Source organism: Pseudomonas sp. REB1044, assembly GCF_038813925.1.
Taxonomy (GTDB): Bacteria; Pseudomonadota; Gammaproteobacteria; order Pseudomonadales; family Pseudomonadaceae; genus Aquipseudomonas; species Aquipseudomonas boreofloridensis.
Genome location: NZ_CP046139.1, coordinates 3,038,188 through 3,257,678, shown reverse-complemented (window position 1 = coordinate 3,257,678; position 219,491 = coordinate 3,038,188). Strand labels below are relative to the sequence as shown.

Here is a 219,491-nt window from a genome sequence, read left to right as displayed (position 1 = left end):
CTTGCGGATCAGCACCTCGTCGCGGTAAACGCGTTTGACGAATAGGGGCATGCCCGGCCAGTAGCTGATGAAGTCCAGCCACTCGCGTTCGGAGACCCAGAGGCCGCCCTGGCATTGAGCCACGTGCTCTTTGGGTACTTCACCGTTCAGGATGACGCTGACCTGAAACTTGGGGAGCTTGGTCTTGATCTCCGTCAGGCCCTGGTCGCCGACCAAGGCGTCCGGCGAGTACCCGATACCATGGTTGAGGATGATTCCGACCGATCGTGTCTCCACGCTCTCGCGATCCTCATACAGGCCGCGCGCGACGCCCTCCAGCTCGTGCCCACGGATAGTAGCCATGGTCTTGAAGGGGATTTCAGCAGCCTCCTCGGTGATCCGCTCGCCGATAAGCTGGTCCATGTAGGTGAAGGCGGCCACGCCGAATCCAGCTTCACCCTTGCCTGCGACCAGGAGGCAGTCCAGCTCGCTGCAGGTAACGATGCCCAAGCGAAGGGCAAGCCACTCCGGAGTACCCTGCTCGATTTCAGTGATGATCTGCATTCTGTGGCTCCTGCGCTGCTGCTTCGTGCTGTTTGACCGACTTGCTGAGCATCCCCAACACCTGGTCGAATGCCACCTTCTCAACCGCCGACGGCGAGCCATGGATATTGGCAAACGCGGTTTTTGCCTTGTCGCTGCAGCGCTCCAGCAGCATGGCCAGCTGCGTGGCCTGTACCGATGTCACTCGCGGCGTCACCACGGCGCCATTGCCGTCATCGTCCTCCCCAGTGGTGGTGAAGTTGAGCAGGGCGCCTGCGGTATAGCGTTTTCCGTAGCTGACGCTCGAGGCCACGGCCTGCACGCCGTTCTTGCTGCCGCTGGTGTCGGCCGGCAGCACCAGCGAGGTAGTTTCGCGATGGCCAGCCCGATGGCTGAGGACGCCCTCCACCTCGATGCCGCGCTCATTGCGAGGCGTCCGGAAGGAAAGGGCAAAGCCGTGGCGGGCCAGGACGGGCTTGATCATCTCGTTGATGTCCTCCCACAAGGCGTAGGTGCTTTGCACGCGGCCGTTGCGATCCTTGATGCCGCCGCGCTCGCCGATCACCGGCAGCTCCTCCTGCATCGCTGCCAGCGCTTCGTCGTACTGCTGCTTGGCCTGCAAGGCCTGAATGTTCTGGTGCATCACCATCAGGCGCTCCATCTTGTCGATGTCCGCATTCGGGTTCAGCGCCACTTGCTGGATGATCTGGAGCACAGTCGTCGACTCGGAGGGAATCGGGTGCTGCGCGGCCTGCTCTACGCGAGAGACGTTGTTCATGGCGACCTCAGTAGGAAATGGTGATGTTCGGGATCTTGCGCTGGGCGATCAGCTTGACCGCCATCTTGGCGCAAGACTCAGGCAGGCCCTCGGCAATGAAGGCTTGAAGAGCTGCACGATTGATGCCCCGGCGGTGCGCTTCGTCGCGCTCGCGGACTTCCTGCTGGCGGACGATCTCGGCAGCAGCAGCACCGGCGCGGCGGCGCTCGTCCTGAAGTGCTTGCTCGGCAGCCTCCTTGGCCCGGCGGTCGGCGTCTTGGCGCTCCTGCTCCGCGCGATGCTCGGCGGCGATGCGATCTGCCTCGGCTTGCTCAAGGGCTCGGCGCTGGGCGGCAGCCTGGTCGATCAGCTCCTGCTCGCGACGTGCCGCTGCATCGCGCTCGGCCTGCTGTTCCCGGGCGATCCGTGCGGCTTAGTCGATCTGGGCCTGTTTGACGCGCTGGCGCTCGGCCTCCACGGCTTGCTCCTGAGCCAGACGAATGCGGTCTTGTTCGGCGCGCTCTTCGGCCTCGCGCTGCAGGCGGGCCAACTCGGCTTGCTGGGCTTCGAACTGCTCGCGTTTCTGGAGTGCTGCCCGCAAGGTGGTCAACACCTTGTCTTTGGCGCTGCCCGCTTCTGCCTCGAATTCCTCCCAGTGCGCGCCGAGCTGCATACCTTCGGCTTCAGCAATCAGCCCTTTGAGCTGAAGGGAGTTCAGTTCGCCCAGGTCGTCGGCCAGTGTCTTCAGCCAGTTCAGGCGGTCGTTATGGCGATCAACCCGTGCATCCTCGGCGGCCTGCCAGTCATCCAGAGGCTTGCGCACTTCTTTCTGCCAGGATTCGAGAATGTCCCACACCCGCTTGCGTTCAGCATCGATGCGGCCCGGAACCTTCTTCTGCTCTGCCGACAGTTCCTTGCCTTTGTTTTCGATGGCAGTTTTGGTGCGCGCTACCTCGTAGGCCATCGACGCGATTTCCTTGCGGCCTTTGACGGTCTTGAGGTCTGGCACCACGGCCAGGAACTCGTCGATCTTCACGCGGATTTGCTGAAGCCAAGGCTCGAGGCCTTTTTCAGCGCTGTACACCGCCAGAGCTGTTTCCTGCGGAGGAGCGACGATCAGTTCTTTTTCTGCGGACATGCGAATCTCCCGCGCCAGCCATGCGGTGGGCGCTGATGTGTTGGTTACTGGGTGATGGAGCCAGCCAGAGCGCTGGCCAACATGAAGGCTGTGCAGGCGAAGATGGCAGAGAAGGAACCGCGCCAGATGACCAGGCGGCGGACGCGCTGGTAGCGGGTCACTGGCACGGCCTCGACTTGGCTATTGGCCTGCGCTTCAGCCAGTCAGCCTTGATCGGGTGGGGCAGATCTACCACACGCATACCCACCGGAAAGCGCAGAGTGCCGCGAACCTGGGCGGCTTGCGCATCTTCAATCTGCTCGTCGATGAGCGTCTTCACGATTGGAGTGGTCATGACGCCCCCTGCTTGCGGTAGCCCTTGTCGAACAGCTCGGCACAGATTCGCCGTGTCTCGCTTGCGTTGCTGTGCGATAGGCCCTGGTACATGTCGTCGATCTGGCGCTTCCTGTTTTCAGCGACTCTCTGTTCGGCGTCGATCTGGTCTGCGGTCCGGACTGGGCGGAACCGCTTGAAGTCAGAACTCTCGGTAAGCTCATGGAGCTTTGGCACGAACTCTTGGCCGGAAAGATCGCGTAGCACCACGCGATCGGTGCCCACATACATGACAACCGCATCAACCCAGTTGGCGTTAATGTCGAGGCGTTCGATTGTTTCGCCAACGGCCGGCAGGCCCTCGCCATTCCACGCCGGGCGTTTGAGCAAAGGTCGATGGCACTCCTCGATGCGCAGGCCGTATGCGGTGTAGGTTGGAACAATCCAGCCACGCTTGAGATTGAACAGCAACAGCGCCTCGCCGACCTCGCGCAGGAAGTTCTGGTCGACCGGGTCGAAGTGGGTCGCTTCAGGGCATTCCGCCCAGTTGGGATCTTTCACGCAGCCTCCTTGCGCCCATCAACGATCTTGTTGAGGCGCCCGCAGTAGTGGTTGAACTCTTCGATGGTGATGCGCTGGTCGGCCATCATTTCGGTTAGCTGACGTTGCACCAGGGCAGAGCAGACAATCGGTGTTGCCGGGTCGGCGAGGGCATCAAGCTCCTCGTCAATGAGAACGTGGGGACTTCTCATAGCGCGTCCTCAGCCTGGGCCTGAACTCCGGCGGCAGCGAATGGCGTGAGCAGATCGCGAGCCAGTTGCTCAAGGACGGAATCAGGGCAGGGCACGGCCATCACCTCGTGGTACACGCTGTGCGATTCACCCATGTCGCGGCGCCGCACCGCCAACAGAAGCCTGCCCACGGCGTTGGGACTAGTGATGCCTGGCGATGCGTGCTCGTCCACGGCCTGAGCGAAGCGCTCGTAGGTGACACCGCGAGTCTCGCCGCCAATCTGGAAGGTTGCATCGGCGCCACGCAGAAGCTGATGGAACATGTCCTGAATCCAGATCTCCCGCGCCCGGGCCCGATCGCTCACCGCTGGAGGCATCCGGTTGTCGTACTCAAACTGTGCTGCTCGAAGTGCGCCCATGGTCGCCTCCAGGTGGTGGGTTACTCGGTGGGTGGGGAAGGGATAGCCATCCAGATCTGAAAGCCGTGGTAGAACTTGCCAGCGGCTCGATCAACAATTGCGGGGGCGAAAGGGTGGTGTTCGTCGTAACGGCCGACCTTGAAGCCTCCGTTAAAGGGAATCACAACCCACTGGTCATGCGTTGGCAGCTGACTTTCAGAATTAATCCAGGTCACGGCTTGGCCCTCGCTCTTAGCATTGCGTCGGCAACCGCATAGGACTGCTCTGCGATGTCGTCAATGTCACAACCCCAGTTGTCGTCGTGAGCGCATATGCCTTGCATCGCCCTAACTGCGAAATAGTCTCGCAACGATGCTTGAGAGATCGAAGATGCAGCCCTTTCGGCGGCGATGCCTTTGAAGGCCTCAACGGCGGCGTCCATGATCTTTTGGTCGGTCAGGAAGCTCTTCACCTCGCTTATCCGAAAGATCATCTGCATCTTGTTTTTCTTGAGCGGCTCAGGAAATCCAGGGATGGTCCTCCAGCGCCAGAATGTGGATCGCGATATTTCAAGCTCTCTGCAAATCTCTGCTGGCGTTCGCAGATCGGGATCTTTAGCCATGATTACCTCTGCAACCGCATTGATCAGGTGCCGGGCACCAGTGACCAGGCTGGGCGTGAAAAGCCAAGCCCGGCACCTGTCGATGCGGTCGTATGTGAAGGGAAGGGGATGCGGGGTGTATCGGTGATGCGATCTGGCCGGCGCTGCATTCTTCCGGCTTGGCGGCCTAACTCTATGAGGCCTCAGTAGCTCGCCAACGAGGCTAGGTTTGCGCATCAGCCTGCGCATTCAGATCACATCCCGATGCACCCTGCGATGGGGAGCAGGGCATCGGGCCGTCTTTCCGGCTGTCAGTGAGTCAGTCGAGCCCAGTTTCCGGTGTGGCCCGTCGAACGACAGTGGCCATGCGCTCGAAAGTAGCGGCGAGCTGTTCGCGCCGGTCTGGCGATTTCGGGAGCCAGAAAGTGACGGCACTGCGGTCGTCATCCTCTGGCGGGTGATGCAGGCGCTCGCTGCTGTGCAAGATCATCTGCACGGCGCTGTAGGTGAGGCCGGTGTTCGATTCCTTCTGGATCTCGATTACCTCGTTGGTCAGTTCCTGGCTGTACACGTTGATTCGCATGGTCGCGCTCCGTTTGATTTCCCGTCTGGCCCTGTAGCCAAGGCCAGCCAGTGAAGTCAGGCAGCGCGAGCCAGTTCCGCCTGAGCCAGCAGCTCGGTTACGGCCTCGGCCGGGGTGCAGCCGTCGGCGTACAGGTCGTGCAAGTCGCTTTCTTCCTGCGAGCCCAGGGCGACCTGGTGGCCGAGCAGCTCGGACGCCTTGTCGATCCAGCGGTAGTAGGTGCGTTCTTCAGCGTTTGCGCGGCATTCATCAGCCGCCATGGTTGCCATGTTGAACATTGCGATGCCCTCCGGGCGGTTGGTTTTCCGGATGCCCCTCGCTTAGAAGGGCACCGAGAAAATCTGGTGTTGCGGTCACTCCAAGCGCCTATAGATGCCCTTTTAGCTGGACCTTTCAGGGAGACGGTTTGAAGCGCAACCCTCGGTCCGTCTTGCGCGGCCAACCCTGTGTTCCTGGCTGACTGGCGTTCGTCGTGACGTTGAGCAGGCGAAGATTCACTTCGCAGTAGCCAGTTCCAGAGCTGGCATGGGGATCGAATTTATTGCTCGCGCTGTACCGTTTCCGGGATCGATCCGCGAGGTTCCCATCGATGTGAAAGAGCGGTGAGGCTTGAGGGCCTCCCGAGGGGCTGTGTGGCGCCTCGATGGAAGGAAAGATAAGTCATTGCCTTATTCATGTAAATAGCTAATGCCTAACTTTTTTCGCCCGCCCACAAAAAGCCCGCGCTAGGCGGGCAAATGAGGGAATCTAAATTCAGTCTTCGGCGGGCACAGTCCAGCTCAGCAGCACCGATCCGTCAGCGCGGTGCTCCAGCGCAACGTTGTCATTCTCGCCAACCTCATCCAAGAAGCGCTCCCAGTCCTGGGAGGACTCGTGCTGCTCCCTGGAAATGACGACCGAGCGGTCTTTCTGCGCGGCAGGCGAGTTGATGATCTTCTGGATGCGTGCGCCCATCATTTCGTAGGGCGTCGGCGGGGCAGGGGCTTTGGATTTCGACTGCTGCTTGGCCATGGTTGAACCTCCATTTACTGTATGGATAGACAGTAATTTATCTGGAGGTAGCTGGCAATACTGGATGGAGTACATTTGTGCTCCTGGGGCGCGCGGGCATGAAAAAGCCCGCCGAGGCGGGCTGGTCAGTTACAGGAAGCCCGGCGCTGGGCCGGGCTCCATGATGGACGTATTTTCTACTAGCACAACTACGTTACGACTCGCACGCACCAGGATCTTTATATGCTTCGCACCATGCGGCCTTCAAAAGGACCCTGCATTCCGCGTCGTATTTATCGCGTAGCTTAGCAGTGCTAGCTGGCGTCATTGGCCCTGGCGTCTCTTTGTGTAAGTCCACCATTTTCTGTGCAACGTCATCCTGAGCCTTGGGTGTATAGCCTGCATGTACTAAAAGCGCATAGGAGGCTTTCGAGGACTGCTTGCGGCTTATATCGGGCTGGTCGCCAGCTACTGAAAGCACTTCGTAGTAGGCTGCGCAGTGGATGTCTCTGTCATATTGAGTATCGGCTTGGGTCGCTAAAGAAATGCTAGCGAAGATGGCGAAGAGGGCCAGCGGCATCGGGGATAGGCGCATGAAAACGAGTCCATTCGAGAGGGGGGCGGATTTTATCAACTTAGGACGCAGATACAAGAGGCCCGGCGCTGGGCCTGGCTGAGATGCAGATGTGTGCGACTGGTGCGCAGGCATGAAAAAGCCCGCCGAGGCGGGCTTGGTCTACTACGAATGACAATATTAGCCCGGCGGGAGGGGCTCGGCCTACTTGACGACCCTAAGGTGTCCAACTTGCTTGGCTGCAGGCTGTGCAAGAGCTGAGGAAGCAGAACCTAGAAGCTCTCGAAGGAATGCAGGTTTCACACTGAGCGCCTTCGCAAGCTGTTCCTCGCCAAGACCTTTTTTCGCGGCAAGCAACGCTAGCGATCTATGTAGCACCTCAGGAGGCTCTTCAGGAATCAGATAATCATCTTTTTCCTGTGTTCCTTCATGCCTCTTGAGAGTTATAACGCCGGTCTTGTACTGAGCATCAGTAATGATTTCAAGCTGGCGGGCCCTATACAGGATCGCGCCTTTACTGGCCTTCCAGTTACCCTTGAACTCGCGGATGCCCTTCCAATCTAGCCTGGTGCCGTTCGGACGCGGGAAAAACTTCATCATCATGCTTCTCGGCAACAAGAAGGCGCTGGCAAATCGATTAGCCTGGTTCTCAGTAATTCGATCTCCAGTTACAACCCCTTCATGCATAACGAGATGGCCGAGCTCATGAGCAATGTCAAAACGGTACCGGCTGGTGCTTTCTTTCGCATTATTTCTGACTATGAAAGGCCTTTCGACCGCCACAGACAATGCATCAATTTCTTTGGAAAGCCCTTCGAAGCTCAGAACCACAGCTCCGAGATTTTCGGCAAGGCGGGTCATATTTTCCACGGGGCCTAATCCTAGACCCCACTCCTTCCGACAGTTTTCCGCTGCGCGCTCAATGCTGTCAGAGCTATGGATATCTGAAATGCTGGGGATGTTCACCGAGGGTAGTCTGAGCTGCTTCTCAAGGTAGCCTATCAGCGAGTGAACAACTTCGCCCCTGGCGATTGCTACATGCTTAGTGGTTTTGGTTGTGGTGAGCAGCTTCCTGAAGTGGAACTGATCCTCATGGAGGCGGCTGGTTCTAGACGCGAAAAACTCGGGCTCAACGTTAAGAGCTTCGGCCAAGCTATGAATCAGTGATTCGGTCGGCGAGCTTTGCCCCGTCTCAAGTTTATGCAGATATTGCCTGGTCTTTCCAACCAGCGCAGCGACCTCCTCAAGTGCCATTGCGGAAAAAACGCGCGCAAGTTTGAGAGACGCTCCGTCAAATACAAGACTCATGTGTTACTCGTTGACCGCGTCAGTATTACCGGTGCCATCAGCCTCATCGTCCAGAATATCGACCTGAGCTGGTAGCAGCGTTTTGGGTGCAGGAGCAGCCCCGCCAATGGAATGCAGCGACACGCCCCTCGATCCGTAAGTCCACTGAGAGATCCGTTCCTGATAGACGTTGTACCCAATAAAATGCACGCGATCTTCGGCTTCATCCCCTTCGGCGCGCTCGATTACAAATCGCCAAATTACAGGATGGTCATCATCCTCCGAGAACATGTCATCTACTGCATTGCGCTTGAAGAAACCCTTTTTATAGGGGGTTTCCGGGTCATCACGGAAGAAGCGGCAAGGGATGCTGCCGATGCGAAAAGTAACGTCCATGCCAGGGTTCGACAGAGATAGCCAATTGTGCGTTTTTGACAGACACATGGCGATCAACATGTTCCTAGAACGCTCGAAAGCGGTTCCTTCGCGGCTATAGTTGGAGTCGTACTCCGACTGCATCTCTTGAATGGTGTTGAACCGGATCTCAAGTAGCGCCTCGGCAATCACCCCAAGGCGGTCATCGGTGAGGTCTGAATGAAACTGCGATGGTTTAAGGAACATGCGATCTGCTCTTGCCAAGTGTTTATGGGGAGCATGTTCTTGCTGATTTGGGGATTTGTCAACCAGAATTCCTTGCTAAAATCGAGATTTGTCAACCAAAGTGACAGTTCGCTTAACCCTTCACCATGCTGGCTACAATCTGGTGGCCCTGCTACTTAGCCCGAGTGATCCTTCCCGTCCTCACCTCATCCCCATACCCCGCCAACCTATCCTCCCCAGCCTGCATCACCTGCCAGTTCCTGATCACTACCTGGGCGTCATGCTCGTTCCCGGCCTGGCTCAGTCGGACGGCAATGCGCATCAGCTAGATCGCCGACCATTTGAGGTCGCTGGCTAGGCCCTGGAGGTCGCGGCGGAGTTCTTGGTTGGGCTTGGTTAGGGGCATGGCTAGAAGCTCCGGCCGGTCCACCAGTAAATGATCTGAGCCAGCACAGTGATGTCGGCCTCGCGATCGCCAGGAACCTCGATTGGCGGGTACTGCCCGTTGTCCGAGATGATCGTCAGGCCGTCCAGCCCTCTCTGAATCCGCTTGATCTGGAGCTTCCCGCGCATCAGGAAGAAGTAGATGGCATCGTCCTCGACGGTGGTAACCCCAGCATCAACCAGCACGGCATCCCCGCTACGGATCGTCGGCGCCATGCTGTCACCCCGGCCCGAAATCAGCTTCAGGTTCTCCAGCTTGGTGTAGGTCAGGTTCTGCCGTACCCAGTTCGCATCCAGGCTCATGTGCTCAACAACCATGTTGATGTCAGGCGGCTCCGAGCCTGGGCCCATGGACCCCTCTACGTCGTAGCGGGGCACGTCCACTAGGTTGCGGTAGCTTTTGATCTTCTGGGCCAGTGGGGCGGGGAGGCCCTCAACAGAAATAGTCTGCGCGTTCTCGCTTGATGAGTCGCCACTCGGAGCGCCCCATCCCTCAAGACCCCAGTGAGCAGGTGGGACCACATCGGAAAAATAGGTAATCAAATCCATAAGCTTGGATTTTTTGATTCGTCCGAATTTCACCCAGCCCTGAACGGAAGGAGCTGCCACGCCAAAATCGTCGGCCAGCTTCTTCTTCGTCACGTTCTTTTTCTTGCGCGCCGACTCAATCGCCGCGCCCAAATCCGCACCTGTAAGCATTGCCTAATTAAGCCTTTCGGTTGATTGGTTAGGCAATGGCTTGTTTATTGATTAGCCAATGCCTTATATTGGTTACAAATCCACAGGAGTAAACCCATGAAACCAGCTGAAGCGGTGCGAGAGGCATCTCGCTTGCTCGGGAGTCAGGCTGAATTGGCCAGGCAGTTGGGCGTTCGCACGCCCACTGTTAGCCAGTGGTGTTCTGGCGACCGCCCAATCCCAGCAGCGCGAGCTATCCAAATTGAGACCTTGACCAATGGCCTGGTGAAGAGGGCAGATCTCTGCCCTTCATTCCCCTGGGGCCAGATGGTGGCCTGATCATGCCCGAGAGCCAATTAAGCCTCAGCGAAGGCGACATCGCCCGAGAGATCGAGACCCTGATCTTGCAGCGGGTTGCACAGGTCAGCCAGAAGCGCATTGCCCTGGAAACGGGTTGCAGTGAGTCGACCGTATCCCGCTGGAATGACGGCGAGTACCAGCGCTGGGCGAAAGTCCAGGCGATGCTGGGGCTCCGCGTTGTGCCGCAGACAGCTGTCGTCGTAACGGCCGAGTACCTGTCCGCATTGGAAACCATGGCCAGGATTGGGCTGAAGGCTGAGAAAAAGCGGCCTGGCCCGCTGGGGTGGGACTGACATGCAATTCACCGTCACGATCAACCAGGCGAAGGCGCTTGACTGGGGATTGAATGCCCAGCAGGCACTGCTGTTCGCGTTCGTCTACGAGTGCCCTAGCTGGGCAAAGTTGGTCAAGACGGACAAAGGCGATTTCTACGCCTTGAGCAAGGCAAAGATCGTCGAAGAGCTGCCGCTGCTCACCGACAAGCCGGATACCGCTTACCGCCTGCTGAAGGCGATAGCAGGGGCCGGCCTGATCAATCTCTCCAGCACCAACAACATCACGCTGGTGCAGCTCACTGCCAAGGGCAAAGAGTGGAACAAGAAGCTGGACGGGTCGGAAAAATATCCGACCAAGCAAGAGAAGGTCGGAAAAAAATCCGATCCATCACCTCGGAAAAAAATCCGAGCAGGGTCGGAAAAATCTCCGAGCAAGGTCGGAAAAAAATCCGAGCCTGGGTCGGAAAAATCTCCGACAAATCAGGATACCAGTAATCAGGATACCAATCAGGGTACCAGTCACAGTGTGCAGGAGGCCCCGGCTGCGCCGTCGCAACCTGCCGCGCTGACGCTGGTTTCGTCCGGTGCGCCGCGCTGCGAAATCCCAGCAGACATGCCAGGGCCAAAAGATCCTTCCTGCAAAACCTTCAAGGCCTGGGCCAACTACGCCATGGCCTACCGCAGCCGCCACGGCGCATGGCCGGTGTGGAATGCCAAGGCTGGTGGCCAGATCGCCCAGTTGGTCGACCGCCTGGGCGTCGATGTTGCCCACCACGTCGCGGCGTACTTTGTCCGGATCAACGACAGCAAACTGGTCAACCGCATGCACAGCCTTGGCGATCTGCTCCAGAACGCCGAGGCCTACCACACCCAGTGGGTGACCAATCGCCAGATGACTGGGACCACTGCCCGCCAGATCGAGCAAACCCAAGCCAACGTCAGCGCCGCCGAGCAGGCTCTGCAAGCGCAGCGAGCCAAGAGGGCTGCAACCCATGCTGAGTGAAGATCAGCAAGACCAACTGCTGCTGTCCCTGTTCGCCACTGCCGAGGTGATGGGGCAGCAGCTCACCCAGGGCGCCGCATTGCTCATGGTCGAGGACTTGCGCGAGTACAGCGAGCCTGTCCTCAGCGATGCGCTCCGAACCTGCCGCCGCGAAGGTGGACGCCTGACGGTAGCCTCGATCCTCAAGCACGCCCAGTCCGCCGATGGCCATCCGGGCAAAGACGAGGCCTGGGCCATCGCCCTATCGGCCAGCGATGAAAGCGAGACTGTGGTGATGACTTCCGAGATTCGCCAGGCAATGACGGCATCCAGCCCGGTGCTTGAGGCTGGCGACAAGGTCGGAGCCCGCATGGCCTTCATGAGCGCCTACGAGCGCCTGGTAATCGCCGCAAGGGCTGAGGCGACCCCGGCCAAGTGGGAAGTCTCCCTGGGTTGCGACCCTGCACGTCGCGTAACCGCTATCGAATCCGCTGTGCGCTCGAAACTGATCAGCCATGAGGCTGGCGCGAAGCATCTGGCTCACCTGCAGATCGCGCCACCCAGCGAAGACGGATTAGCCATTGCCGGGCTGATCACTGGGCAGGTTCGGGCAAAGGCCAGCCCCGAAGTGCGGCAAAGGCTCGCCGAGGTCCGCTGCATCATCGAGGCCGCACAGGCGAAGAAAGACCGGGAGCGCGCCAAGGATGCACAGCGCCGTCGGGTCGACACCTATTTGCGGAAGCGTCAGACGCGTGCCGCCATCGCTCAGTTAAAAATCAAGCGCGGGCCTGTGGCCGGTAAGGAGTGCAAGTGATGAACCGAATCCACATGTGGCATCGCATGGCCTTCATGGGCTTCGTCATCGTGAAGTGCGGCCGGAAGGTTCGGGCCACCCAGTTCACGGACCAGCCTGAAAAGGTCACCTGCTTGGCGTGCCAGAAGCAGATGGGCCAAGCCAAGGAGCAGCACTCATGAAGCGCGCAACCCCAGTCCAGCTACGCCAATCCCTTGAGGTTGCCAACGCCTTCGTCAAGCACGGCATTCAGTTCGTATGCATGCCAGTGGTGGATAAGGCAGACCACGCCAATTTGGCAGGCCAGGCCGCTGAGCGCTTGGAGCGCATGGCTGTCATCGCAGAAGCGCAGGAGCAGCACTGATGGACACCAACAAGATGCGCGAGCAGTTCGAGGCCGTATACCTGGAAATGATCGAGAAAGAATTCGGCGAGGGGCTTGTTCCAAGCATGCAGAGAACGCTTGGCCAAAAGCGACATGACGGCAGCTACCAAGACCCCACCCAACGCTGGATGTATTGGGCCTGGCAGGCCTCTCGCGAGGCCGTGGTGGTGGAGCCGGTCTGGCCAGACCACTACGACTACACAAACTCCGATGTCGCTGGAGCCGCAGTGCTTGACTGCCGTACTGCATTCCAGAAAGCCATGAAGGCCCAAGGCCTGAAGGTGGCGCCATGAAGCGCGTATGGACCGTAATCGTAGGCCCCAAGGCCTTCCAGATGGTGCTGATGGAGCAGAGCCTGGATCACGCCGGGGCGCTGCGTGAGGCGCAGTTGATCTGGCCTGAGTGTGAGGTGGTGGGATGAACGTCGACAAAGCAAACCTGAAGGCGCTGGCCGAAGCCTCAGGATTCGGTGAATGGTACGCCGCCGGCGATCTGCGCTATTGCGACGACAAGACCGGTGAAATCCATGGCCTTCACCATGATGACAGCCGATTCATCGCCGCCTCCAGCCCCGCCACTGTCCTGGCCCTGCTCGCGGAGATCGAGCGGCTGACTGAGCAGAACGAAAACCTTCTTGAGTGCCGAAGCGCGGTGAATGCAGGCGTGGCGTTGGAGAACGAGGCGCTGCGTAAGGATGCCGAGCGGTATCGCGCAGTTCGTCGTGTCGCCAACCTTCAGGGCTTCACTGACGAACTGTTCGATCAGCAGACCGATACCAGGACTGCGAGCCTCGACGCGGCCATGGCCAAGGAGGCGGGCCATGGCTGACCTCATGCTCCGCAATGAACACGACAGAACGCGCCTTCTCGGCTACATCGCCGGGCTGGACCTGGCCAGGCCCCGCCGCTTGACCATCGTCGAGGTGCGTAGCCGAAGGTCGGACGCCCAGAACCGGCTGCTCTGGCAGTGGAACGGGCTGATCCAGGCGCACCTGCGCGACTCGCACGGCCAACTGGCCAGCGCCGAGGAATGGCACGAGATCCTTGTGTCCAAGCTCTGGCCTGCCGAGGTGCACCCGGTGGAGCTGCCCGACGGCACCCGGTACCGCGTCGGCCGGGCCAAGACCCGCAAGTTCAACACCCAGCAGATGACCCAGTACCTGGAACTGCTGGACGCCTACTGCGCGGAGCACCTGCAACTGCTCCTGCCGCATCCCGAGGACTTGATGATGGCGATTTACGGCGAGCGCCGGGGGAGGGCTGCATGAGGATCGTGAGCAAGAAGGTCCGCGAAAGCGCCCGAGGCCAGGACTGCACCGTCCGCATCCCAGGCACATGCAACTTCAACCCCGAAACCACCGTACTGGCCCACCTTCCATGCGGCCAGAAGGGCATGGGCATGAAGGGCTTCGACACCGTCGCCGTCTACGCCTGCTCGGGGTGCCATGACGTTCTCGACGGGCGCGGCCGGGGCGAGGTGGATTGGTCGGACACGCCCAGGGCAATCGCTGAGACGCATGAGGCCCTGATCAGCGCCGGTCTTATGACAGTCAAGGGGGCGGCATGAACGATCTGACGCTTCCGTGGCCGCCGGCCGCATGCAGCCCCAACGCCCGGGTGCACTGGTCCAAGAAGAGCAGGGCGGCCAAGGCCTACCGCGCGGCTTGCCATGTGCTCGCCAAGCAGGCCGGCCTGCAAACCCCCGCGGGCCAGGCGCTGCTGGTGGTCGAGTTCGTACCGCCAGACCGCCGCCGGCGCGACGACGACAACCTGCTGGCCATGTTCAAGGCCGGCCGTGACGGACTGGCAGACGCGCTGGGCATCGACGACAACTTATTCGCCACCCAGATCAGGGTGAGCAAGGAAACCACCAAGGGCGGCGCTGTGCGCGTCCGTATCGAGCCGATGGAGGCCGCAGCATGAAGTATCAGAACGTGGTATCCGCAGTAGTGCGCGCCCTGGCGGCAGAGACGATCAATAGCGCTGGTGGCTGCAGCGTTGAGCCCCGGGTGCAGACCAGCAAACTGAAAGGGGAAATCACCGGCAAAGACGCGGCGTTGCTGGCGGACTGCATCGTGCACAAGATGCTCCACGCCCAGCTTGAACCTCGGCACTGGCACGCCCTTCTGGCGAAGTACAGCACGCACAAGGGGCGCAAGATCGATGCGATCGGCAGGCTGATTCCGGTTGTGGCTACGCCCGCACCCCGGCGATTCACGCAGCAGGCGGTTCTTGTTTGGGCTATTCCTGAGCAGCGGAAGGGCGTCCAACGTGCCCCGGCGCACATCCAGTCAGCGAAGGTCCTGAAGTGCAAGGACGATTGTGGCTGCAAGGAAAAGTGCAAGCTCGAGTGGCGAAACGAGGTGTCCTTGCGCAATGTCCAGCGCGCCAGGGCCAATGCTCAGGCAGTAGCGGAGCAGCGGCCTGGTGACATGGTCGTACTCGCCGCGTCGAACTACGATATGACCACCTGGGATGACCAGGGGCTGACGGAGCGCACCTACCGGCGGTGGAATCAGGCGATCAAGGGTTCGCTCGAGTCGCTGGTAAATGAGGCCTTGGTTGAGGCGCAGCACATGCTGGAAGCAGTAGGAGTTCTAGCCAGCGAGGCAGCTTGAAAATAGAGCCTCAAAAGGGCTTGCATTTCGTGTCCGCATGTCCGATTATTTGCCCATCCTGTCATTCCTGCGCACGTTGAGGAGTGACACACAGAACCCGGTCACTGCGCCGGGTTTTTTATTGCCCGCAGAGGGCCTCAAGAGGGCCTGCTCTAAGTATCTTTTTCTGACTCAGTCAGGGACAGGCATTCAGAAATCTGATTTTCTGAAGGTTTTATCGCCAGATTGATCATTGCGGATCGTCAGTTGGCCGCCCGCTATCGAATAGGTGGTCGTTGCATCTCCCTCAGAGTAACGGTTCCGCCAGCGCCCCCAGGTGCGGGTGTCGTTCAAGAACGTTGACCAAACAACACTGTCGTCGCTTACCTGGCATCGGTATCTGAAAGAGTCGCCATCTGGACGCTTGTAAGAGATCTCGGGTACCGCACCATACGATCTGGTCTTCATCGTTTTGGTGGGACGGCTCATTTCCACGGAAATTGCAGCCTTGCAGATCTCCATGCTTGTGAAATCGCTTGCTTGCACACCTTCAGCCACGCCTAGCACTGCGAGCGATACCGCGGCTACATACCTTTTCATTCCCTTGTCCTCAGCATTTTTTGGCAAGGGGATTCTACATGCACCTACGGAGTCGAGCGCATGGAGTTTTTTCACCGCCTGCTCGACATAATCGACTGGGCCACCGCAGGCCTACTTGGCGCCCTGATCGCCACCCGCTGGCACAAAGACGACCTCACCGACCGCAAGGCCTGGATCCTTCTCCTGCTGACCGGAATGGCGTGCGCGCACTACCTGACCGGGATGGTGAGCGCGTACTTCGGCATCGTCGAGCCGCGCAGTGTGGCGGGGGTAGGGTTTCTTCTGGGCACCTTTGGCGGATCGCTGATCGCCGCCATCACCCGCGCCATCAAGGCCGCTGACCTCTGGTCTGTCATCAGGTCCAAGTTCGGAGGGCCTAACGGATGATCCTCGAATACATCAACGCCCTGTCCGCAGGGGCGATCGCGCTGTGGGCTTCCTGGGCGGTGCTGAGCGGCCGGGTGCGTGACGGGGTGATCGGCAAGATTCTGTACTCGATCATCGCCCTGAGCGGCTACGCCATCTTGGCCAGGTCGGACCGGATGTTCTTCACCCCGAACACTGCCGGCGTGACGATGCACGTCGCCCTGGCCCTGGCCGGTATTCGGCACATGTTCGTGGTGACCTACTGGCCGCGGGTGAAACGCTGGATCTGCCGGCGCCTCGACTGCGACCTGTGCAAGCGGTCGAACTGATCCGCGCCACGAAATCGACATGCGCCGTTTCGTGGCGCGGGAGCATTGATGACCACTATTGCCTACAAAGACGGCGTGATCGCCCACGACACGCGCCAGGTCCGAGGCGGCGTGATCGTTTCTGACGACTGCTCGAAATGCCAGGTCGTGGATGGCGTAAGTTTCTTCCTGTCTGGCGCTGTGTGCGATGAGAAGGCCCTGATTGCTGCCTACTTTGGCACCCCGTCGCAAGTGCCCGTTGAGTGCTCCGGCTACGCGGTCGACGGCGGCAGGCTATTGATGGTTGGACATGACGACAGGACAGGCATCTGGAAGCAGGAGCTTGACCCTGCAAACCCCGACGCGATTGGTAGTGGCTCCGCCTATGCGCTGGCGGCTATGGACATGGGTGCAACTGCACAGGAGGCGGTGCGCGCTGCTGTGAAGCGCGACATCTACACCGGCGGGAAAGTCGTGACTTTTCGATTGCCAAGGTAGGTGTGCCGCAGGTGAGTGCGGCACTGATAATGCGAGGAGGAGTCAGTTCTCGTTGATAATTTCGACCTGACTCTTGATTTGTTCTGCAACGTCACTTGCCTTCCCTTGGAAATTCACCGTGCCATTTTTGAACACGTTGACGATATGTCCGTCAGGAAATTTCACCTTTACCGTGCCAATCGCATTCGGCTCGGAGTGGGCAGCTTTTGGGTACGAGTTTTCAATGTGCTTGAGAAGACGTTCTGGATCACCGCAAGAGATTGCCATCTGTAGCTCCTTGTTTGATGGAGAGGCACTAATAGCCTCAAAGTGCCACCATTTCAAGCTAGCCTTTGGTCATAAGTGAGGCAATTTATGACAACCAAGCAACCCGACTGGGAGGCGATCGAACGAGCCTACCGGGCCGGTTCGCTTTCGGTTCGCGCCATTGGGGGATCTCAAGGCGTCAACCACGCCACCATCCTCAAGCGAGCGAAGAAGGAAGGGTGGGCACGCGACCTGACCGAGCAAGTCAGGATAGCGACAAAGCAGAAGGTAACCACATCGGTAACCAGCACCAGTAACCAGGCACCAGCGGTTACCGACGCCGATATCATCGACGAAGCATCCAGCCAGGCTGCCTCTGTAGTTCTCGCTCACCGCACTGGCTTGGCCAGCTGGCGATCGATTGCCGACAAGCTTTCGGTGGCTCTAGCCGAGATGGACGTCAACGAAGAGAACCTGGGCGACTTCTCCCGGGCGCTGAACGCTGGCGTCGATGCCCAGCTCAAGGTCATCAAGGGCGAACGCCAGGCGTACGGCCTGGACAGCGAGGAAGGCAACAAGACCGTCGATGATCTGGCCGCCCTGATGGATGAACTATCGAAGGATGCCTGACCATGAAGCCCGAGCACCTGAAACCGCTCCGGGACCGGTTCTGGCGCCTGAACAACCTGTACTTCATCACGGACAAGCAGGGCAAGAAGGTCCGCTTCCGGATGACCCAGGAGCAGGTCGACTACTTCCAGGGGATGCACACCCGCAACATCATCCTCAAGGCCCGGCAGCTGGGCTTCACCACGCTGGTGTGCATCGTCCAGCTGGATGCCGCGCTGTTCGAGGCCGCCAAGTGCGCCCTGATCGCCCATACCCTGAGCGACGCCAAGCGCCTGTTCCGCGAGAAGATCAAGTATGCGTATGACCACCTTCCCAAGGAGATACGCGCTGCCAACCCTGCTCGCAACGATGCTGCTGGCGAGCTTGTGTTCAGCAAAGGCGGATCGCTCTACGTGTCCACATCCTTTCGGGGCGGGACTTTACGGTATCTGCACGTATCCGAGTTCGGGAAGATCTGTGCCAAGTTTCCGCACAAAGCCCGAGAGATCGTCACCGGCGCCTTTGAGGCTGTCGCCGCAGAGTGTTTCGTTACGATCGAGTCGACGGCGGAGGGCCGGGCGGGCTACTTCTTCGATTACTCGCAGAGCGCAGAGAAGCAGCAGCTCGCCGGCGTGCCGCTGGGCCTGCTGGACTGGAAGTTCTTCTTCTTCAGCTGGTGGCGGAACCCGCTGTACTGGCTGGACCCAACCGGCGTGGTCATCCCCGACCGCCTGACCAAGTACTTCGATGACCTGGCCGCCAAGCACGGAATCGTCACGAACCCAGGCCAGCGCGCCTGGTACGCCGCCAAGGAAAAGACCCTCGGCGACGACATGAAGCGGGAATACCCGTCGATCCCTGCCGAGGCATTCCAGCAGACGATCGAGGGCGCCTACTACGCCAAGCAGTTCACCAAGCTCTACGCCGCCCAACGCATCGGCAAGCTGCACGACAACAGCCACCTGCCGGTGCACACGTTCTGGGACATCGGCGTGGGCGACTCGACCGCCATCTGGTTCGTCCGGATCGTGGGCGAGGAATTTCACGTAATCGACTTCTACCAGAATAGCGGGGAAGGCCTGCGGCACTACATGAAGGTGCTGAAGGATCGCGGATACACCTTCGGCGAGCACTGGGGGCCGCATGACATCGATAACCGCGAATTCGGCAGCGATGGCAAGACTCGACGTGAATTGGCGCGCGAGGGCTACGAGATCGACGGCCAGAAGTACAGCCTGACATTCAAGGTGGTGCCGAAGCTGGGAGTTGACGAGGGCATCGAACAAGTGCGCGAGGTTCTACCGAACTGCGCCTTCGACCAATCCAAGTGCGAAGAGGGCATTACCGCCCTGGAGAGCTACCGCAAGGAGTGGGATGACAAGCGTGGATGCTGGAAAGACAAGCCCCTGCATGACTGGTCATCCCACCCGGCAGACGGATTTCGCTATTTCGCCGTTGCCATGGCGCGACGTAAACGCACAGGCGGCACTCGCCGCATCGGAGGTCTGGCGTAATGCCTGTTCAATCCACCAACCCAGAGTTCGACGCTCACATCGAAGAGTGGCGGATGATGGACGACGCCCTAGAGGGCGAATGCGCCATCAAGCGCAACCAGCGCAATCTGCCTAAACCCAGCGGTATGGTCGAGGCTGAAAAGCTGGATGGCCAGGGCAATGCCTATCTTTATCAGAACTACACGGCGCGGGCGCAGTACGAGCATTGGGTGCGCGATTCGCTGCGCTCGATGATGGGCCTGGTCTCCCGTCTCATTCTTGAGGTGAAGCTGCCCGGCGGGCTGAAAGGCGTGGAAGAGAACGCCACCGCTGATGGTTTCGGCCTGACCCAGCTCTTCCTGCGCATTGTGCGACAGACGATCTCTCACGGTCGTGTGCCGCTGGTGGTCAATGTGGATGACAAGGGCCAGCCGTACTTCGCAACCTACGCTGCCCGAAATGGCATCAACTGGGACACCGCCGACCAGGGCGGGCGCCAGGACCTAGTGCTGGCCGTCTTCCGCGAGTTCCGCAAGAAGGCCGAGGATCGCTACAGCCACGACTGCCAGACGGTCTACCGCGAGTTCTTCATGCGGGGCCAGGTCTGCTACACATCCGTCCGCGATGAGGGGGGTGAGCTGATTGAGGGCGAGCGCCCACTCGGTACGGTTGGCCCTGGCAACCAGCTTGTGCGTGGGCTTGACTACATCCCGGTGATCTACTGCGGCTCGACCGACAACTCGCCGGACGTGGACGAGATACCACTGCTGACCATGGCCCGGGCCGCGCTGAAGTCGTACCAGCTCAGCGCTGACTACTTTACCGCGCTGCACCAGACCAGTCACCCGCAGCCGTGGGTGTCCGGACTGGACGAGAGTGTGGAACTTAGCGTCACCGGCCCATCAGCGGCTTGGGACTTGGGTAAGGATGGATCCTGCGGCTACTTGGAGTTCCAGGGGGCTGGCATCCAGGCAGTACGCACGGCGATGTCTGACCAGAAGAGCGCAGCCCTTGAGGCTGGGGCCAAGGTCATGGACGTCTCCGGCACCGAGTCAGGCGAGGCACGCAAGACCAGACAGAACGACCAGCACGCCACGCTGCACAGCATCGTCATCACCGCAGCGGCGGCTATTGAGCAGGCCTTGCGGTACGCCGCCGAGTGGACCGGCTACAACCCGGACGACGTGGTCTTCACGGTCAAGCCAGAGTTCGTGATCCCAGAGGTCAACGCCCAGGTGCTGGCCGAGCTGCAGAAGAGCGTCATGGCGGGCACCATCAGCGCCGAGACCTACTGGCAGTACCTCACCACCGGCAAGCTGCCTGAGCGTGCCTACGACGAAGAGGCCGAGTTGATCAGCGACGAGCGCGAGTCAGCCGGCATCAACCTGGATCGAGACGATGGCGACGAAACCGACACAAACGGCGGACGAGATCCTGCTGGAACAGGTCAGTCGGCACGCGGTGCTGCTGGAGCGGCTTAAAGCGGGGGAGGTGAAGAAGTTCGAGACGGTCCTGCGCCAGGTTGATACCCAGGTGCGGGACCAGCTCACGCGCCGCGAACTGATCACCTACAGTCGGACGCGCCTTGAGGAGTTTTTGGGACGGGTGGGCGGCAAGTTGCTGGGGATCTACCAGGCCTTCAACGATCGTATGCAGGCCGACCTAGTGGACATCGCGCTCTACCTGACTGCGTTTGAAAGCAGGAGCCTGTCAAAGGCGCTACTCATCGACGCCATCATGCCGACTGACTCGCTCATTCGGGCGGCGATCAACACCCAGCCGCTCCAAGTGTCTGGCATCGACGGCGGCACGCTGCTCAAGCCATTTCTCAATGGCTGGACGCGCACCGAATCGACCCGCGTCACCAACGCCATACGGCTTGGGGTAGTGCAGGGCCAGACCAACGCCGAGATCACCCAGGCCATACGGGGCACCGCCGCACAGAACTTCACGGACGGCGTGCTGGCGGTGAGCAACCGCAACGCCCGGTCCGTCGTGCAGACCGCCGTGCAGCATGTGTCCGCTACTGCGCGTATGGAGACCCTGGCCGCGAACGCTGAGTTCGTCCCGGGCTACCGCATCGTGGCCACCCTCGACCGGAAGACCAGCCAGCAGTGCAAGAGCCTGGACGGGCGCGAGTTCGAAATCGGGAAGGGGCCAGTGCCGCCTTTCCACATCAACTGCCGGACAACGATCACGCCGATCACCAAGCTGTCAGCGGCATTCGCGAAGGGCGCCACGCGCGCATCTGTGGGCGCATCTGGCGGCGCGCAGGTGTCAGCCAGCCTCAGCTACTACCAGTGGCTTCAAACGCAGCCAGCGGCATTTCAGGACGCCGCGCTGGGACCGGTGCGCGCCAAGCTGTTCCGGGACGGCGGTCTTACGGCGGAGCGTTTCGCCTCATTGCAGTTGGACAAGAACTTCAAGCCGCTGACGTTGGGCCAGCTCAAGGAGCTGGAGCCGTTGGCGTTTGCTCGCGCTGGGATCAACTGACCCGCGCCACAAATCAGAAAGCCACAGTTTCGTGGCGCGCAAATCCGGCCTCGCTTCGCGGGGCTTTTTTCTGCCCGCCAGGCGGGCCTACTCAGTCCCCAGGGGATACCCAAATGCCTTTTGACTTCGACCCGGCCGCCCACGGCCTCACCCTCGACGAGACCCAGACCGCCGCGCTGAAGGCAGCGCTGGGCGGCGAGGTGCAGAAATTCCTGGACGGCGAGGTCTCGGGCCTCAAGTCCAAGAACACCGAGCTGATCGGCTCCAACAAGGCCATCAAGACCGAGCTGGACAAGCTGAAAGGCCAGTTCGACGGCCTGGACATCGAGGCGGTCAAAGGCCTGCTGGCCAAGGCCGGCCAAGACGAAGAGACCAAGCTGATCGCCGAGGGCAAACTGGACGAAGTCATCAGCCGCCGCACCGAGCGCCTGCGTACCGATCTGGACAAGCAGGTCAAGGCCGCCAACGAGCGCGCAGAAAAGGCCGAAGCCTTCGCTGCCAAGTACAGCGACAAGGTGCTGGCTGACTCCATCCGCGCTGCCGCCATCAAGGCCGGCGCACTTCCGGAGGCGGCCGAGGACATCATCCTGCGCGCCCGCGGCACCTTCAAATTGAGCGAAGACGGCGAACCCGTTGCCACCGACCGTTCCGGCGAAGTCGTGTACGGCAAGGACGGCAAGACCCCGCTGTCTCCCCTCGAATGGGCGGAATCGCTGCGCGAAACCGCTACCCACCTGTGGCCAAGGGCTCAGGGTGCCGGGCAGACCGGCGACAACGGTGGCAAGGCCACGAAGAAATGGGGCGAGTACACCGAAGCCGAGCGCGCTGCGCTTGCCCGGGACAACCCTGATGCGTTCAAAAAACTCCAAGCCACCCAAGGAACCTAATCCATGGCCACGACCCAGCTGTCGGACATCTTCGTCCGCGACTACTACGGCGCGTTGGCGCCGGTTAACACTCCCGAAAAAACCGCCGTCTTTGAATCGGGCATCGTGACCCGCTCGCCGACGCTGGACAACATCGCCAACAACGGCCAAGGCACCTCCGAAATCAGCTACTGGCAGGATCTCGATGCCGACGAGGAGCCGAACATCTCGAACGACAACCCGGATGACCTGGGCGAGGTCGGCAAGGCCGAGCAGGGCAGCATGCGCGCCCGCACCCTGTACCTCAACAAAGGCTACGGTGTGGCTGACCTCACCGCCGAGCTGGCCAACAGCGAGCCGATGCAGCACATCCGCAACCGCTTCGGCACCTACTGGACCCGCCAGTGGCAGCGCTACCTGCTGGGCGCCGCGCGAGGCGTGATCGCCTCCAACATCGCCAACAACGGCGGCGACATGGTCAAAGACGCCGGTGCCAGCATCAGTGCCTCCGCGTTCCAGGACGCAGCGTTCACGGCCGGCGACGCCGCCGACATGTTTGGCGCCATCGGTGTGCACTCGGTAGTCATGAATCAGATGGTCAAGCAGGATCTGATCGAGTACCTGCGCGACTCGACCGGCAAGATCATCCTGGCGACCTATCTGGGCAAACCGGTGTTCATGGATGACAGCCTGACCTATGCGCCCGGCCAGTTCCTGTCAGTCTTCTTCGGCCAAGGTGCGTTCGGTTACGGCGAGGGCTCGCCACATACCCCCGTCGAGATGCAGCGCAAACCGGACGGCGGTAATGGCGGTGGTGCCGAGGTTCTGTGGGAGCGCAAGACCTTCATCCTGCAGCCCGCCGGCTTCAGCTGGAAGGGCAGCAACAACCTGAACTTGAGCCCAACTGCGGCCCAGTACGCCAACGCGGCGAACTGGCAGCGCGTGTTCGACCGCAAGCAGGTTCCGTTCGCAGCCGTCATCAGCGGCACCAAGGCTCCCTAACCCATGATGCGGGGCGCCAGTTTGGCGCCCTGCGCAGGAGTGACACATGAAAGTCATTTACACCGACAACCCTGGGCGCGAGCGGGACACCTGCTATCGCGGCCTGGATCAGTTCTTCGGCGTCATCAGTTCCGCCACCTGTGTCGTGGTTGAGGGCGATGCACCTCATATCGTCGAAGCCTACGAGGCGGCCGGCATCAAGGTCGGTGATCCAGGCGGCCAGGATCAGCCTGAAACCGACCCGCACAAGATGAACGTGCCTGAGCTGAAGGAATGGCTCGCCGCCAAGGGCATCGAGTTCGACGCCAGCGCGAAGAAGCCTGACCTGCAAGCCCTAATCCCGCAGGAGTAACAGATGACCGACTTCATCACCGTTGCTGACGTCGACGCAAAGCTCGGCCAGGGCTGGGCAGGTGCCGGTGATGCGGTCCTTGCTGTGGCCATGGCCAATGCCTGGCTCACGGCCAAGATCAAGCGTCAGGTGCCCAGTCCGGTGCCGGATGCAATCGTCAGCGCCGGCGCGCAGGTGGCCAAGCTGGCCGCAGCCGAGAAGCTGTACAAGGACACCGACCGAGAGGTGCAGAGCAAGTCGGTGTCTGCCCAGGCGGGCACATCAACCAGCAAGACCTACGTTGCAGGCTCGGTGGAGCGTTCGAGCGGGGAAAACTTCGCGCTGGATCTGATCGCGCCATGGACTCGCCGCCCGGGCACCGTGATGCTCAAGAGGATCTAGTCCATGGGTATGCGCGAAGAAATCCAAGCTGACCTGGCCGAGGCGTTCGACGATCCAGACGGCCTTGCGGATGCAGTCCGGCCGGTGGCGGGGGCGCGCTCCATTAAGGGCGGCTACGACCCCGCAATCGGCGGCACGGTACCGGCCTCGACTGTGCATTACACCGGGCGTGGCGTGTTCGGTAGCTACCTGGCGAAGGAGATCGACGGCTCACGCATCCAGACTGAGGACGTGAAGCTGCTGGTGCTGCAGAGCGAACTGCTCAAGGGGCCGGCCGATGCAGTAACTGCCATCCCGGTCGAGCCGAAGATTGGCGACCTTATCAGCGGGTACCGGACGCTCAACGTATCCGAAGACCCAGCCAAAGCCACCTGGATCATCCATCTGAGGAAGTGACATGCCGCGCGGCTCACACATGACCCAGCGGTACGGCGGGCTAGAGGGAGGATTCGCCGAGAGCATCCGCGCTTTTGCCGAGCAGGCGCAGCAAGCGCTGGACGCCACCTTCCGCGAAATCGTGATCGAGATCGGCAGCAGCGTTATCCGAATGTCGCCCGTCGGAAACCCTGAGTTGTGGACGCAGAACGCAATCGCGACTCAGTACAACCAGGCTGTCGAAGATCACAACACCGCACTGCGAAGTGATCCTGCCAACCTTTCCAAAAATGGGCGCTTGAAGCCTGGAAGAAAGCTTAAAGATGGTATGGACATTGCCGCGCCCGCCGGTTATGTGGGCGGCCGGTTCCGGGGCAATTGGCAGTTCTCGATCAACTCATCGGCGACCGAGGAGCTGGACCGCATTGACCCGTCCGGCAACGAGACCATCGCCCAGCTCAAGGCGCAGGTCGAGGCGCTGACCATCGGGCAAACCGCCTACATCGTGAACAACCTGCCCTACGCCGTGCCTTTGGAATACGGGCACTCCACACAGGCGCCGAGCGGGATGGTCCGGGTCACCCTGGCCAATTTCCAAGCCATCGTCGACCAAGCCATCAGGAACAACCAAGTATGAGCCAGGCACTCGCTCGACAGGCCATCGAGATCAAGCTGATGGCCTGGGCCACGGCGCGCCCCATTCGTGTTGCGAACTTCGAAGAGGGCTTCGAGGCCGAGCAGGACGAGACCTACTTGCGCGCCTTCCTGCTCCCAGGCGGCACTGACTGCCGATACCTCGCTGGCGAGGCCTACGAGTACACCGGGGTCTACCAGATCACTATCGTGTGTCCTGCAGGACAGCCCTGGCCACGACTGAGGCTCTTGTGGCCGAGATCACAGCGCTGTTCCGGGTCGACTCTGAAATCAGCAGGGGCGGGTTCGACGGGCTCGTCGTGGAGCCAGTCCAGCAGGGCCCCACAATCACCGAATCGGCGACATACGCCGTGCCGACCAGCTTCACCTACCGAGGTGTCGCGGACCTGTAGTTCTCAAGGGTCGCCTAGCGCGGCCCAACCCAACACGCAGCCTAGGCCCGTACAGCCGAACGGTGGATGTTCGTTCATCCGTCCGCCCCGGCTGCGCTCCTTTTCGCCTGATGAATGAGGTGACACCGATGAATGCAGGCAACGTGATCCCATTCCACTACCAGGGCCAGGCCGTGCGCTTCAACAGCGAGGGCTGGATCAACGCCACTGACATCGCCAAGCGCGAAGGCAAACGCCTGGACAAGTGGCTTGATACGCAGGAGACCCGGGACTATCTCAAGGCGCTGGGCCGGCACTTAAATACCCCGGAAAAGGGGGATTTGATTCGGACGCAGCGGGGCCGCTCCGGCGGAACCTGGCTTCATCCGAAGCTGGCAGTCGCGTTCGCTCGCTGGGTATCTGCCGACTTCGCCGTATGGGCCGACCTGCACATCGATGCGCTCCTGCGCGGCGAGCTGACCGAAAAGCAGCAGTTCGACCAAGCCTGCCGTGCACTCAGTGACGGCCAGCAGATCGCCAGCCTTTCTGGGCGCCAGCTGGCCCAGTGGAAAGGGCGCAAGCCAGCGCTTGAGCACCAGGTTGATTACTGGCGTGAGCAGTTGCAAATGACCCTCGGCCTCGACGCGGCCTGATCCCCGACTCAACCCCTGAAACCCGCCGCGTGCGGGCTTTTTCGTTTCTACCCAAGAGGAAAACACCATGGCCGCACGCTTCCCGCTGCCGAACGGCGCTATCGTTGAGATCGCCGCGACCCTGGGGACCGCCATCCCTTTCACCGCCATCACCAACGCCGCACCGCCTGTCCTGTCCGCTGCTGCGCACGGTTTGAAGGCCAACGACATGGTCCTGATCGATTCTGGTTGGGCCAAGCTCACCGACCGAGCAGCGCGCGTCACCAGCCCCACCACCGATAGCTTCGCACTGGGCGCGGTCGATACCTCGAATGTCGACCTGTACACCCCGAGAGCCGGCGTTGGCTCGGTGATCCCCGTTACCGGCTGGGTGCAAATCTCGAAGGTGACCGGCTTCACCCCGTCCGGCGGGACCAGCAGTTTGCGACCATCGGCTACCTGGAAGACGATGACGACCGCCAGTTCCCGACCAACCGCAACCCGCTGAGCCTGACGATCGTTGTCGAAGATCAGCCGACCGCCGCCTACATCAGTGCGGTCGAGGGCTTTGACGAGAGTAAGGCTCTCACCGTCGTACGGCTCAAGCTGCGCAACGGCGACCAGATCCTCTTCCCGGGCTATGTCAGCATCACCGCCACCCCGACCATGGAGCGGAACAACATCATGACCCGCACCATCAGCGTGGGTCTTTCCGGCCGCCCATTGCGCTACCTGGCCGCCTAAGGAGTTCCCATGGCAAAGATCAAGATCGCGCAGAATCCCACGTTCACCGCCGAAGTGAAGATCCCCGCGTAGGCGCTGATCCGGTGAGTGTGCCGTTCACCTTCCGCTACCTCGACCGCACGGCTCTGGCCAAGCTATACGACGCCTGGAATCAGGCGGCCGAGGCCAGCGCTGAGAAGGCGAAGGACAAGACTCTGACGCTGGAGCAGTTCACCACCGTCCAAGTCCAGCACCAGGCCGAACAGATCAAAGCCATCACCGTGGGCTGGGGCTTCGACGACAAGTTCACCGACGAGGCAGTGCTGGAGTTGGTGACCACCTGCGTGGGCGCCCCGCAGGCGGTACTCAGCGCGTTCCAAGACGCCTACAACCCGGCACGCCTGGGAAACTGAGGGCGGCGGCGCGGGCGCTGTACGAGCAGAGCCCGTCCGCCGAGCAGTTGGGTGCCTTGGGGCTGACACTGGATGACATCGAGGTGGAGGAGGTGGAAGTCTGGCCAGATGCCTGGCTCAGCTTCTGCCTGTTTGAAGCTCTGGGCACGCAGTGGCGCCTCGGGCCGGGCGGACCCTCAGGGCTGGACTACACGGCCATACCGGCGGCGGCAGAAATGCTCGGCATCAAGCGCCGCAAGCTGGCCGATCTCTTCCCCGACCTTCGCATCATGGAGCACGAGGCGCTGGCCGTGATGGCTGAGGCTGCGGAGTAGGTCAAAAACGACGCGGTGAGGCCGCAGGAGGCAGTGATAAGTCGATCAGTCGAACGACCTAGGGCATTCGCCTGAGTCGATAGTCAGCCTCATCGAAGCCTCGTCGAAATGCAGAGATCGACCTGGCATTGTTAGTGTCGTCTTGATGTGTTCGAGCTCAAAGACCTCGTCTTCGTTGAGTGTCACGTAAGCTCTATCCAGACCGGATCGAAAAGCGTTTGCGATTTCGAGATGGATCCTATCTAAGCATTCCTGTAATTCATGACGTGGCAACCGGATAGACATTGATTTTCTCCCTTCGGCGAGGCCTGTGACTGATAAATCACCTGTAGTGGCAATTCAGCTTTACGGAAGCTGATGTATGCAATGCTTCAGCTAGCGTGGACTCTCTCGCTGGGTATCAAATTCCCGCTTCAGAGCGTGCTAAACGCGAATGCCTGAATCGGATTTTGCGAACAACACCCAGAGGAATTTAATGTCTACGACGGAGCCAAGGTTGCGGTTGATCTTGGTGGCAGATTGCTTCTATCCGTTAAAGGCGCTTCTCGATGCATCGGTTCAAATCGGCTGTCGTGTTCCTAGCAGTTTTGATCTGGGGAGATGTTGTCCTTGCTGCTAGTCAATCTTTGCAATGCGGCTCTAAGGTTTCAGTCATTGGGATAAGAGGTTTCACGACAGTCATCTTGCCGGATGGCAATTTGATCTACCGCGTCGGCGGTGAGACCCGGGTCTCCCGCGATGGCATCAGTATCACCGCTATTCCTTACGACGACGGATCGGTGCTTTATGTAGAGGGAACTAAGCCAGTCACCTATTACTTCAAGATGATTTCCGGGCCGGTCGTCAAGTGCGTAAAGAGCCCGGCGCTTGGCCGAGCTTGGGGTCACCTGAAGTTGCGCTCGTAGATTAGTTCGTAGCAGCGGCGCGCGACGGTCGCGAAATACAGACCGCCCAATGCAATCAGCCCGACGAAAGCGAAAGCTAAGGCGGCATCCCAGGTGATGGCATGGTCTTTGGACCATTGGACCAAATCGATGGTTGAGTTTCCTGAGACCCACAAATAGTAGGCACCCACCAAGAAATTAGGTATGCCTATCAACGTTAGAGCCCAATCGCTGAGATCGGCGTACGGCCGCCTCTGAAACCTCTGCAAGGCGGCTATGAGTTTTCTCATGGGATTCATGCTTGGATAGGCGTGTGACGGAAGTACTCGCCTATGGCGCTGATCGTCCCGGGGGTCGGATCTACATCGTCGTACCAAAACGAGGCACGCAATGGGATGTCGACGTTGAAGAGGCAGACAAACTGCTCTTCATCCAGATCGTAGATGACGCGCTCAACGGCAGGATCAAGCTCTGCCCCGGTCATTGTTTCCCAGAGCTTGCAGCTGGTGCCTTGCTCAAGGTGGAGGCCGGGAAAAGGCACGAATGGAAGGTCGAGCTGATGGCTGCAGTAGCCTAACAATTCACCCTTCTGGACGACTCTTACTGCGAGCAAAACCTTGTGCATAGTTACTCCCTGTTGGGTGCAGATGGGCCAGACATTGTGTTTCCTGCGAGGGATGGAGTAGGCCTCAGGCGTGGTTTGGATTGGGCTATACGAAAAGACGCTCGCGTATCAAGTCGTGGCAGCGTCGTGAGACATCCAGTAAGTAAAGACCACTAAGGGCGAGCGTACCTATAAGCCCGAAAGCTATGCAGGCATCGAGCCCAAGCTTATAGCCAGTGACCACATCAAAAAGCTCTCTGCCCCAGTGTTGGGCTTGCCATGTCACGAATGACCCCAAGAGGAATGTCGGAATGCCTATCAGTGAAAGCTTCCAGCTGCTCAGATCGGCGTAATTCGACTTCTTGCGGTTGCGATACGCGGTGGCCACCTTTTTCAATATCTTCATGCGCTTACTCCGTTTGCCATGGACGACCTGGGTGGAAGCAAAGTTAAACCAGCGAGAATCCGCTGGTTAAAAGATGAGCGGCGGCACGTACTAGGTGTGTTTCAGATCGTGTCAAACCTGATCCAGAGCGACCCAGGACCATCCCATTCAAAATCATAGCCAGAGCTGGAAAGCATCTCGCTGAATGCATCTACGAGGGCGCTGGCATCGTCCTCGGGGATAGCCTCCAGATTCAGATCACTGAAATCTACGCTGGCGCGTGGGAGCTCAGGACGTACCGTAACAAGCTGGACTCCTTGAGTTCATTCATTGCGGGGCTCAACCAAGCGGTTGAGCGTCCTCAGCGTTATGCGGTCGGGCCTTTCAAGGGGAGGGCTTGCGCGTGAAGCTAACTCAAAGCCAGGTTGATGAATGTCGGCAAGACGGGATCGTGGCTGGGCATAGTATTGCTAGCCCGTTCTCGGGGCTGATCATCCAGGAACTCGTTTTCCAGTATGACATATGGGTCAAGCAACTTGATCGTCACCCTACCGATCCGATGGTTTCTGCATGGCTTGAGGGGCTGTCATGGTTTCTTTCAGGCATCTACCTAAAAGGTGCGCAAGGTCTAAACCCTCGGCAGACCTTCGACCAGCGCCGTGATGCATCAAAGGAGCAAAGTTCTCCGGGCGTTCTTGGTGCGCAAAAGAAGATGACGACCCTTCGGGAGCTTGCACTGCTGTTGAAAATGGATCGAAGCGCAGCAAGGCGTTATGTGCTGAAGCTGGGTTTCAACCCGCAACAAGCCCGTACAAGTGACAGTGGGTACCAGCTCGCATTGGTCTTCACGCCAGATCAGGTTCGCGAGATTGTCGAGGCCAGGCGATCCGACGGTTACTGCTAACGACAGCCATGAAACGAACCCTGCCATCGCGGGGTTTTGGTGTTGGCATTCCGAAATCGTCCACTCGGGTGGTAGAGTTTCCCGAATCTGAACAGGGATGCTCGCGATGTGAATCGGTTAGAACTTCTTCAGCCGTATCTCTACGGCCCCAAAGACACCATAAGCCACGAGCACGACCCTGCGGCGTATCGCCTTACCGCTGAGGACAAACTCAGCCTTGAAAAAACGGTCATGGTTCGCGGCGCCAGTGCAATCGAAAACGTAACCAAGGGCGGAGCAGTGCTTTACCTGCGGTCACCTCAGCGGTTCTCTGGCGACGATGAGCCTTACCTTCGTTCTTTGTTCGCCCCCGGCACGGAGACCATTGTTCCGTGGGGTGGCCCTGACCAAATCGTCGTCAGTCAACGCGAGCCGGACCACAGTGGCGTGATCGTAGTGGAAAGCTACTCGCCGTTCGAGGATCGCTTCCTGCGCTTGCCATACGCCAAGAAGCTAAATGGTGCTGACGGTATCGCCGCATATCAATTTTGCGCGACGATGCAGGCTAGAAACTCGCTTCGAGTGCTACAGCAGCATGGACGCCTGGAGTCGCTGCCGCCCAGCAAGCTACCCAAAATAGCCAAGCAAGAATGGCAGGGCATTTGGGTGCCGGCAACCAAGCATAGAAGGGTGTTTGCGGAGGGTGGTCAGATGGCGTCTGAGATTGGCTCGATCCCTCGAGACGGGGCGACTACCTCAGATTTCTCCTCATAGTGAAAGCTATCGGCAAGATGAAGATCCCTATCGCGGAAAAACGCAGGTTTCTATCTGAGGTTGGGCGAATGAGAGGTCAGTCTGGCACAGACTTCAGCATCTTTATTGAAAAGGCCTACATGAGCCTTGAGGATATGATGAGGCTTTAAGCGTGCCCTGAATTTTAGGCTGAGAAGAGGTACTTCATGAAGCATTTGGTGCTGGTGGCACTGGCCGGGATCGCCTTGGCTGGCTGTGGGAAGAGCGATATCGACAGGGCGCGCGAAGCTGTCGCCAAGAAGCTCACTGACCCGTCGTCTGCTCAGTTTCGGAATGAGCGGAGTAAGAAGGATGGCTGGGTGTGTGGTGAGGTCAACTCGAAAAATGCCATGGGCGGTTACGTTGGATTCAAGCGCTACACCGTGATCTGGAAGGATGGTGGCGGCCAGTCAGTTTCGCTTGAAGGAGTTGATGAGAGCTCATTGGATAGAGCGCTATGTAAAGCTGATGGACAGCAATAGAAAGCCAACATTTAACACAACCCGCTCCGGCGGGTTTTTTTATGCCTGGAGAAATCATGAGCCAAGGTGATATTGCCGTTCTGGGGGTCCGAGTCGAATCGGGCGAAGCAGTCACTGCGGCCGATAATCTGGATAGCCTGGCAAAGGCCGGAGAGCGCGCAGAGAAGGCTGCAGCTGCTGTTGAAGCGCAAGCCAGATCCTCCGGGGTTTCGATCAAGGAGCTTGCCACTGGAAGCACGGCAGCTGAACAATCTATGGGCAAGCTGGCGGCCGCCGAAGAGAAGGTTGCAGAAACCTCAAGCGAGGCGATGGCCCGGCTCACTGCCATGGCCAAGGCATCTCTTGAAGCAAGTGACTATCACAAGGGGCTGGCGTCCAGCGTTGTGAGTGTCGGCGGAGCGATGGAAACCGCCAAGTCTGCAGCGACTGACTGGTCGGCCTACCAAGCACAGATCAACGAGCGCGGCCGCGCTCTTATTGACACAGAGAACCGGATTTCTGCTGCTGCAAGACAGGCAGCCGTGACGACCGGCGTTCAAGCGGATGGTCTTCAGGAGTTGCTCGGCCGAATTGATCCGGCCGTTGCCGCGCTTGGCAGGCTGGATGAGATGGAGCGCAGGCTGCAAGGGTTCAAATCATCTGGCGCTTTGGACGCAGAAACGTTCGCAGATTACAAGGGGAAAATAGACCAGGCCCGGCAGGAGCTGGGAAGGATGGACTCATCCCTATCTCGAACTGGAATGTCGGCCAAGGCAACTGCAGCAGCGCTGCGCGGGGTTCCTGCGCAATTGACGGACATTGTTGTGAGCCTCCAGGGCGGTCAAGCGCCACTCACAGTGCTCCTTCAGCAGGGCGGCCAGCTCAAAGACATGTTCGGGGGCATCGGTCCAGCCGCCAGGGCTATGGGCGGGTACATCGTCGGCTTGGTCAACCCTTTCACGGTTGCGGCAGCCGCAGTGGCCGGACTGGGAGTCGCATACTACAAGGGATCCGAGGAGCAAGAAGAATTCCGGAAATCTCTGATTCTGAGCGGGAATGCGGCCGGCACGAATGTAGGTGCTATGACAGATCTCTCTCGACAGATTGCCGCGACCGTAGGCACAACTGGCGCAGCGGCTGAGATTTTGGCTCAACTGGCCGGCAATGCGAACATTGCCGGTGAAAGCATCGGCACCGTCGCAACTGCGGCTCTTCAGATGCAAGACGCTACTGGGCGCGCAGTTGAGCAGACTGTCGCTGAATTCGTCAAAATCGGAAAGGACCCGGTTTCAGCCGCCAAAGAACTGAACGACCAATACAACTTTCTGACTGCCAGCACTTACGCTCAGATTGCCGCCCTGAAAGAGCAGGGTGACACAGTCGGTGCGGCCAAACTGCTAACAGACACCTACGCCCAGACTATCGATACTAGGACGAAGGAGATCGTCGAGAACCTGGGTTGGATCGAAAAGGCGTGGCGCGGCGTCTGGGGAATGACGAAAAATGCCGGCGATGCAGCGCTTGATTTCGGCCGATCCGCAAGCCTCGCAGCCCAGCTGGCCGAAGCGCAAAAGGATCTGGCGGCGCTGGAAAAGAATGTCGCGGGCAATTCGATTGTGGCCAAGAGCGCAGAAGCGGCTAATGAGAGGACCCTACTTGAAAGTCGCATCCAGGCCCTCAACGACCAGATCAGGATTCAGAAATCGATTGACCAAGCCCAAGAGAACTACCGGAAGCGCCAGCGTGACTCGATCGCTGGCATGCACGAGGTAGATAAGCTCGAAAAGTCTGCCTGGACCAATGCAGAGAAGCGGGCCGATAAGCTGAAGACGTATCGCAAGTCCCTTGCAGACATCCGCAAGGAGAATCCTGACGATCAGCGCCTCAATCCAGATAGGATCGCCCGAGTTGAGGCGGATATCGCCAAGCAATTCAAGGATCCAGCAGTACGCACTACCCCCATGGACCTTTCCAGCTTCAACGACCAGAAGAACGCACTGGGCGCGATCCTGGCCGAGTACAAGAACCACCAGAAGGAGCTGGATGCAGCGCAGAAGGCTGGTCTGGTATCGCAGAAATCCTATGCCTCTCAGCGCGCTGCGATCATCGAGCAGCAGAAAGGCGATGTCACCAGCGCTTACGAGGCCGAGATCAAGGCCCTGGAGGATGCTAAGGGGCGCAGCACCACTAGCGCCCAGCAGAAGATCCAGCTCGACCAGAAGATCGCCGACGCGCGGGCCGCAATGGTCAAGGCGCAGAAGGATGCCGACTCCGAGCTGGCGGTTCTCGCAACCAATGAGGAAGGCCGGCTCAAGCGCCAAACTGCTGCGGTCCAGGCATACACCGATCAGCTTGAGCGCGAGCGACAGGTGCGGGCCACGGCAGGCGATCGCGCTGCGGCCGCCCTCGGCATGGGTGATCGCCAGGCGGGCCTTCAGCGAGAGCTGGACGGGGTTTCCGACGAGTTCAACCGCAAGCGTGAAACTCTGCTGGATCGCCGCCGCACGGCGCCGGACAAGTACAGCGCCGAGGACTACAAGCGCGACCTGGCAATCCTTGAGGAGGCTGAGAACCGGTACAGGGAAACTGTAGTGGGCAACTACGACAAGATCTCTGCCGCTCAGGGCGATTGGAGGAATGGCGCATCGTCCGCGTTCGCCACTTACCTCGAGCAGGCCCGTGACGTCGCCGGACAGACGCGGACGTTGTTCAGCAATGCGTTCACCAGCATGGAAGATGCAGTGGCCAGCTTCGCCACCACCGGGAAGCTGTCTTTCTCTGACTTCACCAAGTCGGTGCTTGCGGACATGGCGAGAATCGCCGCGCGCCAGGCCATCACTGGTCTCGCTGGAAGCCTCTTTGGATCCGCAGTTGGCGGTTTGTTTGGTGGTGGCGCAGCAGCAGCCTCCAGTGCGTTCACGCCGGGCAGCGCGGGCGCAATCTCATCCAAGCTTGGGGCCTCTGCCGCTGGTTATTCAGCGGCATATGGATTCTCTGACGGCGGTTACACCGGCGATGGAGCCAAGTATCAGCCCATGGGTGTGGTGCACGGCGGGGAGTTCGTGCTGCGCAAGGAGGTCGTGGCCCAGCCTGGCATGCGGAGCTACCTGCACCAGCTGAACCAGAACGGGTATGCGGATGGTGGTTACGTCACGCCAATGCCGGTTCCTCGGCAGATGACCAACTCTGTCAGCCAGAGCCAAGCGGCACCCGTGTCGGTGGCAATCCGGATCGATGGTTCGGGAGCCAGCCAAGTGCAGAGCAGCAGCCCAGGGCTTGAGCAGTTCGGCAAGGAAATAGGTGCGTTCGTGGATGCCCGCTACCGGAAGCTGTTGAGCATGGACCTGCGGCCTGATGGCGCCATTGGCAGGTCCATGCAGCGTCGGTAGCGGCTGGCCCATAACGTCTCCCTCATTGAATCGACATCCTACAGAGAATGGTATGGCTATTGAAACCTTCAGCTGGCCGACCGAGCGCGGCGAGGCAGCGCAAGTCGAGTATCGCGTTCGCGAGTCTCGATTCGGCGATGGATACCGTCAGGTGGTCGCCGACGGGCCCAACAACAAGCAAGACAGCTATCCCATTACGGCGGCTGGAACGCGAGCCGAGGTGCGCAAGATGATGGAGTTCTTCGACCGACACGGCGGCGCTAAAGCATTCCTCTGGTACACGCCGATGGGCGATCTAGGCCTGTTCACTTGCAAAGATCCGAGGCCAACGCCAGTGGGCGGCGGCCGATTCAAGATCGCGGCCACATTCGAGAGGGCGTTCCATCCATGAGTCTGGTAGCGCAAATCCAAAAGCTGGAGCCTGGCTCTGAAGTGGTGCTGTTCGAGCTTGATGGCTCAGACTTCGGCGCCGACGTGCTGCGCTTCCATGGCCATGCCATCCCGCACACACCGCAGGAACTGGCTGCTGCTGGAGCGGACGCAGACCAACTGCCTGCGAAGTCAATCTGGTGGCGCGGCGAGGAGTACGGTGCCTGGCCTTTGGAGATCGACGGCATTCAGGCGAACTCGGACGGCACCGCTGTGCGCCCATCGCTGTCGGTCGGCAATGTGAATGGCAGGATCACCGCCCTGTGTCTGGCGTTCGACAACCTGCTGGAGTTCAAGCTGACGATCCGGAACACGCTGGGTCAGTACCTGGACGCGGCAAACTTTCCTGGCGGCAACCCTACGGCAGACCCGACCCAGGAAAGCCTTGAGATTTGGTTTCTCGACCAAAAAACGTCGGAGAACGGGAAGGTCGTTTCGTGGGAGCTGGCCAGCCCTGGCGATGTAGGCGGGGAGAGTATCGGCCGGCAGATGACGACCCTCTGCCACTGGGCGATGACCAATGGCTACCGTGGGCCGAACTGTGGCTACACCGGCCCGTACTACGATATGGACGGCAACCCGACAAGTGATCCGGCCAAGGATCAGTGCAATGGCTGCCTGGACACTGGATGTGTTGTACGGCACGGCCAAGGCAACCAACTTCCATTCGGCGGTTTCCCGGCCGTGTCTCTGATTGCCAGGAGCTGATCATGCGCAAACACATTCTCACCGCCGTGCAGAGGCACGCTGCGACGGCGTACCCGCGCGAGTGTTGCGGGCTGCTGTTGGCTGTCGGCCGCAAGCAGATCTATTACCCATGCGATAACGTGGCCACCGAGCCGACTGAGGATTTCCGAATCGACCCGGAGCAGTATGCGGCGGCCGAGGATCTGGGTGAGGTGATCGGCATCGTGCACTCGCATCCTGATGCCACCAGTAGGCCTTCTCCGCGCGACCTTGCCATGTGCGAGGCCACGGGCGTGCCGTGGCACATCCTGTCGTGGCCGGAGGGAGACCTGCGCACCATCACACCAACCGGCCAAACCACGCTGCTGGGCCGGCCCTTCGTGCATGGGGCTTGGGACTGCTGGCAGGTATGCGCAGACTGGTACCAGCGCGAGTGGGGTCTGGAGTTTCCAGTCTACGCCCGCGAGGATGGCTGGTGGGAGAGCACCGAGGGGCCGAGCTTGTACGAGCAGGCCTACGAAGCTGCTGGGTTCTATCAGGTCAGCCAGCCGCAGCGCGGCGACATGGTCGTCATGTCTGTTGGACGCACCGCGCACCCGAACCACGCCGGCATTTTCCTGGGGAACGAACCAGCACTACCGGGCGAGCAAGCAGATGTTTTCGGGCCAGGCCCGTTCCTGCTGCACCACCTTTACGGCAGGCCATCAGAAATAATCGTGTTCGGCGGGCCTTGGCTTGACCGGACACGCCTGATTCTGCGCCACAAGGAGGCTCAATGAGCGCAATCACTTACTCGCCGATGACAACAATCAAGCTGTCCGGATCGCTGGCACGTCGTTTCGGCAGGGTGCATCGGAGGCAGTTGGATGCGGGGGATGTGTGGGAGGCATTCAAGGCGCTCAAGGCAACTATTGATGGCTTCGAGGCCGAGGTAAAGCGACTCGGCGAACTGGGCCTCCGGTTCGCTGTTTTTCGGAACGGTCAGAATGTTGGCACCCAGGGCTTTGGTCGCGGCGGATCACGGGACATTCGTATCGTCCCGGTCATCGCTGGAAGTAAGCGTGGCGGCCTCCTTCAAACCGTCCTGGGTGCAGTCTTGGTAGTAGCCAGCTTCTTCGGCGCACCCACTGGGCCTCTCGGCATCGCACTGCTCGCCGGCGGCGTCATTCAAATGCTCAGCCCCCAGGCCAAGGGCCTGTCGCAAAGCGGCTCGCCGGAGAACCTGCCGTCGTACGCCTTCGGCTCAGCCAAGAACACCACCGCCAGTGGCAACCCCGTCCCGATCTGCATCGGCAAGCGCCGTTGGGGTGGGGCGATCATCTCGGCATCGATCTACGCAGAGGACAAAGCATGACCAGAGTGACTTACAGAATCACCATCCGAGATCTTCACCGCATAGAGCACGGTCAGGTGTGCGCTGATGAAGCCGTGGTTGCCATCAAAGATGGAGAGCGGGAGATTCACCGGGAGTATTTCACAGGTAAGTGCCAGGCACGGGCTGGTTACGTCCGGAGGTACACGGGGAAGCCTGGTCTCCATGCCGTTCTGCTATCTGGCAACTGCTGCATGCAGTTTGCGGCAGGCGCCCCTACGCAGGGCGCTCAAGCCCACCCATGAATTCATCTGTGCCAAGGCGATGAGAACCGTAGTCCACGCGATGACCGGTCCCTCGAGCGGCTGCCTCGGCCTCCGCCGCGCTTTTCGAGGCGTAGATGTCGATGAACTCCCAGGGGGCGTCTTTCACAACTCCCCAACCCAGAACACAGCCCTCATTGTCGGGGTCTTTGGGTAGATTCTTTGCCAGGCTTCTGATCGACATAACCGCTCCTTGGTTGTGGGAGCCTGAAACCTACTCCGGTAAGCCGTCTAGGTGTTACTGGCATTGCATCCACCCTGTACAGAAAAACACGCCGCCTCCGGGCGGTTTTCTATTGCCCGGAGGACAGCATGGGCGCAGCAGCTCAACTTGAGATCACCGGCGCCAAGAGTGGCGAGAAGAAGCCCAAGGCACCCTACGAGGCCCCCGACAGCCTACGGTCTACCAACATCGCCAAGATCCTGTTGGCGGTGGGCGAGGGTGAGTTCGACGGCACGCCTACAGACCGCGACATCTACCTCGACAACACGCCGATCATGGATGCCAGCGGCAACGTGAACTTTCCGGGCGTGAAGTGGGAGTGGCGCCCTGGGTCTGTTGAGCAGGACTACATTCAGGGCATTCCGGCGATCGAGAACGAGACCACGGTAAACGTGGAACTGCGCAGCGACACGCCGTTCACCCGCGCGCTGACCAACACCCAGCTCTCGGCAGTACGCCTGCGCTTTTCCTGGCCGCGCCTTTTGAGCTCTGACGCCAACGGCACGAACGGTTACCGCATTGAGTACGCCATTGATGTGGCTACCGATGGCGGATCGTTCGTCGAGGCTCACCGTGGCGCGGTCGACGGAAAGACCACCAATGGCTACCAGCGCTCGGTGCGCGTTGATCTGCCCAAGGCAACGTCGGGCTGGACGTTCCGCGTGCGCCGGATTACCCCGAACCTCAACAACGGCAGCGTAGCTGACACGATGATGGTCTCGGGTTACACGCAGATCATCGACCAGAAAATTCGCTACCCGAACACAGCGCTGCTGTACATCGAGTTCGACGCCCAGCAGTTCCAGAACATCCCGGCTGTGACCGTCGACTGCAAAGCCAAGCGCTGGCCGGTGCCGAGCAACTATGACCCGGCGACCAGAACCTACACCGGGGTGTGGGACGGCACGTTCAAGCAGGCCTGGACGAACAACCCGGTGTGGGCCACCTACGGCATCTGCGTCAACGACCGATTCGGCCTGGGAAAACGCATCCAGTCTTGGATGGTCGACAAGTGGGAGATGTACCGGATCGGCCAGTACTGCGATCAGCTAGTACCAGATGGGGTAGGTGGGCAGGAGCCGCGCTACCTGTGCGACCTGAACCTGCAGGGCAAGGCCGAGGCCTGGACGCTGCTGCGTGATCTGTCGGCTATCTACCGGGGCATGACCTACTGGGCGCAAGGCTCGCTGTTCATGCAAGCGGACATGCCGCGCGCGCAAGACATCGACTACGTGTTCACCCGATCAAACGTCATCGACGGTGACTTCGTCTACGGCGGCGCTGGGCGCGACACGCACTACAGCCGCGCGCTGGTGAGCTACGACAACCCGGCAAACAACTACGACACCGACGTCGTCCCGGTGACCGACAATGCGCTCCAGCGCCGGTACCGGGATCGTCCCATCGAGATCTCTGCCATCGGCTGCACGCGCGCCAGCGAGGCACAACGTCGAGGCAAATGGGCGCTACTGAGCAATAACCAAGACCGCACCGTGACCTTCAAGACGGGCATGGAAGGCGCGAACGTGCTGCCTGGGTTCGTCATCCCTGTAGCCGATGAGTTGGTGGCCGGGCGCCCAAATGGCGGCCGGATATCGGCGGCTGCCGGCCGCGTCGTGACGCTGGACCGTGACACGCCTATCAAGGCTGGCGACCGCCTGATCATCAACCTGCCGAACGGCACGGCCCAAGGCAGGACAGTGCAGTTGGTCAGCGGCCGCGCCGTCACCGTGACGACCGCCTACGCGCTCCAGCCCGAGCCTGAGCTGCAATGGGCAATCGACTACGAGGATCTGGCCATCCAGCTGTTCCGCGTGCTCAAGCGCGTGCGCACTGCCGAGGGCGAGTATGAGTTCACCGCCCTGGAGTTCAACCCGAGCAAGTTCGCAGCGATCGACACCGGCGCCAAGCTCGACGAGCGGCCGATCAGCGTCATCCCGGTGACCACGGTGCCGGCGCCCACGAGCGTGTCGGTGACGTCCGGGCACGCAATCGACCAAGGCATCGCTGTCAGCACGATGACGATCGCCTGGCCGGCGGTCGAAGGGGCGGTCGCGTATGACGTCGAGTGGCGCAAGGACAACGGCAACTGGGTACGCCTGCAGCGCGTTGGCACGACCTCTGTTGATGTCGTCGGCATCTATGCCGGCGCCTACCTGGCGCGGGTCCGGGCTGTCAGCGCGTTCGACATCACCTCGACGTGGCGCAACTCGACACTGACGGAGCTCAAGGGCAAGGAAGGGCTACCGCCAGCGGTTTCCTACCTAAAGTCCACGCCTTTGGTCTTCGGTACCGGCTTGGCCTGGGCCTTCCCGCCTGGCGCAGAGGACACGCAACGCACGGAGATCTGGCAGAGCGCAACAACCAGCCGCGACCAGGCTATCAAGCTGGGGGACTTCGCATATCCGCAGGCTGAGCATGAGCTGCACGGGCTTGTACCCGGTATTGAGTTCTTCTACTGGGCGCGTCTCATCGACCGTTCGGGGAACTTCGGCCCTTGGTATCCCGATGGTGCTGGGGTGGTGGGACGTTCGAGCTCAGATCAGTCCGAGTATGAGGAGTATTTCAGGGACAAGATCGGCAATGGTGCCCTGTACCCGGAGCTTCGCAAGGAAATCGAGCTCATTTCGGGCGATGGGCCTGGCTCAGTGTCCGGTCGGATCGATGATGCCAAGAAAGAGCTGTACCAGCGCATCAACGAGTTGACTGACGCGCTGGCTTACAACCCGGAAGACGCCTACGCCCGTGGGGACGTGGTTCGTCAAGGGCAGAGGTTGTTCCAGGCCATTGCCGACGTGCCAGCAGGCGCAGCACCCCCGGATGCAAACTACTGGGCCGATATCGGTACCATCTTGGAGACTGCCAATGCCCTGGCCAGCCAGGTGCAGCGCAACACTGCTGACATCAGCGACCTGGACGGCAAGGTGACCGCGTCCGCAAGCCAGCTCACAGCACTGCAGGCCGCCGCACGGGATGATGACGCGGAAGGAGATCTGGCGGATGCCATGAAGGGCTGGGACGCGACGGCCAAATTTGCCGATGAGGTCAAGGTGCGTGCGTCGCAGAACGAAGCCACCGCCACGCGGCTGACGTCCCTCGACACCCAGGTTGCAGACAACAAGTCCAGCATCAGCCAGCTCGACCAGGTCGTGACCACGAATGAGCGTTCCACGGCTGAGCGCATTGCAGAGGTGAAGACCTCAGTCGGTGACAACGCCTCACGAATCCAGCAGGTCAGTGAATCCCTCACAGACACGAACGGCGCGGTGGCATCGCTGCGCACGTCGGTTGAGTCGGTGTACACGGCAGGTCGAGAAGAGACGGGAGAGGGCGACCTGACTGGCGCTTTGGATGCCTGGCAGACCAAGGCGAAGATTGCGATCGACACCAAGACGCTTGCCGAGGCCGATCAGGCCCTGGCGAGAAAGTCGGAGACGTTGGAGGCCTCCATCGGTGACACAAGGTCATCCGTGCAGCATGTGAGCGAGACCGTGGTAGGGCTGGATGGCCGTGTGAGAGCGCAGACGACCATCAAGGCGCAGACCATCGCAAATGGGCGGAAGGTCATGGCGGGACTTTCGGTCGGCAGCGACGGTGAGACCTCGGAGATTCTGGCATTCGCACAGCGCTTCGGGGTTGTCGACGAGGTCAGCGGCCAACTGATCCTGCCGTTCGTGGTACAGAACGGCCAAGTGTTCATCAACCAGGCGGTGATTAATAAAGCGTTTATCCGCGAAGTAATCCTAAGTGAGGTCTTGCGCTCAGAGGCTACCGATTCCCAAGGTAGGCCGTTAATTGAACTCAACTTCAAAAGCGGATATTTCGCGCTTCGCGGACAAGGCGAAGATGGCTCAACTCAAATAATTCCTGGACAGGTAAACACCTACTTCAAGAATGGTAATCCTTCTACGAAGATGGGGAACGGAATTTAATGGCTACAGGGTTCAAGTCGTACCTGCTTGAAGGTGGTGTTCTGGTAGACATGACCAAGCCTATAAGCCAGATGCTTGGATACGTGGATACGAACGCCACCAATGGCTCCACAACGATTGCTGCGGCACCGGCTGGAAAGACATTGTTCTTCGCAGTGGCAGAGCTCAGCCAGCAGGATCGCTACCTGGGGAAGCGACCTGCCGTAACCCTGAGCGGTACCACCCTTTCTTGGCAGTATTCATATCCAGATGGCTGGGGCTTCTATTCACTAAATTGCCGGATCCATTATGGATATCGATAGGTGGTCAAATGGCAAGCGCATTCATTGGCCTGAATGAGAACAATGCGGGAATAAACTTCGATAGTCGCTACATTGCGTATGGTCTACGCAAGAGCGGCAACCTTCAAAGTATCGGTGGATGGCCGAGGCTGCTGCTGAAATCAGTAAATCTAGACCCGACACGCCCGTCGAGTTACTCAGAAACGTCAGTGACGGATATTCTTTTCGGGTTCTCCGTTCAGGGGGCCATCGCTCCGATCGTATTCATTAATGGCAGCGGGGTATCATGCGGCTCTTCGAAGGTTGGTGATACAACAACCTTTCTCTTCCTACTTGCTTCGGCCAGTACCAAGTTCTACTACTTCGACCTGATGTCTGATAATGGTCCGATTAACGGGGTGAAATGTTGGAATGAGGCCGGAGACCTGACTTTCAACTCTAGTCAGATCCCTCTGAATGTCATAGCCAGTGTCACGGCACCGCAGCCTCCGGCGACCGATCCGAGGCTTCCCAATCAGTATGGTGCTGTCTATCAAGGCGGATCGAATGGATGGGATAAACCCTCGGGTTTGGCCGGGTATTTCACCAGCTTCACTTCTAGGATCTTCGTCCCTGTAGCATCTGGTGACTGCGCCGCCTGCATTACTTTCAGTCGATCAATGGGACAGGGCCGGCGTGAAAGATCCTCGCCTCCAGACCCCGCTAACTCCCCTGCATTAACCAATCTTATGGCAACTATGGAGGGGTGTTTCGGTGTTAATGGCGGTGTGACCTTCGTCGCGTGTGATGCGGCGCACACGACGATGTATGGATCAACCTCTGCCGCGAATAGCTATTTCGACATACCCGCTGTTCTACCTGACGCGCTTGTCATCAGGTCGAGTGACTATCCATTTCCCTATAACTAGGATTTGAGCATGCCATGGTACAGATCTGGCACGGTGGCGATTACTGCCGGCCAAAACACGGTGACCGGAACCGGCACCAACTTCTCCGCCAATTCGAGAGTTGGCGATGCCTTGCAAGGCCCGGACGGCCGCTGGTACGAAGTCACCAACATCGCGAGTGCAACGGTGCTGAGCATCCTCCCAGCCTATCAAGGCGGGACCGTGAGCGGTGGCACTTATGGCCTGGCCCCATGCAAGGCTACGTGAAGGAATCGGCAGACCGACTGCGGCAGTATGTTGAGCAGTTCGGCGCCAAAATGGCGGCCCTGGGCACGACCGGCAACTACGACATTCTGCCGGTGGCCAAGGGCGGTACTGGCTCTGACAACGCGACTGCAGCCCGGACCAATCTCGGCCTGGGAACGGCTGCAACCCGCGCGGTGGGATTCGCTCAGGGCCAGGTTCCACCCTCAGAATCCATCGGGCTGGTGGGCGCCTCGTCGACGACAAAAAGCTGGTACACCGACCTGGACCAGGGCTTCGATCCCGTGCTGTACGCCCCAGGTGCCCCGGGCGCCCCCAGCGGCGGCACTGGCTACTGGTACAAGCAGACGATCAGGTTTGGTGCCAACAACAACCGCCTGATGATCGCCTGGCCGTATGGCCTATCCGGCAATACAGGGACCATCAAGATGTGGTCGGTCTACGGTGATGGAGTTACACCCGTCATCGAGCTCTACCACACAGGCAACACCACGCGCGCATCCGACGGCACACTCAAGGCGATCTGACATGACTACACGAGCAGCAATCAACATTCTGGGCGACGGGTCGATCATCGACATCACCTCGCTGGGTAGCCGAGACCTCACTGTCCAGCACCCTGGGCCAGGTCAGTACCTTGTCAGTGGCACCCTCGGCATGTGCCCGCCGCCAGAGGGATGGGGCTATGTGCTGAACCAGATGGATGCCGCCGCATCGGTAGGCATCACCTACGCAGACGGCGTCCTGACTGTGTCTGTGATGAAAGACGCCGAGCCCGCGGACCTGTTGCACAGCATTACCCTGCATGTTTCTGTCGAGGATCTGCCAGTCGCCCAGCTGCCGCCGATGCCCGAGCCGGAGCCCGCTGACCCACTCACTGCTGCGCAAGCGGAGGCGGCGAGACTCAGGGCGATCGCTGACTCTGCAATCGCCCCGCTCCAGGACGCAGTTGATCTCGATGACGCGACAGAGGCCGAGGAGGCTCTGCTGAAACAGTGGAAGCGCTACCGCGTTGCGCTCAACCGCCTGCCCGAACAGCCGGGATACCCCAGCGCGATCGATTGGCCAGCGCCGCCTGCCTGATGCCGCATCCAACCCCGACCGCCGCCCGGCGGTATTTTTTTGTCCGGAGAAGCCTCAATGCCGATCACCGAACAGCAACTGCTGCAGATCCTCCCCAAAGCCCGCCCTGTAGCGGGCATTTTTTTGCCTGCGCTGAACCGTGCAATGCTGCGCTGGAAGATCGACAGCCGCGTGCGCACCGCCGCTTTCCTTGCCCAGGTCGGCCATGAGTCTGGCCAGCTGCGCGCCCTGAGCGAGAACCTGAACTACAGCGCCGACGCCCTGGTGCGGACCTGGCCCAGCCGCTTCACCGCCGAGACCGCGCCGACCTACGCTCGCCAGTCGGAAAAGATCGCCAATCGCGTCTACGGCGGCCGCATGGGCAACGGTCCTGAGTCGTCGGGCGACGGCTGGCGCTACCGTGGGCGCGGACTCATCCAGCTCACCGGCCGGGCGAACTATCGCGCCGCTGCCCAGGCCCTTGGTCTGCCGCTGGAGGAACAGTCCGAACTGCTCGAGCAACCGGAGCACGCAGCGCAGTCCGCCGCATGGTGGTGGGCGCAGCACGGGTTGAACGAATTGGCCGATGCCGGCCGGTTCAAGGACATCGGCAGCATCATCAACACCGGTCAGCCCGGGCGCACGCCGAACGGCGCCGCAGAGCGCCAGGCCCTGTACGACATCGCGATGCGGGTGCTGGCATGAAAGCCTGGCTGATTCGCCTGGCGGGGGCTGGCCTGCTGGTGTTGCTCGGCATAGCCGTTGGCACCTGGGCCACAACCAACCACTTCCGGCCGCTGCTCGATGACCAGCAAGACCGGGCCGCACAGTGCGCCGCCGCGCGCGACAACCTGGCCGGGCTGGCGCAGGAGCAGGGGAAAGCACTCGGCGACCTGACCCTGGCCGCGCAGACCCGCCAGCACAAGGCCGAGCAGGCGGTGGCCCAGGCGAAGGCTGGCGCCCAGGTCGACTATGCAGCCGCGAACCGGCTACAGCAGGAGCGCACCGGCGGCGATCAGTGCGCGGCCGCAACATCGATCATCGATCAGGAGCTGGGGCTATGAAGGCGCAGATCATGCAGGTGATGTTGGTCGGCCTGCTGCTGGCCGGGTGCGCAGCGAATGCACCGCCCCAGGTCCAGTATGTGCGTGTGGAAGTGCCAGTGCAGGTTCCGTGTCGTGCGCCGGATGTCGCCGTTCCGGAATGGGCAACTGCTGGAGTGCGCAAGACTGACAGCTTGGAGGTGAAGGTGCGGGCGCTGCTGGCCGAGCGGCGCCAGCGGATTGGTTACGAGCGCTTGCTCGAGGCTGCCGCCAGCGCCTGCCGGTAGCCTCACCTCAACGAATGCCCAATCAGTGAGTTCTTTGACCCACGCTTATGGGTTGCACAAACACGAAGCGCATCACGCGTGCCCCGTCACATGAGTGGGGCCTTTTTTCCTCCCCGCGATCGGCACAACTCTGTACGACACCGAGCCACAGTCGCGCTCGTCGTTGTAGAGGTCTGTAGTGCTCTGGCGCTTATGGCCAAGCAGCGCTTTGGTGTCCTGGCCCTGTGCACGGTACATCCTCTCAGACAATGAGCGAATTTCGTGGAAGGTGGCTGGCTTCTTGCCTTCACCCCATGCAGATCGGGGAATCGCCGAGTCGCGGTCTGCCGAGAACGCTGAGGTCAGGTAGTTCTTGTGATACGGCCGTCCATCAGGCCTGCAGATCAAAAGTTCGCCTGGCTTCATCCCGTCTCGGCATCGGTCAATGACTTTCCTCAGCGAGATGCGTGCCGCGTCCAGCCGGATGTCGAGTGGGATGGCCTGGCGGACGCCTGTTTTCTGATGCCTCACCAGTAGGTGGTCGTCTGAGATGTGGTCTGCCTGAAGACGAACAACATCTCCGATTCGCAGGCCGGTCACCAGGGCGATATCAATCGCGCCTACAAGCCACTGCCGGCCGCGGCGCGTACTGATCCTCCTGATGGCCTGCAAATGCTCGAAAGTCAGGCGCGACCGGCGCACGACGGGGCGTGGTCGACGAAGGTGAGTGATTGGGTTAAGTCCGACATGGCCTGCGATGATGGCTTCGTTGAACATATCGTCAGCCTCGATGTGCAGGCGCAATGAGAGATGCTCACGACCCGAATCCCAAACGCGACGAATTGCAGTTGCGGCATCAACTGGACGGATTGTAGACAGCTGACGGTCTGGTCCGCCCAGCAAAAGGACCAATTGCTGAATCTGTGACAGGCGGTCCGCGAGCGTTTTAGGCTTTAAATTGCGAGTCGCAATCAGAGTTCCAAACTCAATAGCCCACTGCCCAAGTGACATTTTGCTGGCGGGCAGGGTGGCACAGCAGTGATGGCAGAGCATGTAGCGTCTCCTAATTGCATATGATCTGCCTATCCGGCAGTAGAATGAGTGCAATCAGCAGGACTCGAACCTGCAACTTTGGAAGCGCATCCAGCCCAGCTATGATCGCGAAGACCTAGCGCTGTTTGTCTTGGAGCTCAATGTTGAGGCCCTGATCCGCCGACCAAGCAAGCTCCCCTGCCATGTCTGCGTAGTCGACGTATCCGTAGCGGCGTGCAGCTTCGTCCAAGGCTGCCGGCATGCTCACAGCCCTTACCAGGAGCGGATGATCGATCTGGTCATCTTTCCAGACAGCGAATGTGTCCATGCTCGCTTTGGCGTGGGATATGGCCCAGGCCAAGGCTTTTTTGTTGCTGCCATCAAACTGGCGTCTCAGATATTCCCAGTCGCCCGCCAGGTCTGGCTCAGTGGTGGGATTGATCAAAGCCTGGATCTGAATTTGGGCAGCGCGGTACTTCGCGACGGCGTTCTTCTGAGCCTTGCTCACGCTCTCACCAAGTCGCTGGCGCGATCAGCCATGTCGATCATGTAGGCCGTGCCTTGTTCGTCTGTCACGGCCACACCTCGGAATCCCAGCAGCTTCGCCGCGCGGGCTGTGAAAACCTGGACGTCCCAAGAATCATCAGCGTCCAAACTATCCAGTTGCTGGCGCTCGCTGATGATCTCTTCCGCAGTGTCCGTATCCACCCCGAAGCGAGTGCAAAACTCGTCGACCAAGGAGGTCAGTTTCGCTGCCTCTTCGTGATAGAAGAGGCTGCCAGCGTTAATCACCAGCCCATCGTCGATACTCAGGCTGTATGTGACGTATTCGCCAGCAGTCATGACATAGGGGCGGTCAGAGAAGAACAGAAACTCGTTGAATCTGCCGCGAGAGTGCAGCTCTACGATCTGTTCTGGGCTGGTATGAAAAAGCTCGATCATGGGCAATCTCCTTGAATGAAGACAGTGTACCACTATCATATGATATGGCACATCCTCAGACGACCGCCTGTCGGAATCACATACATATGCTCAGTCAGCGCCAAGCGGTACTTCCTGAGTCTAAGCCCTAGGTGCTGAAATACTGTATCCATGTACAGTATTGGTGTTCCATGTACTTCCTAATCGTCCGACGGCGTGAGCGCGGCGTCGCGATCCCGCCCGAGCAAATGCGCAAGGTCCAGGCCCTGCGCGGTCAGGTCCAGATCAAAGAAAGCCACTGCGCGGCGCTTGGAAGATCGACAACCACCGCCTGGGTGTTCAGCCCCGCACCCGGGGCAGACATCATCCCCCGTCTGCTGGACGTGCGCATCACAGGCATGGCACAGAACGGGATGAACCTCACCGGGCTGGAGGACGTTGACGGCGCGCTGTACGCGCAGTCTTGGTGGTGTAGGGCGGACCAATGATCCCGGAGACCTGGACGCGCGAACTCGACGACTGGTCGGCGTTGATCACCGATCCCGATGGCCGCGCTGCTGTGCTCGCGGAGATGGCGTATGCGGCCCGCCGGCGCCGGGATATCAATGACGCTGAATTGATCGACATGCTCGAGCTTGCAGAGGCGGGCAGGGCCTGGGCGCTCGAAGAGCACGACAACGCTTGGGCGTGCGGGCTTTTTCGCGTGTATCAGGATGGGCTGTCTATACAAGGGGATTAGATTCGGCAGGACGCCGTGGGCGGGCTGGCATGGGCCAGTGAGTTTTGAAGTGACTGTGTCCGGATCGGTTGAACCCTGTTAGGCATCGTTGCAGCGAGCGCCTGGCGGGAAAACCAGTAATTTCAAGGGTCTACGTGTGCTTGCCACGCATGGGGTGCAAGGGGTCGAGTGTTCGAATCACTCCGTCCCGACCAAAATACTCCAAGAAATCCAGTCACTTAGCGGTGACTGGATTTTTTTATGCTTGGTGGTTTTGAGGGCTTCCGATTTTCGCCCCACCGGTGTTTTTTGCGCTGGTCACGCCCCTTGAGCAAGAATCTGTGGAGGGCTTTGTGTGAGCTGAGCCGGCAGGGGGCACTGTCTGGCGAGTCATTAAAAGGATTGCAGTGGCAGGAATAAGCGACGGCTATCCGAACCAAGCGGCAAGAGCCCGCATTGCTCGTAGAATCCCCGAATGTCGTCGTCGCTAACGTCGACGACCAAGGCGTAGATTGCGATTTGATTACTGACGGCCAGCGTACGCTTGATGGCATCGGCTAGCAGCAATCCGCCTATGCCACGACCCTGAGCATCTTGGCTGATGCCGAGGCGGCCGAGCAAGGCGGCGGGGAGTGGGTGGCGAGGCAGTCTGCGAGCAAGCTTTTCGGGAAGCTGGTCGAACTCGATCGACAGGCTGGAAAGGGTGTAGTACCCCGTGATGACGTCTGGCTGCTCCAGCGTGGTGGCGACGAATACCCGGCTAACGCGGCGCTTCACGTCTTGGCCGGCTTGCTTGTGTACGTAGTCGTCCAGTGCGTTTACGCCGCATTGGAAACCGGCTCGGTAATGGTTGGTGGCTAAGGCGTGATGAGCAGATCGACTCGCTCGCTCATCGGCCGGTGACACGCTGTTCGTGACTCTCAAGGACGGCGTCCAACTTCTTGTTGAACATGACCGGCTTGCTCAGCGCATCGAAGAACGCTTCTGCATCGCTCGCCTTCAGGCTCATGACCTCATGCTCGCGGATGGTCTTCTCGGTATGTGCCAGTCATAGAGGTACCAAAAAGGTAACCTGGGCTCATGAGCATTTCGTCGACGAGTTCATCCTGTGCTTCACCCACATCACGAAAATTGACTGGCTGCTGCCAACGTCGCGCCGACCGGCAAGGCCTTGGAAATTCCATGCTGGGAGGGTGAAGTTGCTTGGCGACAAGCTATATCACAAGCGCTTCTACTGGGACCAAGCCAGCCCAGCGTGCTGATGCATATTGGCCTGCTGAACCCCGAAGGGCTGCCGGTCGCAGGGGTGGAGACAGCGCGCATGTGCTGGATGAGAGCTTGCCTTCCAACACCCTGATGCAACGTTGGTGGGATAGCACCGAACGCTGAACTGGGTGAGGTATCACGATCAATGGGCTGCTTTGCAGCCCTGTTCAGGCCGACACCTCCAATGCTCGTTCCATGTTGGCCAGCTTGATCTGCGTTTCTTCATATTCATTGACCGGCTGCGACCCTTGAACGATGCCGCACCCGGCGAACAGGTGGCAGCCGCGTGAGGTGAGCAGTGCGCAGCGCAGGGCGACGAGGAAGTCGCCGTTGCCATTGCCATCCATCCAACCTACGGGCGCTGAGTACCAGCCGCGGTCAAAACCTTCATGGTCGCGGATGAAACGCAGCGCTGAGGCCCTCGGCAGGCCGCCCACCGCTGGCGTCGGGTGCAGCGCCGCCACGCCGTCCAGCAGGCTGCGCCCACCCCGCAACCGGGCTTTGATCGGCGTGCTCAGGTGCTGCACGTTGGCCAGTTTCAGCAGCTTGGGGTCTGGGGCGGCTTGCAATTCGTCGACCAATGCATCCAGGCCCTCGACGATGCTGCTGACCACCAGCTGGTGCTCGTGGCGTTCCTTGAGGTCCGCCAGCAAGGTCGCGCCCAGCACCTGGTCTTCGCCCGGCGTTTGCCCACGCCTTACGGTGCCGGCCAGGGCGTGGGTGCTCAGGTAGCCTGCTTGGCCGCTGAGCAGGCGCTCTGGCGTTGCGCCCAGGAAGCAATGCCCGTCGCGGTGCAGCGCGAACAGGTGCGCCTGGCCGCGACCTTCGTGCAGGCGGCGTATCAATGCGCCGCTGTCCAGGGCCGTGTCGAGTTGGTACTCGATATGCCGTGCCAGCACCACCTTGCTCAAATGATCGTCATCGATGGCCCGCAGCGCCCTTTCGACCTTGTGCTGCCACAGCGTCGCCGGCAACGCAGTGCGCTCTACCACCGCAGGCATGCTGGCGCCATGGGGCTTGGGTGCCAGCAAGCGCTGGTAGGCAGCCAGGCTTGCATGGGCCAGGGTGAGGGGGTCGCTGCCGGGCTCCACCAGGCGCTGGCAGCGCAGCCAGCAGCCGCTGGCATCTTCGCTCACCAGCCAATGCGCCAGCTGGAAACTGGCGTCAGCGAACGGCGCCCAATGGGGCGCGCTGGGCGTTCGTGAATCGAAGCGCATGCCGCCAAGCAGCAGCGGCGCCAGGGGGCCGTCTAGCAACGCGTCGGCGCACAGTGCCTGCCACCGGCGCTGAACCTCGGCCAGGCGTTGTTCGCCACCGGCTTCGACCTGCCATTGGCAACCCTGGCCGAACAGCGTCAAGCGCGGTTGCTGGGCACTCCAGAAAAATCCCTCACGCTGGGCTTCGTACAGTTGCAGCGGGTCAAGGCCAGGGGCCGGGCAAGTGCCAACCGCCAGTACCGGGCGCTGCAACGCCTGGGCACGCAGGCGGGCTTGCTCGAACAGCGCCAGCAGCGCGGGAAGGTCTACCGCTGTCATAGCGCCTTGCTCTGGTTGTGCAGCCAATAGGCGGTTTGTTCGGCGATGTACCAATGAATGATCTGGTTGAACAGGTGCTCGATGAACTCGCCATCGAGCCCGGCCTGCTCGGCCCAGGAGCGGCGCCGGGGCAGCATCGCAGCCACCCGCTCGGGCGCGGCGATGCTGGCCTGGTCGGGCTTGAACGCCGAGGCCGCCTTGACGTAGCGCATGCGCAGGCCAAGGGTGCGGATGATCTGTTCGTCGAGGGTGTCGATGGCCTGGCGGATGTCCATCAGGTCTATGCAGTTTTCCGGGGTTTTCATGGCTGGGCTCCAAGGGATGAGGCGGCACGCCGAAGCAGGTGGTCGATCACCGGGCGTGCCTGCTGACGGAGGTAGAAATGGTTGCCGTCGAATAGTTGGATATCGGGGGTATGGCGGGTCAGGTCGCGCCAGGCGCTGGCCTGCTCCAGGCTGACTTCCTGGTCGGCGTGGGCCAGCAGCACGTCCAGTGGCGCCGCCAGCGCGTGCAGGTGCTGGCGGCCCCAGGTTTCGATGGCCTGGTAGTCGCTGCGCACCGTGGGCAGGAACAGCGCACGCACCTGGGGGTCGTCCCAGAGGCGTGCGGTATCACTGGCCTGGCGGCGAATGTCGGCGATCAGGCTGGCATCGTCCTGGCGGTGCAGGTCGCTGTGGGGTTGCCGATGGGGTGGGGGGTGTGCGGAAACGAACACATGGCTGACGCCTTGGCCCGCCTGTTCCAGGTGCAGCGCCACCTCGTAGGCGATGGCGGCGCCCATGCTGTGGCCGAATAGCAGCACCGGGCAGTGGGACAGGGCCAGCAACGCCTCGCTGACGTGATGGGCGAGCGTGGCCAGGCACGGTACGCAGGGCTCGCTGAAACGCTCCTCGCGGCCTGGGTATTGCGCCGCCAGCAGGTCGATGTCGGCCGGCAGGTGTGCAAGCCACGGGCGGAAGAAGCTGGCGCTGCCGCCGGCATGGGGCAGGCACACCAGGCGCGCCCTGGGGCGTTCGCCCTGGCGCAGTGCCCGCAACCAAGGGTTCGAGGCCTGCATCATGACGCTGCCACCTGCTCGGCCAGGGCCTTGCGGTTGACCTTGCCCAAGCGGGTCAAGGGAAAGCGTGGCAACACTTGCAAGCGGTCTGGCAGGGTGTAGGCAGCTACGCCGCGCTCGCGCAGCCAAGCGTTGAGTGAGGCCAGGTCGAGCTTGGGCTCGCGGGCCAGCACGCAGGCGCAACTGCGCTCGCCCAGCAGCTCGTCAGGCACCCCCACCAGCGCCACGTCGATGATGTGCGGGTGACTCAGTAGCAGGTTCTCGATCTCTTCCACGGGCACCTTTTCGCCGCCGCGGTTGATCACCTCCTTGCTGCGCCCTTCGACGATCATGTGGCCTTGTGGCGAACGCCGTACCAGGTCGCCGCTGCGGTAGAAACCGTCGGCGGTGAAGGCGCGCAGGTTTTGCTCTTCGGCCCGGTAGTAGCCGCGAATGGTGTAGGGGCCGCGCACCAGCAACTCGCCCACCTCGCCTGGCGCTACCGGGCGGTCGTCGGCATCGACGATACGAATTTCGTCCGCTTCGGTCAGCGGCAGGCCTTGGGTTTCGAACACCTGCTGTTGTGGGCCGTCCAGCGGGGTAAAGCACAGTAGCCCCTCGGCCATGCCATAGACCTGCTGCAGGCCGCAGCCGAGGGTGGGTTGAATGCGTGCGGCGATTTCTGCCTTGAGCCGAGCGCCGCCCACCTGCAGGGTGCGCAGGCTGCTGAGGTCGTGTTCGTCCCACTGCGCGACTTCCAGCCACAGCTGCACCAACGGCGGAATCAGCGCGGTGTGGGTAATACGCTCGCGCTCGATCAGCTCGAAGGCGGTATCCGGGCTTGGCTCGGGGCACAGCACCAGGGTGCCGCCGACGCTGAACACCCCCAGCGCGCCAGGGGAGGCCAGCGGGAAGTTGTGCGCCACCGGCAGCGCCGCCAGGTAGCGGGTGTGCAGGTCGAAGCCACAGGCCTGGGCGGCCAGGCGAGCGTTGCAGGCGTAGTCGTCATGTGTGCGTGGAATCAGCTTCGGCAGGCCCGTGGTACCGCCAGACAGCAACAGCACCGCCACCTCGCGGGACGACGGCGCAGGCAGCGTTCGAGGGCTGGCCTGGCAGTGCTCGAGGGCTTCGAACTCTTCGGTCTCACCCACCACCAGCACGTGCCGCAGCCCCTTGACCTGCTGGCGCAGGGTGCGGGCCAGGGGCGGTAGTCGAAGCCCAGGTGGCGGTCGGCAATGACATAGGCCACTGCCTGGGTCAGCTCGGCCAGGTGGCGCAGTTCGTGTTCGCGGTGTGCGGGCAGGGCGAACACCGGCACCGCGCCCAGGCGCAGCAAGGCGAACATCAGGCTGAAGAACTCGGCGATGTTGGGCAATTGCACCAGCACCCGGTCACCCGCGCCGATGCCCAGCTCGGCCAGGCCCGAGGCCAGGCGGTCGGCATGCAGGTCCAGGTCGGCGTAGCGCCAGCGGCGCGGGCCGTCCACCAGCGCTTCGCGCTCTGGCGTGCGCTGGGCCTGTTCGCGCAGCAGTTGCCCAAGTGGCGCCCCCTGCCAGTAGCCTTGTTGGCGATAGCGCTGGATAAAGTCCTCGGGCCAGTCTGTGCAGCCTTCAAGCATGGGAATCTCCTTGGATGATGGGGTGGCTCGCCAGGGTGGCGCCGTGCAGGTTCAGGGGGTGTGCGAGCCCGGCGACGGTCACCGAGGTAACCCCGGTGCGCGAAGCAGGGTGGGTGACCAGCACGGGGTCGGTGCCGGCCAGCAGGTCGACGGCGGCCTGGTCGTCGGGGTGCACCCCCAGGTGGATGGCGGCCAGCCTGGTAGCGCCGTTGGGGTGTAGCAACGCCTCGGGGTGCTGGCGCGGCTGGTAGGGCGTGACCAGAAAAGGCAGGCTCGGCTGGCGCGTGTAGACGAAGCGAAAGCGTGTGTGGCTGCCATCTGCGCAGGTGCGTTTCCAGCGCACCGTGCGGCCCATGTTCACGCCGCCGACGTTCAGCGCTGCCAGACGTGCATCCAGTGCCTGGTCTTCGCACAGCAGGGCCAGGTCGCAGAAACCTTCGCCCCGCGCCGCCCAACCGAGCATGCGCCGCCCAGCACCAGGGCCGGCCAGGCAGTCGATGGGCCACTTGAACAGCCAGGCGTGGCGCGGGGTGGTCAGCAGCTCGATGATCGGCCCCTGGCTGAACCAGATGTGCGCATGCTGCGCGCGGGCTTCGGCCGTTGCGTAGATAACTTCGAAGCCTGCGCCGCGGAAGTTCGCAACGGCCTGGTGCAGGTCGCGCACCCACAGCAGCACATGGCTGCAGGTCGATTCAGGTAGCGGGGTTTTCACAGCAAGGCTCCCAGCAGTTGCGCGGTGTCGTCACCGCAAGGGGCAAGCACCGCGTCGGCGCGGGCCTGCAACTCAGTCAGCGCCAGCGCGGCGGGCTCGGCAGGTTCGATCAGCGTGGGCATGCCGAGCAGCCGGTTCATTTCGGCCCAGGCCATGGATACTTCGGTGGCCCAGCGCCCGCTGTGCAGGCGCCGTTCGGGTGCCTCGATGTCGCGACACAGCTCGCCCAGGGCGACCACTACGGCGTCTGGCCAGGTCTGGTTGAACACCTGGTGGTAGGAGGCTGGCACCTGGGCATCGAGGGTCACCAATGTCGGCCCGGCCAGGCGCTCGCTGCCGGGCCCGGCCATGAGCAGGCGGTCGGTGGCATCACGCGGGGCATGCAGGCGTGGGTTCCACAGCAGTGGGCCGTGGGTGTCGGCCAGGCTCAGCACGCCGGCCTCGCAGCCCACCTCGAGGCGGTGCAGCAGGAATGAATGGTTGTCTGGGTCGCGTGGGTGCACCTGGTTCTGGATACGCAGGCTGATAGGCACCCCCGCGAAGCTGGCGGCCAACCGGGTGAACGGCTGCGCGCCAAGGTTCTCGGCAGGGGCGGCGAAGGCCCAGGGGCGCAGGCCGCCGGTCAGGCGCCCGAGAATGTCCAGCAGCGGGTAGGCCACCTGGCTGTTGCAACTGGCGTCGATGTAGGCCAGCCCTTGCTGCTCGCGCAGGTAGGCGGCCACCGCCAGCAGACGGCGCACGGCCAGCAGGTTCGGATACAGGGTGTTGACCGCGTAGGCCGCGTGGCCCTGGCGCGCTGCCTGCAAGCACGCGGCGATTTCCCGGTGGTGCACCGGGTGTTCCTGCAACACGTGAATGCCCCGGCGCAACAGGGCCTGGGCCAGCTCGCTGCCGGGGCCGCCGGTGGCCCCGGAGCGCACCACCACACAGGCGATGTCGACGGTATCGGGCAGTTGTTCGACCGTTTCGTACAGCGCAACGCCATAGTGTGCCGCGCAGGCGCGTGAATAGGCGTTGCCCCGCGAAAGAATGCCCACCAGTTCATAGTCGGCCTTGGCCCGGGCGATGGCTTGCAGGTAGATGCGGCCGAACGCGGTGCCAGCCACCACCACACGTTTACGCCCGCTCATGCCCAGGTCACCGGCAGGCAGTGGGCGCCGCGGAAGAAGGTGTCGGTCTTCCACTGCACGTCGCCGCAGCGCTGCAAGTTGGGCATGCGCTCCACCAGCGCACGCAAGGCTTCCTGCAACTCGACGCGGGCCAGCGCCGAGCCGATGCAGTGGTGCAGGCCATGGCCGAAGCCGAAATGGCCGCTGGTGTCGCGCTGCAAGTCGAGGGTGTTGGGGGCCGGGAAGCGTGCCGGGTCGTGGTTGGCCGCGCCGATGGAGGCGAATACCGCCTCGCCCTGGCGTACCAGGGTGTCGCCGACCTGGATGTCTTCCAGGGCGTAGTGCACGAACATCGCCGCCGATGCCAGGGGGATGTAGCGCAGCAATTCCTCGACCGCAGCGGGCACCTGCTCGGGATCGTCTTTGAGTTGTTGCCATTGCTGCGGGTTGTCCAGCAGCACCTGGATGAAGTTGGGAATCTGCGAGGCGCTGCCTTCGTAGCCCGCCACCAGAATGGCGATGCACAACAGCAGCAACTGCTCTTCGCTCAGGTGCTCGCCTTCTTCGTGAGCCTGGGTCAGGGCGGTCATGAAGTCGTCCCTAGGCGTGCTTCGACGTTCTGCAACCAGGCCTTTGATGTAGGCCGCCAGCTCACCGAGGTGCTGTTGGGTTTGCGTGGCATCTTCGGGGCGAGTGGAGAGCAGCGAGTCGTTCCAGCGCTTGAAGCGGTCGCGGTCCTGCAGCGGCACGCCCAGCAGTTCGCAGATCAGCGCCAGGGGAATGGGCAAGGCAAAGTCGTTCACCAGGTCCGCGGGTGGCCCAGCGGCGAGCATGCGGTCGATCAGTTGGTGCGCGTGCGTGCGCGCATGCGGGCGCAGGGCTTCGACGCGGCGCCGGGTGAAGGCTTGGGCGGCGAGCGAGCGAATGCGCGTCAGTTGCGGTGGGTCCATCATCACGATGCCGCCAGCGATACGGGCGAAGGCGCGTGGCGCGTCGGGGCGGCGCAAGGCTTCGCCTCGGCTGAAACGACGGTCGCCCAACACCAGGCGCACGTCGTCGTAGCGGGTGGCAAGCCATGCTGGCGCGCCGATAGGCATCTGGATGCGCAACAGCCCTGGGGCGTTTTGCGCATCGCGATAGGCGTCGGCCAGTTGCAGGTCGGTGAAGCGGTTGAACGGGTACGCCACAGGGCAGGTGGGGAAGTCATGGCAGGTCCTTGGCGGCACTGAGGCTGGCCCATTGGCTCAGCGTGGAAGGTTCGGGTAGGTACTCGGGCAACTCGATGCGCAGGCCGGGGGCCTGCAGATGTGCGGCCAGGGCCTCGCGGCTCAGGCGCTGGTGGGGCACCTGGGCGACGAACACCCGGTGGCCGAGCGGGGCCAGCGTGTGGTCGGCGCCAGGCAGGCTGCGGTTGCCTTGAAAACCCGTGCGCGCCAGCGCTGCTTGCCACTGAGCGAGGTCCAGGAAGGTGCTGCTGCCGTGCTGGCGCTCGTCGGCGGCCTGCTCGAGCATGAAAGCTTGGGAGGCCATGACCCAGAATTCCTCACGGGTGGGCTCGCTGAACACCAGCCAACCTCCGGGCTTGAGCAAGGCGTACAAGGTGGCCAGGGTGCGGTCGGTATCGCGGGCGGCGTTGAGCACGCCTCCGGCGACGATCAGGTCCCATGCCTGGGTGGTGCGGCCCTGTTCCAGGGCTGGGCGGTCGATGTCGAATACGCCGTGGCGCACCCAGGGCCAGTGGGCATGGCGTGCGACCGCCTGTTCGGCGAAGTAGCGCGAGACATCGGTGCACAGGTAGTCCAGCGCCACCCCGGCCTTGGCCAGTGCGGGCAGCACCGCCTGGGTGGTGGCCCCGGTGCCGGCGCCCACCTCGAGCACGCGCAGCGGCGCGCCATGGCTCTGGCGAGCTGCCCAGGCCGCCACCCAATGGGCCACCGCCTGGTGCTGGTACTGCGCGGCCAGGCTCTCGCGGTACAACGCCGCAGCCCGTTCGGTACGGCCTTCGGGGAACAGCAAGTGCACAGCGGCGCGTTCGCCACGCATCAGCGCAGGCAAAGCGCGGGCGTTGTCGCGGGCATAGTCGATGGTGCCGTGGCCACCGGTATTGTTCGCCCAGGCGGGCGCCAGTTTGGCCCAGGCCTGCTCCAGGGCCTCCAGGCTCCAGGTGTCGGCAGCGACCGTGGGGTACAGCTGCACACCGTCGCGGCGCAACAGGCCCTGTGCTTGCAGAACGTCGAGCCAACGTGCGACCAGCGCACGCTGGCCGGGCCCGATGCCGGCGTTGGCCAGGCTGGCGGCGACGTTCTCCAGGGGCGCGGGCAGCAGGCCGCAGCGGTCCAGGCCATAGAGCATGCTCAGCAGCGCGGCGTGGGCCAGTTGCTGGTCCAGTTGCACGGCCTGGGCCAACTGTTGGTCGTCCATTTGCTGGTTCATGGCCGCGGCAGTGACGTCCAGGTGGTCGTCCACCAATGTGGGTGAGCAAGGGTGGGGCACGACGAACAGCACTTGGCCGTCGAGGGCGGCGGCACTGACCGCCGGGTGCGCCAGGGCGCGCTGGCAGCTGTGTTCGTGCTCGGTTTGCAGGCTGTCCAGGGCCTGCCATTGGTCATCCAGGTAGGTGTAGCCGCGCACCGTGCAGGCGAACTGCGCGGCGGCACGCTTGGCCAGGGCGGTGTGCCCAGGCGTGGGGGCTACGAACAGCAGATGGCGCAAGTGGCTCAGGTCGCTCAAGGCCAGGCCGGGAAAGGCCAGCAGGCGTTCGAGTTGCTCGATGTCCATCAGTACCACCTCGGGCTGCTGGCGCTCCAGTTCGGCCAGTAGGCGCGCCGGGGCCAGGCGGTGCTCGCCCAAGTCGATGGTGGGCGGCAAATGCCACAGGGGCGAGTGGCCAGATACGTCCACCAGCAGGGTATTCACGCTCAGCTTCATCGTTCGCCCTCCACGGCCAGGAACAGGCGTTGCCCGGCCTCGGCCAGCGGCTGCTGCTCGTCTGGCCATACCTCCACCAGCGCGAACCCGCTGGCGTGCAAGGCGCTTCGCCACGCCTCTACAGGCAGGAACACCTCGTCGCTGGCCCGTGCCGGCATGCCTTCGGCGGGCGACAGCAACAGGTGCATGAAGGTCAGCATCGCCGGGTTGTCGGCGATGGATTCGCTGAACAGCAAGGTGGCGCCCGGGCGTAGGGCGGCGCGGATATGCCCCAGCGTGCGCGCAAGGTCGTGGGCGTTGTGCAGCACGTTGCCGGCAATCACCAAGTCCAGGCTGCTTGCGTCGATGCCCTGTTCGAGCAATGGCCGGTCGATGTCGAGCAGCTCGAAGCGCATGTCCGGCTCCAGGCGGAACTGGCGTTGCGCGGCCACCTTGAACATCGCGCTGAGGTCGCTGAAGTGGTAGTCCAGTGCCCGGCCTTGCAGGGCTGCGAGCACGGCTTCGGTGGTGTGGCCTGCGCCGCCGCCAAGCTCCAGCACTTGCAGGCGCTCACCTGCGGCCTTGACCGTGCAGGCCCGGTCGCCCAGCGTCTGGTTGATCGCGGCGGTGTAGCGGTTGCGCTGGTAGGCGCCCAGTATCGCTACTGGCTCGCCGCTTTCGAACAGCAGCGGCGCCAGGGCCCGCTGGTCACGCAGCAGCTCGGGCAAATGCTCGATCACCCGCCCATGCAGTGCGGCCATGCTGGCGGCAAAGCCCAGTGCGGCATACAGCCTCGGCAGTTGCTCCAGCAGCGGTGCGTGAGGGCGGTAATGCCAGGCGAGGCGGCCCTGGTTTTCGCGTAGCCACCCCGCGTTCAGCAGTGCCACCTGCCAGCGGCGCAGTACCCAGGCATGCCGGGGCGCGCAGCCCAGGGCCTGTTCGATCTGCGCGGGGCTGCGCCAAGTGTATTCGGGCAGGGCGTCGTGGCTCAGCAGCACCTGTGCCATGGCGGCCAGGCTCAGTTGGTTCAGTTGTTCAAGTTCTGGGGTCACAGGGTGCCTTCCTCGGCGTGGTGCAGGTGATCGATGGGTAGGTCGATGCAGGTCAGCGCGCGGATCGCCGACGTGCGTTGCAAGCGCTCCAGCGTGAGGGCCGCAGGCAGCACCTGGGCGGCGTGGTGACGGCCAGTGGGCAGCTCGCTGCGCACCACGCTCAGGGTGCTGGCCGCGGCCATGGCGCCGGTCAGGGCGGCGTTGCCAGCACCGCCCAGCAGCACGCTGCGGGTGATGGGCTGCCCCTGGAGGTGGCCGTCCAGTTGCACCAGCAGGGTGACGAAGGGCGCTTGGCCGCCGAGGTCGAGCAGGCTGGCCTGGCGCAGGCGCTGGGCGGCTTCTGCGCGGGGCTGGCCATGGGCGAGGTCGAGCGCCTTGAGCACGTGACCGTCCTCGATCACGCTGAACCATTGCCCGTCCGCCAGGCCCAGTTGCCGGGCCAAGCGTTCGCCTTCGTGGTTCAGGTACGGCAGCACCTGCACTGCGCCTTGGAAGCACGGCAACCGCGCCTCGCGACGGCGCGCCAGGGCACGCGGGCTGCGGCCATTGCGCCAGGCCGCCAGCGGCTCGCTGGAGCCGTCCGTGGCGCCTTGCAGAAAGTCGTCGGCGGCCACCAGGGTGAAGTGGTCGCGCAGGCCGAAATAGCTGGTCAGTGCATGCACCTGGGTGAAGCCACGCTCGGCCAGCCAGCGTGGCAGCAGGCCGGTGAGCCCCGGTTGCAGGCCGGCGCCGAACACCATGCAGCGGCCTGGGCCGGGTGTCGGAGGGTGCAGGGTGTCGGCGGCGTCGACGAAGTGCGCCGCAGCGTCCATCGCGGCTTGGGCGCAGCGCCCGGCAAGGCGCCATGCCGGGCCTGCGCAGTTCACCAGCACCTCGCAGCCCTGGGCGAAACGCGCAAGGCTTGGGGCATCTTCGAAGTCCACGGTTTGCCATTGCAGGTGTGCTGCTGGCCACTGCTGGCGCAGCTCGGCCAGACAGCGCGAGCCTGCCATGGCATCGCGTCCGCCCAGGCGCAGGTGCTGCAAACCGAGGGCAAGCAGGGCCTGCACCGTGGCCAGGCCCACATCGCCGCGTGCGCCTACCACGCCGATCAGCATGCGGGCTCCTGCGCGTTCAGGCGCCAGCCACTGGCGCGCTGGCGGTCATGCCAGAACCCGGCGTAGCGGCCGTTGCCGGCCAGTAGCTGCGCATGGGTGCCGGCTTCCACCAGGCGGCCACGGTCCAGCACCAGAATCTGGTCGGCCGCCATGATGGTCGGCAGGCGGTGGGCGATCACAAGCACCGTGGCGCTGTGCATCAAGGTGCGGATGGCCGCTTGCACATAGGCTTCGTTCTGCGGGTCGAGCGCTGCCGTGGCTTCGTCCAGCAACACGATCGGCGCGCGCTTGAGCAGGGCTCGGGCCAGCGATACGCGCTGGCGCTCGCCGCCCGACAAACTGGCGCCACCTTCGCCGACCGGCGTGGCCCAGCCCTGGGGCAGACGCGCGACGATCTCGTCGACCCCTGCCAGGCGCGCCGCTTCAGCCACCTGTTCGGCGCTGGCGTCGGGGTTTCCAACGCGGATGTTGGCCTCCAGGCTGTCGTCGAACAGGTACACGTCCTGCATCACCAGCGACAGTTGGGCCATCAGCGCTTCGCTGGACAACGCACGCACGTCCACGCCGCCCACCTTGACCTGGCCTTCGCTGGCATCGAAAAAGCGCATCAGCAGGCGAGTGATGGTGGTTTTCCCGGAGCCTGAGGCACCGACGATGGCGGTCATTGAGCGTGGCGCCACCTTGAAGCTCAGTTGCTCGATCACCGGCGGGCCGCTGGGGTAGGCGAAGCTCACTTGTTCGAACGCCAGGCTGCCGGGGGCGCTCAGCGCCTGGCTGACCTCCGGTTGCGCCAGTGGTGCGGTGCGCAGGATGTCGGCCAGTTGCTCCAGGTCGTTGCCGGCCATGCGCAGCAAGCCGCTGCGTGCGGCAGCCTCGGCCAGCGGCCCGACGAAGCGGGCAGCCAAGGCCAGCAAGGCGACCAACTGGATCGCGTCGATTTCTCCGCTGCTGGCCAGGGCGATGCCCACCCCCACCAGCAGGGCGAAGGCCAACTGCACGCACAGGCCGCCGGCCAGCAGCCTGGGGAAGGTCTGCGACAGCATCGAGCCGCCTGCGGCCTTCTGTGCCTGGTTGGCCGACTGCAACGGCGCGTAGCCGCTTTGGGCCTGGCCGAAGGCGCGCAGCACTTGCTGGTAGCGGGCGAATTCCACCACCCGGTTACCGGCCAGGGTCGCGGCGGCCTCTACCCGCTGGTCGTTGGCGCCAATGGCATTGGCCGACCAGTGGTGGGTGAGGTAGATGAGCGGCGCGCAGGCCACCGCCGTGAGCCCCAGGCGCCAGTCGAACACGAACAGCGTCAGCGCCACGGTGGCGGGTATCACCATGCCCGAGACCACCGGCCCCAGGTAATGGGCGAACAGGCCAGTGACCATCAGCGTGCCGCTGGTGGCGCTGCGCGACAGGCGCCCGACTTTCTCGTTGTTGAACCAGCCAAGAGGCAGGCTCATCAGGTGCTGGCCCAACCGGTCGTGCAGCGTGGTCAGTACCACCAGGGCCAAGGCGAAGCCCTTCATGGCCTGCTGGTAATGGGCAATGCAGGTCAGCACCACCATCGCCGCCAGGGCGCCGAGCCAGGCCAGGGCCTTGGGCAGGTTGCTGGCGAACAGCGCTTGCAGGATCGGCACCAGCAGCGCCACCGCCAAGCCCTGGAGCACGGCGCTGGCCACCAGCCAGGCGAGGTAGCGGTACAGGCGCCCGGCCTGGGCCGGGCCCAGCAGGGTGAGCAGGCTGCGGATCACGAGGACATCTCCAGGTCGGGGGCAGTGGTTTCGGCGCTGGCGCGCCACAGGCGGGCGTAGGCGCCGTCGGCCTGCAGCAGGTCGTGGTGAGGGCCGCACTCGAGCACCTTGCCCTGGTCGAGCACGACGATCTGGTCGACCCCGCTGATGCTCGCCAGGCGGTGGGCGATCACCAGTACCGTGCGCCCTTTGGCCAGGGCCGACAGGGCGTCCTGGATCAGCGCTTCGGATTCGGGGTCGGCATGGGAGGTGGCCTCGTCGAGCACCAGCACTGGCGTGTCGGCCAGCAGGGTGCGGGCGATGGACAGGCGTTGGGCTTCGCCGCCGGAGAAGATCGCGTCTTCACCGATCACCGAGGCATAGCCCCTGGGCAGGGCCATGATTCGCGTGTGGATCTGCGCCGCACGTGCTGCGGCGTGCAGGGCGTCGTCGCTAGCCTCGGGGCGCCCCAGGCGCAGGTTGTCGGCCACGCTGCCGTGCACCAGTTGCGCGTCCTGCAAGACGAAGCCGACCTGCTGGTAAAGGATTTCAGGGGCGATGTCGCGCACATCGACACCGCCAAGCTGCACCTGGCCTGCGGTGACATCGTGAAAGCGCGGCACCAGCTTGGCCAGGGTCGACTTGCCGGCCCCCGAAGCCCCCACCAATGCCGTTACCGTGCCCGCCGGGCAGTGCAGGTCGACGCCCCTGAGAATCAAATGCTGCGGGTCGTAGCCAAAATGAACGTCGGTGAAACGGATGTCGCGGCCCGCAGGCGTGCTGCCTTGAGCAGGGCAGGGCAGCTCCTCGACGTTCAGCAGGGTTTCGATGCGCTCGGCAGCTGCCAGGGCGGTGCGTTGGGCGGTCAGGCTTTGGTTGATGACCAGCAGCGACTGCGGGATCACCACCGCCACCAGGGTTTCGGCGAACAGCTCAAGGGGCGTGATCCAGCCCTTGGCCACCAGCAGGCTGCCGACCCCCAGGCTTGCCAGCAGAATCACTGGCACGCTCAGGGCCATCGACGAGAACGCTTCCAGGCGCAGCAGCGGGCGCACCCAACCGGCGTACTGCTGGCCAAACTGGTCGACAGCCTGGCGGTAGCTGCGGTGCGCCTCGCCCACCCGGCCAAAGGCCTTGACCACAGCAATGCCATGGACGAACTCGACGATGGCGGCGCTGACCCGCGTCATGGCCTGGTCGAGCAACTGCATCTTGCTGCCGAAGCCTCGCATCATCAGGGCATAGGCGACCGCGTAGACCGGCAGGGTCAGTAGTGCCAGCAGTGCCAGGCGCCAGTTCAGACTGGCCAACCAGAGCAGCCCGGTCAGTGGCGTGACCAGCGCGGTGGTGTGCTCCACCGCGTGGTGGGCGATGAGGTGATGCAGGTCTTCGAGGTCGTCCTGCACCACCTTGCGCACCGCGCCGGAGGTGGTGTCGGTGTACCAGCCCAGCGGCACGCGGCCGAGCTTGCGCACCATGGCCTCGCGCAGGCTGACTTGCAGGCGGTGGTCGGCCAGGTGCGTCAGCCACAAGGCGATGCCGCTGGCCATCCAGCCCAGGGCCAAGGACAGCACCAACAGCGCGGCCCAGCGCCACAGCGCGCCGGGTTCGGCGTGGCCGTCCAGCAGCAACCGGCCCAGTTCGGTGAGGCCAATGAAGGGCACCAGGTTGACCAGCGCTCCGACGGCGGCGCACAGCACGCCCAGGCGGATGAGGGGCGTGACCGGGCGTTTGAGGGTATCCAGTGCAGTGGTCATTGGGTTTTCCGAAGGGCCTCGAGCAGGTGGGCGGTGACGGTGTGCACGTGGGGTGGTTCGATCACGCTGAAGTGGTTGCCCGGCACGTCGATCAGCTCGAACTGGCCCAGGCAGGTGTTTTCCCAGAATGGCGCAGCCAGGTGGCCGACGCCGCCGGTGATACCGAACGACTGCTGCTCCAGGCAGCGCAAGTAGGTGATGTCACCCAGCAGCGGTAGCGGGTCGAAGCGCGCTGCACGCATGCTGTGGCGGCATACGCGGAACAAGGTGGGGACCAGTTCCGGGCCGATGGGTACGCCCGCCTGGCCTGCGGCCTGGCGGGCGTAGTCGGCCAGGCGCTCGTCCTGGCTGCGCGCCGCTTGCTGGCGCACCGCCTGGGCCAAGGCTTCAAGGCCTGGGTCGCCGCTCAGCGCGGCCATTGCGCCGGCGGGAACGCGGCGCTCGCCACGGCTCATTAGCAGTTCGATGGCGCGGTACACGTCGATGTCCTGCACCTGTTCGCCGAACACCGCCTTGACCGGGTCGAGGTTGAGGTTGGGCACGAAGATCGCCTCGTAGGCCAGTTCTTCGTCGGTGTCGATGAACATCGGGATGCTGTCGATCAGGCTCAGGTTCACCACCTCGAGGCCGCGTTCGAGCAGGCGCCGCGCCACCTCGGTGGCGAGCAGCCCGCCGAGGCAGTAGCCGATCAGTTGGAAGCGCTGGTGGCCGTCGGCGATCAGGCGCTCGGCGTAATCCTGGGCCACTTGCTCGATCAGGCGCTTGGGCTCCAGCGCCAGGTACTGCTCGGTGTCGGCTACGGCGAAGCCGATCACCGGCCCGGCCTGTTGCTCGGCCAGGGCCCGGCCCAGGTGCTGGAAGTAGTCCAGGGTGCCGAGGGCGGCATGGAACATCACCCGCACCGGCCCTTGCTCGCCACCGCCGAAGGGCACCACCAGGGCGTTGCTGCTGCGCTGGGCTTGGCCTGCGTTGCCAGGGGTGTCAGGGGCGGCCTGGCCATGCTTGAGCAAGCGCAGCAGGGCGGTGACGTTGGGTTCGTTGAGCATCTGGCGCAGCAGGGTGTCGTAGCTGTGCGCCTGGGCCTCGGCGAACTGTTCGCGCAACTGGCCGGCGACCCGAGCGAGAATCAGCGAGTCGGCGCCTTTTTCGTAGAAGCTGTCGTCCATACCGATTCGTGCCAGGCCCAGGGCCTGTGCCCACAGCTGGCAGAGGGCGGCGGCTAATGGGTCGGCGGGGGTTGAGTCCTGGGCATCGTCCAGCTGGGCGTTGAGCACCGGGCGCCACTGCGCCAGCGCAGCGCGGTCGACCTTGCCGTTGAGGGTCAGCGGCAGCCGGTCGAGCACTTGAAGGTGCGCGGGCAGCATGTAGTCGGGCAGGCGCTGGGCGAGGGCCGCGCGCAACGCGTCCACGCTCAGGCGTTGCACACCGGCCTTGAAGCGGGCAGCGAATACGCGCATGCCCAGGGCCGCCAGGGGGTGGTCATCATGGGGCAGCAGCGCTAGGCATTCGCCACCGAAGGCAGCGATGCGCGCCTGCCAGCTCGACGCCTCACGCAGGCCGCTGCGCCCGTGGGCATGGTCGGCGCCCAACGGGGTCATCATGAAGCCCTGGGTCAGCAGGATCGCCGGCCATTCGCCGGTGGGCTCGCTGAACACCAGCCAGCCACCGGGGCTCAGCAGTTCGACGATGTGCGACAGGGCGTTGTCGATGTCTTGCACGCTGTTGAGCATGCCCGCGCACAGCACGATGTCGGCGCTCTGGCTGGTCATGCCCTGTTGGCGCGGTGGCTGGTCGATGTCCAGCACGCCGTAGCGCACCCAGGGGTGGTCGGCGAAGCGCTCGCGTGCTGCGGGCAGGAAGAAGGGCGTGAGGTCGGTGAAGCGGTAGTCCACCTCAAGGCCGTCGAGCAGGGCGATCACCGGGGCGCTGGTGGCGCCGGTGCCTGCGCCGATTTCCAGCAGGCGCAACGGGCCGTTGCCGTCGAACTGGGTCGCCAGGCGGTTTATCAGTGCGGCAATGGCGTTGTTGTTGTAGCGCGATACCGCATCGCCACCGTACAGCTGCAAGGCGATGTCTTGCCGGCCTTGCGGGAACAGCAGGTCGAAGGGGTTGATTTCGCCTTTGAGCAGTTGGGGCAACTGCTGTACATGGCTGCGCTGGTAGTCGAGCAGCGCTTGGCTGCACAGGCCCGAGGCCACAGCCTGCTCAAGCCTGGACCAGGCCTGGGCGGCCTCGCGCGGGGTGTTCGCCAGCCGGTAAACGCCGCCCTGCGCGTGCAGCCAACCGGCCTGGCAGAGGGCGTGCAGCCAGCGGCGCAGCAGCCAGTGGTGCTGCGGTGCGACGTGCAGGGCGTGGAGGATGCTCGCGGTGTCTGGTGTTTCCAGCTCGCCTCGGAACAGCTTGGCCTGAGTCATGACCTGCAACATCGCGCCCAGGGCGGCGCTGTCCAGGTCTGCCTGGTAGGCACGCACCTGCTGGGCATCGAATTGGCCCACCTGGTTGTCGGCGTAGCGGCCGATGGTGTTCAGCAAGCGGGTGTCTGGCAGGGGTTCGGCTTCGCCTCGGGCTGCGGTGACGAACGCCAGCAGGCTGCGCTCGCCGGCATCGTCCAGCACCAGGCTGATCGCGTTTTCCACGCCGGGCAGGCCGAGCAGCGCGGCGTCGATTTCGCCCAGCTCTACGCGGTGACCCCGAATTTTCACCTGGCCGTCCTCGCGGCCCAGGAACTCCAGCTCGCCACCGGGCAGGTAGCGGCCACGGTCCCCTGTGCGGTAGAGGCGCTGGCCATCCAGCGGGTGGGCGAAGAAGCGTGCGTCGCTCAGGACCGGGTCGTTCAGGTAGCCCTGGGCCAGGCCCATGCCGGTGATGTACAGCTCGCCCGCCACCCAGGTCGGGGCATCCCGCCAGTGGGCGTCGAGCACGCGAAACCCTTGGTTGGCCAACGGCAGGCCATAGGGAATGCTGCGCCAGGCCGGGTCGATGGCGCCAATGGGGTGCAGGTTGGACCAGATCGAGGCTTCGGTGGCGCCGCCCAGGGCCACCAGTGTCAGCCCTGGCAGCAGTTGCGCCAGTTGCGGCGCCAGGTTCAGTGGCACCCAGTCGCCAGACAGCAGGGCCAGGCGCAGACTGTCCAGCGGGCGCGGTTCGGCTTGCAGGTAGTGGCTGAGCATTTGCATCTGCGCAGGCACTGAGTTCCACAGGGTCACCTGGTGGCGTTGCACAAGCTCGGCCCAGTGGGACGGGTCGGCGCCGCGCGCGGGGTCGGGCAGCACCAGCGTCGCGCCGACCGCCAGGGGGCCGAACAGGTCGTATACCGACAGGTCGAAACTGAGCTGGGCCAGGCCAAGAATGCGGTCGTGGGCGGCCACCTGGAAGCGCCGGTTGATGTCCAGCACGGTGTTCAGGGCGGCGCGATGGCTGATCATCACGCCCTTGGGCTCGCCGGTGGAGCCAGAGGTGTAGATCACGTAGGCCAGGTCGTCGGCGTTGCTTACCTTGGGGGTGAAGTCGCGTGCAGCCAGCACGTCGACCGCGTGCCAATGCAGGTGCTCGGGCAGTGGGCTGGCCGGCAGCGCCTGGGACTGGCCCAGTACGTGACGCACCTTGGCGTTGGCCAACACTCGGTCACGGCGGGTGGCGGGGGCGTTGCTGTCCAGCGGCAGGTAGGCCGCGCCCGCCAGCAACACGCCGTAGGCAGCCACGACTTGGTCCAGGCCCTTGGGCATGAGGATCGCCACGGGTTCGCCCGCGCCGCACCCTGCATCGCTTAAGGCCCCGGCCACGGCCTGTGCGCGGCTGGCGAGTTGGGCGTAGCTCAGGCAGCCGTCGGCGGCGATGACCGCCAGCGCATTGGGCCGGTGCCGGGCCATGTTCAGGAAGTCGTCCTGCAGACGCCCTTCGGGCACCGGGGCGGCGGTGGCGTTGGCGGCCAGGCGCTCGGCTTGCTGCCAGGCCGGCAGCGCCACCTGCAAGGGCTGCTGCCAGGCGGCCGGGTCGCGGGCCAGGGCCTGCAACGCTTGGGTGAATGCTTGCAGCATGTCCTCGACCAGGCCTTCGGGGAACACGCCTTGGCGCACATCCCAGTGCACGTGAAGGCCGTGGCGGTCGTCCATTACCTGGCAGTCCAGGGTTACCTGGGGCGTTTGGGTGATGCCGTAGCCAACCTGACGCTGGCTGGCGCCTGGGGTCTCGGACGCAAGGCCAATGGCGCTGGTGAACACCACGGGCATGGCGGCCGCTTCGCGGCCACGGCGTCGGCCGATTTCGCGCATTACCTGAATACCCGAGAACAGGCGGTGCTCCAGGTCGCTGAACAGTTGGCCGCCCAGCTGCCGTACCTGGGTGGTGAAGTCCAGGCCGTGGGCATCGCCTACCTGCAACAGGCTTACCGAGGTGAAGTCGCCGACCAGTCTGTCTACCTGTGGGTGCAGGGCCAGACGGTTGAGCAGGGTCAGGTTGAGGCTGAACGTCGGCTGCTGGCTCCAGCGCTGCAGCACGCTGGCGTAGACGCCGAGCACCACGATGGATGGGGTCAGGCCGTGCTCGCTGGCACAGGCTTTCAGCGCGGCCCATTGGCTGGCGTCGAGGTGGGCGCCGTGGCGGCTGAAGCGTGCGGGGTCGCTGCGCTCGCCGCCCATCGGCTTGGGCAGCCGTGGCGCGCTGGGCAACTCATCGATACGCGCCAGCCAGTAGTCGCGGTCGCGCTGGTAGCGGCTGCCTTCGAGCAGGCCGCGCTCGGCCAGCAGGTAGTCGCGGAACTGGATGTCCAACGGCTGAAGGTGAGCGTGAGGGTCTTGCAGCAGTTGTTCGAGCTCGTTGAATAGCAGTTGCGCACTGGCCCAGTCGGCGATCAGCGAGTCCATGGAAAAGTGCAGGGTGTCGCCTGCATCGCTGCGGCTCAGGCGCAGTTCGAACATGGGCCATTGCTCGGTGGGGTAGAGCTTCTGTTCCATGGCCTGGCGGATGCGCGTCAGGCCATGGCGTTGCTGCTCGGCATCGGCGGCGCGCCAGTCATCTCTGGCCAGCACGTAGCGTGGCACCTCGGCCAGCACGCGTTGCGAGCCTTCGCTGGCGACGACGGCGCGCAGCATGTCGTGGCGCTCGATCAAGCGGTTCCAGGCGTCCTCGACGCGCTGTGGGTCTAGGGTTGGCCAGATCAGTTCCAGGTAGCCGTGGCAGGCCACGCCGCCGTAACCGAATGACGATTGGCGACCCAGCAGGTAGGCGTTCTGCACGTCGGTGAGTGGGAAGGGTGCATGGCGGTTGGCCTCGTCGGCCTTCACCTCCGGGCGCTCCTGGGCTTGCAGCAGTTGCAGGATCTGCTGCTTGTGCTGGCGCAGCCGCTCCAGGTAGCGCTCATCGAGCAGGCCTCGGGGGGCGCGGAACTTGAGTTGCCCGTCCTGGGGCCAGAGGGCGACGCCCAGGGACTGGAGTTCACTTAGCAGTTTTGCGGCAGGCATGACGGTGACGGCTCCTTGCGAATAGGGGGGGGGCGGGGCGTCAGATGACGCCCTCCTCGACGGTGTCTGGGGTGGCGTGGTGGTCAAGGGTGTGGGCCACCTCGGCCAGGCTGGCGGCGCCGAACAGTTGGCCCATGGGCAGTTCGAGGCCCAGGCGGCTGCGCAGCATTTCCAGGAAGCGCGTGGCCAGCAGGCTGTCGCCGCCCAGGCGGAAGAAGTTGTCGTGGCGCGAGATGTGCGGCACCTCCAGCAGTTGCTGCCAGAGCTCGGCCACCAGCTGTTCGCTGGGGTTCAGCGGCTGCTCGTCGATTTGCTCCGGGGCTTGGCTGGCGGCTTGGAGTTCAGCCAGCAGGGCGCGGCGGTCGACCTTGCCGTTGGTGCTCAGCGGCAGTTGCTCCAGGTGCAGGATGCGTTCTGGGCGCATGTACGCCGGCAGGTTTTGCTCCAGGTGCGTTGCCAGTCGCTGGGCCGTGGCGCTGCCGGTAATGGCGGCCAGCAGGCGGCCAGGCGGCGCCACCAGTGCCACGGCCTGTTCTACCTCGGGGTGGCGAGCCAGCACGGCCTCCACTTCACCCAGCTCGATACGGTGGCCGCGCAGCTTCACCTGGGTGTCGGCGCGGCCCAGAAACTCCAGCAGGCCATCGGGGTGGTAGCGGCCCAGGTCGCCGGTGCGGTACCAGCCGTTGACGAAGCGCTCGGCGGTCAGTTGCGGAGCTTGGCGATAGCCCTGGGCAACCCCGGCGCCGCCGATCCACAGCTCGCCGGTAACCCAGTCCGGGCAGTCCCGGCCGAAGGCATCGACCACGCGGTATGCCTGGTTGCGCAGAGGTGTGCCGTAGGGGATCGAACGCCAGCCCGGCAGGGGCTGGCGCACTTCGAAGTGGTTGGACCAGATGGCCGCCTCGGTAGCGCCGCCCAGGGCGATGCAGCGGCAACCCGGCGCCTGCGCGGCCAGACGCGGGGGCAGGTCGAGGCCGATCCAGTCGCCGGACAACAGGGCCAAGCGCAGCGGTAGCGGCTGGCTGCTGTCGGCGTTGGCCTCCAGCAGCATCGCCAGCAACGCTGGAACGCTGTTCCACAGGGTCACGCCGTGCCGGTGCAGTGCCCTGAGCCAGGCGCGGGCGTCACGGCGCTGGGTTTCTTCGATCAGTACCAGGGCGGCGCCTGCCGACAGCAGGCCAAACAGGTCGTACACGGAAAGGTCGAAGTCCAGCGCCGACAAGGCCAGGCCGCGGTCCTGGGCACTGACGTCGTAGCAGCGGTTGATCTCGGCCACGGTGTTCATGGCCGCTCGGTGGGTAATCTCCACACCCTTGGGTTGGCCGGTGGAGCCGGAGGTGTAGATCACGTAGGCCAGCGTATCCGCCGTCACCGGCAACGGCCCGGGCAGGGGCGCCGCCAGCAGGGCCTGCTGCGGCGAGAGGTGATCGATGCCGGGCAGTTCGGGGTTGTGGGCAGCGATCATCAGCGTGACGCCAGCCTGTTCGAGGATGCGTTGGCAGCGCTGGCGCGGCTGGTCGACCCCAACGGGCAGGTAGGCCGCGCCGGCGGCCAGCACGCCGAGCACACTGGCGATTTGTTGTGGCCCTTTGGCCAGCGAAACGGCCACCAGTTGGCCTGTGGCCACGCCCGCGGCGACCAGGGCGTGGGCGATGCGCAGTGCTTGCTCGGCTAGTTCGCCGTAGCTGAGTGCGCCGTACTCGCCCCACAGCAGTGCGCTGCGCCCTGGGTTTTGTCGGGCGTGTTCGAAGAAGCCCTGGTGCAGGGTGGTATCGCCGGGTGCGTTGGCGTGCGGGGCGTTGAGGCGTGAGCGCAGTTGTGCCTGTGTTTGGGGTAGCAAGTCTGGTGGTGCCTGTTCCCAGGCGTTGCTCGCCAGCCAGTGCAGGCTGCGCAGGTAGGCGTCGAACATGGCTTCGACCATGCCTTCGGGGAACAAGCCAAGCACCCGGTCCCAGTTCAAGGCGATGCCGCCATGCGCCTCGACCACTTGGTGATCGAGCCACACCTGCGGTGTCTGGGTGAGCCCGAACACCTGCCGGGCGAAGGGGCCGTCCAGCGGCGCTGCGGTGCCGTCGGGCACGCCCAGGGCGCTGGTGAACACCACTGGCATGATCGCCTGCGGCTCGCCACGGCTGCGCGCTAGCTGGCGCAGCAGGCTGACCGAGCCGAGGCTGCGGTGCTCCAGGGCCTGGCCCAAGGCCTGTTGGGTGCGCTGGGCGCGTGCCACCCAGGTGTCTTCGGGGCGCGGCTCGTGGCCGAGCAAGGTCAGCGAAGTGAAGTCGCCCATCACGTGGTCGATTTGCGGATGCAGCGGGCGACGGTCGAACAGGGTCAGGTTCAGGGTCAGGTCTGGCCGCGCACTCCAGCGGCCCAGAGTGTCGGCAAAGGCGCACAGCAGCACGGCCGAGGCCGTCAGGCCGTGCTGGCGGGCCTTGCCGAGGATCGCGCGCCAGGCATCGGCGTCCACATGGCCTTGCAGGCGGGCGAAGCGCGGGGTGCCAAGGCGCGCCGGGTCGCTTGCCAGGGGCAGTTGTGGCGGTGGCGGCAGGCTGGGCAGGCGCTCGTCCCAGAATGCTTGTGCGGCTTGCACTTCGGCGGGGGCTGGGGCGGCCTGCAACTGATAGTCGCGGAACGACAGGTGCAGCGGCGGCAGTTCAAGGGTTGGGTCGCGGTACAGCGCGTCGAGTTCGGCGTAGAAGCGCAGGATGCTCAGGGCATCGAGGATCAGGTTGTCCAGGCCGATCGCCAGGCGCGTGTGGTGCCCATCGGTGAAGGCTTGCACGTCGAACAGCGGCCACTGGGCTGGGTCGAACACGCGGTGTGCGCAGTGCTCGCGCAGGGTCTGCAGGCTGCTGTGGTGCTGGCCGATCACGAACCTGGGTACTTCTTCGAGAATGTACGCCTGGCCCTGGGCGTCGAACACCGTGCGCAGCATTTCATGGCGTGCGACCAGGCGTTGCAGGGCCTTTTGCAGGCGCGGCAGGTCCAGGCCCGGCACGTCGTATTCGCGATAGAAGTGGCAACTGACGCCGCCCAGCACCAGGCTCGGGTCGCGGCCCAGCCAGTAGGCCTGCTGGACTTCGGTCATGGGGAAGGGCGCGTGGCGGTTGGCCAAGTCGGCCACGATACTGGTCTGCTGTTGGGTCGGCTCGCTCACGTTCAGGTCGGCGCAGAACGCCGCCAGCACGGGCTGGGCGAACACTTGGGCCAGGCGCATGCCGGTCACCCCTTGGTCGGCCAACAGGCGCACCAGGCGGGTAGCGCTGAGCGAGTCGCCGCCGAGGGCGAAGAAGTTGTGCTCGCGGTGAACCTCGGGGCAGCCAAGCAATTGTTGCCAGGTTTGCGCCACGCGCTGTTCGACGGCGCCCTGGGTGGGGTGAGCCTTTGATCGATGGGCGTGCTCTGGCGCTGCAACTGTTCGAGCAGAGCCTTGCGGTCGACCTTGCCGTTGGCGGTCAACGGCAGTTGCCGGCAGGCCAGCAGGTGCTCGGGAATCATGTACGCCGGCAGGCGTTCGGCCAGATGCCGTTCAAGCCCGGGTTGTTGCAGGGGCATGGGCTCGAGTGGGCCGTCCTGCAGGCGCACCATTGCCGCCAGGCGTTGTCCGGCCAGCAGCACCACAGCTTGCTCGATGCCCGGCCAAGCCACCAGGGCACTTTCGATTTCCCCGGCTTCGATTCGGTAGCCGCGCAGCTTGAGCTGGAAGTCGCTGCGCCCTAGGAACTCGACGTTACCGTCGGGGTGGTAGCGAGCGCTGTCGCCGGTGCGGTACCAGCGTTGCCCTTGGTGTTGAACGAAGCGTTCGGCGCTGCGTATGGGGTCGGCGCGATAGCCCTGGGCGACGCCGGCGCCACCGATCCATAGCTCGCCAGCGACCCAGTCGGGGCAGTCATGGCCTTGGGCGTCGACGATGCGCAGGCTGACGTTGTCCAGCGGCTTGCCGTAGGGCAGGCAGTGCCAGTTCAGCGCCTGGCCGGGCAGCACTTCGAACAGTGTCGAGTGGATGGCGGTTTCGGTGGCGCCGCCCAAGGCCAGGAAGCGACAGTCGGGCGCCTGGGCCCACAGACGCGGGGCGAGCTCTGGGCCAACCTTGTCACCGCCGAGCAGCACTGCACGCAGGGGCAGCGACGCTTCGGCTGGCGCGCAGTTAAGCAGCATGTCCAGCAATGCCGGCACGCAGTTGAGCACGCTGGCTCGATGCTTGAGCGCCAGGGCGCGCCAGCGTTCGGCGTCACGTTGTTCGTGGGGGGCGATGCAGATGACCGCAGCGCCGACCGACAAGGCGGCGAACAGGTCGTACACCGACAAGTCGAATTCCAGTGCCGACAGCGCCAGGGTTCGATCATGGGTGTCGAGCAGCAGGCGCCGTTGCAGGTCGTCGAGGGTGTTGGCGGCGGCCAGGTGGCTTATTTCAACGCCTTTGGGCTCACCGGTGGAGCCTGAGGTGTAGAGGATGTAGGCCAGGTCGTGCGGGGTGCCGGGGTGCGGCGCAGGTAGCGGGTTACCGCCTGTGGGTAACTCGGTCAGCAGCAGGCGGGCGTTGGCCGAGTCGAGGATCCTCTGGCGTCGGCTGTCGGGCTGGTCGGCGCCGATGGGGAGGTAGGTGGCGCTGCACGCTAGGATGCCCAGCACCGCGATCACCTGCTGCGGGCCCTTGGGCAGTTGCAGCGCCACTACGTCGCCTCGTTGTACGCCCTGCGCCTGGAGGTATGCGGCCAGTTGCAGGGCACGCTCGGCCAGTTCGGCGTAGCGCAACAGGCCGTCGTCGCCGAACAGCAGCGCTGGCGCGTGTGGCGTGCGTTGGGCCTGGGCGAAGAAGCCCTCATGCAGGCGTTGTTGCGGCAACGCTGTACGGTGCCCTTGGGACCGTTCGCGAACCGAGCGCTGGCGCTCGGGTAGCAACGCTGTCGTGGGGCGTTGCCAGGCCTCGGCGTGTTCGCACAAGCGCTGCAACAGGTCGATATGAGCCTGGAACAGTGCATCGAGCACGCCTTCGGCGAACAGGCCCTCGCGGGCGTCGAGGTTCACCAGCAGGCCGCCGTCCAGTTCGGTGACCTGGGCGTCGAGCCATACCTGCGGGCCTTGGGAGATGATCCAGGCCGGCTGGCCGAAGTGCGCCTGCACGCCCTCGGGGAACAGCTCGCCCAAGCCCAGGGCGCTGGTGTAAACCACCGGCGCCAGCACTTGCTCGCCGCGCTGGCGCGACAGTTCGCGCAGCACTTCGAGGCCGGAAAAACTGCCATGGCTGGCGTCTTCGTGGAAGCGCCGCTGCAGGGCGCTGGCGCGTTGGGCGAAGGTGCCGCTGACGCTGCCATCCCAAGCCAGCAGGATCGACGAGGTGAAGTCGCCCACTAGCTGGTCGACATCGGCGTGCCGTGGCGCGCGGTCGAACAGCGGCAGGTTGAGCAACAGCGCAGGGTCGTCGCTCCAGGCCTGCAAGGCTTCACAGAACACGGCGGCCAAGGCCATGGCCGGGGTCAGGGCGTGGGCGCGGGCGTGGGTCTCGAAGGCTTGGCGCGCGGCAGGGGCAAGCCAGTGATGGCGGCGCAGCACCTGGCTTGCGTTGCGGTCGTTGAGGTCGATGGGCAGGCGCGGGGCGCTGGGCAGCTGCGCCAGGCGTTGCAGCCAGTAGTCACGGTCCTGCTGGTGCCGCGCACGGTACTCGGCACTGGCGTGTTCCTGGCGCTGTTCGGCGAGGTAGCGGGCAAAGCTGTAGCCCAGCGCTGCCAGGGGTTGTTGCTGGTAAAGGTGCACCAGGTCGCGTAGCAGGGTGCGCAGGCTGAGGGCGTCGGCGGCAAGCATGTCGAGGTTCAGGTGCAGGCGGGTGCCTGCGGGGCGCAGGGCGTCGGGCAGCAGCGACAACTGAATGTCCAGCACCTCGCCTTGGGCCACGTCCAGTTGCTGGTGGGACAGACGCGTGCGCAGGTGCGCCAGGCGCGCGTTGGCCTGCTCGGCATCGTGTGTGCGCAGGTCGTGAACCTTCAGCCCTGGCCAGGGGCTTTTGGCGAGGATGCGCTGGCGGCCGTCGTCGAGAAACTGCGCGCGCAGCATGGCGTGGCGCGCCAGCAACTGGTGCACGGCCGCTTCTAGCCGTGCGGGGTCGACCCCTTCGCCATCGAACTCGTTGTAGAAGTGCGCAGCCACGCCGCCCAGTTGCTGGCCCGGGGCGCGCCCAACCCAATAGGCGTGCTGCATGGGGGCCAGTTCGAAGGCTTGCTGCTCGTCGTGTTGCAGCGCGCTGGGCGTGGTGTCGAGGTTGGGCGTGGCGTCAAGCCGGGCCAGCCAACTGCACAGGCGTGGGTCGGCCACCAGGTCCGCGAATCGCACGGCCAGGCCTTGGCGGCGCCACTGGCCGACCAGGCGAATCAGGGTGACTGAATCCAGGCCCCATTCGATCAAGTTGGCATCCAGTGGAATCTGTTCGGCTGGTATTTCCAAGGCTTGTGAGAGGGATTGGCGCAGCAGGGTGACGGTTGAGGTGCTGGGTGTTGCCATGGCTCAACGTTTTCTCATAGCTAGGGTCCGGGCCGGGGTTGGCCCAGGCATTGGAAGGTTGTGCGAATGCGTTTGAGCAGATGCTATTAATTCGCATTGAGGGGGCTACCCGGATCGAGTCGATTTCACCCCCTATCCGGTTTTCAGGGCTGGCCTGGGGGCGCAAGAAGCGGGGCAGTGCTCTGCGAGTGCAGGCGCGATGCGGTTGGAAAATGACTGGAATCGGGTAGCCGCTGGCCAAGGGCCTTGACTACCGTCCGTCGCTGCCCGGTCCCAGGGCAGTTTTTTCCATCCGTACCGTAAATTTGGCCTGCGCTTTCAGGGCTGGGCATCGGTGCGCTGCCCCAGGAGTTGCAGATGTCAGTCGAATCGGGTTTGCAGGTGCGCGGCCTGCGCAAGCGCTACAGCAACGGCGTGGAGGCGCTGCGTGGCGTGGACTTGAGCGTAGGCCCGGGGATGTATGGGTTGCTGGGCCCCAACGGTGCGGGCAAGAGCAGCTTGATGCGCACCCTGGCCAGCTTGCAGCAGGCGGATGCCGGCAGCATCCACCTCGACGGCGTGGACGTGCTGGCCAACGCTGACCACCTGCGCCGCCGCCTGGGCTACCTACCTCAGCAGTTGGGGGCTTACCCGGGCGTCAGCGCCCGTGACCTGCTGCAGCGCTTTGCCTGGCTGAAGGGTCGCACCCATGCGCGTCAGCGCCACGAAGAGGTGGAGGGGCTGCTGGCCAAGGTCAACCTGCAAGAAGCTGCGCACCGTGCGTTGGCCACCTATTCGGGGGCATGTTGCGCCGGTTCGGTATCGCCATGGCGCTGGTGGGCGCGCCGCGGTTGTTGATTGTCGATGAGCCCACCGCAGGCCTGGACCCCGCCGAGCGCAACCGTTTCCACCGGGTGTTGGCGGATGTTGCGGCCGAGTCGATCGTGCTGTTGTCGACGCATATCGTCGAGGATGTGGAGAACCTGTGTAGCCGCCTGGCGGTGCTGGCTGGCGGGCGCATTATCGTCGAAGGCCGTCCTGCGGATCTGCTGGCCGCCGAGCAGGGCCGCCTGTGGCAGGCGCCGTTCGGCCGCGGCGAAACCTTGCCGCAGGCCTTGCACGTGGCGGCCAGCCCCGAAGGCAGCCGGGTGATCGTGCATGGCGAACGGCCTGCCGACCCGCGCTTCGTGCCCCATTCACCGCGCCTGGAAGATATCTACTACTTGGCGCTGGCCCAGACCGGCGAGGTGGCCGAGGCATGAATACCTTCGCCCTGATGATGCGCGAGGCCTGGGTGGAGGTGCGTGCCGGGCTGCGCAGCGGCATTGTGCTGTTGGTGTTCCTGGGGTTGGCAGGCTACCTGCTGATGTCGCTGACCAATGCCGAGTACGTGCAGAAGATGGGGGGCAGCGAGATCCCCCGCAATGCGCCTAGCCTGATCTACCTGATGGCCTGTGGGTGCATGTTTTTCCTGTTCTTCGCCTGGGCTTGGGTGTTCGCGCAACCGGCGTTGCGTGACCGCAAGGCGCAACTTGAGGAAGTGCTGCTGGCCTTGCCGGTGTCATTGCCGGCGCTGCTGTGGGGGCGTTTCGTGGGGCGGCGGTGGTCGGTGCGCTGCTGGCCAGTTCATTGATCGTCGGCTTCCTGCTTAGCCCGCTGCTGGCCTGGCTGGGCTGGGTTCCGGCGGGCAGCATCGGCGCCCCGGCCTGGTCGGCCCTGGGGTTCGCTTGGGTGGCGCTGTTGCTGCCGGTGAGCACGGGTATTGGTGCGTTGTATTTCCTGTTGGCGTTGCGCAGCCGTGGCCTGGGCGCGCCCTTCGCGCTGGCGGCGGCGCTGATGTTGCTGTGGATGTTCGCGGTGGTGGTGCTCAAGGGGGGCGATATCAACCCGCTGTTGGCCGCCAGCCTCGACCCTTCGCTGTTCACCTTCGCCCTGGCCCAGGTGGAAACCTGGACGGCGGCGCAGAAAGCCCAGGCACTGCTGGCCCTGACGCCGGGGTTCTGGGTCAACCGCTTGCTGTGGTGCGCGCTGCCGCTCTTGCTGCTGGCGTGGACCCTGGCGCGCACCACGCGTCAGGGCTTGATGGGACGCCGCTCGGGGGCGCTGCTGGCCGAGCCGCCGATGCGCCAGGTCGCGGGGCTTGCGTTGCCGGGGCCTGTGTCGGTGAGCCTCTGGTCGCGGGCCCTGTGGTGCGAAACCCGCTGGCAGCTACGCCAGGTGTTCGTCCGCAAGGCTTGGTGGCTGGCAGTGGCGTTGCTGTTGGCGATGGGGGTGCTCAGTGGTTTCGTGCACGGGGTTTGGCATGCGCGTGGGCCGATGGTGCCACGGGCCGACTTGACCGTGCCGCTGCTGTCCAGTGCGTCGTTTCTGGTGATTGCCTTCATCGTTGCGGCGATGGTGGGTTTGGTCTGCCGTCGCGACGTGGTCCAAGGGCTGGGGGCAATGCTCAATGCCACGCCAGCGCCGGTGTGGCTGCGCTTGTTTGGGCAGGTGCTGTGCGTGGTGGTGTCGACTCTGTTGCTGGCCTTGGTGCCGGGCATCGCCAGCCTGGTGATTGGCGCGGTGGTGGCGCCGCAAAGCCTGGCGCCGGGGTTCGTGCTGACCTACCAGTTGCTGGTGTTTGCACCACCGCTACTGGAGCTGGCGCTACTGACGGCGCTGGTGCACGCGGCGGTGCGGCGCTCGGGCCTGGCCTATGCCGCATCGATGCTGCTGACGTTCTTCCTGGTGCTGAACCATGAGTTGGGGCTGGTGAGCTACCCGCCCTTCGAGGTGGCGATTGCCCCTCATGTGGCGTTGTCCGCGTTGACGGGCTGGGCGCCTTGGCTGCCTTACCTCGGCACCCTGGTGAGTTGGAAACTGGCGGGCTGCCTGGTGCTGGCGGGCTTGGCGGCCACGTTGCTGGCGCGGGGCCCAGAGCGCCGTCGACTGCGCGAGATGGGCGCACGCCTGTTGGGGCTGCCGGGGGCGCTGGTGGGGCTGGGGGCAGTGGTGATGGTTGCCAGCGGTGTGTCGCTGCACCAGCACCTGGTGCTGCAGGGCGACTACCAGAGCAGCGCCGAGGCGCGTGCCGAGCGCGCTGCCTGGGAGCGCCGCTGGTTGCCGGGTGCCGGTGCCTGGCAGGTGGTGGGTGGGCAGGTTCGATTGCGAGTCGATAGTGCGCTGCGCCAGGTCGAAGGGCAGTGGGCGCTGCAAGGCGTGAGTGCTGCCGTCGGGCACCTGGATGCAGAGTTGCCGCCGGGCTTGTGGGTGGTGAGGGTCAGCGTGGGCGGCGAGCCGGTGGCTTTCGAGCAAGGTGAGCAGCACCTGCGGGTTGCCCTGGGTGGCTGCGCGGCAAGCGGCTGTGACCTGGTGCTGCACTGGACGCTGGACGCCACGGGCTGGCCCAGCGAGGGCGAGGGTTTCTGGCTGGGCCCTGAGGGCGTTTGGCTTCAGGCGCATCGGGCGATGCCGCGCTTGGGGCTTGACCCTGAACGCGGGTTGCGTGCGCCGTCGCAGCGCCGCGAGGCCGGGTTATCTGAAACCCCACCAGCACTGCCGACGGACGCGGCGGTGGCGGCCCAGGCCGTGGCCCCGGCGGGTGCCTGGCAGTGGGCTGTCGAGGTGGATGGCCAGTTGTTCGAAGGCCATGGCCAGCAGCCGTTGGATTTCGCCTATGCCGTGACGCCACGGGCCAAGGCTCAAGCGTTTGACGGTGTGTGGGTAGTGGCCGATGCCAGCCGTCAGCAAACCGCTACCCAGGTGCGCGAGGACCTGACTGTCATGGCCGCTTGCGTGGCACGTCGGCTGGGCAGCAGCCCAGTGGTCGAGGCCGTGAGCCAGTGGCCCACGGGTATGGGAGACAGTCGCCTCAGCGCCGGCCACCTGCTGCTTGGGCAGGTGCCGGACTGGAACGTGGCCCAGACCGGTGTGGGGCGCTGGGTGCGCCGTGCGCATATCGCCACGTTGCTGGCCCGCCAGCAGTTGCTGGTCGCCAGCGACCTGCGCGAACAACCGGGCTATGCCTGGCTCAGCCAGGGCGTGGCCGGTGCCGTGGGCTTGCTGTGCGTTGGCGAGAGCGACGGCGCCGAGGCCCAGGGGGCATTGGTTCGCCTTGCGTCCGAAGACCTGGCCCGGGCGTTGGGGCGCGATGGCGAGCCTATCGGCACCTTGGCCCGTGCCCGCGCCCAGGGTTGGGCGACGTTTTATGCGCCGCTCGCCAGCCTCGATTGGGTGGAGCAGCAAACCCCTGAACAGCTGGCGGCGCTGAGTGCCGGGCTGCGCAGTGGCCAGGGATGGCCGGAGTCGATCCAGGGGCTGCTGGGTGCGCCCTCGGATCAGGTAACCGCCGAAGCGCTGCGGCGCTGGGCTACCCCGTGATGAATCCCGAAATTACTTCGCGTTCCTGGAGCTTGTGCATGTCTGCCCATTTGTCACTCAAACCCTTGCGCCGCCCGTACGGCCGGCGCGCCAACGTTCTTACCCAAGCCCTCGCGCTGACCTTGTCCAGCTCTGCGTGCGTTGCCTTTGCCGCCGACGAGCAGGCGGTCGAGCTGGCGCCTTTGACGGTCAACGCCCGGCTGAGCCAGGAAAGCGCCAAGGACATTCCCTTCGGGCTGTCGGTAATCGATGGCGAGGCTCTGGAGACCCGGCGCTTGCGCTCGCTCGAGGCGGCGCTGCGCGCTACCCCCGGGGTGGATGTGAACTCTTGGGGCGGCGCCAACGACGCCAACGTGCGCATTCGTGGCGTCGGCTCGCTGAACCAGATGAGCATGGATGACGGCTCGGTGGTACTGAACGTCGATGGCGTGCCGATGTCGGTACGCAATGCCGCCATGGCCACCCTGGACGTGCAGCAGGTGGAAGTGCTCAAGGGACCACAAGGCACGTTGCTGGGCCGCAACAGCGAGGCGGGTGCGATCAATGTGACCACCCGCAAACCCACCCGTGAAGTGGAAGGCTACGTGCGTGGCGAGGTCGGCCAGCAAGGCCAGTTCATGACCGAAGGTGCCGTCGGTGGCCCGCTGACCGACACCTTGGCGGGGCGTATTGCAATGCGCCGCAGTGGTTTCGACAACTGGGTGGACAGCGAGCAGGACAACGACCCCCTGACCAAACCCCGTGAGTTGGCCATGCGTGGCAGCCTGCTGTGGGACAACGATACCGGCACCACCGGCCTGTTGATCGCCGAGCGCCAGCGCGCCAAGCACTACGCCGGGCTGGAGATTCTGCGCCCGTTCGGCGACAGCCCGAGCCTGGACTACACCCCGGGCGTCTTTGACGGCAACGGCAAAACCAACGAGCGCTATTCCTTCGAGCTCAACCACGACCTGACGCAGGCGCGCATTACCTCAATCAGTGCCTACACCAGTACCGACTTCAACGCGGTCAAGGGTTACGACCGCAACATCACCCGCGCACTGTATGGGGCGCCATCGGAGTACCTGCTGGAGGATTCGGCCCACGAGCGGGTCTGGAGCCAGGACCTGCGCCTGGGCTCGCTGCCGGACGCCGAAGTGTTCTGGGTAACGGGCGTGAACCTCTCGCGCTCCGAACGCAGTTTCGATTCGGCCAACTTCAGCAGCGGCGCGCGCCAGGACCGAGGCTTCACCACCAATAGCTACGCGGTTTATGGCGAAGCCACGTTCCCGATCGCCGAAGACTGGAAACTCACCACGGGCCTGCGCCATACCTGGGACCGCAAGACCTATAGCGCCAGTTATGCCGACGCCAGCGGCGCGGCCCAGGACGGCCGGCGCCTGCAGGAGAACTACAATACCGGTCGGGTGGCGCTGTCGTATGCGCTCACGCCGCAGACCAACCTGTACGCGGTGGTTTCCCGTGGCTACAAGTCGGCGGGTTTCAACGACTACGCCACCTCGGCCAAGGACAGCGAGCCGTATCGGGCTGCCAGGTTGGCGTCGGCAGAGCTTGGCTTCAAGCATGAAAGCGAGGGCGGTGCGCTGACGCTGGAGGGTGCGCTGTTCGTCACCCGCGTGCAGGACGACCACCTGCTGGGCTACGACTTCAAAACCACGGCAGTCAATGCGGTGAACGCCGACACCCGCAGCAAGGGTGCCGAGCTGTCGGGCACCTGGTTCATGACCGAGGAACTGAGCCTTGGCGCGGCGGTGAGCTACACCAATGCCGTGGTCACCTCAGATGCACCAGGGGTTTCCGGTGGTGATGTGAAGGCTGGCAGCCGCATACCTGACGTGCCGTTGTGGAGCGGCAACTTCAACATCGCCTGGAAGCGTGGACTGCCGGAATTCCTGGGGTTGCCAGCGCCTTTACTGAATACGCAGGTCAACTACCGGCTACAGAAGAACCGCCCGGCAGATGCGCAGAACCATTACGACCTAGCCGGTTATGGGAAGCTCGATGCGCACTTGGGCGTGCAGAGCGGCGGCTCGGAGGTATACCTGTGGGCCGACAACCTGCTGGATGCGCGCTACGACCTGTATGGCAGCTACTCCACCGACCCGGTGACCACCGGGATGCCGGGGCGGGGACGTTCAGCGGGGGTAGGCTACAGCTATTCGTTCTGAGGCTTGCTTGAACAAGGCCTGGGAGGAATGCGCCTGGCTCGCTGGAGTACGGCGCTACCGTGGGTAGGATCGAGTGTGCAGTTCAGAGGTTTTGTTATAAAGTAACAATTTTACCTCGACAGACGATTAACCCTTGAGCGATACAGTGTGCAGGGTGGCAAGGTAATTCGATGAACGCCATTGATTATCAATTGCTAAAGCGCGATTCGATGTGATCTGATCCGTGCCGTATCTGCTCAACAAGGAGTGCCAAGATGTCAGCCGTTCAGAGGGAGGCAAGGGAGTTCACGCCAGTCTCGCGGATAATCGCCGAAGATTACGGTAGTGACTTGGGTGTCGGCGGCCAGTGCCGGGTTACCCGGGTTACTTTGCAGGAAGGGTTGGATGTCGTGCGTTGGCAAGGCACGTTCGAGCAGCCCGTGGCGTTACCCTTGCACGACGATAGCCAGCGCATTCACTTCAGCTTCACCCATCAGCTCAAGGGCAAGGCCTACTGCAGCTTTCGCGATGGGGGGCGCCAGCGCCGTCATGTCATTGACGAAGGTGCCGGGAGCATCAGCTTTGGTCGGTATCGTCAGGGCTTCTATCACCAGCATGGTGAAATCGACAACATCACCGTGATGATCCACCCCGAATTGCTGGCGAAGTGGGAGTTGGAAATCGATCCTACCTTGAGCAGCGCGCTGGCTTGCGAGCAATGCTTTCTTGGTGGGCACCGCAGCGGCGAGATGAGCGCTACCGCGCACTTGCTGTGCAATGCCATGGAGCCTGAGGGCGGCCAACGGCGCAGCAGCCTTTGGCTCTATGGCCAAAGCGTCACGTTGGTCAGCCTATTCTTGGAGTCGCGGCGCAACTTGGGCTGCACCTGCCCTGTCAGCCACATCGATCGCCAACGCCTGTTGCGCGCTCGCGAGCGCCTGCTTGCTGACCTGGGTAAGGCGCCAAGCCTCTCGGAACTGGCCCGCGAGTCGGGAATGAGCCAGCCGAAACTCACCCGAGGTTTTCGCCTGCTGTTCTATAACAGCGTCTACGGCGTGTTCCAGCAGGCACGCATGATCCAGGCGCACAGCCGGTTGCTGGAGGGTGATGAGTCGGTGATGCGGGTGGCCTCGGACCTTGGCTATGCCAATGCCAGTCATTTCGCCACGGCATTTCGCAAGCAGTTCGGTTTCAACCCCTCCGTGCTCAAGAACGGCGGGCGGGGAAACTTGGCGGCTGGGTAGAGAGAAGAGGGTGTAGCGCAGGGCTGGTTCCGTTTTGGAAACAGCCAGGCCTTAGGCGTTGTTTGAAAAGTCTTGATGGGAGTAGGTCTCCCGGAGTCTGCTTACAGGCGCCGGCTTCAAACCACCCGGTGCTGCTGCGCTCAAAAGGCGCGGTGGTGAGCGACCGTTGAAAACGGCGCCAATGATGGCGTCAGGTACATATTGAGAAGATGAGCGAAAGCAAACCATCCGAAGACGCATCGTTAAGTATTCAAATGCTGTCAAAACCGAGGTCGCCCAGTAGCCTCGGGATCAGTCTGGAAGATACCTGTTTACTGTCCAGATGGCAGCCGGTGTATAGGTGGCATGAGCTCAGTACAGGCTTTGGTATGGAACGTGAGAACCTGGCCTTTGATGCCAAGGGAAATGACAAGCGGCTACTACCGCGAGGAAGAATACCGATGCAAAGGTCCAGGGGCGGAGCCATTCGTAATAGTGATGAACCTCTTGTAATGAGAGTGGAGCGAAGGGATGGCGTTGCCCGGCTGACTCATGCCGTCAACTCGCTACGGCGAGGAGGAGCGGCATGAGCACAGCAAAGTCGTACAACATTTCCAAGCTGACAGTTTGGGAAGCCTACCAGCGTGTGAAGGCCAATCGAGGAGCCGCTGGGATAGACGAACAATCTATTGCCCAGTTTGAGCAGAAGCTGCAACCGAACCTGTACAAGGTCTGGAACCGGATGTCATCCGGCTTGGAACGCCTACCGCAGACGTGCTCAGTGGAAGACTACGAAGCGCTGCTACCGTGGAATTGCACACCTCAAATGTGCGCGATCCATAAACCCCACCTGCCCAACAGTGGGGGAACGGGTTACCGTGGCATCTCTGGCGAGCAGTTCCACGGTAGCAGCGCTTCGTAGTCTGCTACCGACGAGGCGTGCGGTAGCCTCTCAAGTACGTGGCGCAGCCACGTATAAGGCTCTTGGCCGTTGACCTTGGCGGTCTCGATCAGGCTGTAGATCTTCGCGCTGGCACTGGCGCCGGGTATGTCAGAAATTTTGTGTTCGGGCATAACATGAGCAAGAGGTGCATGTATGCCAACCAAGAAGAAACCCCTGCGTGACCTACCAAAAATCCCCAAGGAGCTGCTCGAGCAGTTCGGTGAGGGCCTGATGACTGCGGAGGCTATCGAAGATGCCTCTGCGGCATTCAAGAAGGCGTTGATCGAACGGGCCTTGAACGCCGAGCTCAGTCACCACCTGGGGTATCTGCCGGGCGCGCAGCGCCCAGAGGATGAAACCAATCAGCGCAATGGCAGGACTGGCAAGACGGTTCTGACTGGAGAGGGGCCGCTGCGGCTGGATATCCCCCGTGATCGAGACGGTAGTTTTGCGCCCATCCTGATTCCCAAGCACGAGCGCCGTTATACCGGTTTCGATGACAAGATCATCGCCATGTATGCCCGAGGCATGACCGTTCGGGAAATTCGCGCATTCCTCTCCGAGCAGTATGGAACGGATGTTTCGCATGACTTCATCAGTTCGGTCACGGCCGAGGTGATGGAGGAAATCGGCGCGTGGCAACAGCGGCCGCTGGAGCCGATGTACCCGGTCATTTTCTTTGATGCACTACGAGTCAAGATTCGCGAAGAAGGCCTTGTGCGCAACAAAGCGATTTACTTGGCGCTGGGCGTTCTACCCGATGGGACGCGCGATATTCTCGGGATCTGGATCGAAAATACCGAAGGTGCGAAGTTCTGGATGAAGGTCTTCAATGACCTCAAGACGCGCGGCGTTGAGGATGTGCTGATCGCCGTCACCGACGGCCTCAAAGGGATGCCAGAGGCGCTAAGCGCCGTGTTTCCGGCCACCACGCTGCAAACATGCATCGTCCACTTGATCCGCAACAGTCTCGATTATGCAGCGTGGGATAAGCGTCGTGATCTGGCCAAAGCGCTCAAGCCGATCTATCAGGCCATCAACGCCGAGGCGGCTGAGCAGGCACTGGATGCCTTTGAAAACGGCCCTTGGGGCAAACAGTACCCAACGGTAGTTGCGGCATGGAGAAGAGCCTGGGATCGAGTGATTCCATTCTTTGTCTTCCCGTCAGGCATTCGAAAAGTGATCTATACGACCAACGCGATCGAAAGCATCAACGCCCAGCTACGCAAGATCATCAAAACGCGTGGTCACTTCCCAACGGATGAGGCCGCCACCAAGCTGATCTGGCTGGGGCTGCGGAACATCACGGCAAACTGGGGCTCAGCGGCCCATGACTGGAAAAATGCGATGAATCAATTCGCGATGCTGTACGGAGATCGATTTATCAGGCCGACCTGGTAAAAGCATGGCCAGCCTGACGGCAGGCCGTTATCGGCCCGCACACAAAAAATCTGACACTCTCCTGGCGCCGTTGACGGTGTCGCTGAACAGCCAGGCCTTGCGTCCTATGACAAAGGGCTTGATCGCTCTTTCGGCCGTATTGTTATCGATGGGCAAGTAACCCGCTTCGACATAGCGCTCCAGTCGACTCCAGTTGTTCGCCAGGTAATGCACTGCCTTGCCCAACGCACTTTGTGCGGTCACCTGCGACTGGGTTTTATCCAGCCAGCTTTTCAGTTGTGTCAGGATCGGCAGGCTTTTCTCCTGTCGACCAGCAAACCGCTGTTCATCACTGACGTCCTTGAGCTCGCGCTCGATGCCGTACAGCTTATTGATCATGGCCAGCGCGATATCGGCCCGCCCGGTTTTACCTTTGGGCTGCACTTTTTGCGCGTCCACGAACTTGCGTCGCGCATGGGCCATGCACGCCAGTCGCTCCACGCCCGGCTGCAACGCCAACGCGTTATAGCCGGCGTAATCATCAGTCATGACGTAGCCACGGTAACTTTCCAGCAAGCGCAACGGCACCTCCTGCGCACGGCTGGACGTGTAATCAAACAGCACAACTTTTCGATCCGGTGGGCCACTGGCTTGCACCCACATCCAGGATTGGCTGGTCGGATCTCGATCCGGTTCTTTCAACACCTGTACACGGGTTTCATCGCAGTGAATCACTGGGCTTTCCAGCAACCGATCACGCATCAAATTAAGCAGTGGCTGGAAATGCTCGCTGCACTGGATCACCCAGCGTGCCAGCGTTTGCCGAGGGATATCAATACCGTGGCGGCTAAGTACCGTTTCAAACCGATGCAACGGTAAACCGTCGACATACTTGGTGGTCAGTAGCATGGCCAGCACGCTGGGGCTGGCCATGCTTTTCTCGATCAACTGGGCAGGCTTGTCGGCGGTGACCGGTGCGGCTTCACAGCCACGGCAAGCGTAGATCTTGCGGATATGTTTGATGACCCGGATCTGCATCGGCACGATATCCAGTTGCTCACTGGTTTCTTCCCCGATGGCATGTTTGCGGCAACCGCAAGCACAGGTCAGTTCGTGTTCGGGCAGTTCGTGGATGACTTCGATACGCGGCAGATTGGCCGCCAACGGCTTGCGTTTGCCACGGCGCACTGAGGGTGCAACGACTTCCTCATCAGCGTCGCCAACCAACGGCATTGGCTCGCTTTCAGGCTCATTGAACAAGGCCAACTGTGGCGTGTTGGGTTCTACGGATTGCTCGGACTTGCGTCCAAACAGACGGTCACGCAACAGCTTGATCTGTTCTTTCAGGTCGACGATGTGAGTCTGATAAGCCTGAGCGGTTTCCTCCTGACGATTGAGGGCCTCAAGCAACAGTTGCTTAAGCAAAACAGGATCATCAGGAAGGTCATCGGGCAGAGAAATCATGGCCCGGATTATACCGGGTTACGCCACGTAGCGCGGCGTCAAAACCTGATGAGGACGATTACGCCAGAGGTCAAAACCGTCGAGCAGCCAGTTGAGTTCCTGGACGGTCAGAATGATCGCCTCGTCGGTGGCGTCAGGCGATGTTTTGAAACGCTCGGATTCGAGGCGCTTGAGCCAAAGGCAGAAGCCGTTTCGTTCCCAGTAGAGGATCTTCACGCGGTTGCGCGGCTTGTTGAGAAACACGAAAAGCACGGGGTCAAACACCGCCACTTTGATATCCAGTTCGACCAAAGCGGCCAGGCCGTCAATCGACTTTCGGAAGTCGACGGGCTTGGGGTAGAGATAGACTTTTTCGACTTTGGCGTCGGGTCGCATCATGACGGGGCTGGCTCCAGAAAGAGATCGGGAGCACAGCATTGGGGATCAGCTTCGCGCTTTGAATGTGGGGTTCATGGAGCGGTTACCCTCAAATACACAGATAAGTGCTCTGCCCATCATTGGTTAGGTGGGGTTCATGGAGCGCTTACGCTCAACCCTACCGGTAGTTCTGGAGCGCGAAAGGTGAAAACATATTGCGCAAGATTCCGAGTGCCCGATAGGCACTGGCACGCGAGAGCCAAGAAAGTGTTTTGTAGAAGACAGGGTACTAGTTTGGTGGACCAATGAGATGGTCAAGAAACAGGGATGCCGCCACGGACAGCGACTGTCGAGATCTGACGCAGATACTAAGCTCGCGGGATGCCCATGATTCATCCAGCTCAACAATTTTGGCGTGATCTAACTGATAGATGAGGGCGCTACCCTTTGGCATAATACCAATGCCTAAGTTTGCTTGCACCATCAAACACAGAGAGTCATAACTTGAAACCTCCATTCGCAACCTAAGCGAGCGACCTAAATCATTTGCTGCTTTTATTAATTGGAAGTTTAGGTGCGTACCACTACGCAAGGCAATATACTGATAATCCAGTGTTTCATGGAACCTTACTAATGTTCTGTTCGCGAGTGGATGTAAAAGTGGCACGATCAGCACTAGCCGATCCTCGCGAAACGGAAAAACTTCGATATCTACACCGTGCGGTAAATTTGTAAAGATTCCGATATCGGCGAAATTATCGCCGATTGCTTGGATGATGCCGAGGCTCGGCTTCTCCTCTAGACTCACGTTTATTAGTGGGTAAGTATCTAAGAACGAGTTAATCAAACCAGGTAGAAACTGAGTTATCGCCGAAATGTTGGCCAAGACATGAACTGACCCTCGGCGCCCGTTGGAATACTCGCGCATTTGTATGACTATTTCATTCAGGTTGTTGAGCGCGCTGCGAGCCATATAAAGAAGCGAGAGGCCGGCATCAGTAGGGGATATGCCTTTATTGGTACGAATAAGAAGCTTAGAGCCCAGTAGCTCTTCCAGTTCGCTAAGGCGCTTGCTTACAGCCGCAGCAGCGATGTGTTCGCGTTTGGCTGCGGCTGCGATCGTGCCTTCTTCGATCACGCTTACGAAGAGCCTTAGAGAAACGGGATCTAGCTTCATACTTTTCACCGCATATGCTGCTCAGAGCGACCAGCATACCTCGCGAGCCTCGGGCTTAGTAAGCGCCGGACAAGAGATGTCCAGCATTTGGCACTTCTGCTTGGAGACCAAGGGCTTTTAAAATTTGGTAAACGGTAGCAATCGAGGCTGATAACACTGGCGTGTCGAGGCGATCTTGGACCAACTGGATAGCTGGTAGTGAAGGCATCTGCACGCAGCAGGACAGCACCACGCCGTCTGCTTGTCCGATGTTGAGTTTATCAGCGTGACCAATCAGATTCATTGGGTCGAGACGACCAACCTCCAGATTATCTGAGACCTGAAGGCTGATTGAGTCGACTACCTCAATGCCCGCCGCTTCGATATAGTCGATTACCTGCTGGGTGAGGGATTTCATGTATGGTGTGATTATCGAGATTTTTTTATAGCTGAGCATGTTCAAGCTGTCGATAAGTGCGCCAGCGGAACTTAGTACTGGGGCTGCTGAATTATTCGAAGTTACAGCTTTGCCGAGGCGTTGCTGCGAGACTTTATGATAACCTGCACCCTGACACATGATAGCGACCAAACAGGCATATGCCATGACATCAACTCTTGCATCGCTCAGTTCCAGAGCGCATCGATCGCTGTCGATGTCCATTTTTTTAAGCTCCTCAGGGCTTACATGCATCATCCGCATCCGCGAGGAGTGGAAAGTGAAGTGCTCATCCGGAAACAGCGAGTACCGAGAAGTAAGCATCGCTGGAATTTCAGTCTCCATAGTTGTGTTCGAGCTAGGTACGATTTGGCCGATACGGAAATTTTTCATTGAGGTCTCTCAAAAGTATGTACGTTAATTACCACTGGTCAGTTGAGTGCCTTTAGTTTCCTGTAGTGTAAACACCAACACGGCGGCGATAACATAGGAAACCGAGGCAAGTGAGATGGTCGCAGTGAAACCGATTAGTGGAATCAAAATTGGCACTAGCTTGATTCCTGCGATGGCCCCAACTCGCCCAAAGTTAAAGCAGAAGCCCGACGCCGTGGAGCGAATGCTAGTAGGAAACAACTCTGAATACCACGCACCGAAACCGCTGAAGTAACCAGTGAAGAATCCAAGCAGCGCTGCGAGGGATCCGAGCTTTATAATATTTTGAGTGGTGAAAAGGAGTTTTCCATCTGTGAGCGGTATCATAGTGGCCGAGTAAGCGAACACAGGAACCATGATTGCCATTCCGCCGAAGAAAATGGCGAACGACAACCTACGGCCGATTCGTTCCGCCAAGTAACCGTATGCGAGATAGCCAATCGTGGCGCCGATGCCCAGCCAGATGATAAAGACAGGCGCTTCATCAATTCGCACATTTAATATGCTCTGAAGGTAGGCGGGCATGAATGTAGTAATAATCCAGTAGCCATACATGCCCAAAATCGAAATGCTCAGCCCCAGGAAAGTAACTTTCAGATATTGGGGGCGGAAGATTTCAGTTAAGCCACCCTTGTTTGTATTACGGCTCATGAACTCTCGGTTCGCCAACCAAACCGGAGATTCTTTGACAAATAGCCAGATGAACATAAGTGTTAAGTAGGCCGGGATTGCAGCGTAGATGAATAGTGTGCGCCAAGATTCCGGATTACTGCTGTCCAGGAAGCTCCAAGCAAAGATGGCAGATAACAAACTGCCACCTGACCAGCCCGTTTGCATCACTGCAAACGCTTTAGTTCGCCCGGACGGCGGCCAAATTTCAGATACAAGTGCAGCGGCAGCCGACCATAGGCCACCCACGGCGACGCCTACGAAAAACCGGAAGACAGTAAGTTGCCATACACTTTCGGCAAAGGCACACAGCAGTGTGCCTGTACCATAAACGAACACCGACAGCATCATTGTTTTCTTTCGTCCAATTTTGTCGGACAGATTACCTAAAAAATATCCGCCTATGCCAGTAGCGAGCAGGAACCAAGCTACGGTCGATACGACGTCTCCTAGTCCCACACTAAAAGTCTTGGCAACTACAAGCAGCACAAAACCAAAAATTGTTGCATCTAAAGCGTCAAACAACCAAGCGGCCCAAGACCCACCCAATGTCACGTACCGTTGACCAGGTGAAAGCTGGTCCACTCCTACTGTAGCGGCAGCCGGTGAGGCGGCGGTTATAGTTTTCATAACTAAACCTCGTGCGTATCAACCTATTATTTTTGGAAGTTCGAGCGCTGGTGCACAGCGAGCGAATGGTCATATGCAACCGATGGTAAAAAGCGCAAAACGAGATGTACATCAGGCATTCGCGAGCTTGGCATCGTGAACGGCGATGGCAAGCTGATCGTTATCCGTAGGTGAAGGCCTATGGGGCGAGGTTGATCGCAATGCCCCTTGTTCGCTGGCTTTGGGCTAGCCCTCACCACCCTTTGCCCGGGCGAGTTAGCGTCGGCAAGGACGTTGAGAAGAAGGTAAGCGTCTGACGGAAAGGATGATCAATTCACCGTTACTTCGCTGATGCAGCTTCGCGATGGTTGGCTGGCCCATCCCCTGGACGACGCATTGCGCCAAGCCCAAGGACGTAAGATCCGCAGCATTCCGATCCGTGTGCTGTTCAACACTTTTACAGGATTATGAACATCAAGTCTTTGCACTACTAATGCTCGATACAAGACACCGCTAATTGCTTTTGAGGTGGTGGTCTGAGGTACGTTGGATAACGCCCGCATCTCCCCGCCTCGTGAAGTTGTAAAGATAGCGCTCAGCCACAATAGTCCGCTATCGTACTGGTCCACAACCACCCACCGGGTGACACGACTCCCAGCTCCGAAGATCGCTTGAGATTCATCGTTGGCTGGCGTGTAAGTCGACAAATGCGCACCGAGTTGGTGCTGGATGTGCTGTAACAGGCGCTACGCCCATCGTCCTGAGCTTCACCAATTGATCCATCACAGCGACAGGGGGTGGTAATACCTGTCGATTCGCTACAGCGAACGGTTAGGTGAAGCGGGTATTGAAGCGTCGGTTGGCAATACAGGTGACAGCTACTACAACGCATCGGCAGAGGCCATCAATGGCGTCTACAAAACCGAACTGATTCACCAGCGAGGGCCATGGAAAAGCGTAGAACGTCTTGAATAGGGAGCACTGGAGAGGGTGAGTTGGTTTAACGATCAGCGCCTGCGGAGGCCGATTGGAAAAAGGCCGCCAGTGGAGTTTGAGGTACTCTACGAGCAGAGTCAGGCTGCGCCTGACTTAAACCAACTAGCCTCCGTGATACCCTGTGTGGTTCACCTTTGCGGCGAGGGTCAATGTGAGAGTGCTTTCGTGCTTGGGGTGCGGTTGCTGATTTTTCGAATCGTGGGTTCGGGGAATGAAGCTGCGGATTGAGGTTGGACTGTGCTAGATAGGGTTATGTATTTTTCCCCGATGACTAGACTCAGAAGGTTTCAAGATGCTAACTATCGATTATAACTCCTACAGGTCCGTGTCTAGCTTTAATAAGCGCGTCAGATTTCTTGTTCTTCATTATACGGCGGTTAACTTTGAAGAGTCGATCAAGGCTCTAACCAGCACAGTCAGTGCGCATTATCTAGTGCCTGATCCCATGGACCGGTCCTACATTGATGCTGGTTTCAAGGGTGTACGTGTTTTCAATATTGTAGATGAAAATGATCGTGCTTGGCACGCGGGGACTAGTAGTTGGTCGGGGCGTAATAATATCAATGACACCTCTATTGGTATCGAGACGGTCAACCTGGCTAGAGATGATGATGGTATATTCACATTTCCCAACTTCAATTCTGACCAAATTGAAGCGATTACCGAGCTGGCGTGGAATATTATTCAGCGCTATCCTGATATTGCTCCAACGAATGTGGTTGGCCACAGTGATATCGCTGTAGGTCGAAAAAGTGATCCTGGGGCGGCCTTTCCTTGGAAGGAATTGTATTCAGCAGGGATTGGAGCCTGGTATGATGATTCGGGTAAAGATAAATATATGGAGAAATTTTCAATTGATTTCCCATCCAAATCTGAGATTGTGGCTAAGTTAAGACGTTATGGGTATGATGTTTCCGGTACAGACTCAGATGTGGGTTATGCTAATTTGCTGCGTGCTTTCCAACTCCATTTCCGTCAGTCTAATTACAGTGGCAATGTCGACCTGGAGACATGCGCAATTATTTATGCGCTAGTCGATAAGTATTTTCCTGTATAGACCGTGCGCTAGGGAGCCTCCGAACAGGCTATCCATCAGCCAAAAATGGGCGGCGTGAGTATGCCGAAAAGCTGATTTTCCGCCACAGATTATTGCATAACCAAGGCAATGCCTTGGTTATTTACTCTCGCGGACGCACTGCTCCCGCCACTGGTCCCAGATTTTCGCACGTACCTGGGCTTTGGTCTTTTGATTTTGCGCCCTGCCTTGCACAGCGCACTGCGTTTGCTTAAATGCTTTTGATTGTTGCGTCGCAGCGGCATGCCGTAGATCGTAGTGCTAATTCAACACAGGTCGAGCGGCTTGTGCCGACTTGATAGAAGTTTTCCTAAGCGTTGGAAGCACAGCACCCAGCATAAGGTAAGCACTAAGAGTGTGGGGTCAATGAAGCGATTCCGGTCGTCTGACTTGAGCACGCTTCTGCGGCTGCCCAACAGTTCAGATTTCAGCTAGGTGCTGATGCACGAAGGCCACTGCCATCCCACCTTCGCCAACAGCGGTGGCTATTCTTTTGTAACCGCTCCACAGCGGCGCAATAAGCTCTCACCTACATCGAGAGATCTGGCGGCCTCGGGACAACTGTAGCCTTGGTCGAGCACCAGGCTGGCAGCCTCACGCTTGAAACTCGGGGTGAAGGTACGTCGTTGTCTGCTCATCGAACACCTCTGTATGGCGAGCATTCTCGCCTAAATGGATGTCCGGTTTCATTAGACCACTACAGTCACTCATATCGAAGTTTGCTTCGACCTCAGACCAGACCACATCCTCGTGCCTAATGTGGTAGCTCTTGATCATGTTCTCCGTGATGTGCCCGGCTATTGTCTCGCCATCTTCCCGATCCGTTTTTGAGGTGGTCGATAGTGCTCGCACTCCGTGGGAGCGCGGCATGTGTACCTCAGTCGGGAGCGAATGCCTACTGCGGAGCAGATGGACCTGTAGCAAACACGACAGCTCCCTTGACGCCCTCCGAATCTTGTCTACGGTCAGATGACATATCCCTATTTCTCAACACCTGTAAGGAGTAGTACCTATGTTCAAACGGACCTTGACCCTCACCGCTGTCGCTTTCAGCGCGCTCATGGCCACCTCGCTCGTTCATGCCGAAGGCGATGTCGCCAAAGATGTTCGAGACGGCGTCCGTGACGTTGACCGTGGTGTCGATCACGACGCCAAAGAAATCGACAAGGGCGTCAAGCACGACGACAAGGAGATCGACAAAGGTTTGAAGCACGACGACAAAGAGCGCCACAAAGAAGACAAGCACCTCGACAAAGAAGCCAAAAAGCATCTCTGATCTTACCGCTTAGTCGATCAAGGAAAACTACCTTATGAAGAAGACCTTAGCACTGTTGTTCTGCGCAGTTCTGCTTCCTGGTATCGCAATGGCCAAAGAGGACCGCCACAAGTGCGAGTCTGCTTTAGACAAACTGAAAGATGCCACTGAAGCTACCTTCACAGGTAATGGCCATCATGAGCACCAGCAGGCAAAAGAGGCTCACACGTCTGGTGATTACAAGAAATGTGCTGACCAGGCAGAGAAAGCCCTGTCTCATCAGAAGCCGGGCTGACCGTCAGATTTGATCATTGATCCCTATGTTGCAAGAGAGCTGCATTGCAGCCCTTTTCACTGGTTCGGTTTTTGATACCTACGGCTCGATCTGCATTTTTGAGCGCTGTGCGTGCCCTAAACGGATGAAGGTACGTTCATCTTATTCACGATTCCAAGCCCACAACGACTTCAGCCAGAGTCCCCATCCATCAGCCGCTCCAGCTCACCGTCGCTCGTCAATCATCTCCGTTTTCGATCCTGACAAACTCACCCCAGATTAAACCCCGTTTACCTACCTTTTTTCGTGTCTGTCTTCGGCTACATTCAGCTTGCAAGACCCAAGAACATATACCCCTCGAAGGAAGTGCTGACATGATCAAGAAAACGGTTGCTGCGATTGCGATTGCCCTGACCACCCTCATGACGGTGTCCATGGCACAGGCGGAAGGCGAGGTGGCAAAGGGCGTCCGGCATGATGTCCGCGAAGTGGACAAGGGTGCAAAACATGATGGCAAGGAAATCGACAAGGGCGCTCATCACCTGAACAAAGAACGCCACAAAGAAGGCAAGCACATCGACAAGACGGTGAAGAAAGACCTGTGAGGCGTCGATAACCGTTAGCGAGTCAATGCCACAGAGGGCCGCGATGCGGCCCTCTTTCTTTTTCTGCGAAAGACGGTCTTCAAGAAACAGTCGTCAAGAGGTCTACCGCTTCTCCAACTGCGCGAAGATCCACATCCCAAATAGCATCGCCGTCACGAACAGCAGCATCTATTGCCAGCAACACTACAGCCGGTCCAGGGCAGAGCCCGGCCAACACGCAGCACGTGGCGCACCCACAGCAGCGATGCCAACAGCAGACCGAGTAGGGACAGGGATTTTTCGCTCCAGCCCTCGCTGCCGCGCTGCAGTAAGCTTCCGAGCAGGCCGCTGATGCTGGCGATGCGGCCGTTGGTGACGATGAGCAGGCTGGTGGACACGCCGATCAGCGCGTCGCCGGTCAATGACGCCCATGGCGTGAAATTGCTCCAGTCGGTACCCATGCGACCTCTCCTGTGGAGACGGTTGTTTCGGTGTCTGGCGGGCGATGATGACAAACTGGTTTTCTGAGGTATCGAGCCTTTGATGCGGCCCTGATCATAAGGGCCGGCGCTCTATTTGCTTGCGACCCGTGTCCTTGGCCAGTAGCCTCGACGCTTCTTTGCATCTGCGTCGAGGATGCTGCGGCCAGCCGCGACGCTCGGTAACCGGGCGATGTTGATCGAATTGAACGTTTCAGCTCGCGATTGCGTCGGTACTTCCAAGTGTCTTTCAACGGAGGTACCCCATGAAGTATCGAGCACTCGGTAACACTGGCCTGTTAGTATCCGAGCTGGTGGTGGGCACGGTCCCATTCGGTGGGCGTGGCGCATTCGAGAAAACCGGCAGTGTGGACGTGGATCTGGCTCGACGTCAGTTCGACCTGGCGTTCGAGGCGGGGGTCAACCTGGTCGACACCGCTGACTTGTACTCCCACGGTTTGGCTGAGGAAATCGTCGGCAAAGCACTGGGTGCCAAACGTCAGTCGATCATTCTCGCCAGCAAAGCGCGCAGCCCGATGGGGGATAACCCCAACGACAGCGGTGCTTCGCGTTATCACCTGATCCGCGCCTGCGAGGCCAGCCTCAAGCGCCTGGGCACTGACCATATCGACCTGTACCAGATCCACAACTGGGACGGTATCACCCCGGTGGAGGAAACCCTGGCGGCGCTGGAACACTTGGTGCAGAGCGGCAAGGTCCGCTATTTCGGCACTTCCAACTACACCGCCTGGCAGATGATGAAGACCCTGGGCAGCGCGCGACTCAATGGCTGGCAACAGCCGGTGTCGCAGCAAATCTATTACACCCCCGAGGCACGCGAGGCGGAGTACGAACTGCTGCCGATGGCGCTGGACCAAGGCTTGGCGACCCTCGTGTGGGGGCCGCTGGGCGAGGGTCTGCTTACCGGCAAGGTGCGCCGTGGTCAGCAGACGCCGCCAGGCACACGCCAGGGTAATAACTGGCCAGAACCCTACGTGCATGACCGTGAGCGCGCCTACGACATCATCGAGACCTTGATCGAAGTTGGTCAGCGCCACGGCTGTTCGCCGGCGCGGGTGTGCCTGGCATGGCTCAAGGACCGCCCGGGCATCACCAGTGTGATCACTGCTGGCCGCTCGCTCGAGCAGTTGCAAGACAACCTGCAGGCGGTGGATCTGGTGCTGACGGCCGAGGATCTGGTACAGATCGAGCAAGCTACTCGCATTGCACCGCAGTATCCCTACTGGCATCGGATTGCAGCCGAGATGGATCGCATCGACCCGGCCGAGGCGCCGTTCATCGCACTGTATCGTGAAACCATGAAGCAGCGCGGCGAGTGACAGGATGCGAGGCGGCAGTCTGTCTGCCGCTTTTCCACGACTCGGCGGCTGTCGGCCTTCCTACTGAAACAGTGATTTCAGAAACGAGCCAGGCCCTGGCAATGTTCCAATTTCGACCTCTGCCGCATCTGCCGCCTGAGACCTCACCCCGAACACCGTGCTGTGGTCGTCTTGACTGCGGGCGAAAGCGATATAGCCATTCTCCAAGGGATGCACGTACTCGCCGGAGCGATAGCCGGGATAGTTCGGTGTTTGGTGGAAGTCGCTCTTGAACGCGACGATCGTCACTAGTGCCTTGAAGGTCGCGCTGAAATCTTCCGTGGCGTAGCTATAGCCCGTCGAAAGGAGAACGCCGGCATACAGGGCGCCCAGACCATGAAAGATCATCATCTGGCGGGGCGGCCCGGTCATAGGCTTGCTTCGCCACGGGTTGATCAAAAAGGCCAATTGTTGCCACACCGCCTCGAAGGGCAGGGTGACGAAGGCGACGATCATGATCATTACCGCCGCCAGTCCGAGCAGGATCCCCACCACCGCCAACCAGGCCGGGAGATAGAACAGCGCAGCCAGGAAGCCGACTGTAAGATCGAAGCTTTGCGGCGGTAGGCCCAGGCTCTCGGCCACCGCAAATCGGGCGCAGGCAGTGGCGATCAGCAGCGCCAGCAAATGCAGCAAGATGATGGGCGTTTTTGCGAAGGGCCTGTCCCAGGCGGCGTGCACCCAACGCGTCAAAGGCAGGCACCAGGCGATGAATCCGCACAGTACCAACGCACTGGTCAGGCCGGTGAGCGCGGTGAGCGAAGGAAGCCCAGTCTTCAGGTGACAGGCGAAGCCGAGCAGGTAGAGAACTATCGATGCGAGGTAGAAACGGTGGGAGACGGGGGTTCGCCGGTAGGCGTCGAGCAGTTTGGTTTTTAGCGCGTTCATGGGCGGGTCAGATTCCATTCAGTCAGTTCAGCCACGACCGCACGCCTGGGTGGCGATGGATCGGTTGCGAATTTTCTGAGGTGGAAGCTGTTCCTGCAAGGTGAAGCAGGCGCGCCGCGCTGTAGGTCGGTTCGCCAAAGCCGCTTGTCGCCTAGGCGACAGGACGCTGGCAGCGCAAGTGCTGTCAGCGCCACGCCGCGGTTCAACAGACCGCGATATGCGAATCCGCTCGCGGCTCGGTGCCGCCGCACAGCACGCCCGTGACAGGGTCGCGCACGATGATCTGGCCGCGGCCGAAATCGGTCAGGTCATGGGCGATTTCCACTTGGTGTCCACGCCGGGCCAGGGCGAAGGCCAGATCTCGCGAGGCGCCTTGTTCGATGCCGACCTTCATCTCGCCCAGCCACTGCCAGCGCGGGGCATCCAGGGCGGCCTGGGGATTGAGGCCGAAGTCCACCAGGTTCATCACCATCTGCACATGGCCCTGGGGCTGCATGTAGCCGCCCATCACGCCGAACGGACCGACCGCCACGCCGTCCTTGCTGAGAAAGCCCGGGATGATGGTGTGGAAAGTCTGCTTGCCCGGCGCCAGCGCGTTAGAGTGCCCTGGGTCGAGACTGAACTCCGAGCCGCGGTTTTGCAGGCCGATGCCGCTGTCGGGCAGCACCACGCCGGAGCCGAACCCGTGGTAGGCGCTCTGGATGAACGAGACCATGTTGCCTTCGCCGTCGGCGGTGGCGATGTACACCGTGCCGCTGGCATGCGGATCACCGTGCAGGGGGGCCTGGGCGCGCTCGCCGATCTCGGCGCGGCGACGGGCGGCGTAGGCTTCGCCCAGCAACTGCTCGGTGGCCATGCGCATGTGTTCGGGGTCGGTAATGTAGTGCAGTCCGTCGGCGTAGGCCTTCTTCATGGCCTCGAGCTGGCGATGCCAGGTGAGCTGGCTGTCGCGCTGGTCGAAGGTGTAGCCCTGGAGAATGTTGAGGGTCATCAGCGCGATCAGACCCTGGCCGCTGGGCGGAATCTCCCAGACGTCATAGCCGCGGTAGTTGAGCTTGATCGGCTCGACCCATTTGGGCCGGTAGCCGGCCAGGTCGGCGGCGCTCAGGTGTCCACCGCTGGCTGCCGCATGGTCGGCCAGGCGCTGGGCCAGCGGGCCGCGGTAGAAGCTTTCGCAGCGGGTTTCGGCCAGCTCGGCCAGGCTGTGGGCCTGGGCCGGATTGCGGAACAACTGGCCCGCCTGGGGCGCCTGTCCGTCGATCAGGAAGGTGTCGAACCAGGCTTGCAGGGCCGGTTCGCGTTCCAGGCTCGCCTGGTATTCGTCCTGGGCAATGCGCCACTGATGGGCGACCACCGGCGACACCGGGAAGCCATCGCGGGCCAGGGCGATGGCCGGTTGCAGCAGGTCGGCGAAGGGCAACTTGCCGAAGCGCTCGGACAGCGCGGCCCAGGCCGAGGGGATGCCGGGCACGGTGACTGGCAGCCAGCCGTGCACAGGCATCTTGTCGTGACCGGCGGCCTTCACCGCCTCGATCGACAGCGACGCTGGGGCGCGGCCGCTGGCATCCAGGCCGTGCAACTGGTCTTTTACCCAAACCAGCGCGAACGCGTCGCCGCCGATGGCGCAGCCGGTGGGCTCGACCACCGTGAGCGCGGCAGCGGTGGCGATGGCGGCGTCGATGGCGTTGCCGCCGGCGCGCAGGATGGTGATGCCGGCCTCGGCAGCCAGGGGCTGCGAGGTGGCGACCATGCCGTTGCGGGCGAAGACGCTCTGGCGCTGGGAGGCATAGGGGTATTCGTGGGCGGAGAAATCAAGCATGTCGGGGGACTCTTAAAAAGGGCTCTGCAGCCGTCATTGGCCAGTCTTGATCCGGGTCCATTCGCGGGTCATCACGCGCTGGATCTTCGGCGGCAGGTCGGCGGAGACGAACAGTTTTTCGATCACCGCGTCGCTGGGGTAGATGCCGGGGTTGTCGCGTACCTTGGGGTCGAGCAGGGCGGTGGCGTCACGGTTGGGGTTGGCATAACCGACGTAGTCGCTGACCTTGGCGATCACCTCGGGGCGCAGCAGGTAGTCGATCAGCGCCAAGGCGCCCTTGGGGTTCTGCGCGTCACGCGGGATAGCGAGCATGTCGAACCACAGGTTGGCGCCCTCCTTGGGGATCGAGTAGCGGATGTCGATGGCCTTGCCGGCTTCCTTGGCGTGGCTCTGCGCCTGCATGACATCGCCCGAGTAGCCGATCGCCACGCAGATGTCGCCATTGGCCAGGTCCGTGGTGTAGCGCGAGGAGTGGAAATAGGTCACCGACGGCGCCAGTTTCTGCAACAGGGCCGAGGCCTTGCGGTAATCGTCGGGATTCTGGCTGTTGGGATCCAGGCCGAGGTAGTGCAGGGCCTGAGGAATGATCTTCACCGGCGCATCGAGGAAGGCCACACCGCACTGATGGAGCTTGGCCAGGTTTTCCGGTTTGAACACCAGGTCCCAGGAGTCCACCGGCGCGTTGTCGCCGAGTACGGCCTTGACCTTGGCGACGTTGTAGCCAATGCCCACGGTGCCCCACATGTAGGGTACTGCGAAGCGGTTGCCGGGGTCGGCGGCCTCAAGGCGTTGCATCAGTCGCGGGTCCAGGTGCTTCCAGTTGGGTAACTGGCTACGGTCCAGCGGCTGGTAGATGCCGGCGTTGATCTGCTTGGTGAGGAACTGGCTGGACGGCACCACCAAGTCATAGCCGGAGTGGCCGGAGAGCAGCTTGGCTTCGAGCATCTCGTTGGTGTCGAAGACGTCGTACTGGACCTTGATGCCGCTGGCCTGATCGAACGCCTTGAGGGTGTCTGGGCCAATGTAGTCGGACCAGTTGTAGAAGCGTACCAGTGACTGGTCGGCCTGGGCGTTGACGCAGGCCAACAGGCCAAGTGCGGCGAGGGACGGCAGGGATGTGCGCATGGGTCGACCTCTACAGGACGCGGCTGAGAAATTCCCGCGTGCGCGGGTGGTGAGGGTTGCCGAACACTTGGGCCGGCGGGCCTTGCTCGATCAGCTCGCCCTGGTGCAGCACCACCACGCGGTCGGCCACTTCGCGGGCGAAGCCCATCTCGTGGGTCACGACCACCATGGTCATGCCGTCCTCGGCCAGCTCCTTCATGACCTGCAGCACTTCGCCAACGGTCTCCGGATCGAGGGCGCTTGTGGGTTCGTCGAACAGCATGGCCTGGGGCTTCATGGCCAGCGCGCGGGCGATGGCGACGCGCTGCTGCTGCCCGCCTGAAAGCTGCGCAGGGTAGTGCTCGGCCTTGTCGCTCAGGCGCACCCGGGCCAGCAGCGCTCGGGCCTGCTCCAGTGCCTCGGCGCGGGGCACGCCGAGCACGCCGGTCGGGGCCTCGATGATGTTCTCCAGCACCGTCATGTGCGGGAACAGGTTGAAGCGCTGGAACACCATGCCGATGTCGCGACGGCGGCGGGCGATGTTGCTTTCAGAGTCACGTACGCGCTTGCCGTCAGGGCGCTCGCGGTAGCCCATGAGCTCGCCGTTGACGCGGATGCTGCCGCCCTGGATGTCCTCGAGCAGGTTGATGCAGCGGATGAAGGTGGTCTTGCCGGAGCCGGAGGCGCCGATCAGCACCACCACCTCGCCTTTGTGCACCTCCAGGGACACGCCCTTGAGGATCTGCAGTTCGCCGAACGACTTGTGCACGTCGTTCGCCTGGATCACCACCGGGTGATGTGTGCCGGTCATCTCAGCGCCCCCTCAGCAGTTTCATGGCCTGCAGGCCGAACATTCGTCGTGGTGCCGACGCCACGTGGCCGTCGGCGCGCCCGAAACGTTTCTCCAGCCAGCGCTGGAACAGGCCCCAGAGCGTGGTCAGTGCCAGGAAGTAGATCGCCACCACCAGATACAGCTCGAACACCCGGAAAGTCGCGGAGGTGACCATCTGTGTGCTCAGCAGCAGTTCCTGAACGCCGATCACGCTGACCAGCGTGGTGTTCTTGAGCATCACGTTGAACTCATTGCCCAGCGGCGGCACGATCACCCGCAACGCCTGGGGCAGCACGATGCGCCGCATCAGTCGAGCAAAGGTCATGCCCAGCGAGCGTCCGGCCTCGTACTGGCCCTTGTCTACCGCGCCGATGCCGGCGCGGATGATCTCGGCCATGTAGGCGCCTTCGTTCAGGCCCAGGGCGATGATCGCTGCCTGGATGTTGCCGGGCAGCACGAACAGCCCCAGGTCCAGGTCCTGGAAGCGGAAGATGCCACCGGCGGCCAGTGCGGTGTAGAGAAACACGATCTGCACCAGCAGTGGCGTACCGCGCATCAGCCACACGTAGCAGCGCACCGGATATTGCAGCAGCGGGTTGGACGACAGCCGCATCAGGGCTGCCAACAGGCCCAGCAGACACCCCAGGAGCATGGCGCTGACCGCGATCACGCAGGTCAGCCACAGGCCGTACAGGTAGATGTCGCTGGGTCGCAGCAGGTATTGCCAGAACACGTCCCAATTGAAATTCATCGTGGTCGCCTCAGGTCAGTCCAGCTTGTCGCCTTCGATGTGCCACTTGGCGAGCAGCGCCTGGTAGCTGCCGTCGGCCTGCATGTCCTTGATGATCTGCGTCACCGCCGCGCTCACCTGCGGGTCGTCCTTGCGAAAGCCGAAACCGGTGAGGATGCGGGCGAAGGCCGGCACGCCGGTCTCGAACAGGTCGGGGGCCATGCCCTGGTAGTAGCCTGCGGTTTCCAGGGTGGTGCCGTAGGCATCGGCCTGCTGGATACGTAAGGCTTGGAAGGCGTCGGTGTCGGAGTTGTACACCACCACCTGCATGGGCGCTTTGCCGGCCTGCTTGAGCTTTTCGTTGTGGGCTTCGAGCAGGGTGCGGATGGTGGAGCCGTTGAGCACCGCGACTTTCTGGCCGGAGAGGTCATCCAGGGTATGGATGCCTTTGGGGTTGCCCTTGCCGACCACCACGGCCTGGCTGGAATACATGTAGTTGACCATGTCGATCACTTCGCGCCGTTCGGGCTTGTCGAACAGCTGGTCGGCGAGCATGTCGCACTGCCCGGCCAGCAGCGCCGGAATCAGCCCGGAGAAGGGCGTCACCCGCCAGTCGATGGGCTTGTCGCCCAGGCGTTTGGCAATCGCCTGGCCCAGTTCCACGGTGACCCCGGCCGGTTTCTGCGCGGCGTCGAAGAAGCCCATCGGCGGCGAGTCCATGGCGCCGCAGAACACCAGTTTGTCGGCGTGCTGCAGACGGTCGGGAATCTTGACCGCATCGGCTTGCGCCAGGGGCGCGGCAAGGCAAAGGGCGATGAGGCACTGCGGGATCCTGCGTACGAACATGGTCAGCTCCAGAAGGTGAGGTTGCCGTGGCAGTTCAGTGGGACAGACGAAGTGCGGGTCTCAGGTGCCCGTTGCTTCGAGGAATTCCAGCAGCGAAGGCACCGTGCCCTCGATATGTTCGCAGAGCACGCGCTGGGCCTGGACGGCGTCGCCGCTGCGCAAGGCATCGAGGATGACGGCGTGTTCTTCGCGGGCGCTCAAGGGTTTGTCGACATGCTGCAGCCACAGGCGCAGATGCGGCTCGATCACCGAGTACAACGCGCTGATCTGGCGCAGAAGGCGCGGGCGCTCGGCCAGGCTGCACAGGTAGTGATGAAAGGCGCGGTGACGGCCGATCCATTCGGCGCCGTCGTCGCGGCACTCGTCCATGTCGTCGAGCAACCGCTCCAGGCGATTGAGGTGACGTTCGTTCAGGTGCGCGACGGCGAGGCGGATGGCCAGGCCTTCGAGGGCGCTGCGCATCTCGAACACTTCACGCATTTCTTCGATGTTCAGGCCGCTGACGATGGCGCCGCGGTTCGGCCGTAGGTTCACCAGGCCTTCGGCGGCCAGGCGGCGGAACGCCTCGCGCACCGGCATGCGGCTCATGCCGATGTCATTGGCGATGTCTTCGGCGATCAGCCGGTCACCGGTGCGGTAGCGGCCCTTGCAGATGGCGTCGAGCAGAAAGGCGTAGGCCTCTTCTTCGGCGGTGGCGGGCTGACGGGGGTAGGGCGAGACCAGATGCATACCGTATTCCTTGTGGATTTCTGTATCCAATTATCCATGTAGGCAGTAATGCACCGTGCGTGCCAGTTTTGGTGTTGGAAGCAAGCTGTTGAATGGCAAAGGAATGTTGAAACGACGCAGGTGTAATTGATGCGCTGGGTTGGAGCAGGTATCACTTTTGTGCCCCGTGGGCGGGCGTTTGGAAACGTTCGGTAACAAAAGGGGCTTACCGCTGGCCACGCCCGTATCAACCGCTTTTTGAGAGGCGGTTCACGTCTGGAGCGTGGACAAGTCGACCGCTGAGCAATCTTCGTTGCTATCAAGGGAACGTATCCAAGTCGCTGATTTCATACGCTCAGAATCCGCTAACCATGCCGTAAAACCCTGATGGTCCGCCCAACATGAACTCAATCAAGGACAGCGATACATCCCGTACTCGCTCGCCTGAGCCCGGCTTTCTGCGCGATGGCGGAACGGTCGCCACGTTGCTGCAGCGGCTGGACTGGAGCACGTCGCCCCTGGGCGATCCGCAGGGCTGGCCGCTGGGCCTGAAAACCTTGATGGGCACCATTCTTCCTGCCCAGGCGCAAATCGTACTGTTCTGGGGGCCGCAGTACTTGGCGCTGTACAACGATGCGTACGCCCCGACCATCGGCGCCAAGCATCCGCATGCCTTGGGCCGCCCGGCCATCGAGCACTGGCGCGAGCTGTGGGACGACCTTGAGCCGCTGCTGCGCAACGTGCGCGAGACCGGCGAGACGTTTTCGGCCAAGGACCGTGCCTTTTACCTGGAACGTCACGGCGTCGGTGAGACCGTGTATTTCGATGTGTCCTATTCGGCGGTGCGCGAGGCCAATGGCAGTGTCGGCGGCGTGCTGTGCATCGTCACCGAGACCACTGAGCGGGTGCAGTTCGAGCGGCGCCAAGCGTTTCTATTGGCGCTGGGCAAGGCCTTGCCGGAGATCGCCGAGGCCGAGGCCATCGAGGTTCACGTCACACGCAGACTCGGCGAAGAGTTGCGCGCGTCACGGGTGTGGTTGGCCGAGGACCTGGGCGATGGTGAGCGCTATCGTGTCACCCGCGACTGGGTCGACGGCGTATCGTCTCAGACCGGTGAAGGCGCCTGGAGCGAGCACGGCGCACAGGTGCACGCGTATTTGCAGACCGGCCGTCCGCTGCTCGGGAATCGTCTGGCCGGCGCGTCGGCTGAACCTTGCGCCAGCCTGAAGGTGCCGTTGTTACGTGCGGGTGTGTTGGAGGCGATGCTGTGCGTGGATTTCGACCGTCCCCAGGTACTCGCCGTGGACCAATGTCGCCTGGTGGAAGAAGCCGCCCAACTGGCCTGGTCGGCGATCCTCCATGCCCGCGCCCAACAGGCGTTGCACGCCAGTTCCGCGCACCTGGAAGCCACGCTGCTGGAACTGATGACGCTCAATACCACGCTGGAGGAGCGCGTCGCCAGCATGCTGGCAGAGCGTGAGTCGGACCTCATGCAGTTGCACGAAGCGCGCAAGATGGAAACCATCGGCCAGCTCACTGGCGGCATTGCCCATGACTTCAACAACATGCTCACGCCCATCATCGCTACGCTGGAGCTGATCGCCCGACGCCCCGACGACACCGCGCGCTCGGCGCGCCTGATCGAAGGTGCGCTGCAGGCGGCGGACCGCGCCCGCAGCCTGGTCGGTCGCCTGCTCAGTTTTGCCCGGCGCCAGACCCTCAAGCCGCAACCGGTGTCACTGGCGACGCTGGTCAGCGACATGCACGAACTGATCAGCCGTTCGCTGGGGCCGACCATCGCCATCCACATCGACATTGCCGCCGACCTGCCCGCCGCAGTGATCGATCCGCATCAATTGGAGGTGGCGCTGCTCAACCTGGTGGTCAACGCCCGTGACGCCATGGCTCAGGGTGGGCACCTGCGGATCAGCGCCGGCCTGGACAGCGCGCGCGAGGATCGTCCGGCAGGCTTGGAGGCAGGCCAGGTGATCTGGTTGGAGGTGGCCGACACCGGCTGCGGCATGAGCGAAGACGTGCTGGCCCACTGTTTCGAACCGTTCTATTCCACCAAGGGCGTCGGCAAGGGTACTGGGCTGGGACTGCCCATGGTGCAGGGGCTGTCGCTGCAGTCCGGCGGCGACTTCGCCATCCGCTCGCAACTGGGCAAGGGGACGGTAGCGACGCTGTGGTTGCCAGTGAGTGCCGATTACCGTCCAAGCCGGGAAGACTACGCCCAGGAGGTGCCCAGCGCTCAAGGGCCGGTGCGGGTGCTGTTGGTGGACGACGAAGCCATCGTGCGTCAGGTGACGGCCATGCAATTGCGTGACCTGGGCTACCAGGTTACCGAGGCCGCCAGTGCCGCCGAAGCACGTACGCTGCTGGAGCAGGGCTTGGCGCTGGAGGTGCTGGTCACCGATCAGGTGATGCCTGAGCAGACTGGCACCGAGCTGGCCAAGCACTTACGCGTGCATTGGCCCGAACTGCCCGTGCTGATCATCACCGGTTACGCCAACCTCACGCCCCGTGAACTGTGCGGGTACGAGGTGCTGCGCAAACCCTTTCGGCGCAGCGAGCTGGCCCGTAGCCTGGCGCGGTTGGTGCCGTCGGTCTGACGCCGAGTCCGCGCGCCCTGGCGGTGCTAGCCGCCCAGGACGCTGTCGAGCAGCTGACACACCTGTTCGGCCGAGTAAGGTTTGGCCAGGAAGGGAAAGCCTTGATGGCCGCCTTCAGCGATTGCATCGCTGTATCCGGAAGCCAGGATCACTGGCAGGTGCGGTTGGCTGCGACGCAGTTCACGGGCCAGGGCCAAGCCGCCCATGCCAGGCATCACCACATCTGAGAACACCACGTCGAAGGGGTCTTCGTTCATGTGCATCTGCGCCAGGGCATCTTCGGCCGAGGTGGCCCAACTGACTTGGTAGCCATGGTCCTTGAGAATCTGCGCGGTGAAGCTGCCCAGGTCGCGGTTGTCTTCCACCACCAGTATTCGCCGTGGCCCGTGCTCCACGGTGACCGGCGAGCTAGGCTCGGGGGCGGCGTGGGCGTCGGTGGCGCGCTCCTGCGGCAGATAAAGGGTAAAGGTGGTGCCCTGGCCGGGCACGCTGGTGACCTGCACGTCGCCGCCGGATTGCTTGACGAAACCGAACACCTGCGACAGGCCCAGACCCGTGCCCTGACCGGAGGCCTTGGTGGTGAAGAACGGGTCGAAAATACGTTCGAGCAGGTCCTGGGCGATGCCCACGCCGTTGTCGATCACCGAGATCGCGGCGAAGGTTCCACCCAGGCCCGGTTGCCCATGCAGCGTCGGCACCACCTGATCCGGCTGCAGGCGCAGGCGCAGCACGCCTTCACCATTCATGGCATCGCGGCCGTTGATCATCAAGTTGATCACAGCCGTCTCCAGTTGGGCGAGGTCGGCACGGATATGGCACGGCGTGTCCGGCAATTCCAGGTTGACCTGGATGCGTGCGCCGGTCGCGGTATCGAGCATTTCGGCCATGGCCTCGAGCCGTGGGCCGGCTTCGAACACCTGCGGGCTGAGGGCTTGCCGGCGGGCGAAGGCCAGCAACTGGCCGGTGAGCTTGGCGCCGCGATCGACGGTGTCGGCCACGGTTTTGAGATAGCGCTGACGGCGGCTGTCGTCCAGGTCCGGACGCTGCAGGAAGTGCAGGGAAGAGCGGATGATGGTCAGCAGGTTGTTGAAATCGTGGGCCACGCCGCCGGTGAGCTGGCCGATGGCTTCGAGTTTCTGGGTCTGGCGCAGCAGCGCTTCGGTGTGCAGCAACTGTTCGGTGCGTTCCTCCACCCGCTGTTCCAGCGTGGCGTTGAGCACCTCCAGCGCCTGTAGCGTCTCGCGCGCCTCGGTGCTGGCCTGCACGCGCTGGATGTGTGCCCAGGAGCGCTCGGTCACTTCGCTGATCAGCGCGTACTCGTAGCCGGTCCACAGCCGGGGCTGCTGGTCGTTGATGGCCATCAGGGCCGTCAGGCGCCCGTCCTTGACCAGCGGCCTGCAGATCGTCGCGCTGACGCCCATGCCGGCGAAAGCCACGGCTTCGGCAGGGTCGAGCTCGGCGTCGCGGTCGTTGATCACCAGCGCATCACCGGCGCGCAGGCGCTGCTGGGCCAACTGCCCGAAGTCGGCCAGCCGGTACTGGCCAAGCAATTGCGGTAACCCAGGGGCGACCCAGTCGCCGCAGACGGTGAAGCCATCCTGGTCCGGGGCCATGAGCGCGTAGGCGCAACTGGACAGGTTCAGATGCTCGCCCAGTCGAGCCGTGGTGATGGCCAGAATGCACTCCGGCTCGGTGACGTTGGCCACGGCGCGGCCAAGGTCGTCGAGAAATTTCAGACGCTGGTTGGCCACCACGTTGGCGGTGGTTTCGTTGACCGTATCGAGCATGCCGACCACGCGACCGTGCTGGTCACGGATCGGGCTGTAGCAGAAGGTGAAATAGGCGCGTTCGGGCCGATCATGGCGTTCGATGACCAACGGGAAGTCTTCGATGTACACGGCTTGACCCGCGAGGGCGCGCTGCGCCATGCCTTCGATCTCGCTCCAGGCCTCCTGCCACACGTGGCTGAACGGACGGCCCAGTGCCAGGGGTTTGTCCCCGAGGATTTCGATGAAGGCGTCGTTGTACAGGGTAATCAGCTCGTCGCCCCACAGCACCGCCTGGGCGAAGCGCGAGCCCAGGCACAGCGCCACGGTGGTCTTGAGGACATCAGGCCAGGTGTCCAGGGGGCCAAGCGGCGTTGCCGCCCAGTCGTGGGTGCGGATGCGCTCGGCCATGTGTCCGCCGCCTTCCAGCCAATTCGCCATGAAAATTGCCGCTTCGCTTGTCAGGAGCGCATAGGGTGCACCGGGAATGGCTGGCTGGCGAGCGATTTGTGCCGATCGGACGTGCAGTGCGGCTCAGCGCATGAAGTGCACTTTGCCGCTGTCGTCATTGCCCATGTAAATGCCATACACACCTGCCTGGCGTTCGAGGATATAACGCTCGAGGATCTGCCGGATCGCGGGGTAGTAGATCTCGTCCCAGGGAATGTCTTCGGGTGCGAAGAAACGGTAGTCGAGGGTTTCGGGGCCGAATTGGCCGGTTTCCTCGGTGGCGATGGCGCGGAAGACGATGTACACCTCGCTGATCTTCGGCACGCTGAAGATCGAGTAAGGCGAGACGATGTCGGCGCGCACGCCGGTCTCCTCCCACACCTCGCGCAGCGCCGCCTGCTCGGTGGTTTCCCCGGCCTCCATGAACCCGGCTGGCAGCGTCCAGGTACCAGGGCGCGGCGGGATGGCGCGCTGGCACAGCAGGTAGCGACCGTCGCGCTCGATGATGCAGCCGGCGATGATCTTCGGATTGATGTAGTGGATATAGCCGCAGGCCGGGCAGTGCTGGCGAGCATGGGTATCGCCGGTGGGGACGCCCCGGTCCAGTGCCGTGGTGCAGTGCGGGCAGTAGCGCGGGGCGTTGGGCATGTCAGCGGCCTATGCGAGGGTCCTTCAGGGCCAAGGGCGCGACGATGTCGCGCACCTGGGCGTTGTCGTCCTGCTTCTGGCGCAGGTACTCAAGGGCCACCTTGGCGGCGGCGCGCACGTGATCGACGGAGGCCTGGTGCGCTGCTTTCGGGTCGCCGCTCTTGATCGCCTCGACCATCTTCTCCATCTCCCGGTTGCTGGCCCCACGGCGGTTCTGCTGCGACACCGAGGTGGCGCGCAGGTAGCTGATGCGGGCCTGCAACTGGCGCAACTGGGTGGCGGCGACGTGGTTGCCCGAGCCTTCGAGCAGCACATCGTAGAAGCCTTGCACCGAATCGAGCACCTGCTGCAGTTCGCCTTCTTGCAGCGCTTCACGGTTCACTTCCAGGGCACGCTCGAGGGCGCGGATGTCCTTGGCCTTGGCGTTGAGGGTGAACAGTTGGACGATCAGCCCTTCGAGTACGCAGCGCAGCTCGTAGATGTCGCGCGCATCCTCCAAGGTGATGATTGCCACTCGCGGGCCCTTGGCGTCGGCGAACTCCACCAGGCCTTCGGACTCCAGGTGACGCAGCGCTTCACGCACCGAGGTGCGGCTGACGCCCAGGCGGTCACAGAGGTCGCGCTCGACCAGGCGGTCGCCGGGCAGCAGGTGGAAGTTCATGATCGCCGCGCGCAGCTTGTCGAGCACGATTTCGCGGAGCGTGACGGGGTTGCGGTTGACCTTGAAGCTGTCGTCGAGTGGCTGGCGTTTCATCAGGGGAGCTCTGTGTGTGGCTGTTGCGCCAGGCTCGAAGCGCCCCGAACCCAGACGCTCCTTGCAGTGGTTCGACAGCCCGCTGTTAACGGGTGGGCTCCGCGTCGGCTTCGGCGAACGCTTCGCGGGCCAGGCGGAAGCTGTCCACCGCCGCGGGTACGCCGCAATAGATGCCGACCTGGAGCAGGATTTCACGAATCTGTTCCCGGCTCAGACCATTACGCAAAGCGCCGCGGATGTGCAGCTTGAGCTCGTGGGGCCGGTTGAGGGCGGAAATCATCGCCAAGTTTATCATGCTGCGCTCTTTGAGCGACAAGCCGTCACGGCCCCAGACATGGCCCCAGCAGTATTCGGTGACCAGGTCCTGCAGCGGCTTGGTGAAATCGTCGGCGTTCTGCATCGAACGGTTGACGTACGCCTCGCCCAGCACCTGGGTGCGGATCTTCAGGCCTTTTTCGTACTTCTCGTTGCTCATCGGCGGGGCTCCTGGAGAAGGTCGATAAGAAGAAATGAGCGCGAAGCCTCGGTTGAATCCATCGTCGGCTCACGCACGATGAATTCAACCCCGGTCCTCAGCCCAGCGGCGGCAGCGCGCCGAGCTTGCCCTTGTGATAGAGCATTGGCGTCACCGGTTCGGCCGGCAGCACCAGGTTCTTCACGGCGCCGACGATGATCGCATGATCACCGCCATCGTACTCGCGCCACAGCTCGCACTCGATGATCGCCGTGGCCTTGGCCAGCAGCGGGTTGCCCAGCTCGCTCAGGTGCCAGTCGATGCCCTTGGCCTTGTCCTTGCCTTTGCCCGCGAAGGCATAGGCCTCGGCCGTCTGCTCGGCGGACAGCAGGTGGATGGCGAACTGCTTGCTGTCGCGCAGGATCGGGTAGGTGTCGGAGGCGTAGTTGGGGCAGAACAACACCAGCGCCGGTTCGATCGACAGCGCACTGAAGGCGCTGGCGGTGATGCCGACGATACCGCCCTGCGGATCGAGGGTGGTGACCACGGTGACGCCGGACGGGAAGGAGCCCATCACGTCTTTGTAGATGCCAGGTTCGATCATCTCGTGCTACCTCTTCAACGCATCACAAACGGATCGGGCATCGGCGCGGTGGACAAGTTGATCCACACGGTCTTCAGCTCGGTATAGGCGAGCACCGAATCGATGCCGCTCTCACGGCCGTAGCCGCTGTTCTTGAAACCGCCGATCGGCGCCATGGCCGAAACGGCGCGATAGGTGTTGACCCAGATGATGCCCGAGCGCACGTCGCGCGCCAGGCGATGGGCTCGGCCCAGGTCGCGGGTCCAGATGCCGGCGGCCAGGCCGAACTGCGAGTCGTTGGCCATGGCCAGGGCCTGTTCCTCGGTCTTGAAGCGGATCACTGCCGCGACCGGGCCAAACACTTCCTCTTGCATGATGGTCATCGAATGGCTATCGCATTCGAACAGGGTCGGTTCGTAGAACCAGCCGTCGCCCTCGACCTCGGCGCGCTTGCCGCCCAGGCGCAGCTTGGCGCCTTCGGCCTGGGCCGCGGCCACCAGGCCTTCCACCACCGCCAGTTGCTGGGCGGTGGCCATGGGGCCCATTTCGCTGGCCTCGTCCTGCGGGTTGCCGATACGAATACGCTTGGCGCGCTCGATCAGGCGTTCGACGAACTCATCGAAGATCTCGTCCTGCACCAGCAGGCGCGAACCGGCCACGCAGCTTTGTCCGGAGGCGGCGTAGATACCTGCGACCGCGCCATTGATGGCACTGTCCAGATCGGCGTCGGCGAAGATGATGTTGGGCGACTTGCCGCCCAGTTCCAGCGACAGCTTGGCGAAGTTTTCGGCACTGCTGCGCACCACATGGCGGGCCGTGGCGGCGCCGCCGGTGAAGGCGATCTTGCGCACCAGCGGGTGACGGGTGAGGGCGGCACCGGTACTGGGGCCGTAGCCCGTCACCACGTTGACCACGCCCGCAGGGAAGCCTGCCTCGAGGGCTAGGCGGGCCAGTTCGAGAATGGTCGCCGAGGCGTGCTCGGACGGCTTGAGGACGATGGTGTTACCGGCGGCCAGTGCCGGGGCCAGCTTGATCGCGGTCAAGTACAACGGGCTGTTCCACGGGATGATGCCCGCTACCACGCCGATCGGCTCGTGCACGGTGTAGGCGAACAGGTCGGGCTTGTCCAGCGGCAGGGTGCCGCCTTCGAGCTTGTCGGCCAGACCGGCGGTGTAGTGGAAGAACTCCGGCAGGTAGCCGACCTGGCCGCGGGTCTCGCGGATCAGCTTGCCGTTGTCACGGCTTTCCAGTTGCGCCAGGTGTTCCTTGTTCTCGGCGATCAGGTCGCCGAGGCGGCGCAGCAATTTGCCGCGCGCAGTGGCGGTGAGGCTGCGCCAGGCTGGGTTGTCGAAGGCGCGTTGGGCGGCCTGCACGGCCAGTTCGACGTCCTGCGCGTCGGCATCGGGCAATTGCGCCCAAGCCTGGGCGGTGGACGGATCGAGGCTGTCGAAGGTCTTGCCGCTCTGGGCATCGCGCCACTGGCCGTCGATGCACATCTGGAAACGAACGAGGGTCATGCAACTATCCCCTTGGCGGATTCGGTGAGGGTGCGCGCTTCGCGCAGGAAGTCCAGCAGCATGCGGTTGACGTCACGTGGGGCTTCCACCGGCATCATATGCCGTTGCTCGGCCAGCACCACGCTGCGGGCGCCGGGAATGCGCGCGGCGAGCTGGCGGGTCATGGCCGGGGTGGATCCGGTGTCGAGCTCGCCGGTGGCGATCAGCGTCGGCACCTGGATGCTGCCCAGGTCGGCTTCGCGGTACATGTCCTGGGTGGCGAACAGCGAATAGGTGGTGTGGTAGCCCTGCGGGTCGTTGCCGGCCAGCACCTGACGGATGGCCGCGACCTGGGCCGGATTGGCGGCCTTGTATTCACGGCTGAACCAGCGCTCCAGCGCCGCATCGACGTTGGCGTCCGGGCCCAGTTCGGCGGCCTGGGCGGCGCGGGCGATGACCCCGGCGCTTTGCTCGGGGCTGCGGTTGAACACGCTGTTGAGCACCACCAGCGCCGACAGCCGCTGCGGATAGTGCAGGGCGAAGGCGCGAGCGATCAGCCCGCCCATGGAGAAGCCGATCACGGTGGCCTGGGCGATCTGCAGATGGTCGAGCAGCTCGACCAGTTGCGCGGCGTAGCCTTGCAGGTCGGTATCGACAGCGGGGCGAGCGCTCTGGCCATGGCCGAGCATGTCGTAGGCGATGACCCGGTAATCGGCGGCCAGGCCGACGAATTGTCCGCCCCACATTTCCTTGTTCAGGCCCACGCCGTGGATCAGCACCACGGGTTGGCCCTGGCCGAGGCTCAGGTAGCTGGTCCCGGCCGGTGTACGTTCAGCGACAGGCTGAATCATGGGTGGTGCTCCTTGAAGGCCGCAGCGTCGACGCGTCGCTGCGGCCGGTGTGCATGTTGTTATTGGGCGCTGGCTTTCTCGGCCGCCAGTTCTTCCAGGTCGATGTAGCGGTTACCGATGCGCGGATGCAGGCGGCCGCCGTCGGCTGCGCCCAGGACCACGACGATCTCGTCGGCGCGCGGGGCGTCTTCGATCTGCATTTCCAGGGTGATGTAGTGCGAACGCAGGCCCTCGTCGTCCTTTTGCATCATCGGGATCTGGATCGAAGTGCCAGGGCCGCCGCGCTTGTTTGTGAAGCTCAGGTAGCTCTTGGCCTGCACGGCCTCGCGGTAGTGATTGCCGAAACGCAGGGTGTGGATCACCGCCGAGGCGTGCTCGATCTCGCCGTCGGCACCCACCACCGCTGCCTTGCCGTAGGCTTCGATCTTGTCCGCGCCGCCGATGGCTGCCGTGAGGCGCTCGACCATGAGGGCGCCCAGCTCGGAGCAGTTGGCACGGATTTCTGGCTTGAGGTCTTCAACGAAACCGCGACCGGCCCATGGGTTCTTGATCACCACGGCCAGGCCGACCATGGTCACTGGCTTGTCGGTGGCCTTTCCGCCTTCGATGCGGGTTTCTTCGGAGTAGGTGACGATCTTGCGGATTTCGAAACTCATGGGGGGCTCCTGGTGAGGAAAGACAGTGATTAACTAGTTTTGTCTTATGGTATACCATAATACCAATTATGGAAGTGCCAAGTGGCGAGCTTCAAGCGGCAAGTCAACGCAGGCTGGGATCAACCTGCCGCTTGTGACGGCCTGTCTCAGGCAAAGGCCGGGACCACTTCCTTGATGAACAGCTCCAGCGACTTGCGCTTTTCTTCGTGCGGCAGGCTGTTGTCGCACCAGAAGCTGAACTCATCGACACCTAACGCCTGGTAGTAGCGGATGCGCGCGATGATTTCTTCGGGGGTGCCGATCATGGTGTTCTTGCGGATGTTGTCCAGCGCGAACGCCGGCACTTCGGCGAACTTGGACTCCGGGCTCGGCTCCAGGAAACCATCGACCGGCGTGGTCTTGTTGCCGAACCAGGCGTCGAAGGTGCGGTAAAAGCGCGAGATGGCCTGCGCGCCGACTTTCCAGCCGTCCGGGTCGGCCGGGCTGTGCACGTGGGTGTGGCGCAGCACCATCAGTTGCGGGCGTGGCACCTCGGGGTTGTTATCCAGAGCGGCCTGGAACTTGTTTTTCAGGTCCAGCACTTCCTCGTCGCCCTTCATCAATGGGGTGACCATGACGTTGCAGCCATGCTTGACCGCGAAGTTGTGCGAGTCCGGGTCGCGCGCAGCGATCCACATCGGCGGCATGCCCGCCTGTACCGGCTTGGGCACGCTGGTCGAGGTGGGGAAGTTGTACACTTCGCCTTGGTGGGCGTAGTCGCCCTGCCACAGCGCGCGCACCGCCGGGACCATTTCGCGCAGGGCCTTGCCGCCGTCGGTGGCGGGCATACCGCCGGCCATGCGGTCGAACTCGAACTGGTAGGCGCCGCGGGCCAGGCCCACTTCCATGCGGCCGTTGCTGATGACATCGAGCAGGGCGCATTCGCCTGCCACGCGGATCGGGTTCCAGAACGGCGCGATGATGGTGCCGGCGCCCAGGCGAATGGTTTCGGTGCGGGCGGCCAGGTAGGCCAGCAGCGGCATTGGGCTTGGCGAGATGGTGTATTCCATGGCGTGGTGTTCGCCGATCCAGACCGTGCTGAATCCGCCGCGCTCGGCCATCAGGGTCAGTTCGGTCAGGTCCTCGAACAACTGGCGGTGGCTGACCTGGTCATCCCAACGTTCCATGTGCACGAACAGCGAAAATTTCATGGGTTTTTCCTCGGAGCGAGTGGTGGTCGCCTGGCGGGGCAGGGGGCGGATGACATCGGCTCGGGCCGTGTGCTCAGGTCAGACCCCTGCCGCTCGCTCAGGCAGGTGGTGTCAGGCGAGCGCGGGCAGGCTGGCCATCTTGCCGCGGCAATAGATCATCGGGGTGGGGGCCTCGTCGGGGACGATCAGGTTGTGCACCTTGCCCACCATGATGGCGTGATCGCCGCCTTCGTATTCGCGCCATAGCTCGCACTCGATGATCGCCGTGGCACCGGTCAGCAGGGGATTGCCCAAGGCGCTCAGGGTCCACTCGATGCCATTGGCCTTGTCCTTGCCCTTTTTCGCGAACGCATAGGCTTCGGCCTGCTGATCGCCGGAGAGCAGATGAATGGCGAAGCGCTTCTGCTTGATCAGCACGGGGTAGGAGTCGGAGCTGTAGTTGGGGCAGAACAGCACCAACGGCGGGTCCATCGACAGGGAGGAAAAAGCGCTGGCAGTGAGGCCGACGACCGAGCCGTCGTCGTCCAGGGTAGTGATGACGGTGACGCCGGAGGGGAAGGAGCCCAGGACGTGCTTATAGAGGGTTGCGTCGATCATGGCGTTACCTCGATGGGGCGTGCGGTGGTCCGCGGTTTTTATCGTTGATGTGTCTGATGGTATACCGTAATACCTATATTGCAAGCGAATTTTTCCGCGACCCAGGGGCGGCGATGAACGGCGCAAAGCCCGTAATCACTGGTCTGCTGGGCTAGACGAGTGCCCTGGCGTGAGGCGCTAAGCGGATCAGATGCGCCGAAAAAGTGCGGAGCAGTGTTGTCAAAAGTTTGGAATACCATAATATGGTCTTCAGCTGAGAGGCCGCCCAGAGCGGTTTCCATACAACGATAAAAATGATCCTTTCGAGCTGAAATCCTATGTCCCAACCGTCGTCGCAACACCCGTTTGTCGAGAATCATACGGTCGATCATGTTCCCCCCTCCGAGCGCCACGGGAAGGCGCGCGACCTGTTCACCCTCTGGTTCAGCACCAATATCGCCCCCTGCCGATCGTCACCGGCGCGATGGTGATCCAGGTGTTTCACCTGAACCTGATGTGGGGTCTGGTCGCCATCGTGATGGGGCATCTGCTGGGCGGTATCGTCATCGCCCTGGCCTCTGCGCAGGGACCGCAGCTGGGCATTCCGCAGATGGTGCAGAGCCGCGGTCAGTTCGGGCGCTACGGCGCGTTGCTGATCGTGTTCTTTACGGCGTTGATCTACGTCGGCTTCTTCATTTCCAATATCGTCCTGGCGGGCAAGTCGATCCATGGCATCGCCCCGAGCGTGCCGATGCCGAGCGCGATCGTGATCGGCGCCCTGAGCGCTACGGCCATCGGGGTGATCGGCTATCGCTTCATCCATAGCCTGAACCGCATCGGCACCTGGGTGATGGGTTCGGCGCTGCTGGCTGGCTTCATCATGATGTTCGCCCAGGACCTGCCGGCCGACTTCTACAGCCGCGGCGCCTTCAACCTGTCGGGCTTCATCGCCACCGTGTCGCTGGGTACCATCTGGCAGATCAGCTTCTCGCCCTACACCTCGGACTACTCGCGCTATCTGCCCAAGGAAATCGGCATCGCCAAGCCATTCTGGGCGACCTACTTCGGCGCCACCCTGGGCACTATCCTGTGCTTCAGCTTTGGCGCGGTGGCGGTGTTGTGCGTGCCCGAAGGCACCGATGCCATGGATGCGGTGAAGCAGGCCACCGGCTGGCTCGGACCGATTCTGATGGTGCTGTTCCTGCTCAACATCGTCAGTCACAACGCGCTGAATCTGTACGGGGCGGTGCTGTCGATCGTCACCGCGATCCAGACGTTCGCCGCTCGATGGACACCGAGCGTGCGCGTGCGGGTGGTGCTGGCTTCGCTGATTCTGCTGGGCTGTGCGCTGGTGGCCCTCAACGCCTCGGCCGGCTTCATCGGTCAGTTCATCGGCCTGATCCTGGCACTGCTGCTGGTGCTGGTGCCCTGGGCGTCGATCAACCTGGTGGACTTCTACCTGATCAAGAAGGGCGTGTACGACATCGCCTCGTTCTTCCGCGCTGATGGGGCATCTATGGGCGCTTCAACCATCACGCCATCGTCGCCTACGTGTGCGGGATTCTGGTGCAGTTGCCGTTCGCCAATACCGCGCTGTATGTGGGGCCCTACTCGAATCTTGTCGAAGGTGCGGATTTGTCGTGGTTGTTCGGTCTGCTGGTGACCGTGCCGCTTTACTACTGCCTGGCCACGCGCGGGCAGCCGGTGAAGGCGGGGAGGGTGGTGCGGGTAAATGAATGAAGCGCTAGGGGCCGCAGGGCGGCCCCGGTCTCTCTGAATCAGACTTTGAACTGCGCCACCATCCCATTCAACTCCACCGCCAGGCGCGATAGGTCCTGCGCCGCCGCGCTGGTCTGGTTGGCTCCCGCCGAGGTCTGCATCGCCAGGTCACGGATGTTGACCAGATTACGGTCCACTTCGCGGGCCACCTGCGCTTGCTGTTCCGAGGCACTGGCGATCACCAGATTGCGCTGGTTGATCGCCGCGATGGCCTCGGCGATCAACTCCAGCGCTTGGCCAGCGGCCTGGGCCACTTCCAAGGTGCCGCTGGCACGCCCCTGACTGCTGTGCATCGAACCGACGGCGCGCTCGGTGCCGGTCTGGATACCGCCGATCATCTGTTCGATTTCCGCCGTGGACTGCTGCGTGCGGTGCGCCAGTGCCCGCACCTCGTCAGCCACCACGGCGAAGCCGCGTCCGGCTTCGCCCGCGCGCGCCGCTTCGATGGCCGCGTTGAGTGCCAGCAGGTTGGTCTGCCCGGCAATCGAGCCAATCACATCCAGTACGCGGCTGATCTCATTGGCGCTGGTGGCCAGTGCTTCGATCTCGCTGGAGGTGCCGGTAACGTCTTCGACCAGATGCTGGATCGAACTCAAGGCCTGGTTGACCTGATCGCGGCCGTCGCGGGTGGTCTGGTCGGCGCCTTTGGACGCATCGGCCGTGCTGACCGCGTTGTTCGCCACTTCTTCTACCGCCGCCGTCATCTGGTTGACGGCAGTGGCTGCTTGATCGATCTCGGCGCTCTGCTGATGCAGGCCGCGGCTGGTGTCTTCGGTGACCGTGTGCAGCTCTTCGGAAGCCGAGGCCAGTTGGTCGGAGGACGCTGCGATCTGCCGGATGGTGTCGCGCAGGTTCTGCTGCATGCGGCTCAGGGCGCGCAGCAGCAAGGCCGGCTCGTCACGGCCGACGATGTGAATCTCTTGGGTGAGGTCACCGGTGGCCACGCGTTCGGCTACCCGCACGGCCTCGCCCAGGGGCAGCACGATACTGCGGGTCAGCAATACGGCGATGGCCACCAGGGCGATAAGAATGGTGACCAGCGCGGCGACGATCAGCAGGAAGGCTTCATCATACGCGTCGCTGCTCAGTTGAGAGGCTTTGTCCGCGCCGTTGGTGTTGTACTGCATCAACTCGCCGAGGGCTTTCATCATGGTGTCGGCGTATTCGGCGAGCGGGCCGTTGACCAGGCGCTGGGCCTGGGCGATGTCGCCATTGGCGGCAGCCTCACGGATGGACTTCTGCAGGCCATGGTAGCGCTCGGACAAGCGGGTGAACGTGTTGAACAGGGCGCGGTCGTCCTGTTCCTCGATGGTGGCCTCGTAGGTCTTGATGCCTTCGGCAAGCTCGTTATCGATGTCGCCGATGCGGCTAAGCGTGGCCTGGCGTGCGGCAGGATCTTCTTCGATCACGCTGCGCAAGGTGAGTGCGCGGGCCCGGCCCAGGCTGGTGCCGACTTCATTGAGGGCGATGATCGCCGGCATCCAGGTCACGCGGATTTCGTCGGTGGCGCCGTCCATGCGCCGGGTTTCGTACAGGGCGACCAGGCCCATGATCAGAACCAGCACGCCCAGCAGTGCGAAGACACACGCCGCCCTGATTCCGATCTTCATATTCCTTAACTGCATCTCGCTACTCCTTGGGATGTGGCAAGCAGGCCCTCGGTGGCCGGCGTGTCGCGGTATCTAGGCAACACATCTGGCGCCGGGTGACCTGCGGCAAAGTATGCTTTCGTCACCATGTGTAAGATTTTTGACGTCAATGATGCCATGTCGCCACGATCTGTGACCACTTGTTCGATGTGGCAACGTTTACAATCTGATACGTCATTTTTTGACGAATCTGTAAGGTCTGATCTGTTAAGTGACTACTTTTCAGTGTTCTAAAGCCGATTTGCGCCTGTCGCTCACCGCGACCTTGGGTCGCAGTCAGCCACTTCGCGCATCTCGCGCCCTCATGGTTTCCTCTGCGCTGCGTAGCCGCTAAGGTGCGCGGCATACTCCGCCCGGTATGAACCTGACCATGACAAGTCCCAGCACCTTGACTTCACCCGCCGCAGCGCCGATCAGCCGAGGTCTAGTGATACTGCTCGCGTTCTGCTGCGGCGCCATCGTCGCCAACCTGTACTACGCCCAGCCCATCGTCGGCCTGATCGCGCCGGACCTGGGGCTGTCCACCGAACACGCCAGCTTGATCGTGTCGCTCACCCAGATCGGCTATGCCCTGGGCCTGCTGCTGCTGGTACCGCTGGCCGACCTGCTGGAGAACCGCCGGCTGATGATCGCTACGGCTGTTCTGGCGTGCGTCAGCCTCTTGCTGGCTGGAAGCAGTGGGCAGGGGCAGGGCCATCTGTTCCTGGCCTACGCCTTGCTGATCGGCTTCAGTTCGGTGTCGGTGCAGATGCTCATTCCGCTGGCGGCCCACCTGACACCGGAGCATCAACGCGGGCGTGTGGTGGGCAACATCATGGGCGGTCTGCTGCTGGGGATTCTGCTGGCGCGTCCGCTATCGAGCCTGATCGCCGACCATTTCGGCTGGCGTGCCGTATTCATCGCGGCCGCGGGGCTGATGGCGGCGATGGTGCTGTTGCTGGCACTGACCTTGCCGCGTCGGGTGCCTGAACACAGGGCCAGTTATGCGGCGCTCATGGCCTCGTTGGTCGGGCTGTTGCGGCGCCACCGGGCGTTGCGACAGCGCGCGTTGTATCAGGCGCTGATGTTCGGGGGGTTCAGTCTGTACTGGACTGCCGTACCCCTGGCGCTGACGCAGGAGCACGGTTTGTCGCAGAGCCAGATCGCCGTATTCGCCCTGATCGGCGCGGTGGGCGCGATCGCCGCGCCGATTGCCGGGCGCATGGCCGACGCGGGCCATGCGCGTCTGGGCACCCTGTTGGCCCTGACGCTGGCACCGCTGTCGCTGCTGTTCGGGCTGACAGCGCCGGGGGCCGGTGTGGTGGGCCTGGCGCTGACCGGTGTGCTGCTGGACTTTGCCGTGCAGATGAACATGGTGATCGGTCAACGCGAGGTGTATGCACTGGATCCGGCCAGCCGTGGACGGCTCAATGCCCTGTACATGACCAGTATCTTCATTGGCGGCGCGCTCGGCTCGGCGGTGGCCAGCGCCGTTTATGCCGGGTACGGCTGGACGGGCGTGGTGCTGGTGGGCGCGGCGTTGCCGGTAATGGGGCTGTTGGTCTTCCTGATACAGGGGCGACGCGCTCGGGGTTGAGCGCTGCGCCCCTGGCATTGGTGAATCAGGCGTTGGCTTGCATGGACTCGATCAGTGTCCATAGGCGCGGGTCCTGGTAATCGTCGATCACCAGTCCTGCCCCCGCCTGCAGCAGGCGCTCGGCCGGCTGGGTGGTGGCCAGGGCCACGGTGAAGATGCCGGCATCGACCGCTGCTTTCACGCCCGGCAGCGAATCCTCGAAGGCCAGCGCCTGCTCGGCCTTGGCGTTCAGGCGTTGCAGGCCTGTGAGATAGGGCAGGGGATCGGGCTTGGGCCGCGCCAGCTCGTCAGCCACCAGCACATGCTCGAAGCGTTTGATCAGCCCCAGGGCCTGAAGCATGTGTTCGGCATTCAGGCGTGGCGCATTGGTGACCACGCACATGCCCAGGCCTTGCTGCTCGGCGTGGGCCAGCAGGCGCAGCAGACCGGGCAGGGGTTCGAGGCGGGGCGACAGCTCGCGGAACAGTGCCTCCTTGCGTTCGGCCAAGGCCTGGCATTGGGCGGCATCGGCCTGAGGGAACAGTTCCTTGAACAGCAGGCCGTTGGAGCGACCGCTGACCTGTTCGTTGAACTGTGCCTGGGTCAATTCGCGACCGTCGTGATCGTGCAGCAGCTTGCGAAAGGCCTGCAGATGCAGGGTATCGGTATCGGTAAGGGTCCCGTCGAGGTCGAACAGCAGGGCGGTCAGCATCGGGCTTCCTGTCAGGTGAAGAAACAATTCAGCGGCCACTATAACCAATGTGGCGACGAAGGGGGCTGTTCAGTGTTTTGCGAAAAGAGTACAAATGTGCTCCATGAATACGCTCACTCCCAAACGCCGCGCCATCCTCGACTTCATCCGTGAACGCATCGCCGAGCACGGTCAGCCACCGAGTCTGGCCGATATCGCCCAGCGCTTCGGCTTCGCTTCGCGCAGTGTGGCCCGCAAGCACATCAGCGCCTTGCATCAGGCGGGGTTCATCGAGGTCACGCCCAACCAGGCGCGAGGCATTCGCCTGGTCCATCCCGCGCGCCGTCCGCAGGTATTGGAGTTGCCGGTGCTCGGTCGGGTGGCCGCCGGTGCGCCGATCGGGCCGGACCTGGACATCCACGAGCAACTGCTGATCGACCCCAGCCTGTTTCGGCGCACACCGGACTACCTGCTGAAGGTGCGCGGCGACTCGATGATCGGCGACGGCATACTCGATGGCGATCTAGTGGGCATCCTGCAGCAGGCCGAGGCCCGCGACGGGCAGATCGTCGTCGCTCGTCTCGACGGCGAGGTCACCATCAAGCGGCTGGAGCGGGTCCGCGGTGGGTATCGGCTGCTGCCGCGCAACCCGGCCTATGCTGCTATCGAGGTCGGCCCCGAGCACGACTTCTGCATCGAAGGGGTGTTCTGTGGCCTGGTGAGGCGTGACTGATGGGCGCGGTGGTCGATCTCGACGGGCTGCTCGACCAGCGTCGTGTCTGGCGCGGGCGACAGGCTCAGCCCCGTGCCCTGGGCCTGCAGCCCACCGGTCATGCCGACCTGGATGCACGCTTGCCCGAAGGCGGCTGGCCACCGGCGGCGCTCAGTGAACTGCTGCTGGCCAGCCCGGGCTGCGGCGAGCTGCACTTGCTGTGGCCCACACTGGCGCGCCTGAGCGGTGAGGGCGGGCGAGTGCTGCTGGTGGCGCCGCCGTTCATTCCCTATGCCCCGGCCTGGCAGGCCGCCGGGGTCGACCTGCGCTGGCTGGCGCAGGTCGAGGCCAAACCGGACGAAGCGCTCTGGGCTGCCGAGCAATGCCTGCGTTCGGGCAGTTGTGCTGCGGTGCTGTGCTGGCCTGAGCGGGTCGACGATCGCGCCTTGCGTCGCTTGCAGGTGGCTGCCGAAACCGGTGAGGCGCTGGCGTTCGCCTGTCGCCCGCAACAGGCGGCACACAACCCATCGCCTGCGGCCCTGCGCATCGCCATCGATACCCGCCCGGCGCAGTGGCGGGTGCTCAAGTGCCGCGGTGGCCTGGTGCCGGCGGCCCCCATCAGCACTGCCGGGCGAGGTTGATGCGCCATGCTCTGGGCTTGCATCCTGCTGCCGCAACTGGCGCTGGACACCGTCCTGCGCGGGCGCGACGACGCCGATGCGCCGCTGGTGCTGGTGGCCGGTCCCGCGCAGCGTCGGGTGTTGCAAGCGGTCAATGGCGCCGCCGCAGCGCTGGGGCTGCGTGCCGGCCAGACGCTGACCGCCGCCCGCGCCTTGGCCGAAGGATTCACCTGTGTCGAGGTGGAGCCGGCGCGCATCGAGCAGGTCCAGCAACTGCTGGCAGCCTGGGCCTACCGCTTCAGCGCCCAGGTCAGCCTTCACTACCCACGCGCACTGCTGCTGGAAGTGGGCTCGAGCCTGCAATTGTTCGGCCCCTGGTCACGTTTCGAGGCGCGCCTGCGCGAAGAGCTGCAGGCGTTGGGCCTGCGCCATCGCATCGTGCTGGCGAGCAATCCAGTGGCCGCTCGCATGCTGGCAAACGGTCACGATGGCCTCGCGTTGACCTGCCCCGAGCAGACCCGCGCCGCGTTGGCGAACATGCCGCTGGACCGCGTCGGTTTGCCGACCGAGGCTGCCCAGGCGTTGTCCCGCATGGGGCTGCATCGACTCGCGCAGGTGCAGGCTTTGCCTCGCGATGCCGTGGCCCGACGCTTCGCCGCCAGTGTGCAGTTGCACCTGGATCAGCTGTTCGGCCTGCGTGCCCTTGGCCTGGATTTCTATCAGCCGCCTGATCGCTTCGAGTCACGGCTGGAATTGAATTTCGATGTCGAGTCGCATCAGGCGTTGCTGTTTCCGTTGCGCCGTCTGCTCAACGACCTGGCAGCCTTTCTTGCCGGACGTGACTGTGGCGTGCAGCGCTTCGAGCTGCACTTGGAGCATGTCGAAGGTCCGGACACCGTACTCAAGGTTGGCCTGCTGGCTGCCGAGCGGGAGCCTGCGATGTTGTTCGAGCTGGCGCGTGGTCGCCTCGAGCCCTTGCGGATTGCCGCCCCAGTGCGCACCTTGCGCTTGCTGGCCGAAGACCTGCCAGCGTTCGTGCCCCAGCACCGAGCGTTGTTCGACCCGCGTGCGCAGCAGACACAGCCCTGGGAGCAATTGCGCGAGCGTCTGCGCGCCCGCTTGGGCGACGAGGCGGTCAAGAGTCTGTGCGCCGCTGCCGATCATCGTCCGGAATACGCTTGGCAGACAGCGGAGCAGGGCGCGGCGAGCGGCCTTGTGGTCATCCCTGGCAGCCGTCCTGGCTGGCTGCTGAGCCAGGCTCAAGTCTTGCCCGAATCGGGTGTGCACTGGTTGGGCAAGGCCGAACGCATCGAGTCGGGCTGGTGGGACGGTGGCGACGTGCGCCGCGACTACTACCGCATCGAAACCCGCGACGGCTTGCGCGGCTGGGCCTATCGCGATCTCGCGCAGCCTGGACCCTTGTGGCTGCAGGGCTGGTTCGCATGACGCCGCCCGAATACGCCGAGCTGCACTGCCTGTCGAACTTCAGCTTCCAGCGCGGCGCCTCAAGTGCCGACGAGCTGTTTCGTCGGGCAGGTGAACAGGGTTACCAGGCCCTGGCGATCACCGACGAATGCACCTTGGCCGGTATCGTCAGGGCCTGGCAGGCGGCCCGCGAGCACGGCGTGCGGCTGATCGTCGGTAGCGAAGTGCGGATGCACGACGGGCCATGCCTGGTGCTGCTGGTCGAAAACCTCGAGGGCTACCAGAATCTCTGTGCGCTGATCACCCGTGCGCGGCGCCGGGCTGAAAAGGGCGAGTATCAATTGCTTGCCGAGGACTTGGAGCATCGCACCCAAGGTCTGCTGGCGCTGTGGGTTGCCGATTCACTCGCCGATCAAGCCGATGCCGATTGGTTGCAGCGCCTGTTTCCCGAGCGCTTGTGGCTGGCGCTGCACCTGCACCGTGGCCCCGACGACGATCAGCGCTTGCGAGCAGTCCACCTTCTCGCGCAGCAATTGCAATTACCGCTCGTGGCTTGCGGCGATGTGCACATGCATGTGCGCGGTCGCCGGGCCCTGCAGGACTGCATGACCGCCATCCGCCAGCACTGCAAGGTGGCTGAGGCAGGCCGCTATCTGTACCCCAACGGCGAGCGACATTTGCGCAGCCGCGATCAACTCGCTCAGCTGTATCCCGCGCCACTGTTGGCCGAGACCCTGGTCATCGCCGAGCGTTGCCGGTTCGACCTGAGCGAGCTCAAGTATCAGTACCCGCGCGAGTTGGTGCCAGACACCCATACCCCCGCCACCTGGTTACGTCACCTGTGCCTGCAGGGCGTACCGGAACGCTGGCCACACGGCGCCGACGACGAGGTTCATCAGGCGTTGCAACGCGAATTGGCCTTGATCGAAGAACTGGGCTACGAAAGCTACTTCCTGACGGTGCACGACATCGTCGCCTTCGCTCGACGCCAAGGCATTCTCTGCCAGGGCCGGGGCTCTGCCGCCAATTCGGTGGTGTGCTTCGTGCTGGGCATCACCGAGCTGGACCCCACCCGCCATCACCTGCTGTTCGAGCGTTTTCTATCACGCGAACGCAATGAGCCGCCGGACATCGACGTGGACTTCGAGCACGACCGGCGTGAAGAGGTCATCCAGTACGTGTTTCGCCGGTATGGTCGTCATCGCGCAGCACTGACGGCGGTGGTCAGTACCTACCATGCTGCCGGTGCGGTACGCGATGTGGCCCGGGTGCTGGGCTTGCCGGCCGACCAGATCGATGCCCTGGCCCAGTGCTGCGGACGCTGGAGCGACCGCATACCCGACGCGCAACGCCTGAGCGAGGCCGGCTTCGAGGCGCAGAGCCCGTGGTTGCGGCGCATTCTGGTGTTGGCAGGCGAATTGATCGGCTTCCCCCGACACCTGTCGCAGCACCCCGGCGGCTTCGTCATCTCCGAGCAACCGCTGGATCGCCTGGTGCCGGTGGAGAACGCGGCGATGCCCGAACGCACGGTGATCCAGTGGGACAAAGACGACCTGGACATGGTCGGCTTGCTCAAGGTCGATGTGCTCGCCTTGGGCATGCTCAGCGCTTTGCGTCGCTGCTTCGACTTGCTCAGGCAGCACCGGGGTCGTGATCTGACCCTGGCCACCATCCCCCAGGAAGACCCGGCCACCTATGCGATGATCAGCCGCGCCGAGACCATGGGCGTGTTCCAGATCGAGTCGCGGGCGCAGATGGCCATGCTGCCACGCCTGCAGCCACGCACCTTCTATGACCTGGTGATCGAGGTGGCTATCGTGCGGCCTGGGCCGATCCAGGGCGACATGGTGCACCCGTACTTGCGTCGTCGCATGGGCGATGAGCCTGTCAGTTACCCGTCGCAGAAACTCGAAGCGGTGTTCGAACGCACCCTGGGTGTGCCTTTGTTCCAAGAGCAGGTGATGGAGCTGGCGATGGTCGCGGCCGACTACAGCCCAGGCGAGGCCGACCAATTGCGTCGCAGCATGGCGGCATGGAAGCGACACGGTGGGCTGGAGCCACATCGTGTGCGGCTGCTCGAGGGCATGCAGCGCAACGGATACGAAGCAGCCTTCGCCGAACGCATCTTCGAGCAGATCAAGGGCTTCGGCAGTTATGGGTTTCCCGAATCCCATGCGGCCAGCTTCGCCTTGTTGTGCTACGCCAGCAGTTGGCTGAAGTGCCATGAGCCGGCGATCTTCACCTGTGCGTTGGTCAATAGCTGGCCCATGGGTTTCTACAGTCCCGACCAGTTGTTGCAGAACGCGCGTCGGCAGGGCATTGAGGTGCGTGCGGTGGATGTGTTTCACAGTGCATGGGACTGTACGTTGGAATTGAGGGAAGACGGCGACTTGGCGATCCGTCTGGGGTTGCGGCAGATCCGCGGCTTCAGCGAGGAGGATGCGCGGCGTCTGGAGCAGGCGCGGGCGCAGCGTGCCTGGCGCGATGTCGAGGATTTGTGTGTGCGTGCCGCCCTGGACAGCCGGGCTCGCGCGCGTCTTGCCGATGCTGGAGCCCTGAGGGCGCTGGCTGCGGACCGGCACCAGGCGCGCTGGCAGGTGGCTGCGGTGCAGGCGCAGTTGCCCTTGTTCGCAGGGCTCGAACCTGTGGCGGAAGCGGCGGTGTCATTGCCGGTGCCGACGGTGGCTGAAGAGGTGTTTGCCGACTATGCCTCGTTGGGTACGACGCTCGGACCTCATCCGTTGGTTCTGTTACGGCGGCGTTTGCGGGGGTTGGGGTGCCGCAGTCTGGTGGAGCTCGAGGCGTTGGGGCATGGGGATGCGGTTGCCGTGGCTGGGATCGTGGTGGGGCGGCAGCGACCGCAAACTGCCAGTGGGGTGACCTTTGTGACGCTTGAGGATGAGCATGGGTTGCTGAATGTGGTGGTGTGGCGGGAGTTGGCTGAGCGGCAGCGGGGGGTGTTGATGGGGGCTCGATTGTTGAAGGTCAGGGGGAGGTTGGAACGGGAGAAAGGGGTGCTGCATCTTGTTGCTCGGCGGCTTGAAGATGTCAGTGGGTTGTTGGAGGGGCTTGAGGTTAGGAGCCGGGATTTTCATTGATTCTTTTGGGGAGGGGACGGGTGATTTGGGGGCTTATCCGGTGGCTGTGGTGAGGCTGATTCACCGGGTATGTCAGAAATTTTGTGTTCGGGCATAACATGAGCAAGAGGTGCATGTATGCCAACCAAGAAGAAACCCCTGCGTGACCTACCAAAAATCCCCAAGGAGCTGCTCGAGCAGTTCGGTGAGGGCCTGATGACTGCGGAGGCTATCGAAGATGCCTCTGCGGCATTCAAGAAGGCGTTGATCGAACGGGCCTTGAACGCCGAGCTCAGTCACCACCTGGGGTATCTGCCGGGCGCGCAGCGCCCAGAGGATGAAACCAATCAGCGCAATGGCAGGACTGGCAAGACGGTTCTGACTGGAGAGGGGCCGCTGCGGCTGGATATCCCCCGTGATCGAGACGGTAGTTTTGCGCCCATCCTGATTCCCAAGCACGAGCGCCGTTATACCGGTTTCGATGACAAGATCATCGCCATGTATGCCCGAGGCATGACCGTTCGGGAAATTCGCGCATTCCTCTCCGAGCAGTATGGAACGGATGTTTCGCATGACTTCATCAGTTCGGTCACGGCCGAGGTGATGGAGGAAATCGGCGCGTGGCAACAGCGGCCGCTGGAGCCGATGTACCCGGTCATTTTCTTTGATGCACTACGAGTCAAGATTCGCGAAGAAGGCCTTGTGCGCAACAAAGCGATTTACTTGGCGCTGGGCGTTCTACCCGATGGGACGCGCGATATTCTCGGGATCTGGATCGAAAATACCGAAGGTGCGAAGTTCTGGATGAAGGTCTTCAATGACCTCAAGACGCGCGGCGTTGAGGATGTGCTGATCGCCGTCACCGACGGCCTCAAAGGGATGCCAGAGGCGCTAAGCGCCGTGTTTCCGGCCACCACGCTGCAAACATGCATCGTCCACTTGATCCGCAACAGTCTCGATTATGCAGCGTGGGATAAGCGTCGTGATCTGGCCAAAGCGCTCAAGCCGATCTATCAGGCCATCAACGCCGAGGCGGCTGAGCAGGCACTGGATGCCTTTGAAAACGGCCCTTGGGGCAAACAGTACCCAACGGTAGTTGCGGCATGGAGAAGAGCCTGGGATCGAGTGATTCCATTCTTTGTCTTCCCGTCAGGCATTCGAAAAGTGATCTATACGACCAACGCGATCGAAAGCATCAACGCCCAGCTACGCAAGATCATCAAAACGCGTGGTCACTTCCCAACGGATGAGGCCGCCACCAAGCTGATCTGGCTGGGGCTGCGGAACATCACGGCAAACTGGGGCTCAGCGGCCCATGACTGGAAAAATGCGATGAATCAATTCGCGATGCTGTACGGAGATCGATTTATCAGGCCGACCTGGTAAAAGCATGGCCAGCCTGACGGCAGGCCGTTATCGGCCCGCACACAAAAAATCTGACACTCTCGGTGACTAAAACCCAATACAAATCAAAGACATGAAACCAAAATAGCAGACACCACCAGACCGCCCCCTAAAACCCCAGCCGCCCCTGAACCAGCCGCTCCAAGACCCCCCACATCCCCTCATCCAAACTAAACGCCACATTGAACCTCATCCACCCCGTCACCCCCGCATCGACCATGAACAACTGCCCAGGCCCCAACATCACCCCCGCCTCGAGCGCCTCGTCCAACAACGCCGCGCTATCAGGAATCCCCGGATGCCGCGTCCAGATATACATCCCCTCATCCGACTCGGTGAACAGCTCGAACCCCATCCGCTGCAAGCGCCCCCCGACCACTTGGTGCGCTTGCGCCAGGCGCTGGCGCAGACGCTTGAGGTGTTTGCGCCAGCGCCCATCGATCACCGCCGCATACACCACCCGCTCCATCACCTGAGAGGTGGTCAGCCCCGAGCGCATCTTCAACTGCAACAACCTTTGCATCAGTTCCGACTCAGCCACCAGATAGCCGACCCGCACGTTCGGCGAGATGCTCTTGGAATAGCTGCCCACATACACCACCTGCTGCAAGTGGTCGAGGCTGGCCAGGCAAGGCTGCGGATTGGCGATCATGTCCGCATACAAGTTGTTCTCCACCAAGCGCACCCCATGCTGCGACGCCAGTTGCAGCAGACGGTGCAGTTGCGCCAGCGGCGTGCGCGAACAGGTTGGGCTGTGCAGGTGCGGCTGGGTGAAGAACACCGTCGGTCGATGTTCGGCCAGCAGCCGCTGCAGTTGGTCCAGGTCATAGCCAGCCGGCGTGCGCGGCACCCCCACCAGCGTGGCACCCTGAAAGCGCAGGATGCTCATCAGGTTGGGATAGCCTGGGTCGTCGACCAGCACCACGTCACCCGGGCGCACCAGCGTGCGTACCGCCAGGTCCAGTGCCTGACTGGCGCCGTGGGTGAGCATCAGCTGCGCCGGGTTGACCACGATCGACAGCTCCTGTTGCAGATTCTGCGCGGTGAGCGCGCGCAGCTCCGGCAGGCCCATCGGGTCGCCGTAGCCGGACAGCTCCAGCGGACTGCCGGCCACCTGGCGCATGCCCCGGCGCAGGCCGTCTTCATACATCCAGTCGTTGGGTAGCCAGCCGCAACCGGGCTTGAACGGCAACTGGCGGGTTTCGAAGATCTGCTGCAGGTACCATTCCGAGTTGAACGATGGTCGGGTTGCGTCTGCGGTCGGGGTCTGGGCGTCGAGCACCTCGCCGGCCGTGCGGCTGACGAAGAAGCCGGCGTTGCCGCGACTGACCAGCAGCCCTTGGGCCACCAAACGGTCGTAGGCTTCGACGACGGTGAAGGTGCTCACCGAGTAGGTCGAGGCGAACGCGCGGATCGACGGCACCTTGGCGCCGGGCTTGAGGGTCTGGTTGTCGATGAGTGCGCGCAGGCCGTCGATGATCTGGTTGACCAGCGGGGTAGGGGCGTCGGGGTGTAGTCGCAGCATGGGGGCCTTCAGGGGTGCAGAGCGGCGGGCGCCTGCGCGGTGTCGCAGGTGTATTGCATGGGCGGCCTGTACAGTGCAGTGCGGATTTCATGCCACTGTGCATGGCTCTCTGTGTCGGACATTTTTACATTAGGTGTCAGATATCGCCAGATGTAGCACGTTCAGTACGTCCGAGCGGCCACGTTCGGACGCGTCAGCAGGCCGCCATGGAAGGTCTGCGTGTGTTTCTCACACCTCCTGCCCGCATTAGCGCTGATGTAAAGGTGAGGCCGATAACCATCGGGGTTTCACAGTTTTCCTTGGATAAAAAGAAACACGGGGTACACAACTGATGGACGCAACATCCACATCCTCCACCACCGCGAAAGGCGGGCACGAGAGCCAGCTCAGTGCCTCGCTCAAGTCGCGCCACCTGACGATGATGTCGATCGCCGGGGTGATCGGCGGCGCCTTGTTCGTCGGCTCCGGCAGCGTGATCCACAGCGCCGGTCCAGCGGCTGTCCTGGCGTATCTCGCCGGCGGCATCCTGGTGGTGCTGATCATGCGCATGCTCGGCGAGATGGCGACGTCCTCGCCGGACACCGGCTCGTTCTCCACCTACGCCGACCGCGCCATCGGGCGCTGGGCCGGTTTCACCATCGGATGGCTGTATTGGTGGTACTGGGTCATCCTCATGGCCTGGGAAGCCTACGTGGCGGGCAAGATCCTGCACGGTTTCTTCCCCGGCGTCAGCGTCAACGTGTTCGTGTTGGCGACCACTTTGCTGTTGATCACTGTGAACTTCTTCAACGTCAAGCACTACGGCGAGTTCGAATTCTGGTTCGCCTTGATCAAGGTGGTGGCGATTGTCTGCTTCCTGGTTGTGTGTACCGCGGCGGTGCTGAACATCTGGCAATTCGGTGAGGTGCGCGGGATTACCCACCTGACCGCCGAAGGCTTCATGCCCAACGGCATCACCACGGTGATCGGGGCCCTGCTCGGGGTGATGTTCGCCTTTCTCGGTGCCGAGATCGTCACCATTGCCGCGTCCGAAGCGAAGGACCCGGCCACCCAGATCGTCAAGGCGACCAACTCGGTGGTTTGGCGCGTGTGCCTGTTCTATGTCGGCTCGATCTTCCTGATCGTCTGCCTGGTGCCGTGGAACGACCCGCATTTGGGCGTTTCCGGCTACGGCGCCTACCGTCGCACCCTGGAACTGCTGGGCGTGCCCTATGCCGAACTGCTGATGAACTTCGTGGTGCTGACCTCGGTGAGCAGTTGCCTGATTTCCGGCCACTACACCGCCTCGCGCATGCTGTTCTCGCTGTCCCAGCGCGGCGACGCACCGTCGTTCTTCAAGATCACCCGCGCCGGTACTGGCGTGCCGGTGTACGCGATCATGGGTCGTGCGTGGTGGCGATTTTCTGCGCACTCATCAATTTCAGCGACACCCTGCGTCCGAAGGATGTCCTGGACACGCTGATGAACACCACGGGCATGATCGCCTTGCTGGTGTACCTGGTGATCGCCTTCTCGCAGTTGCGCATGCGTCGCAAGCTGATTGCCGAAGGCCGCGAGGTACGCCTGAAGATGTGGCTGTTCCCTTGGCTGACCTACCTGGTGATCGCCTTCATCGTGGCCGCACTGGTGACCATGGCGTTCATGGCTGACTACCAGGAAATCGTGCTGTCCACCGGCATTGCCGCGGCCGTCGTGGTGGCCATGGGTGTCGTGCACCAGATCCGCAGCGCCAAGCGTCACTGACGTTTCGCCGCTCGTCACGCGCGGTCGACTCTCCCAGGGTCGGCCGCGTTTTTGTATATGGCCGCTAGCGGCGCCTGACCACGGTGATCCAGTCGGTGTAGTGGCTGACCGTGATGGGCAGCGCGGCTTCCAGCGACTGCAAGGCCTCGTCGCTGTCGTCCAGCGCCAGATCGTTGGCCACTCGCAGGTCGGCCAGCGAAGCGGCGCTGAATAGCAGCACGCCACGGTGATGTCGAGCCAGGCGTTCGAGCACTTCGTTCAACGCTTGGCCAGTGCCCGGCAGGCGTTCCAGGTACCAGGCCGCTTGGGCATCGCCACCATCGACCTTGATCGGCGTGCTGTGGCCTTGGGCGTCGAAGCGCAGGTAATGACTGCGGTTCAGTGACAGGCGCCCATCATTGCCTTGGAATTCCACCCGACCGTCGAGCACGGTCACCTCGCTGCTGTCCTGCAGCCGTTCGACGATCAGCGTGGCGTCCAGTGGCCGTAGGGTGGCGTACGGGGTGACGATGTACAGCGGTCGGGTGTCGCCCCTGGCCGCTTCCAGCAGCAGTTGCCCCTTGAGTAGGTGGATGCGGCGTTGCGTCCTGTCGAACTCCAGATCCACGGCCGAGCCGTTATCCAGGGTCAGCAGGCTGCCGTCTTCCAGCTGCCGGGTCAGGCGGTTCTGGCTATCGGTGGACAGATCCGACACGTCGAAGCCCTGGCCCATCCAGGGCGAGGCGAGCAGCAGCGATGCGCCGACCAGGACGAGGAGGGCGATGGGCAAGGCAAGGGGTAAGGAGCGCAAGGAGTTCATGGTTGGCAGCATGTGTGGACTATGCGGATGACCTTCGCCTTCGCCTGTCAGTTCCAGCCTTCGCAGGCATGATCTGTTTCTGACGAAACGAATCGGTGCGGCACTTACCCCAGACGAGCACCGAAAGGCATATGCTGATACTTCCCCCTGCCCAAGGAGCTGCCCATGGCCTGGTCTGCCACTCAGTATTCGTTGTTCGAAAACGAGCGCACCCGCGCCGTGCGCGACTTGCTTGCAGCGGTGCCGCCGCGCCCGGTCCGTCACGCTACCGACCTGGGCTGCGGCCCCGGCAACTCCACCGAAGTGCTGCTGCAACAGTACGGTGATGCGTTGGTGGTGGCGTTGGACAGTGATCAGGACATGATCGACAAGGCCCGTGAGCGTGCCCGTCTGAAGGTGCCTCGGGTACGCTGCGAGGTGGCGGACATCGCGCTTTGGAACGCCGCCGAACCTCAGGATCTGATTCTCGCCAACGCCTCCTTGCAGTGGCTGCCCGAGCATGGCGCGCTGTACCCACACCTGGTGCAACAGCTTTCCGAAGGTGGCAGCCTGGCGGTGCAGACCCCTGACAACCTGGACGAGCCTGCTCATCGGCGCATGCGCGAGATTGCCGGCCAAGGACCGTGGAAAGAAAAATTCAGCGACTTCGCCCTGCCGCCACGGCACAGCGCCACGTTCTACTACGACCTGCTCAGCCCGCTGTGCGCACGGGTAGATGTCTGGCGTACCACCTATCACCACCCACTGAGCGGTGGCGCCGAAGCGGTGGTGGAGTGGTTCAAGGGCTCGGGTCTGCGGCCTTACCTGTCGCGCCTGGATGAGGACGAACGCGCGGCGTTCCTGCAGTTGTACCTGCAAGCGATGCAGCAGGATTACCCAGCCGCGACCGACGGCAAGGTACTGCTACCCTTTCCACGATTGTTCGTGGTGGCCACGCGCTGAGTGCGGCGCCGGCGAGCATCAATCCTCGGCATTTTCCTGGACCATCTGCAGGAACGTCGCCACCACCCGGCGCGAGCGCTGCTCATCCAGGCACACCAGGGTTTCGCTCAAGCGCCGATGGCAGTCCTTGATCGGCAGTGCGCACAAGCGGTCATCGGCGCCGAATTCGGCCGCCGACACCACGCCCACGCCAATTCCCGCCACGACCGCTTCGCGCGCGGCTTCGCGGCCTTGCACCTCGATGGCCGTGCGCACGCGCAGGCCGGCGCGCTGCATTTCCTCTTCCAGTACCTGCCGGGTCACCGAGCCGGGTTCGCGCAGCACCAGTGGCGTGTCGTCCAGGTCGGCAAGACGGAGGGCGCCGCGTGTCGCCCAGGGGTGCTGGGCGCAAACGAATGCCACCAGCGGGTCGCTGCGGATCGGCAGGCAGAACAGCCGTTCATCCGTCACCTCGCAGGCGAGCAGCGCCAAGTCGGCCTGGTAGCGAAAGAGCCGGGCCAGCGCCTGGTCGCTGTTGCCCGTTTCGACCTTGACCTGGATGCCCGGGTAACGCTGACAGAAGCGTGCGATCTGCGGCAGTACATGCACCGGCGCGTCCACCGCCAGCACCAGGCTGCCGGTGTCCAGGGCGCGGGAGTCCTGCAACAGCTCGACGGCCTCGGCTTCGCAGGCAAATAGCCGTCGAGTGATGCCGAACAGGTGCTCACCCAGGTCGGTCAGCCCCACGGTACGCTTGTTGCGCTGGAACAGCAGGATGCCGAAGCGTTCTTCCAGCTTGCGTACTTGATCGGAGACGGCAGGCTGGGTCAGGCACAGATATTCGGCGGCACGGGTGAAGTTGTGATGCAGGGCGACGGCGTGGAAGGCTTTGAGCTGAGCATGCGAGACCGACATGGACGTCTCCAACGACAGTAGTGAAAGCTTGGCTTATGACTGACATACGATAAATCGATTTTTCTTATCGTTCAGCGCTTGTTTTGATACCCCCCTGTCTTTTGCTTTCGTCTACAAGGAACTCGCGCAATGAGACCGTTCTGGCTGCAGCAGGCGCTGGCGTCACAGTCCGAGTCACCGTGTCCCCCGTTGCAGGGCGATGTCCGCTGCAATGTCTGCATCGTCGGCGGCGGCTACACCGGCCTGTGGACCGCGCTGATGCTCAAGCAGGCCCAGCCGACGCTGGATGTGCTGCTGATCGAGGCGGATATCTGCGGGGCCGGCGCGAGTGGTCGCAATGGCGGCTGTGCGCTGTCGTGGTCGGCCAAGTATTTCACCTTGGAACGGCTGTTCGGTGTGGCCGAGGCGGTGCGTCTGGTGAGCGAGTCCGAGCGCAGCATCGCCGCCATCGGCGCGTTCTGCCAGGCGCACGGCATCGACTGCGATTACCGCCGTGACGGCACGCTGTATACGGCCACTAATGCTGCACAGGTGGGCAGCACCGATGCGGTGATCGCGGCGCTCGAGCGCCAGGGCATCAGCAGCTTCCAGCGTCTGCCGGTGCCGCAGGTGCAGCGCCGTGCCGGCTCGCGCCGGCACTTGGAGGGCTGGTTCTCGCCAGCGGCGGCCACCGTGCAACCGGCGAAACTGGTGCGCGGGCTGCGCCGGGTGGCGCTGCAGCACGGCGTGCGAATTCATGAAGGTACGGCGATGACGCAGTTGCAGCATGGCCCAGTGGTGGCGGTGCACACGCCTCACGGCACTGTCCGCGCCGATCGCGTGGTGCTGGGGCTTAATGCCGCGATGGCGCGCCAGTTCCGGGCGTTCGAGCGCAGCGTGGCGATCGTGTCCAGCGACATGGTCATCACCGAGCCGTGCGCTGAGCTGCTGCACCAGACGGGACTGGACAGCGGTATCAGCGTGCTCGACTCGCGGATTTTCGTCCATTACTACCGCACTACCGTCGATGGTCGGCTGATGCTGGGCAAGGGCGGTAATACGTTCGCCTACGGTGGGCGTCTGTCCAAGGTGTTCGACCAGCCTTCGCCGTATCGTGCGCTGCTGCAACGCACCCTGGGCGAGTTCTTTCCGAGTCTTGCCGAGGTGCCGCTGGCGGCGAGCTGGAACGGCCCATCGGATCGATCGGTCAGCGGCCTGCCGTTCTTCGGGCGGCTGGACGGGCAGGCCAACGTGTTCTACGGCTTGGGTTACTCCGGCAGCGGTGTCGGACCCTGCCACATGGGCGGGCAGATCCTCTCGTCGCTGGCCTTGGGCCTGGACAATGCCTGGACCCGTTCGCCGCTGGTGCGTGGGCCGCTGGGGCTGTTTCCGCCAGAGCCCATCCGCTACCTCGGTTCGTTGCTGGTGCGCGAGGCCATCCGCCGCAAGGAGCGCGCCGAAGACCGAGGGCAACGGCCTCGGCGGCTCGATGTCCGCCTGGCCAAGTTCGCGGCCGCGGCGGGGAAGGCCGACAAGGGGTGAGGATTTCTTGTCGAACCGGTCGGCGAGGGCGTATAAACTCTCCCCACTTTTTGGCCGGTCGCTTCCTGAACCGGCCGCGCAGACAAGAGAGTCGAGATGGGCGCACAGTGGAAAGCCAAACATAGAGAAGCCGCCGCCAATGCCAAGGGCAAGATCATGGGCAAGCTGGCCAAGGAAATTCAGATCGCGGCCAAGTCTGGCGCGGACCCGGACATGAACCCGCGCCTGCGCCTGGCCGTGGAGCAGGCGAAGAAGGCGTCGATGACCCGCGAGACCCTGGAGCGCGCGATCCGCAAGGGCGCCGGCCTTGATGGCGATACGGTGCAGTACTCGGCCGTGAGCTACGAGGGCTTCGCACCGCATCAGGTGCCGCTGATCGTCGAGTGCCTGACCGACAACGTCAACCGCACTGTCGCGCAGGTCCGCGTGCTGTTCCGCAAGGGTCAACTGGGCGCCAGCGGCTCGGTGGCGTGGGACTTCAACCACGTCGGTCTGATCGAAGCCACCCCGGTGGGCGACGCCGACCCGGAAATGGCTGCCATCGAAGCCGGTGCCCAGGACTTCGAGGAAGGAGACGAAGAAGGTTCGACCTTGTTCATCACCGACACCACCGACCTGGACGCGGTACAGAAAGCCCTGCCTGATCACGGCTTCACCGTGACGTCGGCGAAGATCGGCTACACGCCCAAGAACCCGGTGAGCGCGGCCAGTCTGAGCGCCGAGGCCCTGGCCGAGGTCGAGGCGTTCCTGGAAGCGATCGACGAGAATGACGACGTTCAGAACGTGTATGTCGGCCTGACCGACTGATCAGCACCAAGCGCCGCTGCCGCCCCTTGGCCAATTCGCTCGCCACGGGCGGCCAGCGTTTCAGGAAGGCCCGCCATGACCCCCACTTTCGCCTCCCTGAGCCTTGCCCACCTGCGTACCCTCGACTGTCTGCTGCGGTTGAAGAATCTCAGCCATGCCGCCGAACGCCTGGGCTGCAGTCAGCCGGCACTGAGCCGTCAACTGGCCCATCTACGCGACGCCTTCGACGATCCGCTGCTGGTGCGTCAGGGCCGTGGCTACGTACTCAGTGAGCATGCCGAAACCTTGGTCGAGCCGCTGCGTCAGGTACTCGAAGAACTCAGTGCGCTGCGCCAGCCGCCGGAGTTCGATCCGGCCCGGTGCGAGCGTCGGTTCTGTCTGGCTGCATCCGACTACGTGGCCGAGTTCATGCTGCCCGTATTGGTGGAGGCGCTGGAGCGCGAAGCACCAGGCGTGTCGCTGGAGTACCGCACTTGGCAGGCCGGGGAATACGGGCTATTGGCCAGCGGTGACGTTGACCTCGCCACTACCCTGTTCGACGAGTCTCCGCCGAACCTGCATGGCCGCCTGCTCGGCGAGGATCAGGCGGTGTGCCTGATGGCCGCCGATCACCCACTGACCGCAGGCGTCGCCATCAGTCAAGCGGACTATCTGGCCTATCGGCATGTGCGGGTGTCTGGCGGCGGTGACAAGGACAGCTTCATCGATCGCCACTTGCGCACTCAAGGCCTACAGCGACGCCTGCAATTGCAGGTGCCGTTCTTCGGCGCCATGGTCAAGGTGGTCGGCCAGGGTCAGGCGCTGGCTACCGTGCCGGAACACATCGCCCGACAGCTGTGCCGTCTGCACGGCCTGGCCTGGCGACCGCTGGGTTTCGTCGCCCACAGCCAGCGCTACTGGGTGGTCTGGCACCAGCGCTTGCAGGCGTCTGCCGAGCACCGCTGGTTGCGCAATCGAGTGTTCGAGCTGTGGCGTCAGTCTTCCTTCGGAGTCGAGGCTGGGCATGCGCACGTGCCATAGCAGCTATGCGCGAAGCGGGGTTATTGCTGGAAGGCGGCTGGCCTAGACTGGACCGATTGCCGCGTGTCAGGGGCTGCCCCGACACTTCATCCGCCCAGGAGCCCTCTTGTGACCCCCGAACAATTCCGTCAGCACGGCCACCAGCTCATCGACCTGATCGCCGATTACCGCCAGCGCGTTGGCCAGCATCCGGTGATGGCTCAGGTCGAGCCGGGCTACTTGAAGGCGGCGCTGCCCGAGCAAGCGCCACAACAAGGCGAGCCTTTCGCCGCGATTCTCGACGATGTGCTCCAGCAGGTGATGCCTGGCCTCTCCCATTGGCAGCATCCGGATTTCTACGGCTACTTCCCGTCCAATGGCACGTTGTCGTCGGTACTCGGCGATTTTCTCAGCACCGGTCTAGGCGTCTTGGGCTTGTCCTGGCAATCCAGCCCGGCCTTGAGCGAGCTGGAGGAAGTCACGCTCGACTGGCTGCGCCAGTTGTTGGGCCTATCGCCGCAGTGGAGTGGGGTGATCCAGGACACCGCCTCGACCAGCACCTTGGTCGCGCTGATCAGTGCCCGTGAACGCAGTAGCGGCTATGCCTTGGCCCGTGGCGGTCTGCAGCGCCAGGACAAACCGTTGATCGTGTACGTCAGCGCCCAGGCCCACAGCTCGGTGGACAAAGCGGCGCTGCTGGCCGGCTTCGGCCGCGACAACATCCGCCAGATCCCGACCGACGAGCACTTCGCGCTGCGTCCCGAGGCGCTGCAAGCGGCCATCGACCAGGACCTGGCTGACGGCAATCAGCCCTGCGCGGTGGTCGCGACTTTCGGCACAACCGCGACCACCGCACTGGACCCGCTGCGGGGCATCGGTGACATCGTTCAGGCGAGGGGCGTGTGGCTGCATGTCGATGCGGCGATGGCCGGCTCGGCGATGATCCTGCCGGAGTGCCGCTGGATGTGGGACGGCATCGAGCTGGCTGATTCGCTGGTGGTCAATGCGCACAAATGGCTGGGGGTGGCCTTCGACTGCTCGCTGTACTACGTGCGCGATCCACAGCACCTGATCCGGGTGATGAGTACCAACCCCAGCTACTTGCAGTCGTCGGTGGACGGTGAGGTGAAGAACCTGCGCGACTGGGGCATACCGCTGGGTCGGCGCTTCCGTGCCCTGAAGCTGTGGTTCATGTTGCGCAGCGAAGGGGTCGAGGCGTTGCAGCAGCGCTTGCGCCGAGACCTGGACAACGCCCGCTGGCTGGCCGAGCAGGTCGGCGCAGCGCCAGACTGGGAGCTGCTGGCACCGGTGCGGTTGCAGACCCTGTGCCTGCGCCACCGTCCGGCAACGCTGGACGGCGACGCCCTGGACGCGCATACGCGTGGCTGGGCGGACCGGCTCAATGCTTCGGGCAAGGCCTATGTCACCCCCGCGACCCTGGACGGCCGCTGGATGGTACGGGTGTCGGTCGGCGCGTTGCCGACCGAACGGGCGGATGTCGAGCGTCTTTGGGCGAATCTGCAGGCGGTGGTGAAGGCCCCTGTCAGGGGCTGACCACCTCGAAGCTGCTCTTGCGACTGGCATCGTACGCGGCTTTCTCCAAGGGCTTGGCCTGCGGATTACCCAGGTCGTCCATGGCCAGGCGGTAGGTTTCCGGGGCCAAGTAAGCGGCCAGCGCACAGACGCAGGTGATGACGAACGCCAGCCCGCCGACCACCAGCCAGATATGCGTCGAGCCCGGCGGTGCGACGGCTGCGAACAGCGCCGGGAGCATGGCGGTGAGCATGGTGCCGATGTTCTGCGCGATGGCCATGGCCGAAACCCGGTAGCGGGTCTGGAACAGCTCGGGGTAGAAGCTGGGGAACACCGCGTTGTAACCCTGGTAGACCAGGCCCCACATCAGGATCGAGCCGGCGATGGCCAGCGGCACGTTCTGGATGCTGATGGCGTACAGGTAGACGAACGCCAGCAGCCCCGAACCCAGGCAGCCGGCGATCATGGTCGGGCGGCGTCCGATACGGTCGGACAGGTTACCGACGAAGGGAATCACCAGCACCGCGACGATATTGCCCACCACCGGGATCCACAGGTACACGCTCTTGTCGAAGCCAATGCCGTAGGCCGGTTGCACCGCATAGGCCGCGCCGAAGATGGTCGCCACCACCGGGATCACGTTCATCAGCGCCATGAACATCACCAGCACCATGTGCTTCCAGCTGTGGCGGAAGGCCTCGCCGATGGGCGACTTGGCCACCTTGTCCTGGCGTTCTTCCTGAACGAACGCCGGAGTTTCATTCACCTCTTTGCGAATGATGAAGCCGGCAATGAGCACCACGGCGCTCATCAGGAACGGGATGCGCCAGCCCCAATCGTTGAAGGCCTCGCTGGGCATGAAGTAGGCCAGCGGCAGGAACACGGCCGCCGCCATCACCTGGCCGGCCTGCACGCCTTGCAAGGTATAGCTGGCGTAGTAGCCACGGCGACCGAACGGCGCGTGCTCCATGATCATCGAGCTGGCGCCGGAAATTTCTCCGGCCACGGCGAAGCCTTGGATCAGGCGCAGCACCACCAGCAGCGCGGGGGCGAGCAGGCCGATGTCATGGTAGGTGGGCAGCAGGCCCACGGCCATGGTCGACAGCCCCATCAGGAACATGCACAGCAGCAGCACGTTCTTGCGCCCGCGGGTATCGCCCCAATGCCCGAGCACGAAGGCGCCGACGGGGCGGGCCAGGTAGCCGACGCCATAGGTGGCCAGGGAGGCAATGATGGCCATTTTCGGGTCGGTGGATGGGAAGAAGATCTGCGGAAAGATCAGCGCTGCCGCCTGGGCGTAGATGAAAAAATCGTAGTACTCGAGGGCCGAGCCGATCCAGCCACTGGCGGTGGCTTTCTTGGCCTGGGAAGAATGGGCCATGGTGTCTCCGTTGTTCTTGTCTGTTGTCGGAAGGCAGTCGCCCTCGGGCAGGCATGGGCCCGGATGGCAGCGACGAACGCATGGTTGTCCAGAGATTCAGAGTGAATCAATTGGCGTTGATGGGTTCTGTTCGATTATCGAACGCAAACTAACCATTTCGTACAAAGAGCGTTGCCGATGCGACTTTACCTGCGAATAATCGATCCTGCCATCGTCGAGAACAAGCGGGCTCTTCGGTAGACGAACCGGTGCCTGCGCGAACAACAAGGGACTTACCATGCAGCGCTCCATCGCCACCGTATCCTTGAGCGGCACCCTGCCTGAGAAGCTCGAAGCCATTGCTGCCGCTGGCTTCGACGGCGTCGAGATCTTCGAGAACGACCTGCTGCACTACGCCGGCTCCCCACGGGAGATTCGCCAGTTGTGCGCGGACCTGGGCATTGCGATCACCTTGTTTCAGCCGTTCCGCGACTTCGAGGGATGCAAGCGCGAGCGCCTGCAGAAAAACCTCGACCGCGCCGAGCGCAAGTTCGACCTGATGCAGGAACTGGGCACCGATCTGGTGCTGGTGTGCAGCAATGTGCAGGCCGACGCCCTGGGCGAGGAACAGGTGCTGGTCGATGACCTGAGGCTACTGGCCGAGCACGCGGGTGCACGTCGCTTGCGCATCGGCTACGAAGGTCTGGCCTGGGGCCGACACGTCAATACCTGGCAACAGGTGTGGAACCTGGTGCGCCAGGCCGATCACCCCGCGCTGGGCGTGATTCTCGACAGTTTCCATACCCTCTCGCTCAAGGGCGATCCGCGCGGCATCCGTGACCTGCCCGGCGACAAGATCTTCTTCGTGCAGATGGCCGATGCGCCGATCCTGGCCATGGATGTGCTGGAGTGGAGCCGACATTTCCGCTGCTTCCCCGGCCAGGGTGAACTGGACCTGGCGGGTTTTCTCGCGCCGATCATTGCCAGTGGCTATCGCGGCCCGCTGTCGCTGGAAATCTTCAACGATGGCTTCCGTGCGGCGCCGACTCGCCAGAATGCCGCTGACGGACTGCGTTCGCTGTTGTATCTGGAGGAAAAGGCACGTCTGCGCCTGGCCGAGCAAGCCCAGGCGGTGGAGCCCGGTATCTTGTTCGCGCCGCCCGCGGCCAGTCGCTACGACGGCGTCGAGTTTCTCGAATTCGCGGTGGACGAGGCGGTCGGTGCGCGTCTGGGCGGCTGGTTGAAACGGCTTGGCTTTGCCGAGGCGGGCCAGCATCGCAGCAAGGCGGTCAGGCTGCTGCGCCAGGGTGACATCAATCTCGTGCTCAACGCCGAACCCTATTCGTTCGGCCACAACTTTTTCGAGGCGCATGGCCCGTCGCTGTGCGCGGCGGCGCTGCGGGTGGACGATGCGCAGGCCGCGCTGCAGCGCGCGGTGGCCTACGGTGGTCAGCCGTTTCGCGGGCTGGTCGGGCCCAACGAGCGTGAGCTCGCTGCCGTGCGCGCGCCCGATGGCAGCCTGATCTACCTGGTCGAGTCTGCCACGGCTGGGCAGAGCATCTATGACAGCGACTTCCGTGTGGACCCACAGGCCAGCGCTACGGGTGGGCTGCAACGCATCGATCACATGGCCCTGGCGCTGCCGGCCGATGCCTTGGACAGTTGGGTGCTGTTCTACAAAAGCCTGTTCGATTTTACGGCCGATGACGAAGTGGTATTACCCGACCCCTATGGCCTGGTGAAGAGTCGGGCGCTGCGCAGTCACTGCGGGACGTTGCGTCTGCCGCTGAACATCTCGGAGAACCGCAATACTGCCATCGCCCATGCGCTATCGAGCTATCGCGGCTCGGGCGTACACCATATTGCCTTCGATTGTGCAGACATCTTCGCCGAGGTCACGCGTGCCAAGGACGCCGGGGTGCCGTTGCTGGAGATCCCCCTGAACTACTACGATGACTTGGCGGCGCGCTTCGACTTCGACGACGAATTTCTCAGTGAGCTGGCCTACTACAACGTGTTGTACGACCGCGATGCCCAAGGCGGTGAGTTGTTCCATGTGTACACCGAGCCGTTCGAGGGACGTTTCTTCTTCGAGATCATCCAGCGCAAGGGCGGCTATGCAGGGTATGGCGCGGCGAACGTGGCGGTGCGTCTGGCGGCGCTGGCCAAGCTGCGCGGTAGTGCGACGAATTAGCCAGATGTGGGGCTTCGCTGCGGCCTTCAGGCATCGCGACGAAGCCCTTCGAGCGCCAGGTCAGAACCAGCGGTCATTGCGTTTACGGCCGCGGGTCAGCGCCGGCAAGATCAGGCCCATCAACAGGCCGGCGCCGGCAATGCTGCCGCCGTACACCATGTAGCGCATCATCACCTGCTTGTTCTCGTCGCCCAGGCGCGCCTGGGTATCGCGCAGCGTCGACTGGGACTGCTCGAGCTGCTCATCCAAGGTTTTGTTGCGCGCTTGCAGCTCGTCGATCAACGCCTTGCGTGAGTCAAGGGTTTCCTGCATGCCTTGCACGCGGGTCTTCCAACTGTCGTCGATGGTCTTGAGCTGACCAGAGAGCTCCGCCACCTGAGCATCGAGCTGGGGTAGGCGCTCATTCTGGCCGGGCACCGCTTGCAGGTCGCTGGTCAGGATCCACACCAGGTCGCCGCTTTGGCCGCGCACCTGGCTGTAGTTGCCCTGGCTGCTGACCAACGTCACCTTCTGTCCGGATTTCAACGTGCCGACGATGCGGTGGCCGTCGGTCGGACCGCTGCGCACGTAGGTGCTGAGGCTGTCACTGACCCAGCGCGCATCGGTGCTGGCCTCTTCGGCATCGGCCAACGGGGCCGCAACGAGCAGCGAGGCGAACAGCACGGGGAGGGCGAGGGTGGCGCGGCGGAATTCGGGCATGGTGGTCTTCGCAGAAGCAGTAACGGATGAAAAGCCCGGTGAATGGGCCGTGAGCCGATCGGTGGATTGACCGTCAGCCAAAGACCTTTTTTTTGTGGGCTGGTTCACTGCTCAGCGGAGGAAAAGTCTGCGAGGTGTTGCGAGAAATGTATTACCCACGACATCGTTCGGTGAAGGAAGCCGCAGCGACGAAGCGCCGCTGCGGCAGAGGCAAAATGCCAGCAACTCAGGTCACGACCTGATAGCACGGCACATAGGCAGCACCGCCAGGAAGCTTCATCCGGTGCTGGTCGACGAACGCCTGCAGCAGCTTGCCGAGCGGGTCGAGAATCGCCTGATCACCGCGGATCTGGTAAGGACCATGCTCCTCGATCAGGCGGATGCCCTTGTCCTTGACGTTGCCCGCGACGATGCCGGAGAACGCCCGACGCAGGTTGGCGGCCAGTTCGTGGGGCGGCAGGTCGCGGCGCAGGGCCAGGTCGGCCATGTTCTGGTGGGTGGGGTCGAACGGATGCTGGAAGCCGCCGTCGATCTTCAGCAGCCAGTTGAAGTGGAAGGCGTCGTTGCGCTCGCGGCGGAACTGCTTGACCGCCTTGAGGCCTTCAACCATGTGTCGAGCCACTTCGGCCGGGTCGTCGATGATGATCTGGTAATGACGCTGCGCGGTCTCGCCGAGGGTGGCGCCGACGAACGCATGCAGTTGCTGCAGGAACGGCTCGGCGCTGCGCGGTCCGGTGAGAATCACCGGGAAGGGCAGGTCGTGGTTGTCCGGGTGCATGAGAATGCCGAGCAGGTACAGAAACTCTTCGGCCGTGCCCGCGCCACCGGGGAAAATGATGATGCCGTGGCCGACACGTACGAACGCCTCCAGGCGTTTTTCAATGTCCGGCAGGATCACCAGTTCGTTGACGATCGGGTTGGGCGCCTCGGCGGCGATGATGCCCGGCTCGGTCAGGCCCAGGTAGCGGCTGCCGGCCATGCGCTGCTTGGCATGGGCGATGGTGGCGCCCTTCATCGGACCTTTCATCACGCCGGGGCCGCAGCCGGTGCAGATGTCGAGCTTGCGCAGGCCCAATTCGTGGCCGACCTTCTTGGTGTACTGGTACTCCTCGGTGCTGATCGAGTGACCGCCCCAGCACACCACCATCTTCGGCTCCACGCCCGGGCGCAAGGTGCGCGCGTTGCGCAGCAGGTGGAAAACATAGTCGGTGATGCCCTGTGAGCTCTCCAGGTCGATGCGCTGGCTGGCCAACTCGCTTTCGGTGTAGACGATGTCGCGCAGCGCGCTGAACAGCATTTCGCGGGTGCTGGCGATCATTTCACCGTCGACGAACGCGTCGGCCGGTGCATTGAGCAGCTCCAGGCGCACGCCTCGGTCCTGCTGGTGAATGCGCACCTCGAAGTCCTTGTAGGCTTCAAGGATGGTCTTGGCGTTGTCGACATGCGCGCCGGTGTTGAGGATGGCCAGGGCGCATTGGCGGAAGAGGGTATAGAGGCTGCCGGTACCGGCCTGACTCAGTTGCTGGACTTCACGTTGCGACAGTGTCTCCAGGCTGCCCTTGGGGCTGACGGAGGCGTTGATGACATTGCGGTGGGGCATCAAAGTCTTTCCTGTGCGGGTAAAACATCCTTCTTTGACACCACCATACCGACAATTGCACCTGGCAACGAGAGGGCCGGCAAAGAATCTGCGGCTGCGCGTTCGACGTGCGCGGGGCTGCTCAGGCCTCGATGGAGGAGTGATGGCCGGTGATCAGCCACTGCGCTTCGATGCGTTCGAAGGTGAACAGGAAACGGGCTGGCACTACCCGCTGTTCGCCGGCCTGGCGGTAGACGAAGGTGTACAGGCCGCCGACCACCACGGTGCCGAGCTTGCGGCTGACGCGCTTCTTGAACACCTGGATATCGCAGACCAGGCCGTCGTTGGCCAGGAAGTTCTCGAAGTAGTTGCGGCGACTGTCCTGGCAATCGCGTACCTGATTGGACAAGGTCGGCACCAGGATCGCGTCTTCGGCGTAGAGGGCCAGCACCTGGTCGACATCGCGCGTGGCCACGGTCGCGGCCCAGCGATAGAGCGCGGCTTTGGCGCCGGCGAGGCAGGCCATCTCGGTGTCGGCGTAAAGGTCGGTTGGGTGGGAGGCGACTGCTGGGTGCTGGGTCATGGTGAGCTCTGGAGTGAGGGTAGGAGGGGAGAAGACGATTTGAGAGCTGATGATTGTTATAATATAACATTTTCAGCTTTGTCAGAACGCTTCTGTCCAGAGCCCCGCCGACCGGCATACCGCTATCGCCGCCCGGCCTTGCCGGTGCCGGCGACAGCAGTGGTCTGCATCAGACCACGTTGAACACATGACGCAGGTAGGCGACGAAGTTTTCGTCACGGCATTGAGTCTTGCCCGGGCTGTCGGAAATTTTCGCCACCGGCGCGCCGTTGCAGGCGGTCATCTTGATCACAATGTTCATCGGTGTCACATCGGGAATGTCGCAGGTGAGGTGGGTGCCGATGCCGAAGCTGACGTTGATGCGCTCATGCAAGGCGCGGTAGAGCTGTAGCATCTTGGCGAAGTCCAGGCCGTCGGAGAAGATCAGGGTCTTGCTCAACGGATCGATGCCCAGGCGCTGATAGTGGGCGATGGCTTTTTCCGCCCAGGCCAGCGGATCGCCCGAGTCGTGACGCAGCCCATCGAAGAGCTTGCCGAAATACAGATCGAAGTCCCTGACGAACGCATCCATGCCGATACAGTCGGTCAGCGCGATGCCCAGCAAGCCGCGATATTCACGCACCCAGCATTCCAGTGCGGCCACTTGGCTGTCGACCAGGCGCGGACCGAGTTGCTGGTGGGCCATGAACCACTCGTGGGCCATGGTGCCGATCGGCCGAAGTTCATATTCACGGGCCAGGTGCACGTTGCTGGTGCCGACGAAACGGCCCGGAAAATCGTGCTTGAGGATGCGTACCACCTGCTCCTGGACCGGATAGGAGAAACGCCGGCGGGTACCGAAGTCGGCCAGTTGCAAGCCCGCCAGTTCATCGGCGCTGGCTTCGCGCTTGAGCCAGTCGAGCTTTTGATACAAGCGTTCGCCGACCTGCTCCATGGTCACTTCCCGATAGCGGTAGCGGTTGCGCACCTCGGAGACGATCGCCAGCAGAGGGATTTCGTAAAGGATCACGTGCAACCAGGGCCCGCGCACGCGGATCGCCAGTTGCCCGGCATCGTCCAGCCCAACTTGGACATACCGCAGGTTGAAGCGGAACAGGCTGAGAAAGCGGATGAAGTCCGGCTTGATGAAGGGGATCTTCTCCAGATAGGCGAGTTGGTCGTGAGTGACTGAGACATCGGCCAACTGTTCGATCTGATAGCGGATCTCCGCAAGGTAGGGCGACAGGTCTTCGGCGTTGCGGCAGCGGAACTCCCACTCCACTTCGGCGTTAGGGTAGTTGTGCAAGACCGCTTGCATCATGGTGATCTTGTAGAAATCGGTGTCCAGCAAGTTCTGGATGATGCGTGGGGCGAATACGTCGTCGCTCATGGGCGGGTCTCCTTGAGCAGGGCCAGTTGGCGGTCGAGTGCGGCTTCGTCGGCGCACGTCAGCACGCCGGCGCGGATCAATTCGGCGCAGGCGTCTTCGCCGCCCTGGGTGCTCAGGGCGCGGCAGGCTGGGAGGTACAGCAACACCTGGAAACCCGCGCGCCTGAGCTGCAAGGCGGTGGTTCGCACGCAGTAATCCAGCGCCAGGCCGCCGACGATCACCGTTTCCACGCCTTGCACCTTGAGAAATTCGATCGCCCCGGTGGAGCGACGCTCGGCCAGGTCGTGGTAGCAGGCGCCGTAAGGATGCAGATCGGGTTCCACGCCTTTCCAGACGAAGTAGTCGTAGTCGATCGGGGCCGGCAGGCCAGGCAGCAGATCGAAGCCTGGTGTGCCCGGCACGCAGTGGCTGACCCAGGTCAGGTCGGCGTTGGCCAGCGGCAACGGTTGCAGCATTTGACTGGCCTCATCGACTGTCCAGGCCGCCTTGGCCGGGTGAGCGTCCTTGCTGCCCAGACGCAGATCGGCGCGGCGGGCCATGGCATTGAGTGCCGGGACGATCAGATGGCCGCCAGGCACAGGCAGCTCGAGCGGGGCGTTGGCAGTGAAGCCGTTCTGGGCGTCTACGTCGAAACTGGCGATTTTCATCGGAAGGCTCCTCGGCTGGAATGGCTACATAATCCATCTGGTGGTTTAAGTATGTCAAGCGCTTTTATTTATGGGATTTTGCTTGCATCATAAAAAATACCTGGTGGAATATAGGCTGAAAAAAAGGAGTCGAGATGAGTTCGATAGCCGTCATGGCCAGCGTGGACATCGTTGCCTTGCGCCTGGATTTGCAGGCGCAGCGCCCTCAGGTTCTGTTGCATCGCCGCGAACGCGAACCGCATCTGGGCCAATGGGCGTTGCCGGGGGTGATCGTCAATGGCCGTACACCAGACAACAGCTTGGATGCCGCCGCCGCGCGAGCGTTGCAGGAAAAAGCTCTGGTGCTGCCACGGCACCTGGAGCAGGTGGGGACCGAGGGTAATGCGTTTCGCGATCCACGGGGTTGGTCGCTGAGCACCTACTATCTGGCCCTGCTTGACCCGGCACAGGTGCTCGACGGTGAACAGCAGGCGTTCTTCGACCTGGATGACTTGTCGGCGCGCAAGGTGGTGCTGCCATTCGACCACGCCCTGCTGATCCAGCGAGCCTGTGAGCGCCTGGCCGCCAAGAGCCTCTACAGCAGCTTGCCCCTGTACCTGTTGCCCGCACGTTTCACCGTGCTCGAGGCGCTGAGTGCGACCCAGGCGTGTCTGGGGCGAACGGTCAATAACACCTCGCTGCGCAAACGCCTGGAGCGCCTGAAGGACGCGGGCTGGGTGCGTGATACGGGCGAGCGCATTCAGCCACGGTTGGGTCGACCGCAGCAGGTCTACGAGCATCTGCCGCATGCCAACGGGCCGTTTCTGTTCGAGCGCAGCCTGTTGCCTGAGGGCTGAGGGCTCAAGATTGGCGGTTTGCGGTCGATAAACAGGCTTGATCAAACGCTTTGCGGAGACAGGAAATGGTCGGAATCACCGGCGTCAACTTCACGATTCAAGGGACGCAATCCTCTGCTCAGGCCAGTGGCGACAGTGAGCAGACGACTGCAAAGGCGAATACCGTCGAGGTGCAGATGCCCACGCAGGCGAGCAAGGCCGAACAGGCCAAGGCCAGCGAGCAGAGCGATGAGCCAGCGCATATCAAGCAGATGCGTGAACTGATCAAAGAATTGCAGAAGCAGTTGGCCGAGGCGCAGAAACGCTTGGCCGAGATATAGGCGCAGCCGATGGAGGAAAAGGCCAAGATGGCGGCAGTTGCAGGCGCTCAGGGGCAGATCGCGACTATCAATGGCCAGATTCTCAAGGCCACCGCTGAGTTGCTGAAGGCCCTGACCAAATCAGGTGGCAGCAGCTCGGGCGGTATGGTCAGCACCCAGGCCTGAAACGGGCGGCCCTGGGTGGCCGCCCACGTGTGTCACTCCACCCGAGCTCGACCCTGGCGATCAGACTTGTATTGCATCGCCACCGCCGGTGCGGCCTTGGCCGACCCGGTTTCCAGCCACTGACGCAGGCGCCCGGCATCGGCGAAGTGGGTGAATTTGCCGTACGCGTCGAGGATCACCATCGCCACCGGACGGTTGTCCATGCGCGTCAGCAGCACCAGGCAATGCCCTGCTTCGTTGGTGAAGCCGGTCTTGGTCAGTTTGATGTCCCAATTGCTCTTGTTGACCAGATGATCGGTGTTGCGAAAGCCCAGGGTGTAGTTGGGCTTTCTGAACGCCACGGTCTTCTCGCGGGTGGTCGACAGTTCACTGAGCATGGGGTACTTGCGCGAGGCGATCAGCAGCTTGGCCAAGTCGTGGGCGGTGGAGACGTTCTGAGTCGACAGGCCCGTCGGCTCGACATAGCGCGTCTTGCTCATCCCCAGGTTGCGCGCCTTGGCGTTCATCGCTTTGATGAACGCCGGATAGCCGCCAGGATAGTGGTTGGCGAGGCTGTTGGCCGCGCGGTTTTCCGACGACATCAGGGTGATCAGCAAGGTCTCGCGGCGGTTCAGTTCGCTGCCGGGCCTGACCCTGGAAAACACGCCCTTGAGATCTGGGTTGTTGGCGATGGTCATGGTGAGCATTTCGTCCATCGGCAGTTTGGCGTCGAGCACCACCATCGCGGTCATCAGCTTGGTGACCGAAGCGATAGGAACAACACGATCGGCGTGGCTGGCGTACAGCTCCTTGTTGGTGTTCAGGTCGATCAGCAGCGCGCTGCCGGACGCCAGGTGCAGCTTGGAAGGATCGCGCTGCTCCTGAATCGAAGACTGCGCAGCCGCAGTCGTAGGGAATGTCATTGTTCCTGTGAGCGCCAGCAAGAGGCTGAAGATGGACAGGGAAGTTTTCACGTTGAGGCTCACTACTCTTGGGTATGTCGTTGCTGGGCAAGGGTTTCCCCTTGGCTGATCGGCGCATTCTGGAGTATGGCCCGATCCCTGTCGAATGCCTTATTCCGAATGGGCGCAAGGTGAAGGAAATTTAATTCTTGTTTCGATTTCGCGCCGGTGACCTGGACAGGTCTACGGGTGGTTTCAGCGCTGAGGTGACACCACCTGCAGCTTCTCGCTGCGCTGGAGCGAAGGCAGGAAACGTTGCCGCGTTGTACCGCACAACTGGGGTGCGCAATCTGCACGGCGGCCTCGGTCATCCCGCCATATGCGGCCAGATCGAGCCACGTTCATCATGCGTTCCTTGGCCGGAGACTATCCAATGCGGATTACCGAGCAGCAATTGCTGCACATACTTCCCCACTCGCGCCCCGTCGCGGAATCGTTCCTGCCCGCCCTCAATGGTGCTGTATCGCAGTGGGAAATCGACCGCCCTCTGCGACTCGCCGCCTTTATCGCCCAGGTGGGACACGAGTCGGCACATTTGTGCTGTCTTGTAGAAAACCTCAACTACAGCGCCGAAGCCTTGTTGCGGACCTGGCCCAAGCGGTTTGACGCGCAGACCGCTGAAGCCTGCGCGCGTCAGCCGGAGAAAATTGCCAATCATGTCTACAGCGCCCGTATGGGCAATGGCCCGGCAGACTCAGGCGATGGCTGGCGCTATCGTGGACGCGGTCTGATCCAATTGACCGGGCGGGACAACTACCGTGCGGCCGCTCAGGCACTTGCGCTGCCCCTGGAAGAGCAACCGGAACTGCTGGAGGGGGCCGAAGCCGCTGCGCAGTCCGCAGCGTGGTGGTGGGCCAGTCATGGTTTGAATGAACTGGCCGATGCGCAGCGAATCGCCGATATAGGCAGCATCATCAACACCGGCCAGCCCGGACGTGTTGCGCATGGCGCCGCGCAACGGATGGCGCTGTACCAGACAGCGCTGGAGGTGCTCAGTAAACCGATCGGCTCAGCGTAGCGAAAAAAAACCCGCCAAAAGGCGGGTCAAGAGAGCGTAGGGAGCAACGCAATAACAGGTGTTTCAGGCGGTCAGCACATCCGCTTCCAATCGGTCTGCCATGGCTTGCGCCATGTGCCGCGACGTCACCGGGCCGCCGACCGGTTCGCCATTGCGCACCAGGTACCAGCAAGCCAGCAGCCCTTGCGCACGTAGTGTGGCCGGGACTGCACTGCCTACAACTGAGACGATTTGGATAGTGGGCATGATGAACCTCCTGCAGAACATGTTGCTAACTTACCCAGTCCCTGGTGTGGGTGAAAATCAACTTCATCGATAGTGGTCATTAGTTTTATCAACGGTCGCCGTGGCTCACCACCGCGGCGGGCCGTAATACACCGGCGGTGGTCCGTAGTAGCGGCGATACATCGGGGGTGGCGCCGGCACGTAACGTTCGACCACGTAGGGTTGGTAATAGCCCGGAGGCGGCGGCGGGGGTGGCGGCGCCTGCACGTACACCGGTGGAGGTGCGTAGTAGGTCGGCGCGCGCTCGACATACACCGTGCGGTCATGCCCTCCGTAGACCGTAGCGCCAACGACGGCACCGACCACGGCGGCGCCAAGCACCGGACCTGGACCCCAGCCGTGACCATGGGCCGCCGCAGGGCCGCTGACGGCCAGGGCGCCGACCAGCAGGGCGATTCCGGGGATGAGACGATTCATGAATGGATCCTCGCGATGACCCCACCTATGGGGCTTGCTCATAAGACCGGGAAAACCGTCAAGCCAGTGCGAAGACAAGGTAAAGGTTGTGTAAGGACGACCGGCGGTCGTCTCTGCTACGCTGCGCGAATCGATTCAGTTCGCAAGGACTCCAGCAAAGATGACCATCGCACCGAGCAGGGACACCACACTGTGCATCTCATTGGCCGGTCGGCCGGGCACCTTTGGCGTGCGCTTTCACAATCATCTCTACCAGCAGTTAGGTCTGGACTACTACTACAAGGCCATGACCACCGAGGATCTGCCGGCCGCAGTGGCGGGCATCCGCGCCCTGGGCATTCGCGGCTGTGGCGTGTCGATGCCCTACAAAGAGGCGTGCATGGCGCTGGTGGACGAAATCGATCCCTCCGCTGCGGCGATCGAATCGGTCAATACGCTGGTCAACACTCAGGGCCGTCTGAAAGCCTACAACACTGACTACCTGGCGGTGCGCCAATTGTTGGAGCAGTACGGGCTCGACCCGCAAACGGCCTTCGCCCTGCGCGGCAGCGGCGGCATGGCCAAGGCGGTGGCCAGTGCCTTGCGCGATGCTGGATTCAACCAGGGTCTGATCGTCGCCCGCAACGAGCAGGCCGGGCGTCAGTTGGCAGATGTCTGCGGTTACGCCTGGCAGCGCGAGCTGGGCGACCTGTGTCCGCCGATGCTGATCAATGTCACACCCATCGGGATGGCCGGTGGCGCGGACGCGCAGGCGCTTGCTTTCCCGCATGCGGCGGTCGCCGCTGCCGAGCGGGTATTCGATGTGGTGGCATTGCCGGCCCGTACGCCCTTGGTGCAATTGGCCGAGAAGCTGGGTAAACCTGTAATCACAGGGTTGGAGGTGATCGCGTTGCAGGCGCTCGAGCAGTTCGTGTTGTACACCGGCATCAGGCCGACGCCCGAGCAAGTCGAATCCGCCGTGGCCTACGCACGGGAAGGTTGAAGCGGCCATCACGGATCAGCCCGTGATGGCCGCTACAGGTTCAGACAACCTGTTGTCCCCGGTCCAAGCGCTCATCCACGAGCGCCCTTCCGTGCGCCAGTGACACATGCTGGGCGTTCTCCAGATCCGAGAAGAACTTCATGGGTATCGAGAAACGTCGGCTGGTATGACCCTCTGGATCAGTGATCAGGCAGCCAGCGGCGTAGGGCAGGGGAGAGTCAGGGTGAGGCATCACGCTGGCGGTGATGGTGTGATCGCGGTATTCGCAATGAAGGGATTGCATCGTGATTACCTCGCTGTGGTGGTGTGCAAGGGCCTCTTGCTATGTACCACAACGAAGGGCCGGAAGTTCCCGGCCCCGACGAGCGTGTGGGCTGGAGTCAGCCTTTGAACTCGGTAGGTTGGATCACCTCGACCCAGTAGCCGTCCGGATCCTTGATGAACGCCAAGTGGTTCATCCGCCCGTCCTGCAGGCGTTTCTGGAAGGGCACGCCGAGCGCTTCGAAGCGCTCGCAGGCGACGCGTACATCGGGTACCGAGACACAGATGTGACCAAAACCGCGTGGATCGGTATTGCCATCATGGTAGGCAAACTCGGGATCTTTTTCGGTGCCGTAGTTGTGGGTCAGTTCCAGAACCCCGGGAATTGATTTCATCCACTGGTGACGTGCGGCGTCATCGACGGGAATCTGTGCCGGATCCACCAAGGCCAGGAAGTACAAGCTGAACTCGGCAGCGGGGAAGTCACGTTTGTCGACAACGCGAAAACCCAGAACGCGGGTGTAGAAGTCCAGCGACTTCTCGATGTCCTTGACCCGCAGCATGGTGTGGTTGAACACGAACTGGGCGGTTGCGCTGTCGGGCTGGGCAGTAACGCCAGGCAGTGTTTGCAGATCATTCAGGCTCATGGTAACTCCACAGACGGGGTCGACACCTGAGTGTCGACGGAAAAACAGAACGCCCATGATACGGCACTGAACCGATTGCGCAAACGAAAGCGCCCTGCATGAGCAGGGCGCCGAAATTAGAGGCCCGCATGTGCGGGCGCTTGATGGGGTCGCTAATCCTTTAGCTGGTTCAATATTCGCCCACGGCTTGTGAAAAAACTGTGAAGCGAGCGTTGACGTTTCATCAGCGAACCCAAGAATCCACGGTGGCTGCACCGTACTGTTCTTTCCAGGCCTTGAGGCCCCGATGGTTGCCCCCTTTAGTTTCGATCAGCTCGCCGGTATGCGGGTTTTCGTAGACCTTGACCACACGAGGCCTGCGGTGCTGTTTCGGCGCACTGGCTGGAGTCTTTGCGGGCGCTTTGGAGGCCTTTGGGTCAAGGATCGCGACGATTTCACGCAGGCCCTTGTCATAGGTCTTCATCAGCCCGAGAAGTTTCTGTTCGAATTCCATTTCACGTTTGAGACTGGAATCCTTTTTCATGGCTTCCAGTTGGGCGATTTGCTCCTGGAGTGCTTTCTCCGCTGCGCGAAACTCTGCAAGTCTGGACACTATGATTACTCCCGTCAGTGGGCGCGGCAGGCTGTAAAAAGCATGCTCGAACAATTAAGGCTGGCCGCTTGGATAAAGAAACTGCTTATGTGGTGGGAGTGTAGTCGGGTGCTGGAGTTCGGTAAACCTCAACTTTTATATCTGAATGTTTGAACTTTCCCGTTAGCCCGTACTGCATCTTTGGGGTGTTTATCGCATTCACCCGTGCTCAGGATTCAGCTTTCGGAACGGGATGCAAACCGATGGATAACGTGCTGCGCTAACCCGGCGCTCGATCCCGATTACCGGTTTGGCACCGAAAACGCGCTCAGGCTGGCTCCGAGATCGAGCACGCTGGCCCTGCGCGCCCCATGCCGGCGCGTATGCTTCATTATTGTTCATGCGCTCGGTTGGCCCGCAACCTGCAATATCTCGATGGCGATCTCGCACAGGCCACCTACCCCCACCCCCGCTCTTAGGCGGGGCGGTGACTCGAAGGTGGCCCGAACCACGGATTTCAGGGGCGGCAGGATGGCGTTCGCGCTACAACTCGATAATTTGCACTATGACCAAGGCTGGAGTGCGTTCCTGCAGTTGCGCTTTATTCAATGCGAAACGGTGACTCGTCTTGGTGCGCGCAAGCATTTTGGCCCTCTTCTGGTGCAGCGTCCGTTCTATCCAGAGGGCGCGCCCTGTCACGTCTATATTCTCCATCCACCCGGCGGGATCGTGGCTGGTGACCGTCTGGAACTCGACATACGGTTGGAGTCGGGTGCCCATGCCTTGCTCACCATGCCCGGCGCAAGCAAGTTCTATCGCAGTATCGGGCCGACCGCCCAGGTCGCCCAACACTTCCATCTGCAGGCCGGCAGCACACTGGAGTGGCTGCCCCAGGACAGCATCCTGTTCGACGGTGCCCGAGTGCGCCTGGAGAGTCGTTTCACGCTTGAACCTGGCGCTCGGTTACTGGCTTGGGAAACGCTGTGCCTGGGCCGACCGGCGATGAACGAACGTTTCGATCACGGCGCCCTGGACAGTTGCTTGCGCATTGACCTGCCGGACGATCCTGGCCTGCACGAGCGCTTGCGCATCGAAGGCGGGCGGCTGGAAAAGCTCGGCGGTCACCCCCTCGTGGCGACGTTCTGCGCCGCGCCGGCCGATACGCACCTGCTCGACCAGGTGCGTCAGTTGCTCGAGGAACTGAACATCCCGGCTGGCGCCACGCTGCTCGGGCCTTTACTGGTCATCCGCCTGCTCGACCACGACAACCAACATTTGCAACGTACCCTGCAGCGCCTCTGGCATGTGCTGCGCCCGGCCGTTCTCGGCCTGGCACCGTGCCCGCCGCGCATCTGGGCCACCTGAGAGAGCCCGCCATGGAGCTGACCCCCCGAGAGAAAGACAAACTGCTGCTGTTCACCGCCGCGCTGGTGGCCGAGCGTCGCCTGGCCCGTGGACTGCAGCTCAACTACCCCGAAGCGGTGGCGCTTATCAGTGCTGCGGTGATGGAAGGCGCCCGCGATGGCCGTACGGTCGCGGAACTGATGAGTCTGGGACGCGAGGTGTTGAGGCGCGATCAGGTCATGGACGGCGTGCCGGAGATGATCCATGACATCCAGGTCGAAGCGACCTTTCCTGACGGCACCAAGCTGGTGACCGTGCACGAGCCGATCGTCTGAACCTGCCCAGGAGGCAAGCATGATTCCCGGAGAAATCCAGGTCGCCGCGGGCGACATCGAACTCAACGTCGGCCGCGAGCGGGTCAGCGTCAGTGTGGCCAACCACGGCGACCGCCCTGTCCAGGTCGGCTCGCACTATCACTTCTTCGAGGTCAACCAGGCGCTGGTCTTCGAACGCGCACCGACGCGCGGGTTTCGCCTGGACATTCCCGCCGGCACAGCCGTGCGCTTCGAGCCTGGCCAATCGCGCACCGTGCAGTTGGTGAGCTACGCCGGCAAGCGCGAAGTCTATGGTTTCCAAGGCCAGGTGATGGGCACGCTGGAGGGCAGGGCATGAGTCGCATTTCTCGGCGGGCCTACGCCGACATGTTCGGCCCCACCGTGGGCGACCGCGTACGCCTGGCCGATACCGCGCTGTGGGTCGAGGTGGAAAAGGACTTCACGCTGTATGGCGAAGAGGTCAAGTTCGGCGGTGGCAAGGTGATTCGCGACGGCATGGGGCAAGGGCAGATGGTCGCCGCCGACGCGGTCGATCTGGTGCTGACCAACGCGCTGATCATCGACCACTGGGGGATCGTCAAAGCCGACATCGGCGTACGTGGCGGGCGTATCGTGGCCATCGGCAAGGCTGGCAACCCCGATGTGCAACCTGGGGTCACCATCCCGATCGGCGCCTGCACCGAGGTGATCGCCGCCGAAGGCAAGATCGTCACCGCCGGCGGCATCGACAGCCACATTCACTTCATCTGTCCGCAGCAGGTGGATGAAGCGCTGGCCAGCGGCGTCACCACCTTCATTGGCGGCGGAACCGGACCTGCTACCGGCACCAACGCCACCACCTGCACCCCGGGCCCCTGGTACTTGGCACGCATGCTCCAGGCCGCAGACTGTCTGCCGATCAACATCGGCTTGCTGGGCAAGGGCAATGTCTCCAGACCCGAGCCCCTGCGCGAGCAGGTTGCCGCCGGCGCCATGGGCATGAAGCTGCACGAGGACTGGGGTTCTACGCCGGCGGCCATCGATTGCTGCATGGGCGTGGCCGAGGAAATGGACATTCAGGTGGCCATTCACAGTGATACCCTCAACGAGTCCGGCTGTATCGAAGACACCCTGGCGGCCATCGGCGACCGCACCATCCACACCTTCCACACCGAGGGTGCTGGTGGCGGGCATGCACCGGACATCATCCGCGCAGCCGGCCAGGCCAACGTGCTGCCATCCTCGACCAATCCGACACTGCCCTACACCCGCAACACCGTCGATGAGCACCTGGACATGCTCATGGTCTGCCATCACCTGGACCCGAGCATCGCCGAAGACGTGGCCTTCGCCGAGTCGCGCATCCGCCGCGAAACCATCGCCGCCGAAGACATCCTTCACGACATGGGGGCGTTTTCCATGACCTCCTCCGACTCCCAGGCCATGGGCCGGGTGGGCGAGGTGGTGCTGCGTACCTGGCAGGTGGCGCACCAGATGAAGCTGCGTCGCGGCCCGCTGGCGCCCGATGGCGACTACAGCGACAACTTCCGGGTCAAGCGCTACATCGCCAAGTACACCCTCAATCCGGCGCTCAGCCATGGCATCGCCCACGAAGTGGGCTCGGTGGAAGTGGGCAAGCTGGCCGACCTGGTGCTCTGGTCGCCCGCCTTCTTCGCCGTCAAGCCGGCGCTGGTGATCAAGGGTGGGATGATCGTCACCGCCCCATGGGCGACGTCAACGGCTCGATCCCCACGCCGCAACCGGTGCATTACCGACCGATGTTCGGCAGTTTTGGCGATGCGCGCCACGCCACGCGCATGACCTTTCTGCCCCAGGCCGCCCTGGATCGCGGGCTGCCCGACGAGCTGGGGTTGCGCAGCCTCATCGGCGTGACCCGAGGCTGTCGTCGGGTGCGCAAGGCGGACATGGTGCACAACGGCCTGCAACCGGTGATCGAAGTCGATGCCCAGACCTACCAGGTGCGTGCCGATGGCGAACTGCTGGTCTGTGAGCCGGCCAGCGAGCTGCCGCTGGCCCAGCGCTATTTTCTGTTTTGAAGGAGCAAGCATGATTGTCCTGACTCGCCGCATCGCCGAGGCCACCTCTGTGACCGGCACCGTTACCTTGGACGTGGACAGCCGGATCAAGAGCCGCCTGCGCGTGACCCTCGACGATGGCCGTGAGGCGGGCCTGATGCTGGCGCGCGGGCATTTGCTGCGCGGCGGCGAACTGCTCGCCGATGCCGACGGCCTGCACGCAGTGCGCGTGCTGGCGGCGCCCGAGCAGGTGTCGACGGTGCGCTGCGCCGATCCGCTGCTGCTGGCCCGCGCCGCCTATCACCTGGGCAACCGTCACGTACCGCTGCAGATCGAGCCTGGCCTGCTGCGCTACCAGCACGACCATGTGCTGGACGAAATGGTCAGCGGCCTAGGCCTCGATGTGCTGCAGGAGCAGGCGCCGTTCGAGCCGGAGGCGGGCGCCTATCAGAGCGCTGCGCACGGACACCATCACAATCACCCCTTCGTCCGACTGTAAATCTATTGAAGAACTGCCTTGGAGCACACCATGAAAAAAACCCTAGCCCTCGCGTTGCTGATGATTGCCCTGCCAGCCTTCGCTCATCCCGGTCACGACAGCAACCCGTTGCAGGATGGCCTGCTGCACCCCTTGACCGGCCTGGACCATCTGCTGATGCTGCTGGGGACCGGCGTGTTGGCCGCGCTGACGGGCCGTACCCTGTCGCTGCCTCTGGCCACGCTGTCGGCGATGTTCGGCGGCGCTGTGCTGGGTCATCTGTTCGGTGACCTGGTCGGTGTCGAAACCCTGATCACCCTGTCGCTGGTCGTGGCTGCCGGCGCACTGTTGCTGCCCAGCCGGCAAATGCTGCTGGCCTTGGTCATGCCGGTGTTCGCCCTGTTCCATGGCTGGGCCCACGGTGTCGAGGCCACCCCGAGCGCATTCTGGGTGTTCAGCGCAGGTTTCGTCAGCGTCAGCGCGTTGCTGTTGGTGGCCGGCTTCGGCGTCGGTTGCCTGCTGCGTCGCCATAGCAAGTTGCAGCAGTTGTTCGGCGGCGGCCTGCTGGCGGGCGCTGCCTTCGTGCTGGTCGGCTGATGAGCGCCGACCTGGCGCTGCTGCGCCTGCTGCAACTGGCCAGCCCCGGCCTGCCAGTGGGTGGCTTCACCTACTCGCAGGGCCTCGAGTGGGCCGTGGAAGCAGGCTGGGTGCGTGATACCGCGGGCTTCTGCACCTGGCAGCGCGAGCAACTGCACGACACCCTCGGCGGGCTGGACTGGCCGCTGTTGGCGCGCTTGTACCAGGCCTGCCAAGACGATGATGCCGACGCCTTCGGCCATTGGACCCGCTTCCTCCTGGCCAACCGCGAGACGGCCGAGCTGCGGCTGGAGGAGCGCCAGCGCGGCAGCGCGTTTGCGCGTCTGCTCGACGGCTGGCAACTCGCTCAGGCCCCGGCCTGGCGCGACAGTCTCGAGCTGTCGCAGCTCGGCGGCATGGCCTGGCTGGGCGCGCACTGGGCCATTCCCTTGCGCGACTTGGCCCTGGGCCACGGCTTCGCCTGGCTGGAAGGTGCGGTGATGGCCGGTGTCAAGCTGGTGCCGTTCGGCCAGCAGGCGGCCCAGACCCTGCTACGCGATCTGAGCGCCGAGTTGCCCACTGTGCTCGATCAGGCGCTGATGCGCGGAGACGACCAGCTCGGCGGCGGACTGCCATTGCTGGCCATTGCTTCTTCGCGTCACGAAACCCAATACACCCGATTGTTCCGTTCTTGAGGACTACCTGCATGCAAAGCTATCAGCAACCCCTGCGCGTCGGTGTCGGCGGCCCGGTCGGCTCAGGCAAGACCGCGCTGCTCGAAGCGCTGTGCAAAGCCATGCGCGATCACTACCACATCGCCGTGGTCACCAACGATATCTACACCAAGGAAGACCAGCGCATCCTGACCGAAGCCGGCGCGCTGGAGCCCGAGCGTATCGTCGGTGTGGAAACCGGCGGCTGCCCGCATACCGCAATCCGTGAGGACGCCTCGATGAACCTGGCGGCGGTAGAAGCGCTGGCGCGCAAGTTCGGCAACCTGGAAGTGATCTTCGTCGAGAGCGGTGGCGACAACCTCAGCGCCACCTTCAGCCCCGAGTTGGCCGACCTGACGATCTATGTGATCGATGTGGCCGAAGGCGAGAAGATTCCACGCAAGGGTGGACCGGGGATCACCAAGTCGGACTTTCTGGTCATCAACAAGACGGACTTGGCGCCTTACGTGGGTGCGTCGCTGGAGGTGATGGAGCGCGATACCAACCGCATGCGCCCAGCGCGGCCGTGGACGTTCAGCAACCTGAAGAAAGGCGAAGGCTTGCAGGCGATCATCGATTTCATCGTTGATCGCGGCATGCTCGGGGTCAGGGGGTAGTGTGGGTCGTCTGGGCGTAGGCGGTGCGTGCAATCGCGGCGCCTGCATCGCGGCTGAGGCCGCTAGGCAGGCGCCGCACGGTGTCGCTCATCATGCCGCGATCTTCGCCGGATCCGTCTGCAGCCACCACTGGCTGCGCTGGCCCTGCAACAGCCCTTCGAGCACCGAGTCGCCGCGGTCGCGCTGAGCGATGCGCTCTTGCTCGAACGCGTCCTTGAGCAGGCTTTGCAGGTTGCGCGACTGGGTCACGGCCTTGGGCGTGGTCACGTCGCTCTTCAGGTCGCCGTTGACGTAGGTGAGGATGCGCTCCTTCTGGCTGGCCTGCTGGGTAGCACTGGCTTCTACCAGCTTGCCCTTGTCGAAGCCCAGGCGCGTGGTGCTGCTGGCCTGGTCGTCGATCACATGGTAGCTGTAATTCTGCGATTCGCGGTCGCTGCCCAGCGCCAGCGCCATCAACGGATTGGCACCCTGGTGGAACGAGGCATCGAGCTTGCTTTGCTGACGCTGCTGCACCGAGTAGTCCTGCAGGCCCTGGCGTTGGATATCGGTCTGCTGCGACGCACTGAAGGTGAAACTGTCCATTTCGTCCTGGCGCATCGGGTTGCTACGTTGCGCATTTTCGCTGATCGAGGCGCTGAAATCGGCCAGGCCACTGAGCAGGGCGCGATCCTTGTCGGTCATGGAGAACGGTTTCTGCACAGCGGTCGGGCGGGTGTCGTCCAGGCTGTTGAGCTGGCTGAAGGCGTCCTTGAATAGGCCCATCAGATTCTCGTCGGCACGGCCGCGACGCTGGGCGGCATCGAACTGGGTCAGGTAGTTGGCGATCGCGGCCTTGCGTTGATCTGCGCTGCCCAGCAGCTCGCCGTCATGGGTGTCGAGGCTCAGGTGAACCTCCCCCGTGGGGCCTTCCAGACTGAGCTTGCGCGTGCGCTCGTTGAGGTCGAGGGAGAAACGCTGTTCGCCGGTGGGCGTCTGCAGTTTGGCGTTCATCTGCAGCGACGAGAACAGGGTGGTGTCGAGCTTGGCCAGTGCGCCCAATTTCAACTGCGGGGGCTGTGCGTTCAAGCCATCGATGGTCGACTGGAAGCTGTCGGCGAGTTTGCCCAAACCGCGCAGTTCGTCGTCGCTCAACTCGCCGCCATCCACCTCGGCGCTGACCGCCAGGCCTTTCTCGCCGCTGGCCAGCGACAGCCTGATGGTCGCACCAGAGGCCGTGGTCAGGCTGAAGCTGACGCCATTGTCGGGGTTCTCGCGCAAGCGTGTCTGCTGCAGCTTCAGCACCGCAGGGTTGATGGGCGAGTCGTCGCTAACGGCGAAAACCGATTGCGAAATGCCGCTGCCGCCGTTGCGTACCAACTGCTCGATCAACGCCGCGCCGATGCCGTTGAAACGTCCGGCGGTACTGGACGTCTTGAACGCTGTGAGCAGCGAGGTAGCCAGCTTGTCCTGGCTGTCGTTCTCCCAGACATAGCGCGTCTGCCCGGGCAGCAGCCCCTGGCGAGTGTAGGTCTGCGGCTCGCTGGCGATGGTCGGCTGCCCCAGGGAGACGGTGCTGCTCGGGACATTGGCGGCGGCGGTCAGGGCATCTGCGGCGCTGGTCAGTGCTGTGGGCGGTTGCGCGAGGGCGACCCTCGGGGCGAGGGTTTGCACGGCGGTGATCGAAGTCATGAGCGTCCTGCCGATTCGAGTGGATATCGGGGTATCGGCCGGGCAATGAAATGCATGAGGAAAATGGCGGAGCGTTGGGGCGGTGAAAGCCGTTCCGAGAAGAGCGGCTTTCACCGTGGTGTAACGGATAAGCGGCGACGATCAGCGGCGTCGGAACAGGGGCAATGGCTCGTCGGTGGCGCCTTGGTAGGTCACCGAGAAGTCTTTCAGGCTTTGCAGTGCATCCTGCGGATCCTTGTCGGCACGGATAGCGAAGGCATCGAAACCGCAGCGCGCCATGTAGAACAGCTGGTCGCGCAGTACATCGCCGATGGCACGCAATTCGCCCTTGTACTGATAGCGATCACGCAGTAGACGGGCGTTGGAATAGCTGCGTCCGTCGGTGAAGGCCGGGAAATTCAGCGCGATGACCTGGAAGTGCTGCACCTGCTCGCCGATTTCCTCGGCTTCCTCGTCGCTGTCCAGCCATACGCCCAGTCCGCCGTCACGCGCGAGCAGCGCGTGGCCATGATCGCGCCACATCTGCAGCGGTACGATGTAGTCGTCGCAGTTGCTCAGCTCATCGAAAGAGGCGTCCTTGGGCAGCAGGTGCCAGGTCTCGTCGACGATTTCGTTGTGCTTAATGATTCGCTGCATAGACGCGTTCCTTGAATGGGTCGATGCCGATACGCTGATAGGTGTCGATGAAGCGTTCGTCTTCGTTGCGTCGTTCGACGTAGACGTTGATCAGTTTCTCGATCACATCGGCCATGTCGTCCTGGGCGAAGGACGGGCCGAGGATCTTGCCCAGGCTCGCATCGCGCGCAGCGTTGCCGCCGAGCGAGACCTGGTAGAACTCTTCGCCTTTCTTGTCCACGCCGAGGATGCCAATGTGGCCCACATGGTGGTGGCCGCAGGCATTCATGCAGCCGGAAATGTTGAGGTCGAGCTCGCCGATGTCGAACAGATAGTCCAGGTCGTCGAAACGGCGCTGGATGGATTCGGCGATCGGGATCGACTTGGCATTGGCCAGGGAGCAGAAGTCACCGCCCGGGCAGCAGATGATGTCGGTCAGCAGGCCGATGTTCGGCGTGGCGAAACCGCTTTCGCGCAGTTCCAGCCACAGCGCGTGCAACTGGCGCTGCTCGACGTCGGCAAGAATGATGTTCTGTTCGTGCGAGGTGCGCAGGTGGCCAAAGCTGTAGCGATCGGCCAAATCGGCGACGGCATCGAGCTGCTTGTCGGTCAGATCGCCCGGCGCCACGCCGGTGGGCTTGAGCGACAGGGTGACGGCGACATAGCCGGGCTTCTTGTGGGCACGGGTGTTGCGCGAGCGCCAGCGGGCGAAACCTGGGTTTTCCTGCTCCAGGGCAGTGAAGTCGACGTTGTCGAGCGCCAGATACTGCGGGTCGACGAAATGCTTGGCCACGCGCTGCAGCTCCGCCTCGGTCAGCGTGGTGCTGCCGCCGCGCAGGTGGGCCATCTCGGCCTCGACCTTCTCGGCGAAGACCTCTGGGGTGAGCGCCTTGACCAGGATCTTGATGCGCGCCTTGTACTTGTTGTCACGTCGGCCGTAACGGTTGTACACGCGCAGGATCGCATCGAGGTAGCTGAGCAGGTCCTGCCAGGGCAGGAACTCGTTGATGAACGCACCGATCACCGGGGTACGGCCCAGGCCACCGCCGACCAGAACTCGGAAGCCCAGCTCTCCGGCCGCGTTGTACACCGGCTCCAGGCCGATATCGTGCACTTCGATGGCGGCGCGGTCGTCCTTCGAGCCGTTGACGGCGATCTTGAACTTGCGCGGCAAGTAGGCGAATTCGGGGTGGAAGGTGGTCCACTGACGCACGATCTCGCACCATGGGCGCGGGTCGATCAGTTCATCCGCCGCGACGCCGGCGAACTGGTCGGTGGTGACGTTGCGCAGGCAGTTGCCGCTGGTCTGGATCGCGTGCATCTGCACCGTGGCCAGCTCGGCCAGGATCTCGGGAACGTCCTCGAGCGCCGGCCAGTTGTACTGCACGTTCTGCCGGGTGCTGATGTGTGCGTAGCCCTTGTCGTAGTCGCGGGCGATCTTGGCCAGCATGCGGACCTGGCGCGCGTTCAACTGACCGTAGGGCACGGCGACGCGCAGCATCGGGGCGAAACGCTGGATGTAGAGGCCGTTCTGCAGGCGCAGAGGGCGGAATTCTTCTTCGCTCAGCTCACCGGCCAGGTAGCGGCGGGTCTGATCACGGAACTGCTTGACGCGGTCCTCGATGATCCGCTGATCGTACTCGTCGTATACGTACATAAAAGTCCTGTCTCAGGCTGCATGCAGCTAATCGCGCGCACGGCCGCGCACTCCGGATCGGAGCGGGGGAACGATAGCAGAGTGCATTTATGCGCAAAAGTGATGTTTTTGCATATGAAAAGAACCATTTGGACTAAGTGAGATTGTCTGCTATTTGCTCTAACCCTCCAGCTAGGCCCGTATACTGTTTCCCTTTGTGCTGTAGGGATTTTCCTAATGCTCTTCAGAGCACTGTGTCACGGCCTTTGTCTCGGGTTGGCGTTGATGGCTAACGCGCAGGCGGCCTCGGTAGTGTTTCTCAACCCGGGCCTTTCAGACGAAACATTCTGGGTCAGCTATACGCGATTCATGCAGGCGGCTGCGGACAATCTGGGCATGCAGTTGCAGGTGCAATACGGTGAGCGCCAGGCCGAACGGCAACTGGCACAGGTGCGTGCATTGCTGCGCAGCCCACACAAACCCGACTATCTGATGTTGGTCAACGAACAATATGCAGCGCCAGAGGTGATGCGCCTGGCCCGAGGTAGCGGGATCAAGCTGGTGCTGGTCAACAACGGCCTGACGCGCAGCCAGGCCGATGCGGTGAAGGCGCGGCCTGGCAGCTATGCACCGTTGCTGGGCGCGCTGATCACCAACGACGAGCAGGCCGGTTACCAGATGCTGCGCGATCTGGTCGCCAGTCTTCCGGCGTCGAGCGGCCCCATCGAGTTGTTGGCCTTCTCGGGCATCAGCACCACGCCCGCCTCGCAATTGCGTGAGCAGGGCATGCGCCGGGCGCTCGCTGATTTTCCCCAGGTCCGTTTGCGTCAGGTGGTTTCCGGTGGCTGGAGCCGCCAGCGGGCTTTCGAGCAGGCGCAGATTCTGGTGCAACGCTATCCGAAGGTGCGTCTGGTGTGGTCGGCAAACGACGAGATGGCCTTTGGTGCCATGCAGGCGTTCGAAGCGGCGGGCAGGGTGCCGGGCCGCGATGTGCTGTTCAGCGCGATCAACAGTTCCCCCGAAGCGCTGCGGGCGCGAATCGATGGGCGACTAAGCGCACTGGTCGGTGGGCATTTCAGCCTGGGCGGCTGGGCGATGGTGATGCTGCACGATGATGCCTTGGGCCTGCCGCTTGATCGTGACGGTCACACGGTGCGCACCCTACCGGTATTGCAGCCGATCGACCCGGCGAAGGCGCGGCGCTGGTTGGCATTGCAAGAGCGGGCAGACTACGGCATCGATTTCCGTGGCTACAGCGCGCAGGGCAAGGCCAGTGATTACCACTACCCATTTTTGACGTCACCCGTCGATTACTGAAAGACCTTGCTTGAGCAAAGGGCATTGCTGGGCTTTACTGCTGGGTGACGTGCATTCCGATAATCACTCCAAGAGGCAATGCAATGGCTAATCCTACCAAGCTGCGCAAACCCGCCGTCAGCGTCGACACCTGGGCGATCCTGTGTCTGATCGTGCTGGTGGTGGTGACCGCTGTCTATTGGCTCGGGCATTCCTGACGCAAAGCTGCCAGTTCACGCCGGGCTTAGCGCCCCACCCGTTTACCCCGTTGCTGGCCGACTTCCAGTGCCTGACCGTCGCGTTGTTTACCTTGGCGAGCGAGCCCTTCAAGTTGCGGAATGAGCATGCCCTCAGGCAAGTGCCGCCAGAATCTGCCAGGCATGTGCAAGCGTAATGCGTCGGGATTGAGCCGAGCAGGATTGAATGTGGAGCGGTAGTAAGTGCGCCAGAGTTCCGCGCCGGGATCTTCGGCGTGCCTGGCCCACTCGATCCATTCGGGCGGACAGCGTCGGCGGTAATCCAATTGCGCCCCATCGAAACGGATGCCATCTTCTGGCGTCGCGATCAGCCAGCGCTGGCGTCCGAGGCGGTCGGCGAAGTGACTGCTGGCGCTTTCGAGAATGTCGTGTGCGGGCTCGTGAAAGGCCACCAAATCCAATTGCAAATGGCTGGCAATCGGTTCTGGCAACGGGACGAAACGAAGAAACGCGTGCAGGTGGTGGGCTTCACGACTGACCTGTTTGATTCGCCTGTGCAACTCGCTGCCAAGCCGGTCGCCGGCCAGCATGGCCGTGCGGTCGCCATGGGCGACGCGCCACAGCACCTCGTACAGCATGTTCCAGCGTTGATCACCCCGATAACGTGCGGCCTGTTCAAGCTGCTCGAGCAGCGTAGCCGGTATGCGCGCTCTGAACGGGCCTGGTCCTTCGGGTAGCGGAGTCGGCAGTGCGAGCAGATCGTCGATTGGGCCTTGGCCCCAGGTGACCTCGCTCGGGTCGATGCCGTGCCCCAGTAGCGTACGCGCCTGAGAGCGCCAGGTGCTGAACAGGTCGTCGCAGTCCAGCGCGATCATGCCCACAGGCCCATCTGCACGGGCGCTTGCGGTTCGCGCAAGCGCTCTCTCAGCAAACCGCTGCGCAATTCGCTTTGGGCAGGCCGGTAATCGGTGGTGACGATGAACGGGCGCGCCTTGTCCAGCACACAGCGCAATTGAATCAGGTCATCGTAGCGAATGCGCCGCTCGCGTCGCAGCGCCACCAAGCGCTGAACGCTGCGCAGGCCAATGCCGGGAATGCGGGCGAGCAGGGCGGGTTCGGCGCGATTCAGATCCAGCGGGAAGACGTCGCGATTGGCCAGGGCCCAGGCCAGCTTGGGGTCGACGTCCAGCGCCAGGTTGCCAGTCTGGCCGAGGAGTTCGCCGGCTTTGTAGCCATAGCCGCGCATGAGGAAATCGGCCTGGTACAAGCGGTGCTCACGCAGCAGCGGTGGGGCGGCCAATGGCACGCTGTTGGGGCTGTCAGGAATGGGGCTGAAGGCGGAATAGTAGACGCGCTTGAGGCCATAGCCCTGGTAGAGCGATTCGGCATTGCGCAGCAGCGTACTGTCGTCGGTGGCATCGGCACCCACGATCACCTGAGTGCTTTGACCGGCCGGGGTGAAGCGCGGTGCTCGCGGCTCGCCGGCCACCGCCTGCTGGCCCTGATGAATGATGCCCATGGCCTGGCGAATCGTGTGCGCCTGCTTCTCCGGCGCCAGGCGTTTGAGGCTGGCGTCGGTGGGCAATTCGACGTTCACGCTCAAGCGATCGGCCAGACGTCCGGCTTCCTCGATCAACATCGGATCGGCATCGGGAATGGTCTTGAGGTGGATGTAGCCGCGGAAACCATGTTCTTCGCGCAGCAGGCGTGCGACGCGGTTCAACTGCTCCATGGTGTAATCGGCCGAGCGGATGATGCCCGAACTCAGGAACAGACCACTGATGCAATTGCGGCGGTAGAAATCCAGCGTTAGACGCACCACCTCCTCGGGGCTGAAGCGCGCCCTGGGTACATTGCTGGAGCGGCGGTTCACGCAGTACTGGCAGTCGTACAAGCAAAAGTTGGTGAGCAGTATCTTGAGTAACGACACGCATCGACCGTCAGGCGTGTAGCTGTGGCAGATGCCCATGCCATTGGTTGCGCCCAGCCCCTCTTGCCCGCGAGAGCTGCGCTTGGGCGCGCCGCTGCTGGCGCAGGACGCATCATACTTGGCGGCGTCGGCAAGAATGCCGAGCTTGGCGATGAGTTGCATGCAGGCTTCTCGATATACTGGTTTTTCATACAGTATTGAGAGAATGGCTTGCTTGCAAGAGCCTTTCCGATCAGCGGGCGAATGGATGCCCTGTAGCAAGACGGCCCGCCCGAGGATGAGGAACAAAGTCCTCGTTCGGAGCGGGCCGTCTGCAGGCGTGGTGTCGCAGCGTCTATCGTTTAGACTTCAGCATCCCACGCGCGGTCGCCGTGTTCGTCCTTGACCCGGGTCGGCAGACCCATCACGTCCAGCGCCTTGAGGAACGGCTCTGCCGGCAACTCTTCGACGTTGACCATGCGCTTGGCATCCCATTCGCCACGCGCCACCAACAATGCAGCCGCTACAGGCGGCACACCGGCGGTGTAGGAAATGCCTTGGCTGTCGGTCTCGGCATAGGCTTCTTCGTGGTCGGCGACGTTGTAGATGAACACTTCGCGTGGGTGGCCATCCTTGGTGCCCTTGACCAGGTCGCCAATGCAGGTCTTGCCGGTATAGCCTGGAGCCAGGGAGGCTGGATCGGGTAGAACCGCCTTCACCACCTTCAGCGGCACTACTTCGAGGCCTTCAGCGGTCTTGACCGGCTGCTCGGAGAGCAGGCCGAGGTTCTTCAGCACGGTGAACACATTGATGTAGTGCTCGCCGAAGCTCATCCAGAAGCGCACGTTCGGCACGTCCAGGTTCTTCGAGATCGAATGCACTTCGTCGTGCCCGGTCAGGTACAGGTTCTGCGAACCAACCACTGGAAGATCGTCGGTGCGCTTGACCTCGAACATGGTATTGCGGGTCCACTGGCTGTTCTGCCAGCTCCACACCTGCCCGGTGAACTCGCGGAAGTTGATTTCCGGATCGAAGTTGGTGGCGAAGTACTTGCCGTGGGAGCCGGCATTGACGTCGAGGATGTCGATCGACTCGATGTGGTCGAAGTACTGCTGCTGGGCCAGTTTGGCGTAGCTGTTCACCACACCCGGGTCGAAGCCGACGCCGAGAATGGCGGTAATGTTCTTCTGCTGGCATTCCTCGAGGTGCTTCCACTCGTAGTTGCCATACCAGGGCGGGGTTTCGCAGATCTTGCCTGGTTCTTCGTGAATTGCGGTGTCCAGATAAGCGACACCCGTATCGATGCAGGCACGCAGCACCGACATGTTGAGGAAGGCGGAACCGACGTTGATCACGATCTGCGATTCGGTCTCGCGGATCAAAGCCTTGGTCGCCTCGACATCGAGGGCGTTGAGCGAGAAGGCCTGGATGTCGGCGGGTACCTTGAGGCTACCCTTGGCCTTGACGCTGTCGATGATGGCCTGGCATTTGGAGATGTTCCGTGACGCAATGGCAATACGACCGAGTTCGTCGTTATGCTGTGCGCACTTGTGGGCCACCACCTTGGCGACACCTCCTGCACCAATGATAAGAACGTTCTTCTTCAATTTACTCGATGCTCCTTGTTGAAAAGGCCTGTCGTCACGACAGGCTGGAAACGTAATCGTCGAACCCGAACTCGCGTTTGACCTCGATGCTGCCGTCGAGCTGCTTGACGACGATCGCCGGCATCTTCAGGCCATTGAACCAATTCTTCTTGACCATGGTGTAACCCGCCGCATCGACGAAGGACAAACGGTCACCGATGGCCAGCGGCCGCTCGAACTGATATTCGCCGAAGATATCGCCGGCCAGGCACGATTTGCCACAGACCATATAGGTGTGCTCACCGTCATTGGGCGCTATCTTGGCATTAAGGCGGTAGATCAGCAGGTCGAGCATGTGCGCTTCGATCGAGCTGTCGACCACGGCCAAGTGCTTGCCGTTGTAGAGCGTGTCGAGCACGGTGACTTCCAGCGAAGCGCTGTTAGTGATGGCCGCTTCGCCTGGCTCCAGATACACCTGCACACCGTACTGTTCGGAGAAGCCTTTGAGGCGGGCGCAGAACGCCTCGAGCGCATAACCTTCGCCAGTAAAGTGGATGCCACCGCCGAGGCTCACCCACTGCACCTTGTGCAGTAAATGACCGAAGCGCTCTTCGATGTGCGACAGCATCTTGTCGAACAGGGCGAAATCGCCGTTCTCGCAGTTGTTGTGGAACATGAAACCGGAAATCTGCCCGATCACCTTCTCGATCTTTTCCGGGTCCCATTCGCCGAGACGGCTGAAAGGACGCGCCGGGTCGGCCAGCAGGTAGTCGGAACTGCTCACCTGCGGATTGACGCGCAGGCCGCGGGTCTTGCCTTCGGATTGCTCGGCGAATCGCTCGAGCTGGCCGATGGAGTTGAAGATGATCTTGTCGCAATTTTCCAGCATCTCCGGCACTTCATCATCCGCCCAGGCCACGCTGTAGGCGTGGGTCTCGCCGGCGAACTTCTGACGGCCGAGCTTGAGCTCGTAGAGCGAAGACGAGGTGGTGCCGTCCATGTACTGTTCCATCAGGTCGAACACCGACCAGGTGGCGAAGCACTTGAGGGCGAGCAGGGCCTTGGCGCCGGAGTGCTCGCGCACATAGGCGATCTTCTCCAGGTTGCCCAGCAGCTTGGTTTTGTCGATGAGGTAATACGGCGTCTTGATCATTTCAAAGGCCCCCGGCCAGGCCGGCCAAAAAAAGGACACGCATTGTGCCTGCCCTCGCCGTAGATCGAAAGGGCACGAGACGGATTTCGCGTGGTGCATGCCCTGTGCGGGTGCGCGTTCATCTGGATTGAATCTTTTGTGTCGACGTCCACTCAGTTGAACAGAGGATTGTGACCATCTGAATCAACCGAACAGGTTGGCGAAGGAGAAACCCATGAGTTCCAAATACAAGGCGGGCGACAAGGTGCATTGGAATTCCGAGGCCGGGATCATCCACGGCTCGGTGGTCAAAGTGCATACCCGCGATGTGGCGTTCATGGGGCGCCAGCGGCATTGTTCGAAGGAGGAGCCGCAGTACGAAGTCAAGAGCGACAAGACCGGGCATCTGGCGATGCACAAGGAGTCGGCCTTGCATAGGAACTGAAACGGGCCAAGCCGCACAGCGGCAAGATCACCGAGGACGAAATGGACCATTGTGACGGTCCCGCCTACCTTATCCCTCCCTTGAACCGCGCCTCGGCGCGGTTTTTTTTTGCCTATCACACACGCCTCGGTGAATGCCGGCCCGTTCAAGTTTCCGGGAGGCGGTGCTTGCTCAGTACGGTTGTTTGTTCAGCCAGTCCCGAATCTGCTCGAGCGTCGCGGTGGCCCCGCCGCAGACGATCATCAAGACACGCTCATAGCCTGCAAGTCGTCCAGGCTCGTAGGCCAGCGCCAATGCTGCACCGCAGGCGGGCTCGACCAGCAGTCGGTGATCGCGCAGGAAATCCTCGCAGGCTTGCAGCGCGGCACGGTCGGTGACCTGTTCGCTGAACACGGGATGCTGCTGTGTACACGCGAACGCCTGATCGGCCACCCGTTTGGCCCCCAGAGAGGTCGCTACCGAACTGAGCGCTGTCAGCTCGACGGGGCCGCCGGCGACCATGGCCGCCTGCAGCGACGCGGCCCCCTCGGTTTCCACTGCCAGTACCGGCACATCGTGCCAACCGTTGCGCTGCAAGCCCTCGACCACGCCGCTGAGCAGCCCGCCACCGCCTACCGACAGCACCACCGCGTCGGGCTTCACGCCGCTCTGTGCGACTTCGTCGATCATGCTGGCATGACCCGTCCACAGCAGTGGGTCATCGAACGGGTGGATGAACGCATCGCCTGGCTGCAGCAAGCCTTGGGCATGCTGGTTGGCTTCCTGCCAGGAGCTGCCGGTGATCACCACTTCGGCCTGTTCGAGCTTGAGCAGTTCGATGGCTCGGGCGCTGGTGGTTTCAGGCACCACCACCGTCACCGGCACACCGAGCGCGCGTCCGGCATAGGCCACGGCCAGGCCGGCATTGCCGCCCGACGACGAAATGAAATGACGGCCGCCTCGGGCATGGTGCACCTCGCAGGCATGTCCCACGCCGCGTAACTTGAACGAGCCGGGCGGCTGCAGGGCTTCGAGCTTGAGCCACACGGCGCGTCCCGCTGCCAGTGAGAGCGGACGGGATTCGATCAGGGGGGTAGCGATGTGCAAGGTCATGGGCGCTCCGCGTTCAGCGTTGGCGGGCAGTGGGCGTGGCGTCGCCTCGCAACTGCTCAAGGTAGTTGTAGATGGTGTAGCGGGTCACGCCCAAGGCGTCGGCGGCTTTTTCCACGCCGCCCTTGACGATGAACAATCCACGTTCCTGCATCAGGCGCACTGCCTCGACCTTGGCCTGCTTGTTCAGACGACCTTGGCCACTACGCTGCAGGGCGTCTTCGATGATCTCGGCCATCAGTTGCGGCAGGTCGGCGGCATCCCCAGGCGTTTGCTCAACACCTGCAGCGCCTAATGGCTGGAAGTGGCGAAGGAAAGTCATCGCAGCGTCGAGGCCGGTCAGGTCAGTGTTAACGCAGAGGCTGGCGAAAGGATGCCCGCCGCTGTCGCGAAAGATTGCGGTGGCGCTGCGCAGGCTGCGGCCTTTGAGTGAGGTGGGGTAATCGTTCAACACCACCGGGTCGCAACCCTGTTGATCGCGGCTGGCTTGCATCAGTGCCTTGAAGCCTTGGTCCTGTTCAGGAGCGGCCAGAATCGGACTGCCTACACGTCGGCCCGAGAGATGACCGTTGACGATGGCGATCACCGAGTGCTCCGGTCGATCAAGGTCGTGCAGGAGGATTTCCAGGTTGCCCGGCGCGACGCTGCCCAAGGCTTCTAGGGCCGCTTTGAGCACGGTGAGTGTGAGCTGGCGCTCTTGTTGGAGAGATAGGGGTTGCATGGGGGCTCGCCAAATTCACAATTATGTTGAATTTTACACAATTGGTTGAATTTGGCGAGTCGTGCGTGAGTTTCTAGGGTTAACGGTTCAGCGCGGGTGTGCGCGGTGGAATCATGCGCCGCGATCCAGTCGCCTCGAACCCCGCAGCGAAACGCAGCAGCGCATTGTCGTCATAGGCACGTCCGGCGAAGGTCAGGCCCACTGGCATGCCGATGTCGGCCATTACACCCATCGGCACGGTGACGGTGGGTACACCCAGGTGACGGATCGCCAGGTTGCCATTGGCGACCCACACACCATTGCTCCAGGCGATGTCCGCCGATGCAGGGTTGACGTCGGCGTCGGCGGGGCCGACATCGGCGACGGTGGGAAAGATCACAGCGTCCACACCCTGCTGATCCATCCACGCTTCCAGATCCATCTTGCGGGTCTGTTCCAGGCCGCGCAGACCTTCCGGGACGCTGGCGATCTGGTCCCAGGCCTTGAGGCCACGTTTGGCCATGTTCACGTACTCGTCCATGCCGGCCGCGAGATCGTCTTCGCGGTTGGGCAGGGTGCCAGGGTCGTGGGGGAAGATTTGCGGTCCGTCGACGTCGGCCAGACGGTTGAGCTGAGGGTCGCCGTTAGCGCGCAGGAAATCGTCGAACGCCCAGCCTGAAAGCTCCCAGAGTTCGTCATGCAGGAATTCCCGTGTGACGATGCCGCGGTTGAACACGGTCGGGGCACCTGGGCGGTCGCCTTCGCAATTGGAAACCAGTGGAAAATCGGTTTCCACCACTTTGGCGCCTGCGGCTTCGAGGGCCTGCCGAGCCTGTTGCCACAGGTCGATCACGCTGGCGCGGGTATGGATGCGCTGGCCGGTCGGCCCGCCGATCCCGGGCTTCTCCGAGGTGCCAGCGTCGGCATCGGCATTGATGTACATGCGCGGCACTGCGAAGCGCTTGCCCTTGAGCGCGGCGCTGCCGGTGGCCAGTGCCAGATAGCTCTGCGGGCGAACGCTGGAGGCAGGGGGAATCGGCACCCAGGGCTGCATGCGCCACAGGTCGCCACGGGTGTCGGCGTCGTCGGCCACCACCACATCGAGGATCTCCAGCAAGTCAGCCATGGTCCGTGCATATGGCACTACCACGTCCATCGTCGGCGTCAGTGGCCAGTTGCCGCGCACCGAGATCACCCCGCGTGAGGGGGTGTAGGCGCACAGCCCGTTGTTCGAGGCCGGGCCGCGTCCGCTCGACCAAGTCTCCTCGGCCAGGCCGAACGCGCTGTAGCTGGCCGCCGTGGCGGTACCGGCGCCATTGGAGGAGCCAGAGGCGAACGGTGCGGTGAGGAAGGCCGCGTTGTACGGACTCTCGGCGCGGCCGTACACGCCTCGCTGCATGCCGCCGTTGGCCATGGGCGGCATGTTGGTCTTGCCCAGGCAAATGGCGCCGGCTGCGCGCAGGCGCTCGACGGTGAAGGCGTCGCGTTGGGCGACCAGGTGCTTGAATGCCGGGCTGCCGGAGGCGGCGGTCAGGCCCTTGACCAGGTAGCTGTCCTTGGCGGTGTAGGGAATGCCGTCCAGCGGGCCGAGGGTCTTTCCCGCAGCGCGTCGTGCATCGGAGGCCGCCGCTTCCTCAAAGGCCTGGGGATTGCGCACCACCACGGCATTGAGCGCGGTCGGCGTATCGGCGCCGTCATAGGCATCGATCCGGGCCAGGTAGGTCTGGACCAGCTCGACCGCTGTGGTGCGACCTGATTCGAGCGCATCGCGCAGCTCGGCAATGGAAACCTCGGTTACCTCGATCATGCTGTCACCAAACTGTACAAGTGGATTTCATGCCGGCGAGTGTACAAGAAGCCCTGCGCAGACGCAGGTTTGCGCAGGGGAAAAACCCGTTTGCAGCGGGGCACGGCAGTGCAGCGAAGGCATGGCGATACCACCGAGCGCTGTAGGAAAAAGCCCTGAGTAAGAATAAAGAATGTCTGATATTTCTTGTCCGATAAAACCTTCAGCGTCTACCGTTTGTCGTAGGTAACCGTGCGCATGAAGCGCCAAGCTGGAGAGTAATCGTACATGGCAAGATCCCCCGAACCCCCGCGCAGTCCCACCATCAATCCACCGGTCTTCTGGATCTCTGCCGTCATATTGTTGCTGCTGGTGCTCTACGCCAGCGTATTCCGCGATCACGCCCAAGAATTGTTCGCCCACATTCAGGGCTGGATCATCGGTAATGTCAGCTGGTTCTACATTCTCGCGGTGGCGCTCATCCTGGGCACGGTGGTGTTCCTGGGGATCAGCCGCTACGGCGACATCAAGCTGGGGCCGGACCACAGCACCCCCGACTACAACAACGCCACCTGGTTCGCCATGCTGTTCTCCGCCGGGATGGGCATCGGCCTGATGTTCTTCGGCGTTGCCGAGCCGGTGATGCACTTCCTCAAGCCGCCGCTGGGTGAGGGTGGAACGGTGATGGCTGCGGGCGAAGCGATGCGCATCACCTTCTTTCACTGGGGCCTGCACGCCTGGGCCATCTACGCGGTGGTGGCATTGATCCTGGCCTATTTCAGTTATCGCCATGGCTTGCCATTGACCCTGCGATCTGCGCTGTATCCCTTGATCGGCGAGCGTATTCATGGACCGCTGGGCCATGCGGTGGACATTTTCGCCATCATCGGCACGGTGTTCGGTGTGGCGACCTCGCTGGGCTTTGGCGTGTCGCAGATCAACACTGGGCTCAATGCGCTGTTCGGTGTGCCGGTGTCGGTACCGGTGCAGATCGCCTTGATCATCGGTACCACGTTCCTGGCCACGCTGTCGGTCATGTCGGGTCTGGACAAGGGCATCCGTCGTCTGTCGGAGCTCAACCTGGGCCTGGCCGTGTTGCTGCTGCTGGGCGTGATGCTCCTGGGGCCGACTGTGCTCATTCTGCAGACCTTCGTGCAGAACACCGGCGGTTACCTCAGTGAAATCGTCAGCCGTACCCTGAACCTGTACGCCTATCAACCGACCGACTGGATCGGTGGCTGGACGCTGTTCTACTGGGGGTGGTGGCTGGCCTGGTCGCCCTTCGTCGGGCTGTTCATCGCACGCATCTCGCGCGGTCGGACCATCCGCGAATTCGTCACCGGCGTGTTGCTGGTACCGACCGCGTTCACCCTGCTGTGGATGACGGTGTTCGGTAACACGGCCATCCACATGATCCTCGACCAAGGCCTCACCGATCTGGCGGCCGCCGTGGAGAAGGACACCTCGCTGGCGCTGTTCGCCTTCCTCGAGCACTTCCCGTTCGCCAGCGTGATCAGCACCTTGGCAGTGGTGATGGTGGTGGTGTTCTTCGTCACCTCGGCCGACACCGGCGCGATGGTGGTGGACATGCTGGCTTCCGGCGGCCAGGAGGGCACGCCGATGCGCCAGCGAATTTTCTGGGCCTCGACCATGGGCATCGTGGCCATTGCCCTGTTGCTCGCTGACGGTCTCAAGGCGCTGCAGACCGCGACCATCGCCAGTGCACTGCCGTTCACCGTGGCATTGCTTCTGAGCATGCGTGGGCTGCTCAAGGCGCTCAAGCTCGATGCCACCAAGCGCGACTTGCGCTACCAGGCGTTGGCGATTTCGCCGACGGCATCGCGCGCGGCTGGGAATTGGCAGCGGCGCCTGCGCACCTTGGCGATGTTCCCGCGTCGCTCGCACGTGCAGCGCTTCATCTCGGAAGTGGCGTTGCCGGCTTGCCAGTCGTTGGTCGAAGAATGGCGCCGACAGGGCTATGACTGCAGTGTCGAAGAGGGTGAAGGCGGGCGCGTCACGCTCAAGCTCGGCCCCAGCGACGACCTCTTCATCTACGAGATTCGTCCGCGCGCCTATGCCATGCCCAGCTTCGTGCTCAGCGACATGGCTGGGGAGGAGCGCAAGTATTTCCGCGCCGAAGTGCATTTGCGCGAGGGGGGCAGGATCACGATGTGATGGGCTGGTCGAAAGACGAGGTGATCGGCGACATTCTCGATCACTACGAGCGTCACCTGCACTACCTGCACCTGGTGGGGTGAGTCGCAAAGAAACGGGCCGCAGATGCGGCCCGTTTCAACTGGCAAGGCTGAAGTAAAACACGCCTCAGTGTTTGGCCGCCTGGATCGCCAGCACGACACCATTGGTGGTCTGCACCAGGACATAGTTGTTGGCCATCTTCACCCAGTGACTTTCTTTCTCGGGTGCTGGCAGGCCTTTGGCCTTCCAGTCGCGCACGGCTTCGTCGTCACGCTTGTACTGGTCGGGCGCCTTGTCGCCGACTTTGAGTTCACGGTTATGCGACTCGGGCGCCTTGACGCTCTCGACGTTGGACTCGGCCGCCTGCGCGCTCAGTGGCAGTTGGGTCAGGGGCAACGTGAAGAGCAGGGCGCACATCAGGGAACGGGTTTTCATGCAGGCTTTCCTCATGGACATTCTGTAAATACGACAGCGACCTGTGCGTGACAATTCACTCCATGCGAAGCGCAGTGCTACAGTCGCTTCTTTTTTCTTCCGAGGATGCAACATGCGAGCACTATTGCCGATGGCCGCGGCGCTGCTGATGATCGGTTGTGCGTCGTCGACGATGGAGGCTGCACGCACCGGTCAGCCCGGCGCGCGCCTGGATTCGCAGAAGGCGCCGGAGATAGTCGCCCAGTGCATACAATTCAGTTGGCAGGAGGAGGCGCGCTTCGGCGTCGACGCCAGCGGCTATCTGGAGTCGCGCAAGGCCGGAGGCTTCACCGTCTACACGCGCGAGGCGGAATCGTTCGTCGACGTCTACCCGCAGGCCGGCGGGACGCGGGTCGACTACTACGCGCAAAAGAGCGACATGGTCGCGCTGCAGCGCAAGGCCGCGGCTGCGACCTGCCTGTAAGTCATCGCGGCATGTAGCGCAGTTGCCAGCGCCGCGGAATTTTCCACGAGGCCAGCGCCAGCATCACGGCCACTAGCGCGCTGGCCAGCAGTGCGGCGCGTTCGAAGTGTTGCTCGAGCAGTACGCCGAGCACGGCACCGATGAACATGCCGCTCCACGGCACCAGTTGCACACGCCAGCCCAGGCTCTGTTGACCCAGCAACGTACGTCCCAGGCCTCGGCCAAAGCGCGAAAGAGCGCCCGTCACATAGGTGAGTCCGATCGGCAAGCCGTTCACTTCTTCGACCACTGCGTTGATCATGCCCATCGCCGTGACCGCCGCCAGCAGAGCGGCCAGTTGCAGCGCTTCAGGCAGCAGCCCGGCCAGCGCAAGCAACAAGCCGATCAGTCCCAGCAAGGGCCAGTGGCGCCGGCCACTGCGGGCCGCGACGATCACACCGAGCGCGTTGCCCAGGATGAAGGCGCCAATCACCAGCGCCAGGCGCACGATGGGCCGCCACTCGGCATTGCCCAGGGATACCGCCAGGCGCGTGGTGTTGCCGCTCATGAACGAGACGAAGTCGCCGGTGGCCAAAAAGCCGATGGCGTCGGTCATGCCGGCCAGTACCGACAAGGCGGCGACGAAGTACAGCCCCACCGTGCCACGGCGCTGCAGATGACGTTGGCGGTGGCTGTTGGGTGACGGACTGCGGGGCAGCATCGCGGGATTCCTCCAGTCTGGCCGGGCGTCAGTGGCCCGACGTTTGCGGCTGGCGGAGTATATCCGAGGATGGCAGCGCGATACTGACCAACGGCAGCTTGCCGCTGCAGGTGTCGATCAGGACAGGAAACCGCCGTCGACGTTGAGGGCGGTACCCGTGGTGTAGCTGGAGGCGTCGCTGGCCAGGTACAGCACTGCGCCGGCCATTTCGCTGGGGTCGGCGACACGCTTGAGCGGAATCTGCTGCAAGGCGGCCTTGAGGATGGCGTCGTTCTTCACCAGCGCCGAGGCGAACTTGGTGTCGGTCAGGCCGGGCAGCAGGGCGTTGCAGCGGATGCCGAACTGCGCGCATTCCTTGGCGAACACCTTGGTCATGTTGATCACCGCCGCCTTGGTCACCGAATAGATGCCCTGGAACAGCCCGGGTGTGACGCCATTGATCGAGGCCACGTTGATGATGCTGCCGCCGCCGTGTTCGCGCATCAGCTTGCCCGCTTCCACCGACATGAAGAAGTAGCCGCGGATGTTGACGTCCACGGTCTTCTGGAAGGCGCCGGCATCGGTGTCCAGCACATTGCAGAACTGCGGGTTGGTGGCGGCGTTGTTGACCAGGATGTCCAGGCGTCCGAACTGCTCGCGGATACCGGCAAACACCTGCTGGATCTGCTCCAGCTCGCCGATATGGCAGGCCACGGGCGTGGCCTTGCCGCCGGCCGCGATAATCGCGTCGGCGACCTGTTGGCAGCCGTCCAGTTTGCGGCTGGAAACGATCACATGGGCGCCTTGCTGGGCCAGCAAGTGGGCGATGGCCTCGCCGATGCCGCGGCTGGCGCCGGACACGAAGGCGATCTTGCCATCGAGGTCGAACAGGGAGGTCTTGGACATGCCGGGGTTCCTTGTGGTGAAGTTCAGGGCCTGCGCAGTTCAGAGAGAAGACGCGTCGATCACCTGCAGCGCCATGTGCTCCAGCAGCCGGTTCATATGGATGAACTGGGCGAAGCGCTTGTCCTGGGTCTGGCCGTGGTGAAAACGGTAGTAGATCTGCTGGACGATGCCGGCGAGGCGGAACAGGCCATAGCAGTAGTAAAAGTCGAAATTGTCGATGCGAATGCCGGCGCGCTCGGCGTAATAGTCGACGAATTGTCTGCGAGTGAGCATACCGGGGGCATTGCTGGGCTGGCGGCGCATCAGTTGCACGGCGGCGGGATCATCCGCTTCGATCCAGTAGGCAAGGCTGTTGCCCAGATCCATCAGCGGGTCACCGAGGGTGGCCATCTCCCAGTCCAGTACGCCGATGATGTGCATGGGATTCTCTGCATCGAGAATCACGTTGTCGAAGCGGTAGTCGTTGTGAATGATGCCTGGCCGTGGGTGGTCTTCAGGCATCTTCTTGCGTAGCCAGGCCACCACCGTTTCCCAACGCGGGGCATCGGGGGTCAGGGCTTTTTCGTAGCGGTTCGCCCAGCCTTCGACCTGGCGTTGCACATAGCCGTCGGGCTTGCCCAGGTCTGCCAGCCCGCAGTGGGTGTAGTCCACCTGGTGCAGTTCGACCAGGCGATCAATGAAACTCTTGCACAGGGCTTCGGTGCGACTGGCATCGAAGCCCAACTCAGGCGGAAGGTCCGAACGTAGGATGATGCCCTTGACGCGTTCCATCACATAGAACTCGCCGCCAATCAGCGATTCATCGACGCAGTGCGCATAGGCTTTGGGGCAATAGGGGAAACCGGCGTGGAGCTGGTTGAGAATGCGGAACTCGCGGCCCATGTCATGCGCCGACTTGGCCTTCTGCCCGAACGGTGGACGGCGCAGTACCAGCTCGCGCTGAGGATAGGCAATCAGGTAAGTCAGATTGGACGCGCCACCGGGAAACTGGCTGATGCTCGGATGGCCGTCGAGGCCGGGCACATGCGCTTTGAGATACGGGTCGATGCGAGCGGCGTCGAGTTCTTCGCCGCGGCGTGCCTCGGTGGGCTGATCGGTGAGCGTCATGCCTTTTCCTTATTCCGGTTGGCAAGGATGATTGGCTAATCTAATGGCCTAGCCGGTATGGGACAAGCGTGCCAGATGGCCTATCGACGTGGGTGTTGCCGGTCGATCACTGTCCCTGATGAACCCTGCAAAGGCGCGGGCGAAAAAAAACCGAAGCGGCTACAGCTTCGGTTCTTTTCGATCAGCGCGGCACGCCTCTCAGGAGGGGAACAGGTCGCTCAACTTCATCGACAGCATCATGTCGCCTTCAACGCGCAGCTTGCCACCCATGAAAGCCTGCATGCCGTCGGTCTCGCCGCCGACGATGCCTTTGAGGGTTTCGCTGTCCATTACCAGGGTGCAGTTGGCGTCCGGATTCTCACCTTCCTGCAGCGCGCAGGTGCCATCTTTGACAATCAGCGCGTAGTGCTTGTCTTCGTCGGTGATGTTGAAGCCGAACACCAAGTCCAGGCCGGCGGCCGCAGCTGGGTTGAACTTCTTTTGCATCGTCTTCACGGCATCGGCTACGGAGGTCATGGTGTATTCCTTGTTGGGAGTTAGTCAGGTCCGCATAGGGACGGGATGTACCGGGCTCTAACGGTAGGTGAGGAGCTCGGGTGTCTTCAGCAGCCGTACATGTGCCTGACTGTTGAAGGTGGCCAGGGTCACGTCGCTGCCACGGAACTTCAGGTGGCTCAGCGAGGTGTTGATGATCTGCCAGTTCAGCGCGAAGGCCTGGGCTGGCGGGATGCCGGTCAGCAGATGGAGCAGGGCGGCGATGGTGCCGCCAGAGGTGAAGATGGCGATGGAGTCGCCACTGGCGGCTTTGGCCAGGACGCGATCCAGACCGCCTGCGACACGATCAAGGAAGTTGCCCCAGGTTTCCAGGCCTTCGTGCGCGTCGTGCTCGTCGTCGTGCCAGCGCTGAACCATCAGTGCGAACAGGCGCTGAAACTCGGATGGGTTCTGCGCAGCGTTGCGCAGGACATGCAGCGCTTCAGGCTCGTTTGGCAGCAAGGCCGGGAGCAGGGCGCGGACCACGCCCTCGGCATCGAACTCATTGAATGCCGCGTCGGTTTCCAGAGCCGCGACCTGGCGTCCTGCGCCGGTCATTGCCTCTAGCGTCAGGCGTGCGGTGTCGTGCTGGCGGCGCAAGTCCCCTGATAGGCAGCGGTCAAGATCCACACCGAGCAGGCCGAGGTGATCGCCCAGCGCCCGGCTCTGGCGGATACCCACGGGCGAAAGGACGTCATAGTCGTCGGCACCGAAGGAGGCTTGGCCATGTCGGATCAGGTAGATGTCGCCCACTGCATTGTCCGGCTGGATGATGAAGTTGTTGCGAGGTTAGGGCGGCCTGTGGAGGCTGTCAATGGAAAAACATACAAGCGTTTGAAAAGGTTGTTTGAACTGTGTTGCCAGCATTTTCCCATGCTGGTAGCCGCCCAAGCGCACCGGTATGCTTGCAACAGTTTCGCGCCCTAGGGCGTAGGTTCATTAAGGAGTCACTGTGGAGTTTCTTGCCGAATACGCAAGCTTTCTCGCCAAAACGGCCACGCTGGTCATTGCCATCCTGGTCATTCTCTCGGGGATCGCCAATCTGCGCGGTAAAGGTCGGCGCAAACCGGGCGGGCAATTGCAGGTCACGCGCCTGAACACGTTCTATAAAGACTTGCGCGAGCGCTTGGAAGCGGGTCTGTTCGAAAAGGCTGAGCTCAAGGCGTTGCGCAAGCAGCAGGCCAAAGCTGAAAAACAGGTCAAGAAGGGCAAGGCCAAACCGCAGGAAAAAGGCCGTGTCTATGTGCTGGATTTCGATGGCGACATCAAGGCCTCGGCGACCGAGAGCCTGCGCAATGAAATTACTGCGTTGCTCACCCTCGCCACGCCCCAGGACGAGGTCGTGTTGCGTCTTGAAAGCGGCGGTGGTCTGGTCCACAGCTACGGTCTCGCCGCTTCTCAATTGGCCCGCATCCGTCAGGCGGGCATCCCACTGACCGTCTGCATCGACAAGGTCGCTGCCAGCGGCGGTTACATGATGGCCTGTATCGGCGACAAGATCGTCAGCGCGCCCTTCGCCGTGCTCGGCTCCATCGGCGTCGTCGCCCAGCTCCCCAACGTCAACCGCTTGCTCAAGAAGCATGACATCGACTTCGAAGTCCTCACCGCCGGCGAGTACAAACGTACCCTGACGGTCTTCGGAGAAAACACCGAGAAGGGACGCGAAAAGTTTCAGGAGGACCTGGATGTCACCCATCAGTTGTTCAAGGATTTCGTCGCCCGTTACCGCCCGCAGTTGCACATCGATGAGGTGGCCACCGGCGAAGTGTGGCTGGGCGTTGCCGCGCTGAATCGCAAGCTGGTGGATGAGTTGAGCACCAGCGATGAGTACCTGAGCACGCGCGCTCGGGAAGCCAATCTGTTCCACGTGCATTTTGCCGAGCGCAAGTCGCTGCAGGAGCGTATCGGTATGGCGGCCAGCGGCGCTGTTGAGAAGGCGCTGATCGGTCTTTTGAGCAAGCTCGGCCGTCTGCGCTAACACCTTGAGCCCCTTGAAGATTTTTTTCTTTCAGGGGGTTGCAAGGGGCAAGGAATGCCGACATAATGGCGTCCATCGAAACGCAGCTTTCTTGAAAAAGTTAAGCAGTTTCAAGGAGATAGCGAAAGCTGACTCCAGCTTTGAGGCCGAGTAGCAAAGTGGTTATGCTCCGGATTGCAAATCCGTCTACGCCGGTTCGATTCCGACCTCGGCCTCCACCATTCGAAAGCCCCGCAGCCATTGAGGTTGCGGGGCTTTTTTCATGCCGCGCGGGTTGTGCATCCCCGTTACACTTGAGACAGCAAAGGAATTTGCGCGTCCCATTCGTCGCCGGCAAAATCCGGCTCATGGCTACTTACGAACAGCGCCCAGGCGGCGCATGGTGGGCGAAGATCCGCCGTAAAGGATTCCCTTCACTGTCTGCCACCTTCGACACCAAAGCCGAGGCCCAACGCTGGACAGCTGAGATCGAAGGCGATATGTCGCGGGCGCGCTTCGTCGATATGTGGGAAGCCGAGCGCACGACGTTGGCAGAGGCACTAGACCGCTACGCGCGGGAGATAACCTCATCGAAGAAGGGCGCGAAGCAGGAACTTACCCGCATCAACAAGTGGAAAAAGCACGCGCTGGCCGACAGGGTGCTTGCCGTGTCGAAGTCCAGTGACTTTGCGTTGTAGAGGGATGGTGAGCTCAAGGAGGGGAAGTCTACGGCCACAGTTCGGCTTGACCTTGCGATCATTAGCCACCTGTATACGGTGGCGATCAAGGACTGGGGCATTCAGGGGTTGAGCAACCCGGTGATGAAGCTGAGGATGCCCAAGGGGTCGAAAGAAAGAGATCGCCGGCCATCAAGTTTCGAGCTTGCTGCCGTGATCGAGAAGGCGGGAGAGATTCACGCCGAAATGCCGGCGGTCATCCAGATCGCGGTAGAGACAGCCATGCGCCGCAGCGAACTGCTGGGCCTGCGCCGGGAAAATGTGAAGGGTAAGCACGCGCTGCTGGAAGACACCAAGAATGGCAGCCGTCGGCTGGTCCCGTTGTCATCCAAGGCGCGGGCGCTGCTCGACAGCCTCCCGGCGCGCATGGATGGCAAGGTGTTCTCCTTGGCGCCGCACTCGGTGAGCCAATACTTCAACCGCGCCTGTAAGGCAGCCGCCGTGAATGACCTGCACTTCCACGACCTTCGGCATGAGGGTACGTCGCGGCTGTTTGAGAAAGGCCTATCGCTGATGGAGGTGGCAAGCATCACCGGGCACCGCACGCTGTCGATGCTCTGACGGTACACCCACCTCTGCCCCGACTCACTGGCCGACAAGCTGGGCTAGCGAACACTAGCGAGCGTCGGCGGGGCCTGGCGCTTCCGCCCTGGCTTGGCCGGCGCGTGCAGCCCCTGCTCGAACTCTTCCAAGAACTTGCGCACCGAAGCGACACGCCAGCGGACGCGCTTGCCTTGCTTGAAGAACGGCGGTAGCCAGTTGGCGCCGTCCTGGCGCGCGCTGCGAATTGACGATTCTGAGCGCCCGAGCATCTTGGCTAACTCGGGCAGGTGGATGACCTCTTGTTCCATGTAACCCCCTCAGAAGATGAATCGGGTAGCTGAGCGTGCGTGCGAGGCAGTGATCGACGGCGCGCACTCAGGGCATCACTGAGATATCATTGCCTGTAGGTCAATCTGAGGTCGTCGGGACACGGTACTGTATTTTGAATAATTTTAAATTTGCCTGTCTGTTTGTAGTTAGCTTGGTCGTATCGTCTGTTGTGCATGCTGAGGCGGAAGAAAAATCGCTTGAGTACCAGATAAAAACTTGGCGACATTCACATTTTGCACTTGATCAGGCTGGGAACCTGATTCCAGAGCAGCGTAAAGGCGAGGCCTTCTTCAAAGTGAAAGAAGGAAAATATGTCTTAACCCGAACGCTGATGAAAGATAAGACGGCTGTAGTGGTGATGGATCCCTGGGAAGACAGCGGTTCGCCCGTCATGAACCTACACTTCAAGAACGTGTATTCCAAAAGGTTGGTGCCTTTGGTAAAACATGCTGTCACCTTGGGGCTGAAGGTAGTAATCGTGACAAACGACCCAGCCACGATTAATTTGGGATATGCCGCCAGGATAGATCCAGCATTACAGGCCGTTGTTGAATCAGGTGGTGCAGACGTTGTCTATCATTCGAATATGGATGATAGAAAGTTTGAGGAATACTTAAAAAGCGCCGGTGTCGATACTTTGATTTATACGGGATTTTCTTCGAATGTTTGTGTGATAGGCATGCCGACCGGAATGATTCCCATGTTCCACAGAGGGTTCAAGTTGTACTTCGTTCCGGAAGCATCGGCGGCAACAGAGTTTGGCAACACCTGGGGGAGTGGCGCTGCACACAAGGCGACCACTACCATGATTTCTAACTGGATTGGCGAGATCATCGCTTTTAAGGATTTCATGAGAATTAAACAGTCCTCTACGATGGGCCGATGATCCCGCAACTGGCCAAGCGTTCACATCATGCGGAGCGAAGCCCTACATGATGAGCGGCCAAGCGCCGGCCAATCCTCATGAATGGCTTCTCGATAAACTGGAAGGCGGCAACGCCTACTGCAATGGTTATAAGCCCAATCAGCCACCATGGCACACCGCAAATAACCGACACATAGACGACTGGCGCGTGGAAGGCATAGATGCTGTAGCCAGCAGATCCAACCACCCCAAGGAGAGTGCCCGAAGTGCTGCGAGCTTTGTCGATGAACGAGATCAGGCAGCCGAAGCATAGGGCGAACATGACCTGGCGAATGCCGGCGAACAGCTGGGTGTGAGCCCCGAGATCTTTCTGAAAGACAGTGATAATCAGCCAGGCAGCTGCCGGCAGAATCACGATGCGGCCCATGACGCGGGCGAAATTAGGGTCGGTGAACTTAAGTCCTATCCACCAGAAAGGGACGAATGCGATCAAGCTGGCGTTGAAGGACCAGTAGCGCCATTCAGGTATGAACGTGTTGATGCCAACGCTTGCAATCCAGCAGGCGGCCACAACCGCCCACCAAGCCCGATCGGAAAGCCGACCGATAATCAGCAGTGCGAGAGGATAGACCGCGTAGAGCCACATCTCGACGGCCACGGTTTGCAGCGGCCCATTGCCTTGGATCGAGGGGAAGTAGTCGCCAGGGTTTACGGCCTCGGTGGTCAGCAGCTTCCTTAGCATGCTCTCAATGGTCAACTCATGCGTGCCCGAAACCATTGGTGCGGCTTCCGGGTTGATCCGAGAAGCGATATAGAACATCCCGAATCCGAATAAAGATGCCAGGAAGAAAACCGGGTAGATGCGGAAGAACCGGCGGATCGCATAGGCGGCGACACCGTCGCGGTGCGATCTCAAGCCGTTGCGGTGTATGCAGTATCCACTCAGGACGATGAAGCCGAGAACCGCCGGATGCGTTTCGCTATTCCCCTGGAATACACCTTCCAGCCATTGGGTGACCAAGAGAATGCTCTGGGGTATTGCGGACGGCCCCTGTACGGCAAAAGCCCACGGCGCCAAGTGCGTGACCACCACCCAGACGGCAAGCAGTAATCGAAGGGTATCAATATTCTGTGAACGGCTGCTGTTTGCAGAAATGCTCAGTACGGAGGTATCCATGTTGTTAGGGTCTTGTCTTGGGTCTGCAAAACTACCATAGATTCCCTCGTTTTATTGGAGAGGCTCCTGTTTTGGATTTCGATAGCCAGATGATGGAAGGAAAGGACAGGCAGCTGCGCTTGAGCGCAGCCGTATAGCTGGGCTGGCCTGCGAGTCGATCTATAATGATCTCTCTATAGATGAGAGGGGTCCAGTGAGCAATCGTTACTGTAACGCCCAGGCCGGTGAGTTTATGCCGGGCATCGTCATGCCGCAGGAGATCCACGGCTTGCCGCGCAAGCGCCTGACAGAGATCGACCTGTGCGACAGCGCGGTGAACTGCCTGGTCGCCCAAGCACTGGCCGAGGGCTTGATGGAGTCGCTGGAAACCTTGAAGGCCATCCCGGCCCAGGCAATCGAGCGGCTATATCTGATGATGAGGACGCAGCTCAGGCGCGTTTGGGCGAATTCGGAGGCTAGGCACATACAAGAAGGAAAGCAGGGGACAATCCTGGGCACTGGATGTCCCAAATAGTCATGAACTACCAGCACCAGCAACTAAGGCATAAGCAAGTGATTCCGTGGCCTGCAGGCTGAAAACCCCGAAAAACCTGAGTCTCTTACCGGATTGCAAATCCGTCTACGCCGGTTCGATTCCGACCTCGGCATCCACCATTCGAAAGCCCCGCAGATTAGCGTCTGGGGGATTTTTCTTTTGCCTTCAAAAAAGGGTGGAGTTCCGAAACTTTTGGGCAGGAGTTCCGAAACATCATCACTTTGTGGGTCATGCGTATATCTTGTTCGAATGGATTCAAGTTTAAGGCCGCTGCCATGGTGCTGGACGAAGTTCCATCGGTTTCTGAGATTTGTGCCATCTTTGACATTGGTCCTCTGCTCCGCGTCGCTGGATAGACCAGTTGCGCCAGGAACGCCAAGGCGTAACTCCGGCGAGAGCCAAGGCCATCACGGCTTAGGAGCAGAAAATTCAGCAGCTCAGAGCCCTGTCCATGAGCTACCCCGCCAGCCTTGCCCGTTATCTTGGAACCCGAGCCGGTGGACCTGCTGTCTCAAGTTCAGGCTGAAAGCTTTCTGCGCCGTCGGGACGTTGATACGGCCATTGTTCCGCAACAGGATGCGGTTGATCTGGACGACGCAACCGACGCCGAGGGCGTGTTGCTAAAACAGTGGAAGCGGTATCGCGTTGCGCTCGACCGCCTGCCCAAACAGCCAGGCTACCCCGGCACGATCGACTGGCCAGCCGCACTTTTCGCATGTGGCTACTCAGCGGCTGTCCATGACGTCCTGATAGATCTGATCCAGACGCTTTTGGTTACGGTCGTAGCAGCCTGGCTGGTTAGGAGGGTCGCCGTCACACGCGATGCTGTGTGCCTGGTTTCGACCGCCATATGGGCTGTTGAAGTAATGCGAGCACCCTGATGCTAGACATGCCGCGATCACGATCAAGCAAATTCCTTTTCTCATCACACCCTTCCTCATTGGTTACCGGTTTGACGTCCAATCCGCCCGGAAGACACATCGGGTCTGCTTGCGCCCCTTCATCTCGACATCTGGAGATGCAACCTATGCAGATCACCGACCAGTCGAACTTCCGTGGCGCTGAAAACTTTGCTTTAAGCCTTTCTCACGCGGCGGCAGCGTTCACCCCATCAGTGAAGTTATCATCAGCGTTTCAACTCAAGAGCCGAGCCCTTACACCTCATAGAAGTGATTGATGGCGTCGGCTGTCACCAGTTTGAGCTTGGGCAGATTGATACTTTCGAATATCTCCGCGTATTTCCTTCGATTTGGCGGAGTTGAGTTGGCGATGTGGCGAATCATCTGCCATTTGAGGCTATCGAAGCCGCCTTCCAAGGCGCCAAGTCGATCATGCTCAAACCATGTGCGACGAAAGTACCGTGTCAGGCTAGTAACAGTTGAGACGTCCAGCAGAATAATGCCCGTCGCCCGTGCTAAGCGTTACGTGATGCATCGTGTGTAGTTTCCCTCCATCACCCAGCAATCTTCTCAATTGCTGGGTGATGGAGGCTTAGAAACTCCGCGTCTTGGCGAGGTTTCCAGTCAGTGTAGGGTTGGTGAAACAAAACGTCGAGATGTACGACGGGCAAGCGTTGCCTGACCCCGATGGCGTTAGCCAATATGGATTTTCCGCTGTTGGAGGGTCCCATTACGCAAATGCGCTGGCCCAGTTTGTGGAGGCTGGTCATTAACAATTCACCGAGTGCAGGTTTGACGCTCAGACCCGATCAAAGTCAGTCTGAATTCGAATGTTTAGGTTGTCAAATGTACGTCGATCGAGCCGGTGCACATCATGGATTACCTGTCAAAGATACAAGCTGAAACTACCTGTTTTTCTGATCATACAGCCTTCGGATATAAGGTTCAGCACGGTATAGTTTTGCCTTTTGCGCTGACCGTCGACTGGCTGGGGCTTGTGTAAAGTGCGTTTTACGGAAGCTCCGAACACATTTGCTTGGAGCCTGGCCATCCGTTGCGCTGATGAGCGCTACTTCCACCTTGGCGGAATCCACCAGTACCTTTCCCACTTCTGCGATTGCTTTCGCTCTGTCAATGTCCATAGGATCATCTTTGTCTTGCAATGCCTCTAGGGTTGCGAACAGGTGATTATGTAGGTCAGTCATCTTTTTTTTCACCAGAGGCCTCGCTGATTGCACGCTTCAGCTTGCTCAACTGGCGGATAGTGGTTTTGAGTTCTAGTGGATATCTGTGGATGATTTTGCGGCGCATGTTCTCCGCGCGGCTGACCAATTCAAGATTGCCGATCTCGATGTGCTGGGGATTACAGTCCTCGAAAACCACTAGAGGGCCCAGCGGGATTTGGCCGTAGGCTTGTTCCCAAAGCAAAGCATGCACCGACGTCCAGGGCGATACGATCCCCGCGAAGCCGGGCATCACCGGAACATGCGATCAGCCATCCACTCAAACGCGGTGAGTAAGCCGAAGTTCGCTGAATAAAGCCCTCAAAATACTGGTTGAATATACAGTATTGATGTGGCATGATTCCCCCATCAGCGACAGGTCTGGGGTCGGTGAAACCTCGTCACCCCTGACCTTAGCGTGAAGACCTCGAGTCTCGAGCCATCGCCCATGAGCGCCATACGCCCAATACAGAGGCCTGAACTTAAATCAGCTCAGTAACGGAGTTTAAAATGGAAAAGGCAAACTCGGCGTCTCCAACCATGCAAGATCTTTGGACTCAAGTAGAACCGGTGGCTAACACCGGCATGCTTAGGCGCGTGGTTTTTGCGGATGGTAAGTTTTATGCGGCGGGTGGCAACGGTCTTCCCACAACCACTCAGGTTATCAGCGGAAACGCGACTGGTACGGTATGGACCAAGCTCAAGGGCGCCGTCACGTCTGATAGCGGAAAAGTTATCAACGAGCTGTACTGGAACGGTATTGGGACTACGCTTCAAGCCCTTTCTCAATCCGGCAATGTGAGCTACGGCAGCACAGCGCGCCCTTTAAGGGATTGGACAGACCTTACGGCAACTGTACGCGCGTCCGGAGACTTGTATGGCATTGTGTATTATCCGCCCATTTTGGGAACCAACGCGACCTGGATATTGGTTGGGTCTAACGGTAAAGTCTTTTCCCGTTATGGCGATTGGTCAGGCCAAGTGGAGCGCACTACGACGTTCACTTCTAGCGAGACTGTGTACTGCGTCAATGTCATTGGCGATTTTGTGTTGATTGCGGGATCGAGTGGAAAGCTGCTTAGCGCTACTAAGATGCCGACGAGTAATGTGCAATCATTCTCGAGCAGAATCAGCACCTTCGGCACTAGTACCATCCTTTCCATGAAGCTTTGCAACGGGAAGATGTTTATCGTTGGTGCCGATGGCAAGATGGCATATTCAGCCGATGGGCTTAACTGGACTGCTGTTGCAGATACCAGTTTCGGTGGAACCATCATCCGCGACATTGCTTACGGTAACGGCAAGTATGTAGCTGTCGGCGACGGCGGCAAGACAGCCGTTTCCGAGGATGGGATCGGCTGGGTTCAGCAAGCCAACACTTTCGCAGGAACCGATATCCGGAGCGTCGCCTACGGCAACGGTAATTTTGTAGCTGTTGGTGCAAGCGGCAAGATTGCTTACTGGACTCCGTGATCTTCAATCTCCTTGCGTAACAGAGCCCAGCCGTCGCGCTGGGCTTTTTCACTTCTGATTCAGGCTCGCCACAGCCAGGCTGGACCTTCGGGAGATGCGCTGGACGTGCGGCGAGACTGGTTCAGTTGGGTGCCAGCGCTGCAAGCCCATTGACGGACAGGCGGGGAGTTTCAGCATTTGCTGACACCACGCGGTCAGTCTGTATGACTTCAACTTGAACCTCCGCATGATTAGCGTGCGTTTTCCATCGGCCCCTGAATCTAAGATTATTTTTTCTGTGTACAGGCTCTTGATGAGGCTTGTGTAAGGGTATGAAGGACTCCGCGTAACGCTGCCCTCTATCGCATTGCTTTGGCGCAATGGGGTGCTGTCTATCAAGGCTGGGCAGCATTGGCGCCCTTCAAATCTTCTTGCGTGCAAGCCACTGATTGACCGGCTTGCAGTCGTATACCGAAGCCTCGAAGACGCCCCCATACCATTCCACCCTATCGTCATGGTCAGGATGAGCAGGATTGGCCATGGCGTCGAGGAAGTCCTGAAAGCCAGGCGTTCCACCGACATCTTCCGGTGGGCAAGCATTCTCTCCCTCGATGCAATAATGCTCCTGAGGTGCCGAGATCATCGGCAAGCGCTTTTCAACCGTGATTCGGTGTTCCCAGCTATCACCGAAATCGTAAAGATACCCAAACCTCTTTTTGCCCTGTAGGGCATTGACCAGTGTCTTGCGCGTTTCTGAGTTCACCGGCGCCCCCCAATCATCGGAGCTGGGAGTGCCATATTTCTCACCGGCAATATCGAATTCGTGCAGATGGCTGTCAGTCCAGCCCATCACGGCTTGGATCACCCGGTGCAGTTTGCCCAACGTGATGGTTTCGGGAACCAGAAAGCGACGCCAGACCGTAGGCTCGATGTCGTTCAGTTCGATGTGCAGTAGCAGAAGTTCAGCCGGAGCTTTCGGTCGCCTTGCGGTGGCATCCATTGATCTAGCAGCCTTGTCATCATGAGTGTGGGTGAGAAGAGTCCGCTCCTGATCGCCATGATCAACCGTTGAGCTTCGCATCTCGCCGCTTATCTGGTGGTGCATGCCTATCCCTCCGGCAGCCCGACACCGCAAATGAACGTATCACTTCCAAGCCGATGCGAACCATATTCCACCACGTAGCCAGTGCCTCGCCGCTGCGCCTCTGCTTGGGCGGTTGACCGATCGGCGTACACGTCAACGAAATGCCAGGGATGTCGGTCCTTCAGCACCCCCACCCCAGCACACATCCCTTTCTGGCAGGATCGGCAGGTAGGTTTCTTGCCAGGCTGCGAATACTCATGGTGCAGTCCTCTGAGTTCAATAGCATCAGTAAAAGTGGCTTTTGCCGATTGATCAAGCGCACGGGGCATACCAGGGGCTGCGACGAGCCAACACAGTTCTCAGCGGAAATCCCTCATTGCACGATTCATCGGCGTTGCGCATGCTCGGGCTCGTTGGTCAATCAATCGATGGAGGTGGAACATGTCCGATCACGCGCAAGTCAGTAAGGCCCCAGACCTGATCCTGCGGAGAAAAACGCCTTTTTCCCGTCCGACTACTCCCTGCAGCAATTCACCTCGCCCACGTCGGACCTTAACGGCGCCAACTATCCAGCACCCTATACCGGGACAAAGAGAATTCTCATGATTGGCGCCGACGAGCGCTATTTGCTGACCGATAACGGTAGTTTCTTCTCCACGGGCAATCATCCGGTAGAAACCCTGTTACCGATGTATCACCTTGATGCCGCCGGTTTCGCGTTCGATATCGCGACCGTTTCCGGCAATCCGGTCAAGTTCGAGTTCTGGGCCATGCCAGGCGAAGATCAGGCAGTGGCAGGCTTTTTCGACAAGTACCACAGTCAATTCCAGCAACCCCAGCGTCTGGCTGACGTGCTGGCGGCGGGCCTGGACACGTATGCGGCCATCTTCATTCCTGGGGGCACGGTGCGCTGATCGGCATTCCCGAAAGCGCCGAGGTGGGTGAGGTGCTGAAGTGGGCCGCCGCACATGAGCGCTTCGTCATCTCGCTGTGTCATGGGCCGGCAGGGTTCCTCGCCGTGGGTGAGAGCGACCTGTACCGCGGCTACAAGATCTGTGCGTTTCCCGATGCACTTGATGCGAAAACGCCGGAAATCGGCTATATGCCCGGCCATTTGACATGGAAGTTTGGCGAACGACTCAAGTCGCTAGGCTTCGAGATCGTCAATGACGATATCAGCGGAGCCGTCCATCGCGACCGCACCCTGATTACCGGCGACAGTCCGCTCGCGGGAAACAATCTGGGCAAACTGGCGGCTGAAGTCCTGCTCAAGGAAGTGACGGCGTAGTGTCCGGCGCTAGCGCCCTGGAGGCGGTGTTGCGCTGCGCGGCGACCGTCGAGGTCGCCGAGTCGCTCGATCAGGTCCGTGACGCCGTTCGACGCTTCTGTGCGGGCCTGGGCTATGACCGCTTCATGCTGTTTTCGACGTCGGCAGGGCAGAGCGAGCCGGTGGAGCGTATCTATTGGCTGGAAGGGGACTGGTTCGGGACGGGTGAGGCGGTTGACGCCAAGACCTACATGCAGCGCTGCCCGGTCACGCGCCATGTTGTGACTGCACGCGAGCCATTTTTCTGGACCAAGACACGGCACGCGGCCGACGGTGAACTGTATCGAATCGTGACCACGCCCCGCGGCCCCGGCATCCATGGGCTGCAAGTGCCCTTGTTCGGGCCCTTGGGGCTGGAAGGCGCGATGAGCTTGGGGGGCGCGAGCATCGACGCCAGCGTTCAAGCGCGCTGGGCCGTGAAGGTCGTGGCCGAGGCCGCGTTTCTGGCCGCGCGTCGATTGCTGGCACCACCCCCGGAGGTCGCGCCGGGTCAGTTATCCACGCGTGAGCGCGAGGTGTTGGCCTGGATTGCTGCAGGGCGGCGACAGGGCGTTATCGCGGCGACCTTGGCGCTGTCTGAGCGCACGGTGGAAAACCACCTTAGGCGTATTCGCAAACGGCTCGAAGTCAAGACCACGGCCGAGGCGATACGCGTCGCCATACGTAATGGCGAAATCGGTGCCTGACACAGCGCGGTCTCAGTCGCAGCTACTGGAGCCAGAGTCACCGCCGCTGTCGCTGGAACTGCCGCCGTCGCCGGACGAATGCGTGCTGTGGTCCGACCCGTAGCAGTGGTTGTTGGAGCGATCGGAGGTCGAACAGTCCGATGATTGCAGGCTGTGCAGCGTGCCGAGTGTACCCAGGGTGATCATCGGATCGACTCCCTGGCCCTGTCGAACACCCTCCAGGCCTGCGTTGCGGGTTGAGCTGTTCCGTCTGCGTTTGAATAACCGAGTCAAGAAGTTGAACATGTCCATCCTTGTACGCCTGCCAAGGCGGCGTTGTTTGATGTGGCGGCAGTTGGCGTTGAGTCTTTACAGGCTTGCACTTCGATGCGATTTGCCCGCGCCAGCCGGAGGATACAATCGCCTAAAGTAAGCGAGTCGCATGAGTTGACGCGCAATCAGCGAAGTAGTTCTCGAATGACGGCCATTCACAGGGCCATGCGCGGTCCGATCCTGTTTGGGGTATGGCCGGGAGGCTGACTTCGAACTGCCGCCGCTGACGTTGAACACGCTCGAGTTGGACGCGCTGATACTAGGCGTGGAAATGCTCATGGCGGCTGCGAAGTGCTTTCCCGGCCTGATCGATTACCACGCCTATGCCCCGCTGGGCGGTGACCGCGTGTTCGTGGATCTAGCGATGTGGGAAGGTCTTGAATATGCCCAAGACGTGGCCAAAGCGTTCCGTGAAGGTGATGCACGATTCGCTGAGTACGCGCACGCCATCGAAGACCTGACATTCATGAGCCATTTCGCCGTGTCCTGACCACGTTTGCGCGGCCGGTGTCTGCGCTGTTGCCGGCCGCTCCCCGGTCGTTATCGAGAACGTGCGCTGGGTCTGGAAAAAATCCGAACGTAGCGGCTTCCCCGGTATCCAAGCCAACATGGCCAAGATTACCGATGGCGCTGAAGTTTCCTGCACAGTGATAGTGCGTGTGGGAAGTTGCCGAAGCCGCATCTAGTGTGAGGAAAGCGCAGTGCCCAACAGCGATCTCAGAGTTGACAATCGATTCACTGCCGAGGTCCTTGGTCATCCCAAGGATATCTTCTTCGCGGCGGTTGAAAGCACCCGCATGCCGATGATCGTCACCGATCCCAATCAACCCGATAACCCGATCATCTTTGCCAACCACGCCTTTCAGGAAATGACGGGTTATGGGCTGGAGGAACTGCTGGGCAGCAACTGCCGGTTTCTCCAAGGCAAGGACACCGATCCGGAGGTGGTTGCCGCCATTCGCCAGGCAGTCGAGCAGCGTTACGATTTTTCCACCGAAGTGCTCAACTACCGTAAGGATGGCAGTTCGTTCTGGAATGCACTGTTCATTTCTCCGATCTACAACGACGCCGGTAAACTGACCTACTTCTTCGCCTCGCAACTGGATGTCAGCAGACGCCGGGATGTCGAGGAGGCGCTGCGGCAGTCGCAGAAGATGGAGGCGCTGGGGCAACTGACCGGTGGCATCGCCCACGACTTCAACAACTTGCTTCAAGTGATTGGCGGCTACGTTTCGCTGTCCAAGGCGGCGGCCGAGAAGGACCAACCCGATTTTGCCAAGATCGTGAGAAACCTCACTTATGCCAGCAACGCCGTGGACAAGGCCAATACCTTGACTCGGCAGTTGCTGGCGTTCTCTCGAAAGCAGTCGCTTCAGGGACGGGTCATCAATATCAATCAGATCGTCACCGACGCGAAGGTGCTGATCAACCAGACATTGGGGGATGGGGTCAACGTCACGTTGGACCTGGATCCGAATCTGCACAATTGCCGTATCGACCCCGCCCAGGCACAGATCGCCTTGCTCAATGTGGTCATCAATGCCAGGGATGCGATGGCGGGGGATGACGATCCCGCTTTGAACATCGAGACCCGCAATGTGATCGTCACCCCGGACGCGCGCACCTCTTACGAGGGCTTGCTGGCGGGGAGTTATGTCTGCATGGCCGTGACCGACAACGGCGATGGAATGTCGGAACTGGTACGCGATCGCGCCATGGACCCGTTCTTCACCACCAAGGATGAAGGCAAGGGCACTGGCCTCGGCCTGTCCATGGTCTACGGGTTCGCCAAGCAGTCAGGCGGGGCGGTGAAGATCTACTCCGAAGAACACGTGGGTACCACACTGCGTTTCTACTTCCCCGCCGACGCCAGCGAGCTCCAGCCCATCGAGCAGCGCTCGGCCAGCTACGCCAAAGCAGGGCACGAGCGCATCCTCATCGTCGAGGACCGTCTGGACGTCGCCGAGCTGGCCCAGGTGATCCTGCAGGAGCATGGCTACAAGACCCTGGTGGCCAAGGATGCCCAGCAAGCGCTGGAACTCTTCGAGGGCGATGACGCATTCGACCTGCTGTTTACCGACCTGATCATGCCAGGCGGCATCAATGGCGTGACCCTGGCGCGCAGGGTGCAGTCGCAGCGACCCGCCATCAAAGTGCTGTTGACCACCGGTTACGCCAAGAGCTCCATCGAGCGCACCGATATCGGAGGCGCGGAGTTCGAGGTCATTTCCAAGCCTTACCTGCCACAGGAACTGGCGCGCAAGGTGCGTCAGGTGCTGGATTCTCCAGGCGGGGTGTGAGGATGAGCTTGAACTGCATCTGCGCGAGGATGCCCAACCTTTGACAGCCACGGAGCACTGCACATGACCGATCAGCAGCAAGACCCCAAGCAGGACCAGGTACCCGCTCACTCCACTGAGGCGGAGAGGGCGCGACTGAAGGACAAGCATAAGGACGCCATCCCGCCAGGGGCGGAATGAAGCCGCGTAGTTGAACGTGGCAAGCCTCAGGCTCGCCTGCACCCACCTCGAATCGAGGCCCTGTTCAGGGCCTCAGTCAATTTCAGCGTCTGGATCACAGTGCCGTCGGCGTTCGATCCCTGGCCATCGATCAGTTACCATCACGTCGCAGGCACTCAAAAAGTGCTTTGATTTCAATTTGATGGCGCTCAGACCGCCGTCGCCGGCGACAGGATCCATGTTTTGACCCACCCCGTGCAAAATCCGGTGCTGCAGTACCTGGCGCGTCTGGCGCCGTCCAGCCAGATGACCCTGCGTTACATCCTTCAGGATGCCGCCGACCGCCTGGGCTTTGCCGATCACGATATCGCCACGGTGCCTTGGCACGGGCTCGAGGCGGGCCACATCATTGCGCTGGTGGCGGCGCTTCGTACCGATGGCTATGCCCCTAATACGTCATCGCTGTACGTCAACGCTGTGCGCGGGGTGATGAACGAGGCCTGGCGCCAGGGACTGATCGACCACGAACACCTGCTGCGCATTCGCGAGGTCAAGCCCGCCAGTGGCACGCGCCTGCCGCCAGGACGCAACCTGAAGCGCAGCTTGATTCGCGAACTGATGGACGTCTGTTCTGCCGACCCGCGACCGCAGGGCGTGCGCGATGCGGCCATCATCGCCTTGCTGTACGGCACCGGCATGCGCAAGTCCGAGTCGGTCGATATCGACCTGGCCGATGTCGACTTCCAGGAGCGCAGCCTGCGGGTCGTGGGCAAGGGCAATCGGCAGTTGATCAAATATGCCCCGCCGTGGGCGTTCGAGAAGCTTGGCGCCTGGCTGGCGTTGCGTCGTGAGCACCTGCCGACCGGCGTGACGGACGACAGCTTTCTGTTCAATCGCATCCGTCGTGGCAATCACATTACTCGGGCACGTATCACCAAGCATGCCATCTACTACATCGCTCGGCAGCGCGGCGCGCAGGTGGGCGTGAAGATCATGCCACACGATTTTCGGCGTGCATTCATTACGCGGGTGATCGAGGAGCATGACCTGTCCATTGCCCAGAAGCTGGCGCACCACGTCAACATTCAGACCACCGCAGGCTACGACCGCCGCGACGACAACGAGCGGCGGCGGGCGGTTGAGCGATTCGATTACTGAGTTCGCGGCAGAGAAGTGTCAGCGGGCGAGTGTGGAGGGCAGGAGGTTTTCTTCCAGGCTGAAGCGGTAGCTCACATCGATGTCGTCCGTGGGACGCTGGCAGTGCGTGCGCCTGAGCACGAACTCGAATGCTGGCTCATAGAAGCCCTCTCTCAACACTGCACCGGCCAGCACCTCCACGTGATACCAGCCGTTGTCCAGTTCGATGATCGGACGGCCAGGCACTTGATAGCGGGCCAATAGATCGCCCAGGGTCTTGTGGGTGAAATGCTGCAGGATGCGCCAGGTGAACAGCATCAAGGCGCGATGTTCAACCTGCAGTACATAACCCGCGCGGCGGTGTGCGACGCGATTGCCGGGTTCCAGCAGGGCGGGGATGGGTTCGTCCAGGCTGAAGATGATGCGGTAGGGCAGGTTGTCGACCCCCGCCATGGGCACGACCACGCCTTCGAGCACCGCACGATCGCCACTGTCGCCGGAGGTGAACGCGCGCGCCAGATCGTCCGGCAGGTCGTTCTCCTCCTTGAAACGCGCCAGACGCTGAATGTCGGCGAGCAGGAAATAGTCGATCAGATCGTTGAGCACTTCGCTGAATTCGTGGCGCATCGGTTCGGCTCCTTGGGCGCGGCGTCAATGACGCTGGCTGAGCTGGATCAGGTTGCCGCAGGTGTCGTCGAACAGCGCCACGGTCGTTGGCCCGGTCACAGTGGGCGGCTGGGCGAACTGCACGCCACTGGCGCACAAGCGCGTGTACTCGGCCTGGATATCCCGCACCGCGAAGGAGGTGGCGGGAATGCCCTCGGCCTTGAGCGCAGCCTTGTAGGCCTGGGCGGCGGGGTGGGAATCCGGCTCAAGCAGCAGTTCCACTCCGTTCGGATCGTTCGGCGACGTCAAGGTGAGCCGGCGGTGCCGGCCCATGGGGATGTCGTCCTTGGGCTGGAAACCCAGTATGTAGTGGTAGAAGGCCAGGGCCTTGGCCTGGTCGTCGACAAGGATGCGGGTGACCACGATCTTCATAGGCGGCTTCGCTGCTGAGGGGCATAGCCCTAAGTAAAGACGCTGCGCTGCATTTGACCAGCCTTCACTGCGGCGAGCCGAACACGCCGGTCCAGTAGATGCCGGCATCGCTCTTCGGATCCACCGCATAGGCCGCGCCCAGGTCACGGTAGTCGGGGTTCATCAGGGTAGCGCAGTGGCCAGGGCTGGCCAGCCAGCCATCGACCACCTTGCGCGGCGTGTCGCGCCCTGCGGCGATGTTCTCGCCAATCTGCTGGTACAGATAACCCGCAAGTTCTGCGCGATCCCCAGGGGTACGCCCGTCGTAGTCGATATGGTCGAAGAAGTTCTGGTTGGCCATGGCGCGGGTGTGATTGGCCGCGACATCGGCCAGGGTGGCATTCCAGTTCAAGGGCTGCGCTGCGGCGAAGGGCTGGCCGCCGCACTGGCGCGGCAGCTTGCGCGCGGCATTGACTTCCTGCAGCAATTTTTGACCCTCGGCCTGCCAGTCACCGAGGCGACCGCTGAGCAGCGGGCGCGCCAGCACGATGCGCCAGTCGCGGCCTTCCTGGCTGACGCCGATATCGACGAACTGCGGATCGAGCACCACCTGGCAGAAACTCTCCTCGATGGCGCCCATGGCCGCTTTTGCGTCCCGTGGGCCAGACAGGCTGATGGCCTGGACGTTGACCATGGGGTAGGCGGCGCGCGTCATGGCCTGCTGCAGGTCGCGGGTGCCTTCCGGCGACAGGGCCAGGCGGGTGTCACTGTTGAGCGGCGGCAGCTCGAGCGACGCCTCGCCACCGCAACGTTGGGTCTGGCTGCGGTAGAGGTTGATCGCTTCGATCAGTTGCGCTTCATCGCCGCTCGACGCCTGGACGTTGATCGGGTTCAGCAAACCCAACGACAGGGCGCCAAGGCAGGCGAGGGATGACAGGACGCGCATCAAGAATCTCCCTATGACTGGCAGTGGCCTGGTGGGGGCGCTGCCCATCCTACACAAGCCACCGGTTTTTGGCCTGGCTTGTGTGTTGCGGTGAGCCATCGGTAACCCGATGGCGGCAAAAGAGGCAGTAGACAGGCCGCGCGCGAAAAAGTGCGATTTGTTGGAAATAATTCGCAATATCGATTATAAGTGCGACTCACTTGCGATAATGCTGGCCAGGAAGGCTCTCCAGTCACCTATTCAGGAGCCTTTCATGGCCTACATTTGCCCGATGCGTCCGACCTTGATCGCGCTTTGCTGTTCCGTCGGTCTGAGCGCCCAAGCGGCGGACGGCCCCCTCGTACTTGACGCCACTGCCGTCAATGCCGACGCCTTCAAACCGGCGTCCAGCCCTTTGCCTGAAACGTTCGCCGGTGGGCAAGTGGCCCGGGGCGGGCAGATGGGCGTGCTGGGTAATCAGGACATGATGGACGTGCCGTTCACCCTGACCAGCTATACCGCGCAACTGATCGAGGATCAGCAGGCCGAAGACATCGGCGATGTGCTGCTCAACGACCCCTCGGTGCGCCAGTCCTTTGGTTTCGGCAATCAGTCGCAGGTCTTCGTGATCCGCGGGCTGCCGCTCAGCGGCGACGATGTGGCCTTCAATGGCTTGTATGGCGTACTGCCCAGGCAAATGATTTCAACCGATGCGGTAGAGCGAGTGGAACTGTTCAAAGGGCCCAACGCTTTTCTCAACGGCGCCAGCCCCACCGGCACGGGGCTGGGTGGCAACGTCAACCTGCAGCCCAAGCGCGCTGACGACATCCCGACCCGCCGCTACACCCAGGACATCACCACTGACGGGCGTATTGGCGAGCATCTGGACATTGGCCAGCGCTTTGGCGAAGACAACCGTTTCGGTGCACGCTTGAACCTGTCCCAGCGCGAGGGCGACACGGCGGTCGACGATCAGAATCAGCGCAGCAAGCTGTTCGTTGCAGGCCTGGACTACCGCGGCAATCAACTGCGTGTCTCGAGCGACTTCGGCTACCAGAAGCAGCGCGTCAACCACTTGCGTAACTCCGTGCGCCTGGGCGCGGGTGTCACGGATATCCCGCATGCGCCCAGTGCTGACCACAACTATGGCCAGGACTGGTCCTGGACCGAGACCGAAGATACCTTCGGCATGCTGCGTGGCGACTACGATTTCAACGAGCATTGGAGCGGTTACCTGGCTGGCGGCATCAAGCACACCCGCGAAACCGGCTTCTACGGCACGCCCGTCCTGACTAACGCCGCCACCGGCGCTGCGACCATCGCCGGTTCGCAAATTCCGCACAATGAAGACAACGCGAGTTTCATGACCGGGCTCAACGGTCGCTTCCAGACCGGCCCGGTCAGCCACCAACTGAACCTGGGCGCGGCGAGCATCTGGACCGAACAGGAAAATGCCTACGTTTTCTATAAGTCTCAGCCGACCAATATCTACGACACCTTGCCGGTTCCGCGTCCTGCCAGCGTGAGCGCGAGCGCGGGCCTCCTGAGTGACCCGGGAGTCACGGGCAAGACGCGCAACCGCAGTGTGGCCCTGTCCGATACGCTTGGTCTGTTCGACGACACCTTGCTGCTCACCGCTGGCCTTCGTCGTCAGCAACTGCGGGTAGAGGGCTACGCCTATCGCGGCACGGGCGTCGACGGGGGGCGCACCGCGTTCTATGACGAGGCGGTCACCACACCGGTATATGGCATCGTCTACAAGCTCACGCCAGCACTGTCGCTGTACGCCAACAGTATCCAGGGCTTGGCCCAAGGCGCCACGGCCAGTGGCGAAGTGGTCAACGTCGGCCAGGTATTCCCGCCGGCCAAGACCAAGCAGGTCGAGGCCGGCATCAAACTCGACCAGCAGCGCTATGGCGCCAACCTGGCGGTCTATCGTATCGAGCGGCCCACTGACGGCTACCGCGAAGGCAACGTCTTCGTGCAGGACGGCCAGCAGATCAACAAAGGCGTCGAACTCAGCGTGTTCGGTGAGCCACTTCAGGGTCTGCGTCTCATGGCGGGCGGCACACGCATGGACACCGAGCTCAAGAACACCCAGAACGGCAGCAACGATGGCAATCATGCCGTGGGTGTGCCGACGTTCCAGCTCAATGCCAGCGTCGATTGGGACGTTCCCGGTCTTCCCGGCGTAGCGCTCAATGCGCGCATGCTGCGCACGGGTGGGCAGTACGCCAACCCGGCCAATACCCTCAGCCTGCCGACCTGGAATCGCTTCGACCTAGGCGCACGTTACCGCTTCAAGGTTCAGGACAAAGACATCACCCTGCGCATGAACGTGGAGAACGTGGCCGACAAGTCATACTGGGCGTCGGCCAACGGCGGCTACCTGACCCAGGGCGATCCACGCCTGGTCAAGTTCTCCGGCACGGTCGACTTCTGACGTTGACGTGTCAGCGAGCCGGGCTCAGCGTGCCAGCGCTGTGCTGGGGCGGTAAAAGAAGAAATGACGGGTCTGGGCGGTGCGCCGATACGTCTTCGCCCAGCTCGGTCGCACGTGGCGGTCGTGGAAAAACAGCGCGCCGGCGGTGCTGTCTGGCAGTTGCTGGTTGAGCGCCTTGCGCGCGATTTCCTTGGCGATGTCATAGCGCGGCGGCTCCTCGACTTGATCCGGACGCCCGTCGCACCACCAGGAAAACTGGCAACTGCGGTTTTCCACACCCTGCTTGACGACGCCGCAGATCGAGTCGGGAAAGCCCGGTTTGCCCAGGCGGTTGAGCACCACATTGGCGACGCCGCGCATGTCCTTTTCGTCGGCGCCCTTGGCTTCCCAGTAAAGGGTGCGTGCCAGACAGGTGATGCTGTCGTCCAGCGGCGCCTGACCGGCCGGGTCGACGGCCTTGACCTCGGCAGCGGTGATCTTTTCCGGGGGCTTGGGCGGTGGCGCGTCGTCGACCACCTTCTGCTCGAGCGCCTGGGCCTTGTCTTCGGCGATGGCGGCTGTGTTGCTGTCGGCGGCGTGCACCTGTGTGAAGGGCAGGGCAATGAGCAGGCTGAACGCAATCCACCGGTGGCGCATGATCGGATGTCCGTGTGACTGGGATCCGAGCATTCTAACCACGCGGCTTCAACCCAGGGTAAGGCTCAGCATCAACGGCAACGTCACGGCCGCCGCCACGGTCTGCAAGGCGATGATGGTTGCCATCAGCGGCGCGTTGCCGCCCATCTGCCGGGCCATTACGTAGGAGGACGATGCCGTCGGCAGCGCCTGGAACAGCACCGCCACCACGGCCGCCTGACCGCCGAGCCCGAGCAGGCGACACAGGCCGAAAGTGGTCAGCGGCATGACCAGGAACTTGAAGACCGAGGCGGCCGCCAGCGGCTTGACCTGCTGGCCCATGCGCGCGCCGCCCAATGCCGCGCCCACGCACAGCAGCCCAAGGGGCAGTGCCGCCTGGCCCAAGGCCTTGATCGTTGGTTCCAATCCGGCGGGCAAGCCGATGCCGGTGACGCGCAGCAACAGACCCCCGGCGCAGCCGATGATCAGCGGGTTGGCGAAGATTGCCTTGAACACCGTGAACGGCGAGCTGTGCCGGGCGCTGAAGCGGGCGAACACCAGCACGCAGAGCAAGTTGACCAGCGGCACGATCGAGGCATTGGCCACGGCCGCCAGGGCGATGCCGGCGCTGCCATAGATACCCGCCGCCAGCGTCGCGCCGATGTAATTGTTGAAGCGAACTCCGCCTTGGAATACCGAGGTGAAGTCGGCGCCATCGTGCTGCGCCAGTCCTTGGTAGAGCACCAGCAGCACGCCGCCGACAAGGGTCGAGAGCATCAGCACGGCGACCATGCCCAGCACGGGTACGCCATCCAGATTGGCGGTGGCCAGGCCATGCAGGAACAGCGAAGGCAGCAGCACGTAGTAGCTCAATCGCTCGGCGCCTGGCCAGAAGCTGTCGGCGAGAAAGCCGCGTACGCGCAGCACGGTGCCTAGGGCGATGAGCAGGATGATGGGCACGAGCGTGGTGAGTAGCAGGGGCAGCATGAGCACGGATCCGAGGTCGGGTACCGGCACAGAGTACCCAGCCGCGCAGGCGGAGGAAACGCGTGTTTGCGCTCAGTAGACCCACACCTCCACCCGGCGATTGCGCAGGCGTCCGTGTTCCTGCTCGTTTCCGGCCACAGGCAGCTCATCGCCCATGCCTAGCACATCCTTCACCTGCATCCCGTCGCGCGCCAGTTCGCGGCGCACCGCCATGGCCCGCAGGCGTGAGAGCAGGGCGGCGCGACCAGGGGTTTCCTTGGGGTCGCTGAAGCCGACCAGTACCGCCTGGTCCTGCAGCTTGCCGACTTGACGCAGGTAATCGCCCAGGCGTTGTACATCGCGCAGCGCTTTGTTATCCAGGCTGGCGCTGCCCTCCTGAAAGCGGAAATTGACACTCAGGCGCTGCGCTTCGTTCGCCAGGGCGCGATACGGCGCGGGCATCCGTGGCTGCGCGGCGATGGTCAGTGGCGTGATGCCTTGGGAGACGAAACCCTGGGCGGCGACGATCGCCTGACCGGTTGGGCTCTGGCTGAACTCGGCAAGGGCCTTGGCGGGTGCGCTGGGGTTTGTGGGCAAATAGAAGAACAGCCTTCGCGACAGTGGATAGTCTTCGCTGGCCACGTTGGCCGAGGTGGGCAGCAGGGCCGGCGCGTCGCCCTCGGCGATTGCCAGCGCTTTGCCTTCGTGCACGGTGGTCAGGCTGCTGAAACCGATGGCCGCCGGATCGGCCTTCACCTGTGCCGCCAAGGTTTCGCCGGACTCGAAGCGGGCGGCCTGGGGTGACAGCTCCTGGCCCTGCGGGCGCAGTACCAGGGTGCGAAAGGTGTCGAAGGTGCCGGAGCGATCGTCGCGCGCGTACAGGTGGATTGGGCCAGCGTGCCCGCCCAATTGCTCCCAGCGCTGGATCTGCCCGGAGAAGACCTTGGCCAGTTCGGCGATGGTCAATGCCTGCAAAGGGTTATCGGGATGCACGACCACGGCCACGCCATCGAGGCCGATCACCTGCTCGCTGGAGGCGCTGCGCAGGTCGCCCAGGTGCGCCAGCTCGCGGGCCTCCTCGTCGCTGATCGGTCGCGAGGCGGCCGCTAGATCGGCCTCGCCCTGGGCCAGGGCGCTGAAACCGGTGCGGGTGCCGTGGGCAGCGATACTGATCCGCAGGGGCGCGCCGTGGGCATTAATGGCGCTGACCTCGACCTCGTTGGCCTGCCCGCCAGACTGGCTGCGGATAGCCTGTGCGCCTTGGTCTTGCAGGAATCCGCGCACCAGCGCCGGTGCCAGCGCTGCGCCAAGGGTGTTCGAACCTTGAATACTCAGCCAGGCCGGCTCTGCGCGGACCAGCAGGGGTAGCAGGCAGAGCAACAGGGCGAGTGAGCGACGCATGCCGGAGTCCTTGGGCATAGGAATGTCCGGCAGATTACGACAGGCGTGTGACTGAAAAGTGACGGCGCCCGTGCGCGCTAGTGCGCCGGCGGCTCGACCAGTTCGGCCGGTGCCTGCCTGGCCTTGCCCCGTGCAATCCAGTAATACAGCAGACTCGGCACCACCAGGCCGATCAGCCAGGACACGTCGACCCCGCCCAGGTGCGCGACCATGGGACCTGTGTAGAGCTTGGTGTCGATGAAAGGCATCTGGATCAGCACGCCGAGGCTGTACACGCCGATGCCTGGCCAGTTCCAGCGGCCGTAGCGCCCGTTCGGATCGGCCAGCGCCGGAATGTCGTAGCGTTCGCGGGTGATGAAGTAGTAGTCCACCAGATTCACCGCGCTCCATGGCACGAAGAAGGTCAGCAGGAACAGGATGAACGACTTGAACGCGGTGAGAAACGCATGTTGGCCCAGCAACGCCACCAGCGTCGCCGCGCCGACGATGCCGAGCACGAACAGCAGGCGCTGGCCCCGGCTGATCTGCACGCTGCCGCGAAAGCCGCTGATGATGGTGGCGATACACATGAAGCTGCCATAGCTGTTGAGGGTGGAAATGGTCACTTTGCCGAAGGCGATGGCGAAATACAGCAACGCCGCCGTACCGCCGGCACCGCCGAGGCCGACGATGTACGCCACCTCGTGCCCGGAGAACTGGCTGCCGGCGATGGCGGCGGCGAATACCCCCAGCACCATCGACGCCTGTGCGCCGATCACCGAGCCCAGGCCGGCGGCGAAGAAGGTCTTCAGCGCCGAGGTACTGCGTGGCAGGTAACGGGAGTAGTCGGCGACATACGGACCGAAGGCGATCTGCCAGGAGGCGGCCAGCGACACCGCCAGCAGAAACGAGGCCCACCTGAAGTGGCGGTTGTCCAGCAACTGGCCGATGTCGGCGAGCATCAGGATGCGACTGAACAGATAAACGAACGCGATGATGCCCAGCACGCTGGCCACGCGGCCGATCCAGTGAATCACTCGATAGCCGGCGAGGGTGGCCAGAACGATGACGCCGGCGAAGATCAGGATGCCGAGGCTGTCGCTGACGCCGAGCAACTGGCCGATGGCCTGGCCCGATAGCACGGTGCCCGTGGCGGTGAAACCCAGGTACATCAGGCACACCAGCAGCATGGGAATGGCCGCGCCATAGACCCCGAACTGCACGCGGCTGGAGATCATCTGCGGCAGTCCCAAGCGCGGGCCTTGGGCGGCGTGCAGGGCCATCACCGTGCCGCCGATGAGCTGGCCCAGCAGCAGGCCGATCAGCGACCAGAACACATCGCCACCCAGCACCACGGCCAGTGCGCCGGTGACGATGGCCGTGATCTGCAGGTTGGCGCCCAGCCACAGGGTGAACTGGCTGTAGACGCGTCCGTGGCGTTCGGCGGGAGGGATGTGGTCGATCGAGCGGCGCTCGATTACAGGCGTGCTGGACATGCTGGACTCCGCGTGGTTGTTGTTATGGGCGGGTGAGGCAATGCATGTCATATGAGCATGTATATACAAGATGGTCAATCCGTTCGCGTGACCCAACTTTCGGCGTGCAGAGGAAGCGAGTCGGGATCGGTCAGGCCCGCGGCGCGTGTCGTCACAGCCTACTGTTGTGCAACCCTTGGCTTTAACTGTGCTGGTCGCTGCAACGGGAATAGCCTTATGCTGTAACGAAATATGTCTATAAAAGCTTGAACAAGGAACCGTGCAATGCCAGTCAAGGACCTGCTGATCGCTCTGGTGGTCATCATCGCCTGGGGCGTCAACTTCGTGGTAATCAAGGTCGGACTCGACGGCTTGCCGCCCATGTTGCTGGGGGCCTTGCGCTTCCTGCTCGTGGCCTTTCCCGCCGTATTGTTCATCAAACGACCCAAGCTGCCGTGGCGCTGGCTGATCGCCTATGGCGCCACCATCTCCCTGGGGCAGTTCGCCTTCCTGTTCCAGGCCATGTACAGCGGCATGCCCCCAGGTCTGGCGTCACTGGTCCTGCAATCGCAGGCCTTCTTCACCTTGGGTTTCGCCGCGCTGTTTCTCGGTGAGCGGCTGCGACCTGCCAGCGTGCTCGGGCTACTGGTCGCGGCGTGCGGGCTGGCGCTGATCGGCAGTGAGGACAGCGGCCATGTTCCGTTGGTGGCGCTGCTGCTGACCCTGTGCGCGGGCGCCATGTGGGGCATGGGCAACATCATCACGCGCCGATTCGGCTCGGTCGATCTGGTGGCGCTGGTGATCTGGGGCGGACTGATTCCGCCACTGCCGTTCCTGGCCCTGTCCTGGTGGCTTGAAGGTCCTGAGCGCATGGGGCATGCGCTGGCCAATATCGGCATGAGTTCGGTGTTGGCGCTGCTGTATCTGGCGTTGGTGGCCACCATGCTCGGTTACAGCCTGTGGAGCACATTGCTGTCGCGTCATCCGGCAGGCAAGGTGGCACCATTCTCGCTGCTGGTGCCGGTGATTGGCCTGAGTTCCTCGGCATGGCTGCTGGGCGAACGCTTGAGCAGCGTCCAAGCCTGGGGCGCGTTGTTGGTGATGGCGGGGCTGCTGATCAACGTGTTCGGACCGCGTGTGGTACAGCGCCTACGGGCGGTGAATGCCCAGTAAACCTGTAGGCGTCATGGATGACGCGCTAAGTAGCGGCAATGTGCCACTTGTCGGGCAAATCCCATTTGCCCCGGCGGTTAGCGTTCCACCGGCTAGCCTCAACTCGCGCGCTGCGCTCTTACAGGTCAGTGAATGGTCGGCGCCGCTTAACTTTTAGCCGAACGGTGCGTGTATCTCCTGATGTCTTGATCCGGCGCAGTGGAACGGCGGCTAACGCTCGCCGTAGAGGCGTCACTGTGGTTTTCTGACGCGGCATTTGGGAAAAGGAGGATGGACTTCCATGAGAGTCAGGGATGAGACCTATTGGAAATGGGCGGATAGCCAACTGCACAGTCGCTGCCATGACGAAGAGTTGAGCGACGGCACCAGCATCGACGTGCAGGTTCGTCTGTCGCGCCTTGGCGCCACTCAGTTGTTCTTGGGCGTGTATGCCCAAGGCGGCAAGGCGTTGTGCGAGGAGTATCACTGCTCATTGCCCGGACAGACCATGACCCGTGCGCTGGTGTGGGGTGTGGACCGCGCCCGAGCCTTGGCCACCGGCGCTCTGGTGACACCGCCCTTGGCGCGACGCCAGGCATGAAAAAGCCCGGCCTTGTGGGCCGGGCTCAAGCAGTAGCGAGCCACTCAGTCGAGTGGGTCGATCACCTTGACGGCCTGCTGCTCACGGGCGGCAGGCCATTCCTGTTGCAGGGTCATCAGCACACGCTCGACAAAGCCGGTATCGGCTGCGGCCTTCTTGCCGACGTAGCCTTGGCCGCGGCGGTAGACCTTGAAGCGGGCGCACATGCTTTCAGGCATGTGCCGGTCGGATTCGGCCTCGACAGTGTTGGCCGGCAGACGGTCGAGGCGAACCTCGCCGGTCTGGCTGACCCACAGCAGGTGGTCGTCGTGGCTGTCCTTTCGCGCTGCGAACAGCCGGGCCAATTGGTCGATCGTCGGATTGTTGTTCAGGTTCATCATAAAGCCCCCATTTCCCATTCGTTGGTGATTTTCACAGTTGGCGCTACCACGATGTAGCGCACTACCTAGGCTGCTACAGCAGCATCGCAACAGGGGCTTTCTCACGCTGCCTTTTGGACAGATTCCCTCTCCACGAACGGCCTGCGTTACCGCGCAGGTCGTCTGGAACACCCTTGCCACCGCTCCCGATCAGGGAGACGGCCTCATCATGCCCAAGGCTGAAGAATGTCGTCAATGGTTTTGTAGTGAAAATTTTCAGGCACTACATATTGTCGGACAATCCTGATTAAAAAGGCGGCAATGGCCTCAGTGCGAGACCAGGGCGAGGATCGCGTGGGCCGCGCTAACCCGGTCGTCGTTGGGGTAGTTACGGTTGGCGAGTAGGGCGATCGCCACGTTCTTCGACGGCACGAAAGCCACGTAGGCACCGAAGCCGTTGGTGGCTCCGGTCTTGTTGTACCAGTAGGCTGCGCCGTCCGGTTGCGCAGGCTGCAGCCGTCGAGTGACTTGAGGCTCCCGGATCATTTGCGCGGCATTGCCCTGGATCAGCGTGTCGAGCTTGACCGGGTAGGGGTAGCGTTCCCAGCCCAGGCCCTGGGTCATTTCGCCCACCTGGTAGTAGCCGCCGTGGGTGATGCCGATCGCCTGGCTGAGCGCCGCGGGCAAGCCCTTTGGGTCCAGTTCGGCGCGCAGGTAGCGCAGCATGTCGCTGGCACTGGTCTTGATGCCGTAGGCCTGGTCGGCGAACGGACCGGGGCCGACGCGCACCGGCCGCATCTGCGCGTCGTAGCCTTGGGCGTACTGATCGCGGGCGCTGGTCGGTACCTGCAGGTAGGTGTGCTTCAGGCCCAGGGCTGGCAGCAAGGTCTGGGTCATCAGGTCAGCGAAGGGCCGCTGCTGCGCGCGCGCCGCCAAGTCGCCGAACAGGCCCAGGCTCGGATTCGAATAGCAGCGCCGGGTTTCAGGCGTGGTTTTCTGTTGCCAGTGTTGCAGGAAGTTCAGGGCCTGCTCGTCAGTGGTGACCTCGTCGGGAAACTGCAGAGGCAGGCAGTCGGCGCTGTAGGCGCCCAGGGCTCGCACGCTGGCCTTGCCCAGAGCGGTCCCGGCCAGTACGGGCTGATAGCGGCTGGCGGGAGCGTCCAAGTCGAGCCGGCCTTCGGCACTGGCCAGGGCAACCAAGGTGGCAGTGTACGTTTTGCTCACCGACCCGACCTCGAACAGGGTGTCTGGGGTGACCGCACGCTTGTGCGCCTGATCGGCCAGGCCATAACTGAAATACCGCTCCTGGCCGTTGGCGTAGACCGCTACCACCATGCCGGGTATGTGCTGCGCCTGCATCAGCGGCTGGATGACGGCGTCCACCTGGCGTTGCAGGTCGTCGGCCAGTACGGGCGCGCAGGCAGCGGTCATGGCCAGGGCCAGAACAGAGGGTCGCAAGCTTAGCATTGTCAAGATCCTTGCATCGAAGCGGGCCGATGTCCGTTCAGCGACACCGGCGGGAGTTCCGGCGTTAGCGCCGAGCGAGCGCAGACCTTATCGTCGAGCCTTGCACCATGACAAGACGGATGCCCCATGAAGTACCTGCGCATGCTTTTCGACAAATTCACCCTGACGTTGCTGACGGTGGTCCTGATCGCCACCTTCCTGCCGTGCTCGGGCCAAGGGCGGTGATCTTCGGTTGGTTGACCAACCTGGCCATCGGCCTGCTGTTTTTCCTGCACGGCGCCAAGCTGTCGCGCGAAGCGATCGTCGCCGGGGCTGGCCACTGGCGCCTGCACTTGCTGGTGTTTTCTTGCACCTTCGTGATGTTCCCGCTGCTGGGCCTGGCGCTCAAGCCCCTGTTCGTGCCCTTGGTGGGCAATGAGTTGTACCTGGGCCTGTTGTACCTGTGCGCACTGCCGGCGACTGTGCAATCGGCCATTGCCTTCACCTCGCTGGCGCGCGGCAACGTGCCAGCGGCGATCTGCAGTGCGGCAGCGTCGAGCCTGCTGGGCATCTTCCTGACCCCGCTGCTGGTGATGCTGCTGCTCGGCGCCGATGGCGATACCGGCTCGGGCCTGGATGCCGTACTGAAGATCACCCTGCAATTGCTGGTGCCGTTCGTGGCCGGACAGATCGCCCGGCGCTGGATCGGTGCCTGGGTCAAGAAGAATGCACGCTGGCTGAAGCTGGTCGACCAGGGTTCGATCCTGCTGGTGGTCTACACCGCGTTCAGCGAGGCCGTGGTCACCGGGTTGTGGAACACCGTATCGCCGCAGCACCTGGCGGGCCTGTTCGCCGCCTGCGGTGTGCTGCTGGCCGTTGTGCTCATTGCCACGCGGCTGCTCGGGCGGATTCTTGGCTTCAGCCTCGAAGACCGTATCACGATCCTGTTTGCGGGTTCCAAGAAGAGCCTGGCCACTGGCGTACCCATGGCTCAGGTGCTGTTCGTCGGCAGTGGGATCGGCGCGATGATCCTGCCGCTGATGCTGTTCCACCAGATCCAACTGATGGTGTGTGCTGTGCTGGCCCAACGGTACGCCGCGCGAGAAGAGGTCGTGCAAGAGGCGCCGGCGGCCTCCTGAGCGACAGCGCTTGCACGCGTTACACCAATGCGCGCTCCAAGGCGCCGGCCAGCAGCCGCTCGACCAGCACGACGCCCTGCGGCTCGGGCATGCCCCGGTCCTGAAGGACGCCGGGCAACTGGTTCAGCAGGCTGCTGAGCACATGCCCGGCCACTGCTTGTATCTCGCTACGCTGGCGCGCGCCGGGTGCGACCAGTTGCACCAGGCCGCGCTCGTATTCCTGACGCAGTGCCTTCAGGTGCATCTGTTGCGCTGGGCTCAGGCAGCAGAAGTCGCGTTCGGCCAGGCGCAGTTGCAACGGCCGTTCGGCCTGCAATTGCCAGTGGGCGGCGATCAACTGGGGCAGCGCCGGCTTGCCGCCGGCCTGGGCACGACGACCCTGATCGAGTGTGGCCAATAGCTCCTCGCAAAGCTCTTCGATCAAGTCGTACAGCAGATCCTGCTTGCTCGGGAAATGGTGATACAGCGAGCCCGCCGTCAGGCCTACATGGGCGGCCAGTTCGCGCATGCTGACCTGGCCGAAACCCTTTTCGGCGAACAGCGCCATGGCCCGCTCGCGGCGTTCCTCGAAGTGCACGCAACGCCCGTCGGCCTCTGCCGATGCAGCGACCCTCACAGGCAACTGCCTGGTGCACGAGCAGGGCGGCAGCCGCCTCTGCCGTAGGCGAGCAGGCATACCTGTGCAGGGTGTGACGGATGAATGGCGGCGAATGCTGTGCGGCTCATGAAGGGCTCCGATTGCCAAGGCGTGTCGCCGCCCTGCTCGGTGAGCAGGGGCGACGCTGGCCAGGGGATCGAGTCTAGGCAAGGTTCGGCCCCGCGCCTATGTCGAAAGCGGCCAGTCCTTCTGGCCTTTTTGGCCACTGCACAGCGGGCACTTCGGGCGGGTCGATCCTGCTCAGGCCGGCACCATGGCGAACCCCACACCGAAGCGATTCCAGGCATTGATGCTGGCGATCGCCAAGGTCAGGTTGACCACTTCAGCGGGTGTGAAATGCGCCAACAACGCCGCGTACTCGGCCTGTGGCGCGCCACGTTCGGGCAGGTGGGTCAGGCTTTCCAGCCAGGCCAGCGCCGCCCGCTCACGGGGGGTGAAGAAGCGTGTGTCCTGCCACACGCTGAGGGTCTGCAAGCGCGCTTCGCTTTCGCCAGCCTTGCGCGCATCGTTGGCATGTACGTTCACGCAGTACGCACAGCCGTTGATCTGCGAGGCGCGCAGGCGTACCAGCTCCAGCAGCGAATGCTCCAGGCCGCAACTGGCCAGTACTTTTTCCAGTCCAGCCATGGCCTTGTAGGCCTCGGGCGCGTGCTTGGCCCATTCGATTCGGTCGTGCATGAGGATGCTCCGGTCAGTGTGATTCAGGGGTGAACGTGGCCAGCGTACCCAGACACCTGAGGCTCACCGATAGCCAATGCGCACCTTTATCGGGAGGCCAATCTCGCGTGGCATTCGAGCCGCCACTGACCTGCATGCAATCTCTTCATTTCTGTTGCTGGCTGGCGGCTTGGATAATGGCCGGCCGTCGTCTCAGGAGCCGTGGCATGTCCAACCCCATCAACCTCAGAGGTGCCGCGAACCTGCTGCTGGTGATCCTCCTGGCTCTCAATCTGCGACCGATCCTGACCAGTATCGGGCCTTTGCTCGAACCCATGCGCCACAGCACCGGGCTGGGCTACCAACAAGCGGCCCTGCTCACGGCGCTGCCGGTGTTGTGCATGGGCTTGGTCCCACTGCTGCAACCCTGGCTGCGGCGTTGGCTCAGTGAGCACGGTGCGATGTTGCTGGGCTGCTGGCCATCGCTGCCGCATGCCTGTGGCGCCTGTACCTGGACAGCGCGTGGGCGCTGATGGGCAGTGCGCTGATCGCGGGGCTGGGCGTGGCCTTGGTGCAGGGCATGATGCCGGGCCTGGTCAGTCGCTGGTTCGCCAGCCGACTGGCCGTCTGCATGGGCCTGTACTCGGCGGCGTTGATGAGCGGCGGCGGCTTGGCGGCGGTGCTCGGGCCGGGTGTCAGCGCGTTGAGCGGACGTTGGCAAAGCGGCCTGGGTATCTGGGCGCTGCCTGCACTGTTGGCGGTGCTCGCCTGGTGCTGGCTGCGCCCGCGCCAGGCGCCGCAGACACTGAACGAAGTCGGCGCGGGGCACTGGTTCGGCAACCGTCGGGCGTGGTTGCTGGCGCTGTACTTCGGTCTGATCAATGGCGGCTATACCAGCATGGTGGCCTGGCTGCCGGCGTTCCATCTGGAACAGGGCGGCTCGGCCCAGAGCGGTGGCGAGCTGGTGGGGGTGATGACGGTATTCCAGGTGCTCGGCGCGTTAGGTCTGCCGCTGCTGCTGCGAAATCTGCCGGACAGAAGACCTGGCCTGTGGCTGGCGCTGGGTATTCAACTGCTGGGATTTGTCGGCCTGTTGCTGGCACCGAGTCAGGCCATGATGGCCTGGGTGGCGATGATCGGCCTGGGCTTGGGCGCGTGCTTCAGCCTGAGCCTGACGCTCACCCTCGAGCACCTGCGTGGCGCGCCCGAAGCGGGCAGTTTGGCGGCATTCGTGCAAGGTGTCGGGTTCATCGTCACGGGCACCGTGCCTTACCTGACCGGTTGGTTACGCGCGGCCACCGGTAGTTTCCAGGCGTCCTGGAGCCTGCTCGCGGTGACGGTGCTCGCGATGTTGCTGGTCACCGCACGCTTCGCGCCTGCGGGCTACGCCAGCGCCATGCGGCGTAGCGTTTCAAGCGCGCAGCCGGCCACGGTCAACTGAGTGAGTGCAACGCGTCGCGAACCCGGTCCAGCGCCTGCTGAGCACCGTTGCACACCAGGACGTCGGCGGCTGTGCAGTGCACCCCGCGCGAAGGCAACTTGCTCGGCCAGGAGGCGCGTGGGCGGCAACTGCGTGCCGACGGCCAGGTGTCCACGCGCGATGGCTTCGTGTAATTGCTGGTGGAGCTGATCGGTCAGGCCTTTGCCGCCGATCAGGTGGATGTGCAGTTCCATGTCGTGTTCCGCAATGACGTGACGTGCCCGGGTCGGTCGTTCAGTGCTGGGTGGTGCGAGCGCGAGCCATCGATGGCACGCTTCATCCCCTCAGTGCACCTGTTTGCGTAGGGCCGCGCACGCCTGTGCTTGCAGTTCGAGCTCGTCCAGCCGCTCGTTACGGGCCCGTTCGGCCTCGATCATCGCGGCGTCACCGTGCTGCTTGAGCAGGTAGGCATGAATTTGCCGCACTTCAAGCGTCTGGTAGATCGTGGCGGTGTCCAGTCGGCCGATCAGCGCGTCGCTGGCTTTGCCGCTGCTGCTCATCAGCACGTGTGCGGCCTGGGCACCGACCACTTGCAAACCCATGGCTTCGAACCAGGGCACCGTATGGGGCAAGGCGCTCATTTCCACGCAGGCGTAGCGGCTGCGCAGGTCCGCCAGCAAACCACGGGCGATGCCCTCGCGGCGATGGCTGGGCACCACCGCCAGGAAGGCCAGGGCGCAGGTGTGCGGGTCATCCTGGGCGGGTAGGGCAAGGGCGAAACCGAGCAGGCGGTCGGGCGCCTCGGCGTCCAACGCCAGGATCAGTTCCACGGCCAGACCGCGCTGACCGTCCAGCGCTTGCAGGTACTGGTGGACCTCCAGGCCCACGCTGTATTGGTACAGCGGATACAGCGGGTTGTCGGCGGCGATGGCGACGCTGCTCAGCGCGCTGGCCTGCTCGATCACCAACTGGCGAATCTGGTTCTGGAAGGATTCGGGCGGCACGCCGTCGAGGCGGCTCAGGATGTACATCGGGGCAAGCTCCAGCGGTTGAAGGCATCCTGCGTCGAGCGACGCGGGATGCACAGTCTAACCGTTTTCGCCGGTAGGGCCTCAGCGCCGCAGGGCGCTGAGCAGCAAGTCCAGGTTCTGTACCGCGGCGCCAGCAGCGCCCTTGCCGAGGTTGTCGAACACGGCGCTGAGCAGGACCTGGCCATGCTCGGGATTGGCGTACAAGGCCAGGCGCAGGTCGTCGCTGCTGTTGAGGGCCTCAGGGTCCAGTGCCGTGGCCGGTCCTTGCTGATGCAAGGGCATGAGCTGCACGTGACGGGCGCCGTGATAGTGCTGTTGCAGGCAGGCTTGCAGGTGCTCTGCGGTGACGCCTGGGCGCAGCAGGCGCAGGTGCAGGGCCGTGGTCAGCACAATGCCCTGGCGGTAGTCGCCGTAGCCCGGCAGGAACAGTGGGCGAGCGCTCAGACCGGCATGGGCCTGGATTTCCGGCACATGCTTGTGGGCCAGTTCGAGGCCGTAGAGTTGCAGTGCCGGCAGGCGGTGCTCGCCGGCGTGTTCGTGGCGCTCGACAGCGCCGCGACCGCCGCCCGAGTAGCCGGAAATCGCGTGGATGGCGAGCGGATAGTCCGCCGGCAGCAGACCGGCTTCGACCAGCGGCCGCAGCAGGGCAATGGCGCCGGTCGGGTAGCAGCCGGGATTGCTGACCCGCATAGCGCAGGCGATGCGCTCGGGCTGCTGGGCGTCCAGCTCGGGTAGCCCGTACACCCACCCCGGCGTGGTACGGTGCGCGGAACTGGCATCGATCACCCGCACCTGCCGATTGCGTAGCGTCGCCACGGCATCGCGGGCCGCGTCGTCAGGCAGGCACAAAACGGCGATGTCGGCGCTGTTGAGGGCCTCGGCCCGGCGCCGAGGGTCTTTGCGCTCGGCGTCAGGCAGGGTCAGCAGGCGCAGGTCGGGGCGTCCCTTCAGCCGGGCATGGATCTGCAGGCCGGTAGTGCCTTGGTCGCCGTCGATGAAAATCAGGGGCTGGTGCATGGTGCAAGGTCCGTTCACGCAAGAGGTGGTGCTATCCTCGCGCCGGTTTGAATAAAAGAAAATTTGAATATCATGAGCATAAAATTCAGTTTTCCTGAATTGAGCTTGTGTGTAACCGGAGTTTTGTTGTGCGAGAAATCAGCCTCGATCGCCTGCGCACCCTGGTAGTGATCGCCGACCTCGGCTCTTTTGCCCAGGCTGCGCGTCAGCTCAACCTGGCGCCGCCGACCATCAGCCTGCATGTGGCCGAACTGGAGGCGCGGGTTGGTGCGCCCTTGTTGACTCGGACCCGCGGCCAGGTGCGCGCCACCGCCGTTGGGCAGACCCTGCTGGAGCGCGCCCGGCGCTTGCTGGCTGACGCCGAACAGGCCTTGGAAGAGGTGCGTGGGCAGGTGGCCGGGCTGACCGGGCGTGTGCGCCTGGGCGCGTCCACTGGCGCGATCGCTCACCTGCTGCCCAGCGCGCTGGCAGCGCTGCAGCGCGACCATCCTGGCATCGACGTGCAGGTGCAGGTGCTGACCTCCCAGGCCTCGTTGGCCGCGTTGCGCGACGGTCGCCTGGATATCGGCCTGGTGGCCCTGCCGCAGACCGCCATCAAGGGTGTGAAGTTGATGCCCTGGCGGCGCGACCCGATCCTGGCCTACGTGCCGGCCGACTGGCAGCCCCCGGCACGGCTCACTCCAGCGTGGCTGGCGGCGCGCGCGTTGATTCTCAACGACAGCGGCACCCAGTTGTCGCGGGTTACCGCCGAGTGGTTCGCGGCGGCCGGGCTCTATCCGCAGGCGCGCATCGAGCTGAACTACAACGATGCGATCAAGAGCCTGGTGGCAGCGGGCTATGGCGCGACGTTGCTGCCTCAGGAAGGCGAAGGCCCCGAGCTGGATCGGCGCATCGTGTGCCGCGCGTTACGGCCGGGCTTATGGCGGTCGCTGGGCATCGCGTGTCGCGAGGGCGACGGCGATCGGGCTACCGGGCATGTGCTGGCAGCGCTCAAGCACCTGCGCCAGTGACCGGGCCCTGCCGGATGTCCATGCTTCCCAGTGCCGGTCAGGTCACGGATAATCCCCGCCCACTACAACCAGATAGCCTGTGAGTCGGTATGAGTGATCCGCAAGTCAGCCCCGACCAGCCAATGGTCCGGGTGCGCAAGGCGCGCAAGAACAACCCGGAAAAGACCCGCGAGGACATTCTCCAGGCGGCGATCCAAGAGTTCGTCGAACAGGGGCTCGCCGGGGCGCGGGTCGATGCGATCGCCGATCGTACGGCCACCTCCAAGCGCATGATCTACTACTACTTCGGCAGCAAGGAGCAGTTGTACCTGGAGTGCTTGATCAAGCTTTACGGCGACATTCGCAAGACCGAACACAGCCTGGACCTTGAGTCGCTTTGCGCCGAGCAGGCCATCCTCCGTCTGGTGGAGTTCACCTTCGATCACCACGACCTGAACGTGGACTTCGTGCGCATCGTCTGCACCGAAAACATTCACTACGGCGAGTTCGTCAAGCAGGCGCCGGTGATCGGCAAAATGAGCAGCCTGGTGCTGGAGGCGTTGGGGCGGGTGTTGCGCCGGGGCGTGGAGGAGGGCGTGTTTCGCCCCGGTATCGAGGTCATCGACCTGCACATGCTGATGAGTTCGTTCAGTTTCTACCGGGTATCGAACCGGCACACCTTCGGCGAAATCTTCCAGATCGACCTGAGCAATGAAACCGTCAAGGTGCGGCACAAGCAGATGCTCTGCGAGGCCGTGCTCAATTACATCCGCGCATGACCGCCCGCTCCCCAGGGTGCCCAGAAAGCACAAGGGCCGCAGAAGCGGCCCCAGTACACCCACTGGCGATCAGCGTCGCAGCAGGCGGTTGACCACCAGCACGATCGCCGCGCCGACTGCCAGGGCGGTCAGCGGCTTTTCCTTGACGAAGTTCGACACGTTGTTCACCGCGTCGCCATAGCTTTTGGTCACTTGACCGACGGCCTGACGCGCATCGCCCTCGGCGGCCAGGTCCGGGTCTTCGAGAAACTCGCCAGCGGCGCTCTGCGCCTTGCCGATTACCTTGTCCGCGACGCCTTCGATCTGTTCACGCTTCATATGGATCAACCCTTCCTGTGAGTGGCCATGGATGTGTCAGAGGTTAGGGAGCCGCGCGCCTGGAATAGTTCAACACTGTTGTCGGCTCACTCGCCCAGGCGTTGCTCGCGCGACGGCGGGTAACCAAAGTAGGCGGCATAGCATTTGCTGAAGTGCGATACCGAGACGAAACCGCAAGCGACCGCCACTTCCATCACCGACAGGTCCGAATACTGCAGCAGGCGCCGACTCTTGGTGATGCGCAACTCCATGTAGTAGCGCCGTGGCGAGGTGCCGAGCTGGGACTGGAACAGCCGGTCGATCTGGCGCCGCGAGCGACCGCTGTAGGTGGCCAGTTGGTCGAGGCTGAGGGTTTCTTCCAGGTTGTTTTCCATCAGCTCGACGATGGTGCGCAGTTGCAAGCTCATGGATTTCTTGGCGCCGGGCCCCACCTGACGATAGCGCGCGCCGGAGAAGGACAGGATTTCCTCGACGCCTTCGGCCAGCGCATCGCCGTACAAACGGCGCACCAGGCCAAGCATCAGCTCCATCGCGCCGTTGGGGCTGGCGGCGGTGAGGCGGTCGCGGTCGAGGGTAAAGCTGGCCGGGGTGATGCGCGTCTGCGGGCTGCGCTCGGCCAGGCTGGCGCGTTGCTCGGGGTGGATGCTGCAGCCGTAGTCGCCGAGCACGCCGGCTCGGCCGAGGAACCAGGCGCCATTCCACAGGCCACCGAGGGCCATGCCGTGGGCGGCGCAATCGGCCAGCAGACGGTCCAGTTCAGGGTACTTGAGCAGGGTGCGCAGACCGCCGCAGATCACCAGCAGGTCGAGTGTCTTCAGGGCGGACGGATCGAGCTCGCTGGCGATCAATTCCAGGCCCAGGTCGCTGAGTACCCGGTCGCCTCTGGACGACAGCGCGGTGAAGGCGAACCGCTCGGCGCGCAGCAAGTTGGCGGTGACCAGCACGTCCATCGCCACGGTGAAGCTGGCCATGGAG

At 62.3% G+C, this 219,491-nt stretch carries 215 protein-coding genes, 2 tRNA genes and 22 pseudogenes (2 of these 239 only partly in view); 118 read left to right on the top strand and 121 right to left on the bottom strand.

Features of this window, described 5'->3' with window-relative positions; all coding sequences use genetic code 11:
* The 16 genes and pseudogenes from GKC70_RS14890 to GKC70_RS14815 form a co-directional block, all read right to left on the bottom strand.
* Positions 1-543: the 5' portion of a lambda exonuclease family protein gene (locus GKC70_RS14890; RefSeq protein WP_342649133.1), read on the bottom strand. 75 nt of this gene lie to the left of the window's left edge; the window shows 543 of its 618 coding nt (coding positions 1-543); the start codon lies at positions 541-543; the stop codon falls past the left edge of the window.
* The gene (locus GKC70_RS14885) at positions 527-1,300 is read right to left on the bottom strand and encodes an ERF family protein (protein ID WP_342649132.1); all 774 of its coding nucleotides are present in this window, start codon (positions 1,298-1,300) and stop codon (positions 527-529) included. Before GKC70_RS14885 ends, GKC70_RS14890 begins: the two co-directional genes overlap by 17 nt.
* Positions 1,301-1,307: 7 nt before the next feature.
* A pseudogene (locus GKC70_RS14880) lies at positions 1,308-2,417 on the bottom strand (hypothetical protein).
* Between the two features lie 157 nt (positions 2,418-2,574).
* On the bottom strand, positions 2,575-2,751 hold the full coding sequence (locus GKC70_RS14875; RefSeq protein ID WP_342649131.1) for a hypothetical protein: 177 nt from the start codon (positions 2,749-2,751) through the stop codon (positions 2,575-2,577).
* Positions 2,748-3,290, bottom strand: coding sequence for a hypothetical protein (locus GKC70_RS14870; protein ID WP_342649130.1), 543 nt, complete (start codon positions 3,288-3,290; stop codon positions 2,748-2,750). Before GKC70_RS14870 ends, GKC70_RS14875 begins: the two co-directional genes overlap by 4 nt.
* The gene (locus GKC70_RS14865; RefSeq protein WP_342649129.1) at positions 3,287-3,481 is read right to left on the bottom strand and encodes a hypothetical protein; all 195 of its coding nucleotides are present in this window, start codon (positions 3,479-3,481) and stop codon (positions 3,287-3,289) included. Before GKC70_RS14865 ends, GKC70_RS14870 begins: the two co-directional genes overlap by 4 nt.
* Positions 3,478-3,879: a hypothetical protein gene (locus GKC70_RS14860; protein ID WP_342649128.1), complete on the bottom strand. Its 402-nt coding sequence runs from the start codon at positions 3,877-3,879 to the stop codon at positions 3,478-3,480. The genes GKC70_RS14865 and GKC70_RS14860 overlap by 4 nt, the downstream gene beginning before the upstream one ends.
* 211 nt (positions 3,880-4,090) lie before the next feature.
* Positions 4,091-4,480: a hypothetical protein gene (locus GKC70_RS14855; protein WP_342649127.1), complete on the bottom strand. Its 390-nt coding sequence runs from the start codon at positions 4,478-4,480 to the stop codon at positions 4,091-4,093.
* A gap of 298 nt (positions 4,481-4,778) precedes the next feature.
* Positions 4,779-5,042, bottom strand: a complete 264-nt coding sequence (locus GKC70_RS14850) for a hypothetical protein (protein WP_342649126.1) — start codon at positions 5,040-5,042, stop codon at positions 4,779-4,781.
* Positions 5,043-5,098: 56 nt separating this feature from the next.
* Positions 5,099-5,320, bottom strand: a complete 222-nt coding sequence (locus tag GKC70_RS14845) for a hypothetical protein (protein WP_342649125.1) — start codon at positions 5,318-5,320, stop codon at positions 5,099-5,101.
* A gap of 475 nt (positions 5,321-5,795) precedes the next feature.
* Positions 5,796-6,053 carry a DUF1654 domain-containing protein gene (locus GKC70_RS14840; protein WP_342649124.1) on the bottom strand — a complete coding sequence of 86 codons (258 nt, stop codon included), beginning with the start codon at positions 6,051-6,053 and terminating at the stop codon, positions 5,796-5,798.
* A gap of 193 nt (positions 6,054-6,246) precedes the next feature.
* Positions 6,247-6,627 carry a hypothetical protein gene (locus GKC70_RS14835; RefSeq protein WP_342649123.1) on the bottom strand — a complete coding sequence of 127 codons (381 nt, stop codon included), beginning with the start codon at positions 6,625-6,627 and terminating at the stop codon, positions 6,247-6,249.
* Positions 6,628-6,810: 183 nt separating this feature from the next.
* Positions 6,811-7,914 (bottom strand): XRE family transcriptional regulator, encoded by a 1,104-nt coding sequence (locus GKC70_RS14830; RefSeq protein WP_342649122.1) that lies wholly within the window; start codon positions 7,912-7,914, stop codon positions 6,811-6,813.
* Between the two features lie 3 nt (positions 7,915-7,917).
* A complete protein-coding gene (locus GKC70_RS14825) occupies positions 7,918-8,514 on the bottom strand; it encodes a hypothetical protein (protein ID WP_342649121.1) in 597 nt (198 codons plus the stop codon).
* 151 nt (positions 8,515-8,665) lie between these two features.
* Positions 8,666-8,899, bottom strand: a pseudogene (locus tag GKC70_RS14820) (hypothetical protein).
* Positions 8,900-8,901: 2 nt separating this feature from the next.
* The gene (locus GKC70_RS14815) at positions 8,902-9,636 is read right to left on the bottom strand and encodes a S24 family peptidase (protein WP_342649120.1); all 735 of its coding nucleotides are present in this window, start codon (positions 9,634-9,636) and stop codon (positions 8,902-8,904) included.
* 96 nt (positions 9,637-9,732) lie between these two features.
* On the opposite strand from GKC70_RS14815, the gene GKC70_RS14810 reads away from it, so the two are divergent.
* The 13 genes from GKC70_RS14810 to GKC70_RS14750 are packed head-to-tail and all read left to right on the top strand — an operon-like array spanning position 9,733 to position 15,027.
* Entirely contained in the window at positions 9,733-9,954 is a 222-nt protein-coding gene (locus GKC70_RS14810) for a Cro/CI family transcriptional regulator (protein ID WP_342649119.1), read from the top strand.
* A 2-nt stretch (positions 9,955-9,956) separates the two neighbouring features.
* Entirely contained in the window at positions 9,957-10,268 is a 312-nt protein-coding gene (locus GKC70_RS14805) for a CII family transcriptional regulator (protein ID WP_342649118.1), read from the top strand.
* Between the two features lies 1 nt (position 10,269).
* Positions 10,270-11,253 carry a phage replication protein gene (locus tag GKC70_RS14800; protein ID WP_342649117.1) on the top strand — a complete coding sequence of 328 codons (984 nt, stop codon included), beginning with the start codon at positions 10,270-10,272 and terminating at the stop codon, positions 11,251-11,253.
* Positions 11,243-12,046: a hypothetical protein gene (locus tag GKC70_RS14795; RefSeq protein ID WP_342649116.1), complete on the top strand. Its 804-nt coding sequence runs from the start codon at positions 11,243-11,245 to the stop codon at positions 12,044-12,046. Before GKC70_RS14800 ends, GKC70_RS14795 begins: the two co-directional genes overlap by 11 nt.
* On the top strand, positions 12,046-12,207 hold the full coding sequence (locus GKC70_RS14790; protein WP_342649115.1) for a hypothetical protein: 162 nt from the start codon (positions 12,046-12,048) through the stop codon (positions 12,205-12,207). The genes GKC70_RS14795 and GKC70_RS14790 overlap by 1 nt, the downstream gene beginning before the upstream one ends.
* Positions 12,204-12,389 (top strand): DUF1382 family protein, encoded by a 186-nt coding sequence (locus GKC70_RS14785; RefSeq protein WP_342649114.1) that lies wholly within the window; start codon positions 12,204-12,206, stop codon positions 12,387-12,389. Before GKC70_RS14790 ends, GKC70_RS14785 begins: the two co-directional genes overlap by 4 nt.
* Complete coding sequence (locus GKC70_RS14780) at positions 12,389-12,703, top strand: hypothetical protein (RefSeq protein ID WP_342649113.1); 315 nt, start codon at positions 12,389-12,391, stop codon at positions 12,701-12,703. Before GKC70_RS14785 ends, GKC70_RS14780 begins: the two co-directional genes overlap by 1 nt.
* Entirely contained in the window at positions 12,700-12,831 is a 132-nt protein-coding gene (locus GKC70_RS14775) for a hypothetical protein (RefSeq protein WP_342649112.1), read from the top strand. Before GKC70_RS14780 ends, GKC70_RS14775 begins: the two co-directional genes overlap by 4 nt.
* A complete protein-coding gene (locus GKC70_RS14770; RefSeq protein ID WP_342649111.1) occupies positions 12,828-13,238 on the top strand; it encodes an ead/Ea22-like family protein in 411 nt (136 codons plus the stop codon). Before GKC70_RS14775 ends, GKC70_RS14770 begins: the two co-directional genes overlap by 4 nt.
* Positions 13,231-13,677: a recombination protein NinB gene (locus GKC70_RS14765; protein ID WP_342649110.1), complete on the top strand. Its 447-nt coding sequence runs from the start codon at positions 13,231-13,233 to the stop codon at positions 13,675-13,677. Before GKC70_RS14770 ends, GKC70_RS14765 begins: the two co-directional genes overlap by 8 nt.
* On the top strand, positions 13,674-13,976 hold the full coding sequence (locus GKC70_RS14760; RefSeq protein WP_342649109.1) for a nuclease domain-containing protein: 303 nt from the start codon (positions 13,674-13,676) through the stop codon (positions 13,974-13,976). The genes GKC70_RS14765 and GKC70_RS14760 overlap by 4 nt, the downstream gene beginning before the upstream one ends.
* Positions 13,973-14,332: an endodeoxyribonuclease RusA gene (locus tag GKC70_RS14755; RefSeq protein ID WP_342649108.1), complete on the top strand. Its 360-nt coding sequence runs from the start codon at positions 13,973-13,975 to the stop codon at positions 14,330-14,332. Before GKC70_RS14760 ends, GKC70_RS14755 begins: the two co-directional genes overlap by 4 nt.
* Positions 14,329-15,027 (top strand): hypothetical protein, encoded by a 699-nt coding sequence (locus GKC70_RS14750; RefSeq protein WP_342649107.1) that lies wholly within the window; start codon positions 14,329-14,331, stop codon positions 15,025-15,027. The genes GKC70_RS14755 and GKC70_RS14750 overlap by 4 nt, the downstream gene beginning before the upstream one ends.
* Positions 15,028-15,216: 189 nt before the next feature.
* Here the strand turns inward: GKC70_RS14750 and GKC70_RS14745 are convergent, their stop codons facing one another.
* The gene (locus GKC70_RS14745) at positions 15,217-15,681 is read right to left on the bottom strand and encodes a hypothetical protein (protein WP_342649106.1); all 465 of its coding nucleotides are present in this window, start codon (positions 15,679-15,681) and stop codon (positions 15,217-15,219) included.
* On the opposite strand from GKC70_RS14745, the gene GKC70_RS14740 reads away from it, so the two are divergent.
* The 3 genes from GKC70_RS14740 to GKC70_RS14730 are packed head-to-tail and all read left to right on the top strand — an operon-like array spanning position 15,667 to position 16,778.
* Positions 15,667-15,993, top strand: coding sequence for an MFS transporter (locus tag GKC70_RS14740; RefSeq protein WP_342649105.1), 327 nt, complete (start codon positions 15,667-15,669; stop codon positions 15,991-15,993). The genes GKC70_RS14745 and GKC70_RS14740 overlap by 15 nt on opposite strands.
* A complete protein-coding gene (locus GKC70_RS14735) occupies positions 15,990-16,301 on the top strand; it encodes a hypothetical protein (RefSeq protein WP_342649104.1) in 312 nt (103 codons plus the stop codon). Before GKC70_RS14740 ends, GKC70_RS14735 begins: the two co-directional genes overlap by 4 nt.
* A gap of 48 nt (positions 16,302-16,349) precedes the next feature.
* Positions 16,350-16,778 carry a proteasome subunit beta gene (locus tag GKC70_RS14730; RefSeq protein WP_342649103.1) on the top strand — a complete coding sequence of 143 codons (429 nt, stop codon included), beginning with the start codon at positions 16,350-16,352 and terminating at the stop codon, positions 16,776-16,778.
* 42 nt (positions 16,779-16,820) lie between these two features.
* On the opposite strand, the gene GKC70_RS14725 is transcribed toward GKC70_RS14730, so the two are convergent.
* A complete protein-coding gene (locus tag GKC70_RS14725) occupies positions 16,821-17,045 on the bottom strand; it encodes a hypothetical protein (RefSeq protein WP_342649102.1) in 225 nt (74 codons plus the stop codon).
* Positions 17,046-17,132: 87 nt separating this feature from the next.
* Here GKC70_RS14725 and GKC70_RS14720 point away from each other — a divergent pair, with 87 nt between their 5' ends.
* The 17 genes from GKC70_RS14720 (at position 17,133) to GKC70_RS14640 (ending at position 28,607) form a co-directional block, all read left to right on the top strand.
* Entirely contained in the window at positions 17,133-17,654 is a 522-nt protein-coding gene (locus GKC70_RS14720) for a hypothetical protein (RefSeq protein ID WP_342649101.1), read from the top strand.
* Positions 17,655-17,656: 2 nt separating this feature from the next.
* Positions 17,657-19,147, top strand: a complete 1,491-nt coding sequence (locus tag GKC70_RS14715; protein WP_342649100.1) for a terminase — start codon at positions 17,657-17,659, stop codon at positions 19,145-19,147.
* Complete coding sequence (locus tag GKC70_RS14710) at positions 19,147-20,607, top strand: DUF4055 domain-containing protein (RefSeq protein ID WP_342649099.1); 1,461 nt, start codon at positions 19,147-19,149, stop codon at positions 20,605-20,607. Before GKC70_RS14715 ends, GKC70_RS14710 begins: the two co-directional genes overlap by 1 nt.
* Positions 20,525-21,619: a minor capsid protein gene (locus GKC70_RS14705; RefSeq protein WP_342649098.1), complete on the top strand. Its 1,095-nt coding sequence runs from the start codon at positions 20,525-20,527 to the stop codon at positions 21,617-21,619. The genes GKC70_RS14710 and GKC70_RS14705 overlap by 83 nt, the downstream gene beginning before the upstream one ends.
* Before the next feature lie 113 nt (positions 21,620-21,732).
* Positions 21,733-22,506 carry a hypothetical protein gene (locus GKC70_RS14700; protein WP_342649097.1) on the top strand — a complete coding sequence of 258 codons (774 nt, stop codon included), beginning with the start codon at positions 21,733-21,735 and terminating at the stop codon, positions 22,504-22,506.
* 3 nt (positions 22,507-22,509) lie between these two features.
* Positions 22,510-23,487, top strand: a complete 978-nt coding sequence (locus GKC70_RS14695; protein ID WP_342649096.1) for a major capsid protein — start codon at positions 22,510-22,512, stop codon at positions 23,485-23,487.
* Between the two features lie 46 nt (positions 23,488-23,533).
* Positions 23,534-23,839, top strand: coding sequence for a HeH/LEM domain-containing protein (locus tag GKC70_RS14690; protein ID WP_342649095.1), 306 nt, complete (start codon positions 23,534-23,536; stop codon positions 23,837-23,839).
* A gap of 3 nt (positions 23,840-23,842) precedes the next feature.
* Positions 23,843-24,220, top strand: a complete 378-nt coding sequence (locus tag GKC70_RS14685; protein ID WP_342649094.1) for a hypothetical protein — start codon at positions 23,843-23,845, stop codon at positions 24,218-24,220.
* Positions 24,221-24,223: 3 nt separating this feature from the next.
* A complete protein-coding gene (locus tag GKC70_RS14680) occupies positions 24,224-24,616 on the top strand; it encodes a hypothetical protein (protein ID WP_342649093.1) in 393 nt (130 codons plus the stop codon).
* A 1-nt stretch (position 24,617) separates the two neighbouring features.
* The gene (locus tag GKC70_RS14675) at positions 24,618-25,232 is read left to right on the top strand and encodes a hypothetical protein (protein WP_342649092.1); all 615 of its coding nucleotides are present in this window, start codon (positions 24,618-24,620) and stop codon (positions 25,230-25,232) included.
* Positions 25,229-25,759 (top strand): phage tail terminator-like protein, encoded by a 531-nt coding sequence (locus tag GKC70_RS14670; RefSeq protein WP_342649091.1) that lies wholly within the window; start codon positions 25,229-25,231, stop codon positions 25,757-25,759. Before GKC70_RS14675 ends, GKC70_RS14670 begins: the two co-directional genes overlap by 4 nt.
* Before the next feature lie 10 nt (positions 25,760-25,769).
* Positions 25,770-26,273 (top strand): KilA-N domain-containing protein, encoded by a 504-nt coding sequence (locus GKC70_RS14665; protein ID WP_342649090.1) that lies wholly within the window; start codon positions 25,770-25,772, stop codon positions 26,271-26,273.
* A 67-nt stretch (positions 26,274-26,340) separates the two neighbouring features.
* Positions 26,341-26,760 (top strand): phage tail tube protein, encoded by a 420-nt coding sequence (locus tag GKC70_RS14660; protein WP_342649089.1) that lies wholly within the window; start codon positions 26,341-26,343, stop codon positions 26,758-26,760.
* On the top strand, positions 26,703-26,996 hold the full coding sequence (locus GKC70_RS14655; protein WP_342651531.1) for a phage tail tube protein: 294 nt from the start codon (positions 26,703-26,705) through the stop codon (positions 26,994-26,996). The genes GKC70_RS14660 and GKC70_RS14655 overlap by 58 nt, the downstream gene beginning before the upstream one ends.
* Before the next feature lie 83 nt (positions 26,997-27,079).
* The gene (locus GKC70_RS14650) at positions 27,080-27,388 is read left to right on the top strand and encodes a phage tail assembly chaperone (protein ID WP_342649088.1); all 309 of its coding nucleotides are present in this window, start codon (positions 27,080-27,082) and stop codon (positions 27,386-27,388) included.
* Between the two features lie 62 nt (positions 27,389-27,450).
* The gene (locus tag GKC70_RS14645; RefSeq protein WP_342651530.1) at positions 27,451-27,702 is read left to right on the top strand and encodes a DUF1799 domain-containing protein; all 252 of its coding nucleotides are present in this window, start codon (positions 27,451-27,453) and stop codon (positions 27,700-27,702) included.
* A 548-nt stretch (positions 27,703-28,250) separates the two neighbouring features.
* Positions 28,251-28,607: a hypothetical protein gene (locus GKC70_RS14640; RefSeq protein WP_342649087.1), complete on the top strand. Its 357-nt coding sequence runs from the start codon at positions 28,251-28,253 to the stop codon at positions 28,605-28,607.
* 274 nt (positions 28,608-28,881) lie between these two features.
* On the opposite strand, the gene GKC70_RS14635 is transcribed toward GKC70_RS14640, so the two are convergent.
* A complete protein-coding gene (locus tag GKC70_RS14635; protein WP_342649086.1) occupies positions 28,882-29,211 on the bottom strand; it encodes a hypothetical protein in 330 nt (109 codons plus the stop codon).
* An 85-nt stretch (positions 29,212-29,296) separates the two neighbouring features.
* On the bottom strand, positions 29,297-29,596 hold the full coding sequence (locus tag GKC70_RS14630) for a hypothetical protein (protein ID WP_342649085.1): 300 nt from the start codon (positions 29,594-29,596) through the stop codon (positions 29,297-29,299).
* A gap of 382 nt (positions 29,597-29,978) precedes the next feature.
* Here GKC70_RS14630 and GKC70_RS14625 point away from each other — a divergent pair, with 382 nt between their 5' ends.
* The 8 genes from GKC70_RS14625 to GKC70_RS14590 all read left to right on the top strand — a co-directional run bounded on the left by GKC70_RS14625 (position 29,979) and on the right by GKC70_RS14590 (position 37,570).
* Complete coding sequence (locus GKC70_RS14625; protein ID WP_342649084.1) at positions 29,979-30,479, top strand: hypothetical protein; 501 nt, start codon at positions 29,979-29,981, stop codon at positions 30,477-30,479.
* A gap of 108 nt (positions 30,480-30,587) precedes the next feature.
* Positions 30,588-31,232: a hypothetical protein gene (locus GKC70_RS14620; RefSeq protein ID WP_342649083.1), complete on the top strand. Its 645-nt coding sequence runs from the start codon at positions 30,588-30,590 to the stop codon at positions 31,230-31,232.
* 185 nt (positions 31,233-31,417) lie between these two features.
* Positions 31,418-31,732 (top strand): hypothetical protein, encoded by a 315-nt coding sequence (locus GKC70_RS14615; protein ID WP_342649082.1) that lies wholly within the window; start codon positions 31,418-31,420, stop codon positions 31,730-31,732.
* A gap of 56 nt (positions 31,733-31,788) precedes the next feature.
* Positions 31,789-35,100, top strand: coding sequence for a phage tail tape measure protein (locus GKC70_RS14610; RefSeq protein WP_342649081.1), 3,312 nt, complete (start codon positions 31,789-31,791; stop codon positions 35,098-35,100).
* Positions 35,101-35,152: 52 nt separating this feature from the next.
* Positions 35,153-35,491: a phage tail protein gene (locus tag GKC70_RS14605; protein ID WP_342649080.1), complete on the top strand. Its 339-nt coding sequence runs from the start codon at positions 35,153-35,155 to the stop codon at positions 35,489-35,491.
* A complete protein-coding gene (locus GKC70_RS14600; protein WP_342649079.1) occupies positions 35,488-36,237 on the top strand; it encodes a phage minor tail protein L in 750 nt (249 codons plus the stop codon). The genes GKC70_RS14605 and GKC70_RS14600 overlap by 4 nt, the downstream gene beginning before the upstream one ends.
* A gap of 2 nt (positions 36,238-36,239) precedes the next feature.
* A complete protein-coding gene (locus GKC70_RS14595; protein WP_342649078.1) occupies positions 36,240-36,995 on the top strand; it encodes a C40 family peptidase in 756 nt (251 codons plus the stop codon).
* Positions 36,992-37,570 (top strand): tail assembly protein, encoded by a 579-nt coding sequence (locus GKC70_RS14590; protein WP_342649077.1) that lies wholly within the window; start codon positions 36,992-36,994, stop codon positions 37,568-37,570. The genes GKC70_RS14595 and GKC70_RS14590 overlap by 4 nt, the downstream gene beginning before the upstream one ends.
* Before the next feature lie 234 nt (positions 37,571-37,804).
* Here GKC70_RS14590 and GKC70_RS14585 read toward each other — a convergent pair whose 3' ends face one another.
* On the bottom strand, positions 37,805-38,035 hold the full coding sequence (locus tag GKC70_RS14585; RefSeq protein ID WP_342649076.1) for a hypothetical protein: 231 nt from the start codon (positions 38,033-38,035) through the stop codon (positions 37,805-37,807).
* A gap of 128 nt (positions 38,036-38,163) precedes the next feature.
* Here GKC70_RS14585 and GKC70_RS14580 point away from each other — a divergent pair, with 128 nt between their 5' ends.
* The 7 genes and pseudogenes from GKC70_RS14580 (at position 38,164) to GKC70_RS14550 (ending at position 45,830) form a co-directional block, all read left to right on the top strand.
* Complete coding sequence (locus GKC70_RS14580) at positions 38,164-42,006, top strand: DUF1983 domain-containing protein (RefSeq protein ID WP_342649075.1); 3,843 nt, start codon at positions 38,164-38,166, stop codon at positions 42,004-42,006.
* A gap of 310 nt (positions 42,007-42,316) precedes the next feature.
* Positions 42,317-43,195, top strand: a complete 879-nt coding sequence (locus GKC70_RS14575; RefSeq protein WP_342649074.1) for a hypothetical protein — start codon at positions 42,317-42,319, stop codon at positions 43,193-43,195.
* 9 nt (positions 43,196-43,204) lie between these two features.
* Positions 43,205-43,593, top strand: a pseudogene (locus GKC70_RS14570) (phage tail protein); the annotation flags it as partial.
* Between the two features lie 373 nt (positions 43,594-43,966).
* Positions 43,967-44,521, top strand: coding sequence for a tail fiber assembly protein (locus GKC70_RS14565; protein ID WP_342649073.1), 555 nt, complete (start codon positions 43,967-43,969; stop codon positions 44,519-44,521).
* 57 nt (positions 44,522-44,578) lie between these two features.
* Positions 44,579-45,205 carry a glycoside hydrolase family 19 protein gene (locus GKC70_RS14560; protein WP_342649072.1) on the top strand — a complete coding sequence of 209 codons (627 nt, stop codon included), beginning with the start codon at positions 44,579-44,581 and terminating at the stop codon, positions 45,203-45,205.
* Positions 45,202-45,564: a hypothetical protein gene (locus tag GKC70_RS14555; protein ID WP_342649071.1), complete on the top strand. Its 363-nt coding sequence runs from the start codon at positions 45,202-45,204 to the stop codon at positions 45,562-45,564. The genes GKC70_RS14560 and GKC70_RS14555 overlap by 4 nt, the downstream gene beginning before the upstream one ends.
* The gene (locus GKC70_RS14550) at positions 45,561-45,830 is read left to right on the top strand and encodes a hypothetical protein (RefSeq protein WP_342649070.1); all 270 of its coding nucleotides are present in this window, start codon (positions 45,561-45,563) and stop codon (positions 45,828-45,830) included. The genes GKC70_RS14555 and GKC70_RS14550 overlap by 4 nt, the downstream gene beginning before the upstream one ends.
* 72 nt (positions 45,831-45,902) lie before the next feature.
* Here the strand turns inward: GKC70_RS14550 and GKC70_RS14545 are convergent, their stop codons facing one another.
* From GKC70_RS14545 to GKC70_RS14530, 4 genes are all read right to left on the bottom strand, one after another.
* A complete protein-coding gene (locus GKC70_RS14545; protein WP_342649069.1) occupies positions 45,903-46,862 on the bottom strand; it encodes a tyrosine-type recombinase/integrase in 960 nt (319 codons plus the stop codon).
* A gap of 49 nt (positions 46,863-46,911) precedes the next feature.
* Positions 46,912-46,971, bottom strand: a tRNA-OTHER gene (locus tag GKC70_RS14540).
* A 6-nt stretch (positions 46,972-46,977) separates the two neighbouring features.
* The gene (locus GKC70_RS14535; protein WP_342649068.1) at positions 46,978-47,349 is read right to left on the bottom strand and encodes a hypothetical protein; all 372 of its coding nucleotides are present in this window, start codon (positions 47,347-47,349) and stop codon (positions 46,978-46,980) included.
* On the bottom strand, positions 47,346-47,783 hold the full coding sequence (locus GKC70_RS14530; protein WP_342649067.1) for a hypothetical protein: 438 nt from the start codon (positions 47,781-47,783) through the stop codon (positions 47,346-47,348). Before GKC70_RS14530 ends, GKC70_RS14535 begins: the two co-directional genes overlap by 4 nt.
* Positions 47,784-47,953: 170 nt before the next feature.
* Between GKC70_RS14530 and GKC70_RS14525 the strand changes: the two genes are divergently transcribed.
* The 3 genes and pseudogenes from GKC70_RS14525 (at position 47,954) to GKC70_RS14515 (ending at position 48,695) form a co-directional block, all read left to right on the top strand.
* A complete protein-coding gene (locus GKC70_RS14525; protein ID WP_342649066.1) occupies positions 47,954-48,250 on the top strand; it encodes a hypothetical protein in 297 nt (98 codons plus the stop codon).
* A complete protein-coding gene (locus GKC70_RS14520) occupies positions 48,247-48,501 on the top strand; it encodes a hypothetical protein (protein ID WP_342649065.1) in 255 nt (84 codons plus the stop codon). The genes GKC70_RS14525 and GKC70_RS14520 overlap by 4 nt, the downstream gene beginning before the upstream one ends.
* A 105-nt stretch (positions 48,502-48,606) precedes the next feature.
* Positions 48,607-48,695 (top strand): annotated as a pseudogene (locus tag GKC70_RS14515).
* Between the two features lie 178 nt (positions 48,696-48,873).
* On the opposite strand, the gene GKC70_RS14510 reads toward GKC70_RS14515, so the two are convergent.
* Together GKC70_RS14510 and GKC70_RS14505 are read right to left on the bottom strand one after the other, a co-directional pair.
* Entirely contained in the window at positions 48,874-49,257 is a 384-nt protein-coding gene (locus GKC70_RS14510) for a GNAT family N-acetyltransferase (protein ID WP_342649064.1), read from the bottom strand.
* A gap of 112 nt (positions 49,258-49,369) precedes the next feature.
* Complete coding sequence (locus GKC70_RS14505; RefSeq protein WP_342649063.1) at positions 49,370-49,489, bottom strand: hypothetical protein; 120 nt, start codon at positions 49,487-49,489, stop codon at positions 49,370-49,372.
* An 82-nt stretch (positions 49,490-49,571) separates the two neighbouring features.
* Between GKC70_RS14505 and GKC70_RS14500 the strand changes: the two are divergent.
* Positions 49,572-49,869 (top strand): annotated as a pseudogene (locus GKC70_RS14500) (dienelactone hydrolase family protein); the annotation flags it as partial.
* A gap of 44 nt (positions 49,870-49,913) precedes the next feature.
* Here the strand turns inward: GKC70_RS14500 and GKC70_RS14495 are convergent.
* From GKC70_RS14495 to GKC70_RS14425, 15 genes and pseudogenes are all read right to left on the bottom strand, one after another.
* The gene (locus tag GKC70_RS14495; protein WP_342649062.1) at positions 49,914-51,281 is read right to left on the bottom strand and encodes an isochorismate synthase; all 1,368 of its coding nucleotides are present in this window, start codon (positions 51,279-51,281) and stop codon (positions 49,914-49,916) included.
* A complete protein-coding gene (locus tag GKC70_RS14490; RefSeq protein ID WP_342649061.1) occupies positions 51,278-51,586 on the bottom strand; it encodes an isochorismate lyase in 309 nt (102 codons plus the stop codon). The genes GKC70_RS14495 and GKC70_RS14490 overlap by 4 nt, the downstream gene beginning before the upstream one ends.
* The gene (locus GKC70_RS14485) at positions 51,583-52,341 is read right to left on the bottom strand and encodes an alpha/beta fold hydrolase (RefSeq protein ID WP_342649060.1); all 759 of its coding nucleotides are present in this window, start codon (positions 52,339-52,341) and stop codon (positions 51,583-51,585) included. The genes GKC70_RS14490 and GKC70_RS14485 overlap by 4 nt, the downstream gene beginning before the upstream one ends.
* Positions 52,338-53,935, bottom strand: a pseudogene (locus GKC70_RS14480) (AMP-binding protein). The gene GKC70_RS14485 and the pseudogene GKC70_RS14480 overlap by 4 nt, the downstream one beginning before the upstream one ends.
* Positions 53,928-54,647 carry a VOC family protein gene (locus GKC70_RS14475; RefSeq protein ID WP_342649059.1) on the bottom strand — a complete coding sequence of 240 codons (720 nt, stop codon included), beginning with the start codon at positions 54,645-54,647 and terminating at the stop codon, positions 53,928-53,930. The pseudogene GKC70_RS14480 and the gene GKC70_RS14475 overlap by 8 nt, the downstream one beginning before the upstream one ends.
* On the bottom strand, positions 54,644-55,777 hold the full coding sequence (locus GKC70_RS14470) for a Gfo/Idh/MocA family oxidoreductase (RefSeq protein ID WP_342649058.1): 1,134 nt from the start codon (positions 55,775-55,777) through the stop codon (positions 54,644-54,646). The genes GKC70_RS14475 and GKC70_RS14470 overlap by 4 nt, the downstream gene beginning before the upstream one ends.
* On the bottom strand, positions 55,774-56,982 hold the full coding sequence (locus GKC70_RS14465) for a cytochrome P450 (RefSeq protein ID WP_342649057.1): 1,209 nt from the start codon (positions 56,980-56,982) through the stop codon (positions 55,774-55,776). Before GKC70_RS14465 ends, GKC70_RS14470 begins: the two co-directional genes overlap by 4 nt.
* Positions 56,960-58,684, bottom strand: coding sequence for a class I SAM-dependent methyltransferase (locus GKC70_RS14460; RefSeq protein WP_342649056.1), 1,725 nt, complete (start codon positions 58,682-58,684; stop codon positions 56,960-56,962). Before GKC70_RS14460 ends, GKC70_RS14465 begins: the two co-directional genes overlap by 23 nt.
* Positions 58,681-59,715: a class I SAM-dependent methyltransferase gene (locus GKC70_RS14455; RefSeq protein ID WP_342649055.1), complete on the bottom strand. Its 1,035-nt coding sequence runs from the start codon at positions 59,713-59,715 to the stop codon at positions 58,681-58,683. Before GKC70_RS14455 ends, GKC70_RS14460 begins: the two co-directional genes overlap by 4 nt.
* Positions 59,712-60,812 (bottom strand): saccharopine dehydrogenase, encoded by a 1,101-nt coding sequence (locus GKC70_RS14450; protein ID WP_342649054.1) that lies wholly within the window; start codon positions 60,810-60,812, stop codon positions 59,712-59,714. Before GKC70_RS14450 ends, GKC70_RS14455 begins: the two co-directional genes overlap by 4 nt.
* Entirely contained in the window at positions 60,806-62,551 is a 1,746-nt protein-coding gene (locus GKC70_RS14445) for an ABC transporter ATP-binding protein (protein ID WP_342649053.1), read from the bottom strand. Before GKC70_RS14445 ends, GKC70_RS14450 begins: the two co-directional genes overlap by 7 nt.
* Entirely contained in the window at positions 62,548-64,287 is a 1,740-nt protein-coding gene (locus GKC70_RS14440; RefSeq protein WP_342649052.1) for an ABC transporter ATP-binding protein, read from the bottom strand. The genes GKC70_RS14445 and GKC70_RS14440 overlap by 4 nt, the downstream gene beginning before the upstream one ends.
* Complete coding sequence (locus GKC70_RS14435) at positions 64,284-69,746, bottom strand: amino acid adenylation domain-containing protein (protein WP_342649051.1); 5,463 nt, start codon at positions 69,744-69,746, stop codon at positions 64,284-64,286. Before GKC70_RS14435 ends, GKC70_RS14440 begins: the two co-directional genes overlap by 4 nt.
* Before the next feature lie 40 nt (positions 69,747-69,786).
* Positions 69,787-73,074 carry an amino acid adenylation domain-containing protein gene (locus GKC70_RS14430; protein WP_342651529.1) on the bottom strand — a complete coding sequence of 1,096 codons (3,288 nt, stop codon included), beginning with the start codon at positions 73,072-73,074 and terminating at the stop codon, positions 69,787-69,789.
* The gene (locus GKC70_RS14425) at positions 72,969-76,241 is read right to left on the bottom strand and encodes an amino acid adenylation domain-containing protein (RefSeq protein ID WP_342649050.1); all 3,273 of its coding nucleotides are present in this window, start codon (positions 76,239-76,241) and stop codon (positions 72,969-72,971) included. The genes GKC70_RS14430 and GKC70_RS14425 overlap by 106 nt, the downstream gene beginning before the upstream one ends.
* A 357-nt stretch (positions 76,242-76,598) precedes the next feature.
* On the opposite strand from GKC70_RS14425, the gene GKC70_RS14420 reads away from it, so the two are divergent.
* From GKC70_RS14420 to GKC70_RS14390, 7 genes and pseudogenes are all read left to right on the top strand, one after another.
* Positions 76,599-77,078, top strand: coding sequence for an ATP-binding cassette domain-containing protein (locus GKC70_RS14420; RefSeq protein WP_342649049.1), 480 nt, complete (start codon positions 76,599-76,601; stop codon positions 77,076-77,078).
* Positions 77,048-77,482 carry a hypothetical protein gene (locus GKC70_RS14415; RefSeq protein ID WP_342649048.1) on the top strand — a complete coding sequence of 145 codons (435 nt, stop codon included), beginning with the start codon at positions 77,048-77,050 and terminating at the stop codon, positions 77,480-77,482. Before GKC70_RS14420 ends, GKC70_RS14415 begins: the two co-directional genes overlap by 31 nt.
* A complete protein-coding gene (locus tag GKC70_RS14410; protein WP_342649047.1) occupies positions 77,479-77,853 on the top strand; it encodes a hypothetical protein in 375 nt (124 codons plus the stop codon). Before GKC70_RS14415 ends, GKC70_RS14410 begins: the two co-directional genes overlap by 4 nt.
* Positions 77,799-80,579 carry a hypothetical protein gene (locus GKC70_RS14405; RefSeq protein WP_342649046.1) on the top strand — a complete coding sequence of 927 codons (2,781 nt, stop codon included), beginning with the start codon at positions 77,799-77,801 and terminating at the stop codon, positions 80,577-80,579. Before GKC70_RS14410 ends, GKC70_RS14405 begins: the two co-directional genes overlap by 55 nt.
* A 38-nt stretch (positions 80,580-80,617) precedes the next feature.
* Positions 80,618-82,747, top strand: coding sequence for a TonB-dependent receptor (locus GKC70_RS14400; RefSeq protein ID WP_342649045.1), 2,130 nt, complete (start codon positions 80,618-80,620; stop codon positions 82,745-82,747).
* A 254-nt stretch (positions 82,748-83,001) separates the two neighbouring features.
* The gene (locus GKC70_RS14395) at positions 83,002-83,970 is read left to right on the top strand and encodes an AraC family transcriptional regulator (protein WP_342649044.1); all 969 of its coding nucleotides are present in this window, start codon (positions 83,002-83,004) and stop codon (positions 83,968-83,970) included.
* A 565-nt stretch (positions 83,971-84,535) separates the two neighbouring features.
* Positions 84,536-84,703, top strand: a pseudogene (locus GKC70_RS14390) (group II intron reverse transcriptase/maturase); the annotation flags it as partial.
* A 119-nt stretch (positions 84,704-84,822) separates the two neighbouring features.
* On the opposite strand, the pseudogene GKC70_RS14385 reads toward GKC70_RS14390, so the two are convergent.
* A pseudogene (locus GKC70_RS14385) lies at positions 84,823-85,005 on the bottom strand (transposase domain-containing protein); the annotation flags it as partial.
* A 40-nt stretch (positions 85,006-85,045) separates the two neighbouring features.
* On the opposite strand from GKC70_RS14385, the gene GKC70_RS14380 reads away from it, so the two are divergent.
* Positions 85,046-86,293, top strand: a complete 1,248-nt coding sequence (locus GKC70_RS14380) for an IS256 family transposase (protein WP_342648746.1) — start codon at positions 85,046-85,048, stop codon at positions 86,291-86,293.
* 75 nt (positions 86,294-86,368) lie between these two features.
* Here GKC70_RS14380 and GKC70_RS14375 read toward each other — a convergent pair.
* The 5 genes and pseudogenes from GKC70_RS14375 to GKC70_RS14355 form a co-directional block, all read right to left on the bottom strand.
* Positions 86,369-87,736 (bottom strand): annotated as a pseudogene (locus GKC70_RS14375) (IS66 family transposase); the annotation flags it as partial.
* Positions 87,737-87,754: 18 nt separating this feature from the next.
* Complete coding sequence (gene tnpB / locus GKC70_RS14370; RefSeq protein ID WP_029614001.1) at positions 87,755-88,114, bottom strand: IS66 family insertion sequence element accessory protein TnpB; 360 nt, start codon at positions 88,112-88,114, stop codon at positions 87,755-87,757.
* 268 nt (positions 88,115-88,382) lie between these two features.
* Positions 88,383-89,270, bottom strand: coding sequence for a LysR family transcriptional regulator (locus tag GKC70_RS14365; protein ID WP_342649043.1), 888 nt, complete (start codon positions 89,268-89,270; stop codon positions 88,383-88,385).
* Between the two features lie 55 nt (positions 89,271-89,325).
* Positions 89,326-90,078: an Asp/Glu racemase gene (locus GKC70_RS14360; RefSeq protein ID WP_342649042.1), complete on the bottom strand. Its 753-nt coding sequence runs from the start codon at positions 90,076-90,078 to the stop codon at positions 89,326-89,328.
* Positions 90,079-90,102: 24 nt separating this feature from the next.
* A complete protein-coding gene (locus GKC70_RS14355) occupies positions 90,103-91,416 on the bottom strand; it encodes an MFS transporter (RefSeq protein ID WP_342649041.1) in 1,314 nt (437 codons plus the stop codon).
* Between the two features lie 430 nt (positions 91,417-91,846).
* On the opposite strand from GKC70_RS14355, the pseudogene GKC70_RS14350 reads away from it, so the two are divergent.
* The 3 genes and pseudogenes from GKC70_RS14350 to GKC70_RS14340 all read left to right on the top strand — a co-directional run.
* Positions 91,847-92,066, top strand: a pseudogene (locus GKC70_RS14350) (JAB domain-containing protein); the annotation flags it as partial.
* Between the two features lie 3 nt (positions 92,067-92,069).
* Positions 92,070-92,451: pseudogene (locus GKC70_RS14345) on the top strand (DDE-type integrase/transposase/recombinase); the annotation flags it as partial.
* 232 nt (positions 92,452-92,683) lie between these two features.
* Positions 92,684-93,448 (top strand): N-acetylmuramoyl-L-alanine amidase, encoded by a 765-nt coding sequence (locus GKC70_RS14340; protein ID WP_342649040.1) that lies wholly within the window; start codon positions 92,684-92,686, stop codon positions 93,446-93,448.
* A gap of 527 nt (positions 93,449-93,975) precedes the next feature.
* Here GKC70_RS14340 and GKC70_RS14335 read toward each other — a convergent pair.
* Positions 93,976-94,104, bottom strand: a pseudogene (locus GKC70_RS14335) (transposase); the annotation flags it as partial.
* Between the two features lie 422 nt (positions 94,105-94,526).
* Here GKC70_RS14335 and GKC70_RS14330 point away from each other — a divergent pair.
* The 3 genes from GKC70_RS14330 to GKC70_RS14320 all read left to right on the top strand — a co-directional run bounded on the left by GKC70_RS14330 (position 94,527) and on the right by GKC70_RS14320 (position 95,600).
* Positions 94,527-94,742: a hypothetical protein gene (locus GKC70_RS14330; RefSeq protein WP_162889586.1), complete on the top strand. Its 216-nt coding sequence runs from the start codon at positions 94,527-94,529 to the stop codon at positions 94,740-94,742.
* A gap of 34 nt (positions 94,743-94,776) precedes the next feature.
* Positions 94,777-95,016 carry a hypothetical protein gene (locus GKC70_RS14325; RefSeq protein ID WP_342649039.1) on the top strand — a complete coding sequence of 80 codons (240 nt, stop codon included), beginning with the start codon at positions 94,777-94,779 and terminating at the stop codon, positions 95,014-95,016.
* A 353-nt stretch (positions 95,017-95,369) separates the two neighbouring features.
* The gene (locus tag GKC70_RS14320; protein ID WP_116887974.1) at positions 95,370-95,600 is read left to right on the top strand and encodes a hypothetical protein; all 231 of its coding nucleotides are present in this window, start codon (positions 95,370-95,372) and stop codon (positions 95,598-95,600) included.
* Between the two features lie 233 nt (positions 95,601-95,833).
* On the opposite strand, the pseudogene GKC70_RS14315 reads toward GKC70_RS14320, so the two are convergent.
* Positions 95,834-96,040, bottom strand: a pseudogene (locus tag GKC70_RS14315) (YeeE/YedE family protein); the annotation flags it as partial.
* 284 nt (positions 96,041-96,324) lie between these two features.
* Between GKC70_RS14315 and GKC70_RS14310 the strand changes: the two are divergent.
* Positions 96,325-97,398, top strand: a complete 1,074-nt coding sequence (locus GKC70_RS14310) for an aldo/keto reductase (RefSeq protein ID WP_342649038.1) — start codon at positions 96,325-96,327, stop codon at positions 97,396-97,398.
* Between the two features lie 60 nt (positions 97,399-97,458).
* Here the strand turns inward: GKC70_RS14310 and GKC70_RS14305 are convergent, their stop codons facing one another.
* From GKC70_RS14305 to GKC70_RS14275, 7 genes are all read right to left on the bottom strand, one after another.
* A complete protein-coding gene (locus GKC70_RS14305; RefSeq protein WP_342649037.1) occupies positions 97,459-98,325 on the bottom strand; it encodes a hypothetical protein in 867 nt (288 codons plus the stop codon).
* A 202-nt stretch (positions 98,326-98,527) separates the two neighbouring features.
* Positions 98,528-100,144 carry a gamma-glutamyltransferase family protein gene (locus GKC70_RS14300; RefSeq protein ID WP_342649036.1) on the bottom strand — a complete coding sequence of 539 codons (1,617 nt, stop codon included), beginning with the start codon at positions 100,142-100,144 and terminating at the stop codon, positions 98,528-98,530.
* Positions 100,145-100,177: 33 nt separating this feature from the next.
* The gene (locus GKC70_RS14295; protein WP_317870253.1) at positions 100,178-101,269 is read right to left on the bottom strand and encodes a polyamine ABC transporter substrate-binding protein; all 1,092 of its coding nucleotides are present in this window, start codon (positions 101,267-101,269) and stop codon (positions 100,178-100,180) included.
* 10 nt (positions 101,270-101,279) lie between these two features.
* A complete protein-coding gene (locus GKC70_RS14290; protein WP_116887982.1) occupies positions 101,280-102,059 on the bottom strand; it encodes an amino acid ABC transporter ATP-binding protein in 780 nt (259 codons plus the stop codon).
* A 1-nt stretch (position 102,060) separates the two neighbouring features.
* Positions 102,061-102,831 (bottom strand): amino acid ABC transporter permease, encoded by a 771-nt coding sequence (locus tag GKC70_RS14285; RefSeq protein ID WP_039576963.1) that lies wholly within the window; start codon positions 102,829-102,831, stop codon positions 102,061-102,063.
* Positions 102,832-102,846: 15 nt separating this feature from the next.
* A complete protein-coding gene (locus tag GKC70_RS14280; RefSeq protein WP_342649035.1) occupies positions 102,847-103,656 on the bottom strand; it encodes an ABC transporter substrate-binding protein in 810 nt (269 codons plus the stop codon).
* Between the two features lie 60 nt (positions 103,657-103,716).
* Positions 103,717-104,385 (bottom strand): GntR family transcriptional regulator, encoded by a 669-nt coding sequence (locus GKC70_RS14275; protein ID WP_342649034.1) that lies wholly within the window; start codon positions 104,383-104,385, stop codon positions 103,717-103,719.
* A gap of 380 nt (positions 104,386-104,765) precedes the next feature.
* Here GKC70_RS14275 and GKC70_RS14270 point away from each other — a divergent pair, with 380 nt between their 5' ends.
* The gene (locus GKC70_RS14270; RefSeq protein WP_342649033.1) at positions 104,766-106,976 is read left to right on the top strand and encodes an ATP-binding protein; all 2,211 of its coding nucleotides are present in this window, start codon (positions 104,766-104,768) and stop codon (positions 106,974-106,976) included.
* A 26-nt stretch (positions 106,977-107,002) separates the two neighbouring features.
* Here the strand turns inward: GKC70_RS14270 and GKC70_RS14265 are convergent, their stop codons facing one another.
* The 11 genes from GKC70_RS14265 to GKC70_RS14215 all read right to left on the bottom strand — a co-directional run bounded on the left by GKC70_RS14265 (position 107,003) and on the right by GKC70_RS14215 (position 116,792).
* Positions 107,003-109,183: an ATP-binding protein gene (locus GKC70_RS14265; RefSeq protein ID WP_342649032.1), complete on the bottom strand. Its 2,181-nt coding sequence runs from the start codon at positions 109,181-109,183 to the stop codon at positions 107,003-107,005.
* Between the two features lie 93 nt (positions 109,184-109,276).
* Positions 109,277-109,840 carry an NUDIX hydrolase gene (locus GKC70_RS14260; RefSeq protein ID WP_039576977.1) on the bottom strand — a complete coding sequence of 188 codons (564 nt, stop codon included), beginning with the start codon at positions 109,838-109,840 and terminating at the stop codon, positions 109,277-109,279.
* A gap of 1 nt (position 109,841) precedes the next feature.
* Positions 109,842-110,594, bottom strand: coding sequence for a GntR family transcriptional regulator (locus tag GKC70_RS14255; RefSeq protein ID WP_342649031.1), 753 nt, complete (start codon positions 110,592-110,594; stop codon positions 109,842-109,844).
* Positions 110,595-110,679: 85 nt separating this feature from the next.
* The gene (pcaC, locus tag GKC70_RS14250; protein WP_317870264.1) at positions 110,680-111,069 is read right to left on the bottom strand and encodes a 4-carboxymuconolactone decarboxylase; all 390 of its coding nucleotides are present in this window, start codon (positions 111,067-111,069) and stop codon (positions 110,680-110,682) included.
* Between the two features lie 97 nt (positions 111,070-111,166).
* Positions 111,167-111,652, bottom strand: a complete 486-nt coding sequence (locus GKC70_RS14245; RefSeq protein WP_039576980.1) for a flavin reductase family protein — start codon at positions 111,650-111,652, stop codon at positions 111,167-111,169.
* Between the two features lie 14 nt (positions 111,653-111,666).
* Positions 111,667-113,148: an aldehyde dehydrogenase gene (locus GKC70_RS14240; RefSeq protein WP_342649030.1), complete on the bottom strand. Its 1,482-nt coding sequence runs from the start codon at positions 113,146-113,148 to the stop codon at positions 111,667-111,669.
* A complete protein-coding gene (locus GKC70_RS14235; RefSeq protein ID WP_039576986.1) occupies positions 113,145-113,978 on the bottom strand; it encodes an alpha/beta fold hydrolase in 834 nt (277 codons plus the stop codon). Before GKC70_RS14235 ends, GKC70_RS14240 begins: the two co-directional genes overlap by 4 nt.
* A gap of 59 nt (positions 113,979-114,037) precedes the next feature.
* A complete protein-coding gene (locus GKC70_RS14230; RefSeq protein ID WP_029613156.1) occupies positions 114,038-114,634 on the bottom strand; it encodes an amino acid synthesis family protein in 597 nt (198 codons plus the stop codon).
* 146 nt (positions 114,635-114,780) lie between these two features.
* Positions 114,781-115,824 (bottom strand): LLM class flavin-dependent oxidoreductase, encoded by a 1,044-nt coding sequence (locus GKC70_RS14225; RefSeq protein ID WP_029613157.1) that lies wholly within the window; start codon positions 115,822-115,824, stop codon positions 114,781-114,783.
* 111 nt (positions 115,825-115,935) lie between these two features.
* On the bottom strand, positions 115,936-116,421 hold the full coding sequence (locus GKC70_RS14220) for a flavin reductase family protein (RefSeq protein WP_342649029.1): 486 nt from the start codon (positions 116,419-116,421) through the stop codon (positions 115,936-115,938).
* A gap of 38 nt (positions 116,422-116,459) precedes the next feature.
* Positions 116,460-116,792 carry a hypothetical protein gene (locus GKC70_RS14215; protein ID WP_342651581.1) on the bottom strand — a complete coding sequence of 111 codons (333 nt, stop codon included), beginning with the start codon at positions 116,790-116,792 and terminating at the stop codon, positions 116,460-116,462.
* Here GKC70_RS14215 and GKC70_RS14210 point away from each other — a divergent pair.
* Positions 116,739-118,140, top strand: a pseudogene (locus GKC70_RS14210) (cytosine permease). The gene GKC70_RS14215 and the pseudogene GKC70_RS14210 sit on opposite strands and share 54 nt — an antisense overlap.
* Positions 118,141-118,178: 38 nt before the next feature.
* Here GKC70_RS14210 and GKC70_RS14205 read toward each other — a convergent pair.
* Positions 118,179-119,804, bottom strand: a complete 1,626-nt coding sequence (locus GKC70_RS14205; protein WP_342649028.1) for a methyl-accepting chemotaxis protein — start codon at positions 119,802-119,804, stop codon at positions 118,179-118,181.
* 394 nt (positions 119,805-120,198) lie between these two features.
* Between GKC70_RS14205 and GKC70_RS14200 the strand changes: the two genes are divergently transcribed.
* Entirely contained in the window at positions 120,199-121,404 is a 1,206-nt protein-coding gene (locus tag GKC70_RS14200) for an MFS transporter (protein WP_342649027.1), read from the top strand.
* A 25-nt stretch (positions 121,405-121,429) separates the two neighbouring features.
* Here the strand turns inward: GKC70_RS14200 and GKC70_RS14195 are convergent, their stop codons facing one another.
* A complete protein-coding gene (locus tag GKC70_RS14195) occupies positions 121,430-122,095 on the bottom strand; it encodes an HAD-IA family hydrolase (protein WP_342649026.1) in 666 nt (221 codons plus the stop codon).
* A 94-nt stretch (positions 122,096-122,189) separates the two neighbouring features.
* Between GKC70_RS14195 and lexA the strand changes: the two genes are divergently transcribed.
* From lexA to GKC70_RS14170, 5 genes are all read left to right on the top strand, one after another.
* Positions 122,190-122,807: a transcriptional repressor LexA gene (gene lexA, locus GKC70_RS14190; RefSeq protein WP_342649025.1), complete on the top strand. Its 618-nt coding sequence runs from the start codon at positions 122,190-122,192 to the stop codon at positions 122,805-122,807.
* The gene (gene imuA, locus GKC70_RS14185) at positions 122,807-123,427 is read left to right on the top strand and encodes a translesion DNA synthesis-associated protein ImuA (protein WP_116887992.1); all 621 of its coding nucleotides are present in this window, start codon (positions 122,807-122,809) and stop codon (positions 123,425-123,427) included. Before lexA ends, imuA begins: the two co-directional genes overlap by 1 nt.
* Positions 123,428-123,433: 6 nt before the next feature.
* Positions 123,434-124,852 (top strand): DNA polymerase Y family protein, encoded by a 1,419-nt coding sequence (locus GKC70_RS14180; RefSeq protein WP_342649024.1) that lies wholly within the window; start codon positions 123,434-123,436, stop codon positions 124,850-124,852.
* Positions 124,828-127,929, top strand: a complete 3,102-nt coding sequence (locus tag GKC70_RS14175; protein WP_342649023.1) for an error-prone DNA polymerase — start codon at positions 124,828-124,830, stop codon at positions 127,927-127,929. Before GKC70_RS14180 ends, GKC70_RS14175 begins: the two co-directional genes overlap by 25 nt.
* Before the next feature lie 117 nt (positions 127,930-128,046).
* A complete protein-coding gene (locus GKC70_RS14170; protein ID WP_342648746.1) occupies positions 128,047-129,294 on the top strand; it encodes an IS256 family transposase in 1,248 nt (415 codons plus the stop codon).
* Between the two features lie 127 nt (positions 129,295-129,421).
* On the opposite strand, the gene GKC70_RS14165 is transcribed toward GKC70_RS14170, so the two are convergent.
* The gene (locus GKC70_RS14165; RefSeq protein WP_342649022.1) at positions 129,422-130,837 is read right to left on the bottom strand and encodes a PLP-dependent aminotransferase family protein; all 1,416 of its coding nucleotides are present in this window, start codon (positions 130,835-130,837) and stop codon (positions 129,422-129,424) included.
* 331 nt (positions 130,838-131,168) lie between these two features.
* On the opposite strand from GKC70_RS14165, the pseudogene GKC70_RS14160 reads away from it, so the two are divergent.
* Positions 131,169-132,580, top strand: a pseudogene (locus GKC70_RS14160) (amino acid permease).
* Positions 132,581-132,644: 64 nt separating this feature from the next.
* Here GKC70_RS14160 and GKC70_RS14155 read toward each other — a convergent pair.
* Positions 132,645-133,379, bottom strand: coding sequence for a FecR domain-containing protein (locus GKC70_RS14155; RefSeq protein WP_342649021.1), 735 nt, complete (start codon positions 133,377-133,379; stop codon positions 132,645-132,647).
* 165 nt (positions 133,380-133,544) lie between these two features.
* Between GKC70_RS14155 and tam the strand changes: the two genes are divergently transcribed.
* On the top strand, positions 133,545-134,321 hold the full coding sequence (tam, locus tag GKC70_RS14150; protein WP_342649020.1) for a trans-aconitate 2-methyltransferase: 777 nt from the start codon (positions 133,545-133,547) through the stop codon (positions 134,319-134,321).
* 18 nt (positions 134,322-134,339) lie between these two features.
* Here tam and GKC70_RS14145 read toward each other — a convergent pair whose 3' ends face one another.
* Positions 134,340-135,215, bottom strand: coding sequence for a LysR substrate-binding domain-containing protein (locus GKC70_RS14145; RefSeq protein WP_342649019.1), 876 nt, complete (start codon positions 135,213-135,215; stop codon positions 134,340-134,342).
* Between the two features lie 129 nt (positions 135,216-135,344).
* On the opposite strand from GKC70_RS14145, the gene GKC70_RS14140 reads away from it, so the two are divergent.
* The 4 genes from GKC70_RS14140 (at position 135,345) to GKC70_RS14125 (ending at position 140,096) form a co-directional block, all read left to right on the top strand.
* Positions 135,345-136,736 carry an FAD-dependent oxidoreductase gene (locus tag GKC70_RS14140; protein WP_342649018.1) on the top strand — a complete coding sequence of 464 codons (1,392 nt, stop codon included), beginning with the start codon at positions 135,345-135,347 and terminating at the stop codon, positions 136,734-136,736.
* A 96-nt stretch (positions 136,737-136,832) separates the two neighbouring features.
* Entirely contained in the window at positions 136,833-137,543 is a 711-nt protein-coding gene (locus GKC70_RS14135) for a YebC/PmpR family DNA-binding transcriptional regulator (protein ID WP_039577023.1), read from the top strand.
* Between the two features lie 75 nt (positions 137,544-137,618).
* A complete protein-coding gene (locus tag GKC70_RS14130) occupies positions 137,619-138,563 on the top strand; it encodes a LysR family transcriptional regulator (RefSeq protein WP_342649017.1) in 945 nt (314 codons plus the stop codon).
* A gap of 108 nt (positions 138,564-138,671) precedes the next feature.
* Complete coding sequence (locus tag GKC70_RS14125; protein WP_342649016.1) at positions 138,672-140,096, top strand: DOPA decarboxylase; 1,425 nt, start codon at positions 138,672-138,674, stop codon at positions 140,094-140,096.
* Here the strand turns inward: GKC70_RS14125 and GKC70_RS14120 are convergent.
* Complete coding sequence (locus GKC70_RS14120) at positions 140,086-141,456, bottom strand: MFS transporter (RefSeq protein ID WP_342649015.1); 1,371 nt, start codon at positions 141,454-141,456, stop codon at positions 140,086-140,088. The two genes, GKC70_RS14125 and GKC70_RS14120, sit on opposite strands and share 11 nt — an antisense overlap.
* A 277-nt stretch (positions 141,457-141,733) precedes the next feature.
* Here GKC70_RS14120 and quiC point away from each other — a divergent pair, with 277 nt between their 5' ends.
* Entirely contained in the window at positions 141,734-143,629 is a 1,896-nt protein-coding gene (quiC, locus tag GKC70_RS14115; protein ID WP_342649014.1) for a 3-dehydroshikimate dehydratase QuiC, read from the top strand.
* Between the two features lie 60 nt (positions 143,630-143,689).
* Here the strand turns inward: quiC and GKC70_RS14110 are convergent, their stop codons facing one another.
* The 5 genes from GKC70_RS14110 to GKC70_RS14090 all read right to left on the bottom strand — a co-directional run bounded on the left by GKC70_RS14110 (position 143,690) and on the right by GKC70_RS14090 (position 148,506).
* A complete protein-coding gene (locus GKC70_RS14110; RefSeq protein WP_342649013.1) occupies positions 143,690-144,328 on the bottom strand; it encodes a TIGR04211 family SH3 domain-containing protein in 639 nt (212 codons plus the stop codon).
* A gap of 226 nt (positions 144,329-144,554) precedes the next feature.
* Positions 144,555-145,928, bottom strand: a complete 1,374-nt coding sequence (gene ppnN, locus GKC70_RS14105; protein WP_342649012.1) for a nucleotide 5'-monophosphate nucleosidase PpnN — start codon at positions 145,926-145,928, stop codon at positions 144,555-144,557.
* A 121-nt stretch (positions 145,929-146,049) separates the two neighbouring features.
* Positions 146,050-146,490: a nuclear transport factor 2 family protein gene (locus GKC70_RS14100; protein ID WP_029614835.1), complete on the bottom strand. Its 441-nt coding sequence runs from the start codon at positions 146,488-146,490 to the stop codon at positions 146,050-146,052.
* Positions 146,491-146,659: 169 nt separating this feature from the next.
* Complete coding sequence (gene pncB, locus GKC70_RS14095; protein ID WP_029614836.1) at positions 146,660-147,859, bottom strand: nicotinate phosphoribosyltransferase; 1,200 nt, start codon at positions 147,857-147,859, stop codon at positions 146,660-146,662.
* Entirely contained in the window at positions 147,856-148,506 is a 651-nt protein-coding gene (locus tag GKC70_RS14090) for a nicotinamidase (protein WP_342649011.1), read from the bottom strand. Before GKC70_RS14090 ends, pncB begins: the two co-directional genes overlap by 4 nt.
* A 134-nt stretch (positions 148,507-148,640) precedes the next feature.
* On the opposite strand from GKC70_RS14090, the gene GKC70_RS14085 reads away from it, so the two are divergent.
* The 3 genes from GKC70_RS14085 (at position 148,641) to GKC70_RS14075 (ending at position 149,827) form a co-directional block, all read left to right on the top strand.
* Positions 148,641-149,342, top strand: a complete 702-nt coding sequence (locus GKC70_RS14085; protein ID WP_342649010.1) for an NUDIX domain-containing protein — start codon at positions 148,641-148,643, stop codon at positions 149,340-149,342.
* 65 nt (positions 149,343-149,407) lie between these two features.
* Positions 149,408-149,662, top strand: coding sequence for a hypothetical protein (locus GKC70_RS14080; RefSeq protein WP_342649009.1), 255 nt, complete (start codon positions 149,408-149,410; stop codon positions 149,660-149,662).
* Between the two features lie 27 nt (positions 149,663-149,689).
* On the top strand, positions 149,690-149,827 hold the full coding sequence (locus GKC70_RS14075; RefSeq protein WP_342649008.1) for a hypothetical protein: 138 nt from the start codon (positions 149,690-149,692) through the stop codon (positions 149,825-149,827).
* 32 nt (positions 149,828-149,859) lie between these two features.
* Here GKC70_RS14075 and pbpG read toward each other — a convergent pair whose 3' ends face one another.
* Entirely contained in the window at positions 149,860-150,780 is a 921-nt protein-coding gene (gene pbpG / locus GKC70_RS14070; protein ID WP_342649007.1) for a D-alanyl-D-alanine endopeptidase, read from the bottom strand.
* 361 nt (positions 150,781-151,141) lie between these two features.
* Here pbpG and GKC70_RS14065 point away from each other — a divergent pair, with 361 nt between their 5' ends.
* A complete protein-coding gene (locus GKC70_RS14065; RefSeq protein WP_342649006.1) occupies positions 151,142-151,786 on the top strand; it encodes a glycoside hydrolase family 19 protein in 645 nt (214 codons plus the stop codon).
* Between the two features lie 63 nt (positions 151,787-151,849).
* Here the strand turns inward: GKC70_RS14065 and GKC70_RS14060 are convergent, their stop codons facing one another.
* Both GKC70_RS14060 and GKC70_RS14055 read right to left on the bottom strand, forming a co-directional pair.
* Complete coding sequence (locus tag GKC70_RS14060; RefSeq protein WP_029614841.1) at positions 151,850-152,032, bottom strand: hypothetical protein; 183 nt, start codon at positions 152,030-152,032, stop codon at positions 151,850-151,852.
* A 105-nt stretch (positions 152,033-152,137) separates the two neighbouring features.
* Positions 152,138-152,488: a hypothetical protein gene (locus GKC70_RS14055; RefSeq protein ID WP_342649005.1), complete on the bottom strand. Its 351-nt coding sequence runs from the start codon at positions 152,486-152,488 to the stop codon at positions 152,138-152,140.
* A gap of 160 nt (positions 152,489-152,648) precedes the next feature.
* Here GKC70_RS14055 and GKC70_RS14050 point away from each other — a divergent pair, with 160 nt between their 5' ends.
* Complete coding sequence (locus GKC70_RS14050) at positions 152,649-153,470, top strand: shikimate 5-dehydrogenase (RefSeq protein ID WP_342649004.1); 822 nt, start codon at positions 152,649-152,651, stop codon at positions 153,468-153,470.
* A 40-nt stretch (positions 153,471-153,510) separates the two neighbouring features.
* Here GKC70_RS14050 and GKC70_RS14045 read toward each other — a convergent pair whose 3' ends face one another.
* The 3 genes from GKC70_RS14045 to GKC70_RS14035 all read right to left on the bottom strand — a co-directional run bounded on the left by GKC70_RS14045 (position 153,511) and on the right by GKC70_RS14035 (position 154,970).
* A complete protein-coding gene (locus GKC70_RS14045) occupies positions 153,511-153,753 on the bottom strand; it encodes a hypothetical protein (RefSeq protein WP_029614844.1) in 243 nt (80 codons plus the stop codon).
* A 97-nt stretch (positions 153,754-153,850) separates the two neighbouring features.
* Positions 153,851-154,378: a lactoylglutathione lyase gene (gene gloA, locus GKC70_RS14040; RefSeq protein WP_342649003.1), complete on the bottom strand. Its 528-nt coding sequence runs from the start codon at positions 154,376-154,378 to the stop codon at positions 153,851-153,853.
* Positions 154,379-154,601: 223 nt separating this feature from the next.
* Complete coding sequence (locus GKC70_RS14035; RefSeq protein ID WP_342649002.1) at positions 154,602-154,970, bottom strand: histone-like nucleoid-structuring protein, MvaT/MvaU family; 369 nt, start codon at positions 154,968-154,970, stop codon at positions 154,602-154,604.
* A 510-nt stretch (positions 154,971-155,480) separates the two neighbouring features.
* Between GKC70_RS14035 and GKC70_RS14030 the strand changes: the two genes are divergently transcribed.
* From GKC70_RS14030 to ureG, 8 genes and pseudogenes are all read left to right on the top strand, one after another.
* Complete coding sequence (locus tag GKC70_RS14030; protein WP_342649001.1) at positions 155,481-156,314, top strand: urease accessory protein UreD; 834 nt, start codon at positions 155,481-155,483, stop codon at positions 156,312-156,314.
* An 11-nt stretch (positions 156,315-156,325) separates the two neighbouring features.
* Positions 156,326-156,628, top strand: coding sequence for an urease subunit gamma (locus tag GKC70_RS14025; RefSeq protein ID WP_029614848.1), 303 nt, complete (start codon positions 156,326-156,328; stop codon positions 156,626-156,628).
* Positions 156,629-156,647: 19 nt separating this feature from the next.
* A complete protein-coding gene (locus GKC70_RS14020; protein WP_029614849.1) occupies positions 156,648-156,965 on the top strand; it encodes an urease subunit beta in 318 nt (105 codons plus the stop codon).
* Positions 156,962-158,664, top strand: a pseudogene (gene ureC, locus GKC70_RS14015) (urease subunit alpha). Before GKC70_RS14020 ends, ureC begins: the two are co-directional and overlap by 4 nt.
* Before the next feature lie 10 nt (positions 158,665-158,674).
* The gene (ureE, locus tag GKC70_RS14010) at positions 158,675-159,142 is read left to right on the top strand and encodes an urease accessory protein UreE (protein ID WP_342649000.1); all 468 of its coding nucleotides are present in this window, start codon (positions 158,675-158,677) and stop codon (positions 159,140-159,142) included.
* Positions 159,143-159,172: 30 nt separating this feature from the next.
* On the top strand, positions 159,173-159,718 hold the full coding sequence (locus GKC70_RS14005) for a HupE/UreJ family protein (RefSeq protein ID WP_342648999.1): 546 nt from the start codon (positions 159,173-159,175) through the stop codon (positions 159,716-159,718).
* Entirely contained in the window at positions 159,718-160,392 is a 675-nt protein-coding gene (locus GKC70_RS14000) for an urease accessory protein UreF (protein WP_342648998.1), read from the top strand. Before GKC70_RS14005 ends, GKC70_RS14000 begins: the two co-directional genes overlap by 1 nt.
* Positions 160,393-160,403: 11 nt before the next feature.
* On the top strand, positions 160,404-161,027 hold the full coding sequence (ureG, locus tag GKC70_RS13995; RefSeq protein WP_295481499.1) for an urease accessory protein UreG: 624 nt from the start codon (positions 160,404-160,406) through the stop codon (positions 161,025-161,027).
* A 90-nt stretch (positions 161,028-161,117) separates the two neighbouring features.
* Here ureG and GKC70_RS13990 read toward each other — a convergent pair whose 3' ends face one another.
* The 3 genes from GKC70_RS13990 to GKC70_RS13980 form a co-directional block, all read right to left on the bottom strand.
* Positions 161,118-162,695 carry a hypothetical protein gene (locus tag GKC70_RS13990; protein ID WP_342648997.1) on the bottom strand — a complete coding sequence of 526 codons (1,578 nt, stop codon included), beginning with the start codon at positions 162,693-162,695 and terminating at the stop codon, positions 161,118-161,120.
* Positions 162,696-162,836: 141 nt separating this feature from the next.
* Positions 162,837-163,331, bottom strand: coding sequence for a DUF934 domain-containing protein (locus tag GKC70_RS13985; protein ID WP_029614853.1), 495 nt, complete (start codon positions 163,329-163,331; stop codon positions 162,837-162,839).
* Positions 163,315-164,967 (bottom strand): nitrite/sulfite reductase, encoded by a 1,653-nt coding sequence (locus GKC70_RS13980; RefSeq protein WP_029614854.1) that lies wholly within the window; start codon positions 164,965-164,967, stop codon positions 163,315-163,317. The genes GKC70_RS13985 and GKC70_RS13980 overlap by 17 nt, the downstream gene beginning before the upstream one ends.
* A gap of 216 nt (positions 164,968-165,183) precedes the next feature.
* On the opposite strand from GKC70_RS13980, the gene GKC70_RS13975 reads away from it, so the two are divergent.
* Complete coding sequence (locus tag GKC70_RS13975; protein WP_342648996.1) at positions 165,184-166,263, top strand: ABC transporter substrate-binding protein; 1,080 nt, start codon at positions 165,184-165,186, stop codon at positions 166,261-166,263.
* Positions 166,264-166,486: 223 nt separating this feature from the next.
* Here the strand turns inward: GKC70_RS13975 and GKC70_RS13970 are convergent, their stop codons facing one another.
* From GKC70_RS13970 to GKC70_RS13955, 4 genes are all read right to left on the bottom strand, one after another.
* Entirely contained in the window at positions 166,487-167,320 is an 834-nt protein-coding gene (locus tag GKC70_RS13970; RefSeq protein WP_116888006.1) for a TIGR03915 family putative DNA repair protein, read from the bottom strand.
* A complete protein-coding gene (locus GKC70_RS13965; protein ID WP_342648995.1) occupies positions 167,311-168,531 on the bottom strand; it encodes a putative DNA modification/repair radical SAM protein in 1,221 nt (406 codons plus the stop codon). The genes GKC70_RS13970 and GKC70_RS13965 overlap by 10 nt, the downstream gene beginning before the upstream one ends.
* Positions 168,532-168,710: 179 nt before the next feature.
* Entirely contained in the window at positions 168,711-169,955 is a 1,245-nt protein-coding gene (locus GKC70_RS13960; RefSeq protein WP_342648994.1) for a saccharopine dehydrogenase family protein, read from the bottom strand.
* Between the two features lie 34 nt (positions 169,956-169,989).
* Positions 169,990-171,087 (bottom strand): carboxynorspermidine decarboxylase, encoded by a 1,098-nt coding sequence (locus GKC70_RS13955; RefSeq protein ID WP_342651528.1) that lies wholly within the window; start codon positions 171,085-171,087, stop codon positions 169,990-169,992.
* A 214-nt stretch (positions 171,088-171,301) separates the two neighbouring features.
* On the opposite strand from GKC70_RS13955, the gene GKC70_RS13950 reads away from it, so the two are divergent.
* Positions 171,302-171,511: a DUF2945 domain-containing protein gene (locus tag GKC70_RS13950; RefSeq protein WP_029614859.1), complete on the top strand. Its 210-nt coding sequence runs from the start codon at positions 171,302-171,304 to the stop codon at positions 171,509-171,511.
* A gap of 171 nt (positions 171,512-171,682) precedes the next feature.
* Here GKC70_RS13950 and GKC70_RS13945 read toward each other — a convergent pair whose 3' ends face one another.
* From GKC70_RS13945 to GKC70_RS13935, 3 genes are all read right to left on the bottom strand, one after another.
* Positions 171,683-172,603 carry a pyridoxal-phosphate dependent enzyme gene (locus GKC70_RS13945; RefSeq protein ID WP_342648993.1) on the bottom strand — a complete coding sequence of 307 codons (921 nt, stop codon included), beginning with the start codon at positions 172,601-172,603 and terminating at the stop codon, positions 171,683-171,685.
* A 13-nt stretch (positions 172,604-172,616) separates the two neighbouring features.
* Positions 172,617-173,321 (bottom strand): PAS domain-containing protein, encoded by a 705-nt coding sequence (locus GKC70_RS13940; protein ID WP_342648992.1) that lies wholly within the window; start codon positions 173,319-173,321, stop codon positions 172,617-172,619.
* Positions 173,322-173,400: 79 nt separating this feature from the next.
* A complete protein-coding gene (locus GKC70_RS13935; RefSeq protein ID WP_342648991.1) occupies positions 173,401-175,107 on the bottom strand; it encodes an amidase in 1,707 nt (568 codons plus the stop codon).
* A 267-nt stretch (positions 175,108-175,374) separates the two neighbouring features.
* On the opposite strand from GKC70_RS13935, the pseudogene betT reads away from it, so the two are divergent.
* Positions 175,375-177,344 (top strand): annotated as a pseudogene (gene betT / locus GKC70_RS13930) (choline BCCT transporter BetT).
* A gap of 64 nt (positions 177,345-177,408) precedes the next feature.
* On the opposite strand, the gene GKC70_RS13925 reads toward betT, so the two are convergent.
* Positions 177,409-177,717 (bottom strand): RcnB family protein, encoded by a 309-nt coding sequence (locus GKC70_RS13925; protein WP_029613245.1) that lies wholly within the window; start codon positions 177,715-177,717, stop codon positions 177,409-177,411.
* 112 nt (positions 177,718-177,829) lie between these two features.
* Here GKC70_RS13925 and GKC70_RS13920 point away from each other — a divergent pair, with 112 nt between their 5' ends.
* Positions 177,830-178,180, top strand: coding sequence for a hypothetical protein (locus GKC70_RS13920; RefSeq protein ID WP_342648990.1), 351 nt, complete (start codon positions 177,830-177,832; stop codon positions 178,178-178,180).
* 1 nt (position 178,181) lies between these two features.
* Here the strand turns inward: GKC70_RS13920 and GKC70_RS13915 are convergent, their stop codons facing one another.
* The 5 genes from GKC70_RS13915 to GKC70_RS13895 all read right to left on the bottom strand — a co-directional run bounded on the left by GKC70_RS13915 (position 178,182) and on the right by GKC70_RS13895 (position 182,159).
* On the bottom strand, positions 178,182-178,880 hold the full coding sequence (locus GKC70_RS13915; protein WP_342648989.1) for a YoaK family protein: 699 nt from the start codon (positions 178,878-178,880) through the stop codon (positions 178,182-178,184).
* 117 nt (positions 178,881-178,997) lie between these two features.
* Entirely contained in the window at positions 178,998-179,765 is a 768-nt protein-coding gene (locus GKC70_RS13910) for an SDR family oxidoreductase (RefSeq protein ID WP_039577094.1), read from the bottom strand.
* A 39-nt stretch (positions 179,766-179,804) separates the two neighbouring features.
* Entirely contained in the window at positions 179,805-180,872 is a 1,068-nt protein-coding gene (locus tag GKC70_RS13905; protein ID WP_342648988.1) for a phosphotransferase family protein, read from the bottom strand.
* 198 nt (positions 180,873-181,070) lie between these two features.
* Positions 181,071-181,388, bottom strand: coding sequence for an SCP2 sterol-binding domain-containing protein (locus GKC70_RS13900; RefSeq protein WP_342648987.1), 318 nt, complete (start codon positions 181,386-181,388; stop codon positions 181,071-181,073).
* Positions 181,389-181,445: 57 nt separating this feature from the next.
* Complete coding sequence (locus GKC70_RS13895; RefSeq protein ID WP_342648986.1) at positions 181,446-182,159, bottom strand: histidine phosphatase family protein; 714 nt, start codon at positions 182,157-182,159, stop codon at positions 181,446-181,448.
* A 199-nt stretch (positions 182,160-182,358) separates the two neighbouring features.
* Here GKC70_RS13895 and sohB point away from each other — a divergent pair, with 199 nt between their 5' ends.
* From sohB to GKC70_RS13880, 3 genes and pseudogenes are all read left to right on the top strand, one after another.
* Positions 182,359-183,384, top strand: a complete 1,026-nt coding sequence (sohB, locus tag GKC70_RS13890) for a protease SohB (protein WP_342648985.1) — start codon at positions 182,359-182,361, stop codon at positions 183,382-183,384.
* Positions 183,385-183,528: 144 nt separating this feature from the next.
* Positions 183,529-183,602 (top strand) — tRNA-Cys (locus GKC70_RS13885).
* Between the two features lie 129 nt (positions 183,603-183,731).
* A pseudogene (locus GKC70_RS13880) lies at positions 183,732-184,661 on the top strand (site-specific integrase).
* 44 nt (positions 184,662-184,705) lie between these two features.
* On the opposite strand, the gene GKC70_RS13875 reads toward GKC70_RS13880, so the two are convergent.
* Positions 184,706-184,951: a helix-turn-helix domain-containing protein gene (locus tag GKC70_RS13875; RefSeq protein WP_342648984.1), complete on the bottom strand. Its 246-nt coding sequence runs from the start codon at positions 184,949-184,951 to the stop codon at positions 184,706-184,708.
* A gap of 134 nt (positions 184,952-185,085) precedes the next feature.
* Here GKC70_RS13875 and GKC70_RS13870 point away from each other — a divergent pair, with 134 nt between their 5' ends.
* On the top strand, positions 185,086-185,859 hold the full coding sequence (locus GKC70_RS13870; protein ID WP_342648983.1) for an isochorismatase family protein: 774 nt from the start codon (positions 185,086-185,088) through the stop codon (positions 185,857-185,859).
* Between the two features lie 25 nt (positions 185,860-185,884).
* Here GKC70_RS13870 and GKC70_RS13865 read toward each other — a convergent pair whose 3' ends face one another.
* Positions 185,885-187,015 carry an acyltransferase gene (locus GKC70_RS13865; protein WP_342648982.1) on the bottom strand — a complete coding sequence of 377 codons (1,131 nt, stop codon included), beginning with the start codon at positions 187,013-187,015 and terminating at the stop codon, positions 185,885-185,887.
* Between the two features lie 193 nt (positions 187,016-187,208).
* Here GKC70_RS13865 and GKC70_RS13860 point away from each other — a divergent pair, with 193 nt between their 5' ends.
* Together GKC70_RS13860 and GKC70_RS13855 are read left to right on the top strand one after the other, a co-directional pair.
* The gene (locus tag GKC70_RS13860) at positions 187,209-187,529 is read left to right on the top strand and encodes a hypothetical protein (protein ID WP_342648981.1); all 321 of its coding nucleotides are present in this window, start codon (positions 187,209-187,211) and stop codon (positions 187,527-187,529) included.
* Positions 187,530-188,047: 518 nt separating this feature from the next.
* Positions 188,048-188,431 (top strand): tail fiber assembly protein, encoded by a 384-nt coding sequence (locus GKC70_RS13855; RefSeq protein ID WP_342648980.1) that lies wholly within the window; start codon positions 188,048-188,050, stop codon positions 188,429-188,431.
* Between the two features lie 1,215 nt (positions 188,432-189,646).
* Here GKC70_RS13855 and GKC70_RS13850 read toward each other — a convergent pair.
* Complete coding sequence (locus tag GKC70_RS13850) at positions 189,647-189,925, bottom strand: HNH endonuclease signature motif containing protein (RefSeq protein ID WP_342648979.1); 279 nt, start codon at positions 189,923-189,925, stop codon at positions 189,647-189,649.
* Between the two features lie 257 nt (positions 189,926-190,182).
* Here GKC70_RS13850 and GKC70_RS13845 point away from each other — a divergent pair, with 257 nt between their 5' ends.
* Entirely contained in the window at positions 190,183-191,145 is a 963-nt protein-coding gene (locus GKC70_RS13845; protein WP_342648978.1) for a hypothetical protein, read from the top strand.
* 400 nt (positions 191,146-191,545) lie between these two features.
* Here GKC70_RS13845 and GKC70_RS13840 read toward each other — a convergent pair whose 3' ends face one another.
* Together GKC70_RS13840 and GKC70_RS13835 are read right to left on the bottom strand one after the other, a co-directional pair.
* Entirely contained in the window at positions 191,546-192,124 is a 579-nt protein-coding gene (locus GKC70_RS13840; RefSeq protein ID WP_342651527.1) for a plasmid pRiA4b ORF-3 family protein, read from the bottom strand.
* Between the two features lie 107 nt (positions 192,125-192,231).
* A pseudogene (locus tag GKC70_RS13835) lies at positions 192,232-192,467 on the bottom strand (hypothetical protein).
* Positions 192,468-192,678: 211 nt separating this feature from the next.
* On the opposite strand from GKC70_RS13835, the pseudogene hchA reads away from it, so the two are divergent.
* From hchA to GKC70_RS13810, 5 genes and pseudogenes are all read left to right on the top strand, one after another.
* Positions 192,679-193,496 (top strand): annotated as a pseudogene (gene hchA / locus GKC70_RS13830) (glyoxalase III HchA); the annotation flags it as partial.
* The gene (locus tag GKC70_RS13825; RefSeq protein WP_342648977.1) at positions 193,496-194,221 is read left to right on the top strand and encodes a PA1136 family autoinducer-binding transcriptional regulator; all 726 of its coding nucleotides are present in this window, start codon (positions 193,496-193,498) and stop codon (positions 194,219-194,221) included. The pseudogene hchA and the gene GKC70_RS13825, both read left to right, overlap by 1 nt.
* 496 nt (positions 194,222-194,717) lie before the next feature.
* Positions 194,718-195,023, top strand: a complete 306-nt coding sequence (locus tag GKC70_RS13820) for a hypothetical protein (protein WP_342648976.1) — start codon at positions 194,718-194,720, stop codon at positions 195,021-195,023.
* A gap of 211 nt (positions 195,024-195,234) precedes the next feature.
* Positions 195,235-196,833, top strand: a complete 1,599-nt coding sequence (locus GKC70_RS13815; protein WP_342648975.1) for a histidine kinase famiy protein — start codon at positions 195,235-195,237, stop codon at positions 196,831-196,833.
* 402 nt (positions 196,834-197,235) lie between these two features.
* Positions 197,236-198,150: a tyrosine-type recombinase/integrase gene (locus GKC70_RS13810; RefSeq protein ID WP_342648974.1), complete on the top strand. Its 915-nt coding sequence runs from the start codon at positions 197,236-197,238 to the stop codon at positions 198,148-198,150.
* 18 nt (positions 198,151-198,168) lie between these two features.
* On the opposite strand, the gene GKC70_RS13805 is transcribed toward GKC70_RS13810, so the two are convergent.
* The 3 genes from GKC70_RS13805 to GKC70_RS13795 all read right to left on the bottom strand — a co-directional run bounded on the left by GKC70_RS13805 (position 198,169) and on the right by GKC70_RS13795 (position 200,092).
* Complete coding sequence (locus GKC70_RS13805; protein ID WP_342648973.1) at positions 198,169-198,756, bottom strand: hypothetical protein; 588 nt, start codon at positions 198,754-198,756, stop codon at positions 198,169-198,171.
* Between the two features lie 24 nt (positions 198,757-198,780).
* Positions 198,781-199,167 (bottom strand): VOC family protein, encoded by a 387-nt coding sequence (locus GKC70_RS13800; protein ID WP_342648972.1) that lies wholly within the window; start codon positions 199,165-199,167, stop codon positions 198,781-198,783.
* A 64-nt stretch (positions 199,168-199,231) separates the two neighbouring features.
* Positions 199,232-200,092, bottom strand: a complete 861-nt coding sequence (locus GKC70_RS13795) for a CAP domain-containing protein (RefSeq protein WP_342648971.1) — start codon at positions 200,090-200,092, stop codon at positions 199,232-199,234.
* A 253-nt stretch (positions 200,093-200,345) separates the two neighbouring features.
* Here GKC70_RS13795 and GKC70_RS13790 point away from each other — a divergent pair, with 253 nt between their 5' ends.
* Entirely contained in the window at positions 200,346-202,514 is a 2,169-nt protein-coding gene (locus tag GKC70_RS13790) for a TonB-dependent siderophore receptor (protein ID WP_342648970.1), read from the top strand.
* 24 nt (positions 202,515-202,538) lie between these two features.
* Here the strand turns inward: GKC70_RS13790 and GKC70_RS13785 are convergent, their stop codons facing one another.
* From GKC70_RS13785 to GKC70_RS13770, 4 genes are all read right to left on the bottom strand, one after another.
* A complete protein-coding gene (locus tag GKC70_RS13785; protein ID WP_342648969.1) occupies positions 202,539-203,150 on the bottom strand; it encodes a cell wall hydrolase in 612 nt (203 codons plus the stop codon).
* A gap of 48 nt (positions 203,151-203,198) precedes the next feature.
* Positions 203,199-204,116 carry an AEC family transporter gene (locus tag GKC70_RS13780; protein WP_039577124.1) on the bottom strand — a complete coding sequence of 306 codons (918 nt, stop codon included), beginning with the start codon at positions 204,114-204,116 and terminating at the stop codon, positions 203,199-203,201.
* A gap of 72 nt (positions 204,117-204,188) precedes the next feature.
* On the bottom strand, positions 204,189-205,496 hold the full coding sequence (locus GKC70_RS13775; RefSeq protein WP_342648968.1) for a substrate-binding domain-containing protein: 1,308 nt from the start codon (positions 205,494-205,496) through the stop codon (positions 204,189-204,191).
* 77 nt (positions 205,497-205,573) lie between these two features.
* Entirely contained in the window at positions 205,574-206,971 is a 1,398-nt protein-coding gene (locus GKC70_RS13770) for a cytosine permease (protein ID WP_342648967.1), read from the bottom strand.
* A 264-nt stretch (positions 206,972-207,235) separates the two neighbouring features.
* Between GKC70_RS13770 and GKC70_RS13765 the strand changes: the two genes are divergently transcribed.
* Together GKC70_RS13765 and GKC70_RS13760 are read left to right on the top strand one after the other, a co-directional pair.
* Entirely contained in the window at positions 207,236-208,123 is an 888-nt protein-coding gene (locus tag GKC70_RS13765; protein WP_342648966.1) for an EamA family transporter, read from the top strand.
* A 280-nt stretch (positions 208,124-208,403) separates the two neighbouring features.
* The gene (locus GKC70_RS13760; RefSeq protein WP_342648965.1) at positions 208,404-208,703 is read left to right on the top strand and encodes a hypothetical protein; all 300 of its coding nucleotides are present in this window, start codon (positions 208,404-208,406) and stop codon (positions 208,701-208,703) included.
* A 44-nt stretch (positions 208,704-208,747) separates the two neighbouring features.
* Here GKC70_RS13760 and GKC70_RS13755 read toward each other — a convergent pair whose 3' ends face one another.
* Both GKC70_RS13755 and ampC read right to left on the bottom strand, forming a co-directional pair.
* Entirely contained in the window at positions 208,748-209,083 is a 336-nt protein-coding gene (locus GKC70_RS13755) for a hypothetical protein (protein WP_342648964.1), read from the bottom strand.
* 306 nt (positions 209,084-209,389) lie between these two features.
* Positions 209,390-210,529, bottom strand: coding sequence for a class C beta-lactamase (gene ampC / locus GKC70_RS13750; RefSeq protein WP_342648963.1), 1,140 nt, complete (start codon positions 210,527-210,529; stop codon positions 209,390-209,392).
* 126 nt (positions 210,530-210,655) lie between these two features.
* Between ampC and GKC70_RS13745 the strand changes: the two are divergent.
* Positions 210,656-211,647: pseudogene (locus tag GKC70_RS13745) on the top strand (bile acid:sodium symporter family protein).
* Positions 211,648-211,666: 19 nt separating this feature from the next.
* Here the strand turns inward: GKC70_RS13745 and GKC70_RS13740 are convergent.
* Both GKC70_RS13740 and GKC70_RS13735 read right to left on the bottom strand, forming a co-directional pair.
* Complete coding sequence (locus GKC70_RS13740; protein ID WP_342651526.1) at positions 211,667-212,194, bottom strand: helix-turn-helix domain-containing protein; 528 nt, start codon at positions 212,192-212,194, stop codon at positions 211,667-211,669.
* A 351-nt stretch (positions 212,195-212,545) separates the two neighbouring features.
* A complete protein-coding gene (locus GKC70_RS13735) occupies positions 212,546-212,983 on the bottom strand; it encodes a carboxymuconolactone decarboxylase family protein (protein ID WP_039577145.1) in 438 nt (145 codons plus the stop codon).
* A gap of 206 nt (positions 212,984-213,189) precedes the next feature.
* On the opposite strand from GKC70_RS13735, the pseudogene GKC70_RS13730 reads away from it, so the two are divergent.
* Positions 213,190-214,403: pseudogene (locus tag GKC70_RS13730) on the top strand (cyanate transporter).
* A 323-nt stretch (positions 214,404-214,726) separates the two neighbouring features.
* On the opposite strand, the gene GKC70_RS13725 reads toward GKC70_RS13730, so the two are convergent.
* A complete protein-coding gene (locus tag GKC70_RS13725; protein ID WP_039577147.1) occupies positions 214,727-215,413 on the bottom strand; it encodes a GNAT family N-acetyltransferase in 687 nt (228 codons plus the stop codon).
* 81 nt (positions 215,414-215,494) lie between these two features.
* Entirely contained in the window at positions 215,495-216,430 is a 936-nt protein-coding gene (gene argC, locus GKC70_RS13720; protein WP_342648962.1) for an N-acetyl-gamma-glutamyl-phosphate reductase, read from the bottom strand.
* 128 nt (positions 216,431-216,558) lie between these two features.
* Here argC and GKC70_RS13715 point away from each other — a divergent pair, with 128 nt between their 5' ends.
* Together GKC70_RS13715 and GKC70_RS13710 are read left to right on the top strand one after the other, a co-directional pair.
* On the top strand, positions 216,559-217,440 hold the full coding sequence (locus GKC70_RS13715) for a LysR family transcriptional regulator (RefSeq protein WP_342648961.1): 882 nt from the start codon (positions 216,559-216,561) through the stop codon (positions 217,438-217,440).
* A gap of 89 nt (positions 217,441-217,529) precedes the next feature.
* Positions 217,530-218,198: a TetR/AcrR family transcriptional regulator gene (locus GKC70_RS13710; protein ID WP_342648960.1), complete on the top strand. Its 669-nt coding sequence runs from the start codon at positions 217,530-217,532 to the stop codon at positions 218,196-218,198.
* 69 nt (positions 218,199-218,267) lie between these two features.
* Here the strand turns inward: GKC70_RS13710 and GKC70_RS13705 are convergent, their stop codons facing one another.
* Entirely contained in the window at positions 218,268-218,516 is a 249-nt protein-coding gene (locus tag GKC70_RS13705; RefSeq protein WP_029613276.1) for a CsbD family protein, read from the bottom strand.
* Positions 218,517-218,602: 86 nt separating this feature from the next.
* Positions 218,603-219,491 carry the 3' portion of a GlxA family transcriptional regulator gene (locus GKC70_RS13700; protein WP_342648959.1) on the bottom strand. Its footprint extends 119 nt past the window's final position, so 889 of the gene's 1,008 nt are visible here — the last part of the coding sequence; its start codon lies beyond the right edge, outside the window; it ends in the stop codon at positions 218,603-218,605.

Bases quoted from the DNA above. Each gene is read 5' to 3' on its own strand.
- GKC70_RS13905 (WP_342648988.1), bottom strand. From the start codon at position 180,872: ATGACGCTCACCGATCAGCCCACCGAGGCACGCCGCGGCGAAGAACTC.
- GKC70_RS13705 (WP_029613276.1), bottom strand. From the start codon at position 218,516: ATGAAGCGTGAACAGATCGAAGGCGTCGCGGACAAGGTAATCGGCAAG.
- imuA (WP_116887992.1), top strand. From the start codon at position 122,807: ATGGGCGCGGTGGTCGATCTCGACGGGCTGCTCGACCAGCGTCGTGTC.
- GKC70_RS14180 (WP_342649024.1), top strand. From the start codon at position 123,434: ATGCTCTGGGCTTGCATCCTGCTGCCGCAACTGGCGCTGGACACCGTC.
- GKC70_RS14165 (WP_342649022.1), bottom strand. From the start codon at position 130,837: ATGCTGCGACTACACCCCGACGCCCCTACCCCGCTGGTCAACCAGATC.
- GKC70_RS14005 (WP_342648999.1), top strand. From the start codon at position 159,173: ATGAAAAAAACCCTAGCCCTCGCGTTGCTGATGATTGCCCTGCCAGCC.
- GKC70_RS14550 (WP_342649070.1), top strand. From the start codon at position 45,561: ATGAAGGCGCAGATCATGCAGGTGATGTTGGTCGGCCTGCTGCTGGCC.
- GKC70_RS14225 (WP_029613157.1), bottom strand. From the start codon at position 115,824: ATGAAATTTTCGCTGTTCGTGCACATGGAACGTTGGGATGACCAGGTC.
- GKC70_RS14205 (WP_342649028.1), bottom strand. From the start codon at position 119,804: ATGCAGTTAAGGAATATGAAGATCGGAATCAGGGCGGCGTGTGTCTTC.
- GKC70_RS14215 (WP_342651581.1), bottom strand. From the start codon at position 116,792: ATGATCGACCGTATGATTCTCGACAAACGGGTGTTGCGACGACGGTTG.
- gloA (WP_342649003.1), bottom strand. From the start codon at position 154,378: ATGAGCCTGAATGATCTGCAAACACTGCCTGGCGTTACTGCCCAGCCC.
- GKC70_RS13795 (WP_342648971.1), bottom strand. From the start codon at position 200,092: ATGCGCGTCCTGTCATCCCTCGCCTGCCTTGGCGCCCTGTCGTTGGGT.
- GKC70_RS14340 (WP_342649040.1), top strand. From the start codon at position 92,684: ATGCTAACTATCGATTATAACTCCTACAGGTCCGTGTCTAGCTTTAAT.
- GKC70_RS14715 (WP_342649100.1), top strand. From the start codon at position 17,657: ATGAAGCCCGAGCACCTGAAACCGCTCCGGGACCGGTTCTGGCGCCTG.
- GKC70_RS14680 (WP_342649093.1), top strand. From the start codon at position 24,224: ATGGGTATGCGCGAAGAAATCCAAGCTGACCTGGCCGAGGCGTTCGAC.
- GKC70_RS14640 (WP_342649087.1), top strand. From the start codon at position 28,251: ATGCATCGGTTCAAATCGGCTGTCGTGTTCCTAGCAGTTTTGATCTGG.
- pncB (WP_029614836.1), bottom strand. From the start codon at position 147,859: ATGAGCGACGACGTATTCGCCCCACGCATCATCCAGAACTTGCTGGAC.
- GKC70_RS13770 (WP_342648967.1), bottom strand. From the start codon at position 206,971: ATGTCCAGCACGCCTGTAATCGAGCGCCGCTCGATCGACCACATCCCT.
- GKC70_RS14600 (WP_342649079.1), top strand. From the start codon at position 35,488: ATGAGTCTGGTAGCGCAAATCCAAAAGCTGGAGCCTGGCTCTGAAGTG.
- GKC70_RS14590 (WP_342649077.1), top strand. From the start codon at position 36,992: ATGAGCGCAATCACTTACTCGCCGATGACAACAATCAAGCTGTCCGGA.
- GKC70_RS14700 (WP_342649097.1), top strand. From the start codon at position 21,733: ATGCCTTTTGACTTCGACCCGGCCGCCCACGGCCTCACCCTCGACGAG.
- GKC70_RS14525 (WP_342649066.1), top strand. From the start codon at position 47,954: ATGTACTTCCTAATCGTCCGACGGCGTGAGCGCGGCGTCGCGATCCCG.
- GKC70_RS14765 (WP_342649110.1), top strand. From the start codon at position 13,231: ATGGCTGACCTCATGCTCCGCAATGAACACGACAGAACGCGCCTTCTC.
- GKC70_RS14355 (WP_342649041.1), bottom strand. From the start codon at position 91,416: ATGAAAACTATAACCGCCGCCTCACCGGCTGCCGCTACAGTAGGAGTG.
- GKC70_RS14705 (WP_342649098.1), top strand. From the start codon at position 20,525: ATGGCGACGAAACCGACACAAACGGCGGACGAGATCCTGCTGGAACAG.
- GKC70_RS14245 (WP_039576980.1), bottom strand. From the start codon at position 111,652: ATGATCGAACCTGGCATCTACAAAGACGTGATGGGCTCCTTCCCGTCC.
- GKC70_RS14495 (WP_342649062.1), bottom strand. From the start codon at position 51,281: ATGACAGCGGTAGACCTTCCCGCGCTGCTGGCGCTGTTCGAGCAAGCC.
- GKC70_RS14560 (WP_342649072.1), top strand. From the start codon at position 44,579: ATGCCGATCACCGAACAGCAACTGCTGCAGATCCTCCCCAAAGCCCGC.
- GKC70_RS14725 (WP_342649102.1), bottom strand. From the start codon at position 17,045: ATGGCAATCTCTTGCGGTGATCCAGAACGTCTTCTCAAGCACATTGAA.
- GKC70_RS13950 (WP_029614859.1), top strand. From the start codon at position 171,302: ATGAGTTCCAAATACAAGGCGGGCGACAAGGTGCATTGGAATTCCGAG.
- GKC70_RS14555 (WP_342649071.1), top strand. From the start codon at position 45,202: ATGAAAGCCTGGCTGATTCGCCTGGCGGGGGCTGGCCTGCTGGTGTTG.
- GKC70_RS14660 (WP_342649089.1), top strand. From the start codon at position 26,341: ATGGCCGCACGCTTCCCGCTGCCGAACGGCGCTATCGTTGAGATCGCC.
- GKC70_RS13805 (WP_342648973.1), bottom strand. From the start codon at position 198,756: ATGCGCCACGAATTCAGCGAAGTGCTCAACGATCTGATCGACTATTTC.
- GKC70_RS13980 (WP_029614854.1), bottom strand. From the start codon at position 164,967: ATGTACGTATACGACGAGTACGATCAGCGGATCATCGAGGACCGCGTC.
- GKC70_RS14875 (WP_342649131.1), bottom strand. From the start codon at position 2,751: ATGACCACTCCAATCGTGAAGACGCTCATCGACGAGCAGATTGAAGAT.
- GKC70_RS13940 (WP_342648992.1), bottom strand. From the start codon at position 173,321: ATGCAACCCCTATCTCTCCAACAAGAGCGCCAGCTCACACTCACCGTG.
- GKC70_RS13775 (WP_342648968.1), bottom strand. From the start codon at position 205,496: ATGCGTCGCTCACTCGCCCTGTTGCTCTGCCTGCTACCCCTGCTGGTC.
- GKC70_RS14145 (WP_342649019.1), bottom strand. From the start codon at position 135,215: ATGTCGGTCTCGCATGCTCAGCTCAAAGCCTTCCACGCCGTCGCCCTG.
- GKC70_RS14630 (WP_342649085.1), bottom strand. From the start codon at position 29,596: ATGAAGATATTGAAAAAGGTGGCCACCGCGTATCGCAACCGCAAGAAG.
- GKC70_RS14365 (WP_342649043.1), bottom strand. From the start codon at position 89,270: ATGAAGCTAGATCCCGTTTCTCTAAGGCTCTTCGTAAGCGTGATCGAA.
- GKC70_RS14230 (WP_029613156.1), bottom strand. From the start codon at position 114,634: ATGAGTTTCGAAATCCGCAAGATCGTCACCTACTCCGAAGAAACCCGC.
- GKC70_RS14120 (WP_342649015.1), bottom strand. From the start codon at position 141,456: ATGGCCCATTCTTCCCAGGCCAAGAAAGCCACCGCCAGTGGCTGGATC.
- GKC70_RS13990 (WP_342648997.1), bottom strand. From the start codon at position 162,695: ATGACTTCGATCACCGCCGTGCAAACCCTCGCCCCGAGGGTCGCCCTC.
- GKC70_RS14085 (WP_342649010.1), top strand. From the start codon at position 148,641: ATGAGTTCGATAGCCGTCATGGCCAGCGTGGACATCGTTGCCTTGCGC.
- GKC70_RS14135 (WP_039577023.1), top strand. From the start codon at position 136,833: ATGGGCGCACAGTGGAAAGCCAAACATAGAGAAGCCGCCGCCAATGCC.
- GKC70_RS14610 (WP_342649081.1), top strand. From the start codon at position 31,789: ATGAGCCAAGGTGATATTGCCGTTCTGGGGGTCCGAGTCGAATCGGGC.
- GKC70_RS13965 (WP_342648995.1), bottom strand. From the start codon at position 168,531: ATGCAACTCATCGCCAAGCTCGGCATTCTTGCCGACGCCGCCAAGTAT.
- GKC70_RS14800 (WP_342649117.1), top strand. From the start codon at position 10,270: ATGCAATTCACCGTCACGATCAACCAGGCGAAGGCGCTTGACTGGGGA.
- GKC70_RS14320 (WP_116887974.1), top strand. From the start codon at position 95,370: ATGATCAAGAAAACGGTTGCTGCGATTGCGATTGCCCTGACCACCCTC.
- GKC70_RS14690 (WP_342649095.1), top strand. From the start codon at position 23,534: ATGAAAGTCATTTACACCGACAACCCTGGGCGCGAGCGGGACACCTGC.
- GKC70_RS14585 (WP_342649076.1), bottom strand. From the start codon at position 38,035: ATGTCGATCAGAAGCCTGGCAAAGAATCTACCCAAAGACCCCGACAAT.
- GKC70_RS14200 (WP_342649027.1), top strand. From the start codon at position 120,199: ATGACAAGTCCCAGCACCTTGACTTCACCCGCCGCAGCGCCGATCAGC.
- GKC70_RS14835 (WP_342649123.1), bottom strand. From the start codon at position 6,627: ATGCGCCTATCCCCGATGCCGCTGGCCCTCTTCGCCATCTTCGCTAGC.
- GKC70_RS14865 (WP_342649129.1), bottom strand. From the start codon at position 3,481: ATGAGAAGTCCCCACGTTCTCATTGACGAGGAGCTTGATGCCCTCGCC.
- GKC70_RS14220 (WP_342649029.1), bottom strand. From the start codon at position 116,421: ATGATCGACGCAACCCTCTATAAGCACGTCCTGGGCTCCTTCCCCTCC.
- GKC70_RS14030 (WP_342649001.1), top strand. From the start codon at position 155,481: ATGGCGTTCGCGCTACAACTCGATAATTTGCACTATGACCAAGGCTGG.
- GKC70_RS14760 (WP_342649109.1), top strand. From the start codon at position 13,674: ATGAGGATCGTGAGCAAGAAGGTCCGCGAAAGCGCCCGAGGCCAGGAC.
- GKC70_RS13850 (WP_342648979.1), bottom strand. From the start codon at position 189,925: ATGCCCGGCTTCGCGGGGATCGTATCGCCCTGGACGTCGGTGCATGCT.
- GKC70_RS14275 (WP_342649034.1), bottom strand. From the start codon at position 104,385: ATGCATCTGGTCTCGCCCTACCCCCGTCAGCCCGCCACCGCCGAAGAA.
- GKC70_RS13910 (WP_039577094.1), bottom strand. From the start codon at position 179,765: ATGTCCAAGACCTCCCTGTTCGACCTCGATGGCAAGATCGCCTTCGTG.
- GKC70_RS13755 (WP_342648964.1), bottom strand. From the start codon at position 209,083: ATGATGAACCTGAACAACAATCCGACGATCGACCAATTGGCCCGGCTG.
- GKC70_RS14255 (WP_342649031.1), bottom strand. From the start codon at position 110,594: ATGAAACGCCAGCCACTCGACGACAGCTTCAAGGTCAACCGCAACCCC.
- GKC70_RS13975 (WP_342648996.1), top strand. From the start codon at position 165,184: ATGCTCTTCAGAGCACTGTGTCACGGCCTTTGTCTCGGGTTGGCGTTG.
- GKC70_RS13765 (WP_342648966.1), top strand. From the start codon at position 207,236: ATGCCAGTCAAGGACCTGCTGATCGCTCTGGTGGTCATCATCGCCTGG.
- GKC70_RS13945 (WP_342648993.1), bottom strand. From the start codon at position 172,603: ATGACCTTGCACATCGCTACCCCCCTGATCGAATCCCGTCCGCTCTCA.
- GKC70_RS14045 (WP_029614844.1), bottom strand. From the start codon at position 153,753: ATGCAATCCCTTCATTGCGAATACCGCGATCACACCATCACCGCCAGC.
- GKC70_RS14170 (WP_342648746.1), top strand. From the start codon at position 128,047: ATGCCAACCAAGAAGAAACCCCTGCGTGACCTACCAAAAATCCCCAAG.
- GKC70_RS13780 (WP_039577124.1), bottom strand. From the start codon at position 204,116: ATGCTGCCCCTGCTACTCACCACGCTCGTGCCCATCATCCTGCTCATC.
- GKC70_RS14810 (WP_342649119.1), top strand. From the start codon at position 9,733: ATGAAACCAGCTGAAGCGGTGCGAGAGGCATCTCGCTTGCTCGGGAGT.
- GKC70_RS14285 (WP_039576963.1), bottom strand. From the start codon at position 102,831: ATGAATTTCAATTGGGACGTGTTCTGGCAATACCTGCTGCGACCCAGC.
- tnpB (WP_029614001.1), bottom strand. From the start codon at position 88,114: ATGATGCGACCCGACGCCAAAGTCGAAAAAGTCTATCTCTACCCCAAG.
- GKC70_RS13900 (WP_342648987.1), bottom strand. From the start codon at position 181,388: ATGACCTCCGTAGCCGATGCCGTGAAGACGATGCAAAAGAAGTTCAAC.
- GKC70_RS14830 (WP_342649122.1), bottom strand. From the start codon at position 7,914: ATGAGTCTTGTATTTGACGGAGCGTCTCTCAAACTTGCGCGCGTTTTT.
- GKC70_RS14580 (WP_342649075.1), top strand. From the start codon at position 38,164: ATGGGCGCAGCAGCTCAACTTGAGATCACCGGCGCCAAGAGTGGCGAG.
- GKC70_RS14615 (WP_342649082.1), top strand. From the start codon at position 31,418: ATGAAGCATTTGGTGCTGGTGGCACTGGCCGGGATCGCCTTGGCTGGC.
- GKC70_RS14530 (WP_342649067.1), bottom strand. From the start codon at position 47,783: ATGATCGAGCTTTTTCATACCAGCCCAGAACAGATCGTAGAGCTGCAC.
- GKC70_RS14330 (WP_162889586.1), top strand. From the start codon at position 94,527: ATGGCCACCTCGCTCGTTCATGCCGAAGGCGATGTCGCCAAAGATGTT.
- ureG (WP_295481499.1), top strand. From the start codon at position 160,404: ATGCAAAGCTATCAGCAACCCCTGCGCGTCGGTGTCGGCGGCCCGGTC.
- GKC70_RS14415 (WP_342649048.1), top strand. From the start codon at position 77,048: ATGGCGCTGGTGGGCGCGCCGCGGTTGTTGATTGTCGATGAGCCCACC.
- GKC70_RS14265 (WP_342649032.1), bottom strand. From the start codon at position 109,183: ATGGCGAATTGGCTGGAAGGCGGCGGACACATGGCCGAGCGCATCCGC.
- GKC70_RS14470 (WP_342649058.1), bottom strand. From the start codon at position 55,777: ATGAGCGGGCGTAAACGTGTGGTGGTGGCTGGCACCGCGTTCGGCCGC.
- GKC70_RS14130 (WP_342649017.1), top strand. From the start codon at position 137,619: ATGACCCCCACTTTCGCCTCCCTGAGCCTTGCCCACCTGCGTACCCTC.
- GKC70_RS13790 (WP_342648970.1), top strand. From the start codon at position 200,346: ATGGCCTACATTTGCCCGATGCGTCCGACCTTGATCGCGCTTTGCTGT.
- GKC70_RS14565 (WP_342649073.1), top strand. From the start codon at position 43,967: ATGACTACACGAGCAGCAATCAACATTCTGGGCGACGGGTCGATCATC.
- GKC70_RS14025 (WP_029614848.1), top strand. From the start codon at position 156,326: ATGGAGCTGACCCCCCGAGAGAAAGACAAACTGCTGCTGTTCACCGCC.
- GKC70_RS14730 (WP_342649103.1), top strand. From the start codon at position 16,350: ATGACCACTATTGCCTACAAAGACGGCGTGATCGCCCACGACACGCGC.
- GKC70_RS14195 (WP_342649026.1), bottom strand. From the start codon at position 122,095: ATGCTGACCGCCCTGCTGTTCGACCTCGACGGGACCCTTACCGATACC.
- GKC70_RS14775 (WP_342649112.1), top strand. From the start codon at position 12,700: ATGAAGCGCGTATGGACCGTAATCGTAGGCCCCAAGGCCTTCCAGATG.
- GKC70_RS14020 (WP_029614849.1), top strand. From the start codon at position 156,648: ATGATTCCCGGAGAAATCCAGGTCGCCGCGGGCGACATCGAACTCAAC.
- GKC70_RS14520 (WP_342649065.1), top strand. From the start codon at position 48,247: ATGATCCCGGAGACCTGGACGCGCGAACTCGACGACTGGTCGGCGTTG.
- GKC70_RS13785 (WP_342648969.1), bottom strand. From the start codon at position 203,150: ATGCGCCACCGGTGGATTGCGTTCAGCCTGCTCATTGCCCTGCCCTTC.
- GKC70_RS13865 (WP_342648982.1), bottom strand. From the start codon at position 187,015: ATGGATACCTCCGTACTGAGCATTTCTGCAAACAGCAGCCGTTCACAG.
- GKC70_RS14505 (WP_342649063.1), bottom strand. From the start codon at position 49,489: ATGAGCCTGAAGGCGAGCGATGCAGAAGCGTTCTTCGATGCGCTGAGC.
- GKC70_RS13920 (WP_342648990.1), top strand. From the start codon at position 177,830: ATGCGAGCACTATTGCCGATGGCCGCGGCGCTGCTGATGATCGGTTGT.
- GKC70_RS14825 (WP_342649121.1), bottom strand. From the start codon at position 8,514: ATGTTCCTTAAACCATCGCAGTTTCATTCAGACCTCACCGATGACCGC.
- GKC70_RS14685 (WP_342649094.1), top strand. From the start codon at position 23,843: ATGACCGACTTCATCACCGTTGCTGACGTCGACGCAAAGCTCGGCCAG.
- GKC70_RS14845 (WP_342649125.1), bottom strand. From the start codon at position 5,320: ATGTTCAACATGGCAACCATGGCGGCTGATGAATGCCGCGCAAACGCT.
- GKC70_RS14780 (WP_342649113.1), top strand. From the start codon at position 12,389: ATGGACACCAACAAGATGCGCGAGCAGTTCGAGGCCGTATACCTGGAA.
- GKC70_RS14770 (WP_342649111.1), top strand. From the start codon at position 12,828: ATGAACGTCGACAAAGCAAACCTGAAGGCGCTGGCCGAAGCCTCAGGA.
- GKC70_RS13925 (WP_029613245.1), bottom strand. From the start codon at position 177,717: ATGAAAACCCGTTCCCTGATGTGCGCCCTGCTCTTCACGTTGCCCCTG.
- GKC70_RS14305 (WP_342649037.1), bottom strand. From the start codon at position 98,325: ATGAACGCGCTAAAAACCAAACTGCTCGACGCCTACCGGCGAACCCCC.
- GKC70_RS13725 (WP_039577147.1), bottom strand. From the start codon at position 215,413: ATGTACATCCTGAGCCGCCTCGACGGCGTGCCGCCCGAATCCTTCCAG.
- GKC70_RS14055 (WP_342649005.1), bottom strand. From the start codon at position 152,488: ATGAATCGTCTCATCCCCGGAATCGCCCTGCTGGTCGGCGCCCTGGCC.
- GKC70_RS14235 (WP_039576986.1), bottom strand. From the start codon at position 113,978: ATGATTCAGCCTGTCGCTGAACGTACACCGGCCGGGACCAGCTACCTG.
- GKC70_RS14595 (WP_342649078.1), top strand. From the start codon at position 36,240: ATGCGCAAACACATTCTCACCGCCGTGCAGAGGCACGCTGCGACGGCG.
- pcaC (WP_317870264.1), bottom strand. From the start codon at position 111,069: ATGAGCAACGAGAAGTACGAAAAAGGCCTGAAGATCCGCACCCAGGTG.
- GKC70_RS14075 (WP_342649008.1), top strand. From the start codon at position 149,690: ATGGCGGCAGTTGCAGGCGCTCAGGGGCAGATCGCGACTATCAATGGC.
- GKC70_RS14065 (WP_342649006.1), top strand. From the start codon at position 151,142: ATGCGGATTACCGAGCAGCAATTGCTGCACATACTTCCCCACTCGCGC.
- GKC70_RS14695 (WP_342649096.1), top strand. From the start codon at position 22,510: ATGGCCACGACCCAGCTGTCGGACATCTTCGTCCGCGACTACTACGGC.
- tam (WP_342649020.1), top strand. From the start codon at position 133,545: ATGGCCTGGTCTGCCACTCAGTATTCGTTGTTCGAAAACGAGCGCACC.
- GKC70_RS14050 (WP_342649004.1), top strand. From the start codon at position 152,649: ATGACCATCGCACCGAGCAGGGACACCACACTGTGCATCTCATTGGCC.
- GKC70_RS14575 (WP_342649074.1), top strand. From the start codon at position 42,317: ATGGCAAGCGCATTCATTGGCCTGAATGAGAACAATGCGGGAATAAAC.
- GKC70_RS14100 (WP_029614835.1), bottom strand. From the start codon at position 146,490: ATGACCCAGCACCCAGCAGTCGCCTCCCACCCAACCGACCTTTACGCC.
- GKC70_RS13915 (WP_342648989.1), bottom strand. From the start codon at position 178,880: ATGCTGCCCCGCAGTCCGTCACCCAACAGCCACCGCCAACGTCATCTG.
- GKC70_RS14805 (WP_342649118.1), top strand. From the start codon at position 9,957: ATGCCCGAGAGCCAATTAAGCCTCAGCGAAGGCGACATCGCCCGAGAG.
- GKC70_RS13935 (WP_342648991.1), bottom strand. From the start codon at position 175,107: ATGATCGAGGTAACCGAGGTTTCCATTGCCGAGCTGCGCGATGCGCTC.
- GKC70_RS14490 (WP_342649061.1), bottom strand. From the start codon at position 51,586: ATGAAAACCCCGGAAAACTGCATAGACCTGATGGACATCCGCCAGGCC.
- GKC70_RS14325 (WP_342649039.1), top strand. From the start codon at position 94,777: ATGAAGAAGACCTTAGCACTGTTGTTCTGCGCAGTTCTGCTTCCTGGT.
- GKC70_RS14815 (WP_342649120.1), bottom strand. From the start codon at position 9,636: ATGCTTACAGGTGCGGATTTGGGCGCGGCGATTGAGTCGGCGCGCAAG.
- GKC70_RS13735 (WP_039577145.1), bottom strand. From the start codon at position 212,983: ATGCACGACCGAATCGAATGGGCCAAGCACGCGCCCGAGGCCTACAAG.
- ampC (WP_342648963.1), bottom strand. From the start codon at position 210,529: ATGCTAAGCTTGCGACCCTCTGTTCTGGCCCTGGCCATGACCGCTGCC.
- GKC70_RS14605 (WP_342649080.1), top strand. From the start codon at position 35,153: ATGGCTATTGAAACCTTCAGCTGGCCGACCGAGCGCGGCGAGGCAGCG.
- GKC70_RS13800 (WP_342648972.1), bottom strand. From the start codon at position 199,167: ATGAAGATCGTGGTCACCCGCATCCTTGTCGACGACCAGGCCAAGGCC.
- quiC (WP_342649014.1), top strand. From the start codon at position 141,734: ATGCAGCGCTCCATCGCCACCGTATCCTTGAGCGGCACCCTGCCTGAG.
- GKC70_RS14840 (WP_342649124.1), bottom strand. From the start codon at position 6,053: ATGGCCAAGCAGCAGTCGAAATCCAAAGCCCCTGCCCCGCCGACGCCC.
- GKC70_RS13760 (WP_342648965.1), top strand. From the start codon at position 208,404: ATGAGAGTCAGGGATGAGACCTATTGGAAATGGGCGGATAGCCAACTG.
- GKC70_RS14790 (WP_342649115.1), top strand. From the start codon at position 12,046: ATGAACCGAATCCACATGTGGCATCGCATGGCCTTCATGGGCTTCGTC.
- lexA (WP_342649025.1), top strand. From the start codon at position 122,190: ATGTGCTCCATGAATACGCTCACTCCCAAACGCCGCGCCATCCTCGAC.
- GKC70_RS14860 (WP_342649128.1), bottom strand. From the start codon at position 3,879: ATGGGCGCACTTCGAGCAGCACAGTTTGAGTACGACAACCGGATGCCT.
- GKC70_RS14795 (WP_342649116.1), top strand. From the start codon at position 11,243: ATGCTGAGTGAAGATCAGCAAGACCAACTGCTGCTGTCCCTGTTCGCC.
- GKC70_RS14720 (WP_342649101.1), top strand. From the start codon at position 17,133: ATGACAACCAAGCAACCCGACTGGGAGGCGATCGAACGAGCCTACCGG.
- GKC70_RS14395 (WP_342649044.1), top strand. From the start codon at position 83,002: ATGTCAGCCGTTCAGAGGGAGGCAAGGGAGTTCACGCCAGTCTCGCGG.
- GKC70_RS13845 (WP_342648978.1), top strand. From the start codon at position 190,183: ATGGAAAAGGCAAACTCGGCGTCTCCAACCATGCAAGATCTTTGGACT.
- GKC70_RS13710 (WP_342648960.1), top strand. From the start codon at position 217,530: ATGAGTGATCCGCAAGTCAGCCCCGACCAGCCAATGGTCCGGGTGCGC.
- GKC70_RS14735 (WP_342649104.1), top strand. From the start codon at position 15,990: ATGATCCTCGAATACATCAACGCCCTGTCCGCAGGGGCGATCGCGCTG.
- GKC70_RS13875 (WP_342648984.1), bottom strand. From the start codon at position 184,951: ATGGAACAAGAGGTCATCCACCTGCCCGAGTTAGCCAAGATGCTCGGG.
- GKC70_RS14090 (WP_342649011.1), bottom strand. From the start codon at position 148,506: ATGAAAATCGCCAGTTTCGACGTAGACGCCCAGAACGGCTTCACTGCC.
- GKC70_RS14400 (WP_342649045.1), top strand. From the start codon at position 80,618: ATGTCTGCCCATTTGTCACTCAAACCCTTGCGCCGCCCGTACGGCCGG.
- GKC70_RS14290 (WP_116887982.1), bottom strand. From the start codon at position 102,059: ATGACCGGCACACATCACCCGGTGGTGATCCAGGCGAACGACGTGCAC.
- GKC70_RS14675 (WP_342649092.1), top strand. From the start codon at position 24,618: ATGCCGCGCGGCTCACACATGACCCAGCGGTACGGCGGGCTAGAGGGA.
- GKC70_RS14270 (WP_342649033.1), top strand. From the start codon at position 104,766: ATGAACTCAATCAAGGACAGCGATACATCCCGTACTCGCTCGCCTGAG.
- GKC70_RS14740 (WP_342649105.1), top strand. From the start codon at position 15,667: ATGGAGTTTTTTCACCGCCTGCTCGACATAATCGACTGGGCCACCGCA.
- GKC70_RS14670 (WP_342649091.1), top strand. From the start codon at position 25,229: ATGAGCCAGGCACTCGCTCGACAGGCCATCGAGATCAAGCTGATGGCC.
- ureE (WP_342649000.1), top strand. From the start codon at position 158,675: ATGATTGTCCTGACTCGCCGCATCGCCGAGGCCACCTCTGTGACCGGC.
- GKC70_RS14850 (WP_342649126.1), bottom strand. From the start codon at position 5,042: ATGCGAATCAACGTGTACAGCCAGGAACTGACCAACGAGGTAATCGAG.
- GKC70_RS14310 (WP_342649038.1), top strand. From the start codon at position 96,325: ATGAAGTATCGAGCACTCGGTAACACTGGCCTGTTAGTATCCGAGCTG.
- argC (WP_342648962.1), bottom strand. From the start codon at position 216,430: ATGCACCAGCCCCTGATTTTCATCGACGGCGACCAAGGCACTACCGGC.
- GKC70_RS14460 (WP_342649056.1), bottom strand. From the start codon at position 58,684: ATGAAGCTGAGCGTGAATACCCTGCTGGTGGACGTATCTGGCCACTCG.
- GKC70_RS14710 (WP_342649099.1), top strand. From the start codon at position 19,147: ATGCCTGTTCAATCCACCAACCCAGAGTTCGACGCTCACATCGAAGAG.
- GKC70_RS14420 (WP_342649049.1), top strand. From the start codon at position 76,599: ATGTCAGTCGAATCGGGTTTGCAGGTGCGCGGCCTGCGCAAGCGCTAC.
- GKC70_RS14410 (WP_342649047.1), top strand. From the start codon at position 77,479: ATGAATACCTTCGCCCTGATGATGCGCGAGGCCTGGGTGGAGGTGCGT.
- GKC70_RS14280 (WP_342649035.1), bottom strand. From the start codon at position 103,656: ATGTTCGTACGCAGGATCCCGCAGTGCCTCATCGCCCTTTGCCTTGCC.
- GKC70_RS13985 (WP_029614853.1), bottom strand. From the start codon at position 163,331: ATGCAGCGAATCATTAAGCACAACGAAATCGTCGACGAGACCTGGCAC.
- GKC70_RS14425 (WP_342649050.1), bottom strand. From the start codon at position 76,241: ATGGCAACACCCAGCACCTCAACCGTCACCCTGCTGCGCCAATCCCTC.
- GKC70_RS14295 (WP_317870253.1), bottom strand. From the start codon at position 101,269: ATGCGCACATCCCTGCCGTCCCTCGCCGCACTTGGCCTGTTGGCCTGC.
- GKC70_RS14300 (WP_342649036.1), bottom strand. From the start codon at position 100,144: ATGCTTGATTTCTCCGCCCACGAATACCCCTATGCCTCCCAGCGCCAG.
- GKC70_RS13740 (WP_342651526.1), bottom strand. From the start codon at position 212,194: ATGGCGCTGTTCGCCGAAAAGGGTTTCGGCCAGGTCAGCATGCGCGAA.
- GKC70_RS14240 (WP_342649030.1), bottom strand. From the start codon at position 113,148: ATGACCCTCGTTCGTTTCCAGATGTGCATCGACGGCCAGTGGCGCGAT.
- GKC70_RS13955 (WP_342651528.1), bottom strand. From the start codon at position 171,087: ATGATCAAGACGCCGTATTACCTCATCGACAAAACCAAGCTGCTGGGC.
- GKC70_RS14450 (WP_342649054.1), bottom strand. From the start codon at position 60,812: ATGCTGATCGGCGTGGTAGGCGCACGCGGCGATGTGGGCCTGGCCACG.
- ppnN (WP_342649012.1), bottom strand. From the start codon at position 145,928: ATGCCCCACCGCAATGTCATCAACGCCTCCGTCAGCCCCAAGGGCAGC.
- GKC70_RS14750 (WP_342649107.1), top strand. From the start codon at position 14,329: ATGAAGTATCAGAACGTGGTATCCGCAGTAGTGCGCGCCCTGGCGGCA.
- GKC70_RS14140 (WP_342649018.1), top strand. From the start codon at position 135,345: ATGAGACCGTTCTGGCTGCAGCAGGCGCTGGCGTCACAGTCCGAGTCA.
- GKC70_RS14665 (WP_342649090.1), top strand. From the start codon at position 25,770: ATGAATGCAGGCAACGTGATCCCATTCCACTACCAGGGCCAGGCCGTG.
- GKC70_RS14080 (WP_342649009.1), top strand. From the start codon at position 149,408: ATGGTCGGAATCACCGGCGTCAACTTCACGATTCAAGGGACGCAATCC.
- GKC70_RS14260 (WP_039576977.1), bottom strand. From the start codon at position 109,840: ATGCCCAACGCCCCGCGCTACTGCCCGCACTGCACCACGGCACTGGAC.
- GKC70_RS14855 (WP_342649127.1), bottom strand. From the start codon at position 4,480: ATGGCTAAAGATCCCGATCTGCGAACGCCAGCAGAGATTTGCAGAGAG.
- GKC70_RS14435 (WP_342649051.1), bottom strand. From the start codon at position 69,746: ATGCCTGCCGCAAAACTGCTAAGTGAACTCCAGTCCCTGGGCGTCGCC.
- GKC70_RS14360 (WP_342649042.1), bottom strand. From the start codon at position 90,078: ATGAAAAATTTCCGTATCGGCCAAATCGTACCTAGCTCGAACACAACT.
- GKC70_RS14755 (WP_342649108.1), top strand. From the start codon at position 13,973: ATGAACGATCTGACGCTTCCGTGGCCGCCGGCCGCATGCAGCCCCAAC.
- GKC70_RS14380 (WP_342648746.1), top strand. From the start codon at position 85,046: ATGCCAACCAAGAAGAAACCCCTGCGTGACCTACCAAAAATCCCCAAG.
- GKC70_RS14635 (WP_342649086.1), bottom strand. From the start codon at position 29,211: ATGCACAAGGTTTTGCTCGCAGTAAGAGTCGTCCAGAAGGGTGAATTG.
- GKC70_RS14110 (WP_342649013.1), bottom strand. From the start codon at position 144,328: ATGCCCGAATTCCGCCGCGCCACCCTCGCCCTCCCCGTGCTGTTCGCC.
- GKC70_RS14000 (WP_342648998.1), top strand. From the start codon at position 159,718: ATGAGCGCCGACCTGGCGCTGCTGCGCCTGCTGCAACTGGCCAGCCCC.
- GKC70_RS14485 (WP_342649060.1), bottom strand. From the start codon at position 52,341: ATGATGCAGGCCTCGAACCCTTGGTTGCGGGCACTGCGCCAGGGCGAA.
- GKC70_RS14155 (WP_342649021.1), bottom strand. From the start codon at position 133,379: ATGAACTCCTTGCGCTCCTTACCCCTTGCCTTGCCCATCGCCCTCCTC.
- GKC70_RS14440 (WP_342649052.1), bottom strand. From the start codon at position 64,287: ATGACCACTGCACTGGATACCCTCAAACGCCCGGTCACGCCCCTCATC.
- GKC70_RS14785 (WP_342649114.1), top strand. From the start codon at position 12,204: ATGAAGCGCGCAACCCCAGTCCAGCTACGCCAATCCCTTGAGGTTGCC.
- GKC70_RS14545 (WP_342649069.1), bottom strand. From the start codon at position 46,862: ATGCTCTGCCATCACTGCTGTGCCACCCTGCCCGCCAGCAAAATGTCA.
- GKC70_RS13840 (WP_342651527.1), bottom strand. From the start codon at position 192,124: ATGGATGCCACCGCAAGGCGACCGAAAGCTCCGGCTGAACTTCTGCTA.
- GKC70_RS14060 (WP_029614841.1), bottom strand. From the start codon at position 152,032: ATGCCCACTATCCAAATCGTCTCAGTTGTAGGCAGTGCAGTCCCGGCC.
- GKC70_RS14885 (WP_342649132.1), bottom strand. From the start codon at position 1,300: ATGAACAACGTCTCTCGCGTAGAGCAGGCCGCGCAGCACCCGATTCCC.